The sequence below is a fragment of the Polynucleobacter sp. AP-Nickl1-40-C4 genome, assembly GCF_035012665.1.
Classification (GTDB): Bacteria; Pseudomonadota; Gammaproteobacteria; order Burkholderiales; family Burkholderiaceae; genus Polynucleobacter.
Window position 1 is genome coordinate 57672 of record NZ_JAYGQR010000001.1, and the last position, 230686, is coordinate 288357.

Annotated in this window: 228 protein-coding genes, 1 tRNA gene, 1 other RNA gene and 2 pseudogenes (2 of these 232 only partly in view); 90 read left to right on the forward strand and 142 right to left on the reverse strand. The window is 45.9% G+C overall.

Annotated elements, in window-relative coordinates; translation table 11 throughout:
* The 9 genes and pseudogenes from VC182_RS00190 to dnaX form a co-directional block, all read right to left on the reverse strand.
* A pseudogene (locus VC182_RS00190) lies at nucleotides 1-567 on the reverse strand (protein-L-isoaspartate(D-aspartate) O-methyltransferase) (its annotated part extends 57 nt beyond the left edge of the window); the annotation flags it as partial.
* A 29-nt stretch (nucleotides 568-596) separates the two neighbouring features.
* Nucleotides 597-1388 (reverse strand): 5'/3'-nucleotidase SurE, encoded by a 792-nt coding sequence (gene surE, locus VC182_RS00195; protein WP_323484145.1) that lies wholly within the window; start codon nucleotides 1386-1388, stop codon nucleotides 597-599.
* Nucleotides 1389-1390: 2 nt separating this feature from the next.
* Complete coding sequence (locus tag VC182_RS00200; protein ID WP_323484146.1) at nucleotides 1391-4468, reverse strand: CusA/CzcA family heavy metal efflux RND transporter; 3078 nt, start codon at nucleotides 4466-4468, stop codon at nucleotides 1391-1393.
* On the reverse strand, nucleotides 4469-5728 hold the full coding sequence (locus tag VC182_RS00205) for an efflux RND transporter periplasmic adaptor subunit (protein WP_216157030.1): 1260 nt from the start codon (nucleotides 5726-5728) through the stop codon (nucleotides 4469-4471). It lies immediately after the preceding gene.
* A 9-nt stretch (nucleotides 5729-5737) separates the two neighbouring features.
* Nucleotides 5738-7255: a TolC family protein gene (locus VC182_RS00210; protein WP_072582159.1), complete on the reverse strand. Its 1518-nt coding sequence runs from the start codon at nucleotides 7253-7255 to the stop codon at nucleotides 5738-5740.
* Between the two features lie 185 nt (nucleotides 7256-7440).
* Complete coding sequence (locus VC182_RS00215) at nucleotides 7441-8856, reverse strand: carbohydrate porin (protein ID WP_323484147.1); 1416 nt, start codon at nucleotides 8854-8856, stop codon at nucleotides 7441-7443.
* A 243-nt stretch (nucleotides 8857-9099) separates the two neighbouring features.
* Entirely contained in the window at nucleotides 9100-9714 is a 615-nt protein-coding gene (gene recR / locus VC182_RS00220; RefSeq protein ID WP_072582157.1) for a recombination mediator RecR, read from the reverse strand.
* A 33-nt stretch (nucleotides 9715-9747) separates the two neighbouring features.
* Nucleotides 9748-10071: a YbaB/EbfC family nucleoid-associated protein gene (locus VC182_RS00225; protein ID WP_323484148.1), complete on the reverse strand. Its 324-nt coding sequence runs from the start codon at nucleotides 10069-10071 to the stop codon at nucleotides 9748-9750.
* Nucleotides 10072-10123: 52 nt separating this feature from the next.
* Nucleotides 10124-11794: a DNA polymerase III subunit gamma/tau gene (dnaX, locus tag VC182_RS00230; protein ID WP_323484149.1), complete on the reverse strand. Its 1671-nt coding sequence runs from the start codon at nucleotides 11792-11794 to the stop codon at nucleotides 10124-10126.
* Between the two features lie 32 nt (nucleotides 11795-11826).
* Between dnaX and ffs the strand changes: the two genes are divergently transcribed.
* Nucleotides 11827-11925, forward strand: an RNA gene (gene ffs / locus VC182_RS00235) — signal recognition particle sRNA small type.
* A 287-nt stretch (nucleotides 11926-12212) separates the two neighbouring features.
* Here ffs and VC182_RS00240 read toward each other — a convergent pair.
* Nucleotides 12213-13202, reverse strand: a complete 990-nt coding sequence (locus tag VC182_RS00240) for a sulfurtransferase (RefSeq protein WP_323484150.1) — start codon at nucleotides 13200-13202, stop codon at nucleotides 12213-12215.
* Nucleotides 13203-13387: 185 nt separating this feature from the next.
* On the opposite strand from VC182_RS00240, the gene VC182_RS00245 reads away from it, so the two are divergent.
* From VC182_RS00245 to VC182_RS00255, 3 genes are all read left to right on the forward strand, one after another.
* A complete protein-coding gene (locus VC182_RS00245) occupies nucleotides 13388-14047 on the forward strand; it encodes a putative quorum-sensing-regulated virulence factor (protein ID WP_323484151.1) in 660 nt (219 codons plus the stop codon).
* A 370-nt stretch (nucleotides 14048-14417) separates the two neighbouring features.
* Nucleotides 14418-14519 carry a type II toxin-antitoxin system RelE/ParE family toxin gene (locus VC182_RS00250; RefSeq protein ID WP_323484367.1) on the forward strand — a complete coding sequence of 34 codons (102 nt, stop codon included), beginning with the start codon at nucleotides 14418-14420 and terminating at the stop codon, nucleotides 14517-14519.
* Nucleotides 14516-14803, forward strand: coding sequence for an XRE family transcriptional regulator (locus tag VC182_RS00255; RefSeq protein WP_072582152.1), 288 nt, complete (start codon nucleotides 14516-14518; stop codon nucleotides 14801-14803). Before VC182_RS00250 ends, VC182_RS00255 begins: the two co-directional genes overlap by 4 nt.
* A gap of 64 nt (nucleotides 14804-14867) precedes the next feature.
* Here the strand turns inward: VC182_RS00255 and VC182_RS00260 are convergent, their stop codons facing one another.
* From VC182_RS00260 to VC182_RS00270, 3 genes are all read right to left on the reverse strand, one after another.
* The gene (locus VC182_RS00260) at nucleotides 14868-14999 is read right to left on the reverse strand and encodes a hypothetical protein (RefSeq protein ID WP_255407106.1); all 132 of its coding nucleotides are present in this window, start codon (nucleotides 14997-14999) and stop codon (nucleotides 14868-14870) included.
* Nucleotides 15000-15063: 64 nt separating this feature from the next.
* Nucleotides 15064-16374: a Y-family DNA polymerase gene (locus tag VC182_RS00265; protein WP_323484152.1), complete on the reverse strand. Its 1311-nt coding sequence runs from the start codon at nucleotides 16372-16374 to the stop codon at nucleotides 15064-15066.
* A gap of 1 nt (nucleotide 16375) precedes the next feature.
* The gene (locus VC182_RS00270; RefSeq protein ID WP_323484153.1) at nucleotides 16376-16876 is read right to left on the reverse strand and encodes a translesion error-prone DNA polymerase V autoproteolytic subunit; all 501 of its coding nucleotides are present in this window, start codon (nucleotides 16874-16876) and stop codon (nucleotides 16376-16378) included.
* Nucleotides 16877-17103: 227 nt separating this feature from the next.
* Here VC182_RS00270 and VC182_RS00275 point away from each other — a divergent pair, with 227 nt between their 5' ends.
* Together VC182_RS00275 and VC182_RS00280 are read left to right on the forward strand one after the other, a co-directional pair.
* Nucleotides 17104-18171, forward strand: coding sequence for a tartrate dehydrogenase (locus VC182_RS00275; protein ID WP_072582149.1), 1068 nt, complete (start codon nucleotides 17104-17106; stop codon nucleotides 18169-18171).
* Complete coding sequence (locus tag VC182_RS00280; protein ID WP_323484154.1) at nucleotides 18168-19130, forward strand: tripartite tricarboxylate transporter substrate binding protein; 963 nt, start codon at nucleotides 18168-18170, stop codon at nucleotides 19128-19130. The genes VC182_RS00275 and VC182_RS00280 overlap by 4 nt, the downstream gene beginning before the upstream one ends.
* A gap of 205 nt (nucleotides 19131-19335) precedes the next feature.
* Here VC182_RS00280 and VC182_RS00285 read toward each other — a convergent pair whose 3' ends face one another.
* Both VC182_RS00285 and VC182_RS00290 read right to left on the reverse strand, forming a co-directional pair.
* A complete protein-coding gene (locus VC182_RS00285; RefSeq protein ID WP_072582147.1) occupies nucleotides 19336-19839 on the reverse strand; it encodes a DUF1993 domain-containing protein in 504 nt (167 codons plus the stop codon).
* Nucleotides 19840-19867: 28 nt separating this feature from the next.
* On the reverse strand, nucleotides 19868-20689 hold the full coding sequence (locus VC182_RS00290) for a tetratricopeptide repeat protein (protein WP_323484155.1): 822 nt from the start codon (nucleotides 20687-20689) through the stop codon (nucleotides 19868-19870).
* 468 nt (nucleotides 20690-21157) lie between these two features.
* Here VC182_RS00290 and VC182_RS00295 point away from each other — a divergent pair, with 468 nt between their 5' ends.
* A complete protein-coding gene (locus tag VC182_RS00295; protein ID WP_215321817.1) occupies nucleotides 21158-21505 on the forward strand; it encodes a BrnA antitoxin family protein in 348 nt (115 codons plus the stop codon).
* Between the two features lie 4 nt (nucleotides 21506-21509).
* On the opposite strand, the gene VC182_RS00300 is transcribed toward VC182_RS00295, so the two are convergent.
* Together VC182_RS00300 and VC182_RS00305 are read right to left on the reverse strand one after the other, a co-directional pair.
* Complete coding sequence (locus tag VC182_RS00300) at nucleotides 21510-25043, reverse strand: UvrD-helicase domain-containing protein (protein ID WP_323484156.1); 3534 nt, start codon at nucleotides 25041-25043, stop codon at nucleotides 21510-21512.
* Complete coding sequence (locus VC182_RS00305; protein WP_323484157.1) at nucleotides 25040-28006, reverse strand: PD-(D/E)XK nuclease family protein; 2967 nt, start codon at nucleotides 28004-28006, stop codon at nucleotides 25040-25042. Before VC182_RS00305 ends, VC182_RS00300 begins: the two co-directional genes overlap by 4 nt.
* A gap of 110 nt (nucleotides 28007-28116) precedes the next feature.
* Here VC182_RS00305 and trxA point away from each other — a divergent pair, with 110 nt between their 5' ends.
* The 5 genes from trxA to VC182_RS00330 all read left to right on the forward strand — a co-directional run bounded on the left by trxA (nucleotide 28117) and on the right by VC182_RS00330 (nucleotide 33661).
* Nucleotides 28117-28443, forward strand: coding sequence for a thioredoxin TrxA (gene trxA, locus VC182_RS00310; RefSeq protein ID WP_062309025.1), 327 nt, complete (start codon nucleotides 28117-28119; stop codon nucleotides 28441-28443).
* Between the two features lie 248 nt (nucleotides 28444-28691).
* Complete coding sequence (rho, locus tag VC182_RS00315; RefSeq protein ID WP_011903147.1) at nucleotides 28692-29954, forward strand: transcription termination factor Rho; 1263 nt, start codon at nucleotides 28692-28694, stop codon at nucleotides 29952-29954.
* A gap of 156 nt (nucleotides 29955-30110) precedes the next feature.
* Nucleotides 30111-30458: a type B 50S ribosomal protein L31 gene (locus VC182_RS00320; protein WP_072582141.1), complete on the forward strand. Its 348-nt coding sequence runs from the start codon at nucleotides 30111-30113 to the stop codon at nucleotides 30456-30458.
* A gap of 89 nt (nucleotides 30459-30547) precedes the next feature.
* Complete coding sequence (locus VC182_RS00325; protein ID WP_072582140.1) at nucleotides 30548-32266, forward strand: ArnT family glycosyltransferase; 1719 nt, start codon at nucleotides 30548-30550, stop codon at nucleotides 32264-32266.
* A 3-nt stretch (nucleotides 32267-32269) separates the two neighbouring features.
* Nucleotides 32270-33661, forward strand: coding sequence for an MATE family efflux transporter (locus tag VC182_RS00330; RefSeq protein WP_323484158.1), 1392 nt, complete (start codon nucleotides 32270-32272; stop codon nucleotides 33659-33661).
* A 20-nt stretch (nucleotides 33662-33681) separates the two neighbouring features.
* Here the strand turns inward: VC182_RS00330 and VC182_RS00335 are convergent, their stop codons facing one another.
* The 7 genes from VC182_RS00335 to VC182_RS00365 form a co-directional block, all read right to left on the reverse strand.
* Nucleotides 33682-34719, reverse strand: coding sequence for a hypothetical protein (locus tag VC182_RS00335; RefSeq protein WP_216242149.1), 1038 nt, complete (start codon nucleotides 34717-34719; stop codon nucleotides 33682-33684).
* A 35-nt stretch (nucleotides 34720-34754) separates the two neighbouring features.
* On the reverse strand, nucleotides 34755-35345 hold the full coding sequence (lpoB, locus tag VC182_RS00340; protein WP_072582137.1) for a penicillin-binding protein activator LpoB: 591 nt from the start codon (nucleotides 35343-35345) through the stop codon (nucleotides 34755-34757).
* 46 nt (nucleotides 35346-35391) lie between these two features.
* On the reverse strand, nucleotides 35392-35748 hold the full coding sequence (locus tag VC182_RS00345) for a YcfL family protein (protein WP_215359777.1): 357 nt from the start codon (nucleotides 35746-35748) through the stop codon (nucleotides 35392-35394).
* 11 nt (nucleotides 35749-35759) lie between these two features.
* Nucleotides 35760-37580: a hypothetical protein gene (locus tag VC182_RS00350; RefSeq protein WP_323484159.1), complete on the reverse strand. Its 1821-nt coding sequence runs from the start codon at nucleotides 37578-37580 to the stop codon at nucleotides 35760-35762.
* A gap of 92 nt (nucleotides 37581-37672) precedes the next feature.
* On the reverse strand, nucleotides 37673-38671 hold the full coding sequence (locus VC182_RS00355; RefSeq protein ID WP_216121907.1) for a Bug family tripartite tricarboxylate transporter substrate binding protein: 999 nt from the start codon (nucleotides 38669-38671) through the stop codon (nucleotides 37673-37675).
* Between the two features lie 34 nt (nucleotides 38672-38705).
* Nucleotides 38706-39269 (reverse strand): disulfide bond formation protein B, encoded by a 564-nt coding sequence (locus VC182_RS00360; protein ID WP_323484160.1) that lies wholly within the window; start codon nucleotides 39267-39269, stop codon nucleotides 38706-38708.
* 6 nt (nucleotides 39270-39275) lie between these two features.
* Nucleotides 39276-39434 (reverse strand): DUF5993 family protein, encoded by a 159-nt coding sequence (locus VC182_RS00365; RefSeq protein ID WP_323484161.1) that lies wholly within the window; start codon nucleotides 39432-39434, stop codon nucleotides 39276-39278.
* Between the two features lie 87 nt (nucleotides 39435-39521).
* On the opposite strand from VC182_RS00365, the gene VC182_RS00370 reads away from it, so the two are divergent.
* The gene (locus VC182_RS00370; RefSeq protein WP_323484162.1) at nucleotides 39522-40301 is read left to right on the forward strand and encodes an enoyl-CoA hydratase/isomerase family protein; all 780 of its coding nucleotides are present in this window, start codon (nucleotides 39522-39524) and stop codon (nucleotides 40299-40301) included.
* Between the two features lie 14 nt (nucleotides 40302-40315).
* On the opposite strand, the gene VC182_RS00375 is transcribed toward VC182_RS00370, so the two are convergent.
* Genes VC182_RS00375 through VC182_RS00385 form a run of 3 tightly spaced genes read right to left on the reverse strand, consistent with a single transcriptional unit; the run spans nucleotide 40316 to nucleotide 42396 of the window.
* Nucleotides 40316-41365: an alpha/beta hydrolase gene (locus VC182_RS00375; RefSeq protein ID WP_323484163.1), complete on the reverse strand. Its 1050-nt coding sequence runs from the start codon at nucleotides 41363-41365 to the stop codon at nucleotides 40316-40318.
* Between the two features lie 21 nt (nucleotides 41366-41386).
* Entirely contained in the window at nucleotides 41387-42079 is a 693-nt protein-coding gene (locus VC182_RS00380) for a fumarylacetoacetate hydrolase family protein (protein ID WP_323484164.1), read from the reverse strand.
* A 35-nt stretch (nucleotides 42080-42114) separates the two neighbouring features.
* Complete coding sequence (locus VC182_RS00385; RefSeq protein WP_216121897.1) at nucleotides 42115-42396, reverse strand: SemiSWEET transporter; 282 nt, start codon at nucleotides 42394-42396, stop codon at nucleotides 42115-42117.
* Between the two features lie 106 nt (nucleotides 42397-42502).
* Between VC182_RS00385 and VC182_RS00390 the strand changes: the two genes are divergently transcribed.
* Nucleotides 42503-43504: a Bug family tripartite tricarboxylate transporter substrate binding protein gene (locus tag VC182_RS00390; protein WP_216242160.1), complete on the forward strand. Its 1002-nt coding sequence runs from the start codon at nucleotides 42503-42505 to the stop codon at nucleotides 43502-43504.
* Nucleotides 43505-43515: 11 nt separating this feature from the next.
* Here VC182_RS00390 and VC182_RS00395 read toward each other — a convergent pair whose 3' ends face one another.
* The 3 genes from VC182_RS00395 to VC182_RS00405 are packed head-to-tail and all read right to left on the reverse strand — an operon-like array spanning nucleotide 43516 to nucleotide 46118.
* On the reverse strand, nucleotides 43516-44313 hold the full coding sequence (locus VC182_RS00395; RefSeq protein ID WP_072582538.1) for a transporter: 798 nt from the start codon (nucleotides 44311-44313) through the stop codon (nucleotides 43516-43518).
* 21 nt (nucleotides 44314-44334) lie between these two features.
* Nucleotides 44335-45132 carry a class II aldolase/adducin family protein gene (locus VC182_RS00400; RefSeq protein WP_323483943.1) on the reverse strand — a complete coding sequence of 266 codons (798 nt, stop codon included), beginning with the start codon at nucleotides 45130-45132 and terminating at the stop codon, nucleotides 44335-44337.
* Complete coding sequence (locus VC182_RS00405; protein ID WP_323484165.1) at nucleotides 45132-46118, reverse strand: tripartite tricarboxylate transporter substrate binding protein; 987 nt, start codon at nucleotides 46116-46118, stop codon at nucleotides 45132-45134. Before VC182_RS00405 ends, VC182_RS00400 begins: the two co-directional genes overlap by 1 nt.
* Nucleotides 46119-46231: 113 nt before the next feature.
* Between VC182_RS00405 and VC182_RS00410 the strand changes: the two genes are divergently transcribed.
* The gene (locus VC182_RS00410) at nucleotides 46232-47119 is read left to right on the forward strand and encodes a fumarylacetoacetate hydrolase family protein (RefSeq protein ID WP_323484166.1); all 888 of its coding nucleotides are present in this window, start codon (nucleotides 46232-46234) and stop codon (nucleotides 47117-47119) included.
* A gap of 91 nt (nucleotides 47120-47210) precedes the next feature.
* On the opposite strand, the gene VC182_RS00415 is transcribed toward VC182_RS00410, so the two are convergent.
* The 3 genes from VC182_RS00415 to VC182_RS00425 all read right to left on the reverse strand — a co-directional run bounded on the left by VC182_RS00415 (nucleotide 47211) and on the right by VC182_RS00425 (nucleotide 50503).
* Nucleotides 47211-48254, reverse strand: a complete 1044-nt coding sequence (locus VC182_RS00415; RefSeq protein ID WP_323483409.1) for a fumarylacetoacetate hydrolase family protein — start codon at nucleotides 48252-48254, stop codon at nucleotides 47211-47213.
* Between the two features lie 97 nt (nucleotides 48255-48351).
* Nucleotides 48352-50265 (reverse strand): ferrous iron transporter B, encoded by a 1914-nt coding sequence (feoB, locus tag VC182_RS00420; RefSeq protein ID WP_323484167.1) that lies wholly within the window; start codon nucleotides 50263-50265, stop codon nucleotides 48352-48354.
* On the reverse strand, nucleotides 50258-50503 hold the full coding sequence (locus VC182_RS00425) for a FeoA family protein (protein WP_072582926.1): 246 nt from the start codon (nucleotides 50501-50503) through the stop codon (nucleotides 50258-50260). Before VC182_RS00425 ends, feoB begins: the two co-directional genes overlap by 8 nt.
* 75 nt (nucleotides 50504-50578) lie before the next feature.
* Here VC182_RS00425 and VC182_RS00430 point away from each other — a divergent pair, with 75 nt between their 5' ends.
* The 3 genes from VC182_RS00430 to VC182_RS00440 all read left to right on the forward strand — a co-directional run bounded on the left by VC182_RS00430 (nucleotide 50579) and on the right by VC182_RS00440 (nucleotide 52376).
* Nucleotides 50579-50920: a cupredoxin domain-containing protein gene (locus VC182_RS00430; RefSeq protein WP_072582927.1), complete on the forward strand. Its 342-nt coding sequence runs from the start codon at nucleotides 50579-50581 to the stop codon at nucleotides 50918-50920.
* Nucleotides 50921-51036: 116 nt separating this feature from the next.
* Nucleotides 51037-51681 carry a hypothetical protein gene (locus VC182_RS00435; RefSeq protein ID WP_323484168.1) on the forward strand — a complete coding sequence of 215 codons (645 nt, stop codon included), beginning with the start codon at nucleotides 51037-51039 and terminating at the stop codon, nucleotides 51679-51681.
* Between the two features lie 68 nt (nucleotides 51682-51749).
* Nucleotides 51750-52376: an FMN-binding negative transcriptional regulator gene (locus VC182_RS00440; RefSeq protein ID WP_216191199.1), complete on the forward strand. Its 627-nt coding sequence runs from the start codon at nucleotides 51750-51752 to the stop codon at nucleotides 52374-52376.
* Between the two features lie 7 nt (nucleotides 52377-52383).
* On the opposite strand, the gene modA is transcribed toward VC182_RS00440, so the two are convergent.
* The 3 genes from modA to VC182_RS00455 all read right to left on the reverse strand — a co-directional run bounded on the left by modA (nucleotide 52384) and on the right by VC182_RS00455 (nucleotide 55755).
* Complete coding sequence (gene modA / locus VC182_RS00445) at nucleotides 52384-53139, reverse strand: molybdate ABC transporter substrate-binding protein (protein ID WP_215321795.1); 756 nt, start codon at nucleotides 53137-53139, stop codon at nucleotides 52384-52386.
* Between the two features lie 72 nt (nucleotides 53140-53211).
* Nucleotides 53212-54849 (reverse strand): OFA family MFS transporter, encoded by a 1638-nt coding sequence (locus VC182_RS00450; protein ID WP_323484169.1) that lies wholly within the window; start codon nucleotides 54847-54849, stop codon nucleotides 53212-53214.
* A gap of 51 nt (nucleotides 54850-54900) precedes the next feature.
* Nucleotides 54901-55755, reverse strand: a complete 855-nt coding sequence (locus tag VC182_RS00455) for a substrate-binding domain-containing protein (protein WP_323484170.1) — start codon at nucleotides 55753-55755, stop codon at nucleotides 54901-54903.
* 243 nt (nucleotides 55756-55998) lie between these two features.
* Here VC182_RS00455 and VC182_RS00460 point away from each other — a divergent pair, with 243 nt between their 5' ends.
* A complete protein-coding gene (locus VC182_RS00460) occupies nucleotides 55999-56823 on the forward strand; it encodes a substrate-binding domain-containing protein (protein ID WP_323484171.1) in 825 nt (274 codons plus the stop codon).
* Nucleotides 56824-56907: 84 nt separating this feature from the next.
* On the opposite strand, the gene VC182_RS00465 is transcribed toward VC182_RS00460, so the two are convergent.
* Nucleotides 56908-57489, reverse strand: a complete 582-nt coding sequence (locus VC182_RS00465) for a hypothetical protein (protein ID WP_323484172.1) — start codon at nucleotides 57487-57489, stop codon at nucleotides 56908-56910.
* A 162-nt stretch (nucleotides 57490-57651) separates the two neighbouring features.
* Between VC182_RS00465 and VC182_RS00470 the strand changes: the two genes are divergently transcribed.
* The 4 genes from VC182_RS00470 (at nucleotide 57652) to VC182_RS00485 (ending at nucleotide 60545) form a co-directional block, all read left to right on the forward strand.
* A complete protein-coding gene (locus VC182_RS00470; RefSeq protein WP_323484173.1) occupies nucleotides 57652-58083 on the forward strand; it encodes a GNAT family N-acetyltransferase in 432 nt (143 codons plus the stop codon).
* A gap of 12 nt (nucleotides 58084-58095) precedes the next feature.
* Nucleotides 58096-58530: a YbgC/FadM family acyl-CoA thioesterase gene (locus tag VC182_RS00475; protein ID WP_215321791.1), complete on the forward strand. Its 435-nt coding sequence runs from the start codon at nucleotides 58096-58098 to the stop codon at nucleotides 58528-58530.
* A gap of 20 nt (nucleotides 58531-58550) precedes the next feature.
* Nucleotides 58551-59129 (forward strand): hypothetical protein, encoded by a 579-nt coding sequence (locus VC182_RS00480; protein ID WP_215321790.1) that lies wholly within the window; start codon nucleotides 58551-58553, stop codon nucleotides 59127-59129.
* A 135-nt stretch (nucleotides 59130-59264) separates the two neighbouring features.
* The gene (locus tag VC182_RS00485; RefSeq protein ID WP_216157105.1) at nucleotides 59265-60545 is read left to right on the forward strand and encodes a DEAD/DEAH box helicase; all 1281 of its coding nucleotides are present in this window, start codon (nucleotides 59265-59267) and stop codon (nucleotides 60543-60545) included.
* Nucleotides 60546-60613: 68 nt separating this feature from the next.
* Here the strand turns inward: VC182_RS00485 and mmsB are convergent, their stop codons facing one another.
* Together mmsB and VC182_RS00495 are read right to left on the reverse strand one after the other, a co-directional pair.
* On the reverse strand, nucleotides 60614-61492 hold the full coding sequence (gene mmsB / locus VC182_RS00490) for a 3-hydroxyisobutyrate dehydrogenase (RefSeq protein ID WP_323484174.1): 879 nt from the start codon (nucleotides 61490-61492) through the stop codon (nucleotides 60614-60616).
* Nucleotides 61493-61517: 25 nt separating this feature from the next.
* Entirely contained in the window at nucleotides 61518-61787 is a 270-nt protein-coding gene (locus tag VC182_RS00495) for a cupin (protein WP_323484175.1), read from the reverse strand.
* A gap of 60 nt (nucleotides 61788-61847) precedes the next feature.
* On the opposite strand from VC182_RS00495, the gene VC182_RS00500 reads away from it, so the two are divergent.
* A complete protein-coding gene (locus tag VC182_RS00500; RefSeq protein ID WP_323484176.1) occupies nucleotides 61848-62138 on the forward strand; it encodes a DUF1330 domain-containing protein in 291 nt (96 codons plus the stop codon).
* 81 nt (nucleotides 62139-62219) lie between these two features.
* Here the strand turns inward: VC182_RS00500 and VC182_RS00505 are convergent, their stop codons facing one another.
* Entirely contained in the window at nucleotides 62220-62408 is a 189-nt protein-coding gene (locus VC182_RS00505) for a hypothetical protein (RefSeq protein ID WP_028819023.1), read from the reverse strand.
* 160 nt (nucleotides 62409-62568) lie between these two features.
* On the opposite strand from VC182_RS00505, the gene VC182_RS00510 reads away from it, so the two are divergent.
* Together VC182_RS00510 and VC182_RS00515 are read left to right on the forward strand one after the other, a co-directional pair.
* Nucleotides 62569-63543 (forward strand): Bug family tripartite tricarboxylate transporter substrate binding protein, encoded by a 975-nt coding sequence (locus VC182_RS00510; RefSeq protein ID WP_215321786.1) that lies wholly within the window; start codon nucleotides 62569-62571, stop codon nucleotides 63541-63543.
* Between the two features lie 35 nt (nucleotides 63544-63578).
* On the forward strand, nucleotides 63579-65168 hold the full coding sequence (locus VC182_RS00515) for a rhodanese homology domain-containing protein (RefSeq protein WP_323484177.1): 1590 nt from the start codon (nucleotides 63579-63581) through the stop codon (nucleotides 65166-65168).
* A gap of 39 nt (nucleotides 65169-65207) precedes the next feature.
* Here the strand turns inward: VC182_RS00515 and VC182_RS00520 are convergent, their stop codons facing one another.
* On the reverse strand, nucleotides 65208-66257 hold the full coding sequence (locus VC182_RS00520) for a fumarylacetoacetate hydrolase family protein (RefSeq protein ID WP_216157118.1): 1050 nt from the start codon (nucleotides 66255-66257) through the stop codon (nucleotides 65208-65210).
* A gap of 474 nt (nucleotides 66258-66731) precedes the next feature.
* Here VC182_RS00520 and VC182_RS00525 point away from each other — a divergent pair, with 474 nt between their 5' ends.
* Nucleotides 66732-66953 carry a TIGR02450 family Trp-rich protein gene (locus VC182_RS00525; protein ID WP_072582941.1) on the forward strand — a complete coding sequence of 74 codons (222 nt, stop codon included), beginning with the start codon at nucleotides 66732-66734 and terminating at the stop codon, nucleotides 66951-66953.
* A 48-nt stretch (nucleotides 66954-67001) separates the two neighbouring features.
* Here VC182_RS00525 and VC182_RS00530 read toward each other — a convergent pair whose 3' ends face one another.
* Complete coding sequence (locus VC182_RS00530) at nucleotides 67002-67529, reverse strand: hypothetical protein (RefSeq protein WP_323484178.1); 528 nt, start codon at nucleotides 67527-67529, stop codon at nucleotides 67002-67004.
* A gap of 104 nt (nucleotides 67530-67633) precedes the next feature.
* On the opposite strand from VC182_RS00530, the gene VC182_RS00535 reads away from it, so the two are divergent.
* Both VC182_RS00535 and VC182_RS00540 read left to right on the forward strand, forming a co-directional pair.
* Nucleotides 67634-68023, forward strand: coding sequence for a group II truncated hemoglobin (locus tag VC182_RS00535; protein WP_072582943.1), 390 nt, complete (start codon nucleotides 67634-67636; stop codon nucleotides 68021-68023).
* Between the two features lie 80 nt (nucleotides 68024-68103).
* A complete protein-coding gene (locus VC182_RS00540) occupies nucleotides 68104-68865 on the forward strand; it encodes a TerC family protein (RefSeq protein WP_323484179.1) in 762 nt (253 codons plus the stop codon).
* 20 nt (nucleotides 68866-68885) lie between these two features.
* Here VC182_RS00540 and VC182_RS00545 read toward each other — a convergent pair whose 3' ends face one another.
* From VC182_RS00545 to VC182_RS00555, 3 genes are read right to left on the reverse strand one after another with little or no spacing between them, the layout of a single operon-like run.
* Entirely contained in the window at nucleotides 68886-70103 is a 1218-nt protein-coding gene (locus VC182_RS00545) for an aminoacetone oxidase family FAD-binding enzyme (RefSeq protein ID WP_323484180.1), read from the reverse strand.
* 3 nt (nucleotides 70104-70106) lie between these two features.
* Nucleotides 70107-70619: a hypothetical protein gene (locus VC182_RS00550; protein WP_072582945.1), complete on the reverse strand. Its 513-nt coding sequence runs from the start codon at nucleotides 70617-70619 to the stop codon at nucleotides 70107-70109.
* Nucleotides 70620-70646: 27 nt separating this feature from the next.
* The gene (locus tag VC182_RS00555; protein WP_323484181.1) at nucleotides 70647-71504 is read right to left on the reverse strand and encodes an LOG family protein; all 858 of its coding nucleotides are present in this window, start codon (nucleotides 71502-71504) and stop codon (nucleotides 70647-70649) included.
* 166 nt (nucleotides 71505-71670) lie between these two features.
* Between VC182_RS00555 and VC182_RS00560 the strand changes: the two genes are divergently transcribed.
* Both VC182_RS00560 and VC182_RS00565 read left to right on the forward strand, forming a co-directional pair.
* On the forward strand, nucleotides 71671-71874 hold the full coding sequence (locus tag VC182_RS00560) for a hypothetical protein (protein WP_072582947.1): 204 nt from the start codon (nucleotides 71671-71673) through the stop codon (nucleotides 71872-71874).
* A gap of 139 nt (nucleotides 71875-72013) precedes the next feature.
* The gene (locus VC182_RS00565) at nucleotides 72014-72751 is read left to right on the forward strand and encodes an ABC transporter substrate-binding protein (RefSeq protein WP_323484182.1); all 738 of its coding nucleotides are present in this window, start codon (nucleotides 72014-72016) and stop codon (nucleotides 72749-72751) included.
* A gap of 14 nt (nucleotides 72752-72765) precedes the next feature.
* On the opposite strand, the gene VC182_RS00570 is transcribed toward VC182_RS00565, so the two are convergent.
* On the reverse strand, nucleotides 72766-74181 hold the full coding sequence (locus tag VC182_RS00570; protein ID WP_323484183.1) for an MBL fold metallo-hydrolase: 1416 nt from the start codon (nucleotides 74179-74181) through the stop codon (nucleotides 72766-72768).
* A 64-nt stretch (nucleotides 74182-74245) separates the two neighbouring features.
* On the opposite strand from VC182_RS00570, the gene VC182_RS00575 reads away from it, so the two are divergent.
* Both VC182_RS00575 and VC182_RS00580 read left to right on the forward strand, forming a co-directional pair.
* On the forward strand, nucleotides 74246-75130 hold the full coding sequence (locus tag VC182_RS00575; protein ID WP_323484184.1) for an NAD(P)H-hydrate dehydratase: 885 nt from the start codon (nucleotides 74246-74248) through the stop codon (nucleotides 75128-75130).
* 6 nt (nucleotides 75131-75136) lie between these two features.
* Nucleotides 75137-76114 (forward strand): DMT family transporter, encoded by a 978-nt coding sequence (locus VC182_RS00580; protein ID WP_215321772.1) that lies wholly within the window; start codon nucleotides 75137-75139, stop codon nucleotides 76112-76114.
* Nucleotides 76115-76134: 20 nt separating this feature from the next.
* On the opposite strand, the gene VC182_RS00585 is transcribed toward VC182_RS00580, so the two are convergent.
* Nucleotides 76135-76413 (reverse strand): protein tyrosine phosphatase, encoded by a 279-nt coding sequence (locus VC182_RS00585; RefSeq protein WP_323484185.1) that lies wholly within the window; start codon nucleotides 76411-76413, stop codon nucleotides 76135-76137.
* A gap of 81 nt (nucleotides 76414-76494) precedes the next feature.
* Between VC182_RS00585 and VC182_RS00590 the strand changes: the two genes are divergently transcribed.
* Nucleotides 76495-77124 carry an FABP family protein gene (locus tag VC182_RS00590; protein WP_323484186.1) on the forward strand — a complete coding sequence of 210 codons (630 nt, stop codon included), beginning with the start codon at nucleotides 76495-76497 and terminating at the stop codon, nucleotides 77122-77124.
* Nucleotides 77125-77209: 85 nt separating this feature from the next.
* On the opposite strand, the gene VC182_RS00595 is transcribed toward VC182_RS00590, so the two are convergent.
* Together VC182_RS00595 and VC182_RS00600 are read right to left on the reverse strand one after the other, a co-directional pair.
* Nucleotides 77210-78358, reverse strand: a complete 1149-nt coding sequence (locus VC182_RS00595; protein ID WP_323484187.1) for an aminotransferase class V-fold PLP-dependent enzyme — start codon at nucleotides 78356-78358, stop codon at nucleotides 77210-77212.
* A gap of 115 nt (nucleotides 78359-78473) precedes the next feature.
* Nucleotides 78474-79376 (reverse strand): DMT family transporter, encoded by a 903-nt coding sequence (locus VC182_RS00600; RefSeq protein WP_323484188.1) that lies wholly within the window; start codon nucleotides 79374-79376, stop codon nucleotides 78474-78476.
* A gap of 146 nt (nucleotides 79377-79522) precedes the next feature.
* On the opposite strand from VC182_RS00600, the gene VC182_RS00605 reads away from it, so the two are divergent.
* The 5 genes from VC182_RS00605 (at nucleotide 79523) to VC182_RS00625 (ending at nucleotide 82496) form a co-directional block, all read left to right on the forward strand.
* Nucleotides 79523-80668: an alpha-hydroxy acid oxidase gene (locus VC182_RS00605; RefSeq protein ID WP_072582955.1), complete on the forward strand. Its 1146-nt coding sequence runs from the start codon at nucleotides 79523-79525 to the stop codon at nucleotides 80666-80668.
* Between the two features lie 192 nt (nucleotides 80669-80860).
* Nucleotides 80861-81469: a hypothetical protein gene (locus VC182_RS00610; protein ID WP_323484189.1), complete on the forward strand. Its 609-nt coding sequence runs from the start codon at nucleotides 80861-80863 to the stop codon at nucleotides 81467-81469.
* Between the two features lie 23 nt (nucleotides 81470-81492).
* Nucleotides 81493-81684: a hypothetical protein gene (locus VC182_RS00615; protein WP_072582957.1), complete on the forward strand. Its 192-nt coding sequence runs from the start codon at nucleotides 81493-81495 to the stop codon at nucleotides 81682-81684.
* Nucleotides 81685-81781: 97 nt separating this feature from the next.
* Nucleotides 81782-82318, forward strand: coding sequence for a cytochrome b (locus tag VC182_RS00620; protein ID WP_072582958.1), 537 nt, complete (start codon nucleotides 81782-81784; stop codon nucleotides 82316-82318).
* Nucleotides 82311-82496, forward strand: coding sequence for a hypothetical protein (locus VC182_RS00625; protein ID WP_072582959.1), 186 nt, complete (start codon nucleotides 82311-82313; stop codon nucleotides 82494-82496). The genes VC182_RS00620 and VC182_RS00625 overlap by 8 nt, the downstream gene beginning before the upstream one ends.
* A 55-nt stretch (nucleotides 82497-82551) precedes the next feature.
* On the opposite strand, the gene VC182_RS00630 is transcribed toward VC182_RS00625, so the two are convergent.
* Together VC182_RS00630 and VC182_RS00635 are read right to left on the reverse strand one after the other, a co-directional pair.
* Nucleotides 82552-83652: an alkene reductase gene (locus VC182_RS00630; protein ID WP_072582960.1), complete on the reverse strand. Its 1101-nt coding sequence runs from the start codon at nucleotides 83650-83652 to the stop codon at nucleotides 82552-82554.
* Nucleotides 83653-83723: 71 nt separating this feature from the next.
* The gene (locus tag VC182_RS00635; protein WP_323484190.1) at nucleotides 83724-84629 is read right to left on the reverse strand and encodes a hydrogen peroxide-inducible genes activator; all 906 of its coding nucleotides are present in this window, start codon (nucleotides 84627-84629) and stop codon (nucleotides 83724-83726) included.
* A gap of 85 nt (nucleotides 84630-84714) precedes the next feature.
* Between VC182_RS00635 and VC182_RS00640 the strand changes: the two genes are divergently transcribed.
* From VC182_RS00640 to VC182_RS00650, 3 genes are all read left to right on the forward strand, one after another.
* Nucleotides 84715-85260, forward strand: coding sequence for a rubrerythrin family protein (locus VC182_RS00640; protein WP_416350560.1), 546 nt, complete (start codon nucleotides 84715-84717; stop codon nucleotides 85258-85260).
* A 61-nt stretch (nucleotides 85261-85321) separates the two neighbouring features.
* Nucleotides 85322-85489 carry a rubredoxin gene (locus VC182_RS00645; protein ID WP_068321654.1) on the forward strand — a complete coding sequence of 56 codons (168 nt, stop codon included), beginning with the start codon at nucleotides 85322-85324 and terminating at the stop codon, nucleotides 85487-85489.
* Between the two features lie 57 nt (nucleotides 85490-85546).
* Entirely contained in the window at nucleotides 85547-86716 is a 1170-nt protein-coding gene (locus VC182_RS00650) for an NAD(P)/FAD-dependent oxidoreductase (RefSeq protein ID WP_323484191.1), read from the forward strand.
* A 76-nt stretch (nucleotides 86717-86792) separates the two neighbouring features.
* Here the strand turns inward: VC182_RS00650 and VC182_RS00655 are convergent, their stop codons facing one another.
* The 7 genes from VC182_RS00655 to VC182_RS00685 all read right to left on the reverse strand — a co-directional run bounded on the left by VC182_RS00655 (nucleotide 86793) and on the right by VC182_RS00685 (nucleotide 93406).
* On the reverse strand, nucleotides 86793-87386 hold the full coding sequence (locus tag VC182_RS00655; protein WP_215321756.1) for a urate hydroxylase PuuD: 594 nt from the start codon (nucleotides 87384-87386) through the stop codon (nucleotides 86793-86795).
* Between the two features lie 28 nt (nucleotides 87387-87414).
* Nucleotides 87415-87993 (reverse strand): superoxide dismutase, encoded by a 579-nt coding sequence (locus tag VC182_RS00660; RefSeq protein ID WP_072582965.1) that lies wholly within the window; start codon nucleotides 87991-87993, stop codon nucleotides 87415-87417.
* A 140-nt stretch (nucleotides 87994-88133) separates the two neighbouring features.
* Complete coding sequence (locus tag VC182_RS00665; protein WP_072582966.1) at nucleotides 88134-88910, reverse strand: 3-hydroxybutyrate dehydrogenase; 777 nt, start codon at nucleotides 88908-88910, stop codon at nucleotides 88134-88136.
* A gap of 127 nt (nucleotides 88911-89037) precedes the next feature.
* Nucleotides 89038-91434 carry a xanthine dehydrogenase family protein molybdopterin-binding subunit gene (locus VC182_RS00670; RefSeq protein WP_323484192.1) on the reverse strand — a complete coding sequence of 799 codons (2397 nt, stop codon included), beginning with the start codon at nucleotides 91432-91434 and terminating at the stop codon, nucleotides 89038-89040.
* A gap of 12 nt (nucleotides 91435-91446) precedes the next feature.
* Nucleotides 91447-91956: a (2Fe-2S)-binding protein gene (locus VC182_RS00675; protein WP_216242205.1), complete on the reverse strand. Its 510-nt coding sequence runs from the start codon at nucleotides 91954-91956 to the stop codon at nucleotides 91447-91449.
* A gap of 42 nt (nucleotides 91957-91998) precedes the next feature.
* Nucleotides 91999-92853 (reverse strand): FAD binding domain-containing protein, encoded by an 855-nt coding sequence (locus VC182_RS00680; protein WP_215292724.1) that lies wholly within the window; start codon nucleotides 92851-92853, stop codon nucleotides 91999-92001.
* 76 nt (nucleotides 92854-92929) lie between these two features.
* Nucleotides 92930-93406, reverse strand: a complete 477-nt coding sequence (locus tag VC182_RS00685) for a CoxG family protein (RefSeq protein ID WP_072582970.1) — start codon at nucleotides 93404-93406, stop codon at nucleotides 92930-92932.
* A gap of 112 nt (nucleotides 93407-93518) precedes the next feature.
* Between VC182_RS00685 and VC182_RS00690 the strand changes: the two genes are divergently transcribed.
* The 8 genes from VC182_RS00690 (at nucleotide 93519) to VC182_RS00725 (ending at nucleotide 100664) form a co-directional block, all read left to right on the forward strand.
* Entirely contained in the window at nucleotides 93519-94211 is a 693-nt protein-coding gene (locus VC182_RS00690; protein WP_323484193.1) for a TetR/AcrR family transcriptional regulator, read from the forward strand.
* Between the two features lie 14 nt (nucleotides 94212-94225).
* The gene (locus VC182_RS00695) at nucleotides 94226-94684 is read left to right on the forward strand and encodes a glyoxalase (protein WP_072582972.1); all 459 of its coding nucleotides are present in this window, start codon (nucleotides 94226-94228) and stop codon (nucleotides 94682-94684) included.
* 9 nt (nucleotides 94685-94693) lie between these two features.
* On the forward strand, nucleotides 94694-95935 hold the full coding sequence (locus VC182_RS00700; protein WP_323484194.1) for an FAD binding domain-containing protein: 1242 nt from the start codon (nucleotides 94694-94696) through the stop codon (nucleotides 95933-95935).
* A gap of 74 nt (nucleotides 95936-96009) precedes the next feature.
* Complete coding sequence (locus VC182_RS00705) at nucleotides 96010-97245, forward strand: ABC transporter substrate-binding protein (RefSeq protein WP_323484195.1); 1236 nt, start codon at nucleotides 96010-96012, stop codon at nucleotides 97243-97245.
* 116 nt (nucleotides 97246-97361) lie between these two features.
* Complete coding sequence (locus VC182_RS00710) at nucleotides 97362-98216, forward strand: branched-chain amino acid ABC transporter permease (RefSeq protein WP_251368526.1); 855 nt, start codon at nucleotides 97362-97364, stop codon at nucleotides 98214-98216.
* A gap of 14 nt (nucleotides 98217-98230) precedes the next feature.
* Nucleotides 98231-99190, forward strand: a complete 960-nt coding sequence (locus tag VC182_RS00715; RefSeq protein WP_215321747.1) for a branched-chain amino acid ABC transporter permease — start codon at nucleotides 98231-98233, stop codon at nucleotides 99188-99190.
* Entirely contained in the window at nucleotides 99190-99945 is a 756-nt protein-coding gene (locus VC182_RS00720; RefSeq protein ID WP_215292728.1) for an ABC transporter ATP-binding protein, read from the forward strand. The genes VC182_RS00715 and VC182_RS00720 overlap by 1 nt, the downstream gene beginning before the upstream one ends.
* Before the next feature lie 14 nt (nucleotides 99946-99959).
* Nucleotides 99960-100664 (forward strand): ABC transporter ATP-binding protein, encoded by a 705-nt coding sequence (locus tag VC182_RS00725; RefSeq protein WP_215321745.1) that lies wholly within the window; start codon nucleotides 99960-99962, stop codon nucleotides 100662-100664.
* On the opposite strand, the gene VC182_RS00730 is transcribed toward VC182_RS00725, so the two are convergent.
* Nucleotides 100661-101164 (reverse strand): YqaA family protein, encoded by a 504-nt coding sequence (locus tag VC182_RS00730; protein WP_072583181.1) that lies wholly within the window; start codon nucleotides 101162-101164, stop codon nucleotides 100661-100663. The two genes, VC182_RS00725 and VC182_RS00730, sit on opposite strands and share 4 nt — an antisense overlap.
* 156 nt (nucleotides 101165-101320) lie before the next feature.
* Here VC182_RS00730 and VC182_RS00735 point away from each other — a divergent pair, with 156 nt between their 5' ends.
* Together VC182_RS00735 and VC182_RS00740 are read left to right on the forward strand one after the other, a co-directional pair.
* A complete protein-coding gene (locus VC182_RS00735; protein WP_323484196.1) occupies nucleotides 101321-102490 on the forward strand; it encodes an acyl-CoA dehydrogenase family protein in 1170 nt (389 codons plus the stop codon).
* A 12-nt stretch (nucleotides 102491-102502) separates the two neighbouring features.
* Nucleotides 102503-103687, forward strand: coding sequence for a CaiB/BaiF CoA-transferase family protein (locus tag VC182_RS00740; RefSeq protein ID WP_323484197.1), 1185 nt, complete (start codon nucleotides 102503-102505; stop codon nucleotides 103685-103687).
* Here the strand turns inward: VC182_RS00740 and cls are convergent.
* From cls to VC182_RS00755, 3 genes are read right to left on the reverse strand one after another with little or no spacing between them, the layout of a single operon-like run.
* Entirely contained in the window at nucleotides 103684-105162 is a 1479-nt protein-coding gene (gene cls, locus VC182_RS00745; RefSeq protein ID WP_072582981.1) for a cardiolipin synthase, read from the reverse strand. The genes VC182_RS00740 and cls overlap by 4 nt on opposite strands.
* On the reverse strand, nucleotides 105159-105911 hold the full coding sequence (locus VC182_RS00750; protein ID WP_072583182.1) for an endonuclease/exonuclease/phosphatase family protein: 753 nt from the start codon (nucleotides 105909-105911) through the stop codon (nucleotides 105159-105161). Before VC182_RS00750 ends, cls begins: the two co-directional genes overlap by 4 nt.
* The gene (locus VC182_RS00755) at nucleotides 105911-106111 is read right to left on the reverse strand and encodes a (2Fe-2S)-binding protein (RefSeq protein ID WP_072582982.1); all 201 of its coding nucleotides are present in this window, start codon (nucleotides 106109-106111) and stop codon (nucleotides 105911-105913) included. The genes VC182_RS00750 and VC182_RS00755 overlap by 1 nt, the downstream gene beginning before the upstream one ends.
* 66 nt (nucleotides 106112-106177) lie before the next feature.
* Between VC182_RS00755 and VC182_RS00760 the strand changes: the two genes are divergently transcribed.
* Both VC182_RS00760 and VC182_RS00765 read left to right on the forward strand, forming a co-directional pair.
* Nucleotides 106178-106873, forward strand: a complete 696-nt coding sequence (locus VC182_RS00760) for an ABC transporter permease (protein ID WP_072582983.1) — start codon at nucleotides 106178-106180, stop codon at nucleotides 106871-106873.
* The gene (locus VC182_RS00765; RefSeq protein ID WP_216121833.1) at nucleotides 106866-107573 is read left to right on the forward strand and encodes an ATP-binding cassette domain-containing protein; all 708 of its coding nucleotides are present in this window, start codon (nucleotides 106866-106868) and stop codon (nucleotides 107571-107573) included. Before VC182_RS00760 ends, VC182_RS00765 begins: the two co-directional genes overlap by 8 nt.
* Here VC182_RS00765 and VC182_RS00770 read toward each other — a convergent pair whose 3' ends face one another.
* The 14 genes from VC182_RS00770 to VC182_RS00835 form a co-directional block, all read right to left on the reverse strand.
* Entirely contained in the window at nucleotides 107574-107843 is a 270-nt protein-coding gene (locus VC182_RS00770; protein ID WP_072582985.1) for a hypothetical protein, read from the reverse strand.
* A 10-nt stretch (nucleotides 107844-107853) separates the two neighbouring features.
* Complete coding sequence (locus tag VC182_RS00775; RefSeq protein WP_072582986.1) at nucleotides 107854-108909, reverse strand: formate dehydrogenase subunit gamma; 1056 nt, start codon at nucleotides 108907-108909, stop codon at nucleotides 107854-107856.
* A gap of 47 nt (nucleotides 108910-108956) precedes the next feature.
* Nucleotides 108957-109193 (reverse strand): hypothetical protein, encoded by a 237-nt coding sequence (locus VC182_RS00780; protein WP_323484198.1) that lies wholly within the window; start codon nucleotides 109191-109193, stop codon nucleotides 108957-108959.
* Nucleotides 109193-109849, reverse strand: a complete 657-nt coding sequence (fdh3B, locus tag VC182_RS00785) for a formate dehydrogenase FDH3 subunit beta (RefSeq protein WP_072582988.1) — start codon at nucleotides 109847-109849, stop codon at nucleotides 109193-109195. The genes VC182_RS00780 and fdh3B overlap by 1 nt, the downstream gene beginning before the upstream one ends.
* Nucleotides 109850-109876: 27 nt before the next feature.
* On the reverse strand, nucleotides 109877-112855 hold the full coding sequence (locus VC182_RS00790) for a formate dehydrogenase subunit alpha (RefSeq protein WP_072582989.1): 2979 nt from the start codon (nucleotides 112853-112855) through the stop codon (nucleotides 109877-109879).
* A 55-nt stretch (nucleotides 112856-112910) separates the two neighbouring features.
* Nucleotides 112911-113132, reverse strand: coding sequence for a hypothetical protein (locus VC182_RS00795; protein ID WP_072582990.1), 222 nt, complete (start codon nucleotides 113130-113132; stop codon nucleotides 112911-112913).
* 115 nt (nucleotides 113133-113247) lie between these two features.
* Entirely contained in the window at nucleotides 113248-113898 is a 651-nt protein-coding gene (locus VC182_RS00800; protein ID WP_216157200.1) for a TorD/DmsD family molecular chaperone, read from the reverse strand.
* The gene (locus tag VC182_RS00805; RefSeq protein ID WP_323484199.1) at nucleotides 113895-115985 is read right to left on the reverse strand and encodes a 4Fe-4S binding protein; all 2091 of its coding nucleotides are present in this window, start codon (nucleotides 115983-115985) and stop codon (nucleotides 113895-113897) included. The genes VC182_RS00800 and VC182_RS00805 overlap by 4 nt, the downstream gene beginning before the upstream one ends.
* 11 nt (nucleotides 115986-115996) lie before the next feature.
* Nucleotides 115997-116563 (reverse strand): DUF3306 domain-containing protein, encoded by a 567-nt coding sequence (locus tag VC182_RS00810; protein ID WP_323484200.1) that lies wholly within the window; start codon nucleotides 116561-116563, stop codon nucleotides 115997-115999.
* A complete protein-coding gene (locus VC182_RS00815; RefSeq protein ID WP_237767748.1) occupies nucleotides 116563-117078 on the reverse strand; it encodes a DUF3305 domain-containing protein in 516 nt (171 codons plus the stop codon). The genes VC182_RS00810 and VC182_RS00815 overlap by 1 nt, the downstream gene beginning before the upstream one ends.
* 32 nt (nucleotides 117079-117110) lie before the next feature.
* A complete protein-coding gene (apbC, locus tag VC182_RS00820) occupies nucleotides 117111-118199 on the reverse strand; it encodes an iron-sulfur cluster carrier protein ApbC (RefSeq protein WP_072582995.1) in 1089 nt (362 codons plus the stop codon).
* A 130-nt stretch (nucleotides 118200-118329) separates the two neighbouring features.
* Entirely contained in the window at nucleotides 118330-119271 is a 942-nt protein-coding gene (locus VC182_RS00825) for an inorganic phosphate transporter (protein WP_370623997.1), read from the reverse strand.
* An 80-nt stretch (nucleotides 119272-119351) separates the two neighbouring features.
* On the reverse strand, nucleotides 119352-119999 hold the full coding sequence (locus VC182_RS00830) for a DUF47 domain-containing protein (protein ID WP_072582997.1): 648 nt from the start codon (nucleotides 119997-119999) through the stop codon (nucleotides 119352-119354).
* A 66-nt stretch (nucleotides 120000-120065) separates the two neighbouring features.
* Nucleotides 120066-120260 (reverse strand): heavy-metal-associated domain-containing protein, encoded by a 195-nt coding sequence (locus tag VC182_RS00835; RefSeq protein WP_323484201.1) that lies wholly within the window; start codon nucleotides 120258-120260, stop codon nucleotides 120066-120068.
* Between the two features lie 51 nt (nucleotides 120261-120311).
* Here VC182_RS00835 and VC182_RS00840 point away from each other — a divergent pair, with 51 nt between their 5' ends.
* Nucleotides 120312-122579: a heavy metal translocating P-type ATPase gene (locus tag VC182_RS00840; protein ID WP_323484202.1), complete on the forward strand. Its 2268-nt coding sequence runs from the start codon at nucleotides 120312-120314 to the stop codon at nucleotides 122577-122579.
* 50 nt (nucleotides 122580-122629) lie between these two features.
* Here VC182_RS00840 and VC182_RS00845 read toward each other — a convergent pair whose 3' ends face one another.
* Nucleotides 122630-123427: a DUF3047 domain-containing protein gene (locus VC182_RS00845; protein ID WP_323484203.1), complete on the reverse strand. Its 798-nt coding sequence runs from the start codon at nucleotides 123425-123427 to the stop codon at nucleotides 122630-122632.
* Between the two features lie 47 nt (nucleotides 123428-123474).
* On the opposite strand from VC182_RS00845, the gene VC182_RS00850 reads away from it, so the two are divergent.
* From VC182_RS00850 to VC182_RS00870, 5 genes are read left to right on the forward strand one after another with little or no spacing between them, the layout of a single operon-like run.
* Nucleotides 123475-124971 (forward strand): ArnT family glycosyltransferase, encoded by a 1497-nt coding sequence (locus VC182_RS00850; protein ID WP_216121821.1) that lies wholly within the window; start codon nucleotides 123475-123477, stop codon nucleotides 124969-124971.
* A gap of 49 nt (nucleotides 124972-125020) precedes the next feature.
* Nucleotides 125021-126064, forward strand: coding sequence for a lysylphosphatidylglycerol synthase transmembrane domain-containing protein (locus tag VC182_RS00855; RefSeq protein ID WP_216121819.1), 1044 nt, complete (start codon nucleotides 125021-125023; stop codon nucleotides 126062-126064).
* A gap of 17 nt (nucleotides 126065-126081) precedes the next feature.
* On the forward strand, nucleotides 126082-127341 hold the full coding sequence (locus VC182_RS00860) for a glycosyltransferase family 9 protein (protein ID WP_083564240.1): 1260 nt from the start codon (nucleotides 126082-126084) through the stop codon (nucleotides 127339-127341).
* Nucleotides 127342-127346: 5 nt separating this feature from the next.
* Nucleotides 127347-128138 (forward strand): phosphatase PAP2 family protein, encoded by a 792-nt coding sequence (locus tag VC182_RS00865; RefSeq protein ID WP_072583003.1) that lies wholly within the window; start codon nucleotides 127347-127349, stop codon nucleotides 128136-128138.
* Between the two features lie 6 nt (nucleotides 128139-128144).
* Nucleotides 128145-129032, forward strand: coding sequence for a 23S rRNA (adenine(2030)-N(6))-methyltransferase RlmJ (locus VC182_RS00870; protein ID WP_072583004.1), 888 nt, complete (start codon nucleotides 128145-128147; stop codon nucleotides 129030-129032).
* Here VC182_RS00870 and VC182_RS00875 read toward each other — a convergent pair.
* The 13 genes from VC182_RS00875 to VC182_RS00935 all read right to left on the reverse strand — a co-directional run bounded on the left by VC182_RS00875 (nucleotide 129029) and on the right by VC182_RS00935 (nucleotide 140372).
* A complete protein-coding gene (locus tag VC182_RS00875) occupies nucleotides 129029-129676 on the reverse strand; it encodes an SOUL family heme-binding protein (protein WP_237767749.1) in 648 nt (215 codons plus the stop codon). The genes VC182_RS00870 and VC182_RS00875 overlap by 4 nt on opposite strands.
* Nucleotides 129676-130620, reverse strand: coding sequence for an LD-carboxypeptidase (locus VC182_RS00880; RefSeq protein WP_072583005.1), 945 nt, complete (start codon nucleotides 130618-130620; stop codon nucleotides 129676-129678). The genes VC182_RS00875 and VC182_RS00880 overlap by 1 nt, the downstream gene beginning before the upstream one ends.
* Nucleotides 130617-131075 carry a tRNA adenosine(34) deaminase TadA gene (gene tadA / locus VC182_RS00885; protein WP_072583006.1) on the reverse strand — a complete coding sequence of 153 codons (459 nt, stop codon included), beginning with the start codon at nucleotides 131073-131075 and terminating at the stop codon, nucleotides 130617-130619. Before tadA ends, VC182_RS00880 begins: the two co-directional genes overlap by 4 nt.
* Nucleotides 131076-131540, reverse strand: a complete 465-nt coding sequence (gene queD, locus VC182_RS00890) for a 6-carboxytetrahydropterin synthase QueD (protein WP_072583007.1) — start codon at nucleotides 131538-131540, stop codon at nucleotides 131076-131078.
* Nucleotides 131541-131575: 35 nt separating this feature from the next.
* A complete protein-coding gene (gene queE / locus VC182_RS00895; protein WP_072583008.1) occupies nucleotides 131576-132229 on the reverse strand; it encodes a 7-carboxy-7-deazaguanine synthase in 654 nt (217 codons plus the stop codon).
* Nucleotides 132230-132257: 28 nt separating this feature from the next.
* Nucleotides 132258-132986: a hypothetical protein gene (locus VC182_RS00900; protein WP_072583009.1), complete on the reverse strand. Its 729-nt coding sequence runs from the start codon at nucleotides 132984-132986 to the stop codon at nucleotides 132258-132260.
* A complete protein-coding gene (locus VC182_RS00905) occupies nucleotides 132962-133663 on the reverse strand; it encodes a hypothetical protein (protein WP_072583010.1) in 702 nt (233 codons plus the stop codon). The genes VC182_RS00900 and VC182_RS00905 overlap by 25 nt, the downstream gene beginning before the upstream one ends.
* Before the next feature lie 64 nt (nucleotides 133664-133727).
* Nucleotides 133728-135626 carry a B12-binding domain-containing radical SAM protein gene (locus VC182_RS00910; RefSeq protein ID WP_143143893.1) on the reverse strand — a complete coding sequence of 633 codons (1899 nt, stop codon included), beginning with the start codon at nucleotides 135624-135626 and terminating at the stop codon, nucleotides 133728-133730.
* A 9-nt stretch (nucleotides 135627-135635) separates the two neighbouring features.
* A complete protein-coding gene (locus VC182_RS00915; protein WP_323484204.1) occupies nucleotides 135636-136433 on the reverse strand; it encodes a ferritin-like domain-containing protein in 798 nt (265 codons plus the stop codon).
* A gap of 30 nt (nucleotides 136434-136463) precedes the next feature.
* Nucleotides 136464-138071: a glutamine-hydrolyzing GMP synthase gene (guaA, locus tag VC182_RS00920; protein ID WP_072583013.1), complete on the reverse strand. Its 1608-nt coding sequence runs from the start codon at nucleotides 138069-138071 to the stop codon at nucleotides 136464-136466.
* A gap of 36 nt (nucleotides 138072-138107) precedes the next feature.
* Nucleotides 138108-139571 (reverse strand): IMP dehydrogenase, encoded by a 1464-nt coding sequence (gene guaB, locus VC182_RS00925; protein ID WP_072583014.1) that lies wholly within the window; start codon nucleotides 139569-139571, stop codon nucleotides 138108-138110.
* 26 nt (nucleotides 139572-139597) lie between these two features.
* Entirely contained in the window at nucleotides 139598-139948 is a 351-nt protein-coding gene (locus VC182_RS00930) for an RnfH family protein (RefSeq protein ID WP_323484205.1), read from the reverse strand.
* Nucleotides 139941-140372, reverse strand: coding sequence for a type II toxin-antitoxin system RatA family toxin (locus VC182_RS00935; RefSeq protein ID WP_072583016.1), 432 nt, complete (start codon nucleotides 140370-140372; stop codon nucleotides 139941-139943). Before VC182_RS00935 ends, VC182_RS00930 begins: the two co-directional genes overlap by 8 nt.
* Before the next feature lie 25 nt (nucleotides 140373-140397).
* Here VC182_RS00935 and smpB point away from each other — a divergent pair, with 25 nt between their 5' ends.
* From smpB to VC182_RS00960, 5 genes are all read left to right on the forward strand, one after another.
* Entirely contained in the window at nucleotides 140398-140850 is a 453-nt protein-coding gene (smpB, locus tag VC182_RS00940) for an SsrA-binding protein SmpB (protein ID WP_072583017.1), read from the forward strand.
* Between the two features lie 144 nt (nucleotides 140851-140994).
* The gene (locus tag VC182_RS00945; protein WP_215322276.1) at nucleotides 140995-142407 is read left to right on the forward strand and encodes a circularly permuted type 2 ATP-grasp protein; all 1413 of its coding nucleotides are present in this window, start codon (nucleotides 140995-140997) and stop codon (nucleotides 142405-142407) included.
* A gap of 26 nt (nucleotides 142408-142433) precedes the next feature.
* Nucleotides 142434-143411 carry an alpha-E domain-containing protein gene (locus VC182_RS00950; protein ID WP_216121779.1) on the forward strand — a complete coding sequence of 326 codons (978 nt, stop codon included), beginning with the start codon at nucleotides 142434-142436 and terminating at the stop codon, nucleotides 143409-143411.
* A gap of 17 nt (nucleotides 143412-143428) precedes the next feature.
* The gene (locus tag VC182_RS00955; RefSeq protein WP_072583019.1) at nucleotides 143429-144226 is read left to right on the forward strand and encodes a transglutaminase family protein; all 798 of its coding nucleotides are present in this window, start codon (nucleotides 143429-143431) and stop codon (nucleotides 144224-144226) included.
* A gap of 56 nt (nucleotides 144227-144282) precedes the next feature.
* A complete protein-coding gene (locus VC182_RS00960) occupies nucleotides 144283-145179 on the forward strand; it encodes a peptidase (protein ID WP_216121777.1) in 897 nt (298 codons plus the stop codon).
* A 95-nt stretch (nucleotides 145180-145274) separates the two neighbouring features.
* On the opposite strand, the gene ppsA is transcribed toward VC182_RS00960, so the two are convergent.
* A complete protein-coding gene (gene ppsA / locus VC182_RS00965) occupies nucleotides 145275-147674 on the reverse strand; it encodes a phosphoenolpyruvate synthase (RefSeq protein WP_323484206.1) in 2400 nt (799 codons plus the stop codon).
* A 106-nt stretch (nucleotides 147675-147780) separates the two neighbouring features.
* Here ppsA and VC182_RS00970 point away from each other — a divergent pair, with 106 nt between their 5' ends.
* A complete protein-coding gene (locus VC182_RS00970) occupies nucleotides 147781-148608 on the forward strand; it encodes a pyruvate, water dikinase regulatory protein (protein ID WP_072583021.1) in 828 nt (275 codons plus the stop codon).
* Nucleotides 148609-148931: 323 nt separating this feature from the next.
* Here the strand turns inward: VC182_RS00970 and VC182_RS00975 are convergent, their stop codons facing one another.
* Nucleotides 148932-149450: a hypothetical protein gene (locus VC182_RS00975; protein ID WP_323484207.1), complete on the reverse strand. Its 519-nt coding sequence runs from the start codon at nucleotides 149448-149450 to the stop codon at nucleotides 148932-148934.
* Between the two features lie 119 nt (nucleotides 149451-149569).
* On the opposite strand from VC182_RS00975, the gene VC182_RS00980 reads away from it, so the two are divergent.
* Together VC182_RS00980 and VC182_RS00985 are read left to right on the forward strand one after the other, a co-directional pair.
* Nucleotides 149570-150412: a hypothetical protein gene (locus VC182_RS00980; protein WP_323484208.1), complete on the forward strand. Its 843-nt coding sequence runs from the start codon at nucleotides 149570-149572 to the stop codon at nucleotides 150410-150412.
* A gap of 19 nt (nucleotides 150413-150431) precedes the next feature.
* Nucleotides 150432-152069 carry an amidohydrolase gene (locus tag VC182_RS00985; protein WP_323484209.1) on the forward strand — a complete coding sequence of 546 codons (1638 nt, stop codon included), beginning with the start codon at nucleotides 150432-150434 and terminating at the stop codon, nucleotides 152067-152069.
* Between the two features lie 91 nt (nucleotides 152070-152160).
* Here VC182_RS00985 and VC182_RS00990 read toward each other — a convergent pair whose 3' ends face one another.
* The 16 genes from VC182_RS00990 to rpsB all read right to left on the reverse strand — a co-directional run bounded on the left by VC182_RS00990 (nucleotide 152161) and on the right by rpsB (nucleotide 167138).
* The gene (locus VC182_RS00990) at nucleotides 152161-152985 is read right to left on the reverse strand and encodes an RNA methyltransferase (RefSeq protein WP_323484210.1); all 825 of its coding nucleotides are present in this window, start codon (nucleotides 152983-152985) and stop codon (nucleotides 152161-152163) included.
* Between the two features lie 12 nt (nucleotides 152986-152997).
* Nucleotides 152998-153582 carry a ribonuclease HII gene (rnhB, locus tag VC182_RS00995; RefSeq protein WP_323484211.1) on the reverse strand — a complete coding sequence of 195 codons (585 nt, stop codon included), beginning with the start codon at nucleotides 153580-153582 and terminating at the stop codon, nucleotides 152998-153000.
* Nucleotides 153579-154835: a lipid-A-disaccharide synthase gene (gene lpxB / locus VC182_RS01000; RefSeq protein WP_072583026.1), complete on the reverse strand. Its 1257-nt coding sequence runs from the start codon at nucleotides 154833-154835 to the stop codon at nucleotides 153579-153581. The genes rnhB and lpxB overlap by 4 nt, the downstream gene beginning before the upstream one ends.
* On the reverse strand, nucleotides 154795-155592 hold the full coding sequence (gene lpxA, locus VC182_RS01005) for an acyl-ACP--UDP-N-acetylglucosamine O-acyltransferase (protein WP_323484212.1): 798 nt from the start codon (nucleotides 155590-155592) through the stop codon (nucleotides 154795-154797). Before lpxA ends, lpxB begins: the two co-directional genes overlap by 41 nt.
* Nucleotides 155592-156041 (reverse strand): 3-hydroxyacyl-ACP dehydratase FabZ, encoded by a 450-nt coding sequence (fabZ, locus tag VC182_RS01010; RefSeq protein ID WP_072583028.1) that lies wholly within the window; start codon nucleotides 156039-156041, stop codon nucleotides 155592-155594. Before fabZ ends, lpxA begins: the two co-directional genes overlap by 1 nt.
* 46 nt (nucleotides 156042-156087) lie before the next feature.
* The gene (gene lpxD, locus VC182_RS01015) at nucleotides 156088-157155 is read right to left on the reverse strand and encodes a UDP-3-O-(3-hydroxymyristoyl)glucosamine N-acyltransferase (RefSeq protein WP_323484213.1); all 1068 of its coding nucleotides are present in this window, start codon (nucleotides 157153-157155) and stop codon (nucleotides 156088-156090) included.
* Nucleotides 157156-157160: 5 nt separating this feature from the next.
* On the reverse strand, nucleotides 157161-157688 hold the full coding sequence (locus tag VC182_RS01020; protein WP_072583030.1) for an OmpH family outer membrane protein: 528 nt from the start codon (nucleotides 157686-157688) through the stop codon (nucleotides 157161-157163).
* Nucleotides 157689-157706: 18 nt separating this feature from the next.
* Nucleotides 157707-160013, reverse strand: coding sequence for an outer membrane protein assembly factor BamA (bamA, locus tag VC182_RS01025; protein WP_416350563.1), 2307 nt, complete (start codon nucleotides 160011-160013; stop codon nucleotides 157707-157709).
* Between the two features lie 38 nt (nucleotides 160014-160051).
* On the reverse strand, nucleotides 160052-161185 hold the full coding sequence (locus VC182_RS01030) for a M50 family metallopeptidase (protein ID WP_323484214.1): 1134 nt from the start codon (nucleotides 161183-161185) through the stop codon (nucleotides 160052-160054).
* Nucleotides 161173-162369, reverse strand: coding sequence for a 1-deoxy-D-xylulose-5-phosphate reductoisomerase (gene ispC, locus VC182_RS01035; RefSeq protein WP_323484215.1), 1197 nt, complete (start codon nucleotides 162367-162369; stop codon nucleotides 161173-161175). Before ispC ends, VC182_RS01030 begins: the two co-directional genes overlap by 13 nt.
* Nucleotides 162369-163196 carry a phosphatidate cytidylyltransferase gene (locus VC182_RS01040; protein ID WP_072583033.1) on the reverse strand — a complete coding sequence of 276 codons (828 nt, stop codon included), beginning with the start codon at nucleotides 163194-163196 and terminating at the stop codon, nucleotides 162369-162371. Before VC182_RS01040 ends, ispC begins: the two co-directional genes overlap by 1 nt.
* 28 nt (nucleotides 163197-163224) lie before the next feature.
* Nucleotides 163225-163998, reverse strand: a complete 774-nt coding sequence (locus VC182_RS01045; RefSeq protein ID WP_072583034.1) for an isoprenyl transferase — start codon at nucleotides 163996-163998, stop codon at nucleotides 163225-163227.
* Between the two features lie 25 nt (nucleotides 163999-164023).
* Entirely contained in the window at nucleotides 164024-164584 is a 561-nt protein-coding gene (frr, locus tag VC182_RS01050; protein ID WP_072583035.1) for a ribosome recycling factor, read from the reverse strand.
* A gap of 24 nt (nucleotides 164585-164608) precedes the next feature.
* A complete protein-coding gene (pyrH, locus tag VC182_RS01055; protein ID WP_072583036.1) occupies nucleotides 164609-165319 on the reverse strand; it encodes a UMP kinase in 711 nt (236 codons plus the stop codon).
* Between the two features lie 185 nt (nucleotides 165320-165504).
* Nucleotides 165505-166389 (reverse strand): translation elongation factor Ts, encoded by an 885-nt coding sequence (gene tsf / locus VC182_RS01060; RefSeq protein ID WP_323484216.1) that lies wholly within the window; start codon nucleotides 166387-166389, stop codon nucleotides 165505-165507.
* Nucleotides 166389-167138 carry a 30S ribosomal protein S2 gene (rpsB, locus tag VC182_RS01065; protein WP_071465348.1) on the reverse strand — a complete coding sequence of 250 codons (750 nt, stop codon included), beginning with the start codon at nucleotides 167136-167138 and terminating at the stop codon, nucleotides 166389-166391. The genes tsf and rpsB overlap by 1 nt, the downstream gene beginning before the upstream one ends.
* A 268-nt stretch (nucleotides 167139-167406) precedes the next feature.
* On the opposite strand from rpsB, the gene map reads away from it, so the two are divergent.
* Both map and VC182_RS01075 read left to right on the forward strand, forming a co-directional pair.
* The gene (map, locus tag VC182_RS01070) at nucleotides 167407-168243 is read left to right on the forward strand and encodes a type I methionyl aminopeptidase (protein WP_323484217.1); all 837 of its coding nucleotides are present in this window, start codon (nucleotides 167407-167409) and stop codon (nucleotides 168241-168243) included.
* Nucleotides 168244-168247: 4 nt separating this feature from the next.
* Nucleotides 168248-170845: a [protein-PII] uridylyltransferase gene (locus VC182_RS01075; RefSeq protein ID WP_323484218.1), complete on the forward strand. Its 2598-nt coding sequence runs from the start codon at nucleotides 168248-168250 to the stop codon at nucleotides 170843-170845.
* A 129-nt stretch (nucleotides 170846-170974) separates the two neighbouring features.
* Here VC182_RS01075 and VC182_RS01080 read toward each other — a convergent pair.
* A pseudogene (locus VC182_RS01080) lies at nucleotides 170975-171393 on the reverse strand (hypothetical protein).
* Nucleotides 171394-171607: 214 nt separating this feature from the next.
* Here VC182_RS01080 and VC182_RS01085 point away from each other — a divergent pair.
* The 8 genes from VC182_RS01085 to VC182_RS01120 all read left to right on the forward strand — a co-directional run bounded on the left by VC182_RS01085 (nucleotide 171608) and on the right by VC182_RS01120 (nucleotide 187146).
* Nucleotides 171608-173176: an efflux RND transporter periplasmic adaptor subunit gene (locus tag VC182_RS01085; RefSeq protein WP_323484219.1), complete on the forward strand. Its 1569-nt coding sequence runs from the start codon at nucleotides 171608-171610 to the stop codon at nucleotides 173174-173176.
* A 21-nt stretch (nucleotides 173177-173197) separates the two neighbouring features.
* Entirely contained in the window at nucleotides 173198-176284 is a 3087-nt protein-coding gene (locus VC182_RS01090; RefSeq protein WP_071467230.1) for an MdtB/MuxB family multidrug efflux RND transporter permease subunit, read from the forward strand.
* A gap of 23 nt (nucleotides 176285-176307) precedes the next feature.
* Nucleotides 176308-179466: an efflux RND transporter permease subunit gene (locus VC182_RS01095; RefSeq protein ID WP_323484220.1), complete on the forward strand. Its 3159-nt coding sequence runs from the start codon at nucleotides 176308-176310 to the stop codon at nucleotides 179464-179466.
* Entirely contained in the window at nucleotides 179463-180974 is a 1512-nt protein-coding gene (locus tag VC182_RS01100; RefSeq protein ID WP_323484221.1) for an efflux transporter outer membrane subunit, read from the forward strand. The genes VC182_RS01095 and VC182_RS01100 overlap by 4 nt, the downstream gene beginning before the upstream one ends.
* A 787-nt stretch (nucleotides 180975-181761) precedes the next feature.
* The gene (locus VC182_RS01105) at nucleotides 181762-183228 is read left to right on the forward strand and encodes a carbohydrate porin (protein ID WP_323484222.1); all 1467 of its coding nucleotides are present in this window, start codon (nucleotides 181762-181764) and stop codon (nucleotides 183226-183228) included.
* A gap of 35 nt (nucleotides 183229-183263) precedes the next feature.
* A complete protein-coding gene (locus tag VC182_RS01110) occupies nucleotides 183264-184451 on the forward strand; it encodes a hypothetical protein (RefSeq protein WP_323484223.1) in 1188 nt (395 codons plus the stop codon).
* Complete coding sequence (locus VC182_RS01115) at nucleotides 184448-185701, forward strand: Dyp-type peroxidase (protein ID WP_323484224.1); 1254 nt, start codon at nucleotides 184448-184450, stop codon at nucleotides 185699-185701. The genes VC182_RS01110 and VC182_RS01115 overlap by 4 nt, the downstream gene beginning before the upstream one ends.
* Before the next feature lie 32 nt (nucleotides 185702-185733).
* Complete coding sequence (locus VC182_RS01120) at nucleotides 185734-187146, forward strand: MFS transporter (protein ID WP_216243980.1); 1413 nt, start codon at nucleotides 185734-185736, stop codon at nucleotides 187144-187146.
* Here the strand turns inward: VC182_RS01120 and VC182_RS01125 are convergent.
* Complete coding sequence (locus tag VC182_RS01125) at nucleotides 187143-187271, reverse strand: hypothetical protein (protein WP_323484225.1); 129 nt, start codon at nucleotides 187269-187271, stop codon at nucleotides 187143-187145. The genes VC182_RS01120 and VC182_RS01125 overlap by 4 nt on opposite strands.
* A gap of 14 nt (nucleotides 187272-187285) precedes the next feature.
* On the opposite strand from VC182_RS01125, the gene VC182_RS01130 reads away from it, so the two are divergent.
* The gene (locus tag VC182_RS01130; RefSeq protein ID WP_323484226.1) at nucleotides 187286-187459 is read left to right on the forward strand and encodes a hypothetical protein; all 174 of its coding nucleotides are present in this window, start codon (nucleotides 187286-187288) and stop codon (nucleotides 187457-187459) included.
* Between the two features lie 66 nt (nucleotides 187460-187525).
* Here VC182_RS01130 and ligA read toward each other — a convergent pair whose 3' ends face one another.
* The 3 genes from ligA to smc are packed head-to-tail and all read right to left on the reverse strand — an operon-like array spanning nucleotide 187526 to nucleotide 194143.
* A complete protein-coding gene (gene ligA, locus VC182_RS01135) occupies nucleotides 187526-189541 on the reverse strand; it encodes an NAD-dependent DNA ligase LigA (protein ID WP_323484227.1) in 2016 nt (671 codons plus the stop codon).
* A gap of 9 nt (nucleotides 189542-189550) precedes the next feature.
* On the reverse strand, nucleotides 189551-190621 hold the full coding sequence (locus VC182_RS01140; RefSeq protein ID WP_323484228.1) for a cell division protein ZipA C-terminal FtsZ-binding domain-containing protein: 1071 nt from the start codon (nucleotides 190619-190621) through the stop codon (nucleotides 189551-189553).
* Nucleotides 190622-194143, reverse strand: a complete 3522-nt coding sequence (gene smc / locus VC182_RS01145; RefSeq protein WP_323484229.1) for a chromosome segregation protein SMC — start codon at nucleotides 194141-194143, stop codon at nucleotides 190622-190624.
* 174 nt (nucleotides 194144-194317) lie between these two features.
* Between smc and dapD the strand changes: the two genes are divergently transcribed.
* Genes dapD through prmB form a run of 3 tightly spaced genes read left to right on the forward strand, consistent with a single transcriptional unit; the run spans nucleotide 194318 to nucleotide 197248 of the window.
* Nucleotides 194318-195145: a 2,3,4,5-tetrahydropyridine-2,6-dicarboxylate N-succinyltransferase gene (gene dapD, locus VC182_RS01150; RefSeq protein ID WP_072583047.1), complete on the forward strand. Its 828-nt coding sequence runs from the start codon at nucleotides 194318-194320 to the stop codon at nucleotides 195143-195145.
* A 9-nt stretch (nucleotides 195146-195154) separates the two neighbouring features.
* A complete protein-coding gene (dapE, locus tag VC182_RS01155) occupies nucleotides 195155-196306 on the forward strand; it encodes a succinyl-diaminopimelate desuccinylase (protein WP_323484230.1) in 1152 nt (383 codons plus the stop codon).
* Between the two features lie 45 nt (nucleotides 196307-196351).
* The gene (prmB, locus tag VC182_RS01160; protein ID WP_216122706.1) at nucleotides 196352-197248 is read left to right on the forward strand and encodes a 50S ribosomal protein L3 N(5)-glutamine methyltransferase; all 897 of its coding nucleotides are present in this window, start codon (nucleotides 196352-196354) and stop codon (nucleotides 197246-197248) included.
* A 4-nt stretch (nucleotides 197249-197252) separates the two neighbouring features.
* Here prmB and radA read toward each other — a convergent pair whose 3' ends face one another.
* The 3 genes from radA to VC182_RS01175 are packed head-to-tail and all read right to left on the reverse strand — an operon-like array spanning nucleotide 197253 to nucleotide 201103.
* Nucleotides 197253-198617 carry a DNA repair protein RadA gene (gene radA, locus VC182_RS01165; RefSeq protein ID WP_072583050.1) on the reverse strand — a complete coding sequence of 455 codons (1365 nt, stop codon included), beginning with the start codon at nucleotides 198615-198617 and terminating at the stop codon, nucleotides 197253-197255.
* A 39-nt stretch (nucleotides 198618-198656) separates the two neighbouring features.
* Nucleotides 198657-199115 carry a hypothetical protein gene (locus VC182_RS01170; protein ID WP_323484231.1) on the reverse strand — a complete coding sequence of 153 codons (459 nt, stop codon included), beginning with the start codon at nucleotides 199113-199115 and terminating at the stop codon, nucleotides 198657-198659.
* Between the two features lie 47 nt (nucleotides 199116-199162).
* On the reverse strand, nucleotides 199163-201103 hold the full coding sequence (locus tag VC182_RS01175) for a potassium transporter Kup (protein WP_216122709.1): 1941 nt from the start codon (nucleotides 201101-201103) through the stop codon (nucleotides 199163-199165).
* A 169-nt stretch (nucleotides 201104-201272) separates the two neighbouring features.
* Between VC182_RS01175 and VC182_RS01180 the strand changes: the two genes are divergently transcribed.
* A tRNA-Met gene (locus tag VC182_RS01180) sits at nucleotides 201273-201349 on the forward strand.
* Between the two features lie 90 nt (nucleotides 201350-201439).
* Here VC182_RS01180 and VC182_RS01185 read toward each other — a convergent pair.
* The 8 genes from VC182_RS01185 to VC182_RS01220 are packed head-to-tail and all read right to left on the reverse strand — an operon-like array spanning nucleotide 201440 to nucleotide 205723.
* Entirely contained in the window at nucleotides 201440-202114 is a 675-nt protein-coding gene (locus tag VC182_RS01185) for an NUMOD3 domain-containing DNA-binding protein (RefSeq protein WP_323484232.1), read from the reverse strand.
* Nucleotides 202111-202287: a hypothetical protein gene (locus VC182_RS01190; protein WP_216226972.1), complete on the reverse strand. Its 177-nt coding sequence runs from the start codon at nucleotides 202285-202287 to the stop codon at nucleotides 202111-202113. Before VC182_RS01190 ends, VC182_RS01185 begins: the two co-directional genes overlap by 4 nt.
* Nucleotides 202262-202696, reverse strand: a complete 435-nt coding sequence (locus tag VC182_RS01195) for a hypothetical protein (RefSeq protein ID WP_216226973.1) — start codon at nucleotides 202694-202696, stop codon at nucleotides 202262-202264. Before VC182_RS01195 ends, VC182_RS01190 begins: the two co-directional genes overlap by 26 nt.
* On the reverse strand, nucleotides 202696-202902 hold the full coding sequence (locus VC182_RS01200; RefSeq protein WP_216226974.1) for a hypothetical protein: 207 nt from the start codon (nucleotides 202900-202902) through the stop codon (nucleotides 202696-202698). Before VC182_RS01200 ends, VC182_RS01195 begins: the two co-directional genes overlap by 1 nt.
* Before the next feature lie 2 nt (nucleotides 202903-202904).
* The gene (locus VC182_RS01205) at nucleotides 202905-203183 is read right to left on the reverse strand and encodes a hypothetical protein (protein WP_216226975.1); all 279 of its coding nucleotides are present in this window, start codon (nucleotides 203181-203183) and stop codon (nucleotides 202905-202907) included.
* A 60-nt stretch (nucleotides 203184-203243) separates the two neighbouring features.
* Nucleotides 203244-203978, reverse strand: a complete 735-nt coding sequence (locus tag VC182_RS01210; protein WP_323484233.1) for a 3'-5' exonuclease — start codon at nucleotides 203976-203978, stop codon at nucleotides 203244-203246.
* A 19-nt stretch (nucleotides 203979-203997) separates the two neighbouring features.
* Nucleotides 203998-204546 (reverse strand): hypothetical protein, encoded by a 549-nt coding sequence (locus tag VC182_RS01215; RefSeq protein WP_323484234.1) that lies wholly within the window; start codon nucleotides 204544-204546, stop codon nucleotides 203998-204000.
* Nucleotides 204547-204595: 49 nt separating this feature from the next.
* Nucleotides 204596-205723, reverse strand: coding sequence for a hypothetical protein (locus tag VC182_RS01220; protein WP_323484235.1), 1128 nt, complete (start codon nucleotides 205721-205723; stop codon nucleotides 204596-204598).
* A gap of 101 nt (nucleotides 205724-205824) precedes the next feature.
* On the opposite strand from VC182_RS01220, the gene VC182_RS01225 reads away from it, so the two are divergent.
* Nucleotides 205825-206052 (forward strand): helix-turn-helix transcriptional regulator, encoded by a 228-nt coding sequence (locus tag VC182_RS01225; RefSeq protein ID WP_323484236.1) that lies wholly within the window; start codon nucleotides 205825-205827, stop codon nucleotides 206050-206052.
* A gap of 12 nt (nucleotides 206053-206064) precedes the next feature.
* Here the strand turns inward: VC182_RS01225 and VC182_RS01230 are convergent, their stop codons facing one another.
* The 12 genes from VC182_RS01230 to VC182_RS01285 form a co-directional block, all read right to left on the reverse strand.
* A complete protein-coding gene (locus tag VC182_RS01230) occupies nucleotides 206065-207357 on the reverse strand; it encodes a terminase large subunit domain-containing protein (RefSeq protein WP_323484237.1) in 1293 nt (430 codons plus the stop codon).
* Entirely contained in the window at nucleotides 207350-207862 is a 513-nt protein-coding gene (locus VC182_RS01235; protein WP_323484238.1) for a DUF5681 domain-containing protein, read from the reverse strand. The genes VC182_RS01230 and VC182_RS01235 overlap by 8 nt, the downstream gene beginning before the upstream one ends.
* Before the next feature lie 81 nt (nucleotides 207863-207943).
* Nucleotides 207944-208267, reverse strand: a complete 324-nt coding sequence (locus VC182_RS01240; protein ID WP_323484239.1) for a hypothetical protein — start codon at nucleotides 208265-208267, stop codon at nucleotides 207944-207946.
* A 235-nt stretch (nucleotides 208268-208502) separates the two neighbouring features.
* The gene (locus tag VC182_RS01245; protein WP_323484240.1) at nucleotides 208503-210656 is read right to left on the reverse strand and encodes an ATP-binding protein; all 2154 of its coding nucleotides are present in this window, start codon (nucleotides 210654-210656) and stop codon (nucleotides 208503-208505) included.
* A 92-nt stretch (nucleotides 210657-210748) separates the two neighbouring features.
* Nucleotides 210749-210991 carry a hypothetical protein gene (locus tag VC182_RS01250; protein ID WP_216226983.1) on the reverse strand — a complete coding sequence of 81 codons (243 nt, stop codon included), beginning with the start codon at nucleotides 210989-210991 and terminating at the stop codon, nucleotides 210749-210751.
* A gap of 154 nt (nucleotides 210992-211145) precedes the next feature.
* Complete coding sequence (locus tag VC182_RS01255) at nucleotides 211146-211556, reverse strand: hypothetical protein (RefSeq protein WP_323484241.1); 411 nt, start codon at nucleotides 211554-211556, stop codon at nucleotides 211146-211148.
* Nucleotides 211557-211646: 90 nt separating this feature from the next.
* Nucleotides 211647-212990, reverse strand: a complete 1344-nt coding sequence (locus tag VC182_RS01260) for a tyrosine-type recombinase/integrase (protein ID WP_216226985.1) — start codon at nucleotides 212988-212990, stop codon at nucleotides 211647-211649.
* 317 nt (nucleotides 212991-213307) lie between these two features.
* Complete coding sequence (locus VC182_RS01265) at nucleotides 213308-213679, reverse strand: glycine zipper family protein (protein ID WP_072583189.1); 372 nt, start codon at nucleotides 213677-213679, stop codon at nucleotides 213308-213310.
* A gap of 23 nt (nucleotides 213680-213702) precedes the next feature.
* On the reverse strand, nucleotides 213703-216183 hold the full coding sequence (locus tag VC182_RS01270; protein ID WP_323484242.1) for a DNA internalization-related competence protein ComEC/Rec2: 2481 nt from the start codon (nucleotides 216181-216183) through the stop codon (nucleotides 213703-213705).
* Nucleotides 216184-216187: 4 nt separating this feature from the next.
* Nucleotides 216188-217033: a TatD family hydrolase gene (locus tag VC182_RS01275; RefSeq protein ID WP_323484243.1), complete on the reverse strand. Its 846-nt coding sequence runs from the start codon at nucleotides 217031-217033 to the stop codon at nucleotides 216188-216190.
* Nucleotides 217034-217044: 11 nt separating this feature from the next.
* Nucleotides 217045-217755 (reverse strand): ABC transporter ATP-binding protein, encoded by a 711-nt coding sequence (locus VC182_RS01280; protein ID WP_323484244.1) that lies wholly within the window; start codon nucleotides 217753-217755, stop codon nucleotides 217045-217047.
* Nucleotides 217748-219010: a lipoprotein-releasing ABC transporter permease subunit gene (locus VC182_RS01285; protein ID WP_323484245.1), complete on the reverse strand. Its 1263-nt coding sequence runs from the start codon at nucleotides 219008-219010 to the stop codon at nucleotides 217748-217750. The genes VC182_RS01280 and VC182_RS01285 overlap by 8 nt, the downstream gene beginning before the upstream one ends.
* 67 nt (nucleotides 219011-219077) lie before the next feature.
* On the opposite strand from VC182_RS01285, the gene VC182_RS01290 reads away from it, so the two are divergent.
* From VC182_RS01290 to lysS, 4 genes are all read left to right on the forward strand, one after another.
* The gene (locus tag VC182_RS01290) at nucleotides 219078-220037 is read left to right on the forward strand and encodes a hypothetical protein (protein ID WP_323484246.1); all 960 of its coding nucleotides are present in this window, start codon (nucleotides 219078-219080) and stop codon (nucleotides 220035-220037) included.
* Nucleotides 220038-220055: 18 nt separating this feature from the next.
* Nucleotides 220056-221816, forward strand: a complete 1761-nt coding sequence (gene recJ, locus VC182_RS01295) for a single-stranded-DNA-specific exonuclease RecJ (RefSeq protein WP_323484247.1) — start codon at nucleotides 220056-220058, stop codon at nucleotides 221814-221816.
* A 34-nt stretch (nucleotides 221817-221850) separates the two neighbouring features.
* A protein-coding gene (prfB, locus tag VC182_RS01300; protein ID WP_215321673.1) for a peptide chain release factor 2 occupies nucleotides 221851-222955 on the forward strand; the annotation gives its coding sequence in 2 pieces (ribosomal slippage) (nucleotides 221851-221922 and nucleotides 221924-222955; 1104 coding nt in all).
* 32 nt (nucleotides 222956-222987) lie between these two features.
* Nucleotides 222988-224538: a lysine--tRNA ligase gene (lysS, locus tag VC182_RS01305; protein ID WP_323484248.1), complete on the forward strand. Its 1551-nt coding sequence runs from the start codon at nucleotides 222988-222990 to the stop codon at nucleotides 224536-224538.
* Between the two features lie 76 nt (nucleotides 224539-224614).
* Here the strand turns inward: lysS and VC182_RS01310 are convergent, their stop codons facing one another.
* From VC182_RS01310 to VC182_RS01320, 3 genes are all read right to left on the reverse strand, one after another.
* The gene (locus VC182_RS01310; protein ID WP_323484249.1) at nucleotides 224615-226306 is read right to left on the reverse strand and encodes an amidohydrolase; all 1692 of its coding nucleotides are present in this window, start codon (nucleotides 226304-226306) and stop codon (nucleotides 224615-224617) included.
* A 59-nt stretch (nucleotides 226307-226365) separates the two neighbouring features.
* Nucleotides 226366-227337 (reverse strand): cysteine synthase A, encoded by a 972-nt coding sequence (gene cysK / locus VC182_RS01315; RefSeq protein WP_323484250.1) that lies wholly within the window; start codon nucleotides 227335-227337, stop codon nucleotides 226366-226368.
* Nucleotides 227338-227443: 106 nt separating this feature from the next.
* On the reverse strand, nucleotides 227444-227920 hold the full coding sequence (locus VC182_RS01320; RefSeq protein WP_112313830.1) for a disulfide bond formation protein B: 477 nt from the start codon (nucleotides 227918-227920) through the stop codon (nucleotides 227444-227446).
* A 159-nt stretch (nucleotides 227921-228079) separates the two neighbouring features.
* On the opposite strand from VC182_RS01320, the gene VC182_RS01325 reads away from it, so the two are divergent.
* Nucleotides 228080-228856 (forward strand): ferredoxin--NADP reductase, encoded by a 777-nt coding sequence (locus VC182_RS01325; protein WP_216157371.1) that lies wholly within the window; start codon nucleotides 228080-228082, stop codon nucleotides 228854-228856.
* A 110-nt stretch (nucleotides 228857-228966) separates the two neighbouring features.
* On the forward strand, nucleotides 228967-229131 hold the full coding sequence (locus VC182_RS01330; RefSeq protein WP_192874953.1) for a hypothetical protein: 165 nt from the start codon (nucleotides 228967-228969) through the stop codon (nucleotides 229129-229131).
* 99 nt (nucleotides 229132-229230) lie between these two features.
* Here the strand turns inward: VC182_RS01330 and VC182_RS01335 are convergent, their stop codons facing one another.
* From VC182_RS01335 to VC182_RS01345, 3 genes are all read right to left on the reverse strand, one after another.
* Nucleotides 229231-229389, reverse strand: a complete 159-nt coding sequence (locus VC182_RS01335; RefSeq protein ID WP_216265132.1) for a hypothetical protein — start codon at nucleotides 229387-229389, stop codon at nucleotides 229231-229233.
* A 105-nt stretch (nucleotides 229390-229494) separates the two neighbouring features.
* Nucleotides 229495-230247: a sulfite exporter TauE/SafE family protein gene (locus tag VC182_RS01340; RefSeq protein WP_216157389.1), complete on the reverse strand. Its 753-nt coding sequence runs from the start codon at nucleotides 230245-230247 to the stop codon at nucleotides 229495-229497.
* Nucleotides 230244-230686, reverse strand: the 3' portion of a protein-coding gene (locus VC182_RS01345) for an ABC transporter ATP-binding protein (RefSeq protein WP_215291633.1). 334 nt of this gene lie beyond the right edge of the window; 443 of the gene's 777 nt are visible here — the last part of the coding sequence; its start codon lies off the right edge, out of view; it ends in the stop codon at nucleotides 230244-230246. Before VC182_RS01345 ends, VC182_RS01340 begins: the two co-directional genes overlap by 4 nt.

Genomic DNA, 230686 nt, shown 5'->3' on the forward strand with positions numbered 1-230686 from the left:
ATAGCGCTGGGAACTCATTCTTTCAACCATTACCAGCTGCTGCTCTTTGTCATTCTTGACGACTGGGGCTACCAAGCGTCCACCTATCGATAACTGATCTAGCAAGGCATCCGGAATACCCAAGCCAGCTGCAGCCAAAATAATCCCATCAAATGGAGCGGCCTGAGGCAAACCTAAAATACCGTCGCCGTATATCAAGCGAAGATTGTTAATGCGAAATGGGCGCAACTTAGCTCTTGCCATGTCATGCAGCGGACGAATACGCTCTATGGAGTAAACCTCGTCTGCCAATAAACTCAGTACCGCCGCTTGGTAACCGCAACCAGTGCCAATCTCCAGCACTTTGCCAAGTTTATGTTTAGGCTTGTGAAGCAACTCAATCATGCGTGCCACTACTGATGGCTTAGAGATAGTCTGCTCGTGACCAATTGGTAGCGCAGTATCTTCGTAGGCTTGCGCGTGCAACCCAGGATCCATAAAAGCGTGGCGAGGAACGGTAGCAATCGCCTCTAAGGTTTTACCGTGTTTTACTCCGCCAGCATGAACTTTCGCGGCTAGGGCCTGCCGATAAGCAGCAAAGCGTTCGGTCGGAGCCTTCAACCGCGGTCCCAGCCATTCGCACGCATTGCCGCCAAACGAGCATGGTGCGTTAAATCCAATTGCATAGGCGTGATCGAAACACATCCCTCAGCAATCGCATGAAAGTCCGTGCCTTCTGAACCCTCTTTGACATCGCCTGCAGCGCCGATCCAGTAGATCTTCTCACCACGCGGACTATCCTGCACTACCACCGGCTGTGAATGATGACGATTGCCGAGGCGCGTTACACGCCAGCGATATAAATCAGCATAGGGACGGTTGGGAATATTAACGTTGAGTAACGCTGCTGCGCCATCAGCATGGTTTTGACTTAAAGAAGAAACCAGCATTTGCGCAACTACATCATGCGCAGCTTTAGCCGCATCTTCAATACGATTCCAGCCGCGATCAATTTGCGAGAAAGCAATGCCTGGCACACCAAACATCACACCTTCAACTGCGGCAGCAACAGTGCCTGAGTAAAGCGTATCTTCACCCATGTTTTCACCTTGATTGATGCCAGAGATCACTAGGTCAGGTTTCTCATCCAAAAATCCTGTCATGGCAACGTGCACACAATCCGTTGGTGTGCCATTGACAAAGAAAAAGCCATCCCGCTCGCCACCAGCAACGCGATGAATCGACAATGGTCTAGATAATGTGAGTGAATTCGAGGCACCGCTATGGTTCTGCTCAGGAGCAATCACGGTAATACGACCCAAGGGACGTACCGCCTCTACTAAAGCTAGCAAGCCAGGAGCTAAATAGCCATCGTCATTAGAGACCAGGATGTGGGGTTGCTTAGACATGATTAAACGAGTCCTGGTTTGTGTTTGCCACGCGCTCTCATTGCTGCGTAGATCACTGGCAATACTAGTAAAGTCAAAATAGTTGTGGTGATCATTCCGCCTACAATCACAAGGGCCAATGGACGCTGCGCTTCCGAACCAATTGCATGTGACAGCGCTGCCGGCAAGAGACCAAGGCCAGCTAGCATCGCGGTCATCAGAACAGGGCGCACTCTCAAGGCAGCCCCATCAACCATCGCATCTTTCATAGCGCCATGCTCTTGCGCAACAGTTTTATTGATATAAGAAATCAAAATCACGCCATCCTGAATCGCAATACCAAATAACGATAAGAATCCAAACAAGGCAGAAATGCTTAAAGTCTCACCGCCAAGATGCAATGCGATAATGCCGCCGATAGCCGCAAAAGGTACGTTAATCAGAACAATGATGGCATCACGGAAGTTGCCTAGAGCAGTCACTAGCAGCAAGAAAATTGCCACCAGTGTTAATGGAATAATGACCATCAGCTTTTGCTGCGCAGCCTTCATTTGATTGAATTGGCCATCCCATGCAATAGAGTAATTGGCGGGTAATGCCACATTCTTCTCCACTAAATATTTAGCATCCTCTACGGCACTCCCAAGATCACGATCACGCACACTAAAAATCACAGCAATATAGCGTTTCCCAGCTTCGCGGTAAATAAAGAATGGGCCATCAGTTAATTCAACATTGGCGACCATACCCAAAGGTACCCTGGCACCTGAAGGGGTATCAATCAGTAAATTAGCAATATCGGGTAAATCGTTTCGGCTTGACTCATTTAAACGCACCGCAATACCAAAAGTTTTTTCATCTTCCAAGAAATTACTAACTGGTGCCCCACCAATGGCATTCGCCACTACAGTCTGAACATCTCCGACATTTACACCATATCGCGCCGCTCGCTCACGATCGATTTGAATATTCAAGGTTGGCTGACCAAGCTCCCTCAAAATACTTTCGTCCTCAATACCGCGTACTTTTTTAAGCTGATCAATAACTTCATGAGCTTTAGTATTCAGAATATTCAGATCGGTACCAAAAATCTTTACCGAGTTCTCACCCTTGACACCCGACAAAGCCTCATTCACGTTGTCTTGAATATATTGAGAGAAGCTAAAGGAAACTCCAGGAATACGATTGAGCTCACCCTGTAAACGTTTCAAGAGGTCGGCTTTTGTGGTGCCCTTAGGCATCGCTTCTGGGGATTTCAGATACAAACCATACTCTTGATTAAATACCCCGGTAGAGTCAGTACCATCATCAGGGCGCCCAATTTGGGCGGCAACATGGTCTATCTCAGGCTGCCTTGTAAAGGTTTCTCGCAGCTGATTGGCTATGCTAATGGAATAGTCCAAATCTACTGTATTGGGCAAGACAACCCGCAACCAAATATTGTTTTCCTCAAGAGTAGGCAAGAATGCCGTACCCAAACGGGTAGCGCTTATTAAAGTAATCCCCAACACCAAAATAGATATCGTAATTACATGCCGAGGATGATCCATGAGACGTCTAAGTAATGGCTTATAGCGACTGAGTATCCAAGTAATAAATTTTGGTGGCTCATGGTGGAAGTTTTCACCAAACGAATATGAAATCGCCGCCGGCAAGAATGTCAGACTCAAAATAATCGAGGCAATTAACGCAAAGCCCATGGTGAAGGCCATGGGCTTAAAAATAATTCCCTCAACTCCACCCATTAAAAATAAGGGGGAATAAGCAACAATAATGATGCTGGTGGAATACACCATGGCCCTTTGTACTTCGGCAGTGGCCAAAATAATGCTTTGGTTTAAGCGTTTTCCGCCATCTTCTAGATGGCGCATAACGTTTTCAGTGATGATCACTGCAGCATCTACAATCACGCCAAAGTCAATGGCTCCTAAAGAAATTAGATTAGCTGGTACGTTAAACACGTACATCATGATGAAAGAGAAACACAGTGCCAGCGGAATGACAACTGCAACTACTGCGGCGGCCCTAAAATTTCCTAAGAAGATATACAGCAATATCAAGACCATAGAGATGCCAAAGAACATCGTATGCTTTACTGTGCCGACAGTAATATCTAATAGCACCTGACGATCATAGAATGTCTTGACTTCAATGCCAGGAGGCAATACATGGGCATTGATTGTGGTAATTTTTTCACGCACTCGCGCCAAGACTTCGGAGGCATTCTCGCCGCGACGCAAATAGACGATTCCTTCTACTGAGTCAGGATTTTCGTCAAACTGGAACAAGCCCAAACGTGGTGCATTGCCAATTTCTACCGTTGCTACATCACCAATACGAACGGGCACGCCATTATTAACAGCAATCACTACGCGCCTAATATCATCTAAATTCTTTAGCAAGCCGACACCGCGTACAACAAACTGCTGTTCACCACTTGGCAAAACACCGCCGCCAGTATTGTCATTAGCCTTTGTTAAGGCATCAATTAGCTGCGCCACAGTAATATTTTTAGATTGCAGGCTCTCTGGGCGAACAATCACGTTGTACTGCCGTACCTTCCCCCCAAAGGAAGAAACGTCTGCGATTCCCGGTGTTTGTTTGAGCTCTTTATAGATCTCATAGTTCTGCAAAGTCTTTAGTCGGGTTGGAGACGCATAGTCAGACTTAACTTGGTAACGCAAGATCTCGCCAGTAGCATCCGAATCAGGACTCACACTTGAACTCACGCCCGGGGGGAAAGTCACATTTCCCAAGTTGGAAATAAAGATTTGGCGTACTTTAAAAGGATCTGCGTTGTCATTAAATTTGAGCGTGACAACAGAAAGACCAAAGAGAGATACCGAGCGGAATGCCTTAACTCCGGGAATGCCAGCGAGTGCATTTTCTACTGGAATAGTCACCTGCTGCTCTACTTCGGTTGTACTTCTTCCAGGCCATTGGGAGATCGCTTGGATGGTGAGCGGCGCTACACCAGGGTAAGGCTGAATAGGCAATTGCTTGAGACTATATCCGCCCATGCACAATAAAACAAAAGAAGCGAAGAGGATGAGAACACGTTTATCTAAAACGCTCCTTAGAAAGTTCGTTGCGAAACTCAATTACTCCTCCTGCTTCGCAAAACGATCATTTAACAAGACCGCGCCATCCGTTAATACTTGCATACCAGGCTCAACACCTTCGGTCACCGCAAATTGTTTGCCATCAAGATCGAAACCTTTGACCACAAAACGTCTAAAAGTATCCGGAGCCGTTCTGATAATGACATAACGCATCTCGCGAACCCGCACAATAGCAGTCTGTGGCAAAACGACAGCCTGCGATGAGCCAACCTGTAGCTTGCCTGAAGCAAACATATCCGGACGCAATAAACCATCGGAATTATCAACATCACAACGAATCACTAAAGCCCTGGTATCCGGATCAATAGTAGGCGCAATAAAATTAGTTTTAGCAGTGAATACTTTGTCCGGATAGGCTTCAGTACGCAAAATAATGGTTTGACCTTTTTGAATCTTGGCAATATCTTGCTCGTATACGTTACCCAAGAACCATAAGGCCTTCGGATCCGCCAAGGTGGCCAAAACATCGCCAATGTTGGCAAAAGCACCAGGCTCTACTGCACGCTTCACTACCACGCCATCAATTGGTGATCGCACCACTAAGTTGGTTTGCGTTTTACCAGTCTTTTCTAGGAAATGAATGTCGCCATCACCGGCACCTAAATTACGAATGCGGTTGGCAGCAGCCTCTTGTGTAATACGAGAATCCGACAATAAATCACCGATCGCTTTATTATTCTCTAGAATCTTCGTAGTCTTAGAGGACAGTAGATATTCTTGCTGAGCAGAAATAAAATCTGGGCTATACATCTCCAAAACAGGAGAGCCCACTTTTACTTGCGCACCATCAAAGGCGTCAATCCGCTCAACCCGTCCAGCAGCTCGAGCCGAGAGCACTTTCGATTTTTCAGCATTAAACGTCAAACGACCAGGCATAGCTAACTCAACTGGAACATCCGATTTAATGGCCTCGGTAAATACATAAACATCTGGATTTAAATTGAGACCTGGGAGCTTTAACTCCATCGCACCAGACGACTCCACCTTTAATGACTTATCATTTTTTTCAAGCTTGACTGGACGGTTCACATTGACAAATAGCCCTATCACAATGCCCAGCATCAAAATTGAAATACAAATGATCACTAAACGCAGTCGAGCGCGCGTCTCTGGTGGTAGCGCCCAATAGGAGCGATGGATATTATTTGTATTCGCATCAATGCGCGCTACAAATTGATCTTTTAGCTTATGCGCTTCTGCAAGAGCTCGCTGGTAAATGGCAATCAGTTTATGCTTCAAAACAACTCCTTAAAAAGGTTCTTTACCGGCCGTAGCCAATAAAACAGCTTGCGCTTGCAATAAATTACTCTCCGCAAGAGCCAGCTGAATTTCCAAGCCGCGTAATTGCGTTTGTGCTGTTAACAAATCATTGAACCCTTGGCCATTATTGGAATACTGAGTTAATCCGACCTTGTATGCTGCATCAGCCTGAGGTACTTGCCTATCCCTGAGAAAGTTTGCCGCAGTTCTGGCTTGCTCATAAGAAGCGTAAGCTGAGTTCACAGCCAGCACGATCTGTTGACGATTAGAAATATCGCTTGCCTCAGCAGAAGCTTGATTGCGGATCGCTTGTTCCACCCCGTATTTCTCCTTGGTAAAAAAGTACAAAGGAATAATGAGGTCTAACTCTAACTGGTAAAACAAGGCACCATTATTGGCTGAAAATGGTCCGCGTGGGGTATAGGAAGAACCAATCACCTGGAAATCTGGCAAGTAGGCCTTCTTCGCCAAGGTCACCCCTTTGCGAGCGGCCTCCAATTGGAGGGCAGATCCTTTTAGACTTGGGTGACTAGATTCGGCGTAATCCTCTAACTCTATCAAGGTTGGCATTGCATTCATCGAACGGCGGACATCGCCTTTGAGAACAAGCTTTTCACGTGAGTGGCGCCCCACTAAAGTATTAATGTTGTTTAACGCTACTTGTAGCTGGCGCTCTAAATTAAATTGATCTGCTTCTGCAGAACTTTGAGCAACTTGAGCATTTAAATACTCAACATAAGCAGCAGCATTATTCGCATAGCGAGCCTTCGCAACATTCTTAATCATCTCCAAACGAATCACCGACTCTTTTAGCACTTGCAACTGCTTTTGTGCAGCAAGCGCGCTGTAATACAGCGTAGATAACTGTGCACCTAACTGCAAATAGGCTGCCTCAGATTGAGCCAGCAATGCCTCTGCATTGGTATCGGCAATATCAGCAGCTAAACTCTTTTTACCTGGAAACTGAAATGGCTGAGCAATCGAAATTGAGTTATTACTACTAATTCCACCGGGGTATTGCTGAGATGGTGCATTAGCACCACCTAATGCAAATGGGGAGTTAGCCGGCATACCGGACCACACTAGACCAACCTGTGGATTAGCTGGTGCTGCAATTTGAGGCACAGTTGCTTTCGCCGATAAATACGATTCACGCAATGCGCCAAGCTGGGGATTATTGAGTTTGAGCTCACTCCAAAGTTGGCGTAAATCCATTTCTGATGAGCCAGTTGATGCGTTGTTGACATAAATCTTTGGGGTATTTTGTTTGGTAACTGGTGCAAATAGTTCCGTAGCCTTTGAGGACTTATCCTTAGCACTCAGCTGAGCACTAATTGAGGGAGGCGCAGTTAAAGATGTATCACCTGTTTGCACGCTGACACTTGCCGGCGTGATGTCATTGGTAGCGGACTGCGCAAACACAGAGCAAGCAAAAGTCGCAACTACCAAGGAAGTGATGCAGTGAGCAGCATTGAATGCGCTAATTTTGCGTGTAAGGATTAACAAATGCGGCAGCCTCTAAATCAATAAAAATGCTGTTTTTATAGCTCCAGATGCAGATTTCGACCAAATTTAAACGCGATTCTGGAGGTTTTAAGGATTATAGGGGATAAAGGATAAAAGTCGAATTATTAAAATTCTCTATGTTATTGATTCTAAATATAATAATTATGGATCGAGTCTAAAAATTCTTAGAACTCGGCATGAATCCTAAAAGACACAACATTTACAGGACCGCGAGCAGCATTGTAGGCTGGGTTCATGATGTGCTGATAGTTGAGACCCAAGAGGACATTTTGAATCACCAAAGCGTTGTAGTACACCTCACTAATTTGTTCAGGCTTATAACTAATAGACTGACTTAGACCTGCGTAAGGATAAGGGGTGTCACCAATGAAATTGGAAATTCCTCCTGCTTGTAAATAGGCTCTTCGATTAGATGAAATGCCATTGAGCATCGCAGATAGGCCTATCGTATCTTTGGCCCTACCCCAGCGCTCACCATTAATCCCCATACCAACAGATAAAGAGCTGTCGGCCTCTGCAAAAGCCATAGTTTCTGTATGGCCATCGGATGTGAATGCCCGCATGTATATACCCATGTCCTTGGTCAAGGCTTGTTCAGCATTTAAACCAATACCGGTTTTGACTTGAGCGCTATTGCGAACATTGACAATAGCTTGAGTGCCCTGAGCATTATTCACCAACAAATAATTAGTAGCGTCAGTAAATCGTGCCATAACCATGCGATTACGGTAACCTAGGACACTGACCTTACCCGGTAAGCTGCCAATACTATGCTGACGCTCTACCTCAATCTGATCACCGTAAGAATTAAAAATTTGCCAGTTCAGATCGCGCCCGTTTGGGTCTTTTGGAGCTAGCATGCGTGAGGCTCTAAAGACCCAATTATCACGATACCACTCACCCGCCAAGCCCCAGCTATAGCCGCGCGCATCGGCTGCGTAGTCATAAGATAGGTAAGTCATATTGCCCCAGTTCATAAATTGCACGCGGGGATCTTTAGCGTACCTACTGTCATCAAAAATATCTAATGTAGAAAACTGTCCTGCAGTAATCACAAATCGATTGCTGCTGACTGTTTGACCAATCTGGTTGGCATCATTTTCTAACTCGACCTTACCGCCCTCTTGGTTAATCGTTTGACGCAAGAATGCGCGAGCAGAATAAAAGTGGGCTTGTGCACCTTGTGCGCGAGTTGCCTCGCCATTGGTAGGACCACCTAAACCTGTCAATCCAGAAAAAGGCACCCCAGAAACTACTTCAGGATTGAAATAAATATCAGTATCAGAGGCGACACGTGCACCAAAAAATAGCGTCCCCGACCAGGTATAACTCATCGACTTATCGGGTAGCAAACTGTTTTGCCCCTGATAAGGGGAATTGAATGCGTTGTAGCGCTGATTAATATAGGTAGTTTGACCGTGTACGTTTACAGGCAACCCTAGGATCTCACCTTCTGTTGGCAATCCCTGAATTGCTTCTGCAAAACTCGCAATTTGGTCGGCGCCTGACCCTGCCCGCTGTGCGTACACAGAAGCAGTGACAAAACTTAACAAGAGAATGAGCAAAAGCTTGCGGGTCATTCACGATTTCTGATGAGGTTGCGGAACCTAGTGGTTATGGCAACAGATTGAAGGAAAAATCAGTGCACTCACGGCCTGGGATTGAAGCCCAAGGGCGGCGCAGCCCAAATTATCCCCAATAAGAGGCAATTTACCTAGTCTTTATGTCCTAGAGATGACAGATCAGGGAAGAATCACTGATAGATTGGGCTCGCATTAGTCTTGGGTGTGCCCTGAAAACAACTCAAGGAGCAATCAGAAGAATTAACGGCGATCCATTAAGGCGCGAGCTAAGGTGCCAGCATCCACATACTCAAGCTCTCCTCCTACTGGGATGCCTCGTGCAATACGCGTAACTTTGATGCCTTTAGCTTTAAGTACCTCGCCAATGTAATGAGCAGTAGCCTCACCTTCACTCGTGAAATTCGTAGCCAGCACCACTTCCCGAATCGACACACCAGTATCAGGGGTCTCAATGCGATTGAGTAATCGATCAAAGCCGATTTCATTTGGACCCATGCCATCGAGTGGTGAGAGACGACCCATCAATACAAAGTAGTTACCTTTAAAACTGAGCGTCTGCTCCACCATCACTTGGTCAGCAGGCGTTTCTACTATGCAAAGCAAAGAAGGATCACGGCGACCATCGGAACAAGTACCGCAAACCTGAGTTTCTGAAAAAGTATTACAACGCGCGCAGTGCCCTACTGTTTCAACTGCCTCACCCAATGATTGAGCGAGTACTGCCGCACCATTACGGTCATGCTGCAATAAATAGAACGCCATGCGCTGCGCTGACTTGGGGCCTACCCCAGGCAGAACGCGTAATGCCTCGATCAATCGACCGAGTGCATCTTGAGGTGCTTCTATGCGCGCCATTAAATATTCAGGTTCGTATTTAACAAAATTGAATTAGAACGGTAACTTAAAGCCAGGGGGCATTGGCATGCCAGCAGTGGCGCCAGACATCATCTGGGCACTTGCCGCTTCCACCTGTTTGAATGCTTCTGTGTAAGCAGTCACGACGAGGTCTTCCAACATCTCACGATCATCCATGGCGCCTGGATCAATCTGCACACGTTTGAGTTCGTATTTGCCAGAGACAGTTACTTTTACCAAGCCACCGGCAGCTTGACCAGTTACTTCCAACGCAGCCAACTCGGCTTGCGCAGTCTTCATCTTCTCTTGCATCTGCTGAGCCTGTTTCATGAGGCCAGCAAGTCCACCTTTCATCATCGCTTTATTTCCTTAGTGGTATTAATTGTGATTTATGAATATTGATATTGAATTAAAGAGGTTTCACAGAACCGCCAACTACCTTGGCACCAAACTCTTTTTCTAATTGCTGAATAAATGGATCGGCAGCAATCATTTGCTCCGCATTCATTCTTTTCTCTTGATGAATCTGGGCATCCACCTTGGCCACTGTCTTACCTTCTACTTCGCCCTTTTCAATCACGATCTTGACGGGCTTGCCAAAGTGAGCGGTGAGCGCATCAGCCAAACGACCAACAGAAGCGTCAGAAGCGAGCTGCGGCATCGGTGTGAGGATAGTTGCACGCACCCCAGCAGGTGAATCATTCCAATCTTGCAACTCTGTCTGAAATGCTAACTGCTGCACCATCCCTTTAACGGGTAACTGACGCATCAAGGCATGCCAATCAGGACGCTCGGCAGGACTGGCCAGGGAAATTTGTGCAGCTGGTGCTGACGGTGTTGACGCTGGAGTGGCAGGCGCAGATGATCTAGCAGCAGGTGCTGGTGCAGACGCTTTAGGAGCGGCCGCTATAGGACGAGCAGTATTGACTGGTGGAGCCGAGGGTGATGATGGTGCTGGAGAAGAATTACCTCCTCCACCGCTGCCTGGACGAAACGCCAACATACGCAACAGCGTCATGGCAAAGCCAGTTTGCTCATCCGGTGCCAGCGATAAATCTGGACGACTTGTAATCGTGATTTGATAGAAGAGTTGCGCTTCTTCTTTTGTGAGCTGGCCTGCCAAGCGACGAATCTCGCCTGCTTCTGGCCAATCTTCTAAAACGGATTCTGGAACAACTTGCGCTGCTGCAACTTTTTGCAACAGGCTTGAAAGATCTTGCAATGCCAATGAGAAAGACATGCTGCGCTCACCCATTTCGTTTGCGACTGCAAGAAGGCTTGCACCATCTTTAGCAATCAAGCAATCTAAAATACGGATGAGATAAGCATCATCTAATGTGCCAAGCATGCCGCGTACGGATTCTTCGCTAACTCTGCCAGCCGCATAGGCAATGGCCTGATCGGTTAGCGACAAAGCATCACGCATTGAACCTTGAGCCGCCTTGGCGAGAACACGTAAGGCATTGACTTCGCACTCCACCTTCTCAGCAGCGAGCACTTTTTCTAAATGTTCAACAATGAGCGGTACTGGCATTTGCTTGAGGTTGAACTGCAAGCAACGAGACAGAATGGTAACTGGGATCTTTTGTGGATCGGTAGTAGCTAGAATAAATTTAACGTGCTCTGGCGGCTCTTCCAAAGTTTTGAGCATGGCATTAAAGGCATGATTGGTGAGCATGTGCACCTCGTCAATCATGTAGACCTTGTAGCGCGCATTGCTGGGTGCGTAAGCTGCCTTTTCTAGGAGGGCAGCAATATCGTCAACGCCACGATTACTTGCAGCATCCATCTCTATATAGTCAACAAAGCGACCAGCATCGATTTCCATGCAAGCTGGGCATTTTCCGCAAGGCTCTGAAGTCATCTTGCCGGAACCATCAGACCCCGTGCAATTGAGGGCTTTAGCCATAATTCGGGCAATCGTGGTCTTACCTACTCCACGGGTACCCGTAAAGAGCCATGCGTGGTGCAGGCGACCCTGATCCAAAGCATGGGTTAAGGCCTTAACCACATGGTCTTGGCCGACTAATTCAGAGAAGGTTTTGGGGCGCCACGAACGGGCTAATGCCAATGCTGTCATGTCTTACATTCTAACAAGCTAAAATGGAATTGGATGGGCCTCCCCGCATGGTGGGTTGGATAACCTGGTCAGGTCGGGAACGAAGCAGCCAAACCCAATTTCTGCCAGTGCCGGGGGTTTGGCTCATCCACCCCCCAGGAATTCAGAAGATCTTCAGAATCCTGAAAAGTCCCCAAATTATCCAAATAATCAGCAAAACCAGAACAGTTCGCGCATCCAGAGAGATTCTGAATAACTGCAGCTGTTTATGGGAGCACTCAATAGATACGCGCAAAGCTGATCCCCTCCATGTAGAAAGATTCAGCGTAGAGGTTTTGGATGAAGATGAATAGGGAGTGCGGATGATTTAAGCGTCAGAAGAGAGCAGTCTTGGCGCAGCATTGCCTTCACCAAGAATTGGGCCTCTATTTACATTGCATCAGTTATTTTTATTTTTTAAAGCCTCTTCTAGCTGATTGATTTTGTTTTGCATTGCGGTCATCTTTGCATTAAGCGCACCAACGTTTAGGAAAGTCTCATCAGCAACTGGCGCTTTGAGGTTATTGCCCCAACCCAACCATGAGGAGTCATACACTTTGACCTTCTTAAAGCCCAAAGACTTAAGCACTGTGGCAGTCTCAGAGGCCCGCACACCACTTTGGCAATAGACCACGGTTTCTTTATCAGGATCGAGATTGGCATACAGTTTTTTTAAATCTGTTTGATTTTTTAGCGCCATGCCAGAGTTATCAGTAACTTGTTTCTTGCCTAGCTTGATCGCAGTTGCTGGGTCCTGCCAATTGTCCTCGAACGGGATATTGGTAGCATTGGGAATGTGGCCACCCCGAATCGTACGCACATCATTACCTGAGAACTCATCGGGCGTTCTGGCATCGATGAGTTGCACGGATTTCGACTGGGCGAGCTTGAGCATCTCCTCATTACTAACAACCAATTGAGGCTGCGGTACTAGCACTACCGATACTGGTGGCAAGGTTTGGCGCTCTTTTTGAATTGGCAGGCCAGCTTGTTTCCAGCCATCAATACCATCATGGTAAATCTGCGCATCTTTTCCACCAAAATAATTAATGGTGTACAGACCAAAATAAGTATATGGATTGCCGCGTGCACCATAAACCACAACATCTTTATTCACATCTAAACCAGCAGCGTTAAAAATCTTCTGAATTTGTTCTGTAGGGATGTAGTCTTCTTTATTTGGGTCACGCAATACGTTACCGATCTCACCAATATTGATTGCACCTGGGATGTGGCCATCTAAGTAACTTTTTTCATCGCGTACATCCCAAATAATCGCACCGCGAGCAATTGCCTGCTGCATCTGATCTGTTTGAATAATGGCTGTTTTTTGCTGAGCAAATGCCATGGAAAAAATGGATGTCAATACGATTGCCAGTAGTGATTTCACAATACTTCCTTGGGTTAAATATGAGTGAATAAGTGATAAATTGATGATAAACCAACACCTACCCACAGGAGATCTCCATAGAAATCGAGCAATTGATATGGTTTTGGGTATGTGTCTTTTATTCAATATCAATTGAGCAACTTAATTCGAGGCACAATAGGACGATTCAATCCCAATAGACTCCTATGCTCCAAGCCATTATTTTTGATGTAGAAGCGACCGATAAAAACGATGCAGTGATTATTGAAGCGGCCTCACTCGATGTCACCTCCCTCAATCCATTTGAAGTGGGTAATCCTTGGGTGCAACGTTATAACCCAGGCAAGCCTATCAGCCTAGGCGCACTTGCCACTCATCACATCATGGATGAGGAATTGGTCAATTGCCCCGCAAGCAGCTCCTTTCGATTGCCGGCTGGAACTAAATATCTGATTGGCCACAATATTGATTTTGATTGGGTTGCGATTGGCAGCCCTGAGGTCAAGCGCATTTGCACTTTGGCACTTGCACGCAGTCTGTGGCCTGATTTAGATAGTTACACGCAAAGCGCTCTACTCTATTACTTTGAACGCCATACTGCTAGAGACCAACTACGCAATGCGCATAGCGCCTTAGCCGATGTGTGGATCTGCTCAAAAATTGTTGCTCAGATTATCGATAAGTTACACCCCGTTTCTTTGGATGCTTTATGGGAGATGTCTGAGAAAGCCAGAATTCCAAAGACCATGCCTTATGGCAAACATAAGGGTGAGCTCATTAGCCAAGTGCCATCTGACTACAAGCAATGGTTACTACGCCAAGACAATGTTTCTGGTTACCTGCGCAAAGCTTTAGAAGCCAATTAATCAAGCCTAGTAACCCCCCATCTACCCGCCCATTTGACAGGCTAAATCTTCCTACATCAAATTCAGTAATTCCTGATGTAATATGTGTATCATTATTGGTACGCTATATGGATGAAGACCCCCATACTAGAAGTGCGTTTTTTTAAAACAGAAACAAATAACGAGCCCGTTAGAAATTGGCTTCAATTTCAGACTGTCAAGGATAAAAAGCGAATAGGTGAAGATATTAAAACAGTTCAATTTGGCTGGCCTCTTGGAATGCCTCTTGGAGTGCCTCTTGTCAGACACATTGATGGCGAAATTTGGGAGATTCGGTGCAGACTTAGTGGTGGTATTTGCGAGAGTGCTTTTTGTACTAGAAAACAACATCATGATATTGATTCATGGATTTATCAAGAAACAGCAAAAGACACCCAAGCAAGATTTAGATTTAGCAAAAACTAGAGTAAAGCAGTTAAGGAGATCGGTATGAAGAAAAAGCATATTGGCAGCAATTTTGATGAATTCTTAAAAGAAGAATCCCTGCTCGAACACTCAACTGCCGTAGCAGTAAAACGTATCATAGCCTGGCAAATTGAGCGTGAAATGGAGAAACAACAAATCACCAAGACCTCTATGGCTAAGAAAATGCATACCAGTCGCGCAGCTTTAAATCGCCTGCTTGATGAAAGCGACACCAGCCTCACATTAATTACACTGGCCAGTGCAGCGACTGCCCTGGGAAAGAGAATTAAGCTTGAACTAAAGGCTGCCTAAAAAGAATAAGGGAATAAGGAATCCGTGATTTCCTTATTCCCCTTCCAGGCCTACTGCTTGTTCTTTACTGATATTTACGATTAAAGACTTGTTTTGTTGCGCTTTCATGACGCTTAGTATTTTTCAATACGGCGCAGTAAGACAAAACCATGATGGCTACGAGAGAAATTCCGTTGAAGTTGTTTAGTAAGTCCATTTGCTTCTCCTCTTTATGCGTTGTTACGTGTTATTGATTAAGTGCTTTTTTGTTGCTGAATTCTTTATCTAACTACCGGTAACTCATCCCACTTAGTCGTATAGTTCGGCGACCGATTGTTTGATCTCATCTGCCACTCTTCTTTAGTGCCGTTGGTTCCTGCGGCTGCAGATCTGATGAATGCATTGCCAAAGCGCGTATTGATCTCATCCACCGCTTTCATGAGGTGTGCTGATTTGCCTTTAGTTTCGATATCCTCAAACAAGGATTGCTGAGCTGTTGGCTTATCACTAATGAGATTCAGAATGACCCCGGCCTTCTTGTAGCGGAAGTTCGCTTGATAGATTTGCTTAAGACCTACCAAGGCTGCATTGGTTAAGGTCAGCGTGTTATCCGTTGGATCCGCCAATGGAATCGTGACGCTTTGGTGATACTGTGGCTCATTTTGCTTAAACGGATTGGTCTGGATAAATACGGTGAGCGCGCCCGTAGTGCTATTTTGGGTTCTGAGCTTTTCAGCTGCTCGGGCTACATGGGTAGCAACGGATTCCGCAAGCTCTACCTGACTAGTAACCAACTTTCCAAAACTGCGTGAAGCAATGATTTGTTGCTTGGCTGGCGCCACTTCCTCTAACTGCAGGCAGGATGTACCACGTAACTCATAACAGAGACGCTCCATCACTACGCCAAACTGTTGACGCATTGCTTGTGGTGAGGCTTGCAAAAGATCAAATACACTCTGAATGTTTTGAGCTTTGAGTTTCTTGGCGATTTGTTTACCTACACCCCACACCTCACCTACTTCGGTCTCGCTCATCCACTGGTAGAGCTCTTCTTTAACCATCGCATTGACATCGCACACACCAACAAACTGCTTATGTTTTTTAGCTAAATGATTGGCGAGCTTTGCCAAGGTCTTACTAGCGCCAATGCCTACACAGACTGGTAAGCCGGTAGTGTCTTTAACTTGCTGTTTGATCTTTTGACCTAATTCAATCGTGTCTTGATACTGTTTTAAGATGGTCTCGATTTGCAAGAAGCTCTCGTCAATGCTGTAAACCTCTAGGTTTGGCGTGAATGCTCTCAGCACCTCAACTACACGACTACTCATGTCGCCATACAAGGTGTAATTAGACGAGTAAGCCTGAATACCATGCTGCTTGGCCAAGTCCTTCATCTGAAACCAGGGTGTTCCCATCTTGACGCCAAGCGCTTTGACTTCAGCACTACGTGCTACAGCGCAGCCATCATTATTGGATAGCACGACCATCGGCACCTCTTCTAACTTAGGCTGGAATACGCGCTCGCAAGAAACATAGAAATTATTTACATCTACGAGTGCGAAGAGTGGATTTGAAGTGTTTTGTGTATTCATCTCACTTGCCCTCTTTGTTGTATCTGGTGCTGGCATTGCTGTACTTACGTACCACCCCAACCACTATACCCCAGATTTGTAGCTCACTGCCTTCATTAAAGGTGATGGCTTGATAGTTTGGATTCTCTGGTTGGAGCTCAATACGACCACGCAACTGATAAAGGCGCTTGATGGTGTACTCGCTATCAACCACCGCGACTACGATGTCTTTATGTTTTGGCTTAAGGGCTTTATCAACAACGACCTTGTCGCCATCGCAAATCCCCGCGCCCAACATGGAGTCTCCCTTCACGGTGAACATGAAGGTGGCTGGCTTGTTCTGGACGAGGTAATGATTCAGATCGAGGCCGTCTTCGGCGTAATCTGCCGCTGGACTAGGGAATCCAGCTGACATCCGATGGCTTAGGAGCTTGAGCTCATAGGCAGCAAAATGGCCTGCCAAGGCTTGTGGCGCCTGACTCAGGGTTACTTTTGCGGGGTTCATTACTTGCGTCATAGTCATTAATATACTGTATGTTTATACAGTATATGTAAAAACCGCAAAAATGGCCTTATTTTTGTTGTTTTGGGGCTATGGACTCACTCCCGCCCCCTCTTTTCCCCCTCTTTCTCTAGCCATAAACCCCGAGTGTCTCATGGTTGTATTGGGGCCAAGGAATTGCATAATGATCCCAGAAGTTACTGTGCAAGTGATCCAGTAGCTCATATAAAAAGAACAGTAGGAGACATATGAAGACGTATCAGATTGCGTCCGTCCCAGGCGACGGCATTGGCAAAGAAGTCATCCCAGAATGCGAGAAGGTATTGAATGCCTTAAGCAAAAAACATCCTGAAGTCGCTTTCCAATTTGAGCACTTTGATTGGGGTGGCGATTACTACCGCAAGCACGGCATCATGATGCCCGAGGACGGTCTCGAACCTTTGCGCTCTAAAGATGCGATTTTGTTCGGCTCAGCTGGCGACCCTAAGATTCCAGATCACATTACTTTGTGGGGCTTGCGTCTCAAAATTTGTCAGGGCTTTGATCAATACGCAAACGTACGCCCTACGCGCATTCTTCCTGGCATTGAAACGCCACTACGTAATTGCAAACCAGATCAGCTGGATTGGGTGATCGTGCGCGAGAACTCTGAAGGCGAATACTCTGGTGTAGGTGGCCGAGCACACCAGGGTCACCCCATCGAAGTAGCTTCAGATATGAGCATCATGACTCGCGTTGGAGTAGAACGCGTACAGCGCTTCGCCTTTAAGTTAGCGCAGTCACGCCCTCGCAAACACCTCACCGTCATCACTAAATCTAATGCGCAGCGCCATGGCATGGTGATGTGGGACGAGATCGCCACCATCGTTGCTAAAGATTTTCCGGATGTCACTTGGGACAAAGAGTTGGTTGATGCCGCTACTGCGCGCATGGTCAATCGCCCCGAATCTTTAGACACCATCGTTGCTACTAACTTACATGCAGACGTACTCAGTGATTTGGCAGCTGCATTAGCCGGTAGCCTAGGTATTGCACCAACTGCCAATCTGGATCCAGAGCGTCGCTATCCATCCATGTTTGAGCCGATTCATGGTTCTGCTTTTGACATTATGGGCAAAGGTCTTGCCAATCCAATTGGCACCTTCTGGTCAGCAGTGATGATGCTCGACTTCCTGGGTGAAAAAGCGCTCGGTGCAAAGTTAATGGCAGCCATTGAAAAAGTGACAGCCAATCCAAAGTTACATACTCGTGATTTAGGCGGCACGGCCATGATGAGTGATGTTACTAATGCAGTCATTGAGGAGATTTCTAAATGAGGCTATTTAAATTACTAAGTAGATTGCTGAGTATTGGCCTAATCTCACTTGGCTTGCTATCTGGCGCGCATGCTCAACCTTTCCCCGATAGAACCATTCAGTACATCATCCCCTTCCCTGCTGCTGGCGAGTCTGATTTAGTAGCGCGCTATCAAGCCGACATCTCAGCTAAGAAATTCAAGCAGCCGATGGTGGTTATGAACCGCGCTGGTGCTGGTGGCGCATTGGTATGGAGCACTATGAATACCTATCCCGCTGACGGTACAACGGTAGTGGGCGTGAATATCCCCCACACTATCTTGCAGCCGCTACAGGAGGGGATTCAGTACAAGACCGAAGATATTAATGCGATCTACTACTACCACTTCACCCCTGATGCTTTGATGGTGTCTGCGGATAGTCCCTACAAGACCTATCAAGAATTTATTGCGGCCGCCAAAAAAGATCCTGGCAAGATGACGCTTGCTGGATCTGCACAGTTCTCAGCCAACCACATGGCAGTCGAGCGCCTCAATAAACTGGCTGGCGTCAAAATTACTTACGTTCCCTTTAAAGGTACGGGTGATTTGATTACCGCCTTGATTGGGATGCACGTTGATGGCGCGATGGGTTATCTACCTTTGGCTATTCAGCAAAAAGGTAAGGTGCGCACACTGGCAATCGCTACCGAGAAACGTAATCCCGCTCTACCAGACGTGCCAACCTTTAAAGAACTGGGATTGAACTGGGTAGACGGCGCCTATCGTGGCGTTGCCGTGCCCAAAGCAACCCCGCTGGTATTGCAGCAAAAGATGTCTGACTACTTCGCACAGCTCAATGCCGATCCCGAGACTAAAAAGAAATTGGAAGATGCTGGCTTTGTGATTGTGGATATTCCATTGGCAAAGATGCCGGCATTCATGAAAGAGAAAACGGCTCAAGCCATGGATGATGCCAAGAATGCCGGGATGATTAAGTAAGGCTTTAACATCCTTAAATAAAAAAACCACCATATCGGTGGTTTTTTTATAGGTCATTACTTTCCGCTCTAGCAAAAAGCAAAAGCGAGAATTGCCGGATCGTCTAGAAAAGCATTGGATAGGTAAACACTGGCTCGGAAGAGCCAAGGGTTTACTGTCTCAACGATTTGTGAAAAATATTCCATGATTATATTGTAAGGACTATTTAGCCACCTAGGTAATCGGACTTACCAACCTCTACCCCGTTATGGCGCAGGATGTCATAAGCCGTAGTGATATGGAAATAAAAATTAGGGATGATCCAGGTCAGCAGATATTGCTCGCCAACAAACTCAAAGTTCCACTCTTTAATTGAGAACTTAATTTCTTTTGCTTCAGTGCCATCAACCTGCTCTGGCTTGAGACTATTGGCAAAAGCAATGGTTTTAGCGATACGGTCTTGTAGCTGGTCAAAAGTAGTTTCGTTATCTTCAAATTTCAGTGGCTCAACACCGGCCAGACGCGCCATGCCATTTTTCACTTGATCACAAGCAATTTGAACTTGCTTGGATAGTGGAAACATATCTGGGGCAAGACGGCCTTCCACCAATGCTTTGCTATCGAGACCCTTAGCACTCGCAAATGCTTCACCCTTTTTGAGGATATTCGAAAGATTGGTGAGCATCTTTGTGAGTTGCGGAATTGATGCTTGATACATTGAAATTGCCATAGTGCTCTCTCCACCTTCTTAGTTATTCTTACACGTCGCTCATAAAATCACCACCGCCATCATCCCAAGAGCTCGAACCACCATCATCCCAAGAGCTTGCATCATTGACGCCAAAGTTGGCAGCATCTGGTGCTTGACCGCCTACTTGGTTAAAGTCGTTATTGAGGTTTGGATTTGGGCGTTGATTACCGCCCATTAAATGACTTGCCAAAGCTTCACCAGCAACCATACCAGCACCGAGTGCTGCACCAGTCGCTAAGCTGCCCATTAAACCACCGCCCATGCCAGATGCTGGTGCGCCTGGGTAACTAGGCGGATAGGTGCCAGGCGCTCCTGGTACCCCTGGATATGGTCCATTTGCAGTCAGCGCGTTATAAACCTCCACTGGCTGCTGGCGCTTCCTCATAAAGAAGATTACGCCCGCAACCAAGATGGCAATCAAGATCCAAAAAACTGGGCTAGTAAAGATGGAGCTTGCACCCGCATTAGTATTAACGTTGCCTGGTGCTGTACCTGCACGTAATTGCGCTTGGAGCCTTTGTACAGAATCAGGTTGAGCAAATGGTAAACCTGGTGCCAGATTTTCTGCTTGTACAAAAGCGCTTCTTGCAGCATCTAACTTACCTTCTTTGAGGTAAAGCTCAGAAGCCATGTAATGTGCCTTGCCGCTATTAGGATGATTTTTCAAGACCTCTTGCATCATGGCATCCGCTTTTGCCAATTGCCCAGATTCAATTGCTTGATAGACCTCGGGCAAAGTAGCTTCTGCAAAAGCAAGATGACCCGTTAGTAATAGCGCGCTTGCGAATAGACCAACAAACAACTTGAGTAAATTACCCATTTTCATCATGACTCCTCGTGAAATGTTTTGCTGGGAATTTCATTATCGCCAGTTTAGACATTTTTGCTATTCATGATCTATATGGGGGCTTTTACGGGAAATTCAAGGGCATGACCACCCCCTTCACACCCCTTGCTACCCTCTTCTTTAGATTGAAATTCCCATAATTTTTGTAGTTATATTAATTCATTGATGTTATGATTTAACGTAACTACAATATTTCCGATGAAATTCACCTATGATTCGGTAAAAAATGACTCAAACCTTGTAAAACATGGCCTTCCGCTCTCAGATGCAAAGATACTTGATTGGGATACAGCCTTTACCTGGATCGATGAAAGAAAGAATTGCGGTGAAGAAAGACGGATTGCTTGGTGTTAATGAATGAACGCCTGTATTGCGTGATTTATGTAGAGTCAAAAATAGCGATGAGAATTATTAGTTTAAGAAAAGCAAATAACCGTGAGATGAAAATCTATGAAGAAGAAGCTAATTAGACTGAGTGCCGAAGAGGATGCCGCAATTACTAAGGCCGCCTTATCTGACCCCGATAACCCGCCTATCACGGAAGAAGAGTGGAATGCGATTAAACACAGAGTCGTTCGCGGCAGGGGAAGACCTGTGGGTAGCGGGATTAAAGAACAAGTTACCCTAAGGATTGATAAGGATGTTTTAGATTTTTATAAATCCAAAGGTGAAGGTTGGCAAACATTTATCAACCAAGTGCTTGGCGAAGTAAAAAGAGAATCTAAATCCATCTTGATGGTTGAAAAGAAGTTAAACAAGGGGACCTTGATCGCCAATAAATTCAAGGTAGCTGCTTAACACCCTACTTCACTTCTACCATCTCGCCTTTTGATGAAATCAAATAAGCCTTGTTTGGCTTGTCTTTTCTGATGCGCGTAAGTTCAGCTTGGTAGCCCTGTAATTGCTTGCGATACTTTTCATATTTCTCGCTACCCACTTCTGGGATAGTCAGCTTGTAATCGATGATGGCCAGATGGTCGGCAAGCTCCACCAAGCGATCCATGCGATAGCTCTTACCATCTTCACTAGCGATATCGAGCTCATTCCAAGCTTGTAGCCATTCGCCTGAGGCAAGATAGCGCTTAAGTTCGGGAGCCTCTAGTACTGTTTTTGTCCGAGCGATCAGCGTTTTTGCATGCTCCTCATCTACCCCCAGCCAATTCATCAGCTCTTGCTCGCTTGGCATGGGTGGCCTTGTTTCATTGCTGGAATCTGGGGTGAGGAACTCGAGCAATTTATGGAAGTTCGTACCTTCTTCCAAAATTTCTGGGTCGGGATCTTCTACCCGTTCGCCCTCGCCTGCAAATACTTCAACTGTGACGCCGCTTTCAATATCAGACAGCATTTGTATATGACTTTCTTGCGCGGGATTCCAGTCCAAGACAAAATCCTCGACCGCGTTTTCTTTACTAGATTTTATAGCCTCAGTCTCTTCTGTGACTGCAGCCTGATGATTGACCTGATATACAGTCAACCCTGCATTGCTCGCCTTCCCATACCAAGAGGCTTTATCTAAGCCACTAGGATTGTTGGCAGTTGGTTTTTGAGCATCACCACTAATCCATAAACCTTGTCGCGCACGGGTCATTGCAACATAGAGCAAGTTCCAGTTTTCTTTTTCACCAATTTGCTTCTCTGCTTCATTGATTTCGCTACGTGGGCTTGTCAATGTTTTGGATGTAAACATCGATAGATGCGATGGCCCCTCTTCTTGCGGAGACCAGTCTATCAATACTCCACTGTAATCCACATTGGTATCGGTATTATTTGCATCGAGAATAATGACAAAGGGTGATTCCAAGCCCTTGGCACCATGAATAGTCATCAAGCGCACACGCTTATGGCGATCCTCTTCTGACATCTCACTCTCTTCATCTACATCAGCCAAGTTCTCATCACTTGCCGCATCTACATCACCTTCATCGGGAGTTTCATCGTCATCCCCGCGGCGCTTAATATTGATTTCCTGAATAAAGCGACTCAAGCTTGGGTATTGACCACCGTCTTGATTAAGTGCCACTTCTAAAAAGGCATCTAAATTTGCCAAGACCTGAGGTCGATCGAGGTCCTGACAGACCGCAGCGTACTTCAAGCGCACATCACCCTCTTGGTAAATACGATCAAGCAGGTCATGCACTGGCAAGCGCTCACCTAAAAGATGCCAATGCTTTAAATAACGCGCAGCTACTTGTAGTTTGACATCCCTACTGTCTTGTAATGCATCCCACCAGGAGCGGTAATGGCCAGAAGTCATCGCCACTGCCAATTGCTGCATTTGTTTTTCTGTAAAACCAAAAATCGGGGTTCTGAGCACCTGCGCTAATGGCAAGTCATGGCGAGGGGTTACTAATACAGTCAGCAAAGCAATCAGGTCGTCTATCTCAAGAGTATTGAGTAGACCGCCTAGGCGAGGACTCTCATAGGCAAGCTTCACATCACGCAAAGCCCTTTCGTATTGGGGTAGATATTTACGGCGCTTGACGAGTAATAAAAAATCACTCGCCCTGGCGTCTCGCCATATTTCCTTGCCACCTTCTTTATCGGCAACTTTTCGGGTTGCAATCACTTCTTGAATGAGACGTGCTACTAACTCACCCTCATACTGGCGCTGAATTACTCCAACAGTTTCACTTGAATCCGCAATGGCACCATCAAAAGCGCTACCTTCTCGCAACTCTTGAGTCTGTTCCACATAAGGAATCAGCGGTAGTAAATAAATTTCGCCTTGTTGGGCATAAACGTCGGAGGGCTTGCCCTCAACAGGAGCAGTCCAAAGCGTTTGCTGTTCTGAGTATGGGTAATCGGGGGGAACTTGCTCACCCTGAAAGATTACATTTACTGCTTTATTGATTTCACCTGCATTACGGCGCGTTTTATCCTGTTCAATGTAAACGGCGGCATGGTATTGATGCAAAAACTGGGCTGCACTTACAAATAATCTCGGATCAGCGCGACGGAAGCGATAAATCGACTGCTTGGGATCACCCACAATAAAGACTTTTGGTCTCTCATCACCTTCGCTATAACCCGCCAACCAAGCTAGCAGAATTTGCCATTGCAGCGGATTGGTATCCTGAAACTCATCAACCAATATTTGCTTATATTTAGCATCCAAGCGAGATTGAAGGTAGGCAGCATTAGCGGCATCGCTCATCAGCAAACTGACACCAAGCTCTAAGTCATCGAAATCACGCACGCGCATATTTTCTTTTTGAGCGTTGGCGTGCGCCATCATGGATTGATTTAGAGCAAACCAGGCCTCATTGATTGCAAAGATATCCTGCTCTGCTTGCCATAGCAGATATTCCTCAAAAGCATGGCCCCAATTTTGCTTAATGGCGATGTGCTCATCAATACGATGAGCCTCACCCACCCGCTCAAGATATTTCTTCGCTTCACCTAAAGCCTTGTCGTTACTGCTACGGTATTTGGGCTCCTTGGTTAAGAAAGTGGTTTGAAAATTAACCGCAACCTCAAGCACATCGCCAGCATTCTCTTTGCAGGCGATTGCAGGAAGCAAGTATTTCAGAAGATCACTATCTTTTACGCTGCTATTTTCAAAACAGCGTGCTAAAAACTGTAAGTCTGCCAGCGCATTAGGCGCATTCCACTGAGCTAGCAATGGATTGGGTAGATTCAGCTTATTTAGAGATTGCTTCAAGCGCTCTATTGGGGTGATACCCGCTTGATCGCATTGCTTCGCAAAGAAAGTCCATGCACCCCTTTGTTTAAAGAGGCTACCTTTACCCATTAAAAGTTTTTGGGTTTCATGTGAGCCCAAATGATTCAGCAAAACGTCGTAATGCGCTTTCAATTCTGGAGTGAGATCTCCCCACCAATCATCAAGACATTCCTCTTGCAGTCGCTTAGCATCTTCACGCAACTTAAACCCTGGCTGAATGCCCATTGATACTGGAGCTGCGCCCAGTAACCTGCCAAACCAACCATGAAAGGTATCAATCACAATTGGTTGTGGGTTTGCCAGCACCTGCTCATAAAGTGCTTTAGCCTTGGGCAGATATTTTTCGGCCTGCTCTTTTTCTATACCCCGAGCGGTTAACTCTTTCATCAAAGAGACATCGTCACTTTTTGAAAATTGTTCAAGCAATCCATATAGGCGGTCACGCATTTCTTGTGCCGCTTTGCGTGTAAACGTGAGTGCGAGTATCTCTTGTGGCTTTACATCATCGAGCAACAGCCGCACCATCCGGGCCACCAATAACCAAGTCTTGCCACTGCCTGCGCAAGCCGACACAATGACCGAACGCTGTGGATCACAAGCAAGCCTCTCTGAATAGGGTTGCTTTTCTGGAAGCGTATTCATTCGATTGCTCACCAAATCCCCTTCCTGCAAATGCCTCTTGCTTCGCAGTATTGACATACCCCTTCTGGAGCGAATGCTTGCATGGGCTTTTTAGCCCAAAGCTGCTCTACGTCTTCTGTAATTTGCTCGGAAAACTGTTGCATTATTTCCGGCATATAAACCACCTCTTGGCTGCGCAGTGCTTTTTGCTCACCCTTAGAAACATCCGCCTTCAAGGCCACCCATTCGGCTTGCTGCACCCGATGTCCAGTCAGCTTATGGCTTTCTTGACCTTCATTGGCGGCCCGTGCGTAGATCAATAGCTGTGGATCATCCAGAATATGCTCAGCCCTTACTTTGACTCTCTCAAAACGTTGATTTTTATAGTCAATCACTGAGGCAAGCTTGTTGTTATCTACATTGATGTCATAACGATCGGCATACCCCTCAATACGAATGATCTTAGGATTGCCATCCACATCCTTAAATGGCAAATCAAAGCCAACTTTGACTTCGCCATCGAAATATTGCCAACCTGCTAACTCACGTTGCAACTGCCAATCTACAAAACTAGGAATTTGTTTTTGCCAATCTCTTAACGCGCCCATCACTCTTGCATCACCCTCAATCAAAGAAGCAAACTCTTGCTCTGAATAAACACTTAAGACTTGTTCCATCCAAGCACGTCTTTGATCTAAATTGGATTTCAGCGCAGGATTAGTATGTTCTTGAGTTTTGAGTGCTTGATAGAAGCGCTTGAGCAATTTATGCAATGTCTGTCCGGCCAACGAGGCGTCAAAGCCTTCATCAAACTCTTTGTTCTTACGTAAGCCTAATAGACTGCGCACATAGTAACGATATGGGCAATCTCGCAGAGCCTTATAGGCGCTGGGACTCATTGACAGCGGCATTGGTAGATCTTCTTCAAAATGCGCAACCGCCATCTCCATGGGCCTCGGTTCAAAAGCACGTTTTTTCAATTGAGCTGGAATGGCTTCCCACTTAACTAGATTTTGCAAACGCTGTATCCATGCCGATGGTCTGAGCGGTTCTCCATTATTACTTTTGCTTTGCCAGAGCAAATCAACACTGGGACATGACACTAGCAATTGCGAAAGATCTCTAGCTTGCTGCACAAACTGCATCGCTATCGTTGAGGTCTTTAACAGCTGATTAAGCGCGTCTGAGAAAAATAATAGTGGCTCTGAATAAGCTGGCAACTGCTGCTCATCGCAACCCACAACAACCACTGCTTCAAAGTCACGCATACGTGTAGAGCTCAAAGGCAAAATGCTCAGTGTGGCTTTGGCTTCTTTACCAGCTTCTTGATAGCTTGCGCCTTCAATAACTGTTTTAAGCAAACTAAGCCACTCACTCAAACGAATAGAGGTTTTTTGGTATTGCGTCTTACTCAAATCAAATGTCTTGAGCACTTCCAGCAATTGCTTACCGGCCGAGTCTTTTTCAAGACTCTGATCCATGCCAGTCGCTTGGAGATTAGCCTGCAACAACTGATAGGTCGTACTGCAATCAACCTTAAGCGTCAGCCACTCATGATGATGCTCTCGAGCAAACTGCAATAACTCAAATAGTGCTGCACTTGGCATCGTGCCAGAGGTTTTTGCAGCATTCGCTCGCGCGCCTTCGATAGCTAGATGAAAGGTTTTCCAACCAGACTCTGCCTTGCTACCTACTAGGATATCTTCAAGCTCTGCAATGAGTCCGATGCAGACCTCTGCATCTCGATTCAAAATCTTTCCAAGATCTAAAAAAGGATTCTGCAAAAACTCAAGCAAGGCTTTTGCACTGGGCCCATCTTTTGGCGCTTTAATAAGTTCTAACCAACTATTAAGTGCAGCTGCAGCACGCGTAGTGGATAACTTCCAACCGGTTTCATCCCGAATGTTAAGTGCTGGGCCTAATCTTGAAAGCAGTGCACGCACCCTTCTAGCCACCAAGCGATCTTGTGCAACAAGTGCCAGCTGAGTTTTGCCATCAATCAGATGTTGCTCTATTGTTTTGGCAGCAGCCCACGCAAGCTCTTCAAAGCGTTTAGCTGCAATCAGGCGCCAACTCTTGCTATGGGCTTGCCTAACATTCCTGAGCGCCTCTGCCTGCGCATCACTAGTACCAATTGTCTCTGCCCATAAACCCACATCACCCCAGCTCATCCTGGCCTCTACCACAGGAGCATATTGGGCATACTCGGCCAGCAGAGCTCCGATGATCTCTTGATCGATGGGAGTCGGATCAGCAGTCTCTACCCATATCAGAGGTCTTGCGGGATTTGCATTCTTAGCAGCTTCGAGATGAGCTGCCATTGCAAACTGATTACGAAATGCTGGATCGCTCACACTCGCGGTGTAGCGCCAAAATGTGAGCAAGACCTTGGTCTCTTGATCAACGACCTTACGCGCCATTCCTGAGTAGACTTTAGCAACGGTACTATCGAGCAAATTCTGCGCCTGACTCAGACAGATCTCGCCGAGATTACTTTGCTCACTCCGATTATTTTGAATGAATTCATGAATCTGTTTTTGCAGTTGTGGACTCACTGCAGTTGATAAGGTGTCACATGCTTCAACGATTGCTTGCGCTAGACCCCATGCACCAGATTCTGTTTCGGCTTTAAACCATGACTGCAGATCTTTGTGTTTGCGCAAAGTGGCATAGACCCCCAACCACCTCTCTAAATCACTTTGCTTCTTTGGAAATTTCCATGCGCCTGGCGCAGCTTCCAGCCAATCTGTAAAGCTGATGACTTGAGGCAAGAATGCGATGTTGCTTGGAAGATCTTTGGGTCGGTTTAATTCAAGGGCTGCTCTTACCCCGATTAATGGTCCCGCAGTACTCAGAACCACTAGGGGGCGCTGATTGGTTTGCACTGCACAATCCCAGATGCCTTTTGCCAATTGGGTAAGCGCTTGGCTATTGGGTGCAATTGCCCAAGCTTGTGGCTGCTTTTGCTCAGAAAGGGCTTGGAAAGGCTGGGGCATGAATGGAGTAATTTATCTATTTTGAGCAGAATGTTTCGCTTATTGCTAATATAAGCGTTGTAACGACCTAATTAAATAACTCGCTAAATAAGTCTAAATAAGGAATTTTCATGAGTGCCGGCATTAAATATGTAACTGACGCCTCTTTCGAACAAGACGTCCTCAAGTCCGATAAACCTGTTCTGCTCGACTTCTGGGCGGAGTGGTGCGGTCCTTGCAAAATGATTGGTCCGATCCTGGAAGAGCTCGCTGGCGAGTATGGCGATAAGATACAGATCGCAAAAATGAACGTAGATGAGAACCAAGGCGTACCTGCCCAGTTCAATATTCGCGGCATTCCTACCCTAATCCTCTTCAAAAATGGCACCGTGGCTGCTCAAAAAGTAGGCGCTTTGGCCAAATCCCAGTTGACTGCATTTATTGATAGTCATCTGTAAATAGTCTCAGACCACAAGTTCACCAGCTGAGCCTGTGGCTTTTACCGCTTTAAACGCTTGTCACATGCATTTTTTGGTGTAGTATTACTCAAACGCACTAATCAGTGCTCCGATTTTCAGCAATTTACCTCCCCCTTCTTTTAGCAAATTCCCAAATTCTGTTTTTCCACTTCTGCGTGATCTAAATCAGCGCAGCGATACTCCAAAACAAATTCCCAAATTCAAATTCATCAACACCCGAGAACCACATGCAATTAACTGAACTCAAAGTCCTCCACGTATCCGCTCTGCTTGAAATGGCAGCTAGCTTGGAGATTGAAAACACACAACGGATGCGCAAACAAGAATTAATGTTTGCCATTCTGAAAAAACGTGCGAAGGCTGGCGAAACCGTTTTCGGTGACGGCACATTGGAAGTACTGCCCGACGGCTTTGGCTTCTTGCGCTCCCCTGAAGCCTCTTACATGGCTTCTCCTGATGATATTTATATCTCCCCTGCGCAGATTCGTCGCTTTAACTTGCACACTGGTGATAGCGTTGAAGGTGAAGTACGTACACCTAAAGATGGTGAGCGTTACTTTGCTTTGGTAAAGGTAGACAAGATCAACGGTTTGGCTCCAGAAGCCCTCAAGAACCGCATCATGTTCGAGAACTTAACCCCATTGCACCCAAATCGCGTGATCAGCTTAGAGCGTGATATCAAAGCCGAAGAGAACCTCACTGGCCGCATCATCGACATGATCTCCCCGATTGGTTACGGCCAACGTGGCTTGATTGTGGCCTCACCAAAATCCGGTAAGACTGTGATGATGCAGCACATTGCTCACGCGATTGCTGCCAATAATCCTGAAGCGATTTTGATTGTGTTGCTCGTTGACGAGCGTCCTGAAGAGGTAACTGAGATGCAACGCTCTGTTCGCGGTGAAGTCGTTGCCTCTACCTTTGATGAGCCAGCAGTACGTCACGTTCAAGTTGCCGAGATGGTGATTGAAAAAGCCAAGCGCTTAGTTGAAATGGGTAAGGATGTGATCATCTTGCTTGATTCAATTACTCGTCTTGCACGCGCATACAACACTGTTGTTCCTTCATCAGGCAAAGTACTCTCTGGTGGTGTGGATGCCAATGCATTACAACGTCCAAAACGTTTCTTTGGTGCCGCCCGTAATATTGAAGAAGGTGGTTCATTAACCATCATCGCAACTGCTCTGATTGAAACTGGTAGCCGCATGGATGACCTCATCTATGAAGAGTTCAAAGGTACTGGCAATATGGAAGTTCACCTTGAGCGTCGTTTGGCTGAGCGTCGTGTTTACCCATCGATTAACCTCAATAAGTCTGGCACCCGCCGTGAGGAACTCTTGGTTAAAGCTGAGAACCTCCAGAAGATCTGGGTATTGCGTAAATTGCTGGCCGATATGGACGATATCGAGGCGATGAACTTCATCGTAGATAAGCTCAAATCAACCAAAAATAATGGTGAATTCTTCGACTTAATGCGTCGCGGAGGCTAATTTAGGGGTCTAGAGGGCTGTTTCAGCCCTTTTTGGACACCTAAACAGCGCTTTGTTGTTGATTTCATGGCATAATTTCGCCTTTACCGCTTTTAAAACCTGGGAAAGTATTTCAGCCAATTTGGCTCAAACGGCTCCCCGCTCATAGGACTCAACATGAAACCTGGCATTCACCCCGAATATCGCGAAATCGTCTTTGTAGACGTTTCCAATAACTTCAGCTTCAAGACTCGCTCCACTATGTCTACTAGAGAGACAATCAAGTGGGAAGATGGCAATGAATATCCATTGGCCAAGATCGAGACTTCATCTGAATCACACCCTTTCTACACTGGTACCCAGAAAATTATGGATACCGCTGGTCGTGTTGAGAAATTCCGTCAGAAATTCGGTACTAAGGCTGTTGCTAAAGCTACCGGTGATGGCGCTGCTAAAACAGCTGAGAAAAAAGCTGCTGCTGCAGAAGCTAAAGCTGCTGAAAAGCCAGCTAAGAAGAAGGCTTAAACCACTTCTATTCGCGGGGTATGTTAAATACCTGCTCTGCGAGATAATTAAGGCAGCGTTTGCTGCCTTTTTTATTTTGAACTTCACCCATGGTCAAACTTACTGCCGCTGCCACTAAATCTATTCCGCGCATTATTATTTTTGCGCTGACCTTAGTTTATGGTTTCGCTGGCCTCTTCTTTCGGGACCCCTGGAAGAATGAAGATGCCATTGGGTTTGGTGGCATGTGGACACTATTTCGCGGTAACTCCTTAGACTGGATGGTTCCCCACTTAGCTGGACGCGATATCTCTCTTGGTGCACCCTTGCCTTATTGGATGGGCGCCACCCTCATTGAGTGGTTTGGTCCATTTATTGGCGCCGCTAATGCTGCACGCTTATACGCCGCCATCTGCTTCTTCTCTGCTGCACTAGCAATTTGGTATGCCACCTATTTATTAGGTCGTCGTCGTGAAGTGCAGCCGATGGCATTAGCGGTTGGTGGTCAGCCTGATTTAAAGAGCTACGGCATGACCTTAGCTGATGGTGCGCTGCTCATTTTCTTGGCATGCGTAGGTCTAGCGCAACGCGCCCATGAAACAACACCAATGATGGCGCAGCTCATGGGTATTAGCATCGTGCTATATGGCACAGTGCGCGGCTTAGATAAACCTTGGCAAGGTGGTTTTTGGACTGGCCTTGGTATTGCCATCGTCGCCCTATCAAGCAATCTCACACTCAGCTTAATCATTGTTACCTCCACCATCATTGCAGTCATTGCTAGCAATGCGAAGTTACGCTTTCGTTGGACGCTGACTAGCACCGTTTTAGGTTTAATCGGTTTTGCGATTTGGCCGCTGATTTGGTATCTAGCCGATCTGCCAGCGCAATGGCGTCATATCGCTGAAGAAGGCTGGCGCAATGTACCGGAAATGCGCGCTACTCCATCAATTGAATCACTCGGTTTCTTGAGTGTGAACTTCTGGGCTTACGCGTGGCCCGTCTGGCCGCTCGCAATCATCTCCCTTGCGCACTGGGGTCGCATTAAAGAATCGGGCGCATGGCGCGCACCCCATCTTTGCATTCCTTTGAGTTTATTCATCGGCAGCTTAATTTATGTTTTGTTCCGCCTAGAAGCAAATGAACATGACTTAATGATTTTGATTCCAAGCCTTTCGATTATTGCCGCATTTAGCCTGCCTGTTCTTAAGCGAAGCGTCATTAGCTTTATTGATTGGTTTGCAATGTTTAGCTTTACGCTGATCGCGCTAGCTATTTGGATTATTTGGCTCGCAAAAGTAACTGGCTACCCAGAATCTACGGCCGCCAATATTGCACGCCTACTACCTGGATTTACTGGTCAATTTAATGTCTTAGCCTTTATCGTAGCTCTTGCTACTACGGGTGTATGGCTGGCAGTAGTTCGCTGGAGAACTTCTCGGGCCCCGAAAGAAATCTGGCGCTGCCTCATCATCTCAGCATCAGGGACTACTTTGATGTGGGTACTGCTGATGTCTTTATGGCTGCCAACTATTAACTACGCTAAAACCTATCGTCAGGTTTCTGCGCGATTGGCGCAAGTAATCCCCGCTGGCGGTAGCTGCATAGACACGACCAATCTAGGTCCTGCACAGCTCGCCTCTTTTGAATACTTCTCCAAGCTCAATTTGCGAGATGACTCCAATTGCCCATGGATGCTAACCCACAGCCAATCCGAAGCAAAGGCATATGCAGAGCTAAATAATAAAAAGCTCACACTGCTCTGGGAAGATCGTCGCGCTGCTGACCGCGATGAACGCCTGCGTCTCTACGAAGTTATCCCGGAATAATTCGTGCTGCACTTTAAACTATCGCGCCTTCGCGAGGACATCCCCTCTTTACTAAAACTAGCCGGACCTTTATTAGTGGGACAGCTTGCTGTGATTGCATTTGGCGTGCTCGATACTGCGATGACGGCACGTTATTCAGCCGATGATTTAGCGGCGCTGGCAATGGCATCAGCCATCTTTATCAGCATTTACGTAGGCCTCACCGGAGTGATCTCGGCGTTAGCACCAATTGCAGGACAACTCTTTGGCGCTAAACGTTTTGGAGAAATCGGCGAAGAAGTGCGGCAAGCGGCTTGGCTTGCTTTAGGTCTCACTATTTTGGGCTGCTTCATTTTGCTCAATGCAGATCACTTGCTAGCTATTTCCCGAGTCAATGATGTTATTGAAGGTAAAGCAAAGTTATATCTCAATATCCTAGCAATTGGCTTACCAGCCAGCATGGCTATGCGCATATTGATGGCCCTACACAATGCAGTTTCACGCCCCACCGTCATCACTGTTGTACAAATTATTGGCCTAGGACTCAAGCTACCCTTAAACCTACTCTTTATTTATGGAGGCTTAGGCATAGAGGGCATGGGCGGACCAGGCTGCGCTGTAGCTACCGTCATCATTAACTGGTCTTGGCTACTCATGACTCTAGGCTTCGTTTTATTTGATCGCTTTTATAAACCATTTAAGATCTTTGCCCGCTTTAGCATGCCGGATTGGCATCGTATCTGGACATTATTAAAGCTCGGTGCACCTATTGGATTTAGTTACTTGATTGAAGTAACCTCTTTCACGTTTATGTCGCTTTTTATTGCCCGCCTTGGAACTACGGCATTAGCGGGACATCAAATCGTAGCCAACATGGGAACCGTCATCTACATGGTGCCGTTATCCCTCTCCATTGCAACCATGACCTTAGTGTCACAATCTATTGGTGCCAACAAGCCCGAGCGTGCCGAAGAGATCGGTTGGTCATCTGTCTTTTTTACCACCACGCTGTGCATCACTATTGGTATCGCAGTTTGGATTTTCAGAATACAGCTATTGGATTTATACGATCCACCAGCAGAGGTAAAGGCGTTCTCTATCCCCCTCTTCTTATTTATAGCCTTCTATCAAGTATTTGATGCCCTTCAAGTTACCGCGGCATTTATTCTGCGGGCCTATCGCATTGCTTTTTTACCGATGGTGATTTATGCAGGCTCACTCTGGGGCGTAGGCCTTGGTGGCGGCTACCTCATGGGCTTTAATATATTTGGCAATACACCGGCATTCCTACAGGGCGCCAATGGCTTTTGGGCTGGCAACAGCTTAAGTCTAGGCTTAGCTGCGTGCTTTTTGCTCTATCTCTTTAGAAGAACGGCGGAGCGCTATGAGAAGACGCATCCGCCGGTACAGGTTTAAGGCAAACTACTTTGAGTCCCTTACTTATAGACCTTCAAAGTGGAGGCATCGTCATTTAAACGGGTTTTGAGGTTACGCAACTGCCCTGCCGAACCAGGATTGTTAGTAATAAAGTTTTGATCAGCCAAATGCTTGCGTACATCCTCAGCCAAATCCAATGAAGCCAACTTCATTAACTTTGCATTACTTGGTTTATATCCAGTGTCTCTGCCATCGATTTGGACGTCCTTACCTTCACCAGAAGCTACAAATGACGCAACGATTTGCGTTGTCTTGGTGTCGACGATATTAAAGTCCACCGTTACCTCAAGCGTCATCTGTTGCGAGGTAGATTTGGTTCCAGGAATATCAGATACGTTATCCGTGCTAGAGACTTCCGCCAACACACCGTATAAAACATAGTCTGCATCACCGAAATCGCCAGCTTTGATCCGTTTAACAATATCAAAGTACTCATCGCCTTGATTAGGGGCGGCTACGGCAGCCTTGGCTTGAACCACTTTATAGCCAGACTTAATCAACAGGCCACGAATGGGGTTGGCCAAGTAACGCAATTCTCCATACTCATTATTGGCCTGATATCCCGACTTCTTCATACTTTGAGTATTGGCGCTTGAAGAGCTGTTACTTGGAGCTGCCGTATCCGTTACAGGCGCTGCGGCTACACCTGGACTAGTAGCTGTAGGATCGGCCAAATTAGTGAACTTCACTGGGAACGCAGATGAATTTGCCCCGCCAGCAATAGCAGATGCATTGGCTTTATCCGCATCCACCTCAATAGTCTTGGGCGCAATCGCAGAAGAAATATTGCTATCTGTAGTCGTCCTAGTTTCTTCGACAAACGTTAAATTTTTTCCTTCTTTCTTAAAGTAGATATCAGTGACTGCAATTGACTTGGAATCGGCCTTTAGTGCCTCAGCACTGATTACGGGATTTTTGGGTGGGTCTGCTGGAACTTGGCCAATATACGCAGATTCGACGAGAGCAGGCGGCTTGCTAGCACAGCCAGCCAAAAAAACTACGCTCATACCCGCACAAGCTAATAATATTTTATTCATGTGTTGCTCAATTCTTTATGGTGTTGAGTTGCGTATTAGCGTGTAGCAGTCTTACGAATCTCTTTTTCATCAGCCCACTCGAGCAAACCGGATTCGTTGTTAATGAGGTTGAGATTAAATACGTAATAAACGTCTTTCACATCCTTGGTGTTTTTGACAATAGAAGCAATCGATCCTTCGATACGATACTGAGCGCCCTGCATATTGCCGGTCTTGGCAATCGTGCTGTTCTTATATAAACCTGACTGATTTTGACGCTTGAGCTCTTCAGTCTGATTTTGCATTTCAGAAACACTCACTGCGAATCGCACTTGACCGCTCTTCATTAACTGCGTGCGGATCTTATCGGTAATTACACGCGTATCGATATATTCAGAAGTCTTATTCTTCACATCTGCAAGCGTCACAATAGGCGCATCTTTACTTCCAGAGATAGCCTTAGACTGGAGCAGTGATCTTGTCATTGCCTCGGCAATCATCTGTAGATCAGTTGATCCATAGTTTGCATTAACGGTCTCTACCGCCTTCGCATCGCCGTAACGAACCTGCGGTCCTGAGCATGCAGCAAGCGCTGCTACTGATAATGCAATAGCAGATAAGCGAATAGTTTTAGTGTTCATGATCATCCTTAATAAGCCTAAATCTTTTTAATATTAAATAGTTAATTGATTTTTATTTGTATTGATTTAATTCAAAACGAAAGTCAGTAGCATCTGGCGTTGGGGCGATTCCCATGATAACGGTCGACTGCCCCTTACCTACTGTTACAGGCTTCCACGGCTCCTCATCTGTTACCGCCATGCCGTTTTTACCAATCCACTTAAATCGATAAGACACGAGATTGGATTTGCTGTCATTCTGTATGGTTACCTGCGCTGTCAATACGCCATTGCGCATCAAACTACGCATATCAGTAATTTGAATGCTATCCGTATCACCCATGCGTACCGTCATGTCCTTCATGGATGGCGTTGAGCTACATGCGACAAGAGCAAGTGCCGTCATCAGGATTGCGAGGTATTTTTTCATCTGGGTCTTTCCTAATTAAAAAGCTGCTGAAAGCTATTCAACAGATTGGGTGGCTCGTAAGGCTTCACCCCTTCCATATTACCGCTAGCGGGGATAGTGTTGGGGGTGGAATTGGGGGTCGGGTTTGAGATAGGCGCCGCAGGTACGGGGGTTGCCTGTGTCGCTACTGGGGTAGTTATTACCGCTGCTGAAGCAGACTCTTCGGGCCGCGGATCCTGAAAGCCTCCCCATAGTTTCTTAAAGCCTGCAAATGCACCCTCAGATGGTTTAGATTCAACGAGAGCGGGTTGTGGGCTTACTGGCGAGATGGCGGCTGGAGATGCGACTATTGGAGTGCTAACAACCGGATCTTTGGGAGGAAGTGCAGTAGGATCATTCGAGGTCAGTACAGTTGCCCTATTTCTAAACATGCGGATATAAACCACGTTGTACCCGCCTACTAAATTAACCGTTTGAGATGCGGTTACGCCCGATGGCAAAGTGTATTTCAGAACAGTTGGTCCAATCGGCAAACCCATTCTGGCCATGTATGTTTGCGCGGGCAAAGTTGACCAATGACGCACATCAGTCACATTGATTGCTTGTAAGCTATATCCCGTAATCATTCCTGCAATCGCGCCAATTAGAGCAGCGCTACCATTATTCTGATTGTTTTGGTTATTCTGGCTCCGCTTGTTCGCCGCTTGCTGGGCGGCTCGATCCGCTGCATATTGCGCGGCTAGAGAGACTAAGGCTCTAGAGGATGCTCTTAAAACATAGGCTGGCATCTCATCATGCAAGTTCTTGCGAGCCATAGCATCAATATTGGCAACCAACTCTGGATTAGCCACCTTATCGCCTAACTGAACCATGGTTGGCCTGAAACGCTCAGTAGATTTTTCGATGACCGGAAAGGTTAAGGTCACCAACTTTGGGTTACCGCCCAGATTAAAAGACTGGCTGATTTGATAAGGAATAATTTTGGGCATGTAACCTGTATCAACAATAATCAAGGTATCAGCAAACGCTTTTTTGCCTTGATTGGCAATATTGGAGTCCAACTTAGCAATACTGGTTTTAAAGAAGTTGACTTGTGGTCGCAACTCAATTGCCAAGCGATAACCTGGCGCAGCTAGACTTGCCTCTCCTTGTGACTCGTGAATAAAACCAGACAGGTAATACGCTGCAGGATTCTGATACGAGTTCTTAAGGCTACGGGTTTCCTCGTCATCCAATAGATTGATTGGGTAACCGCTAATACTTTCAATACGACTAGATGCACCTTGAGTATTGGGATTATTTTGCTGCTCCTGCTCTACCTTGGAGACTGCGGCCACCCTACTCTGTATCAACTCCTCAATAACCTTTTCACGCTGCGCCATCTTTTTGGCTTCCACCATGGCATCATTCCAGCGTCCTTGAGAGATGTGGTTTAAAGCGATGGTTTGGCTTAATAGACTCACTTCATAAGGTTTAGGGTCATACTCACTACTGAAACCTTCAGACAAAACGTAACCACTTGCTCCTGAAAAAGAGCGTCTGAGTTTGTCGCTGGTAGTCACCTCCCAACGACTGACTAATTGATCTGCAGCTAATAGGTTTTGGGTGCTATTGGGAATCTGAGCGGGACCTTGCAGTCTTTGTACCTCGCCCAGCTCCATGTAATACAGGGTATTTTTATCCTTGAAGGCGCCCTGAATGGCCGCCGTCGTATTTTGCAGATCACCATTTTTAAACTGCTCTTTGGACTCATTCATCTTGATTTGCTGAGTCTGCGTAGCGCAACCGACCAACAAACAGACAGTCAAAGTCACGCCGAACTTAGAAATGTCTAATGCTGAAAATTTAGGCAAATTGAGGGGTTTATGAAAAAGAGGAAAAAATGAAGACCACATACCTTTAACGCTTAAAAATAGGCTTGGGTTGACAAGAAAATAGGGGTTTATTACTCTAATTTTGCACCTGATTGCTGTACTACCTTGCCCCATTTGCTTGCCTCGGAGGCAATCAACTTAGAAAGGTCTTTTGGGCTACCTGGAGCGGGGTCCAGGCCACCAGCCAAGAGCTTGGATTTGACATTGGGATTGCTCAAAGTTTGGCGCACCATTTGATTTAAGCGTTTTTGGATATCAGGCGGAAGGTTTGCTGGTGCCATCAATGAAAACCAAGATACAGCCTCAAAACCGGCCAAACCTTGCTCAGCTAGAGTGGGAATCTCAGGGGCGGCATGTGAGCGCTTCAGTGTAGTCACTCCCAAGGCCTGAACCTCTCCAGCCTTAATCAAGGCTAAGGAAGAGGAAAGATTGTCAAAAAGCATAGAAATGCGACCACTGAGTAAGTCAGGTAAAGATTGCGCTCGTCCCTTATAAGGAATGTGACGGATTTGAACACCTGCTATTTGTTTAAACAATTCACCTGACATGTGCAAAGAAGTGCCAACGCCTGATGAACCAAAAGTCAATTGGTCTGGCTTGGCTTTTGCTAGCTCAATTAACTCATGAAGATTGTTAACGCCTAATTTCTTATTCACAATTAATACATTTGGTGTGCTTGCTAAAAAGCTAATGGGTGTGAAATCCTTCGCGGGATCGTATGAAATCTTTTCATACAGCGCACCATTAATCGCATGAATGCCTACCGTACCAATTAATAAGGTATAGCCATCTGGATCACTCTTAGCAACGAGATCAGCGCCAATATTACCGCCATAGCCTGGGCGATTCTCGACCAGCACTGGTACACCCAAGTTTTGCTGCCAATCTTCCGCTAAAACGCGCGCCAATATATCTGGAGCACCACCGGGGGTAAAGGTTACAACGATGCGAATTGCTTGTTTTGGCCAGGTAGTGTTTTTCTGGGATGTACTTTGCGCATGAACACTAAAGCCAATAACCCACAACACAGAAATAAAGAGAAAGCTCTTCAGAACTTTAGAGAATGGCATGCTCAAAATGTAGAGCTAGACCGGAAGGTCTAGGTTAAAAACCAAAGCGAGAGCGTAGCCACAACCAGCCCTCATACCTCACTGGGTCATCAGCGCAGGGGCCGATACCGCATTCCAAGAGTGTAGATACGAGATTGCCAAAAACCAAGAGAACGAATGCAATGACAAGGGCATTGGCAAACCATGAGCGTGAGCGAACTTCACGGTTAGGTAGCATTAATAGCACTGCAAGACCCATTAACAAACCGGTATACCCAACATATGCCCAGGTATAGAAATGCAACTCTAAAAATGTTTTTCCAAATCCTTTGTCGCCCGGCAGAATATGCAAGAACACCTGACGAAGAGAAACCATCATACCAACCAAGCCGCCAATGATGCCCCATCCGTAATGGGATGAATAAGCACCACAACGAATATTGAGCACCAAAGCAAAACCAATAATCACAAATCCAACGCGCTGCATTAAGCACAAAGGACAAGGCAACTCACCAAAGTAGAGCTGATCTACAAAGGCATATGACAGCATGCCTACAACGGCTAGCAATGCAAACTGATTACCAAGCGCGGCTAGAGAGGGTAGAGAATGTTTACTCACAATCAATTACAGACTGATGTTGAGATGGTCAGTTGCATGAAAACGGAACCAAACCAGAAGAATGGCAACGGTAATCGCCAAAACTGTCAAACCTGCAAGACGCTTCTCAAACCAGACTAAAACAAGGCCGATAAAAGCCATCAGAAAAGGTAGAAACATATACATAAGGGAATTCTAGCGCAGGACTCTTAGAGTAGGGGTAATTCCATAAATTCAGGGCTTTGGGAAAGGGCTTTTGTTTAGAATGGGCTCATGATTACCAGCCCCTCCCCTCCCTGCTTAGATCTACAGATTGATGGGAATATGGCACGGGTTGTTTTTAATCACCCCGCCGCTCGTAATGCCCTCACTTGGCCAATGTATGAAGAGCTCAAAAGGATTTGCGACTCCTTAGCTAACAATCCTGAAATTCGAGTGGTCATCTTGCGAGGGTCAGGAGATAAAGCGTTTGTTTCTGGAAGTGATATTCAGCAATTTGTTGATCTCAAAGAGAATGAAGCATATGAAGTTGCTGTTGATCATATTTTCTCCTCACTGCAACAACTGCCGATGCCGACTATTGCCATGATTGAAGGTTTAGCAGTCGGTAGTGGTCTGTTGATGGCCACTTTCTGTGACTTTCGGATCTCGACGCCGAATGCCCGTTTCGGTATACCGGTAGCCAAGACCTTGGGGAATTGCTTATCGCCAAGTAATTTATCTTGGCTTGCGGCTCACCTAGGAACTCCAACAGTGAAGAAAATGCTTCTGACTGCGGAACTTATTAAGGCACCAGAATTATTAGCTTCAGGCTACCTCTATCAAACGGCAGAGTCCGCAGAAATCGAATCTGTTACCAATGCGCTCGCTCAAAAATTAGCGACCCTTGCTCCCATCACACAAAAAGCCAGCAAGCTGACATTGGCACGCTTACTCCAAAGCAATCTTCCAGACTGCACAGATCTGATGCGAGAAACCTATAACAGCAAGGACTTTAGAGGGGGTGTGAACGCTTTCTTAGAAGGTCGTCCGCCTCAGTGGAATGGGGAATAAGTAAGGCTGCTGGACTAGCTTTTAGAGTTTAAAAACTCCACCACGACTTTCAGGAACTGATCGGGCACCTCAACGTGAGGTACGTGTCCCACATTTTCAACTGGTACTAGCTTTGCATTCGGAATAGCTGCTTGCGCTTTCTTACCTAACTCTGGAAAGTTGCCCAAGGACTTCACTGCCTCTGGTGGGGCAAAGCGTCGACCAAATACTGTACGGTCTTTTTGGCCAATCACCAATAACACCGGCATCTTTAATTGTGGCAAATCATTGACCACTGGTTTTTCAGCAATCATTTGGTAAGTCAGCACTGAAGTCTTTGCATAGGCCGGATAGTCTGGACCTTTTTGCACGCGCACATAGACCTCTACAAACTTTTCATAAGCAGGCTGCCAGTTTGGAAAATAACTTTGCAGAAAGCGGCGATAACTCGCTTCAGTCTGAGCCATCTCTAGCTTAAGCAAATCGTCATTCTGTTGCGGAGGGATGTCTTTGCTGTAATCCTCAAGTCCTAAAGGGTTCTCCAATACTAGCTTTTGGACAGTTTGTGGGTATAAGCGCGCAAAACGAATACCTACCATGCCGCCCATGGAGTTCGCTATGACTGAAACCTGCTTAATATTGAGGGACTTCAGTAAGTCTTGCGTATTGGCAGCTAAATCATCAAAGTGGTATGCCACATCTGGCTTAGAAGACTTTCCGAAGCCAATCTGATCAGGAGCAATCACATGATAGCCGGCCTTTGAAAGGCCTGCAATAGTGAAGGACCAATAATCACTGGAGAAATTCTTGCCATGAAATAACACCACCACACCCTTTTGCTTGCCTAAGGCCGCAACATCCATATACATCATGCTTGCTGCTTGCCCCTGTAAAGAAGTTTTAAATTCTTTGAGTGGGTACGGGTAAGGCCATTTGCTGATTCGCAAATCTAAAGGAGCTGCATCAGCATAAAGACTGGCAGGTGGAGTTGATGAGGTCTTCTCAGTATTAGCACATGAAACCAAAAAAACCGATGCAACTAACGTTGCACTAATCAGCAATACTTTCTTGAGAAAACTTGTCATCAATCCGACTTTCTTTTTGATTTAAAGAATTTTTGTATTTAAGTTTGGTAAACCGGCAACACTACCTTCAAGTACATCCCCTTTTTTAACTGGGCCAACACCTGCTGGCGTACCGGAGAAAATTAAGTCACCTGGTTCCAAGGTAAATAAGGTAGATAAATAAGCAATCGTGTCAGGCACATTCCAAATCAACTGATTGAGATCGCCCTCTTGACGAACTTCACCATTCACTAAGAGCTTAACGGCGCCTTTGGCAGGATGACCGCACTGACTGGCTGGTGTGATCTCACCGCAAGGGGCAGATTGATCAAATGCTTTGCCGGTATCCCAAGGGCGGCCCATCTTCTTTGCCTCACCTTGAAGATCGCGCCGAGTCATATCCAGACCAACTCCGTAACCATAGACATGCTCCAAGGCTTTTTCTGCAGGGATATTTGCGCCGCCTTTACCAATAGCGACCACCATTTCAATTTCGTGGTGAACATCCTTTGATAAATTTGGGTAAGCAATATCTTTGTCATCAGTCACAATTGAATTAGCAGGCTTCATAAAGAAGAATGGTGGCTCTCGATCAGGATCATGGCCCATCTCTCGTGCATGATCGGCGTAGTTTCTACCAACGCAGTAAATACGATTCACGGCGAAGCGACGAGTATCGCCAGTCACAGGCAATGAAATTACTGCTGGGGGATCAATCACGAATGCTGAAGACATAAAAACCTTTCGAAGAATTTTAATGAATGAGTGCTTTATTTCTGATATTTAGAAGTATGACGCAATTTCAACAATAAGATGCTGAGCGCCAAGGCAAAGGTGAGAGCATTGGCCAAAATGAGGGGCCACTTTTCAATAATGAGGCCATAAACCAGCCACAAACCCACCCCCGCAGTAAATAAGGAGTACATCCCGAGGGAGATACCCGATAGGTCTTTGGTGCGCCAAGACTGTATCGCCTGCGGCAAAAAGGCAATAGTAGTCAAGAATGCGGCGCAATATCCAATAATCTCGATTTGATGGGACTCAAGGTTCATTTCTTCATTGTAATAAGGGAAATTTGCAGTTCATTGACGCAGCGCATGAATTTTTAATCTGTAGATAATAGAAAATCGTGACTCAACCCGCCATTAAAAATACAAAATGAGACAACATCTAATTAGAGGCTTTGGCCTACTCCTTTGCAGTAGCCTGATCACCACTCCACTATTGGCGCAAACCAATAGCTCTGCTATTAAAAACTATCCCGACAAACCTATTAGGCTAGTCATTCCATACCCACCAGGTGGTGCTACTGATGTGATTGGTCGCATCATAGCGCAAGAGCTCTCCAAGTCACTAAACCAGCAGGTAGTTCCCGATAATCGCGCAGGCGATAGCGGCAATATTGGTGCGGATATGGTTGCCAAGTCCCCTGCTGATGGCTATACGCTCTTAATGGGGGCTCTCACTTCACACTCTATCAACGCAAATCTTGATAAAGATAGGATTCGATACAACCTCGAAAAAGATTTCACACCAGTTGACGTGGTGGGAGTGGTACCTCTGGTGTTTGTAGTGAACCCTTCAGTCCCCGTAAAGAATATGAAAGAGTTCATTGCCTACGCAAAAGCCAACCCAGGCAAGCTCACGTTCGCATCATCTGGAGCTGGTGCGCCACAACGTCTTGCGATGGAAATGTTTCGCTATCAACTGGGCTTAGATTTATTGCATGTACCCTATAAAGGTAGTGGCCCCGCTATGACTGATCTAGTGGGCGGTCAAGTGCTTACGATGTCTGAAACAGTTCCAGCAGCTCTGCAATTTATTCAAGCCGGTCAGTTAAGGCCTTTAGCTGTGACAACCGCAAAACGCATTAGCCAATTGCCAGATGTACCAACGGTGACCGAAGCCACAGGCTTACCCAACTTTGATGTGGTGAGCATGTTTGGTATTTTGGCTCCAGCAGGAACTCCTAAGCCCATCATCGATAAACTCAGTGCGGATATCAAGGTTATTTTGCAGCGCCCTGAAGTGCAAGAACGTATGTTGGCGGCAGGTGTGTATGTGAACTATCTCTCGCCCGCAGATTCTAGCAAGCGAATTTCACATGAAATGACTATGTGGAGCAAAGTTATTAAGGACGCCAACATTAAGCCTGATTAAGGCTAATCGCGTTAATTTAATGGAATGGAAAAAATCGCTTTAAGCGTTAACGAATCCGTGCTGTTAGAGAAGCCCTTACCTACCCCAGCCTGAAAAGAAAGTGGTTTGCCTTCGTAGTACATCATCAAGAATCCCAATTGTTGGGTATTTTGGTAGTTGATGGGCTGACCAAGTTGATTCAGGTTGGAGTAATACTCTACCCCAAGCGCTAACTCAGGTGTCACCTCTCTAGATAAACGAGTTGCCGTGGAAAAATAAGGCGACTGATTTACGTAGGGTTGCGAGAGCGGCATATCTACAACCGGATTAAATGAGAAAAGCCACTCATCAAAATGCTTGCCGACAATGAAACGCATTTCACTGTTGTATCGAGATTCCTCAAACTGCGGTTGTACGTTAGCTAACTCTAGGTTTGCACCTGCAAAGAAAGAATCTCCTTTGTCTTCGCGTATTGGTAGCCATTTCATGCGGACCTTAGTCGCCGCATATTGAAACTTGTTGTCATAGTTCACATAAGAGATGTATAGGCCAGCCTCTAGATCGTGGCCTAAGCCATAAGCAAACTCTGGAGTAACCCGCACACCATTGTTATTCATCACCTCTCCTGGATAGGAGGGATTTTGAATGCCTCGGGGAGTACTGTTTAAATGCACCTCTAGACTAGCTTCACCCTTGGCATTAATTTCGTCATCGTAGACCTGAATTTCATCCTGCAGGACCGCCATACTGACAGATGGCGAGAGGGTTAATACAGTTAACAGCAGCCCCTGGATAAGTGCTGTCTTGAAGGGGCGGGCTAGCATCTGCATGATGCGTGAGTTTAACAAGAATTAGGGTTTTTTGACGCGCTCACTCCATAGCTGCCATGGGCGTTCAATGGTTTTCTCAATCGTTTCCTGCGAAGCGATGGCCTCACCAGGACTAAGGTACTGCACCTGCCCCATCTTCATTGCTTCAGACTGAATGCTTGCGTTCTGAATGGCGTATATCGTCCTAAAGACTGCTTTCTTAATGGAGTCCGCTCCCGCAGCATATCCGTGGCCGCGCATCAAAACAAAATATTGCAAACCCATAGTTTTGGATAAAGCATCACCCAAGTCTCCATTGCTAACAAACATGTCCGTATCGGGATTCGGCTTAGCAAAATTTCGGATTTCGAAAACCGGTGCACCCTCACCCAAAAAGGCACTCATGTGATAGACGGGCTTGAGTGTTGTGCCTGTTAAGCCGTATGGCAGGATAGGTGCAGCATGACCGTGAATAACCGAATTAATATCGGGGCGATTTTTCAGAATGCCGCTATGAATAAAGCGTTCACCATAAGCCACTCGTGTATCGCCGTTTAAAGCTTTGCCATTCATATCAAATTCCATGATATCTTCAACTTTGACAACGGATGGCGCAACACTTCTTGCGAGAAAGAAGGTATTAGGATTGGCAGGGTTACGAACACTAATGTGACCATAGCCATCTACAGCATTTTGGTCATACAAAATATGATTCGCAAGAACAAGCTCTTCAATCGCTGTTTTCACTGCTGGATTTTGATCCATCTGCTCCTGGACAGTTGCGGCATGCGCTTGGGAAAAAAGCAGAATCAGAAAAGAAGAAAGGAATTGTTTTTTCATTATTCAACTTTGCCAATTTTTCTCACAACCTCGCCCATCTGAGTAGATTCCTTATCCCAGTAGGTCTTAAATTCAGGCGCATCCATATATTGAATTGGACTTCCAGCTCCATTGATCACTGTGCGTACCCGCTCATCATTCGCAGCTTGTTTAGCAGCCTCACGGAGCTTATTGGTGATGTATTCAGGAGTTGCGCTGGGCACAAATAAACCAGCCCACTGAGAGAACTCAACCTTAACGCCCATCTCTTTAAAGCTAGGTACCTCGGGCATGCTAGCTAATCTGCCATCACCCCAATGGGCCAATGCACGTACTTTGCCCGCCTTAATTTGCTGAACAATGGAAGAAGGTCCAGTAGCGATCGCATCTACTTGGCCGCCCAATAAACCCACAATCGCTGGTCCTGCACCTGTATACGGAATATGAACCATGTAGAACTTTTCTGAAGACTTGAGCATCTCCATTGGTACATGCATCGTGCCGTAATTACCCGACGATCCAAAATTATATTTACCGGGATTGGCTCGCATTGCTGCCACAAAAGATTTGTAATCTTTCCATGGGCTGTCCGCCCTCACTACCAAAACCGTTGGGTCCGCTGTAAAGCGTGCGATCGGCTTAAGTTGATTGAGTTGAAAAGACTGCTCTCTTCCCACCACTTTATCTGCCTCTGGAATAATTGAAATGGACGATAAGGCCATCAAAATCGTGTAGCCATCAGGCTTTGCTCTGGCTACTGCTGCCATGCCAATGCCACCACCAGCCCCAGCTTTATTTTCTACAATCACCGGTTGACCCAAGCTACGAGAAAGTGCCTCTGCAACCGGTCTACCGACAGTATCAGCAACGCCACCCGGCGGAAATGGCACAACCATACTCATGGGCTTTGTAGGCCAGGCTTCTGGTGCTTGAGCAATGACCCACTGAGAGGCCAAGCAAGCACATAAAAAGGCTAAGGCAGTAGCAAATGAATATTTTTGTCTCATTTTTTGTCTCAAATACGTAAATTAGTTATTATTTATGCTCTTTATCCTACTACAAGATTCATCACAATAAACAGGGGTTAACGTAGACAAAACCCCAGCCGGAGACAGTAATCATGAGATATGCCGCATTTGTTTTAGCCAAAGAGCCTACCAAAACTCGCGTTGGAATTGTGTCTGCTGATGGCACGACAGTTCAAGAGCTCGATTTAGGCGTTGACGTTAGTGAAGATGGCATTGTTGCCATTCTCAAATCTGACCTCGCAGGCAAGCTCCCAGAACCTACTTCCACGCATGCGTTTAGCGACATCCGCCTACTCGCTCCAGTACCTAGACCGCGTCGCAATATTTTCTGCGTAGGTAAAAATTATCATGAGCACGCTAAAGAATTTTCCAACAGCGGATTTGATAGCAGCGCTAAACCAGGTGAGGATATTCCAAGCCACGCAATCTTTTTCACGAAGCCGCCCGAGTGTGTAACCGGACCCAATACTAACGTCATCATCCCCACTGCCGTATCCACCTGCATTGATTACGAAGCGGAGCTCACTATTGTTATAGGCAAAGGCGGCAAAGGCATTAGCGAAGCAGATGCTATGAAGCACGTCTGGGGTTATACCGCTATCAATGATGTGACTGCGCGTGATTGGCAGCAAAGACATAAGCAATGGTTTTTAGGAAAAAGCTTTGATACCTTCTGCCCTATGGGTCCTTGGGTCGTTACAGCAGATGAAGTCGATGCCGAAAACATCCCAGTCAAGTGCTGGGTCAATGGTGAATTACGCCAAAACTCCAATACTAAAGATCTGATTTTTGACATCCCCAATATGATCGCTACGGTCTCTGCAGGCATCACCCTTTACCCAGGAGACTTGATCGCTACCGGAACTCCAGTCGGCGTTGGCATCGGCTTTAAACCTCCTAAGTACTTAGTGAACGGCGATGTTGTAGTCGTTGAGATGGGTGGTATTGGAAAGCTTGAGAATACTTTTATTGCCGAGTAAAGCAGATTAAGTGTTTAAGAAACTTTCTAACCACTGATAAGAAAAGCTACCCTAGGGTAGCTTTTCTTTTGATAAACAAACTCTAGAGTGATCAAGCCAACGTGAACTTTAAATCTCCAAGTTTTTCTACTGAACTTACGATCTTATCGCCCTTCTTCAGCCATACCTGCTTGTCCTTTGGCATACCAGCAATAACGCCTTGCGGTGTACCAGTGAAAACAATATCTCCCGGCTCTAATGTCCAGTAAGTGCTGATGTAAGACAACATTTTTTGGGTATTGTGAATAAAGTCGGAAGTATTTGAGTTCTGACGCAACTCACCATTCACCCAAGTCTTTACGTCAAGCTTATTAGGGTCACCCACTAAGTCAGAAGTAACAAAGTAAGGTCCAATTGGTGCGTATTGGTCCAAGGTCTTACCAATCATCCATTGCCCACTTGGCAATTCCAGTTGCAAATCACGTGATGAGAAATCATTTGAGGTGCAATAACCTGCCACATAATCCAAAGCAGCCGATTCAGGAACATTGCGCATCTGCTTGCCGACAACAATCAACAACTCAGTTTCATAATCTAGTTTATAAGAAACCGATGGCGGTGGAATTTGCAATAAACAGTTGTGAGCCGTAAGACTATTGTTGTACTTATTGAATAGCGGCGGTACTCGTGGGCGAGCCATACCAACCTCATCCGCATGCGCACGGTAATTTAAGCCAACGCAAACAATCTTTCCAGGGTTTTTAAACAGGCGCCCGAAAGTAATGTCCGATTCTTTTAAATAAGGCACGCCAGATTTATCAGCGCTTGCTACTACCTTATTAAATCCCGCAGCATTACCCTCTTGCAATAATTGATCCAAGGTAGTCGGTGCTGCAATCTTCATTTTTTTAGCTACGGCACGAATATCGATAACACCTTTTGGGGTAACTACACCCAAGGTTTCTGTTCCATCCGCATTTTGGATCGAGAGAATTTTGCTGTTTTTGACCATTTCACGTGGACCGGTGTAAACCTCCCCTCCCCATACTGAGGTGGGATGTGCTGAAGCCTCTTTCATTACACCCATAGTAGAGGCAGCTACTAAACCGGCCCCAGCAGCTGAAGCAGTCTTCATAAATTGGCGACGTGAACTCATCTATATCTCCTTGTTTTGTTATCTATTTTTTAACTACAACAAGAATACTACCGCACCCTTTTATGCGGTGCCGCAGCAAATATAGATGTCAGCAGGCTTAACCTAGACCTAGATAAATAGCTAAGTGATAGGTAATAAAGGAGGCGATATAGGCCAAGGTAAATAAGTAGCTCAGCATGATGATCGGAATCTTCCAGCCACCCGTCTCGCGCTTTACTGCAGCAATGGTGGACAAACATTGAGGGGCAAATACAAACCAGGCCAATAGAGATAAAGCTGTGGCTAAGGACCAGCCATTGGAGATTAAGGGAATCAGCGCATCAGCTGCGTCGACACTCGAGCTAGATAGCGCATAAACCGTTGCCAGTGAGCTAACCACAACTTCACGGGCTGCCATACCTGGCACTAGAGCAATACTGATCTGCCAGTTAAATCCAATTGGTGAAAACACATGCGCTAAGGCCTGCCCCATCATTCCAGCAAAGCTGTATTGAATCGGTGATCCTGTTGCGCCCTCGGGCGGGAATGGAAAGCTAGATAACACCCACAAACCAATAGTCATCAGCAAAATAATTCCGCCAACACGGCGCAAAAAGATTTCTGCTCTTTGCCACAAGCTAATAGCTAGATTGCCTAAGCGAGGCAAGTGATAGCTTGGCAACTCCATCATGAGCGCGTTCATCCTAAATTGCTCACTCGTAAAGCGCTTCAGAATCCAGGCTACTGCCATCGCCCCCAAAATTCCAGCGAGATAAAGCAAGAATAAAACTAGGCCTTGTAAATCAATGCCCGCCCATAGCTTTTGCTCTGGAATGAATGCTGATATCAATAAGGCATATACCGGTAGACGTGCAGAACAAGTCATCATGGGTGCAATCAGAATCGTCACCATGCGATCACGCGCATTAGAGATGCTTCTGGTGGCCATAATTCCGGGGATGGCACAGGCAAAACTGGAGAGAAGTGGAATGAATGATCTGCCTGATAAGCCGACAGAACCCATCACTCTATCTAGCAAATAAGCAGCCCTTGGAAGATAGCCCGACTCTTCTAGCAAAAGAATAAAGAAGAACAAAATCAGAATTTGCGGCAAGAAAATCACCACGCCACCTAAACCTGCCAAGATTCCATTGATCAATAGACTACGTATCCATCCATTGGGCAATACTTCGACGATCTGATCACCCAGAAAGTCTACTGCGGATTTAATCAGGTCCATGGGTACCGTAGCCCAACTGAACACAGCCTGAAAAATACAAAAGAGTAAGGCCACCAAAATGATGGGGCCAAAAACTGGATGGAGTAATACCGCATCTAAACGATCGCTCAATTGATCGGGAATGATTTGATCTAGCTTGAGGTTTTGCAGAATTCGTTGAACTTGAATATTGTCAGATTCAGTATGGGCAATATGAGAGGCAACATTCTCTAGGGTCGCATCACTAGTACCTGTGCGCAATCCATTGAGATTACGCCAGTCCAGATTCGATAAGAACTGCTTGATTTCATCAGCGCCATCAGACTGAATGCCAATACTAGTGAGCACCGGCAAACCCAATTCACTTGAAAGTGCGGCAGTGTCTATATGCAGGCCTTGACGCTTAGCAATATCAAGCATATTGAGTACTACGATACAAGGCAGCCCCAAGCGCTTTGCAGCAAGTACTAAACGCAAGTTACGACGCAAATTCATGGCGCTCAATACGCAAATCACCAGGTCAGGACGTTTTTCACCTTCAGCTCGACCAAGCAATACGTTGCAGGTCACACGCTCATCTAAGGATCTTGGATACAAGCTATAAGCGCCAGGCAAATCCAGTATGCGAATATTTTTTCCGGACTCGAGCGATAGGCGCCCTTCTTTGCGCTCAACAGTAACGCCTGAATAGTTCGCCACCTTTTGACGACTGCCAGTCAGCAAATTGAATAATGCCGTTTTTCCACAATTGGGATTACCCAATAAAGCTACGAGTGGCTCACTCGAGAAAAAGTGAACTTTAGATTCAGGCATGTGAAATAGCATCGACCGTGATCATGCGAGCTTCGGCTTGACGCAATGCGAATGTGGAAGCTCCGACGCGAACCATATATGGACCTTTACCAAGCAAACCTTTGCGCAGAAGAGTCACCTGTTCACCAGGTAAAAATCCAATATCTTCTAGCTGCCCTTTAATTTGAGGGGCACCCTTAGGCGCGTTAACCGCGCTCACTCGGTAAAGAACTTCCAAATCAACCTGGTCCAAATGCATGGAGGATTGTCACTTTTATCAATAAATAGGAACGATTCTCATTATATACCTTATACTTGAGAATGGTTCTCATTTATGAAAAATACTTATACAAAACAGTTACTTATCAGCATTTTCTTGTTGTTAAATTTGACAAATATTGCCTATGGAGCAAGCAACGATATCCAGATTTCAATTAAAAATGGGCGATTTTTACCATCAGAGATTGATATCCCCGCCGATACCAAAGTAAAACTCACGATTGAAAACCTGGATGACACTCCAGAGGAATTTGAAAGCTACGACCTCAACAGAGAGGTATTAATCAAAGCCAAAAGCAAAGCCTCTTTCTACATCGGACCCTTAAGTCCTGGTGTCTATAAATTTGAAGGCGAATTTAGTCCGGAAACTGCTCAAGGTGTGGTGAGGGTTAAATGATGATGAGAAACAATTTAATGCAAGGCTTGTGTTGCCTGGCCCTTCTCTCTGCAAGCCCCTTGGTTCATGCTGGTGAATACTTAAGCGGGCCAGCAGATTACATCTACACCCCAAGAGTGGAAGAAGGTGAAAGAGAGATAGACACGAAGTTTGGAACCCAGACTCCCAGAAGCGGTGAAGACAATAGACAATCAGGCGCTTCTATTGGTTTCGGGTATGGCGTGAACTCCTGGTGGTTCACTGAGATTTATGGAAAAGCTATTTGGGATGGCACCAACTCTCAATTTGATGCAGTGGAATGGGAGAATAAATTTCAACTGACTGAAACTGGAAAATACCCAGTTGATGTCGGCTTTCTAATTGAGCTAGAGCGCCCTCAAAATCGCAATGAAGGATATGAAGCGAAATACGGTTTCTTATTTCAAAGTGAATGGAAAAAGTGGGTCGCCAATCTCAACGTCTTGATGCAAGGACATTACACTGGCACCGAAAATCAGGGGACCTATTTCGGCTACCAGGGCCAGGTGAAGTACCGCCTTCAACCAGAGCTGGAGCTTGGAGCTCAGATTTACTCTTGGCTAGGACAGGTCAATAGCTGGAACACCAATGAACAACAACAATCTAGTGCGGGGCCAGCCATTTTTGGAAAAACTAAACTGGGCCGCAAGGAAGCCTTGAAATACAACGTAGCCTACCTTTGGGGAACTACCACGGCATCACCAAAAAACACCATCAGAATGCAGGTGGAGTACGAATTTTAAGAACAAGGGCTCAATCTCTGCTATGTTCTTATTAAATACAACCTTTTACCCATTCTGCCTAGCCTCTTATGTACATACCAAAACATTTTTTAGTTGAAGATCAAGCGGTATTAGCCCAGCTGATTTCTGAATATCCATTGGCGACTATTGTTGCGAATCTGGATAGCCATTTTGAAATCAATCACCTACCCCTCATGTTGAGCCCAGATAAAACCAAGCTTTATGGACATGTCGCCAAAATGAATCCGCTTGTTAGGGTGGCGAGCAGCAGCAACACATCAGTTACAGCGATCTTTAATGGACCGAATGCGTATGTAACCCCATCTTGGTATCCATCAAAACAAGAGAGTGGGAAAGTGGTGCCTACATGGAACTATGCTGCGGTTCATGCAGAAGGTAGCATTAAGTTGATTGAGGATGCACAGTGGCTAAGAAGTCATGTATCGCAAATGACCAACATTCACGAACCAACCTATCAATCTAACTGGAAGTTAGACGACGCCCCAGAAGAATACGTGCAAATGATGCTCAAGGCCATCATTGGCATCGAGATTGAGGTCGGTAGTTTGGTGGGTAAATTTAAGCTAAGCCAGAACCGGCCGGCCGAAGACTATGACGCAGTAGTAGAGCAACTAGAGAAGTCGCCGCAAGAAGCTTTACAAGAGATGCTGAAGTACATGAGAGCACCCAAGTAATTAGCTACTAAGGTGTGATGTATCCATACCTTTGCAAAATGGATTTGGCTTGGGGTCCCTGCATAAAGCGATACATATCCACTGATTCTTGGGGCGCACCTTTTATTAGCACCATGCGCTGCTTAATGGGCTCGTATAACTTAGCGTCGACCAAAAGGAGGCTAGTTTCTTTTGCGACCTCTGGAGATTTGGCCAAAGATAAGGCAGTAAAACCAATATCTGCCGCACCGCTCACCACATATGTTGTAGCTACGCCAATGTTGTCTCCATAGACAAGCTTGTCTTTAGCCAGATCCCATAGGCCTTCTGCCTTGAGATAATCAACCGCAGCTTTACCATAAGGAGCGAGCTCTGGCTTAGCAATTGCCACTTTGTTTGTTTGTGCAATTGCCCGAGCAATTTCTGTCTTGCTGTCAGCCAAACGAATCCCAGATGAGGTTTTGGCAATTAAGGCAAGCTTACCAATCGCATATGTAGCGCCCTCATCTACCGTCTTACCATTCTTAAATAGCTCCAACGGAAAATGCTCATCTGCCGCAATAAAAAGATTGAATGGAGCGCCGTTCATGATTTGCGCCGCGAAGTTACCGGATGAGCCATAGACCACTCTCATCTCTGCTTTACCGCTAGCCTTAAAGGCAACCATAATCTCGTTAAAAGCATCTTTCATATTGGCAGCAACGGCAACAGTTGAGGTCTGCGCAAAGGCAAGATTGGTAAATAAAAGCAGCGATGCGAATAGGGAAATCGGGCGAATAAACATGATTGAGTTAATTCTAGCGGATAGAAATAAAAAACCACCCCGAAGGGTGGTTATCGATGCTTAGAAACCTGATCAACCAAGCAACTTTAAAGCGCTTAAGAAGGTTTTATAGACACCCCAAGCAAGTGGTATGCCTACAAATGCCCACGCCAAAATGACTGTCAAAGTAGAGGTATGCTCATGGCCAGCTTCCCCTTTAACAATCGATCCCATTGCCTTTTCATGGGCAAGACGCTTTTCTTCTGCTAATTCAGCATCAGTCATAAACCACTTATCTGCAACTGGGCGAATCATCAAATTAGCAATCAAGCCGATAACTAACATACCTACAAGGATGTACATCGTCTGGTTGTACACCTGACTCTTCGCAATTCCAAGACTTAGTTGATAGTCACGCATGTAGTTCACAATCACTGGACCCAGGATACCTGCTGTAGACCAAGCAGTTAACAATCGACCATGAATTGCGCCTACGTTTTGAGTACCAAACAAGTCAGCAAGATAAGCAGGGACAGTAGCAAAGGCTCCACCATACATACTTAAGATAATGCAGAAGGCACCAACGAAGAGAACCAAACTACCTGCAGCAGCACTAGAGGGAATGCTGAAATACAACACCCCACCTAATATGAAAAATATGCTGTAAGTTAATTTACGACCCAACTTATCTGACAAGCTGGCCCAGAAGAAACGGCCGACAATATTAAACAAGCTCAGCAGCGCAGTAAAGCCAGCGGCAATACCAGCAATCGCTACTAACTGACCCTTATCGAGCTCGCCAAATTTCAATGCATTACCAATTAAGCTACCAGCAAAAATTTCTTGGAGCATTGGAGATGCCATGCCAATCACACCAATGCCAGCAGAAACGTTCATAGTTAGCACAATCCAAACCAACCAAAATTGAGGAATACCCCAGATTTTCTTAACACTAACGCTGCGTGTAGTGATCATCGCCTTAGATGTATCAGCAACAGGAGGTGTCCAACCAGCAGGCTTCCAATCGCTCGCCGGCACGCGATAGCTCATTGCGCCAATCATCATGTAGATGAAATAGATCACACCCATCACCACGAATGTTTGTGCCACACCGACACTAGTAGGCGTTGCAAAGTTCTTCATGAGCATTGCGGCCAATGGTGAGCCAATCATTGCGCCACCGCCAAAGCCCATAATGGCCATGCCAGTTGCCATTCCGCGACGGTCTGGGAACCACTTAATCAAGGTTGAAACTGGTGAGATGTAGCCCAGCCCCAAGCCGATACCTCCAATCACACCTGAGCCGAGAATCATCATCCAGAATTGATGGAGATAAATACCCCAGGCAGAAAAGAGCATGCCACCAGCCCAACAACAAGCCGCTACAATACCCGCTTTGCGTGGACCCGCGCGCTCTAACCAGCCGCCCCAAATAGCAGCAGAGATACCAAGGAACACGAAAAATAATGTATACATCCAACCTAAGGTCGAAATTTGCCAGTCACAAGTAGTTGTGAAAAGTTGCGCAAAGAAGCCAACATCGGCAGCACATTTAATTGCCTCAGTACCGCCTAGTGAAACACCCAATGCCTTAGATAGCGGTAACCAGAACACTGAGAAGCCATACGCCATACCAATACACAGGTGAATAGCTAACGCCGCCGGTGGCACAAGCCAGCGATTAAAGCCTGGCCCTGCAATCGTTCTTTCTTTATCTAATAGATGAAACATGTTGCCTCCTATTTATAGTTATATTTACTACACAGTAGCTACTTCTTTACGTTACAACCAACCCTCAATTTGTCGATTAAGGCCTACAGCCTTATATCCAGGCGTATCTCCCGAATAGCTTCTTATCTTCCTGATTAATTTGGAGGTCTCTGATTGAGCAACCATCTCCCTATGCATGGCGATGAAAAATAACTCATCTTTAAGCGGTATAAACCCCAAACCATTTTCAATAGCAATATTTTTCACGCCCAAACCTACATCAGCCTTGTCGGCCAAAATAGCATTCGCAACCGCTGAATGAGTGAACTCTTCATGCAGATAGCCATTCACTTCAGAAGGATCAATACCCTCCTCTATCAGCAGACCATCAAGTAGTAGTCTTGTGCCAGAGCCGATCTGACGATTAATAAAGCGAATTTTTGGATTCACCAAATCATAGAGAGCAGAGATGCGGAGGGGGTTTCCTTTTTTCACCAGCAAGCCTTGTGTGCGCTTCATGACAGGATATATTTGAATATCATTTTTTGACAAGCGATGATGAATAGCCTTTGAGCTTCGCTCATCTGATACATGGTATCCGGCAATATGAGCTTCGTTACTCAGAAGCTTTTCAAGGGACTCTCCCGAACCAGCAATCTTCAAATCGAAGCCTTTAATCTCTGCGGCGGCCCTTTGAATGATGGAATCACTGCTAGAGAGAAACTTCCATTTTCTACTATCAGTCTTTTGAATCTTTTTAATTTCTTTAAGTAAGGTATCTTGATATGCGCTTCCATGCTCAACATACCCCGCTTGCATCTCATCAATAAACTCAATTAAAAACTCGCCGAGTTTTGTTAACTTTGAGCCATGTCCTTTAGTCCTCGTAATGAGTGGCATGCCAAGCGCAGCTTCCACATCATTCATCTTGCCCCAGGCGCTTCGATAAGAGGTGCTGGATTTTTTACTTGCTGAAATTAACGAGTTACCGCGACCGATATCCCTTAACAGCTGAGACAGCCAAACCAAATCAATAGGGACCCCGCCTTTGGCTTGATTATTTAATACTAAGGTTGGTCTAACTTCAATTTGCATATGTAATTGATTGCATATTCAAGTGGTAATAATTATGCGATGATATTACCTTAATAAATTACTCAGTGCACGCCTATGAAAAAATCAATCCGCAACCTACTTCTAGCGACCCTAACGGCCATTGCCCTCAACGGCTCACAGGCTTTCGCCCAAGAAAAAAGCATTGTGGTCTCCTCCACTACCTCCACTGAGCAATCTGGCCTGTTCAATTACATGCTCCCCATCTTTAAGATGAAGACTGGTATTGAGGTTAAGGTTGTGGCTGTTGGAACCGGTCAAGCATTAGATATTGGCCGCCGCGGTGATGCAGATCTGGTGTTTGTTCATGACAAACCTGCTGAAGAGAAGTTTGTGGAAGAAGGTTTTTCTACTAAGCGTTACGAAGTGATGTACAACGATTTCGTACTCATTGGACCTAAATCAGATCCAGCAAAAATTGCTGGTGGTAAGGATATTCAAGTTGCACTCCAAAAAATTGCTACTGCACAAGCTCCTTTTGTATCACGTGCAGATAAAAGCGGTACACATGCTGCAGAGCTTCGCTACTGGAAAGGTGCAGGCATCACCCCTTATTCCAGTCAGTCTTGGTACAAAGAAACAGGCTCAGGTATGGGCCCTGCCCTCAATACCGCCTCCGCTATGAATGGCTATATATTGGCTGACCGTGGCACCTGGCTCAGCTTTAAGAATCGTGGCGATCTAGTCATCCTTGTGCAAGGCGATCCAAAGCTATTTAACCAATACGGTGTGATGTTGGTTAATCCAGCCAAGTTCCCTCATGTGAAAAAAGTACAGGGTCAAGAATTTATTGATTGGCTCATCTCTAAAAATGGGCAGGACGTCATTGCTAGCTACAAGATTGATGGCGAGCAGCTCTTCTTTCCAAACGCTAAAAAATAATCTAGTCCCATCAAGCAAAAAGCCCGCATCTGCGGGCTTTTTTACAACTAGCATACAGCCCAGTTATTTACTGCTTATTCATACTTACTTCTTAGGTGTTACGAAACCAATAGCTGTGTCGTCAACAAACTCAACCATCACGTCATCACCAGCTTTGAACTTCTCAAGACCAAGAACAGATGGATCTACTTTTACTTTTTGCTTCTCGCCACTTGGCAATGTGAAGCTCACAATACGTGTCTTTTGATCAATGGTTGAGATCTTTACAGTTGCATAAACAGTTTCAGCTGTCTCTTCAAATGGCTTAGTAGCGCCTTTGCCAGCGATCACTACAGAGCGAACGCCTGAAACACCTGGTTTTTGATCTTTACCAACAGCAGTTAAGCCAACAGCAACTGCCTGCGCATGCTCAACCAAGAACACGTCGCCCTTTTTAACTTTATCTAAATCATTTACTGACTTAGCGACGTTCATCTGCGCCAAATTGCCGTTAGCATCTTTCAATACAACGATACGCTTCTTTGCATCTACTGAATCAACGGTTGCGCTCAAAACGACAACATCAGCAGCTAAAGGCAACATCTTTGCAGGAAGCTGTGCAAAAACAGAGCTTGCAAAGGTAATGCCAACTGCAGCAAATAAACCAGCTAATAAAGATTTCTTCAAGATAACTCCTAATTGAGTAAAAGGTTACGAATGGGCTCAATCCAGAGCCACAATTCATTGTAACCATGTAATGAGGCGCTTTTTGTACAGCTTCGAACTGTGCTCATATTTACCTTTATTTGGTAAATTGGATGGAAACAGCACTTGGAGGCACTGGGCATCTTGGAAATACTAATAAAACCGTGGAAAGAGGCTGAAGTAGACGCCTTTTGGGTGCGCCAAGAGGTCTTTATCCTAGAGCAAAGAGTCCCAGCCGAGCTTGAATTGGATGAATTCGACCCTTCTGCCGCTCATGCCCTAGCCTATCTGGAGTCACATTGTATTGGCACTGGAAGACTGGTGGATCTGGGTGGCGGGCGATCCCAAATTGGACGTATGGCTGTCTTGACGCAATTTAGAAATCAGAGAATTGGAAGGAAGATCCTGGAAAAGCTGATTGACCTCGCTAAATCTCAAAGGGCAGAGTCTATCGTTTTGCACTCCCAAGTAGCCGCCATCCCTTTCTATCAAAAACTAGGCTTTCAGGTACAGGGGCCCACCTATGATGAGGCTGGTATTGCTCATCGTAATATGATTCTTGTATTGTCAAAATAAATTTAATAACCGATGACCTCTAACACCAATCTAAATACCAGCGCCTTTATCTATACCCATCGAGTCTGTTACTCAGATACAGATGCAGCAGGTTTTGTCTATCACGGACGTTATCTAGAGATTTTTGAACGCAGCCGTGCAGAGTGGCTTGCTCAAAAAGGCTTAAGCCCTACCAAACTCGAGAATGAATTTAATATGGTGATGCCGTTGCGCGAACTCACAATGAACTTCTATAAACCAGGGCGTCTAGATGACTTGCTTTACATAGACCAAGTGATTGAACATCGCGGCCGCACCCAGGTGAGCGTTAAACAGACTGCGCAAAGAAAGCTTCATGACAGCGAAGAATTCCAAATTATTGCGAGCGCCTTGCTGCATATCGTTTGCGTTGATACCAACACACTCAAACCTAAGGCATGGCCTGATTGTGTATTCCAAGATGAGTGATGTATGTAATGGAGCAAAAAATGTCTGACGGAAAATTACTGACCTTTATTCAAGAACTCAGTTTGCTACTCGAGAAAAAGCCAAGTGAAGAGATCGTTTTTACTGAAGGCAAGAAAATATTAGAGAAGCTGATTGCAGTGGATGATTGGTTGCCAGAAGAGTTCACTAAACCGCACCCGCAGTACTACCAGCAATATCTTCTCTATGCAGACCCATTGGATCGATTCTCTGTAGTGAGTTTTGTGTGGGGCCCCGGACAAAAAACGCCTTTGCATAATCACACCGTTTGGGGAATGATTGGTCAGTTGCGCGGTCAAGAAACGGGCACACCCTACTATCGCCAAGCAGATTCCAGCTTCAAAGCAGGCAATGCATGTGTCAGCCTGCCCGGGCACGTTGATACCGTATCACCAGATACTCACGACATTCATGTGGTCGAGAATAGTTTGCACGACAAAACTTCAATCAGCATTCACGTGTATGGTGGCAATATCGGCCGCATTCATCGCTCGGTATTTAACCCTGAAACCGGTGCAGAAAAGTCATTCGTCTCCGGTTATGCCAATACTGTCGTGCCAAATCTCTGGAATCCAGCGTAATTCTCTAATTACCGAGCTTTTGAGGTTGATGACTTAAAATAGAGATTCTTACTGCAAACGCTCCAGCGTGGCAGCTCACCCCATTGACCGGGATAGTCGTTTAATTGAATACGGGTCAATACTTTATTGGCCCCTATGTTATTTACAGATCTTGGTTTATCAGAACCCATTCTTCGCGCTATTGCTGAAGAAGGCTACACCAGCCCTACCCCAATTCAAGCAAAATCGATTCCTGCCGTCCTAAAAGGTGGCGATCTTTTGGCTGCCGCTCAAACCGGCACAGGAAAAACAGCTGGCTTTACGCTTCCAATTCTGCAACGTTTAAGCAGCACCCCTAAATCTAGCGGCAAAAGATTATTACGAGTTCTCATTTTGACTCCCACTCGCGAGTTAGCCGCCCAAGTCCAAGAGTCTGTTGTGACTTATGGAAAATATACCGGCTTGAAATCCACTGTGATTTTTGGCGGAGTTGGCGCTAATCCGCAAATCAAAGCCATTGCTGGCGGTCTCGATATATTGGTAGCTACGCCAGGTCGACTGCTTGATCTCATGTCACAAAATTGCGTATCACTCAACGATATTGAGATTCTCGTATTAGATGAAGCCGATCGTATGTTAGACATGGGCTTCTTACGAGACATTAAAAAGATCTTGGCTGCCTTACCTAAAAAGCGCCAGAATCTTTTGTTCTCAGCAACATTCTCTACCGAAATTAAGCAATTAGCAGATGGCTTACTCAATTCGCCCGAGTTGATTGAGGTAGCTCGTAGCAATAGCGCCAATGAAGCAATTGCCCAATTGATTCATCCAGTAGATAGAACCAACAAGCATCCCCTGCTAGCCCATCTCATTAAGACTAACGACTGGAAGCAAGTACTAGTTTTTACCCGCACTAAGCATGGCGCGAATAAGTTAGTTACCCAATTAGAAAAGGATGGCATTACGAGTATGGCCATTCATGGCAATAAAAGCCAATCCGCTCGTACTAAAGCCTTAGCTGATTTCAAGGCAGGTAAGTTAACCGCATTGGTTGCCACCGATATTGCTGCACGCGGTATTGATATTGACCAACTCCCTCACGTAGTGAACTATGACCTTCCAAACGTTTCTGAAGATTATGTCCATCGTATTGGGCGTACTGGTCGCGCAGGTTCAAATGGCGTAGCAGTTTCCCTGGTGTGCGTTGATGAGCATCAAATGCTCAGAGATATTGAAAAACTGATTAAGCAAAAGTTGCCTCAAGAAGTGATTGCTGGATTCGAACCAGATCCAAATGCCGTGGCGCAACCGATTCAGCTGCGTAGTCAGCAACACCAGCAATCTCGCAAGCCAAGACCTGCCGGAACAGTTGGAGCTCCAGCGAAGAAGACTCCTGCCAAGCGTAGTAGCCCACCTAAAAGAAGCTTTAACCGCTAAACCAAGCTGCAATTAGGATTTTGAGACCCTCCAGAGTTGATCTGTCTGGGCTACGGAGCGTCTTTAATTTATTTTTTTAAATTAAAGACGCTTGAGAAATCCAGTTGGCCATTACCGGCTTTGCTGTGACTCTCATAGAGTTGTTGCGCTAATTTCCCAAGGGGAACACTAGCATCCTGATCTTCCGCATTCTCAACTGCCAGCCCCATGTCTTTGAGCATGAGATCTACACCAAAACCACCAGCATAACCTTTTGAGGATGGGACATTTTCCATGACGCCTGGACATGGGTTATAAAGCTCCAAAGCCCAGTTTCGCCCTGAACTCTTAGACATGATGTCAGATAGAACTTTGGGGTCTAGGCCATTTGCGATGCCTAATCGCAGCGCCTCACTTGTTCCCAGCATCTGAATGCCCAACATCATGTTGTTACAAACTTTAACGGTCTGCCCCGCCCCATTGCCGCCAGCATGAAAGATATTCTTGCCCATCTTTTCTAATATAGGACGTGCGCACTCCACTGCACTCGTTTCGCCACCGACCATAAACGTTAAAGTACCCGCTTGCGCACCTGCAGTTCCGCCCGAGACTGGCGCATCAATCATGGCAAAGCCTTTTGCTTTGGCGGCAGCGGCAACTATTTGAGCTACCTTTGGCGAAATCGTTGAGCAATCAATGAGCAATGTTTTAGGATTCACGCTTGCCAACAAACCGACATCACCAAGATATAAGCCCTCCACATGACGAGAGGCGGGCAGCATGCTGATCAAAACATCGACATCTTTTGCAGTGTCGTTTGCATTTGCTGCAACGCTACCTCCTGCAGCTGCAAAAACATCAAGCTGATTCTTTACCAAATCGAAACCTGTAACTTGGTGTCCTGCTTTTAATAAGTTCAGGGCCATTGGTAAGCCCATATTGCCAAGTCCAATAAAACCGATTTTCATATCACTCTCAATTTCTTAATATTGTTTATTGTTTTCTAGAGGCTAGGTATTTCACCCCCTCAGGCCCATATGACTCGGAATGCACCTCTTTAAATCCCAACTCAAACACATCACCAGCCTGGTAGGTCCTATTCTTTCCATGAATAGTGATATCGATACTGCCTTGAATCACTAGCGCCCTTACTTCAAATAGATGCTCGTGATTACTAAGCTGACTATTGGGGGCTTGCTCAACCTCTACCGGCTCAGGAAATCCTTCCTGCTCAAGTAACCGTTGAAATTGCTCTGTATTCATGACCTAACTATAGCGTGGATATACTCTCTTAGCATTAGGTAATCTATATGAGGAGTCATAATGGTGAAGGTCATTGGGCTGATGGAGTTAATGGATCAAAGCGCTTTTGAGCAATACCGTTCTCAAGTTGGGCAAACGGTTGAGCTCTACAAGGGCTCTATCAAGAACCGTGGCTCAGTTGTAGAATTATTCTGGAATGAATTAGGAATTGCGTCCTTCAGATCTTTTGTGGAGCTCGAGTTTCCCAACGCGCAAGACGTTCATGCTTGGGCCAATAGCCCCGAATATCAAATGCTCGTTCCTATTCGTAGCAAAGCAATGAAACTAACTTTGTTTGGCATTGCTATTTAAGCAAAGTACTGTAAGTGCAAGTCACTAATAAAAAAGCCTAGCTCGCAAAAGCTAGGCTTATCAATCAGTCCGGAGTGAGAATTACTTCTTAGCTTCCATTGCCTCTTTAGCGGCAGTGATTTCTTTGCGGCGCTCTTTGCAGGCACCGGCGATTTCTTGCAAGGCCTTACGTGCGCGAGCAGCAGATGCCTTAATACCTTTTTCAATGAATTTTTCGTTTTCAGCTTTGTATGTTTCAAAAGCAGCCAACAATGTATCGTGTTGTGACATCTCGTCTCCTATTAACAAATGAATATTTATACCGACAGCTGGATCAGTATATCCCTATAAAAACCATAGAAAATCGCCCCCTAAATCAGGGATAACTCTTATATTGGCGGCTTCAGCCAAAATAGCCCTACAAATACTATAAATAAACTAGAGACAAAAAATGATTAGAAATTTCCTTCTATTGCTTATTGGCAGCCTAATTGGACTCTCAGCAAACGCCCAAACCAGCTCTTGGCCAAGCCCCAACAAGCCAATTACTTTTATTAACCCCTTCCCACCAGGTGGGGCTGTGGACGCTTTTGGGCGCCCCTTAGCAAAGCAGCTTTCAACCCAACTGAATGACGCCATCGTGGTTGATAACCGAGGTGGTGCAGGTGGAACCCTGGGTGCTGCAGTTGCAGCAAAAATGGCGCCGGACGGCTATACCTGGCTTCTTGGTGCAGTGCATCACTCTATTGCCCCAAGCATGTATACAAACCTCTCATATGACATCACCAAAGATTTTGAGCCAGTCGCGATCATTGGTAGCGTTCCTCATGTCATTGTTGTAAACCCAAACAAGTTTCCAAAAAATGATTTGAAATCTATCATGGAAGAGATTCGTAAGCATCCAGGAAAATATAACTACGCCTCTACAGGCAATGGGACTTCGCAGCATTTAACAGGTGAGCTATTTAAGTTACAGAACAAATTATTTATCACCCACATTCCTTATCGTGGAACTGGGCCAGCCCTTCAAGACCTTGTCGCCGGTCAAGTGGACATGATGTTTGATACCTTGGCAGGTGCAGCACCATTCATTAAGAATGGGCAGCTTATTGCGGTTGCGGTTGCAACCTCCAAAAGAGTGGATGCGTTTCCAAATGTGCCAACCGCTCAAGAACTAGGGATCTCTAATTTCATTGTATCAAGTTGGTATGCTCTGTGGGCAATCAAGGGAACACCCAAAGACATCGTTGACAAGATGAGCGCAGAAACACAAATAGCACTTGCCTCTCCTGATATTAAGGAACGCTGGGCATCTATGGGCGCAAGCGTACCAAAAATGACGCGTCCTGAACTGGCTGCCTATATCAATCAAGAAGTTGTGCGCTGGGGTGAGGTAGTCAAAAAATCTGGCGCCAAGTTAGACTAAAAGATAATCATTCAATTAAAAATACAAAAGACAGTATGGCAATTCAAACTAAAAATCACTCATTCGTTCGCAATAAACTCCTCAACAAAGAAGAAATTGCATTCTTAGATGTGCGCGAAGAAGATCCTCATGCGCAAGAGCATCCCCTCTTTGCCGCAAACCTGCCTCTTTCCAGAGTAGAGATTGATGCTTACGCAAAGCTACCAAAGAAAAATGTACCTATCGTCACCCTTGATGATGGCGAAGGTTTTTCTCAATTAGCTGCGCAACGCTTAATCAATCTTGGGTACACCGATGTATCGGTTTTTGAGGGAGGTGTTCAAGGCTGGAAAGCAGCTGGCGGTGAAGTATTTAAAGATGTGAATGTTCCCAGTAAATCATTTGGTGAGTTTGTAGAATCCAAGGTCCATACCCCCTCTTTATCAGCGCAAGAAGTAAAACAATTAATCGATGACAAAGAAGATGTCGTTGTTGTTGATGTACGCCGCTTTGATGAATACAACACGATGAGCATTCCCACCGGTATTAGCGTTCCAGGTGCAGAGCTGGTTCTGCGCCTTCCAGAGTTAGCACCCAACCCAAAGACGAAGGTCATTGTGAACTGCGCCGGCAGAACTCGCAGCATTATTGGCACTCAGTCGCTGATTAATGCCGGCATTCCAAACAAAGTTAATGCGCTACGTAATGGCACGATTGGCTGGACGCTTGCCGGCCAAGAATTGGATAAGGGACAAAGCAGAAAGTTTCAGGAAGTGAGTGACGACACAAGAAATGAAGCAGCAGTACGCGCTCGCAGTGTTGCTGATCGAGCCGGCGTTAAGCGCGCTAGCCTTGGCGATATACAGACATGGAAAGCACAAGCCGATCGAACGACTTATTTCTTTGATACGCGCACTCCAGAAGAGTATGAAGCAGGTCATCTTCCTGGCTTTAGATCGGTACCAGGCGGACAGCTTGTACAAGAAACGGAGATGGTTGCTCCAGTTCGTGGCGCACGTGTAGTGTTGGTAGACCCAAGTGGTGGTGGCGTGCGCGCTAATATGCCCGCATCTTGGTTGGCGCAAATGGCTTGGGATGTTTATGTTCTTGATGGAGTCAATACCTCCGATCTCAAGGAAAAAGGAATCTGGAAAGCGCCCCTACCCGACCTTCCAAAAATAGAGAGTGTTAATGCTGCTACTGTCTCCAATTGGCTTAAGAGCGATAGCAATACCATTGCAATCGATTTCAGCACACATGCCAACTACGTGAAAGGACACATCCCTGGAAGTTGGTATGCACTCCGTTCTCAACTTACTGAAGCAATGAAAAAAATTCCTCAGGTAGATCGCTATGTTATTACCAGCGCACCAGCTGAATTAAGTCTTTTTGCTGCCCAGGAAGTGCAAGTCTTGACTAAAGCTGAGGTACTCGTTTTGGCAGGTGGTAATGCCGCCTGGGTAAGGGCAGGATTAGATCTAGAAAAAGGTCCGAGTCATTTAGCCTCACCTCCCCTGGATCGCTATAAGCGCCCTTATGAAGGCACTAGTGTAGATCCTGCAGCAATGCAGGCCTATCTTGATTGGGAGTTTGGTTTAGTGGAACAACTGGGCAAGGACGGAACTCATCACTTCTGGGTTCTCTAGGTCCTTGCTGTTGTTCTGAAAGCTTACTGAGTTAATTAGTTAAGCAATCTTGTTGCGGATGATGCCAATGCCAGTGATGTTTGTTTCCATAACATCACCTGGCTTCATAAACTCCTGAGGAGTTCTGCCTGCGCCTACCCCAGAAGGAGTGCCAGTTGCAATAATGTCGCCTGGCAATAATGTTAAGCCACGCGATAGCTCAGCAATAATTGCCGGGATCTTGAAATACATTTGCTTGTAACTAGCGTTTTGCTTTTCAACGCCATTCACACGGCAAATAATGCGAGTGTCATCTAAATTGACACCACCTGCAGTAACAACCCATGGACCCATTGGACCATGACCATCCAAGCTCTTGCCTTTAAACCATTGGCCGGACTGACGCTTTTGCTGAATATCACGCGCCGTAGTATCGTTGAAGGCAGAATAGCCAAAGACGTAGTCCATTGCATTCTCTTCAGAAATATTCTTGCCTTTTTTACCAATCACCACTGCTAGCTCAGCCTCCCAATCAATCATGGTGGAGATGCCGGCATCATAAGGAATGTTATCGAATGGGCCATTCATAGTTTGCGTGCCTTTAGTAAAGAGCACAGGAACCTTTGGGTACTCCTTCACAGCAGTATCGGCGCGATGCTTGAGGCCTTCTTCAAAATGGTCTAGATAATTCCAGCCCACGCAATAAATATTGCTTTGTGGCTTAGGAATAGGTGATAGCAAAACCACATTATTCACATTGGCTAAATTACTTCCACGACCTTTAAATAATGTTGCCAACTCACTCAAGCCTTTGTTGCCAGAGGCAGCCAATGAAATCATTGAGGTAGGATCGAATGAGAGCTGTACTTTTTGACGAGCCGCTTCCGCAGGGATATCAACCACCATACCGTCATTAGTAACCAATCCCAATCTTGAGGTGGCACCCATTTTTGGCAAATAGTTAGCAATTCTAAGGCCTGCTTTACCGGTTAGTGGCTCCACCACAATCGGCGGCTGACCATCAGTAGCAGCAATGGCATTAGAAATAAACATACCGCTAATAGCAGCAGATGCACCTAATTTAAGCGCATCTCTCCGATTTGTATCCACAGCGTCTCCTTCAATATTTTTGTTTTTAAATGTCTTATTAAGACTAAGCGTTGTTTATTAAACAATCTGCAGTAAATATTAATACCAAACCTGATTCTTAGGCGAAATATTGGAAATATCGCTATCCTCTAGGGGTGCAATCCTTGAGAATCCCTCCCCAAATTCGCCTAGCCTTCTACCTTGCGATCCTTCTCGGGCTCAGTGCCTGCGGTCGAGAGACATACACCACTTGGAGTTGTAGCTCCCCTTCCGAGTCTAAAATTACCATGGTGCTCCGAAAGGCCCAAATGGAATTTAAGGGGGCGGCACTGGATTATTGCGGTAGTTTGGGTACCCAAAGCTACTTTGATAAGAAATGCTCAGGTCAAACCAATCAATCGAAGACCATATTTTCTCCCTCCTCAGGATTGCTTTTGATCAATGGTCAAGAATTCCAGTGCACCGCCTTATAAAAAGAATAGGAATGCATTACCGATGAATCGACTCAGCCCTAAGAAATTACTCCTCACCAAATGGACCGCAGTTAAACCGATTGCCAAGCAAAAGCATTTCTTGGTGAGTAAAGTAATTCTGCCAGAACCACCAAACGAGAAAATTGAGTTCGTCGAAATTGAGGCGGTCTACTCGAAGCAAACTACGCAAATTGCATGGCGTGATCTCACCAATAGCGAGCTATGGCTACAAGGCTGGAAATAAAAAACCGCCCCAGTCATGAGGCGGTTTTTTTGTTTGGTTTAATCAGGGCTATTCATCAGCCTTCTTCTTACCACCAGATTTTTTAACCAAGTCATCGATATTCTTTTCGGCAGTCTCGGCCACTTGGTTCACAATGCGACGCCCTTCTTTAAACATATTCTGACCAGTCGTTGACATTTCATGAACTACCTTAGATAGCTTTTCAGTATGCGCTGGGATTTTATTTTCAGCGTCCTCAAGCCAAGTTACCAAAGAGCTACGAACCTTTTCAAGATGCTTCTCAGTTTCATCAGCAGCACCTTCGCCGAGATCTTTTAAAACTGCTTTTACCTTCTTTTGATATGCAGCTGCACGTTTCGCAGTTTCTTTTGCAGCTTCTTCCTGCAAGTCTTTTAATTTAGCTAAATCGTTCTTAGCGGCTGACTTGGCGCTATCGAGGGCATTTTTCATACCCCACTCAATCTCCGCCATATGATGCTCACTTAATTTTTTTGCTGCCTCAAGCAAAGTATGTGAGTAATCGAATAATTCTTTTGCTTTTTCACGCTGCCATTTTTGAAGTTCTTTTGCATCCATTTTTACGCTCCTATAAACAAGGGTTAATAAAGCTTTGGCATTTAACTCTATACCGAAATAGACGAACTGCCAATTCCCCGAATTTACCGCATTAAAATGACAAGATGAGTGAAAAAATATCCATTTATGAGTCTATAGGCGGCATAGATCAAATTGACGCATTAGTAGACCGTTTTTACGATTTAATGGCCCTAGAACCCCATTTTGAGGATCTACGGTCCATGCACCCTCAGGACCTTTCCGGCTCTAGGGAAAAACTCAAGTTCTTCCTCACCGGCTGGATGGGAGGTCCTGATATCTACTCCCCGAAGTACGGCCACCCCATGCTTAGGGCTCGACATCTGCCATTCAAAATTGGTTTAAAAGAACGAGATCAATGGTTAGCTTGTATGTATAAGGCTATGAAAGATTGCGGAATAACTGGTGATGCCGCGAAACAACTTGAAGAGTCTTTTCTGAACACTGCGGATTGGATGAGAAATCAACCCAACTAATGATGTGGTCATTAAGCGGGAATAGTGGTTTGGTGTTATTCGCTAAACTCTAATTAATAGCTCCATTCGCAAAGTAAAAAATGATTGAAAGCACGATGCAGCTCCTGAGCGATCCCAATGCTTGGATTGCCTTTCTGACACTCTCTGCCCTTGAAATTATTCTCGGCATTGATAACATCATTTTTATTAGCGTTATCGCCAACAGACTCCCCTCTGAAATTCGGGAGAAGGTGCGCCGCTTTGGTCTTTTGTTTGCGCTTGTCACCCGCATTCTTTTATTGCTAAGTCTATCGTGGGTAATGGGCCTTACCAATCCCCTCTTAAGCATCTCCGACCACCTGATTAGCGGCAGAGATTTAATCTTATTGCTTGGTGGCTTCTTCCTGATCTGGAAGGCTTCTAAAGAAATTTATATTGAAGTAGAGGTGGGTGAACATGGTGATGAACAAATTGACTCTCAGGGGAAAGACCGCGCCAAGTCAATGCTCTCTTTATTTATTGGCTCTGTTTTACAAATTGGCTTGCTAGATATTATTTTTTCCCTAGATAGCGTGATAACAGCAGTAGGTATGGTGGATCAAATTAGCGTCATGATCGCAGCAGTCCTTGCTTCGGTGCTCATCATGCTGATTGCCGCTAAACCCATCGGGGATTTTGTTCAGCGCCACCCCTCTATTAAAGTGCTGGCCCTGTCATTTTTGACTGTTGTTGGTGTGGTATTGATCGCAGAAGGGATGGGCGTTCACATTCCTAAAGGCTATGTCTACGTTGCTATGGCATTTTCATTATCTGTTGAGCTTTTAAATATCCGCTCGCGTGAAAAGAAGAAAAAACTGAAGTAAGCCCTGGTGCGATGAGAAATTTATAGGGATTGTGCACAAGCATAGCCGCTGGCCCATGCCCATTGGAAATTGTGCCCACCCAAATGACCAGTGACATCAACGCACTCACCTATAAAGAATAGCCCTTGGTGTTTGCGCGACATCATCGTTTGACCGTCCAACTCTTTTGTATCCACCCCACCCAACATGACCTCAGCTTTTTTCCAACCCAAGGTACCCGCTGGCTTTACAGACCAATTCGTGAGCAGCTCCTTGAGAGCTTGACGATCCTTTTTAGAGACTTCGGCCCATTTTCGACTCATTAGATTGCGCTGCTCTGCAAATACTTTAGCTAAGCGCTGAGGAAGCACAGAAGCCAAAATCGTTTCGGTAAGCTTTAAGCGATTCTCTTCATTATTAAAAAGCTCATCGCAGTTAAATCCTCCAGGACGCTCAATTGCGCCAAGCCAATCGATGTGAATCGGTTCGCCCTCTTCCCAATAACTGCTAGCCTGAAGAACTGCGGGACCAGATAAGCCCTTATGGGTCAGAAGTAAGTCCTCATTGAATCTACAGGCGCCATATCGATATCCCTTAGAGCCGGAGGCGATTCTGACTGGGACAGCTAGACCAGCTAATTCACTGAGATCGCCGAAGTTATCTGCAGTAAATGAGAGTGGCACTAAAGCAGGCCTAGGATCAACCACATTTAATCCAAACTGCTTTGCAACATCCAAGGAATAAGCAGTGGCTCCAATGGCGGGCACTGGTAAACCACCCGTTGCCATGACTACTGACTTGGTTTTTTCGGTGCCAGCATTCGTTTGGATGAGCCATCGATCATCCTCTTGCTCAATTGATTGCACGGAGACTGGATGACGTATGGTCACATTTCCTTTGGCGCACTCTGCAAACAATAGCTCAATGATTTGTTTGGCAGAATCATCGCAAAATAATTGGCCTTGGTGTTTCTCATGATAATTAATGCCATGAGATGTCACCAGCTTGATAAATTCTGTTGAGGGGTATCTAGCGAGTGCGCTTTTTACAAAATGCTGATTGAGAGATAAGAAGTTAGCTGGGCTACTATGGAGATTGGTGAAGTTGCAACGTCCACCACCGCTAATACGAATCTTTTCGCCCAAAACCTCTGCGTGATCCAGCACAAGTACTTTTTTTCCTAACTGACCAGCAATTCCTGCGCAAAATAGGCCAGCTGCCCCGCCACCGATAATGATGGCATCCCAAGTTTTACTCATCGATTACTCAAAACGATCAATGATGTCAGATGAGATGTTAAGTTTTCTCATATGGAGCTTGGTATAGGCTTGGCGGAAGTTCTTGGTCATGGAAATCATGACTGATGCAGTCCATGCAAAGGAAAACATTCCAGAAAAAGCAATGATCACTGCCAGCATCTTCCAGCCATCGGGAAGAATGTCCTCCATAAATCCCATTGCCGTATAGGTACTGCCGCTAAATAAAATACTTTGCCCCAGAGCGGGTAGTAACTTGAATGCGTACAAAGCAATACCCCAAATCAGTATTTCAGCGATATGGGTTAAGAACAAACAGAAGACGCTCACGTAAAAACAGAGAGCCACAGCAGAGTATTTTTTCTCAGCCAAATACAGAAAAGTTTTCACTTCATAGCGCTTGGCAATCTGCAGTAACGCTACCCCATGAAAAACCATGATCAACAGGAGCATGGAGGCACCCAAAAGATAGCCAGGAAGATCTAGTGATGTAGCGATGCTAGTTTGAGATAGATTCATGGTGGTGATTTTACAGGCGAGCGCTTGTTAACCCAATTGATACCAATCCTGAATCACCTGCCAAGCCTCCTGGGCAGTCTCTGAGAAGTGAATGGTTTGCATATCCTCTTGATCAATCACACCAAATTCCACCATGTGATCAAAGTTAATCATCTCATTCCAATATTCTTTGCCCACCAATATCACCGGAATAGGAACAACTTTTTTAGTCTGGATCAGTGTCAACACCTCGAATAACTCATCAATGGAACCGAACCCCCCGGGGAAAGCTACGATTGCTCTAGCGCGCAACATAAAGTGCATCTTGCGTAGCGCGAAGTAATGAAAGCGAAAACTTAAGCCCGGGCTGACATATAGATTGGGCTGCTGCTCTCTAGGTAGACTGATATTAAAGCCGATAGTTTTATCGCCCGCTTCAAATGCACCTCGATTAGCAGCCTCCATAATTCCAGGACCGCCGCCTGTACAAATATGAAGTTTATTGAAGTTACTCTCTTGAGTCGCGTTGTAATGAGCAACCAAAGAACCGAACTCTCGGGCTGATTCGTAGTACTTGCTGTGCAGAAGCGATTTGTTAGCGGCTGCAATTTCCTCTGGAGTCTTTGCTTTTTTCTTCAGAGCTAATGCTTCAGTATGACTGATAAATCGAGTTGAACCAAAGACAGTAATCGTATGCTCGATACCGTGCTCTTTAAGCAGCACATCGGGCTTGAGTAACTCCAACTCAAAACGAATACCCATAGTCTCTCTTCGAGCTAAAAAGGCTTCATCACCAAAAGCAAACTTATAAGAATCCTCGGAATCTTCTTCTGCTATTTGACTCTTGTGAAGATTTAAAAACTCAGTGATCGTCTGTGAGTTATTAATGGGGAGTTTTGGACTCATGTTGCAACCTTTTGACATCTATTTAGGCCCATCTTACTCTGCGAACTAAATCAGTATTAACACCTAGATTAGCCAAGGATTTGAGGGCTTAGGGCTTATCAGGATTTACCTAGCAATTAAGCCGAGTTAAGATTGCCAGAATATCAACTAAATCGAAGGAAAAGCAATGAGCAACCGTTCAATCATCATCATGGTGCTAGTTTTAATTGGTGCCACCGCCTACTTACTCCTCAAAGGCGACGGCAACGTTGATATGGGCGGCGAAAAGCATGGTGCAGAAGCTGCTCATATGGAAGAAGCTAAGAAAGATGCTCCTGCCGCTGCTCCAACAGCACCTGCTGCTGCTCCAGCGGCTGATGCTAAGAAGTAATTTCTTCTTTTGCTGATAAAACCGCGGTCTGCCGCGGTTTTTTTATCTCTATATTTTGATGAAGCCGATTTTCTCCTCACTCCTATCTCTGACGCTTTTGTGCATATCGCAACTTGCTATTAGTCATTCATCCAAGCCCATGAAAACCATTGATCAGCCCACCTTATCTTCTTTTTCCCCAACTGGTGTTTTGCGTGTTGGCATTAATTTAGGAAATCCGGTTCTTGCTAATGAAGATCCAAATTCAAAAAACTTGTACGGAGTGACGATTGATATTGCCAATGAGATTGGAAAACGCATTTCATTGCCCGTGCAGTTAATCCCCTTTAAATCGGCAGGTGCAACAGTCGATGCAGTGAAGACTGGAGAAATTGATTTGGTGTTTGTGGCGATAGATCCTATTCGTGGCGCTGATATTAGCTATACCCCAGCCTATATACAAATTGAAGGCGCCTATATGGTGAAGGCCTCCTCTGCTTTAAAGACGAATGATGAAGCAGATGCTGCTGGCAATGAAATTGTCGTAGGCAAAGGCAGCGCTTATGATCTTTACCTTACGCGTGAGATTAAGAATGCCACCCTCCTGAGAGCCGCAAGCTCACAGGCAGTGATTGATGACTTTATATCTGGAACTGGAAATGTTGCGGCAGGCGTAAAACAGCAGCTAGAGAGTGATGCCAAGCGCTACGGGGGATTACGGATGCTACCCGGTCGTTTCATGGTGATCAATCAAGCGATTGGCATTCCTAAGGCTAGAGCCAATTATGAAAGTGCAAACGCCTATTTAAGCAGTGTCATCACTGAACTCAAGCAGACTGGGTTTGTGGCAGACGCTATGAAACGTCATAACATCCAAGGCGCAAAAGTGGCCGACTAAATAAGATTATTGAGTTAGCACCAATAAGAATGCAAGCGCTCAGGAATAATGACCTTAGTCCAATGCAATTCGTCCCTGATGCATTGAGCTAAAACTGATGATGATTCTGGTTCACCATGCACAACAAAGACAGCGCTTGGTTCCCGCTTGAATCCTCTAAGCCAGTCTAGTAAACCCGCCTGATCAGCGTGAGCAGATAAACCACCAATTGTGTGAATCGAGGCCTTAACCGGAATCTCTTCACCAAATAGTCGAACCTTCTCCACCTTCTCCACCAATCGTCTACCCAGACTTCCATAAGCCTGAAATCCAGTTATGACAATGGCATTTTGAGCACGTGGCAAATTACTGGCTAAGTGATGAATAATACGACCAGCATCACACATCCCACTTGCTGAAATAATGATTGCTCCACCTTTAATTTTATTCAAGGCTTTTGACTCTTCCACATCCGCAATAAACCGAAGATCTACAGACTCCGGGTTATTTTTGTACCATGCAAAAGTAGCTTGAGACTGGCCATCCAATTGTGAGAAAAAGTGCTGGGTGAGATGTGTCGCTGCAGTAGCCATAGGTGAGTCAACCCAAATGCTTAAATGGGGTAGACGCCCTCTTCGTACTAAGTCGATTAAGAGAAATAAAATCTCTTGAGTGCGGCCTACTGCAAAAGCTGGCATTACTACATTGCCATGGGCGGTCATGGTTGAGGTGATAACCTCAACTAACTCATCCTCGGTATCTTGCAAGCTGCGGTGTAATCGATCTCCGTAAGTAGATTCAACCACAACAACATCAGCCTCTTGAATTAAATCAGGGTCAGGCATTAAGACTTTACCCTTCATGCCGATGTCACCTGAAAATACACAACGCTTTTTCTGAAGCTCATCTTCTACAACATCGATAACAGCGATAGCAGAACCCAAAATGTGTCCGGCATTATGAAATTCCAACTGAATTCCAGGCATCAACTCTAATGACTGCCCATATGCCAAAGGCTCAAACTGAGCCAGAGTCATTTCAACTTCCTCTTTGGAATAGAGCGCAACAGGCACCTCTCCACGCCACTTTCCTGCCTTGATCTTTCTCTCGGCTCTTTCTACGTCTGCGCGCTGCAAATGGGCGCTATCGAGCAATAGAATTTTTATTAATTCAAAGGTGGCATTTGTACAGTAAATGGGCCCAGCAAAACCTTGTGCACATAGACGAGGCAATAAACCACTGTGGTCAATATGCGCGTGCGTTAGCACTACAAAATCGAGATCTTTTGGTGGAAATGGTAAAGGCTCGAGATTCTTATTTGTTGCCTCGCGGCCACCCTGAAACATGCCATAGTCAACCAGGAAACGCCTTGGCATGCCAGATAACATGACCTCAACTGAATGGCGAGAGCCTGTTACCTCACCTGCCGCACCAAGAAATTGGATCTTCATATGTTCAGCATACTCTTTCCTGTAATTTGCTCAAGACCTCTTAAATCAGAGCGATACTATTAATATGACCATCAAACCAGACACCCTTGACGCTCTTAAATTGGTTAAATTTCTTGAGCGCGAGGCTTCAGAACATAAAGGCAATGCAGGCAAAGTTGTTTTAATAGGTGGCGCACCAGGAATGGCGGGCGCTCTGATTTTGGCGGGTAATGCTTGCTTACATCTAGGCGCAGGCTGGACTATCTTAGAAATCTTAGATCCTGCTTCAGCACACGCAGATTTCGATCACCCCGAGCTCATGATTCATCTTGCGACAGACGATATTCGTCAAACACTGAATACCGCTCAGCCCGATGTTATTGCTGTTGGCCCAGGCCTTGGCAAATCTCCTTTAGCAATTCAATGCCTAGGTGCAACACTTTCATACTCCAACATTCCACTAGTAATTGATGCTGATGCTCTCAACTTAATCAGTGAATCTACTGAGCTACTCGAGAAGCTACAAGTTCGTAATCAAGCACTTCCAGGGTTGACTGTTCTCACCCCTCACCCCGGCGAAGCGGCAAAGCTTTTAATGACCACCACAGAAAAAGTGCAATCAGATCGTGTGGACGCCATTCAAAAGTTAGTTGAATTAACCCAATCGATCGTGGTTCTTAAAGGGCAGCACACTCTGATTGCCTCATCCCAACATTCTCCAGTTCAATGCCTTGCCGGTAATGCCGGTATGGGCACTGGAGGCATGGGAGATATTCTGACGGGAAGCATTGCCGCTATCGCCGCTCAAGGTATACGCCATCAACTGGATCTATGGCAAGCCACTGGGATTGCAGTTGAGTTGCACGCCAGCGCGGCAGATAGTCTAGTGAGTAAAGGGATTGGTCCTATAGGTCTAACGCCCTCTGAGACTATTTTAGAAATGCGAGCACTACTCAATAAGCTGTTATAAATCGTTATGCATTCAGTAAGCGCAGCACATCACCACCGACGCTACCTCTATGGCATTTTGATAGCCGGAGTAGGCTCTATGCTATTTTCCGGCAAAGCTATTTTGGTTAAGCTCGCCTTTGGTTATGGTGCAAATGCGGAGACCCTCCTAGCCTTACGCATGCTCATGGCGCTCCCCTTGTTCTGGGGGATCTTTTGGTGGGAGTCGCGCCGCAAGGCGATGAGCCCCATCACCTGGCTTGATCGCTCCAAATTATTTTTCCTCGGATTTTTAGGTTACTTTTTATCTAGCTACATTGATTTCTTGGGACTTCAATACATCTCGGTTGGCCTGGAGAGAATTGTTCTCTACCTCACGCCAACCATTGTTTTATTAATCTCTTATTTTGTTTTAAAGAAACCGGTCTCTAAACTACAGTGGCTCTCTCTCATCGTTGGCTACATTGGCGTTTTCATTGTCTTTATTCAAGATACTAGCTCCACTGGCATTGGCGCTTGGTTAGGCATGGCTCTCGTATTCGGTAGTGCCTGCTCCTATGCAGCCTACATGATTGGCGCCGGAGAAATGGTGAAGCGTATTGGTAGCGTGCGCTTGGTTGTCTATGCCAGTTCAGCCTCGGCATTTTTGAGCATAGTGCAATCAACCATCCACAACCCAATGGCAATATTTGAACAGCTTCTACCTATTTATTGGTTTAGTCTACTGAATGCCAGCTTATGCACCGTTATTCCAATGTTGCTAATTATGATCGCCATAAACCGCATCGGATCTCCACTCGTAGCTCAAGCTGGAATACTTGGCCCAGTCTCCACTATCTTTATGGGATACCTCATTCTGGCGGAGCCAATCACTTGGACACAAATTGGTGGCATGACTTTGGTGATGGCTGCAATGTGGTTGTTAGTGCGCAATGATGCGCCAACAAAAAAGTCACCAAATCCCAAAGGATCTGATGACTTCGATAGTGCGGAGCCCCTCAACTAAGGGGGACTCATTTATGTGTATTACTGAGCTGCGGCGTCAGCTGCTGCTTTAGCCTTCTTTTTGGACTTCTTTTTCGCTTTTTTCTCAGCTTTCTTTTCTTTCTTTGCTTTTTTCTTTGCTTTTTTCTCAGCTGACTTCTCAACCGGAGTGGCGGCAGGTGCGGCCACTGGAGCGGCAGCAGGTGCGGCCACTGGTGCAGGTGCAGGAGCTGGATCAGCAGCCATCACAGAGATGGGGGCAATGCCGATAGCAGCAGAAATAAGGGTTGCCAGGCTCAAGCGCGCGATACGAGAAATCATGTAATTCTCCAAGATAGTTTGTGGATAATTTAATAATACTCAAAAATTTGAGAAAAATGCTTCATTTTTTAAAGGTTGCTTATGAGTGGTTTTCCGAACGACATTTTTACTGAGCCCCAAGGCTACTCCGTCAATACCCTAGAACAGCTTGGGCCCTTGACTGGCATGGCTGGCATCTGGGAAGGAGTTCGTGGCTTAGACGTAAAGCCCAAAGCAGAAGGACCTAAGAAGCAAGCTTATGTTGAGAGAATTGAGCTTCAGCCCATTGACCCCCAAACCAATGGCCCCCAGCTTTTTTATGGCTTGAGATACCACACCCACATTACCAAGCCCGCCCAAGTAAAGACCTATCATGATCAAGTAGGGTATTGGTTATGGGAGCCTGCAACTGGCAACATCATTCATACACTGACTATTCCTCGAGGCATGATTACGATGGCTTCTGGTTACGCTGCAGCAAATGCTAGGCAATTTGAACTGAATGCAAAAGAAGGTGATCGCTGTGCGGGCATCTCCTCTAATCCATTCTTAGACTACGCTTTCAGAACAGTAGAGTTTCGCATTCAGGTTTCAATTCACGATGATGGCACTTGGTCTTATGAACAAGACACCGTGATGAAGATTAAAGATCAAGCAGAGTTATTTCATCATGTCGATAACAATGTACTTCATAAGATTGGCGATGCCACTCCTAATCCACTAGCTAGATAGGCGACTGATCAATGCAATTTTCCAGATGTAATAAAGGCCATCATCTGATGACCTTTATTGCTTAATGCTGAACTACTTGAGTTGATTACGCAGGTAGTTCCTCAGTCTCAGTAATTTTTTCTAATGCGGTAGCAAGATGTCCAACTGTGCGATCAACATTTGCCAACTTCTCTAAACCAAACAATCCAAGACGGAAGGTGCGGAAATCTGCACGCTCGTCACACTGCAAGGGAACGCCTGCAGCAGTTTGCATACCCAGGGCAATAAACTTCTTACCAGATTGAATATCAGGATCCTTGGTGTAGCTAACAACTACGCCAGGAGCTTGAAAGCCCTTGGCAGCTACAGAGCTATAGCCTTGAGAGACTAATAGGTTGCGCACTTTTGTGCCCAACTCTACTTGCTTATCCTTTAATACAGCGAAGCCAAGCGACTGGGTCTCCTTCATTACGTTGCGCAAAATCTTTAAGGCATCAGTCGGCATGGTGGTGTGATACACATGGCCACCCTTTTCATATGCTTCCATGATCTGTAGCCACTTTTTGAGATCCATAGAAAAGCTACTGCTTTGGGTTGCATCAATGCGCTCACGTGCACGCTCACCTAGAGCGATCAATGCGCAACATGGGGAGCTGCTCCAACCTTTTTGAGGTGCAGTAATCAATACGTCAACATTACACGCCTTCATGTCAACCCACATTGCACCAGAGGCAATGCAATCCAATACAAACAAACCATTTACAGAGCGCACTGCTTCACCGACTGCTTTGAGGTAATCATCTGGCAGAATGATGCCGGCAGATGTTTCTACGTGCGGCGCAAATACTACCCTTGGTTTTTCTTTCTTGATATAGGCAACCACTTCCTCAATTGGAGCTGGTGCAAATACACCTTGTGTTGAATCTTCTAACTGATGGCCTTTGATAACCGTCACGTCTTTAGTAATGTTCGCCAAATCAAAAATTTGCGTCCAGCGATAGCTAAACCAACCATTACGCAAGACTAAGCATTTTTCATTGTTAGCAAATTGGCGTGCTACTGCTTCCATACCAAAAGTTCCGCTACCGGGCACGATGACTGCAGAGCTGGCGTTATAAGCATCCTTAAGGATGCTAGAAATATCGACCATCACGCGCTTGAACTCTTCAGACATGTGATTTAAAGAGCGGTCGGTATAAACAACCGAGAACTCTAATAAACCATCTGGATCAACATTGGGGAGTAAGCCTGGCATAGTAGTTTCCTAGGGATTTCTGTGATTAGCCCTAAATGATACTGATTTAAGGCTTTCTTGGGGACCGGACTCCAAAACCCTGCTTAAAAGGTCATTTTTGCCAGTTTTGGCAGATTTACCTTCCTCTTTTTGAGGAGATAACAATACCCGCCACAATCAGAGCAAAGGCGACCCCATGGAATAGCTGGGGAGGCTCGCCCAGCAAGGCAGCCGATAAAAGCGCAGTAAATAAGGGTATGAAATTAGCAAAAAAGGCAGCGAGCGTAGGACCCGCTCCATTCACACCTAGACCCCAGCAACGATAAGCAATCAAGGACGGGCCAATTGCCACGAAGAGAATTAAAGAGGTGGTCCACCAATTAAGATCCAGAAAGGCATGCCCAGCTGCAATTTCAAAACCATCAAAAAATCCCGTCCACAAAAGACCCACCGTTACTTGCGCCATTAAAAATTCAGCCCATGGCCATTGGCGCTCCGAACTAGAGCCTGGTCGACTCAACATCCAGCTATAAAAGGCCCACAAGATTGTGGCCAGCATGATTAAAAGATCGCCCACCACCATTTGCATAGACAGTAAGGCTGCTAGATCTCCACGGGTAAGCACAATACCAACACCTAACAAGCTCACCACTGCGCCAATCATCTGCAAGATGCTAGGCTTTACTTGATAAAACACCGCACCAATAAATAACATCCAGATGGGCATGCTGGCACCGATCAGGGTGACGTTAATGGCGGTAGATGTTTGAAGAGCGAGATATAACAGCACGTTGTAGCTACCTACCCCGAATAAACCTAAGAGTAGAAAACGTTTCTTGTTTTGCCATAAAGCACTTCCCGGCATCAGCACACGCCAACCCAAAGGAAGCAAAAGTAAGGCAGCCAATCCCCAGCGGACTGCACTTAAGGTAATGGGGGAGATACTTCCAACCAATACTCGCCCGGCGATTGCATTACCCGCCCATAAAGCAGTAGCTATGAGCAAGTAGGCAATTGTGGCGAAATTCAGTTGTTGCATTCTGGGGCTTATTGGGGAGGTGGTTATTTAAGGTTCCCAAGCAAGGGATACCCTAGCATTGTAGAAACAAATCCCCGGTATTGCTAAGATAGAGCTTAAATTAAGCTTTTGCTTCTACAAAATAGCATCAAAAAGAAGGATACATTGTGGCAATCATTACCAATATAGAAGACTTGCGGGTCCTCCATCAAAAGCGCACCCCTAAGATGTTCTACGACTATGCAGACTCGGGATCGTGGACTGAGTCAACATACCGTGCCAATGAATCCGATTTTCAAAAGATTAAATTGCGTCAGCGTGTAGCGGTCAATATGACTAACCGCACCACCAAGACAACCATGATTGGCCAAGAGGTTGCAATGCCAGTGGCGCTGGCACCTACAGGTCTTACTGGCATGCAACATGCCGATGGTGAAATTTTGGCAGCCAAGGCTGCTGAAAAGTTTGGTGTGCCATTTTGCTTATCTACTATGAGTATTTGCTCAATTGAAGATGTGGCGGAGCACACTACAAAACCATTTTGGTTCCAACTTTACGTCATGAAAGATCGCGGCTTTATTGAGCGCTTAATTGAGCGCGCTAAAGCAGCCAAATGTTCCGCACTAGTTCTGACTCTGGATTTGCAAATCCTAGGTCAGCGTCATAAAGATCTTAAGAATGGCCTCTCCGCCCCTCCTAAGCTGACGATTGCCAATATGATCAATATGGCGACTAAGCCACGCTGGTGCTTGGGTATGGCTATGACGCCACGCAGAACCTTTCGCAATATTGTTGGTCACGCTACTGGTGTCGGCAATATGTCTTCACTGTCTTCTTGGACTGCAGAGCAATTTGATCCGGGCCTCAATTGGGGTGATGTGGAATGGATTAAAAAACTCTGGGGTGGAAAGCTCATTATCAAAGGTATCTTAGATGAAGGTGATGCGCGCTTGGCAGCAAACTCGGGCGCCGATGCTTTAATTGTCTCCAACCATGGCGGCCGTCAATTAGATGGCGCGATTTCTAGCATTCAGGCTTTACCTGGAATTGTGGATGCTGTTGGCAAAGATATTGAAGTATGGATGGATGGCGGCATTCGCTCAGGTCAAGATGTTTTAAAAGCATGGGCTTTGGGTGCGCGCGGCACGATGATTGGTCGCCCTTTCCTATATGGCTTAGGCGCCATGGGTGAGGCTGGTGTCACCAAGTGTTTAGAGTTAATTCACAATGAGTTGGATATCACTATGGCATTCACAGGTCATCGCGATATTCAGAATGTGACTAAAGATATTTTGTATCCAGGAACCTTTTAAATTTTTCCCATCCTCAACCACCCTCTTGCTGTCTTTGGCGTCTCACTTACAGTATTTGCCTTCTCTGTTTGGTTTGGATATGCCGCACTGAGTCGCTACCGTACAAAAGATACTGAGACATCTGCAGATCTTGGCATTATTCAGACCGCCACCTTAACCTTGCTAGCCTTAATTATTGGCTTTACCTTCTCAATGGCTATCAATCGCCATGATCAGCGAGAGCTCTTTGAGGAAGGCGAGGCAAATGCCATTGGTACCGAATTCTTAAGAGCTGATCTGCTGTTCCCAAAGGCTGCAGCGGCTACCAAGGACCTCTTACTTCAATATACAGATCAACGCATTCTGTTTTACTCAAAACAGAGCCCCGAAAAGATTGAAGAGATTCGTAGTAAAACAGATCAATTGCAAACTGCCCTCTGGAATGAGATTCTTCCAACCGTTCGCACGCAAAACACTGCTTCTATTGCATTGGTTGCTGCTGGTATGAATGATGTTTTGAATTCTCAAGGCTATGTACAAGCAGCTTGGTGGAATCGCATCCCCCTTACGGCCTGGGCGCTGATGTCAGCAATCGCTATTTGCGCCAATCTATTGGTTGGGTTTGGCGCGCGGAATTTTGAGAAGAATATCGGCCTATTCATGATCTTCCCTTTTGTTATCGCGGTATCTTTCTTTTTGATTGCCGATATTGATAGTCCAAGGGGTGGAGTCATTCGGATTGAAGCTAGAAACTTAGTGGCACTAAAAAATAACCTAAGCCAACAGATGAAAATTGCCAGTCCATCTATCGGCAATCAATAAGCTTCACCTTAAAGGCGGCCCAGATGAAACGAGTAGTCGATGTTTTTAAAAACCGGGGGCGCGAACTGGTGTGGACCTATGTCATCCATCTTCAGAATGACGAGGAATTTCATCCTGGACAGCTAGATTTTGAAGTTGAGGCTCTTAGGCTCTCCCAAATAGACAAGCGTGGCTTAGTAAATGAGCTCAGCGCCAAGGTTAGGCTTAATAACTAAACCTGAATTTCCGCCTTAAAGGGTAAAGTCCCTGGCATTAATAATGTGAATGAGATTCATTATCATTTGTGATGAATTCACTTAACATCTATATGCAATGCCGAAAATCAAATACCACCCCGCCTCTATCTTCTTTCATTGGCTTGTTTTCTTCCTAGTTGTCGCTGCTTTTGCAGTGATTGAGCTCAAAGGACAGTTTCCCAAAGGCAGCGAGCCTCGTGAACTATGCAAATCAATTCATGGCGTTATCGGACAGCTCATTTTTATAGCTATGGCTCTTCGCCTCATCATCCGTTTGACTTATAGCGTTCCCGAACCCACAAACCCAAAGACTTGGTTCATCTCATTGGCCAAGGCAATGCATTGGCTGCTATATGCCCTACTCTTAATATCGCCCATCTTTGGGGTCCTGTATTTTCAGTATGGCGGCAAAGAAATCCACTTCTTTGGCTTGGTATGGCCTCAGCTAGTCACCCCCAATCCAGAAATGAAAAAAGTAGTTGAAGGGATCCATGAATTCCTAGGAAACTCACTCTATTTTTTGATTGGCATTCATGCTTTAGCAGGCTTGTGGCAACATTACGTCGTAAAGGACGATACACTTCGTCGTATGCTGAATAAAGTTGATGCCTAAAATGAAACCTCTCTCTAAAAAAGCCAAGATGGCAATAGGCTGGACAGTCTTAATGACTGTAGCGGGCACCGCGATGCTGCATCAATGGCAATTTTTTGCCATGGGTTTCGCATCTCTTGCCATGTTGCTCGTAGCCAATCATTACGACCTTCTTAAAGACCCAGAAGACAAAAAATAATCCCGCCGGTTTGGACGGGATTAATTGTTAGGTGCCCCAAGATTCTGGGGCTCCATTAGAGGGCCGGATAGTCCGTATAACCCGCCTCTTCGCCACCATAAAAAGTAGCGCGGTTATAAGCATTCAGAGCGGCACCCTGCTGAAATCTCTCCGCTAAATCTGGATTAGAAATATAGAGTCGTCCATAAGCTACTGCATCAGCCAGACCTTCTTCTAATACTTTTTCACCCATAGCTTGGTCATACCCACCAGCGGTGATAAATTTGCCTTGATAAGCAGCACGGAACATCTCTGAGGTAATAGGAGCATCTTCAAAGACTTGATCGCCGCCGCCGGCACTGGTTGAGCGAGGCTCAATCATATGCACGTAAGCTAAGTTATAGCCATTAAGCTTCTTAATTGCGGCAGTAAATAATGCTACCGGATCACTATCACCCATATCGTTGAAAGTGCCGTATGGTGAAAGGCGAACGCCCACTTTATCGCTCGGGAATACTTTGCTTACAGCCTCGATCACTTGACCCAATAGGCGCAGGCGATTATCAATCGAGCCGCCATATTCATCCATACGTTGATTAGTTTTATCTTGCAAGAACTGATCTAACAAGTAGCCATTGGCCGAGTGAATTTCAATACCATCAAAGCCTGCAGCTTTTGCATTCTGTGCTGCCGCCTCAAACTCTTTGAGCAAGCGAGCAATATCTTCCAAACTCATTGCCGTTGGAGTCTCATAATCATGCAACTTCCAATCTGCGCCATACGTTTGACCAGCCGCAGCAATTGCAGAGGGCGCCTCAGGTACACCCTGCTCTGGATGCAAGGAAGAATGCGAGATGCGGCCTACGTGCCACAGCTGCGCAACAATCGCACCACCCTTGGCATGAACTGCCTCAACAATCTCTTTCCATGCAGCGGTTTGTTCCGCCGAATAGATTCCAGGCGTCGCTGGGTAACCCTTACCCAGTGGAGAAATCTGTGTTGCCTCAGTAATAATGAGTCCGGCACTCGCACGTTGTGCGTAATAGGTTTTCGCTAACGGATTAGGAACATCACCATCAATCGCACGCATTCGTGTGAGTGGTGCCATTACTAAACGATTTTTTAAATGAAGTGCCCCCAGATTTACCGGAGTGAACATGATTTCTTTGCCTGACATTTGCTGCCTTTTAAATAAGTAAAAAGAGGGTTGACTGTAACAAGGATTGGTAAATTTTGCTGAACATGTGATTAAGCGACGCCAAATTGTTCGCGTATGCAATCTGCTAGCGCGTTAAATTCTTGAGTATGTGCGGTAGAGGGTCGCGCAACTAAAGCAATCACTCTTTTGGGTGCTGGTGAGGCCAACTCTTTTGCGACTAACTCAGAGTTATTTAATAGACTACTTTTGACCGCCATTCCAGGAAGCAAGGCAATACCAAGTCCAGACTCCACCATTTGCAACAAGGTCAACAAGCTAGTAGCTTCCATCCCCTCAGCCTTACGAATGTCAGTGTGCTTACACGCTTGCAAACTATGCTCTCGTAGACAATGCCCTTCTTCGAGTAGCAAGAGGCGCTCGGCCATCTTGGCAGGCAAGGTCACTTCCTTTCCCTTCAAGGCGGGATCCCCCTCCTTGGCAACCAACCAAAAATGGTCGTCAAATAATTCCTGAACGAGAAGACCCTCAACATCATATGGAAGCGCTATCAAAGCAAAATCCAATTTATGCTCAGCTAATCTAGAGAGCAGATTAGCAGTGAGATCTTCTCTGAGTGTAATTTTAAGCTCTGGAAAACGACTGCGAATTTCCGGAAGCACCGTTGGCAATAGAAATGGTGCAATAGTTGGTATGACGCCCAAACGAATTGTGGCAGTCATGGGTTTACCAGTGGCGCCTGCATACTCCACTAAATCTTCAGATGCCGCCAAGATGAGCTTGGCACGTTCAAGAACCTCCAAACCTATTGGAGTGATAGATACATTCTGTCGATCACGTTCCACCAAATGGATCCCCAATGCATCCTCCAACTCCTTCAGGCCAGCACTTAAAGTCGACTGACCAACAAAACAGGCTTGAGCCGCGCGTGTGAAATTGAGCTCTTTCGCCAATGCAACGAAATACCCCAGTTGCCTTAAAGACGGCAAATAAGCCATTTTTCCCTCCATTATCGAATAATTAGATAAATACTATCATAATGATTCATTAGACTGATCAATAAATAAGGCGCACACTGCATTCATGGTTGAAAAAGCAGCAAAGAATACTCAACAAACCGTATGTCTTAATAAAGGAATCAAAATGACACGTCCAGAAATCAAAACTATCCAAAACTTAGAGTCCGCCTTCGCCGGCGAATCTATGGCTCATATCAAGTATCGTTATTTTGCAAAATTAGCTCGCGCTGCTGGCGACGAAGAAACCGCAAAGATCTTTGAAGCAACCGCCGACCAAGAAGTGATGCATGCCTTTGGCCACTTAGACTTACTCTACCCTGCCGGCACAATTACTCCAGCAAGAGCCTTAGAGATTGCCATTGAAGGCGAAACCTATGAATACACAGAAATGTATCCATCCTTTCGGAAAACGGCAGTTGAAGAAGGCAATGCTGCGGCCATACAAGAAATCGATGAGCAAATTGCGGAATCTAAAGAGCATGCTGAGCAATTTCAGGCGGTATTGGTCAAAGCAGCAAAACGCTTCGCAGCGTTAGCAAACGTTGAAGAGCGTCATGCGAACCATTACAAGCAAGCTTTGGAAAAGGCTAAGGTTTTTGCAGCCCAATAAGATGAGCCCAGAAAGAATTAGAAATTAAATTTAAAATCAACAGACTATTTAAGGAATCAAAATGAAAACTTACCAATGTATCGTGTGCGGCTATATTTATGATGAAGCCAAAGGAATCCCAGAAGATGGCATTCCAGCCGGCACACTCTGGGCTGATGTACCAGAAGATTGGGAATGCCCTGATTGCGGTGTAGCAAAAGCAGACTTCGAAATGGTTCAGGTAAGCTAAGACCGCTTCAACATCCCTTTACCCTGTTTACCTATTCGTCACTTGGAGAGCCCAGCTTTGGATCAAACTACCCCTCAATCCCAATCCGCAATTGTCATCATTGGCAGTGGATTGGCTGGCTACACTGTCATTCGGGAAATTCGTAAACTGGATAAAGCAGTTCCGATAACGCTAGTAACGCGTGAGCCTGGATATTTTTATTCAAAGCCTATGCTTTCCACCGCTCTTGCGAGCAAGAAAGAAGCAGCGCAATTAATCTCCACGCCAGCAGATGGCATGGCAACGCAACTAGAGATGACTGTCTTGGGTGAGTGTGACGTAAGCTCAATCAATCCTAGCTCACAAACTATCCATACCAGCAAAGGTGAAGTGCCTTATGGAAAACTGGTAATGGCTTTGGGTGCCGATCAAATTCGCCTCCCACTTCAAGGGAGCGCCGCGAACGAAGTCATCACAGTAAATGATCTGGAGGACTATGCACGCTTTCGCAATGCAATCAATGGAAAAAAGAAAGTTGCCATTCTGGGTGCAGGCCTGATTGGTTGTGAATTTGCCAACGATCTTGTGCTGGGCGGCTATGAAGTAGATGTGATTGACTTGGCTCCACAGGCCCTGGGTCGCCTCTTGCCTGAAGCTGCAGCTCTAGAGCTACAGGAGAAACTCAGTGCAGCTGGCGTGCGTTGGCACCTATCTACAACCGTGCAAGTAATTGATCGTCACGGAGGCTCTTTGCAGGTCACGCTAGCTAATGGCAACATAATCTCTTGTGACGTATTTTTATCGGCTGTTGGTCTGAAGCCCAGAATTGAATTAGCTAAAGCATGCGGCATTAGTACGGAGACCGGCATTCAGGTAAACCGCGAACTCGAAACCAATATTAAAAACATCTTTGCTATTGGAGATTGTGCAGAGGTGGACGGCTTAGTTCTGCCTTACGTGATGCCCATCATGCAAGCAGCAAGAGCATTAGCACCCACCTTAATCGGACAAACTACCGCACTTACCTATCCAGCGATGCCGGTAATGGTCAAAACCCCCGCTTTGGCTACCATAGTTTCTCCGCCAGCTAATGGTGCCGAAGGTAAATGGACCACATCACCTATTGAGGGTGGTATGGAGTCTCGCTTTGAATCCACTAATGGCAAGTTGTTGGGCTTTGTATTGATGGGTACCGCTACCGCACAACGTGGCGCACTCACCAAGGAGCTGCCAGCTATTTTGACTTAAATCCTCTGAAATTTATTTGATTGATCAAACAAAAAGGCCCGCGATGCGGGCCTTTTATTTATGCAGCTGGTAATAATTAAGAAACGATCACAAACCATGTAGTGTTGTGTGATTGAGCAACCATCAAGAACAACATTGGTACGGATAGCAATGTATTCAAACGGGATGTCAACATCGCAACGCGAGCAGATTTTGCCTTAACGTCAGCTTCAACAGCAACGATACCAAGAGCGCGCTTTTGATTTGGCCAAATAATGAACCAAACGTTAATAGCCATTACCAAGGCAATCCACATACCTAAACCGATTGCGCGGAACGGGGCTTGCAATGTGAAGGCTTGATGAAGGTAACCATTTAAAGCGGCCACAATCAAACCCGTTAGCACAGTAAACAAAGCCGCGTAACGAAACCAGAACAATGCTGCTGGAGCAATGACTTTGCCAATCGCTGGCTTTTGCTCATCGGGAATCTTTGGCATTGATGGAATCTGCACAAAGTTAAAGTACCAGAGCAAACCAATCCACATCACACCGCACATCACGTGCAACCAGCGGAAGACAAACGGAAGTTCAGCAGAACTAAAGTTGCCGCCTAAAGCCAAAATAATAAGGGCGAGCAGGACAAAACCGGCAAAAATAGTGCGTCCCAAAGAGGTCAAGATTGATGTCATTAGATTTTCCTAAATGAGATAAATTAAATTAAGCAAAATTTTGGCTAGCAAAATCCCAATTCACTACATTCCAAAAATTTTCTACATATTTTGGTCGCGCATTGCGTGTATCAATATAGTAAGCATGCTCCCAAACATCACATGTCATCAGCGGCTTAGCATCTGTGGTGATAGGAGTTGCAGCATTACTGGTAGAAGCAAGATCAAGGCTGCCATCTGCTTTTTTAACCAGCCATGCCCAACCTGAACCAAAAGTTCCTACAGCACACTTTGTAAACTCTTCTTTGAATTTATCAAACGAGCCCCACTTGGTATTGATAGCATCAGCCAATGGGCCGCTAGGAGCGCCACCACCATTTGGCTTCATGCTTGACCAATAAAAGGTATGGTTCCAAACTTGTGCGGCGTTATTAAATACACCACCTGTAGATTTCTTAATGATATCTTCAAGAGATGAATTTTCAAACTCAGTCCCTTTAATCAAATTATTTAAATTAGTGACATAAGCCTGGTGATGTTTACCATAGTGGTACTCCAAAGTTTCCTTGGAGATATATGGAGCCAAAGCATCGAGTGCATATGGCAACTGAGGTAAGGTATGTTCCATTTATATTCCTTTTAATTACATTGCGCCAAAGTTAGATTAATTTTGGATAACTATAGACTATTCTGGGGTTTTTGTTTGATCCAAGAAAAATGCCGGCAAAGCAGCCTGCCGGCATTAACTTCAACTCTGTTTATAAAGGTTTATTGAGCGGTCCAGCCGCCATCCATGTTCCAAGCCACTCCACGAACTTCAGAGGCGTCTGGCCCACAAAGGAAAACCGCCAAGGCTGCCAATTGCTCTGGACTCACAAACTCTCCAGAGGGCTGCTTTTCGGATACCAGGGCATTCTTGGCGGCCTCATTAGAAATGCCTTCGCGTTCTGCGCGAGCGTCTACCTGCTTCTGAACTAAAGGGGTTAATACCCAACCCGGGCAAATTGCATTGCAAGTAATGCCAGTGCGCGCATTTTCCAAAGCCGTCACTTTAGTTAATCCAACAATGCCATGCTTAGCAGCAACATAGGCAGCCTTCTGAGTAGAAGCTACTAAGCCATGTACTGAGGCGATATTAATAATGCGGCCCCAGTTGCGTTTTTTCATACCGGGTAAGGCATGGTGTGTTGTGTGAAATGCCGAACTTAAATTAATAGCAATGATGGCATCCCACTTATCTGTTGGAAACTCTTCAATGTTCGCGGTGTACTGAATACCCGCATTATTAATTAAGATATCAAGCGAACCAAAACGCTTCTCTGTTTGCTTGATCAGGTCTTCAATCTCAGCGGGCTTGCTCATATCAGCACCATGGTAATCAACCTCTACACCACAGGCTTTAATTTGAGCAATGGCTTCATCTTTCTCGCCAAAACCATTGACCATGATGTTGACGCCTTGTTTAGCCAGTGCAATAGCCATTCCTAAGCCAATACCGCTAGTGGAGCCAGTAACTAAAGCTGTTTTACCTTTTAATGTGGACATATCATTTACCGTATCAAGTTAATTAAAAGGGCTGCAAAACGCTTTATGGGCCCCAAAACTGGATGTTACAGGATGTGCTGAACCACCCTCGGAGGTGATGCACCAGGGTGGTCAGAACCTATAAATATTAGATTTTCTTAAGAGCCCGCAGGATCTTTTCACAGGTGATGGGCTGATCAAAGACGGATGCATTTAATGGTGCCAAGGCATCATTAATAGCGTTTTGAACTGCACCTGGCGCTCCGGCTGTACCAGCCTCACCTGCTCCTTTAGCACCCAATTTGGAAGATTGGGTAGGCGTCTCAACGTGAGCAACCTCAATATCCGGCATCTCATTAGCCATCGGCACTAAGTAATCCGCCATGCTGCCATTGCGCAACAAACCACTTTCATCATAGAGACACTCTTCGAACAGAACGCCACCAATACCCTGTACGATTGCGCCGCGCACTTGTTCATTGACCAACATTGGATTGATAACGCGACCACAGTCTTCTACCGCCCAATGTTTCAATAGCTTCACAAAGCCTGTGTCTGGGTCAACCTCAACGTAAGACGCTTGCACTCCATTAGTAAAGATGAATGGATATTCTTTTTGTGTGTAGTGACGCGTCACCATGAGATCAGCAGAAAATCCAGCCGGTAAAGTATCGGTGCGGAAATAACCCACTCTACCCACTTCACTAAAGGGCAATAATTGCTCACCAGTCGCTTTATCAAGGATATGTCCACGACGCGCAGTTAATTCAGCAACAGGTCGATTCAAAATAGCACCCGCAAGTTTAATGATGTTTTCTTGCAGTGCTTGAGAAGCCAAGAGAACTGCTTCACCGCCAACACCGGCTCCACGTGATGCCCAGGTACCACCCCCGTAAGGAGTGACATCGGTATCACCAGTAATAACACGTACTTGATCGATTGGAACGCCAACAGCATCAGCGGCAATCTGGGTATAGATACCTTCAGTGCCTTGACCTTGTTCCCCAACACCAATCAATACCGAAACCACACCGCTAGGATCCATACGAACAGTAGCGCCATCCTGCGACGCAATACGTGCGCCACCCACACCATAAAAAGCGGGACTTGGATTGGTTAACTCAATCAAAGTTGCAAATCCAATGCCGCGATAGATTCCTTTTTTGCGCAACTCAGCCTGCTCTTTACGCAGGGTGGAATAGTCCATCATTTTTTCAATGGTTCGCAAACATTGTTCATGCGAGAGAACTTCTAACTTAATTCCAGAAATTCCGGAGCAAGGATAAGCGTCATCCGGAATCACGTTACGCTTACGGAACTCAAGTGGATCCATTTGCAATTTTTCCGCAGCCAAATCTACTAAGCCTTCGGTCACAGCGCAAGCAATCGGATGGCCTACGCCACGATACTGACAAGTTGGTGTTTTATTCTGAAAAACAACATTGAGCTTAGCGCGATAGTTTTGATGCTTATAAGGACCGCCCACCAAGTTCACGACTTGATTGCCTTCAATAGCGCTAGTTCTAGGGAACATGGAGTATGGGCCAATTGCAGTCAGATCATCAATCTCAAAGGCCAATATATCGCCTGCCTTATTGGCAGCAATACGTCCTTTAATACGATGCTCACGCGCATGAATATCACTAGTGAATGATTCAAGACGGTCTGCTACAAACTTCACGGGGCGCTCAAGCATCATGGCAAGCCCTACGGTAGCGAAGTCATCTGGATAGGCATGAACCTTAATTCCAAAAGACCCACCCACATCCTTGCAAATGACATGCACATCTGATTCTGAAAGACCAAACTGACGGCAATACAGATCTTGCATCATGTGTGGCGCTTGTTGCGAATGGTACACAGTGAGACGACGATCGCCTGGGTTGTAATCTGCAATCTGACAGCGCGGCTCAAGCGTTACACCGGTATGGCGCCCAAATCCAAAAGTAGCTTCTGCTACCACGTCAGCAGTTGCAAATACCTCATCCACATTACCAACATCGAGGCTTCGGGTAAAACATAAATTATCACCAAGGTCGGGATGAATAACCGGAGTGTCCGCATCAAGCGCGGTTTCCATGGAAACGACTGCCGGCAACTCTTCCCACTCAACATCGATATGCTGCAGAGCGTCTTCCGCCTGCGCTCTAGTTTCTGCAACCACCGCCACCACCGGCTCACCCTGCCAACAAGCACGATCAATTGCTAAGGCGTGTTGAGGGGCGGACTTCATACCAGCTAGGTGACCTAAAGTGGCTACCCAAGGCTTACAAATTTTCGCCATTTGCACGCCATCTACAACCGCAAGAACACCGGGCATCTTACTGGCATGCTCTGTATGAATTTTGCCGATTTTCATGTGTGCTACTGGGGAGCGCCAGAACACCACATGCGCCATACGAGGCAATTGAATATCGTCAATGTAAGTGCCCTGACCTTCAAGCAGACGACGAGCTCCATGTCGTGGTTCGCTATGACCTATATATCGCTGATCATTTGTTACGGGATCCAGTACCATTCCCTTTAAATCACTTGGCTTATTCATAATGCGTTTTCCTTAAGCGTCAGCAAGGACAGGTTTAATTTTTTGGCCCTTGGCACGAGCATTCAATACGTCGATGATTGCATCGACGATAGAGTGGTAGCCAGTGCAACGACAGTAATTGCCTGAGATCCATTCGCGCACTTGTTCGCGCGTTGCTTTTGGTTGTTTCTCAATCAACTCTGCTGCAGCTAACAACATGCCAGAGGAGCAGAAGCCGCACTGCATAGCGTTGTGGCGCATAAAAGATTCTTGTAGATCTGTCAAAACACCATTTTTGGTGAGACCTTCGACCGTTTCAACCACACTACCATCCGCCTGTACTGCCAGAAATAGGCATCCGCGAATGATTTGCCCATCCACCTTGACGGTACAAGCCCCGCACGCGCCCTGCTCACAACCCAAGTGAGGGCCTTTTAAATGCAAATCTTCGCGTAAAAAATCCACTAGGTGTCTGCGCGGTTCAATCTCTGCGTTGACGAGTCGACCATTCACGGTCATTGAAATTTTTTTCTTCAAACTCATTTTGATCTCCGAATTCTTTTGCCAATACTTACTATTTGAGTATTAAGCAATCATGTGCTTGAGTCCACGCTCGAGCAATACACCAATTAAATGTTGTTTCGCTTCTGCGCTATTAGTTATGTCTGCAATTGCTTCGATTTCATCACGCGCTTCTGCTACAGCCCTAGCAATCAACTCATCGTTGAGTTTTTGGCCATTGATTAAATCCTGCGCTTTAGTTGCCATTACTGGCGTAGCGCCAACAGAGAAGAATGTAAAGGCACAGCGAGTCAAAACATCACCTTGCTTCTGTGCAACTGCAGCTAAACCAGCAACCGCATAGTCGCCATGACGTCTAGCCAGCTCATGAAAATAGAAAACTTCTTGCTTGCTTGCCAATGGAATCTCAGTCGCCACGAGAATTTCATCGGGCTCTAATGAGGTCGTATACAGGTCAATGAAAAAATCGTTTGCAGAAATTCGGCGCTCGCCTGCTGGTCCATGAATAATCATCGTCGCCCGTAAAGTTAAGCTGCAAGCGGGCCATTCAGCCGCTGGGTCACCATATGCCAGTGAGCCTCCCCAGGTTCCTAGATTACGAATGGCGCGATGGGCAATATGTGGGGCTGCTGCTTTTAAAAGTGGGGCATGTTTTGCGACTAATTCTGAATCTTCAATTTCAGTATGGGTCACTAACGCGCCAATACGCAAACTATCACCAACAACTGAAATACCTTTGAGCTCAGCGATATCAGTGATATCGATTAACACTGCGGGCTCAGACAAACGCATATTCAAGGTGGCTAATAAAGTTTGCCCACCTGCAATTAATTGAGCATCATCACCGCCCTGCTCAAGCAAAGACAAGGCCTCTTGTAAGGCCTTGGGCTTTACATAATCGAATGCTGCAGATTTCATTAAGTCTCCTCCACCACCAATGTATTAAGCTTTTCTAGCTTTTTATTTTTTGCGCTACTTTTTTATTACCGCTTTTTTATTTACCACCAGCGTCTGACTCCAACGCCACCGTCTCCCCGCCTAATTCTTTTGCAAATTTCTGAAAAAAATCATCTGCAATCTTTTTTGCCGATGCGCTAATTAAGCGACCGCCAATTTGACCTAACTTGCCACCAATCGAGGCTTCCGTCGTATAAGAGACCAAAGTACCTCCTTCGGCTTGCTTTAGCTCCACTCGTGACTTACCTTTGGCAAACCCTGCTGCCCCACCAGACCCTTCAAAGGCCATAGAGCAAGATTGGTCCGGGATGATGTCACTTAGGAGCAATTTCCCTGCAAAACGGGCTCTAACGGGCCCAATTTTGAACATCACCTTGGCATGAATCTCTTCTGGGGAGATGCGACTGATCTCCTCGCAGCCAGGAATGGACTTGGCCAACACGTCAATATCGTTCAAACCCTTCCATACTTCAGGGATTGGAGCGGATATGAGTTGCTCGCCATTTAATTCCATTTGATCTCCTTGGGGTTTGTACGAATAGAGTCTTATCTACCAATTGTTCAACAATGTACCATTATTTAACTTTTGGTCAATAAGTCCAAATTCGGATAAACCCTGAGCATCCATGCGTTTTACTGAAGATAGCGTTTCCAGCCCAAATACTGCTGAAAGTTCAGAAGGCCCTTTGGCGCCCATCCGAAAAAGAATGGGTACAGCCGAGCGTAAACGCCAAATATTGGATAGCGCTATTCAGTTCTTTGCTAGAAATGGTATCGATGGTCAATTAAGAAATTTATCTAAAGAACTAGGCATCACCCATGCCCTGCTTTATCACTACTTCCCCACTAAGGATGCGCTGATTCAAGAAGTTTATAAAGAGGTCTTTGAATCTCGCTGGAAGCCAGAGTGGGAAGAGCTGCTGGATGATGACTCCCTCACTCCCGAAGAAAAATTCAATGCATTCTATTTGGACTACTCCAACACAGTCTTAACTTATGACTTTGTGCGCATTTTGATTTTTTCTGGCTTAAGTGATCACTCTATTAGCGATCGCTTCTTCGAGCTTTTGCGCACGCGCTTATTACCAAGACTCATTCGCGAAACTCGCAAGTATTGCGGCAGGTCTGATACATCAAAGCCTACCCAGCGTGAGCTTGAATTCCTCATGGGATTGCATGGTGGCGTCTTCTACATTGGCATGAGGCGCTGGATCTATGGACAAGCCATATATGCCGCCGAAAGCCCCAACACAGAACAAGAAATTATTCGCGACCGAGTGCAGTCTTATCTCCATTCCGCTAAATCACTGTTTGCTTAATTCAAAAGGTATCCATGTCTAACTTAAGCCTGAATCACTTCTCCATCCGCAGTCTAGAGATTGAAAAAACGACTGAATTTTTTAGCAAGCTCCTTGGCTTAACTGTTGGTCCAAGACCTGAGTTCCCTTTCCCAGGTGTTTGGCTATACAACGGTGATGAGAGTAGTTGGGCTAATGCGGTCCTGCATCTCATTGCTATCGACAAAAATGATCCGAACGGACTGAAAAAATATTTAGGTGAACGCGACCCCAGCACACTCCATGGGTCTGGTGCAGTAGATCACATTGCTTTTTTTGCAACCGGACTAGAAGAAAAAATTGCTCTCCTAAAGAAACTCAATGTTTCTTATCGCGAGCGCACTGTACCCGTCCTGAAGCTCCACCAAATATTTTTGGACGATCCTAATGGTGTGGTTATTGAACTCAACTACCCGGCTGAAGAAAAGGCTGCTCTGGATACGAAAGCAGCATAGGGGCTATTGATGGCAAAAATTCTAGTTGTAGGCGGCTCTCTTGGCGGTTTGTTTGTGGCAAATATTTTGCTGCGCCAAGGGCATGACGTTACTTTGCTAGAAAAGACTATTGGATCCTTGGACGGTCGTGGCGCCGGCATTGTCACCCATGATGCTTTGGCTGAAGCACTACGCGCTGCTGGAGTGACTGTTGATGAAACACTCGGCGTACCCGTGACTAAGCGTGTCACTTTGGGTGCTGACGGTCAAAGCCTTGGTGAAATGGAGTTACCTCAAGTATTAACCTCTTGGAGCCGCCTTTATCACATGCTCAAAGAAAGTTTTCCAAGCGAGCGCTACCTTCAAGGCAAGACAGTGAAGTCGGTTACGCAAGATGCGAACGCCGTAAAGGTACTTTGTGAAGATGGCAGTCAGTATGACGCAGAGCTACTCATTGCATCCGATGGCATACGCTCTGCAGTGCGAGCGCAAGTCGCACCACAGATTCAACCTGAATATGCAGGCTATATAGCTTGGCGTGGCGTGTGTGACGAAGCCTGCCTATCAAGGAACACTCTAGAGACTCTATTCAATCGCTTTGGCTTTTGTTTGCCCAATGGCGAGCAAATGCTGGGTTATCCAGTTGCTGGTTCTGGCAATGACACGCGTCCAGGCAAGCGTCGCTATAACTTTGTTTGGTATCGCCCAGCCTCAGAGCATGAGGAGTTGGTAAGCCTTCTTACAGACGATGATGGTCATCACTACCCTACCGGCATCCCACCACTCAAAGTGTCTTGGAAGCATATCGCTCGCATGCGAAAAGTGGCGCAGGAGATCTTGGCACCCCAATACGCAGAAATATTAGAAAAAACAGCCGCACCATTTTTACAAGCCATTTATGACGTGCGCTCCGAACAAATTGTCTTTGGCAGAATCGCACTCATGGGCGACGCCGCTTTTGTTGGTAGGCCGCACGTAGGTATGGGCGTTACCAAGGCCGCTGATGAGGCAATAGTGATTGCAAAGCATATTGCCGCCCATGGCGCTACCCCAGCAGCGCTCAACGCATACAGCGAAGAGCGCTTAGAGCTAGGCCAACAAGTAGTGGCTAGAGCCCAATATTTGGGTCGCTATATGCAAGCCCAAGGAAGTAAGGGCAATAGGGATAACGAGAAGTTAAAAAGAAATGCCGATACTGTGATGGCGGAAACCGCGATTGATATCAGCGATCTATTAGCTCAAGGGAAAGCAGTGCCTGAATCTGCGCACTAAATGGCGCATTCAGTTAAGATTTAAAAAATAAAAAATATTCTTATTTAACAAAGTTTTATATGGAGGAGACAACCATGAAACAAAAAGTAACGAATCAAACGAGACGCAAGATGTTGATTGGTGGAGCCGCAGCAGCAAGCACCCCACTTTGGTTAAACGTAGCAAATGCTCAGGCTGACACTATCAAGATCGGCTTTCCAACGCCGTTGACAGGACCCTTCTCAGCAGAAGCTCAGGATCAGGTGAAGGCGGCTGAATTAGCCATCAAAGAATTTAACGATGCAGGCGGCCTTAACGGACGTAAGGCAGAGCTTCTAGTGAGAGACACCAAGCTCAACGCTGGAGAAGCCGCAACTCGTACTTTGGAGTTGATTGAAAAAGACAAAGTTAACTTTGTCGTTGGCTCACTTTCAGCGGCAACACAACTTTCTATCAACGCCGTTTGCAAAGAGCGTAAAGTTCTCTTTAACTCCATTAGTCAATCTGATGCAATTAACGAAGCGAAAGACTGGAGTGTTTATACATTCCACGAAGCACTAAACCCAACAATGACTGCTGGCGCTGTAGCACGTTACTCTATTCCACGTTTTGGAAAGAAGATTGTGTTCTTAACAGCTGACTATGCTTACGGCCATGAAATGGTGCGCGCGTTTGAGCGTGCTGGTAAAGAAATGGGTGCTACAACCCTGGCTGATATTCGCCATCCATTGGGCACATCAGATTATTCAGCATTCTTACCGCGTATCAAAGCCTTGAATCCAGATATTTTAGTTTTATGCAACTTTGGACGTGACCTGGTGAATTCAGCAAAGCAGTGTACTGATTTTGGTTTGAAATCCAGCATGAAAATTGTGGCGCCTGTTTTGCTCTACACCTCACGCATTGCCGGTGGAGCAGAAGCATTTGAAGGCATTGCTGGTGGAACCTCCTACTATTGGGGTCTGGAGGATCGTATCCCGCAAGCAAAAGCATTTAACGATGCCTACAGAAAAGCATACAACGGCTCCGTTCCTTCTGATTACGGTGCATTAGGTTATGCAGGCGTTAAAAGCGTACTTGCATCAGTCAAAATTGCAAAATCTAGCGACACTATGAAGGTGGTCGCTGCAATGGAAAATCTCAAGTATGACTGGTACAAGGGTCCCGAATACTATCGTAAATGCGATCATCAAGCAGTTCAATCTGTCATCATCATCGAGTCAAAATCAAAAGATATGAAAGATAAGTATGACGTCTTCAAGATTTTGACGATTGAACCTACTACAGAGAAAAACATGCGCTCTTGTGCAGAGCTAGGTCACAAGGCCTAATCCAAAACTTCAGGGTGAATTTCTAATTCACCCTGATTCACTCCTCAAAACCACTTGGTGGAGGGGAGTTTTTTCTGAGTACATTTATGACCGGTCTTACATTCGAACTTCTCTGCATGCAATTGCTTACAGGTATCGCCTTAGGCAGTATTTATGCACTTCTAGCCCTTGGCCTATGTCTCATTTTTGGCATGCTGAACGTGGTGAACTTTGCACATGGCGCCTTCTTTATGGTGGGCGCATTTTTAGGCGTCTACTTCCTGGGTATCACCGGAAGCTTTTGGTTCAGTCTGGCACTAACACCCCTAATAACAGGCTGTATTGGTCTTGTAACCGAGCGTTTCTTAGTTAGGCCGCTCTATGGTCGCGGTCTCGATTACCCCCTTCTTCTTACCTTTGGTCTTTCTTATGTTTTGATCGAAGTTATACGTATAACCTTTGGCATCGAAGGCCTTCCGTCAGTTACCCCAGAGGGTCTTGGCGGAACAGTGAATGTAGGCATTGGTTATTTCCCTAAATATCGCCTCTTCCTCATTGCGGCTACTGCAGTCGTCATTTTGGGTGTTTGGTTCTTCATTCAAAAGACGCGTTATGGCCTCATCATTAAAGCCGGCGCTGCCGACCAAGAAATTGTGAAGGTCTTAGGCATCGATATTGCTAAGGTTTGGCTTTTGGTTTTTGGGTTGGGTTGCGCAATTGCCGGTCTTTCAGGAATTCTTGCCTCACCAACACGCTCAGTCAATCCAGAGATGGGTATTCCCATTCTGGCGGAATCTTTTGTGGTGACCGTTGTAGGCGGCATGGGCTCTCCAGTCGGCGCAGTGCTGGCTGGCTTGTTAGTGGGTGTGGTCTACAGCATGACCTCCCTCTTCTTCCCCGACTTAGCAGAACTTTCCATTTTTGTACTGATGGCTGTAGTGCTGTTAATTCGCCCACAAGGTTTATTTGGCAAAGCAGGAGCAATGGGCTAAGGCTCCGAATATTTATGAATTCATTTTTCCAACTCATTGCACGTCATCGCGTACTAGCTTGCATGCTGTTCTTAGCAATCTTTCCATTCATCATGCCGTATGAAGCCTTGGCAATCAATATTTTGATCTTTGGTTTATTCGCCATGGGCTTTAACTTGCTGTTTGGTTACATGGGCCTACTATCTTTTGGTCATGCAGCCTTCCTAGGCATTGGTAGCTATATCACCGGCATAGCCATTGTTCACTATGGTTTACCTTGGGGCGCCGCCATTCTGGTTGGCGTCATTGGCGCCGCTCTTGGCGGCCTCATCATGGGCTACCTGGCCATTCGCACTCGTGGCATCTACTTCTCCATGGTGACCTTAGCGCTTGGTCAAATTGTGTACTACATCTTCTATAAGGCAGAGAGCCTTACTGGTGGTGAGAATGGTTTACGAGGTGTCCGCGTAGATGAATTCAACATTTTAGGCATCCCAGTTGACTTCTTAAATCCATTGATCAAGTACTACATTATTCTTTTCTTTGTAGTGATTGCCATTTGGCTTATTTCCCGTATCCTAAGCTCACCTTTAGGTGCCGTCATGGAAGCGATTCGGGAGAATGAGAAGCGCGCAGCAGCTTGTGGATTTGATGTAGCCCGTACCAAACTATTGGTTTTCGTATTGTCAGCGGCGATTTGTGGCTTAGCAGGCTCATTGCGCGCCCTCCACCTCTCTATCGTGCCAATTGATTCTCTGCACTATCTGCAGTCTGGTCAGGCAGTCATGATGAGCATTCTCGGTGGAATGGGCACCTTCTTTGGTCCATTTATCGGCGCAGCAGTCATGCTCTACTTGGAAGACGTGGTCACCACCTTCACCAAGCATTGGATGGCTGTTGTTGGTTTAGTGTTCATGTTCTTTGTGCTGTTCTTCCCTAAAGGTATCTGGGGAACCATTCTGAGCAAGCTACAAATTAATCAGGATTCGAAATAATGAATAGCGCAACTACAACCCCTATTCTTGAAGCGCGTCATGTCAGCAAGAGCTTTGGTAAGTTCAAGGCATTACAGGACGTATCCACTAGCTTTATGCCTGGAACACTTACGGCAATTATTGGCCCGAATGGTGCAGGTAAAAGCACCTTCTTTAATGTCTTGAGTGGCGCGTTTCCACCATCGAGCGGTCAAATTCTATTTAATGGCAAAGATATCACCGGCATGCAGCAGCATGAATTTGCTCGCATCGGAATTTCTAAAAGCTTTCAGATCACCAATGTGTTTAAGCAACTCAGCGTTCATGAGAATGTTCGCGTAGCAGCACAGATGGAAACGGCGCGCTACAACTTCCTCCGTAACGCCCAAAGCTATCCCAAGCCAATTGAGATCGCCGATGAATTACTGCATCGAGTTAATCTAGAGCACTTACGCAATAAGAAGACGGGTGACTTAGCGCATGGCCAACAGCGCGCCCTGGAAATTGCGATGGCATTGGCCTGCAACCCCAGCCTTCTATTGCTAGATGAACCCACTGCCGGCATGTCTCCAGAAGAAACTTTGGTCATGATGGAATTGATTCGCACACTTGCTAGTGAGCGCACGGTTATTTTGGTTGAACACAAGATGAAACTCATCATGGGCCTTTGTAAGCGCATCATCGTACTGCACCATGGCGAGTTCTTGGCAGAAGGCACTCCAGAAGAAATCCAAAATAATGCAGAGGTACGTCGTGTGTACCTAGGTCAAGGTTAATCAGAAAGCAAACTATGTTGCGTGTAGAAAACTTAAACGCTTGGTATGACCGTAGTCACGTATTGCAAGGCATCTCACTTGAGGTGAACAAAGGTGAGATCGTTACTTTGATGGGCCGCAATGGTGCCGGCAAAACCACTACCCTACGGTCTCTGATGGGCCTGTTATCTAAACGCCAAGGTAAAGCATCCATTGATGGCACTTCATTTTTAGATTTACCTGCTCACGAGCGCTTTCATTTAGGTCTGGCATATGTTCCAGAGGATCGCCGCATCGTTCCCGGGCTGACTGTTAAAGAAAACTTAGAGCTTGGGGTGATCGCCAAGAAGAACTCAGGTGACATGAGTGCATTAGTTGATGAGATTGCTGAAACCTTCCCCAGACTAAAAGAGCGCTTACATCAAGACGGCACATCAATGTCTGGTGGCGAGCAACAAATGTTGGCTATTGCCAGAGCCATGATTGGTAAGCCTAAAGTCATTCTGCTCGACGAACCCTCAGAAGGCATCATGCCGGTCTTGGTTGAAGAGATGTTTGAGCTCTTTGCAAAACTAAAGCAAGAAGGTCTAACCATTCTACTGGTGGAGCAAAACGTACAACAAGCTTTGAAAATTTCTGATCGCGCCTATATTCTTGATCAAGGCGAGATTGTTTTTCATGACACTGCACAGAACCTCTTGAACAATGATGAGGTTCAGCAGAAGTATTGCGCCGTTTAGATGAGATGTAGCCAGTGACCCAACTGGTGCCAAAAACTATCTGGCACCAAAGTCAGCAACCAGGTTAAGGTCAGATAGCGCAGCAACTTGCCAATGAACATATAAATTATGCAAGGTTGCCAAGCAAGTTTCAACCATCCAGCGGCAAGGCATAGGGGATCACCAAGCCCAGGCAGCCATGAAAGTAACAGAATTTTTGGACCCCAAGCTTCTAGCCAATCTTTGAGGCGTTCATTTTTTGGCTCACCAACAGACTTCATACTTCTACGGGCAATGAGACCAAGCCACCAGTCGAACATGCCCCCCAAGGTATTTCCAACAGTGGCCACAAAAATTGCAACCCAATATAAATCTGGATTCAAGGCGGTGTAACCAAACAGAATTGGCTCCGAACCAACCGGTAATAAAGTTGCTGAAACAAAAGCGCTGATAAACACCGCAGGTAAGCCAACTGAAGGCATTCCAAACCAGCTAAAAAAATGTGAAAGTGCGTGCTCCATAAAACGCATACCCCTTATGTAATGCCTTCTAGGGATTCATTAACCCCAATCAGTCTATTTTGCCTTGTTTTGGCCAATCTCCAGGAATTTCAAATCTTGCTTAAACTAATGCTTGAAACGGTAAATACACCATAAAGCCTATAAATTGAGACTTTCATGAATCACCCTATTCCCAAGCCAGACCAATATCAAGAAATCCGTGAAGCATTGCGTGATCTCTGCGGCTCTTTTGATTCCGCCTATTGGCAAAAGATTGATCACGAACGAGGTTATCCACAGGCTTTTGTGGATGCGATGACTAAGGCTGGCTGGCTGGCTGCCTTAATTCCAGAAGAATATGCTGGCTCTGGTTTAGGCTTAGCGGAAGCCTCCGTAATCATGGAAGAGATTAATTTTTCTGGGGGTAACTCAGGTTCATGTCACGGACAGATGTACAACATGGGCACCCTACTTCGCCATGGCTCAGATGCTCAGAAAAAAATGTATCTTCCCAAAATTGCTTCGGGTGAATTACGTCTTCAAAGCATGGCAGTCACAGAGCCCACCACAGGAACAGATACCACCAAACTAAAAACAACTGCCGTTAAAAAAGGTGACAAGTACGTAGTGAATGGTCAAAAGGTATGGATCTCCAGAATTCAGCACTCTGACTTAATGATTTTGCTGGCGCGCACTACTCCACTTAGTGAAGTACAACGCAAGTCAGAAGGCATGTCGATCTTTATCGTTAATCTCGCTGACGCCATTGGCAAAGGCATGGAAGTGCGACCCATCGCTAATATGGTGAACCACGAAACTAACGAAGTGTTCTTCGATAACCTAGAAATCCCTGCAGAGAATCTCATTGGCACCGAAGGTCAAGGATTTAAATATATTTTGGATGGCTTGAATGCCGAGCGAGTCTTGATCGCTGCTGAATGTATTGGTGACGCCTACTGGTTTATTGATCGCGCCCGCCGCTATGCTAATGACCGAGTCGTTTTTGATCGCCCAATTGGTAAAAACCAAGGGATTCAATTTCCGATTGCGGATAGCTATATTGAAACCGAAGCCGCAAATCTCATGCGCTTTAAAGCATGCGAGTTATTTGACAATCACCAACCCTGTGGTCCAGAGGCTAATATGGCCAAATACCTAGCGGCCAAAGCATCTTGGGAAGCAGCAAACGTCTGCTTACAAACCCATGGTGGCTTCGGCTTTGCCAATGAATACGATGTTGAGCGTAAATTTAGAGAAACTCGCCTCTATCAAGTGGCACCTATTTCAACGAATTTAATTTATTCCTATATTGCCGAACATGTTCTTGGTCTTCCAAGATCTTTCTAAGAAGACATTAATATGAGCATTCGTCCATTGGATGGCATTACCGTTGTTTCTCTAGAGCATGCTATAGCAGCACCTTTCTGCACACGCCAATTAGCAGACTTAGGGGCAAGAGTCATTAAGATTGAGAGGCCTGGTGGAGGTGACTTTGCTAGAGGGTATGACACGCAGGTAGATGGGCTATGCTCTCACTTCGTTTGGGTCAATCGCTCTAAGGAAAGTTTGACGCTAGATCTTAAGCAGCCATCAGCAATTGCAGCGCTTAAGACATTACTAAAGACGGCAGATGTCTTAGTACAAAACCTTGCCCCAGGTGCTGCTGCACGTATGGGACTCACAGCCGAGATTTTGCAGAAAGACAATCCAAAACTCATTCTGTGTGATATCTCGGGCTACGGCAATAACGGCCCCTATCGAGATAAAAAAGCTTACGACTTACTTATTCAGAGTGAGGCCGGATTCTTATCGGTCACGGGTACACCTGAAACCCCTAGCAAAGCGGGAAACTCGATTGCTGATATTGCAGCCGGCATGTATGCCTATACCAATATCTTGGCGGCCCTCTTGCAAAGAGGAAAAACAGGTAAAGGATCTGTCATCGATATCTCTATGCTCGAGTCGCTCACTGAATGGATGAGTTTTCCTCTGTACTACGCCTACAAAGGCGCAGAGCCGCCACCACGCAATGGCGCCTCCCATGCCACCATCTATCCATATGGCCCCTTTAAGGCTGGTGATGGTAAGACGGTCATGCTGGGCTTACAGAATGAACGTGAGTGGGTGCAATTTTGCGAAACCGTCTTAGAAAACCCTGCGCTTGCCCAAGATGAACGCTTTGATCGTAACTTTAAGCGCAATGAAAAGCGCACTGAGCTTTTAGAAATTATTGACGCTTGCTTTAGCAAGCTTACTTCCGAGCAATTAATTACAAGACTAGAAAAGGCACAGATTGCAAATGCCCACCTCAATGATATGGAGGGTCTTTGGAAGCATGAGCAGCTTAAAGCGCGTAATCGCTGGACTGAGGTAGATACCCCCAACGGTGCGATTGCAGCCCTACTGCCCCCCGGCTTAAATAGTAGCTATGACTATCGTATGGATCCCATCCCAGCGGTTGGAGATCATACCGACTCCATCCTTAAAGAATTAGGGCTGGACGAGACTGATATTGCCAGCATGAGGGCAAGTGGCGCGATTTAAAGCAGCGGCGAAGTAAGATGCGCTGCATTTTCAAGATAGCGATGCCAGCGCGGGCGCTTCGCCCAGGCCTTAGGATCAACGTAATCTGATTGCGCTAAGTAGGACTGAATCAGCCTTTCTAGATTGGCGCAGAAGTCATCGTCATACACAATCAAGCTAATTTCAAAGTTGAGTCGCAAACTACGTTGATCAAAATTCACTGAACCAAAGATTGCAATCCGTTTATCGATCAGCAAACTCTTGGTATGTAAGAGCCCCCCATGGAACTCTGCGATTTTGACGCCTGCATTCATTAAATCGCCATAGAAACTTCTACTGCTCCAGGCAACCAATTTGGAATCATTCAATTTGGGAACGATCAGCGTAACGTTTACTCCACGGGCCGCAGCCGCCATCAATGCCTGAAGTAAACCATCATCTGGGCCAAAGTATGGCGTAGTAATGGTTAACTCCTGTCTAGCATCCATAATGGCCGACAAGAGTACTTGATAAAGAATATCGTCTCGGTATACCGGGCCAGATGAAAACTCCTGAGCTAAAACACCACCTTCATGTGGCGATACTGGTGGCTCACGATCATTGAAGTGGGTAATTTTAGGGTTATCAATACTCCAGTCTAAGGAAAACGTAAGTTCAAACTGAGATGCAACTGGGCCCTCGATGCGCACCATGGCATCAACCCACTCTCCCACTCCAGAGTCCTGCTTAAAAGTACGAGGGTCAACCATATTCATGCTGCCAGTCCACACCACAGAACCGTCCACCACAAATATTTTTCGATGCAAGCGTAAATCTGCACGGCGGAACTGGAAACGGCCAATCTGAATCGGCAATGCCTCAGTGACCTGAATGCCAGCCGTTTTAAAACGTTTGGGCCAAGCAGACTTAAACCAATCTTTACTTCCGAGCGAGTCTAACAAAACGCGGCATGCAACCCCACGCTTGGCTGCGGTTATCAAGGCTTCACAAACCCGATCGGCATCACCGCCCAATGCCCAGATATAAAACTCCAGATGGAGACTTTTCTTTGCTGAGTTAATTTCATCAATAAAATTTTGTAGAATTTTTAAAGATTCCGTGTGCAATTTAATCTTATTGCCAGCAACCACGGGTGAACCGTTCTTAGATTCAGCAAGCAGACTCAAGGCCTTTCCTTCCAGGGGTAATTCCTCTCTATCGCCAATAAATTGCTTCCTCATTAGCTCAGTGGTTTCCTGGTATTCACGATTCATGCGAATAATTTTTCGAGTCAAGGCTCTTCCAACCGGGCGCTCACCAATCAAAATATACAAACCTATTCCCAGCAGCGGGAACGTCATCACAATAAATATCCATGCAAAAGCTACGCCAACAGGCCTTCTTACAGAAATAATAAGGAGAATAAAATACGTTACCAATAAGAAATGGATTAATAAAATCAATCTCAAATTAAAAGGAGATTGTGTATTAATAAAAATGCCTAATAAATCATTCATTCAAGTTCCAATTCAGCAGTAATACCTAGGTGATCTGATAACGTTAACCATTCATGCAAAATTTCTGCTGAATGTACTTTTATTCCTCGAACATAAATTCTATCCATTGCAAGCAACGGCTTCACACTAGGAAATGTTTTTGCCGGGGAGCCGGTCAGTAATTCAAACACCTCATCGAAGCCAGCAGCCTTCATGGGGGCGCTTACCCGATTGCGCCAATCATTGAAGTCTCCCGCCACGATCGTAGGTCCATTTTGGGTGAGATCCTGAATATGTCCAATGATGGCCTCCAGCTGTCGCTCTCTACCTCCTTCGAAAAGCGCCAAATGTACACAGAAACAATGAATGGGTTGATCCATACCATCCAAAGTAGTAACGCTATGTAGAAGACCGCGACTCTCAAAGCGGTATGCTGAAATATCGTAGTTATTTCCTTTTTGCTGAGGGTGCTTGGAGAGGATGGCATTGCCATGATGTCCATCGAGATACTCAACATTTTTTCCATAATGCCAATCGCGCCAAAATCCCTCCGAAAGGAAGTGAGTCAACTCTGCTAAAGGCCATTGAGTAAAACGACGCACCCTACCACGATGCTCCTGTTGCAACTCCTGCAAGAAAAGCAGGTCTGGATGGTGACTGCGCATTTTTTCACGCAGCTGGTAAATCGTGGAATGTCTATGCAAAGGAGATAACCCTTTATGGACATTCATACTTAATACTGTGAAACGAGCAGTTTTAATGGCACTCATCAAAACTGACCTGCAGCACGTTGGCGTCGAGCGCGCGCTAAGTAAATTTCACCTTCGACCAACTCTTGACACTGCATGCATTTATTGCAAATAGATGCCTGCTCCCGTAACTCGTCAATCGAGTCTATCGGGTGAGCATCTAAATATTCGCGTAAATCCACGTCGAGAACCTCATTACAGAGGCAAACCACTTCAGCCATAGGTCAAAAATAGGGAAATCAATCTCATTACAGTCATTTTGCCATTGCCTTGATAGAATCAAGCGCATGTTAAAAGCTTTTCAAGACGCCCTCTCCTTGCTCGCCCACTTAGATGGCGGCGTAATGGGGATAGTCTGGGTTTCTCTACAAGTCAGCCTTACAGCCCTTCTGGTTGGAACGCTTTTGGGCCTTCCGATTGGCGCCCTTCTGGCTACCGAACGTTTTGCAGGCAAAAGGACCATCATTGTTACCCTGAACACCCTCATGGGTGTGCCTACAGTCATAGTTGGGGTGCTGGTATACCTCCTGCTGTCACGTACAGGGCCCCTTGGCATGTGGGGCTGGCTATTTACAGTGAAGGGGATGATTGTGGCTCAAACATTGCTCACAACCCCGTTAATTGCCGCCCTTAGTCGCCAGATACTGGAGGACTCTTGGAAAATACATCGCGATTCCTTTCTGAGCCTCAAATTGCCACCCCTCCCCCGCTTTAAATGGCTGATATGGGATTCCCGCTTCTCGCTGACTATTGCCGTGCTTGCCGGTCTAGCTAGAGCCATATCCGAGGTTGGAGCAGTCATGATTGTTGGTGGCAATATTGATCATTCCACCAGAACGATGACAACTGCGATAGCGCTAGAGACCAGCAAAGGCGATCTACCTTTAGCCCTCGCCCTTGGCATAGTCTTGCTCACCATTGTTCTTATGGCCAATTTATTTACCTTTGCAGTTCGCCAAATTGCGGAGCACCGCTATGGTTAATGCAATGGAAACTTTTGAAAAGTTCATTGAGCTCAAAGACATCATTGTCAAAAGTAATGGCAGAACTATTCTAAGCATCCCGCACGCCCTTATTCCAGCAGACAGAATTACTGCCTGTATTGGCCCCAATGGCGCTGGCAAAACTACTCTTCTTAAGCTTCTAGATGGACTCGTTAAGCCAGATAGCGGAACAGTGAGTTACTCGTTTAAAACAAAAACGGCTTTGGTTTTACATCACACGCCGATGATCAAAGCCTCAGCTAAAACCAATATTGCAATGGTTTGTGACGCGGATGGATCCATTGAAAATGCTGATGTAGACCGCGTAATTGAGCAAGTAGGTTTAAACGAGCTAGCTAACAGCCCAGCGCATAAATTATCTGCAGGCGAAAGACAAAAGGTTTGTCTTGGAAGAGCCATTCTTCAAAAACCCAATTTGGTTTTACTAGATGAGCCTACCGCCAATCTCGACCCCAAGACTACCGAACAGGTTGAAGAACTGATTCGTCAATTTGACCGTCAGGGAGTAGATGTGATTTTTTCATCTCACCAGCTTGCCCAGGTACAAAGACTAGCTGAGCATATTATTTTTATTGATCAAGGTGAGATAAAAGAAAGGGGACCCGTAGGCCCCTTCTTTAATAATCCCCAAACACCAGCAGCTAAGCGCTACTTACAACAAGAGTTGATCGCCGATTAATTACTTGGCAGCGGGTGCCGATGCAACAGGAGGTACAAACGGCGGAGGGGCAACACAGGCAGTCGGCGCAGGAGTTCCAGAGACTCTAAAACGATCAGCAACTCTATTCATGGATTGACACAATTGGTACGCACCCACCTTATCGCCATAAGCGGCTTTAGCTTTAGCCAAATTAGCAGCCTCTTGTGCCTCTGGGCTCAATGGTGGCAACGTCGCCATTACCGAGGAGGCAGCAAATACGCAAAACGTAAGAGCAATGATTCTTTTCATGGCCTTATCCTTATTTATTCAGTTTGTCATACCAGAGCTCATGGTGCTCTTTAGCCCAAGTAGCATCTACATAGCCGGTCTTCATGCCATCGATTGAGCCTTGCATACCAATAGTACCGATATAAATGTGGCCCATCGCCATAGTAGTCATCAAGATTGCAGCACTACTATGAATGATGTTGGCGATTTGCATCGTGCCACGCAGGTACTCTATCTGCATAAACGGCACAATCATGTCGAGCACAAATCCTGAGGCAGAAATTACTAAGCCTAAGAAAGTCATACCAAACCAGAACCAAAATTTCTCACCCATATTGAAGAAGCCAGCAGGCACATGCTTGCCGCTAAACATTCCACCGAAAGTTAACAACCAATTGAGATCGCCTTTTTCTGGAATATTCTTGCCGGCAAAGAGCAAAAAGAAAATCACAATGCTAAGAGTAAATAATGGGCCGGAAAAATTATGAATATTCTTGCAAACAAACAAGAAGGATCCATATGCGACACCGCCCATCAATGGCATTGCAAAATATTTGCCATACAAAATCATCAAACCAGTAAACGCTAAGGCCAGGAAGCTAAAAGCCATCACCCAGTGAGTGATACGGTCAAATGCGCTAAAACGCTTCACTTTAATGCCCGACAATGGCTCATGCAGTTTGATTGAGCCTTTGAGGGTGTAGACAGCAATAATTCCAAAGAAAGCAATCGCCAATAACCAGCCTCCATAAACGGTAATGATGCCGTTACGAATCACGCGCCATTCTTGACCGGCACGCTGAATCAAAACACCTGCTTGCTTATCAGGAATGCTGACGTAATTTTGTGGATCGCTGTTTGGCGCCATGAAAATGGATGGATTTGCTGGCTGAGCCTGCGCTTGAGTGCCATTGGCCAAAGCGTTTGGATTTGCCGGCACAGATGCAGGAGGCACGTCTACTCCACTAGGGGAAGGCAAAGGCGCCATCGGTGCACGCTCAGCCAAGCTCATACCACTCGCAAGAGTCAGTGACAAACCTGCAGCCACTACCAAAGTGCGTAGAACTTTAGAAAATGATCGTTTCATACACATATCCTTAAACGTTTTCGTTTTATTTATTGTTATTGAGTTGATCACTTAACGCGACTGTATTCGTTTTGACCTTGATTGCGCTTGTCAATTGACTCGGTCCAACTAGCCAGATTGCCTGGCGTCCAATTCTTAGTCATAAATCCATCATTAGCGCCCATATAAGGAGCTACATCTGGACGCTTAGCAGCTTTAGCAGCAATTTCTGGAGGCTCAGAGCAAGCCCCCAACAAAGCTGCTGCTGCAAAACACAGACCGAGAGTTTTGAAATTTACTTTCATTATTGAGCTCCTGGAATTTTTGCAGCAGGCGTTGGTGTAGGTGCTGGCGCATCCGGTCCACCGTAAGCAGTATTCCAACCAAAGGCTTTGGATCCTGGGTACTTGCCATTCTTCTCACGGGTAGCAACGCGATTATTAAAGATGCCACTAATGACATCACTATCGCCGCCAATCAATGCCTTGGTAGAGCACATTTCAGCGCAAAGCGGTAACTTGCCTTCTGCCAAACGATTGCGGCCATACTTTTCAAACTCTGCAACGCTGCCGTTTTCTTCTGGGCCGCCACTACAGAATGTGCACTTATCCATTTTGCTGCGGGAGCCGAAGGCACCCTTGCTGAGGAACTGTGGTGCGCCAAATGGACAGGCAAAAGAGCAGTAACCGCAACCGATACAGATATCTTTATCGTGCAGCACAACACCCTCATCCGTGCGGTAGAAACAATCTACTGGGCATACGGCCATACAAGGAGCATCGCTACAGTGCATGCAAGCAACTGAAACTGATTTTTCTTGACCAATGATGCCGTCATTCACCGTTACAACGCGACGACGATTAACACCCCAAGGTACTTCGTTTTCATTCTTACAGGCTGTGACACAACCGTTGCACTCAATGCATCGCTCCGTGTCGCAAATAAATTTCATTCTTGCCATTGTGTTCTCCTGACCTTATTTTTTGACTTAGGCAAATTTCTCGATTTGACACATTGTGGTTTTCGTTTCTTGCATCATCGTCACCATGTCATAACCATAAGTAGTTGCAGTATTAACCGCTTCACCCTGAACTATCGGCGCAGCACCCTCTGGGTAGTACTTGCGAATATTTTCGCCCTGCCACCAGCCAGCAAAGTGGAATGGTACAAACGCGGTTCCTTGGTCAACACGCTCAGTCACTAATGCGCGTACTTTGATCTTGGCACCTGTTGGTGATTTCACCCAAACATAATCCCAGTTCTCAATGCCACGATCTGCTGCAGCCTTAGGATTAATCTCCACAAAGTTTTCTTGTTGGAGTTCTGCTAACCATGGGTTGGAACGAGTCTCATCACCACCACCCTCGTACTCAACCAAACGACCTGAAGTCAGAATGATTGGGAACTTCTCATATAACTTCTGATTCAAGTTTTGATCTTGAACAGTTTTATAGAGGGTTGGCAAGCGCCAGAAGTTTTTCTTATCGGCAGCTGTTGGGTACTTACGCATCATTGGAGCGTTTGTACTGTAGAGCGCTTCACGGTGAATTGGAACTGGGTCTGGGAAGTTCCAAACCACCGCACGCGCCTTGGCGTTACCAAACGGATGACAGCCATTCTTCATTACCACGCGCTGAATACCACCAGATAAGTCAGTCTTCCAGTTTTTACCTTCAGCGAGTTTTTTCTCGTCTTCAGTTAACTGATCCCACCAACCTAATTTCTTCATAAACACGTGATCAAACTCTGGGTAGCCGGTAGTAATTGCAGCACCCTTAGAGTGGGATCCATCGGCAGCAAGCAAGCTGACGCCATCACGCTCAACACCGAAGTTAGCGCGGAAGTTCCCACCGCCCTCCATCACGCTCTTACTTGTGTCATACAGATTTGGTGAGCCAGGATGCTTAATAGCTGCTGTACCGTAGCAAGGCCAAGGCAAGCCATAGTAGTCGCCAGTAGTGTCATAGCCAGTCACTGGATCAACAGCACCACGAGACTTCAAGGTCTTCGGATCAAAGGTTGCCACCATTCTCATGTGAGCCTTGAGGCGCTCAGGAGTTTGACCTGTGTATCCAATGGTCCAGCAAGAGCGATTAATCTCGCGCAGGATGTCTTCAATTTGCGGCTCTTTCCATTGCTTACCGGCAAATTTGGAACTAAGCATTTTGTAATTCTTAGACAACTCTTCTCCGAAGCCTAAGCGATCAGCAAAAGCCTGCATGATCACGTGGTCAGGAACAGATTCAAACAATGGATCAATTACTTTCTCACGCCACTGTAATGAACGATTGGAAGCTGTCGCTGAACCGCAAGTTTCAAACTGCGTTGCTGCAGGCAATAAGTACACATTGCGATTCTTATTAACCGCTTGTCCTTCTGCAGCAGGCATTGCTGCCATTGCAGCAGTAGCACTTGGATATGGATCAACCACTACCAAGAGATCCAACTTATCCATCGCACGCTTCATGTCGAGGCCACGCGTTTGTGAGTTAGGTGCATGACCCCAGAAGAACAAGCCTTTTACGTTAGTCTGCTGGTCGATCATGTCATTCTTCTCGAGAACAGCATCAACCCAACGAGACACAGTAGTGCCGGATTTCTCCATCATGTCAGGCGCATAACGACCTTTAATCCACTCATAGTCAACACCCCAAACTGTTGAGAAGTGCTTCCATGAGCCAGCAGCCAAACCATAGTAACCCGGCAATGAATCTGGGTTAGGGCCAACGTCAGTTGCACCCTGAACGTTATCGTGACCGCGGAAAATATTAGTACCACCACCAGACTTACCTATGTTACCTAAAGCCAATTGCAAAATACAAGAGGCGCGCACAATCGCATTACCGATAGTGTGCTGGGTTTGACCCATACACCAAACAACGGTACTAGGACGATTCATTGCCATAGTTTTAGCAGCTTGGTAAACCTGAGCCTCAGGCACACCACAAGCCTCCTCAACTGCAGCAGGCGCCCACTTCTCCATCACTTCTTTACGAATCTCTTCCATGCCATAAACACGGTCGTTGATGTACTTCTTATCTTCCCAGCCATTTTTAAAGATGTGATACAGCATACCGAATAAGAAAGGAATATCAGTACCAGAACGAATGCGGATGTACTGGTCTGACTTAGCAGCAGTACGGGTGTAACGTGGATCTACAACGATCACTTTGCAACCGTTTTCTTTTGCGTGCAATAACATCAACATCGAAACTGGGTGCGCTTCAGCCGCATTTGAACCAATGTACAAAGCAGCCTTGGCATTCATCATGTCGTTGTAGCTATTGGTCATCGCACCATAGCCCCAGGTGTTTGCAACACCCGCTACTGTTGTGGAGTGACAAATACGAGCTTGATGATCTGTATTGTTTGTGCCAAAGAAAGAGACCCACTTACGGAGTAAGTAGGACTGTTCATTATTGTGTTTGGAGGAGCCGATGAAGAACATTGCATCCGGAGAATATTTCTGGCGAATATCCTTCATCTGAGCGGTAATTTCAGTTAAGGCTTGATCCCAAGAAATGCGTTGGTACTTTCCATCAACCAACTTCATTGGGTAACGCAAACGGTAATCACCATGTCCGTGCTCACGCAAGGCAGCGCCTTTAGCACAGTGAGCACCCATATTAATTGGGGAATCAAATACTGGGTTTTGACGGACCCATACGCCATTCTCAACGGTGGCATCTACTGCGCAGCCCACAGAACAGTGGGTACAAATAGATCTCTTAACCTCAATCTTTCCCTTGCCATCTAGCATTGCCTTGCTTTGCTCAGCAGATGCTTTTTGAACAAAACTTAATTGACTAGCAGCGATACCAGCGCCAACCCCTACGCCCGACCGCTTGAGGAATGTGCGGCGATCCATCGTTGGAACAGCAGCTTTTAAGCCGCGTGACAGACTACCGATCAGGCGCGATGTGGAACGACTGCTTTGTGGGGTATTGGATTTACGAGTCAGACTCATATGATGTCCCTGAGAAAGTTTTTATATTTATTTAGAAACAGTGAAACGAAGATTGTTAAATCAGAGTGGATTCGTAGTACTTGCGCATGTGAGCAGTCATCGTTTGACCAACATCTTGCACCGCTTTAGCGCCAGTAATTTCTTGGATAACTGCTTTGCCAACTGGAGTTTGGCTCACTACAGCGACAGCTCCAACTGCAGCGCTTGCACCAATAAAGAACTTACGGCGCGACGGCTTGTTTTCTTCGCTTAAAGCAACCTTGGATTTAGTGGTCATTGCATGCTCCTATCGGATTATTCTTGATTTGCATCAAGTGTAATAGGAAATCGCATTTTTGACATATTGGTGTAACTATTAGTTATTAAGGCAATATTTATATTGCGATGCAACATCAAATCATGTCAAAGCCTTGCCCTTCGATTGCTAGAAACTCCCTAGTTAGGGCTGCGATTGGGTGATACAGATGCATCTCCGGTATGCCTTCTATAGCATCGCAAAATTCGTCATACCAGGGACGAATATGCTCATTGAAAAAACCCCTTTGATTTGTAAGGTTTGAGATCTCCACGTCATCCCCAGCGATGAGATAACGCATGACCTCACTGAGGGCTGAGATGTGGTCTTCAGTTTCAGTCACCTCTTCTGCGGCCTCAAGCCCAAAACCCTCTAAAGCCTTGCGAATATTCACTAAGGGCTTTTCATTTAGATGGCCTGCCATGTAAAAGGAGCCATTCAAAATGACATTCGGCTTACCAACACTGATGAAATTCAAATCAAACTCATCATGCCAAGCTTTAGCGGGATTATTTTTAGCGACCTCCACTACGTCCATCCAAACCTTAGCCAAGGGCGCCTCATCGGCAGCATCTTGTTGATCGGCGGTAGCGGCAATTTGATCTAAAAGCTCTTGATCGGGCGGCATCTGAAAAAAGCGGGCGATCAAGCCATATAAATCGGCCCTAGCCAAATCCTCAGGCAAGCCTACATCGCCTACTTCGGCGGATAGATTCTCTTTTGCTGCTTCTTTCGCAATTTCGCTCATGTTTCTTTTTTCACCATATCTACCACTCGACAATCACTACACATCTTCAATCGATCCATTGCAGCTCCAGCAAAAGCACCATGCGCTCCAAGCTTGCTGAGCATCAAATCAACCATCTTAAGTGTTCCAAAAGGCTTGCCGCAGCTGATGCAATGGAATGCCTGGGTTTCATTCAAGGTAGTCCGTTGCTTGCGTTGCTCAACGGTTTGCAAACGAGGCATAAGGGTTAAGGCCTTCTCGGGACAGGTTTGCACGCAGATGCCGCACTGAACACACTGCTTCTCAATAAAAGAAAGAATGGGTTCATCGGGATTATCTAAAAGCGCGCCTTCAGGGCAGCCACTCACACAAGACATGCACAAGGTGCAAGCATCTTTATTCATTGTCAGGCCCCCTAACAAGGAAGACTTTGGAAGTGCAGCGCCCATCTCTGGCAACGGAGTCTTCGCATGTTTTTGCAAATGCTCTAAGACTGCCTCAAGCGTTTCGCGTTTCTGATTCGATAAACCAATACTTGCAGGAGTGCAGATCGGACTGAGTGCTCCTCGCTGACGTAATACGCCCATTGCTTTAGACACCGTCGCCATATCTTCAGCAGAACTAGCCAAGATCAGATGAATGCGATCGTCAAAGCCATACGCATTCAGAATGCTATTTGCTAAAACTACCTGCTCTTCAAGTACTGCACAATAGGCAGGATCCTCGTCTCCACTTAACAACAAAGTCACTTCCGCAAAACCATACGTCAGTGCGCCCAGCCATAAGTCCAAACCAGTAGAGGCAATATGCTCAATGCCATAAGGAATCACAAATGCAGGGAGGCCTTCGTATTGCTTTGGCATAACATGCGCTGATCTGCCCAAGCCATCAATCATTTGCGTACCCGCTTTTAGGGTATGTAAAAGCAAGCTGGGGGCCATCGCTTGATTAATCTTTTTAGCTTCGGCGGTAAAGACGCTCGCTACCGTTTTGAGTTCTTTGCCCTGATGAGCAACGCTTGGGTAGTTGTAACGCATTGCCCCGGAAGGGCATGCAGTTGCACAAGCTCCGCAACCCATACAAAGATTTGGATTGACCTCTACAGAACCTTGGCCATTTTTAAAGATTGAACCAATAGCGCCTGTTGAACAAACATCAATACAAGCGCTGCAACCTACTTTGCCATTACGGCCATGAGCACAAATTTTTTCGTTATAGGCAAAATATTTAGGCTTTTCAAACTCCCCCACCATCTCGGAGAGTTGATTAACTGCCAGCGCCTGCTCAAGGGGATCAACACCGGGAGCGAAGTAACCCTGGGGCGTTTGACTCATACGCATTTTGGGGTCTACACGTAGGTCCAAAATTAAATCGAATTCTGAATTACGTTCACGCTCTTTGCGATCAAAAGAAATGGCGCCAATGCTGGCACATGCAGTAACGCAGTCACGATGGGATTTACATTTACCTAAATCAATCTGGAAGGAAAGATCAATGGCACTTTCAGGACACGCTTCAACACAGGCCCCACAGCGAGTACACATCTCTGGGTCAATCGGATTTTGCAAATCCCAATTTACTGAAAAGTTGCCTAGATAACCATCCAACTTGGTTACTGCGCCAGTAAAGATTGGGTAGCTACGGGTCAGCGGCAAGTCACCGGGCTGCGTACATAAGACAGAAACATCTAATGATGGGCTTAATTTTTCAGCCCAAGGAATGGCTTGTGACCCAGCGCCGATAATTAATAATCGTCCCTGGCTTTCATAATTCACAACAGGAACAGGTTCAGCCTCAGGCATGTCAGCTAAAGCTAACAACGCAGCAATTTTAGGTCCGGATGTTTTAGCCTCTTGAGTCCAACCAGCTACTTCACGTATATTGACAAAACGCAGTGGCGCAACTAATGGCTTTTCAGCTTGGTCAGCGAGCTCACTAAAAAGTGCACCCTCTTGTGTACACGCTATCACCAGAGAATCAGAACCATCTAGCGCTTTTAAAAAAGAGCCGACCTCCTGCCTGCACAAGGATTGATGAATCGGAACCCCGATAGCTTTTGCATCCAAAGGCATGGTGCCATTACAGTTGCAGACTAATTTTTGACTCATGCGCTATCTTCTTAGGTTTTTTTCTGTTCAGACTCTATTGATGCCTTATTGGGTACTTCTTCCAACTGATCTGTAGGTTTTTGTTGTGTGGATGTTAAATCAGTTTGCTGTTCGGCTGCCAATGTGCGGCCCTCAAGACGCGGGTCAGGTGCTAGGTTTACGCTTTGCTGGGATTCTGGACCAAGCTCTTCGCTCGATTTGCGGAAAAGGTTGAGCATATCGCTCTGCACCATTCTCTCCAGCATTCCAGGTGGCAGTGGATCCGGCTTACTGTAGTCATCAATATAAATATCTAATCCATCCATGATGTTGAAATGGGGATCGGTAAACATTTTCTTTAGAGCAGCCTGCTGAACAGCGGGATCTACATCCGGCTTCATAAAAGCAGAAAAGTCTGGATCGAAACGATCGATCTTGACTACATCCTCTAGGGTAGCTGGCGGAGGTGCAGCCTCTTGAGCGCCCTCAACGAGTTGAGCCTGATCAGCCTCTTTAGGAACCTCTACTTTTTTTTCTGGCGAGACATCTTCTTTACCCGCTTTACGCTTAGACCAACGTCCCAGAAATCCATCAGCCATTATTCCTCCATAGGGCGTTGCGCGCCCTTGAATGAAGCTGGCTTATGGCGTTTTTTGGGTTCCGGCCGATAGTTGTCATTGACATACTCTTGCAACCACGATGCATGCTGCTCACTCAGCGGTATCGTATCAACCGACTCACCACCATCGAGTAAGCGAGCGGCTTCGTTATAACTGACACAAATGCGATGGGGTACTGCAAAGGAATCTTCAGATTTTGCCAAGGAAAGCGATTGCTCGTCGATATAACGCTCAATATCTTCTTCCAAGCGCCACATGACAAACCATGCGGGCGTAGTAGCAGAAACATTGAGATAGTAGCCCTCAGCCTCATCCGGAAAGAGATCAAGTTCATAGCCTGTGAATAGCCAGGATTCACCATCAGCATCGCGCCCAAGAAACTGACCCACAATGGATTTACTTTGTTGACTATTAAATTGCCCAAAATCAGGCAATACTTCCTGAGGCACCCAGCGGAACGAGACCCATGGGTTATCAATATTCTGTTTACGCATTAGCACTGCAAAGCGCATAAATGTTCAGAGCCTCAGGTGTTTTGAACCACAATGTTCGGAAATTTACTGCTCATGTCTTTAGATAGAGTAGCAACACGAATGGCTACCTGTCTAGCAATACCTTTATAGATAGCACTAATAGCGCCATCTGGATCAGCCACTACTGTTGGGCGCCCAGCATCAGCCTGCTCACGAATCGAAAGATTCAAGGGCAAGGAGCCCAAGAAATCTACAGCGTACTCTTTACACATTTTTTCACCGCCGCCAGTACCGAATACGTGCTCTTCGTGTCCACATTGAGTGCAAACGTAAGTGCTCATATTTTCAATAATGCCAATGATGGGTACACCCACCTTCTCAAACATCTTGAGGCCTTTACGAGCATCTAGCAAAGCAATATCTTGAGGCGTGGTAACAATGACTGATCCTGTAACGGGAACCTTTTGCGCCAAAGTCAATTGAATATCTCCCGTACCAGGCGGCATATCTACGATCAGGTAGTCAAGATCACGCCAACGGGTTTGGCGAAGCAACTGCTCAAGGGCTGAAGTCACCATCGGTCCACGCCACACCATGGGTGCATCGTCATCAATCAAGAAACCGATCGAACTTGCCTGCAAACCATAGGCTTCCATTGGCTCAATCGTATTTTCTTCAATAGAGTCTGGCCTACCGGTAATACCCAACATCATTGGCTGACTTGGGCCATAAATATCCGCATCCAAAATACCGACCTGCGCACCCTCCGCAGCAAGAGCTAGGGCGAGATTCACGGCTGTTGTGGACTTCCCTACTCCACCCTTACCGCTAGCCACTGCAATAATATTTTTTACGCCGGGCAATAACTTCACTCCACGCTGCACTGCATGCGCAACGATTTGACTAGAGATATTGACGCTCACATTTTTGACGCCTGATAATTCACGCAAGGCATTGATTACCGATTTACGAATCGAGTCGAACTGGCTTTTAGCGGGATATCCCAGCACAATATCTAAAGAAATATCGCCGCCCTCTACGCGGAGATTTTTAATATTCCTTGCCGTAACAAAATCAATTTTCGTATTGGGATCAACTAAGTTTTTTAGCGCTGCTTGTATCAACTCTGGTGTAACCGACACTACATTCTCCTAATATGGATAAATCTAGAATGGACTTCTAGGTTTTTTAGTATTTTCTTAATTAGCGCTAGCTTACTCGTAGCCGCCAATATTTGCTGAAAGCGCCCTTGAGCACCTTCCGTCTATCGCATTAGAAAATCAGCAAACTCAGGTAATAGACTGCCATCGACATCAAAGCCGTGGCTGGGATGGTGAAGATCCAGGCCCAAACGATGTTTCCAGCGACACCCCAGCGGACCGCGCTGGCTCTCTGAGTTGAACCAACGCCGACAATAGCCCCAGTAATTGTGTGGGTAGTCGAAACAGGAACACCCAAGGCTGTTGCCGCAAACAAAGTAATGGCGCCACCAGTTTCAGCACAGAAGCCTCCTACTGGTTTGAGTTTTGTCAGCTTTTGACCCATGGTTTTAACAATCCGCCAACCACCAAACATTGTGCCCATCGCAATAGCGATATAGCAGCAAACAATTGTCCATATTGGCGGCATACTTGCGCTGGCATCTGTATAGCCAGTAATGATGAGTAACAGCCAAATAATGCCAATCGTTTTTTGTGAGTCATTACCGCCGTGTCCAAGGCTATATGCGCCAGCAGAAACCAATTGCAGACGGCGGAACCAGCGATCGGTTTTAGAGAGTGTGACATTTCGGCAAACCCATGACACCAGCAACATCATCAAGGAGCCTAAAAGAAATCCAACCAATGGGGAGATGAAGATAAAAGCAACGGTTTTGATAATACCTGCCCAAACTAAGCCGGCAAGTCCCGCCTTAGGCAGCGCCGCTCCTAGCAACCCACCAATCAAAGCATGAGAAGAGCTTGATGGAATGCCATAGAACCAAGTCACCAAGTTCCAGATGATGGCGCCAACCAATGCGCCAAAGATCACGTGGAGATCCACCGCGGCAGGAAGCACAATTCCCTTGCCCACAGTAGCAGCAACACTTAAATGGAAAATGAATATTGCAAGAAAGTTAAAGAAGGCAGCGAACACCACTGCCTGTTGCGGCTTTAAAACGCCAGTAGAAACCACCGTCGCAATAGAGTTAGCAGCATCATGAAAGCCGTTCATGAAATCAAATGCAAGAGCTAGCACTACTAATAGCGCTACAACCCAAAAGGCTACTTCTGTCGCTGGCAACTTAATTCGCCTTAAGAGTTTTCAAGAACAATGCCTTCAACCAAGTTGGCAACGTCTTCACATTTATCGGTAACTTCCTCGAGCAACTCATAAATACGCTGGCACTTAATCAGCTCACGCACCTCGATGTCTTCACGGAACAACCTAGTAATAGCAGTAGATAGTAGGCGATCAGCCCCAGACTCCAGGTGATCAATTTCATCACAAGTCTTTAACGCTGCTTTAGCTACTTCTGGATCAGAAATGTCTTTTAATGTAGCAACAGCATTCTTCATGCTGATGCAGCACTGATTGCAAAGCTCCGCCATTTGCAACATCTCTGGCGTCATTTGCTTCACGTCATACAAGTGCATTGCTTCAGTGCCGTTTTGCAATAAATCAGCTACGTCATCCATCGTATTGATGAGTGAAAAAATTTGGTCGCGGTCTATAGGTGTGATGAAGGTCTTATGCAAACGACGATGCACCTCTTTCACAACATCATCACAAGCATGCTCAGCTTTATCTACCTCTTGGGTGTACTTAGCGCGCAAGGTTTCATCACTGTAATACTCAACGAACTTCAAAAAAGATTCGGAGGCGGAAACGATATTGCTAGCGTGCTCATTAAATAGCTCGAAGAAATTACCATCGTGAGGCATTAACTTACTGAAGAACATAAATCACGATCCTTTAGGAACAAAAACTACGGGTTTTGTTATGTTTGCCGACATTCTAAACAATTACTATTGAATGACTGGAAAGCCGGCATCTGTGATGAGCTGACTCGCCTGCGCAGCAGATAGAGTAGTTTCAAGAGTGACGGTCTGACCTGCCAAATCCGCCTGAACTTTAGCCTGAGGGTCCTGAGCCTGCACTGCCCGAGTGACGGCATTAATGCAGCCCCCACAGATCATTCCGGAAACTTTTAAACTCAACATATAGGGCCTTTTGCTGTGAAAATAGCTTGTATAGAGTAGATTATCTTCTACATGGATCCCCAAAAAGACACTAATTCAGAGCTATTTACTCTAGATATCGGCGGGATGACCTGCGCCTCTTGTGTTGGCAGGGTTGAAAAGGCTCTAGACAAGATTCCCGGCCTGGAAGCGGCCAGCGTGAATTTGGCAACTGAACAAGCCAAAATTCGCGTAAACGCTGATTCCGGGGTCAAAATCGATGACATCATCGCTTTAGTACAAAAAACAGGTTATTCAGCCAAAATCAGTGCGCCCCACGGCATTCCTGAGTTAGCCCCCTCTAAATTGTTCTGGGGGACTGATGGTCTGGGTCGCGTCATTCTAGGCTTTAGCCTTTCAGCTCCACTCTTTCTACCCATGTTCCTCATGCCTTTTGGCATTCATTGGTCACTGTCACCGACATGGCAACTATTACTTGCAACTCCAGTGCAATTCTTTTTAGGATGGCGCTTTTATAAAGCAGGCTTCAAATCTCTGATGTCGGGTGTTGGCAATATGGATTTATTAGTCGCGCTCGGCACAAGTGCAGCCTACGGATTAAGTGTGTATCAAATGATTGCATCACCCCATGCAAGTCATGGACTCTATTTTGAAGGATCGGCTGTCATTATATGCATGGTCATGCTTGGTAAATGGCTGGAAGCAAGAGCCAAGCAACAAACTAGTGAAGCAATACGCGCATTACAAAAGCTATGGCCGGAGCATGCCAAAGTCATCGATCGTAATATTGTTATCAGCGAGAACTCTGCATTAGACCAATTTCGCGATCTTCCTTTAGATCAAGTCTTTCCAAAAGACCGAGTTTTAGTGTTGCCCGGTGAACGTATTCCGGTAGATGGAATCATCTTGCTTGGCAATAGCCATATTGATGAATCCCTCCTCACGGGAGAAAGCGACCCCGTCAAAAAGCATCTTGGTGAAAAGGTCATTGGCGGCTCACTCAATGGGGAAGGCCTGTTAGTGATCGAGGCCCAGGCGGTAGGCGTTGAGAGCGTTCTCTCAAAAATTATTTCTTTAGTAGAGGATGCGCAAACCCAAAAAGCACCTATACAAAAATTAGTCGATCAAGTAAGTGCAATTTTTGTTCCTAGCGTGATTGGGATTGCAATCATTACTGGATTAGCGAACTGGTTTTATTTGGACTCTGCATCTGTCGCCATATTGCGCGCAGTCTCAGTTCTCGTTATTGCATGTCCATGTGCCCTGGGTCTTGCAACACCTGCAGCCATCATGGCAGGGACTGGCGTGGCAGCACGTTTTGGAATCCTCATCAAAGATCCACAGGTATTAGAGTTAGCGCATCGCTTAAACATAGTGGCCTTCGATAAAACAGGCACCCTCACTATTGGCAAACCAAGACTGCTAGAGATTATTCCTTTTGGTGATTCATATGCGGTTGATGACATTCTCGCGAGTGCAGCAGGTTTACAGCTTGGTAGTGAGCACCCTCTTGCAAAAGCACTGTTAGATGCCGCTAAACAAAGGGGCTTAAATCCCATCACGCCAACAGACAGCAAAGCCCTGCCCGGCATTGGTATCAGCGGCAGGCCAAGCGCTGGCGTTTTTCTGGGCCTTAGTCTGAACCTACAAAGCATTGCATCGTTAGAAGGCAATCCACACTACTCCGCAATACTTGCAAAGGCACAAGCCTGTTTTGATGCCGGTCAAACCATCTCCGTATTAATGAATCAAGAAAATCCTTCCTCACCCATTGCGATCATTGCCTTTGGAGATGAACTCAAAGATAACGCTCAAGAGGCGGTTACTTCACTACATAAGTTGCATATTCGCGCAGTAATGCTTTCTGGTGACAATCTAGCTGCAGCCAATCGTGTTGCCAAAACGATTGGCATTCAAGAAGTGTTTGCAAAAATTATGCCAAGCAATAAAGTAGAAATTATTCGCCAACTCCAATCGAAAGATGGTGAACGTCAATTTGTTGCAATGGTAGGAGATGGCGTGAATGATGCCCCTGCTTTGGCAACTGCAGATGTGGGTATGGCAATGTCTACGGGCACTGATGTGGCCATGCAAGCTGCCGGGATTACCTTAATGCGAGGTGATCCCACTCTGGTTGCGAATGCTATCGATATCTCCAGGCGGACCTGGAAAAAGATTCAGCAAAATTTATTCTGGGCTTTTATCTTTAATGCTACCGGGATTCCATTGGCAGCGCTCGGTTATCTGTCACCCATGCTAGCTGGTAGTGCCATGGCCTTATCGAGCTTCTGTGTTCTTAGCAACGCCTTACTACTCAAGCGCTGGCGTCCTGCGCATTAACAAATAAGAAGCATTGCTTACTTGCATATTGTCACTTATTTGGAAGTAATTTATTTTTGATTCTTGCGAATAAGTTCAATATCACCATAATACGCACGCGCTTCTGATTTGGTATTGTCTGTATCGGTGAGTAAGGCGATACCAATGACCTGACCAGGGCTCTCACCGTAGGCACGCTTATAGTCGGCCGCTAAATCACGCTGATGCTTATGCCACTGATCCAAACCATCCCAACCAGAATCCACCACAATCATTTTGATGCGAGAGGTATGCGCATTTGGAATGATGGCATCCACAGGGGACTTTCCGGACCAGATGTACATCAGTGTGGCATACGGCATTTCTTGGCCACTAATCAGATTGGCCATTTCAAAAGTCATTTTTTCTTTTAAGGGTAACTTTGACTTATTGCCATCGAATGCAACCAAGATACGTAGCGGAGCATCATCTGCGTAAGCATCCGCATTATCAGCATTCGCAATTGGGTTGATGGCTTTCCATTCCCACTGCAGCCATAAATTATTTGCCTTACGGGGGCGTAACTTCACAGCCAATCCGGAGGCAGATGTTTTGGAATTTGCGCTCAAGACTGTTCTGCCTTGATAGTTTTCCAGGCGATATACCGTATTCTTTTTAAAGGGTGCTATGCGGTAAAAGTTCCAACCATTGGGCATGCCAGCACGCGCAGTTTCAGCAGAGAATTTGGGTAGCTCTTCTTGCGCCGGCAATTGATCCACATTAAATGCCTGTCCTGCCTCGTTTTGCACAGATTCTCCGCCCAGCCCAGCACAGCCAGTCAAAAATACGACTGCACCAAGGATTAAAAGTGAAAGGACTTGCTTGAGCATGTCTTAATTGTCCCAAAGAATGGTCTTTGTGAGACTAAAATTATCGAATGCGCCAACAATCACCTTCCAGCTGGGCTGCAATCTGCGTCCTTATTGCCGCGGTAGTGCACCTGGCTCTGGGCTTTTCAATAGAGTTTTCAGTTGATGAGGCCCACTATGCGCTATATGCCCAACATTTAGCCTGGAGTTATTTTGATCACCCACCGTTGGTGGGTTGGATTCAGTGGCCCTTAGTGACGCTCACCTCTTCAGAAGGCATTATTCGTCTCATTCCAGAGTTGTTGTGGATTCTCTCTTGTTACTTAGTTTATGAAGTTACGGTTGAGGTGCATCACTTTATTCGTGGGCGCAACGCTGGCTATCTCACCAGTGCACTGCCATCAACAAACTTATGTGGACTAATGGCAGTCTTGACAGTTATCGCTGCACCCATGTTGCACATTCTGGCGATCGGTTTACTACCGGATACTTTACTTGCGCCATTAAGTCTTGGTCTGATGTGGATGGCTTTACGGTGGTTAAGTAAAGACCAATTTAGCATTGGCGATTGGATTATTACTGGCGTTTTGTTAGGCCTAGCTGGCTTAAGTAAATACACGGCCGCTTTTACTGCGCTTGCGTTGCTGTTGGTATTTTTGAGTACGCCAAGAAAACCATGGATCACCAAAGTAGGTTTTTGGATTGCCACACTAAGCGCTCTACTCCTGATCACCCCCGTCGTGTATTGGAATTGGGCTAACGATTGGATTTCATTCAAATATCAACTTGCCCATGGTGGCGGTGGAGAATGGCTCTGGCGCAGGCTAGGCGCTTATATCGGCATTCAAATACTAGTCTTTGGTCCTCTTTTCATCTTAGGATCTGTTGTGTTTTTAAAAGACTGCATGCACGCTACAAAACTGTCATTGCTTGCGCTCTTCGGATTCTTTTTGATTCCATTTGCAATTTTTGTCAGCCTCTCTGGCGGAGGTGGACTTCCTCACTGGACTTCGCCTGCTTGGTTCTGTCTCGCACCATTTGCCGGAATTGGCTTAGCAAAAGCTTGGGCTACACAACATCGTTACTGGATTCGTATTTTATTTTTTGTTCAAATTGCTTTATGTTGCATCGGCTTTGGATACGTATTGTCAGGCGGTATTAGTTCGGCCTCAGTCAAGTCCAATCCAATTGCGGATTTGTATGGCTGGAAAGTGGCGGGTCAAAAGGCAGCAGGCCTTGCTAAGGCCACTAAAGCCGATGGCATTGCTGTTCAAAACTGGACCTTAGGAAGTCGAGCTGCTTGGTATGCTTCACCTATACCAGTTTATGTTTTAGACCAGAGACAGGATCAGTTTGATCTCTGGTTTGGGGATGTGCCAAAGGGGGCAAATGTACTTCTGATTAGCTGGTCTGGCATGCCATACCCTATACCGGTGGGTAAGAAAGCAGCCTTTCAAGCCTGCGAGCCCTTGGATAGCCTAGAAATCGTCCGATTTGGTCAAGTTCTATCTAAATTTGACTTTAGCCTCTGCAGTCATTGGCAAGGCCCTGGCCAAGCGGAGTAATTCCCCCAAATTCAAGACCTTAGGCGCCCGAGGCATTATCCTTACGCTTATGAGTTCACCAGCCCAACCCACCCCAAAGACCCAATCGGGGTGGAAATCCATTCTCAAGAAGGCTTGGCCTACTATTCGCGTTCTACTCTCCGTTGCTCTGCTTTGGAAAGCAACGAGTGGAATTGATTGGCGCTCACTATTTGATACCCATATTCAGATGCAGCCTCTATGGTTCTTGGCGGCTCTAGTAAGCATGATGTTGGCATTTATTTGTGGCGGATATCGCTGGGGCTTGTTTATGCAAAGAGTGGGATTTCCCCGCCGTATTCGCTCTTACATTGGCCTCTACTTTGCCGGCGGTCTCATAAACCAAGGCCTGCCTAGCACCTTGGGTGGCGATAGTTATCGCGCCATTACTGCAACGCATTTGACCAGCACCGGCAATCTCTCGGAAACCAAAGAGTTGGATGATGAACTTCATCACTCAGTAGACCTTGAGCACGCCACACCTAAATTGCGTTTAAGTTTTTCGATGGTGTTGGTAGATCGCCTTCTTGGTTTAGCGGGTAACAATTTACTAGGCGGGATTGGCTTGATATTGGGTGGCGCCACCCTCGCAGCCTGGGGTCAAGATTTGGGCTACGCAGTCATGGCGGTAATGCTGCTTGCTGGCGTAGCAATCGCCCTTATCCTTGCCTGGGGGCCGAGCAAGCAACTCCTGCAAAAACTCTTAGAACGTTTCAATATGAACAAAGCCATGCCTGGTATCCAGCTAGCGTTTGCGTGGCCTAACAATATTGCTCAAGCATGCCTGGCGATTGGCATTCATTTCCTCACTATTTTGACGCTACTCTTTTGTCTTAAGGCTTACGGTGTAGATGCACCTATTGAAGGCTTAATGATTGGCTTACCTGCGCTCAGCCTGTTGCTCATGTTGCCAATTAGCATTTCGGGATGGGGCTTGCGTGAAGCTACCCTTTCATCGGTCCTGGCCTTATGGGGTGTTAACCCCTCGCTAACAGTATTAGCCTCCATTAGCTACGGAGCAATTACTGTTTTATCGGTGTTGCCAGGCGCCTATTTTTTATTAAAACGAAAATAATTTTTTAGAGCCAAAATATGACTATTAGTGTCAACACTATGCGCGCGATTGATCATTGGGTCGGTGTGCCTCTTTGTGCAATCGTTAGCCCATTTATCGCTTTGATTGATCGCATAAAAAATATATTCAATCACGGCCCAGAGACTCCAAAAAAATTACTCTTTATTGAACTCTCGGAAATGGGAAGCGCCATTCTGGTAGATCCTGCAATGCGCAATGCAAAAGCTCGTGGAGCAGAATTGTTTTTCTTGATCTTCAAAAGCAATCGCGCCAGCCTGACTTTACTCAATACCGTTAAACCAGAAAATATCTTCACAATTGACTCATCTAGCTTAGGTGGCTTAATTAAAGATACGCTGCGCTTTCTGATACTTGCTCGCAAGCACCGTATTGATACCGTTATTGACCTAGAGTTGTTCTCTCGATTTACTGCCCTACTGACTGGCATGTGTGGCGCTCGTCGTCGCGTGGGGTATCACATTTTTCATGGTGAAGGATTGTGGCGCGGCTTCATGCTCACTCGCAAGGTGCATTACAACCCGCATATTCACATTACTAAGAATTTTCTATCTTTAATTCATGCGGCGTTTGCCCAAAAAATTGAAGTTCCATTTAGCAAGATTGAGATTCCGGACTCTGAAGTACGCCTCGAGCAAGCCGTCATCAATCCAAGCGCCCTCGAAAAGGTGCGCGAGCGTATTGAAAAAATGGCTAAAGAGGCCCGCATCAATTACATCTCGGGGAAGGATCGTCTCATTCTGATCAATCCGAATGCAAGCGATCTTCTTCCACAACGCCGCTGGGCACAACAGCGTTTTTCTGAATTGATTCAAGCAATCCATCAGCAATATCCCAACGATCTCATCTTAATTACCGGCTCACCTACTGAGTTTGTCTACGTAGAAAAAGTTCGTGCTGTTGCCAATGTTAAAAATGCATTAAATTTTGCTGGACAGGTCGGCTTTGCTGAGCTGCCACCGTTGTACACGCTATCAGATGTCATGGTTACCAACGACTCTGGTCCTGGTCACTTTTCAGCCGTGACGCCATTGAGAACAGTCGTTCTCTTTGGACCGGAGACTCCAGCCCTTTATGGTTCTGTTGGCAATTCCATTGCGATCACTGCCAATCTAGCTTGCTCGCCCTGCGTAAGTGCTGCCAATCACCGTAAAACCCCTTGTCAAGACAACGTGTGCATGCAGGCCATCACCGTTCCACAAGTCCTGGATAAAGTAATCAAGCAATTGCAAGATGCTGACAAGGCAAAGGCTCGCTAAGCTGGATGAGCAAAAAGGCAATTCCCACATTTTCTTGGTTCATTCCATTAGCTCCAATTGCGCTCGCTTGCGTAATTTACTTTGGTGAGTTTCAAAGCAGTACTTTTTTATTCATTAACCGCTTTACGCAATTACTGCCAGACACCCTTTGGGCTTGGCTTACTTTTTTTGGTAATGGTTGGGGAGTGTTTGCACTTGCCTTTCCATTACTGTTACTTGCGCCAAGGATGCTGACTGCTGGAATTTTTGCTGGCGGGATAGCCGCATTAGCAAGCACAGTCTTAAAAGGCCTCTTCGACCTGCCAAGACCTGCAGGCGTCCTAACCGATGGCAGCTTTTATCGCATTGGTGAAGCGTTACTCCATAAAGCCTTCCCATCTGGTCATACGCTCACTGCATTTGCTATTGCAAGCGCCTTGTATTTTTCCGTAGGTAAAGTTAAACGTGATTCATTGATGCTGCTGTTTTTGCTTGCCACTTTAGTGGGCTTATCACGTAGCGCTGTAGGCGCCCATTGGCTCACCGACGTTTTAGGTGGCGCAGGTGTTGGTATTTGGTGTGGAATGCTCGGGGCCCTAGCGGCTAATCAATTTCCGGAAAATCAACTTGGGCCAAGAAAAATCTGGTCGCATCTGATTGCGCTTGGCGGCGTTATCGCAATGTACGCCCACCTTACGCAAATCATGGATCTGGACTTAAATCTGCCATTGCAGTATCTCTCCATTGCCATAGTGGCCTTCACCCTAGTCTTTTATGTCAAGGCGCAATTTACTCAAGCGCCTCGCAAGGCAGAATAATTCAAGATGTTTAGCTATCGACATGCATTTCATGCGGGAAGTCACGCAGACATCCTGAAGCACCTTACCTTAATTCACTTGGTTCAATACCTTCAAGAGAAGCCTGTTGCCATTACCTTTGTTGATACCCATGCAGGTGCTGGCATCTATAGTTTGCAAGATGGCTTTTCTACAGTGAGTAAAGAAGCTGATGGCGGAATCTTTCGCCTCAAGCAATATGTAGAAACTTGCCATCACGCAAACACCCCAATCCCCGAGAGCATCCAAGAGTACTTGAAGTGCATTGATGCTGAGAACATTGAGGGCCATCTAAATACCTATCCTGGCTCCCCCTTTATTCTGGCACGCCTGCTGCGTCCACAAGATCGACTCAAGCTCTTTGAGCTGCACCCCAAAGAGATCGATATTCTGCGCCACAATATTGGCGAACTAAAACAGTCTAAACAGATTGATATTTATGCTGAGGATAGCTTTGCCAGACTCAAGGGACTACTGCCCCCTCCTAGTCGACGCGGTCTCGTATTAATTGACCCTTCTTACGAAGACAAGCAAGACTATCGTTATCTTGAGCTCGCCATGGAAGAGGCGCTGCAACGCTTCGCCACGGGCTGCTATGCAATTTGGTACCCGGTACTTTCTAGAAGAGAATCGGCAGCTCTACCTGACCGTCTGAAAAAAATTGCTACCGCACATAAACGCTCGTGGTTACATACAGAGTTACGAGTTGAAAATGCGCCAGGTGAGCGCCGTTTGCAAGCTAGCGGGATGTTTATTATCAATCCACCCTGGACTCTAGAAAAACATCTGGCCCAGGCACTACCGACCTTAACGAAGGCTTTAGGCATCAATGGCGGCGGCCAATTTTTATTGAAGAGCTTCGAAGCTAAGAACTAGTCACGTAAGGTGATCATGACTTCATTGCGACGCATGAAGGGCAAAGTCCAAGGCGGGTTATAACGTGCGAAATTAGGAGTGCCGGCACTTTGCAAATTACGAGACTTCATCCACTGCTCCAGCTCTAGCGTTTTCTCGGCCACTTTCTGGCTATTATAAAAACCACTAAAACTAATGACTGCCCTTTTTACTGCGGGAATTTGGCGCAATTGCACTTGCGGACTCATGGGCTTGGGTATCGATTCCATCGTATATTCAGCAGGCATCACGAACGACACTGTCCATTTGCCGGCTTTAGACTCAATTCCTACCGGTGCAGTCATTGCAATCTTTGCGCTCTTCACCGCTTGATCTTCGACTGTCACTGGCGCAGTCATTGCAATTTTTTCGCTCACTTGATTCTGGCCAAAAATATAAGCAGCAATCAAGCGAAATCCTTGGCTCGAGGCCTCATCTAAATCACCCTCAACTTGTACCTCAGCAACAATCATGGGTGCATAAGAGCGGATTTCAAAGGGTGGTTCTTTTTCGAGAACAGCATATTTTGGCTCTTCGGTTGCCATGACTGCTCCAGTAAAGGTGAGTGCAATGAAAACTAAAAGACTTTTAAAAAAAGAGTTTCCCACACTGGTCTCAGTAAACATTACCACTGTGCTTTAAGTTCAAATCCATTTGAATTGAAATGTAAATCGGCTTGCGCACCAACAGGCAAAGTTAATTTATTGGCCTGATGTCCGAATGGCAGCCCGGTCAAAATTGGAATCGCTTCCGGCAAACGTTTGCGTATCGCCTCAATAGCGCGCTCGAGCGAATACCCCTTATCGTTGTCGTAAAGACGATAGGCAGAAAATCCACCCAACAATATGGCTAATTGATTTGCAAGAATGCCTGCATCTAAAAGTTGCATCAACATTCTTTCAATTCGATAAGGATGCTCATTCACATCTTCCAAAAATAAGATCCCGCCTTGCGTTTGCTGAGCGCTTGGAAGATATGGTGTGCCAACTAAACCAGCCAGAACCGTTAAATTACCGCCCCACAATAAACCTGTGATTGAGTGCGCGTCTTTATTACCCAAGAAAGATTGTGGGGTCGACACTTGGCAATCTAGTCTTCGGTCTTGAGCTGCGGCCTGGAAATGCTTCCACATAAACTCATCCGGCACTACCGGTGAACCATCATCACCTAACCTTCCAAAGTCATAGTTCAGCATCGGACCAGCCAAAGAAATGGCACCAGTTTTTGCTAGCAATCCCAACTGAAAGACAGTGAAATCACTATGACCACATACTTGCAAGCCGTTTTGAATAGCCTTTGCAATTGCTTGCCACTCAATACCGGGTAGCAAGCGATGGAGACCGTAGCCGCCGCGCATAGACATCACTACAGTCTGAGGTTCTAATTTGGATATGGCATTTAACTCAGTAAGACGCTCATCATCATTGCCAGCGAAGCGTTCATGGCCACGATGTACGCAATCTACGTTATAGATAGTAATACCTTGATGTCCAAACCAGTCAATACCAGCCAATGGGCTTTTACTATCTAAGCTTGCTCCAGAAGGAGCAATGAGGTGAATGGATTTCAACGTCGCCCCTTAAAAAAATCACGCAGCAATTGACCGCACTCTTCACTCATGATGCCACCTTCAACACTGGTCTGGTGATTAATCTGTTTTGAAGAAAATATATCTAGCACGCTACCAGCAGAGCCTGTTTTGGGGTCTTGCGCCCCATAAACCACTCGATCAATCCTAGCATGGAGCATAGCACCGGAGCACATCGCACACGGCTCAAGAGTGACATATAAGGTGCTGCCAGGGATACGGTAATTCTCTTCGGCTAGCGCTGCTTCTCGCAAGGCCAGCATTTCAGCATGAGCACTAGGATCATGGTTTGCAATCGGCTTGTTAAATGCCCTCGATATGACTTGGCCATCCCGAACTAGCACTGCGCCTACAGGAACCTCACCTGATTGCGCTGCCAACTGAGCTTGCTCAATTGCCATACGCATATATTGCTGGTCAAGCTCTGTTTGCGTCATTTACACAACATGCACGTCAGCCCAGCAATTGGGCGTCTCATAAAGACGAATAGAAGAGAGCTCTAAGCGGCCACTAAAAGCTTTACTGAAAACGGGTTTCAATATTACAAAGGCCGCGTTAGCTAAGTTCTCAACAGTTGGGACATGCTCCATGATGACCGTCTTGTGATCAGGTAAGGTTGACAAGAATGCAACCAGCCCTTCATCCTCTTTAGCCACCAAAAATGCATGATCCCAAAGATCTACTACGTATTGGTTTGTTAAGCGTTTGATATCGCCAAAGTCGAGCACCATGCCATCATCTGCTTTGCCAGGATGATCAGCCACTTCACCAGTCAGCGTGACTTCTATTGCATAGCGATGTCCATGCAGATGTCGACATTGACCATCATGATTGGGAATACGATGCCCGGAGTCAAACTCAAGGCGGCGCGTAATGGAGATGGCAGGTTGTTTATTTGTCATTCGGTGCTTAATTAATCCTATTTGAGCTTAGTCAACTATCGAATCCCAATCAGTTTATGAGATTGCAGGCTCAATCTCCATAAGGGACGCTTTTGACATAAGCTTACTGCTAACTCAGTATTACTTTTAAGGTTTTTCCCATCCATGGGTTGCAAGAAACGATTGCGATAATCCATTCCCTCAAAGCGGGCCATGAGTTTTTCTAATGCTTGATGGTCATTTTGTGGGATGACTAGCTTTAACTCATCCGCTTGAAGAACAATCAGATCAGAGCCAGCTTTAGGACTTACACAAACCCAATCAACTCCTTTGGGAACTTTAATGGTGCCGTTCGTTTCAATCGCCACTTCAAAACCTTTTTGATGAAGTGCAGCGATCAACTCTTCATCCAATTGCAAGAGCGGCTCCCCACCAGTGAAAACTACATAACGCTGCTGCGGACCAGCTGAAGTACTACGCCATGAAGTCTCGATTGCATCAGCAAGTGAGGCAGCAGTTTCAAACTTGCCACCGCCAGCACCATCGCTACCTACAAAATCGGTGTCGCAAAACTGGCAAATCGCTGAGGCGCGATCTTCTTCACGCCCACTCCAAAGATTGCATCCAGCAAAACGACAAAATACGGCAGCCCTACCAGTGTGGGTGCCTTCGCCTTGAAGTGTGGGGAATAGTTCTTTAACGGTATACATAGCAATGCGTCTATTTTAAGCGCTTTGCTTATTTCCAGGAGATTAACTCCCACTCCAGATAGTCTTCCCAGTAGGCATTAGCCCAATAGATGCCAGTAGTGATATAGCGTCCTGAACTACGCCGAATAACCCATCGTCCGATTTCTGGTGCAAACCACAAGTCCTCTTGCCGCTCATTGCCAACTCTAAATAGGTCATTACTGACAAAATTCGGGATTTCATTATGAATCTGTAATACCAAAAATTGCCCCGCAGGGGTCTGAATGCGCTCCCATTGCGATGCAGTCATACCGAGACCCCAGTAATAACTGCCATCGGGGTATCCGGGCACTTGATATTGGGTGGTAAAGAACCCACTCCAGCCTGCCTGTAATTGTAGCGGCCACATCGGAATGGGCTTTGTGAACTTCTGAGTTGGACTCCAATGGGCATCTTGCACAACAAAACCCCAGGGCGATTGAACTTCATCAGGAAGTGGCCCCGCCTTAAGACTCGTGCGAGCAATGCGTACTTCATTGCCAACAGAAACTACTTTTTCGGTGACCGTATCTACGATCTCTTGATTAAATACATTGCGAACTTGATAAACCCACTCTTGACCTACCTTGGGCGCCCTTACCACTGGAGCTGGTATGGGCTGAGGCTCAAGAATACCCCCAGGGTAGGGTTGAGATGAGATGCATGCCGCCAGTAAGACTGGCAGCATCAATAAGACAAGGCGACGCAAAGCGCTTACTTGTAAGAAGTCAGTTGCCATTGAAAACTATCTTCTAAATTAGGCATGCCTAGTTGGCCTTGAATCATGTAAGAGCCAGAAGATTCCCTCGCAACCCAGCGCCCAATACTTGGCGCAAACCAAATCGTTTCTTTGCGAATGCAATTGACCTTATTGTCATCATTGCTTTCATAGTTAATGAGGTTTTGATAACGCAAAGTTAAGAATGTTCCGGCAGGCACAGTAATTTGTTCCCAGCCATGTGCACCCATAAACTCCTGCCAGCTATAGGCGGAATCTGGATAGCCTGCTAATTTGTATTTGGTATTGAGCTGCTTATTCCAACTGGAAGATAGCTCTGATGGCCATAACGGGATAGCCGGATTAAAGCTAATCGTACGCGACCACTGTGGATCGGTCTGCACAACACCCCATGGGCCTTGCACTTCATTCGGCAGCTTGCCGCCGCTCTCATCCGTGCGTTCAATCACAATGGTCGAGCCAACACTAGCAACACGCTCAGTAATGATTCCTAGGTTTTTCCCATCAAATACATTGCGCTTGATATAAGACCACTCCTGACCTACTTGAGGGGCGCGCACTGCTGGCAAAGGTTTTGGCTGGGCAACTGGTGTCCCACGCTCATATGAGAGAGGAACGCCACAAGCGACGGGAGCTAATGCGGCTGATGCAATAAAAGTACGGCGTGATAAATTCATTGATATCTCCTACGTTAATTGAGAACTTTACAAAATAATTGTAAGTCTGATTTATAGAGGTGAGCTAGCGATACAAGGCGTTTTGAATGAAATTTTTAGGGACAGTTGTCTTGGGTATGGAGATGCCCAAACCATCAAACCAAGACTGAGTTTTGATCTCAAATCCTACGCCGTGCATATAGTTATAAATGGCCTTTTTTAGCCCCTGACCAAGGACTCCATGATCAACCCCAGTGGAATCAATAAAGGCAACATCATTCTTGGCAAAGGTGGTTTCTGGCAAAGGAATGAGTTCAATTCCATACTCTTGCGGATTTTGACCCACCGGAGAATGTACGGTGCAAGTAAAACGGTGAAAGAAGCCGCTTTGAATGCAGCCATGCTCAAAAAGCTGTCTCACATATTCCAATGCATCCACCGTCTCTTGGACGGTTTGCGTTGGAAAGCCATACATTAAATAAGCGTGAACCAAGATTCCGGCATCAGAGAAACCCTTTGTAACCTGAGCAACCTGTTCAACCGATACGCCTTTTTTCATGAGATTGAGTAGGCGATCAGAGGCCACTTCGAGACCTCCAGACATCGCAATACATCCACTTTTAGCTAACAGCTCCGCCAATTCAGGCGTGAAGGTTTTCTCAAAGCGAATATTGCCCCACCAAGAAATGAGCACCTTGCGGCGAATGAGCTCCTCAGCCAGCGCTTTTAATATCTTAGGTGGCGCAGCTTCATCCACAAAATGAAATCCTGTCTGCCCAGTTTCCTGAACAATTTGCTCAATACGATCTACCAATAAACTGGCTGACGCAGTTTCATAACGAGAGATGTAATCAAGAGATACATCGCAGAAGCTGCACTTTTTCCAATAACAGCCATGCGCAACAGTCAGCTTGTTCCAGCGGCCGTCACTCCATAGGCGATGCATCGGATTAAGCATATCCAAAAGAGATAAATAGGAATCCAGCGGTAACCCATCCCAAGTGGCAGTACCAACCTCTTCAAAAGGCACATCAAGCTCTTGCCAATTGAGGTATTGCACTTGATTACTAGAATTCCGCATAAAGGTTCGCACCAATCTTTCGGTGGAGCGTTTGCCGCCGATGTGCTCGAGTAAAGCAAGCAGCGGTCTCTCGCCAGAATCTAGCGTAATGAAATCCACATAATCAAAGATCCGAGCGTCGGATAACTCTCGAAGCTCAGTATTGACATAACCACCACCCAAAGCAATCTTGATTTCTGGATGTGATTTTTTAATCACCTGAGCTATACGCAAGGCTGCATACATGGCCCCCGGGAAGGGTACGGATAGGAGTACTACATTCGGCTGGTGACGCTCAATCGCTTTACTGGCTAACTCTTGTAAATGCAGGTCCATGAGCGTTGGTTTAGCCTGGAGCGCATCAGCCAAAGGCGTAAAGGTAGGCTGACTACTTGCCAAGGATTCTGCATAACGCACGAATTCAAAGCGGTCATCAACAGCATCACGCAATACATCGGATAAATCATTGAGATAAAGGGTGGCTAAATGACGCGCCCTGTCTTGAGACCCTAAAGCGCCAAAGGCCCAAGATAAAGGATCACCCGCCTCCTCTTCATCAAATGCATCAAGAGAAGTAAATCGTGGTCCCTCAGGTAGAAAATCACGGGTATTGATGCGATGACTTAAAGTGCTATCGCGCCCCTGTAAGAAGCTAATCGTTGGGGCAATGGTTGATTGATAGGCATCAAAGTAATCCAGAAAGAAATTAACGCTGGCACTGCGACTCTCTTCAGGCACCGTGAGCGCTTGAGCACGAATCTCAGACATACCCTCTGGAGTAAAGAAACTGAGCACTAAAGCTAAGGCGAGATCCTCTTGAACGGCGTCAACTCCACGAGACCTCAAGAATCCCGTGAGATACGCCGTAGAGGGATACGGCGTGTTCAGCTGGGTCATGGGTGGAATGAGGCTTAATACCTTCATCATTATTTACTATGCACCAAGAAGAGATAGCTCTTCGCTTGTAAAGCCAGCCTGCTTGCGGGCCTCCATATTGAATGGGGGCTTTAAAACAGGCGCACGATATTTGGCGGCTAACTCTCGATAAGCAGTGATTGGAGAAAGATTATCTTTCACGCACAAGAAATTAAACCAGCGATTGCCAATCAATACATGGCCGATTTCATCATTGAGAATAATTTCCAATATCTCCACTGCACGCACTTCTTTAATTTGCTTGAAGCGATCTCGAATCGCTGGCACCGCATCTAAGCCTCTTGCTTCCATTGTTCTGGGCACCAAAGCCATTCTTGCAATTACAGAATCCGTTGTTCTTTCAACCATCTCCCACAAACTATTGTGGGCAGGGAAATCTCCATAAGAAAACCCCAGCGCATGCAAATACTCATTTACTAAACTGAAATGATAGGCCTCTTCTTTGGCAACCTTCAACCAGTCCTCATAGTATTCCTTGGGCATATCTGGGAAACGCCAGATGGCATCTAGCGCAAGGTTCATTGCATTAAATTCAATATGGGCGAGTGAGTGCAATAAGCCCGCCCTACCCTCGGAGGTATCCATTCTTCTTTTGGGAACCAGCTTAGGAAGTACCAATTCCGGCTTTAGCGGACGCCCAGGTAGAGAAAGGCCTTGAGCATCAATCTTACGAGCAACATCCAGGGTGATTTGTTGTTTGTGATAACCATCAAACAAACCGAGTAACTGACTTACTTTGTTTTGTGCATCAGCCCTTGCCAGGATTGCGAGTGAAGCTTCGCGTAACTCAAGCATGAATATTGGCAGGCTTAAATCGCCTACCCCTTATTCCCACTCGATCGTTGCGGGTGGTTTTCCACTGATATCGTATACAACACGGTTAATACCGCGCACTTCATTGATGATGCGGTTTGAAACCTTACCTAACAACTCATGTGGCAAGTGGGCCCAATGCGCTGTCATAAAGTCTTGGGTTTGGACTGCTCTAAGGGCAACAACATATTCATAAGTTCTGCCATCACCCATTACGCCAACAGACTTCACTGGCAAGAAAACGGCAAATGCCTGACTCGTAAGGTCATACCAAGATTTTTGACTTGCGTCATCAATCGTATTGCGCAACTCTTCAATGAAAATGGCATCAGCACGTTGCAGTAAGCTCGCAAACTCTGCTTTGACCTCACCCAAAATACGCACGCCAAGACCTGGCCCTGGAAATGGATGGCGATACACCATCTCACGAGGAAGACCTAAGGCCACCCCAAGTTCGCGTACCTCATCCTTAAAGAGTTCACGTAAGGGCTCAAGCAATTTGAGATGCATGTCTTCAGGTAAGCCACCTACGTTATGGTGACTCTTGATCGTGTGCGCACCCTTCTTACCCTTACCTGCAGACTCGATAACGTCAGGGTAGATCGTTCCCTGGGCAAGCCACTTAGCATTCTGAATCTTCCCAGACTCAGTCTGGAAAATTTCAACAAATTCTTTACCGATGATCTTGCGCTTGGCTTCTGGATCAGCAACACCAGCCAACTCACCCATGAATTTCTCTTTAGCATCAACGCGGATAACCTTCACACCCAAATTGCGTGCAAACATTTCCATCACCATATCACCTTCATTCAAGCGAAGCAGGCCATGATCCACAAATACACAAGTCAATTGATCGCCAATCGCACGATGAATTAAGGCCGCTGCAACACTGGAGTCGACACCGCCAGACAAGCCCAGAATGACTTCTTCATTTCCAACTTGCTTGCGAATATTCTCAACTGCTTCTGCAATGTAGTCGCCCATTACCCAGTCAGGTTTGCATTGGCAAATTTCATGGACAAAGCGCTCAATGATTGCAGTGCCTTGAATGGTATGGGTTACTTCTGGATGAAACTGAAATGCATAGAAGCGACGCTCTTCATCCGCCATGCCAGCAATTGGGCAAGACTCAGTAGAGGCCATCAACTTAAACGCAGGCGGCATTGAGGTGACTGAGTCGCCATGACTCATCCACACCTTCAAAATCCCATGACCTTCGCTGGTGGAGAAGTCCTGAATGCCTTTAAGCAAATTTGTGTGCCCATGAGCGCGCACTTCGGAGTAACCAAACTCACGTGCTTTACCCAAAGACTCTGCAGAGGCAACTGCACCACCCAACTGAGTAGCCATGGTTTGCATACCGTAGCAAATTCCTAAAACAGGAACGCCAAGCTCAAAAACGATTTGAGGCGCACGGGGACTACCATCTTCAGTTACCGAACTAGGGCCGCCAGAGAGAATGATGCCTTTGCCACCTTGCTCCTGAACAAACTTACGAATGAATTCAGGGTCGCAATCGTAGGGATGGATCTCTGAATATACGCGTCCATCACGTACACGCCGAGCAATGAGTTGAGTTACTTGTGAACCAAAGTCGAGAATCAGTATTTTGTCGTGCACGAAAAGATCAGCCTTTATTTCAGCTTTTTATAGTTGTTAATCAATATGGTAATTTGGCGCTTCTTTAGTGATTTTCACGTCATGAACGTGCGACTCACGCACGCCAGCTGATGTGATTTCTACGAAGTTAGCTTTTTCATGGAGCTCATCAATGGTCTTGCAACCGAGATAGCCCATAGAAGAACGAATACCACCAGTCAGCTGATGCAAGATTGCCAACACGCTACCTTTGTATGGCACTTGACCTTCAATGCCTTCTGGCACTAACTTTTCTGCATTCGCAACAATATCGCTTTGGAAGTAACGATCAGCAGAACCATCCGCCATCGCGCCCAAAGAACCCATACCGCGATAGCTCTTATATGAGCGTCCTTGATACAGGAACACTTCACCAGGAGCTTCTTCAGTGCCAGCAAACATGCCACCCATCATGACCGAACTAGCGCCAGCAGCTAATGCTTTTGCAACGTCACCGGAGTAACGTATGCCACCATCAGCAATTAATGGAATACCGGTACCCTTAAGTGCAGTTGCCACATTCACTATGGCAGTGATTTGTGGAACACCAACGCCAGCAACAATACGTGTTGTACAGATTGAGCCAGGACCAATACCCACCTTGACACCATCAGCACCATGATCAGCTAATGCCTTAGCAGCATCACCAGTAGCAATATTGCCGCCAATCACTTGCACATGAGGATAATTTTTCTTAACCCACTTCACGCGATCCAATACGCCTTGGCTATGGCCATGAGCTGTGTCAACCACAATCACATCAACACCAGCACGCACCAATAACTCAATACGCTCATCGTTATCAGGGCCAACGCCTACTGCGGCGCCAACGCGTAATTTACCTTCGCTGTCTTTACAAGCATTCGGATGTTCAGTTGCCTTGAGAATGTCTTTAACGGTAATGAGGCCACGCAGTTCAAACTTGTCATTGACAACCAATACGCGCTCTAAACGATGATGACTCATTAAGCGCTTTGCTTCATCCAGTGAGCAACCTTCTTTCACGGTAATCAAACGCTCACGTGGAGTCATCTTTGTTTTTACTGGAGCATCTAAGTCTTCTTCGAAACGCAAATCTCGGTTCGTAATAATGCCAACAACCTCTTTGCCAACGAGCACTGGGAATCCTGAGAAACCATGCTCACGAGAAAGTTGGATCACCTGACGCAGAGTGACCTCTGGGCTTATCGTGATTGGATCACGCAGAACACCAGATTCATATCGCTTTACTTTAGCTACTTCACGCGCTTGCTCAGCAGGCTTTAAGTTTTTATGAACGATGCCAATGCCACCCTCACTAGCCATGGCAATTGCCAAACGACCTTCAGTGACGGTATCCATAGCTGCGGACACCAATGGTGTATTAAGTGAAATATCTCGAGTTAACTTACTTGCCAAGCTGGCATCTCGAGGGAGTACCGATGAATAAGCCGGTACGAGGAGCACATCGTCAAAAGTGAGTGCTTTTTGAATGAGTCGCATGCAAAACCCCTAGTCGCAAAAACAGATTATAGCCTCCTAGCCTTTCTTTTAGCTGCGGCAGCCTGGAATTTGGCATCTTGGTTCTGATTAGCCTTCTTACGCCGAACCGTTTTAGGGTCAATTAATAGCGGGGAATAGAGCTCTAGGCGATCTCCAGCATAAATGGGGCTATCCCAGTCCTTGCGCTTACCAAAGACCCCGAAGCAGCCTTTTCTAGCTAAAACAGGGTCTTCTGGACCAACTGCAATCCCGGCCCCAATAAGAGCCAGACCAACAGTAGGCAACTCGCCCGCTGACAGGATGAGCTTGAACGCCTTAAGCTCTGGCTCACCCTGCCTGGCATCACAGAGAATGAGGTCAAGCGAGCGCTCAGCCATAGAGGTCCTCGGCACGCTTTACAAAGCAGTCAACAAAGGTGCCGGCTATATGACCAAATACTGGGCCAATAATCTTGTCCAAAATGACGCTTTTGAACTCCCAGTGCAACTTGAACTCCACCTTACAAGCATCTTCCCGCAAAGGGATAAAGTTCCATTGCCCAGAAAAGTGCTTAAACGGGCCGTCTACAAAGACCATGTCAATTGTTTCAGGGCGGTGATTCACATTCCGAGTATGAAAATATTGGGTAATTCCCTTGAAATGAATATTAATTTTGGCGTCGAGCACGGTCTCAGTCTGCTCAAAAATTTCCACTCCGCCACACCAAGGCAAGAACTCAGGATAGCGGGCGACATCGGTCACCAAGCCGTACATACGGTCGGCTGATTGGCTAATTAAAACGGTCTTGTAGACGTCTGCCATAATCGTTCTTGAGAGCTAAATAAATATGAGTATCGTCGATAACAAAAAAGCCTTCTTTGATTATTTTATCGAGGAGCGCTTTGAAGCAGGGCTTGTACTGGAAGGCTGGGAAGTAAAAGCCATCCGCGCAGGTCGCGTGCACGTCAAAGAAGCGTATGTCGTCATTCGCAAGGCGGAGCTGTTTTTAATCGGCTGCCATATCACCCCCCTGCTCTCAGCTTCCACCCATATCGTGCCCGATAGCACCCGCACTAGAAAGCTCCTGCTCAATGCCATCGAAATTAAAAAACTCATCGGCAAAGTAGAGCAAAAGGGCTATACCCTGGTACCCCTAAACCTGCACTTCTCTAAAGGCAATGTGAAGTGTGAGATTGGCCTGGCCAGAGGCAAAAAGCAACATGACAAACGCGCAGCCACCAAAGAACGTGAATGGGAAGTCCAAAAAGGCCGTATCGCTAGAGGCGATCTAAACGCTTAATTTCTTGCCTAAGCCCATAAAAACTGGGGTAGACTGCCCTTAGGGCGAATATTTGAGCATATATGCACTTTTATGGTGCAATTCAGCACCAAGCCGCTTCAAATCATTCATTCCAGCTTTTATAAAGGCATTAGTTTGGTAACTATGAAATTGCCTTTTGACGAAATGCTCGACGCCGCAGGCAAAGCGCGTCCCCACTACCAAATCTTTCACAATTGGCTGAAACAGCAAAGTGACACCCTCATGGGTCTCAAACGCGCTGAAGCAGACCTGATCTTTAGAAGAGTGGGCATTACCTTTGCCGTCTACGGAGATGACCTGGGGTCGGAAAGAACCATTCCTTTCGATCAAGTGCCACGCATCTTTACTGCCAAGGAATGGGAGCAACTTGAGGCGGGATTACGTCAACGAGTCAAAGCACTTAATCGCTTTATCTACGACGTGTATCACGATGAGGACATTATTAAGGCGGGCATTGTTCCAGCCGAACAGATTTATAACAATGCGCAATATCGCCCTGAGATGCGCAACGTCAGCATACCGCGCGACATCTACGCACAAATTGCTGGGATTGATATCGTTCGCGCCGGTGAAGGTGAGTTCTACGTTTTAGAAGATAACCTGCGTGTTCCTTCTGGCGTGTCTTACATGGTTGAAGACCGCAAGATGATGATGCGACTCTTCCCTGACCTCTTTCAAAAATATCGCATTGCCCCTGTAGAGCATTACCCCGATCTTTTATTGGAATGTCTCAAGTCAGTTAAACCAGATGACGTTAAAAAACCAAACGTCGTTGTACTAACTCCAGGTATGTATAACTCTGCTTACTTTGAGCACAGCTACCTCGCGCAGCAGATGGGTGTTGAGTTAGTGGAAGGTAAAGACTTATTTGTGAAAAATGAGCAAGTCTTTATGCGAACCACTCAAGGGCCTGAGCGAGTTGATGTTATCTATCGTCGTGTTGATGATGACTTCTTGGATCCATTGGCATTCCGCTCTGATTCCACTTTAGGCGTTGCGGGGCTCTTATCAGCACACCGCGCTGGTAACGTAACACTGGCAAATGCGATTGGCACCGGTATTGCTGATGACAAATCTATTTATCCATACGTTCCAGAGATGATTGAGTTTTATCTTGGTGAGAAACCGATTCTTAATAACGTACCTACATTCCAATGTCGTAAGGCAGATGACTTAGCCTATACCTTAGCTAATCTGGATAAGCTGGTTGTGAAACTGACTCATGGTGCTGGTGGTTATGGCATGTTAGTTGGTCCAGCATCAACCAAAGCGGAGATTGAAGAATTTAGAACTCACCTTATCGCCAATCCAGATAAATATATTGCGCAACCTACATTGGCGCTATCCACCTGCCCTACCTTTGTTGAGTCAGGCGTTGCACCAAGGCATATCGACTTAAGACCCTTTGTTCTCTCAGGCAAGACTATCAAGATGGTTCCAGGCGGATTGACTAGAGTTGCACTCAAAGAGGGTTCTTTAGTGGTGAACTCCTCCCAAGGTGGCGGCACTAAAGATACCTGGGTATTGGAAGAGTGAGTGAAGAGTATGGGGAATAAGAAAATATGTTGAGTCGTACAGCTGATTGTCTTTATTGGATGGCCCGTTACACCGAGCGCGCAGAGAATACTGCCCGCATGCTCGATGTAAACCATCAAACCTCTCTACTTCCTCAGCCTGCAGAGTTTTTAGAGCAGAGTTGGAAAAAGTTACTCACGATTTCTAAGTTGGAAGAAGCCTTCCTCAGCAAATATGATGTCGTTAATCGTGAGAATGTTTTGGACTTCATGATTTATGAAACCAGCAATCCTTCCAGCATCGTTTCCTGCCTGTTTGCTGCGCGTGAGAATGCCCGCGTTATCCGCGGCAAGATTACTTCCGAAGTTTGGGAAACCCAAAACACTACTTGGCTTGAGCTACAACGCATTCTAGAAGCAAGACATCAATCGGATCCCAGCCGCCTTTTGGAGTGGGTCAAGCACCGCTGCCACCTCTTTAGGGGTGTTCTATACGGTACGATGCTGAAAAATGAGGCTTTTTACTTTATTAACGTGGGAACACTGCTAGAACGCGCTGATAACACCGCACGTATTCTGGAAACTAAGTATGAGGACCCAGCAGCCCTGCGGGTTCTTGGCGCTAAGAAATCCTCGGAAGATGGCACTGATGGTGAATTCTTTGACTTCTATCACTGGGCAGCTTTACTGCGCTCAGTCTCCGCATTTGAGATCTATCGTCAAATTTATTCTGATCAAGTCACTCCAAAACAAGTCGCACAACTACTTATCTTCAATAAACAGATGCCACGATCCTTGGTGTCCTGCGTCAATGAATTAATCCCCCTCATTTCTGAAGTGAAGAATCAGCAATCCAAAGAAATTGAACGCCTGCTCGGAAAGCTCAAGGCTAGCTTGGATTATTCCGATATTGATGAGGTATTTGAGCAAGGCCTGGAAGAATTTATTGAGGCTTTCTTAGAGCGCATTAACTACATAGCCGATGAGTTTAGCAATGCTTATCTCATTCCACTGGCTGTTGCCTAAGAAATCACAAAGACTATATGCATCTTAAAATTCGCCATCGCACGGAATATCGGTATGAAACACCGGTGCATTATTCCATACAAGAATTGCGCTTGACACCTCCCACTCTAGCTGGCCAACAAGTCGATAAATGGAGAATTAGCACCCCAATAAAAGCATCTAGCTCTATAGATACTTTTGGTAATCTTTGCAGTGTATTTGTGCAGGAAAGCCCTTACACCTCAATGATGATTGAGGCTGAAGGTGAAGTACATACACAAGATGCATTTGAGTTTGTCGATGATGCTAAAGCAGTTTCGCCCTACTACTTACTGCAGCAAACCAATCTGACTGAGCCTACAGATGAAATGTTGGAGTATTTCTCTTATGGCATTCCAAAGAAAAATTCAGTTGATCAAGTACTAAAACTCGCTGAGGCAGTTCAAGGCTTGATTGTGTACTCTCCTGGCCAAACGAACTTTGCCACGACTGCAGCTCAATCCTTCGCCATGAAATCTGGCGTTTGCCAAGATCATGCCCATATTATGTTGAGTCTCTGTCGCGCCTCTGGAATTCCAGCGCGATATGTCAGTGGTTATTTCTTTGCAGAAGAATCCCCAAATCTTGCTAGCCATGCTTGGATCGACTTTTGTAGCGATATCGATAAAGGCATCTGGACCAGTGTAGATATCACCCATGCATGCTTAGTTGACTCACGTCATATTCGCCTTGCCATTGGCAGAGATTATTATTCCGCCGCTCCTGTTAAGGGGGTTCGCTCTGGCGGCGGCGGAGAAGAACTCAGCGCCAACATTTCGATTCAACAGTTGCCATAGCAACCCTCTGGGATATTTAAGAGATAATTCCAGGAAATAATGAAGAGGGTCCGTGTATGACGTATTGCGTTGGTCTTTGCCTTAAAGATGGTCTTGTTTTCTTATCTGATACCCGAACAAATGCTGGCGTAGACCAAATCGGCACCTTTAGAAAGATGACCTTGTTTCAAAACAAGGATCGCTTCTTTACCTTGATGAGTGCCGGCAATCTTGCCATTACCCAATCCGTTAAAGAAATCCTGCTGCAAGGACAGCTTTTTAAGGGCAAGAACCTCTGGACAGCCAAAAACTCATATGAAGCTGCCGTCGTTGTGGGCGATGCCATTAAACAAGTGTATGAACGTGATCATGCCGCACTTGAAAAAGCGGGTCTTGAATTTAACTGCAATATGATTTTTGGTGGTCAAGTAAAAGGCGAGAAACCGCGCCTATTTAATATTTATTCGGCAGGAAACTTTATTGAGGCTACGCCCGAGACTTGCTATTTCCAGATTGGCGAATCCAAGTACGGTAAGCCCATCTTGGACCGAGTGCTCAATTTCAATACACCACTTAATCTGGCAACCAAGTGCGCCCTCATCTCAATGGACTCCACCTTGAAAAGTAATATTTCGGTTGGACTACCTCTGGATATGTTGGTTTACGAAAAAAATTCTCTTAAAGCCACGAAGCTCGTTACTCTAGATGATGCAAACCCCTATTTTGCAATGATTCATCAAGCGTGGGGCGAGAAACTACGCGAGGCGTTTAATTCCATAGCTGAACCTAGTTGGAGCGGCGCTCATAAATCGAGCGATATTTCCACTCCTGCTAAAAAAATGGGGATTGTTCCTATCAATCATCCGCCATCTAAAGCAGGGGCTCAAAAGGCCACAAGAAATACTAAGGTCACCCCCGTAAAGAAGGCGACAAAGAAAGTGGTTCTAAAGAAGGTGACTGCAAAGAAAAAGTAAGTCTCTAATAGTGAAGCGTTAGATGCATTGATAAACAAAAAGGCCTAGAAAAAATCTAGGCCTTTTGCTTTAATGCTATCCGCTTTGATTTAGGCTTATAAGTTCTTACCTAACATCTCCCAGGTAGCCACTACGCTATCTGGATTTAATGAGATTGAAGTGATTCCCTTCTCAACCAACCAACGAGCAAAGTCTGGGTGATCTGAGGGGCCTTGACCGCAAATACCAACATATTTATTTTGCTTACGGCAAGCATCAATTGAACGAGCAATCATGAACTCTACCGCTGGATCACGCTCATCAAAGTCGATAGCCAACAATTCCATTCCGGAGTCACGATCTAGGCCCAAAGTTAATTGAGTCATGTCGTTTGAGCCGATTGAGAAACCATCAAAGTACTCAAGGAACTGATCAGCCAAAATCGCATTAGATGGGATCTCGCACATCATGATGAGACGCAAACCATTTACGCCACGCTTGAGACCAAACTTCTCCATCATGTCGATCACGCGCTTAGCCTGATTGATAGTACGTACAAACGGGACCATGATTTCTACGTTGTCCAGGCCCATATCTTCACGAACACGCTTCATTGCAGCGCACTCAAGAGCAAAAGCCTCGCCGAAATCTTCAGACACATAACGTGATGCACCGCGGAATCCCAACATTGGATTCTCTTCATCCGGCTCGTAACGTGATCCACCAATGAGTTTCTTATATTCATTGGATTTGAAGTCTGACAAACGAACAATCACTGGCTTTGGATAGAAAGCAGCAGCAATCGTTGCTACACCTTCAACCAACTTATCTTCATAGAACTGACGCGGGCTAGCGTAGCCACGAGCAACGCTTTCAACTGCACGCTTGAGGTCAGGATCAATATTTGGATATTCCAATACAGCACGTGGGTGAACACCAATGTAGTTATTGATGATGAACTCAAGACGAGCTAAGCCAACACCAGCATTCGGAATCTGACAGAAATCAAATGCCAACTGAGGATTACCGATATTCATCGTGATCTTCACAGGAATCTCTGGCAACACACCGCGGGATACTTCAGTGACTTCAGTTTCGATCAAGCCATCATAAATATGACCTTCATCACCTTCAGCGCAAGAAACCGTCACCATCATGCCGTCTTGCAAATGCTCAGTGGCATCACCGCAACCAACTACTGCAGGCACACCTAATTCACGGGCAATGATTGCTGCGTGGCATGTGCGTCCACCACGATTAGTCACAATCGCTGAAGCACGCTTCATGACTGGTTCCCAGTTCGGGTCAGTCATATCGGCAACCAAGACATCACCTGGCTGAACACGATCCATTTCGCTTGGGTCACGAATAATGCGTACAGGACCAGCGCCAATCTTTTGACCGATTGCGCGACCTTTTGCCAATACCTTTGAGCTGCCCTTCAACTTGTAGCGCATCTCTACTTGACCGGCAGCCTGACTCTTTACAGTCTCAGGGCGCGCCTGCAAGATATAGATACGACCATCTTGACCATCTTTACCCCACTCGATGTCCATTGGACGGCCGTAGTGCTTTTCAATGATCACTGCATATTTAGCCAACTCAGTGATATCCGCATCCTCCAAAGAGAAGCGGTTACGCTTTTCTGGGGTGACATCAACAGTTTGTACTTTTTCTGCGGAGCCTTTTGGGGCAAATTGCATTTGAATTAACTTTGAACCCAAGGAGCGGCGAATGATCGCCTTCTTATCTTGAGCCAAAGTGGTTTTAAATACATAAAACTCGTCCGGGTTCACTGCGCCCTGGACAACAGTCTCGCCCAAGCCATAGCTAGAGGTAATGAAAACCACATCCTCAAATCCAGACTCGGTATCCAGAGTAAACATTACGCCAGCAGCACCCAAGTCAGAACGCACCATGCGCTGAATACCAGCAGATAAGGCTACTTCAGCATGGGCGAAGCCCTTGTGAACACGGTAGGAGATCGCGCGATCGTTATACAAAGAAGCAAATACTTCACGAATCTTCTTGAGAACATCATCAATGCCTTCGACGTTCAAGAAAGTTTCTTGCTGACCTGCAAAGGAAGCATCTGGCAAGTCTTCAGCAGTCGCTGATGAACGTACTGCAAATGAGCCTTTACCAGAATCATCCAATACTGCAAATGCTTTACGGATTTCTTCATCCAACTTTGGCTGAAATGGCGCAGTTTCGATCCAGCCACGAATTTCTGCCCCAGCTTGCGCCAATGCACGCACATCATCAATATTCAAACCTTCTAAACGCTGCTGAATACGCTCAGTCAGATTGTTGTGCTTTAGAAAGTCGCGGAATGCTAACGAAGTCGTTGCAAAACCTGTAGGAACACGAACCCCAGTAGACGCTAACTGAGAAATCATCTCTCCTAATGATGCATTCTTACCGCCAACTGATTCAACATCAGTCATGCGGAGTTGTTCAAAAGGCAAAACATAGGCATCAGCCATACTGCTATTTTGTTGCTGTTGATTGGACATAAAATACTCTCAAAAGATAAGGAAACTGGTGTAGCGGCCACCCTAAAGGGGGCATGCTTTAATATGATTCTATTGTAGTGCTGACCCTGACTTTTAAGCCAAATCCATGTCTAACGAAACCCGCATTGTTTTTATTGTCTCTGACGGCACCGGCATTACTGCCGAGAACTTCAGCCAGTCGATTTTGGCCCAATTTGAGGCCACTTTTAAGCATATTCGGGTGCCTTTTGTGGATAGCGTGGATAAGGCCCACGATGCTGTTAGCAGCGTCAACCAGGCAGCTGCTAAATATGGGGTGCAACCCATCGTTTTCACCACTTTGGTGAACTCTGAGCTCAATGCAATCGTGGCTAAGGCAAATGGCCTGATTTTGGACATGTTCCAGACCTTTGTAGCCCCTCTAGAAGAAGCTTTAGGCATGAAATCCACCCATGCCATGAACCGCCTTCACCACAATGCCGATACCGAGGCCTACAAGAACCGGATTGAGGCCATCAACTATTCCCTGGCCCATGATGACGGCCAGTCCAATCAAAACCTTGCCGAAGCCGATGTCATACTAATTGGAATCTCCAGGGTTGGTAAGACGCCAACCAGTCTTTATCTGGCAATGCAATATGGACTCAAGGCAGCCAACTACCCCCTGATACCGGAAGATTTCGAACGAGGACAACTTCCGAAGGATTTAGTCCCATATCGCCAAAAAATCTTTGGCCTGATGATAGATGCGGAGCGACTCTCAGAGATTCGCAATGAACGCAGGCCAGGTAGCAATTACGCCAAGCTAGAAAACTGCCGCTACGAAATTAACGAAGCGACAGCGATGATGAAAAAACAATCCATTCCGTGGGTACTGACTACCAGCAAATCTATTGAAGAGATTGCTACTACGGTCCTGCAAGCAATTAAGTCAGATAAAACAATACTGGGGTAAAAGAGTATTTTTCAATATCTACTTTCGACCCACCTGGCCTTGGCGGAAATACCTCCGCTAGAAGTATTCAAACATGCGACCTACACCTTAGAGCCTGGAAAAATGAGTTAAAGCGAACCCAGACTATGCTTTAAGCCTTACAAGATAAGGTCTTCAGCGCGCACCGAGAGTAATGGGATTGAGTGGAATTCAATAGTTTCGATGTGACATCCGCAGATGTAGAGTCGGTCGAACCGACACTAAATGGTATCGCGTTACACGACACTTGAGTCTACTAAGGCCTCAATAAATATAGTTAAGGAGTTTGAATAATCTTTAAAGTATTAATCTTGAGGTCTTTTTTCCAACAAATACGATGACAAGTCATTGTTGCCTGCAAGATGTAAAAGAAAGCGATATGCGATGTAGGGCAATATGATCAGCCAATATAAACATAGGAGCGCCATAATATGGGCGATGTCCCCATCACCAAAATTGCGCATAGATTCAATAAATCCTTGATGCTTAAAAAAGCCCTCTGTTCCCGCAGCAGAATAACGCAGCATTAGGGCGACGATGGATGCGAAAGTTGTGCGAACGAAGATTGATAAATAAATAGTGAATTTCACTTTAGGATTGAATATCACTCCAACAGGAACAATCATTTCTACGGTGAGCATAATTTTTGACATCACCAAGGCCTGAATCACCGCAAACCCATAGGACTCAATTCCTTTTTCTGGCATATGAACGGCAGCTTGATTATAAAAAGTAATCGCACAAAACCAGAGTGATAGGTAGGTGGCTACTATTGGCAGCTCCTTTAACATCTCCTTCGTGTGTCCTAAAAAACTAAATTTCATATAAGGTCCGTTCAAAACATGGAATTACATAGCTAAATCTACTACAATTTTTTTAAATAATACCTTATTATTAGAATAATTTTGATCCTTCGAGTCTGCGAAGCCCTACCTTAAACATCATGCAGATGCATCAATTCAAAGCACTACTGACCGTCCTGATGTTGTCTAACTTCAAGCTTGCGCTCGCTCAAGATGCAAATACATTTTTCGACACACTCACCCCAGGAAAAGAAAGACTCATTTCTAGTGAACGGCAATTACAAGCTCAAGATAATGTCGCCTCTGTACCAATCTATTTCAACTTTGACCAAAAAGTAGGTCTAGGACATCAAGGCTCAACTCAATACACCCAAATAGAGCCCTGGCTTCCTTATCGCATTAACTCTGACTACAGCTATGTAGTGCATCCCCAGATCACCTATCAATCCTTCAATAATTTCGATGGTTACTCCAGCTCGGGATTTAAACCAGTCATTGTTGAAAGTTTTTTTACCGAATCCAATGAGGCTAGACTAAAAAACTCATTTGGTTTTGGTCCAATGGTACAGATCGGCACCAATATGCCCGCCATGTATGGGAGCTCACAAAATGCTGTGGGATACAGCATGGGTGCCATTCATCGAAGCGAGGATTGGATTGTGGGTGCTTATGCATACCAATCGTTTGGCCTTGGAGCAATGCCACTCAATGGCCCTAGTGCCAATAATGTTGGATTTCAACCTTTTATCACCTATATCACCAAAAGATATGGGAACATTACTCTTGATTGTGAATCGATCACGAATATTGATACCGGTGCTCACGCCTATCCAATCAATTTAATGGGCAGCAAATTGATTGAAGTGGGTGACCTCCCTCTGCTTTTTACAATCGGTGCTCGTTATTACACCGTCAATACCAACCAAGGTGGCGCGCAAGGTTGGGGTGGGCGCATCGGGCTTACATATGCTTTTTCACATTAATACCTTTTAAAGAAACCTCATGACATCAAATCAAACCCTCTACTTCAACGGCAATATTTTGACCATGGCTGGCGATCAACCTGAGTATGTTGAAGCGGTATTGGTGACAGATGGAAAAATTGCTTTCACTGGTAACAAACAAGAAGCAAGCGATTTAGCGAGCCCAGATGTCAAGATGCATGACTTACAAGGACATACCCTAACTCCGGGATTTATTGACACTTGGGGGCACTTTGGTTTGTTTGCTCAACAAACATTAAGTTTGAATGTTGGCTACTTTGCTGACAATCCTCCACGTAGTAGACCCGAGTTGATTGCACAACTGAAAAAAGACGGCAAGCTTCTAAATGGATGGTTGATCGCAGCTGAGTACATGGATGGCTTGATGAAAGACGGGCCATTAACCATTGCTGATTTAGATGCTGCTTTTCCAGATACGCCGGTACTTGTTCAAAATATTTCCACACTAGCGGGCTTATTTAATACAGCGGGCCTAAAAAAACTAGGTATTACTGCAGATACTAAAGTTGAGTCTGGCACGATCGTAGTTGATCCCACCACTCATCAAATGACGGGCATCATTATTGGGCTACCCTATCTGAACGCAGTAGCGGCGGCTTATGGCCAATTTTCTCAGGATCTCACTTTTAAGACTTATCAAAGCGCAGAGAAAATTTATGCCTCCTATGGCACTACGACTGCCCAGCACTATCAAGCCAGTCCTGAAGACATTCAGTTGATGCGTCTCGCAGCCGATAGCGGTGTTATTTCAATTGATTTAATTGCCCTCCCAATGAGCGATACGGTAGATGCCTTACTAAAAGAGAATCCCGACTATTCCTTTGGTGTCTACAGCGACGTTGATCGAGGCTTTAAGGTTGCAGGCATATTGATGTCAACAGATGGGGGGCCGCAGCTCAAGCTGGCTTATCTCTCCAAACCCTACAGCGATACCACAGGCTTCCCGGATGGCTGGCGGGGTATGGCTTACTATACTCAAGATCAGGTTGATCACTACGCTAAGCTGGCCTATGAAAAAAATATCCCATTCTTTTGCTACAGCAATGGTGATGCAGGCATTGATATGGCCCTAGCCGCCATTAAAAAAGCAATTGCGGAAACCGGGATTACGGAAGATCGCCGCTCGACTATCTCCCATTCATTTTTTGCAAGGGAAGATCAGCTTGACGACTACAAAGCCAATCATATTATTGCCATTACTTTATCCAATCATATATGGTTGTATGGAGATATCTATTTAGATATCGTTGGCGAAGAACGCGCCGATCATTTTTGTCCCATGGTGACAGCACATAACAAAGGGATAGTAGTCGGCATCCATAATGATGTCCCCTCTTCTGGGCCAGATTGCTTATTTACCATTTGGAGTGCAGTCAATCGCAAAACAATGTCTGGAAAAACATTGGGTACTCAGGAAAAGATGGATCCTTACCTAGCATTGCAGGCGTTCACATGTAATGCTGCTTATGTGTATCGCGAGGAGAATACGAAGGGTAAGATCCTGCCTGGCATGTTGGCAGATTTAGTTGAGTTGGATCAAAATCCTTTAACGATTGATCCAGATGCAATCAAAGATATCAAGGTGGTCAATACCATCAAAAATGGCAAAGTGATTTACTCCAGGAATACCGAGTAGACTTAAGAATGCATCCAATTCATCCACGAGGGTATTCACTTAAGCCTATAGCAATCATCAAACCCATTAGGCGCAATGAATTGGCCACTGCTTAACTACGTCTAACCCTTACAGTCTCAAATAGACAAACTGCCGCTGCAATTGAAACGTTGAGCGACTCCACTCTTGGATCAATTCGGATTGACACACCTTTGGCTTGAGCAATCAAATCGTCTGATACACCCTTCCCTTCGCTACCCATTACCCAGGCGACTGGATATAGCAGGTCTTTTTTCAGAGAGTAAAGATCTTGCTCTGCGTCTGCCGTGGTTGCTAATAGCTGCGCAGTGACTGCGCTCAAAACTTGTTGATTGGACCAGCCCTCATATAAATCCAGAAGTTTGTGAGCACCCATACCTGCACGTAAGACCTTAGTGGACCATAGATGCGCGCAACCCGATAAGGCAATGACTTGTGTAAAGCCTGCTGCGGCTGCAGTACGCAGAATAGAGCCGACGTTACCAGCATCTTGTACGCGATCCAATATCACCACATCACCCTCTAAGGTTGAAATGGATTGTGGTGTTGCGAGCGTGGATTGTGGAAGATCAAGCAAGCCTGCAATATGCGGCGCATTCACTAAATCAGAGAGCAAATCCCAAAGCGCGCTATCCAAATGAAATACCTTAGTCTGAGGACAAATTTCTAGGTGCTCATAAACAGCTTGGGAGATTTCTGCATTCTTTAAGCCGAGCTCCGAAGTGAGCAAAGTTTTTAAGGCGGGATCACCCACCCAAGTCTGTACTAGATGAATACCTTCTAGCAATGCTTGTCCGCTGGCGAGTCTAGCCTTCTGCCCTTTAGAGCCAGTGGCCTGGAGGTTACGAATCTCTTTAAACAAAGGATTCTCTTTAGAGGTGATGAGATCGAAGTTCATGACTTAATAGTTTTAATTTTCTAGAACTTTGCGCACTGGTGAAAAGCTTCTTCTGTGTTGATCGCATGCGCCGTATTGTTTAAGTGCAGCAAAATGCGCTTCCGTTGGATAACCCATATGTTGTGCAAATCCGTATTCTGGATGGCGCTCATGCAGTATTTGCATCTGGCGGTCACGCGTGACTTTGGCCACAATCGATGCCGCTGATATTGCGGGCTCCTTAGCATCACCCTTCACAATCGCTTCTGCAGCAATTGGTAACTCTGGACAACGATTGCCATCAATCAATGCTTTATCAGGCCAAGTACCTAAGCGAGTAGTCAGATCTTCAATTGCCCTACGCATTGCCAGCATCGTGGCCTGCAAAATATTAATCTCATCGATCTCAGCTGGACTGGCTTCGCCAACGCCCCAGGCTTTTGCCTTTTCCATAATCTGCTCGTAGAGATATTCGCGACGAACAGCAGTTAACTTCTTAGAATCTTTTAAACCTTCAATTGGATTATTAGGATCAAGCACTACGGCACCAGCAACCACTGCACCAACCAACGGTCCACGCCCTGCTTCATCTACTCCGCAAACCCAAATGAGACTCATACGCTTACTTGTTTCTTGCGATTATTGGCGATTGTCTGAGCTATCGCTTGCGCAACTAATAAACCCGTAGGACGACGCAAAGTTTCATGCATCTGCGAAAAGCGTTCTTTGAGTTTGGCAACTTTAGCTGGATGCTCTAACCAGACTTGTACGGCATGAGCTAGTTTTTCTGGAGTGGCATCATCTTGTAGAAGCTCAGGAACAACAAATTCGCCGCACAAGATATTTGGCAGACCTACATAAGGCATGTAGCCTTGGCGTTTCATGATCTGCGCTGTTAACCAAGGCACTTTATAAGAAATCACCATCGGCTTTTTCCATAAAGCTGCCTGCAGAGTGGCTGTACCACTTGCAATTAAGACTACATCGGATGCTTCAAGCACCTCATCAGCCATGCCATCTAACAAATGAATCTGGATATCTGGATTAGTGTTATTTGTCTTAAGTAAAAGCCGCTCAAGAGGCTCACGTAATCGCGGTGTTGCTACCGGAATTAAAAAGTTCAGCTTCTGCCCTTTTAATCTATTAGCTAATAACTGCATTGTTTCAAAAAAGACGGGGGCTATGAGCTCAATCTCTGATCCACGGCTTCCAGGTAAGACGGCAATTACCAATCCTTCAAGTGAAGTAGTGGGAATTTTAAGGTGTTTACTTAATTTTTCTCGCGCTTGCTCAATATTAGGCTCAAGTGGAATTTCACTTGCCAATGGATGACCCACATAAGTCGATGCCACACCAGCTTTGTCATAAATTTCAGTCTCAAAGGGGAAGATGCAAAGCATGCGCTCTACTGCTTGGGAGATCTTCTTAATGCGCCCTGCTCGCCAAGCCCAAATAGAAGGGGAAACCAAATGCAAGGTCGGAATACCTGCTTTACGTAATTGCAACTCAACACCCAAATTAAAGTCAGGCGCATCAATTCCCAGATAAACATCCGGGCGACCTTCGTTGAGGAGGTTTTGAATCAGATCTTTACGAAGTTTCAGAATGGCTGGAAGCTGCTTAATAGCCTCTACATAACCTCGCACACTTAAGGTTTCCATGGGCCAATCAGAGCGCATGCCCTCGGCTTGCATGCGTGGGCCACCAATGCCATAAACTTCAAGGCCGGCCATATCCGGAATTTGATTTAGCGCACTAAGAACTGGCGCTGCTAATAGATCGCCAGAAGGTTCGCCAGCTACACAAGCTAACTTTGGCAAAGTAATTCCGTTACCGAATAATGCCGCGCGTTGATGCGGCAATAAAGTCATGGAACTGCGCGAGCTTCTCAGCAGTAACTGCATCTGCCGCTGAAGCAACAACCAGCTTCTGAATCTCTACTTTCGCATCTTCAAAACTCAGGCCATCCTTATAAAGTACTTTATAGGCTTGACGTAAGGCAGAGATTGTTTCACTTGAGAAACCTCGGCGCTTTAAACCCTCAACGTTAATACCATGAGGAGAAGCCTTATCACCCGCAGCAATCACGAATGGCGGGATATCTTGTACTAGTGCAGAAGCACCACCCAACATCGCATGTTGACCAATACGAACAAATTGATGTACGCCAGACATACCGCCCATGATGGCCCAATCTTCGACCTGAACATGGCCAGCTATTTGCGCATTGCTTGAAAAAATCGTGTGATTGCCAACCTGGCAATCGTGAGCAATGTGTACATAAGCCATGATCCAGTTATCGTTACCGATGCGAGTAATGCCTTCGTCTTGTGACGTTCCCGTATGAATCGTAGTGAACTCACGCACAGTATTGCGATCGCCAATAATCAACTGGGTTGACTCGCCACGGTATTTCATATCCTGCGGAGGGCCGCCAATGGCCGCAAAATGGGCAAAGCTATTTTGCGCACCGATTGTGGTGTAACCCTCAATCACTGTATGAGAGCCCACTTTAGTTCCAGCGCCAATCTTCACGTTAGGACCAATGACGGAATACGGGCCAACCTCAACATCGCCAGCTAGCTCAGCCTTACTGTCTACTACAGCAGTTGCATGAATCCGAGTCATTACGCGCCTTTCGTACGAACCGCACAAGTGATATTAGCCTCTGCAGCAATCTCACCATCCACAGTTGCCTTAACAGCAAACTTATAAATACCAGCGCGACCGCGCTCTAATGTGGCAGTCATAATTAACTGATCACCAGGTAACACAGGCTTTTTAAAGCGCGCGCCATCAATACCGGCAAAGTAATAGATTGCATCTTCCGCGCGTTCTTCAGAGAATGTTAGCAAAGCAGCAGTTTGAGCTAAAGCCTCAATAATTAAGACACCAGGCATGACTGGGAAATCTGGGAAATGGCCCTGAAAGAAAGGCTCATTCATGGTGACGTTTTTTAATGCGGTGATGCTTTCACGCGGGGTAATTTCTAATACGCGGTCTACCAATAGGAATGGGTAGCGATGCGGTAGCAATTGAAGAATCTTATTGATGTCGATTGCGATTGGTGTGCTCATAAATGACCCGCTGAAAAGTAAATATTAATTTTGGTTCTACAGAATCTCAAGACTCTGTAGATTTGTTTTTATCTAACAAGCGCAAGCGCTGACGTATTTTATCTAGCCCACGCAAGATAGCAGCGTTTTTCTCCCAAGCGCCGTGGAGCATTGATGGATAAACGCCTGTGAAATGCTGCCCAGGCTCTGTAATAGAGCGAATAATGGAAGTGTTACCAGAAACCGTTGTTCTATCGGCAATCGTGAGATGGCCCGCAAAGTTTGCTGCGCCGCCAATGATGCAGTAATTACCAATTTTGGTGCTGCCAGAGATGGCAGCACATCCAGCAACAACGCAGCAATTACCGATCACTACGTTATGCGCTATTTGCACCTGATTATCAATTTTGGTTCCTGCACCTACAACCGTATCACTCATCGCGCCACGATCAATCGTGGTTGAGGCCCCAATCTCCACATCATTGCCAATAACCACTCGCCCCGTCTGAGGAATCTTGACCCACTCCCCACCTGTGGCAGAAAAGTCTGGGGCAAAACCAAAGCCATCGGCACCAATGACTGCGCCACTATGAATAATGCAACGCTCACCAATCTGAGTGTTGTAATAAATAGAAACCGATGGATAAATCAGCGTATCGCTTGCAATAATGCTATCCCTGGCAATGTTGGAATTTCCCAGAATTGAAACACGTTCGCCTAACTTTACGCCTGCGCCAATCTGAACAAATGGTCCAATGTGGCAGGAAGATGGAACGCTCGCAGTGGGATCAATAACTGCACTAGGATGTATTCCGGGAGCGTAGATTGGGCTAATCACTTTTGCAAAGTGCTGCGCCATTCTAGCGAATGTAGCGTATGGATTTTTAGAAACAAAGTACACCCGCTTTGCAGAATGCGCGCAAGGATTTGACTGTAAAAACTCTAAATCAGACTTGCCAACAATCAAGGCGCCAGCAGCGCTATCACTCGCCTGCTGTCTGTAAAGGGGATTAGAAAGGAAGGATATCTGATCTGCCTGCGCTCGCTCCAAAGGAGCGAGACCAGTAAATCCGTGGAAAGCCTCCCCCACCAAGCTTGCTTGAAACTGTTCGGCCAGCTCAATGGCGGTCGGCATAAAGCTTACTTCTGGCTATTTAAAGCCTTGATAACGTCATCGGTTACATCAGCCTTAGGGCTGACATAAGCAGCTTCTTGAACAATGACATCAATTTTTCTTTGTTCTGCAATTTGTTTCAATACCGCATTTGCTTTTTCTGCAATCTTGGCGCGCTCTTCGAAAGTACGCTGATTGAGATCTTCAGTAAATTCGCGTTGCTTACGTTGCAGCTCACGATCCTGATCGGCCAACTCACGTTGGCGACGAACGCGCTCAGCTTCATTCATCACGGCACCATCACGATCTAACTTTTCGGCAGCAGATTTAATTTTTTGAGCGCTATCGCGCAAATCGTTCTGGCGCTTAGTAAATTCGTTCTGCAAGCGAGTTTGCATTGCTTTAGCTAGATTGGACTCATTGAAGACTTTCTCAGAGTTCACAACTGCAACGCGCGTTCCTGCATCTTGAGCAAAAACTTGAGAGGTTGCGACCACTGTCATAGCAGCAATCAAGCCAACTTGAATCCATTTAGAAGATTGATAAAGCTTCATAAAACTTTCCTTAAACAATTAAAACGCTGTACCCACCTGGAACTGCAAACGCTGGATATTGTCCGTTGGTTGTGACTTATACGGAATACCGTAGCTGAATTTCAGTGGTCCCAGTGGTGATATCCATGATAAACCCAATCCGTAGGAATATCGCAGAACCAGATTGATGTTTTCCCCAAAGGCATTACCGCCATCTACGAATGTGAATAGGCGCAAGGTCTTATCAACGCCAGATCCTGGAACGGGGAAGGTATATTCCACGTTGGAAACAATCTTAGATTGACCACCTGTTGGCTGATAAGCGCCAATAATGGTGTTGTAGTACTGAGGCCCCAAGGATCCAGGGGCATAGCCGCGAACCGACCCAATACCACCAACGTAGTAGTTTTTAGTAATTGGGAAGGGCTTGCTGCCATATGCCTCACCATAGCCAACCTCGCCGTTAAAGGACAAGATATTACCCTTTGAAAATGAGTGATATTTCTGGTACTGACCATAGATGCGATAAAAGGTGAGATCGCCAACCGGCGTGCCAACTTCACCAGATAACTGCTGCAAGGAGCCTTCCGAAGGAATCAATGTGCTGTCACGACCATCGCGCGCCCAACCCACTGTTACAGGCACGTTATAAGTTGTCACGGTACCAGGATAGCCCGGCGATGGCACGCCGTAACTCATTGCATAGTTCAAGTACGGTGCCGGCGTATTGGACGAAGTATTAATTTGGAAAACTTCCAAACCGGTTCCAAAAAATACTCTGTCTACTTCGGTATACGGCACGCCAAATTTAATGTTCGAGCCAACGGATTTAATCTGATAATCAGGATCACCAGCGTAATACAAAGGCTTGGATGAGCGATAGTAAAGATCGGTATAACGACTGATGCCATCTTCGGTGAAGTATGGGTCGTAATTAGAGAGAGTTAAATTTTGAGTAATCTTACCGAGGGAAGCATTTAAGCCAACAGAAGTGCCGGTACCAAAGGCATTATCTTGATTAATACCTGCAGACAAAATCAACTTCTCGGTTGAGGAGAAACCTGCACCAACGGTAATTGCTCCTGTTGGCTTCTCAGCTACTTTGACATTGACATCAACCTGGTCAGGAGATCCAGGGACATCTTCTGTAGTGATGTCAGTCTCAGTAAAGTAACCCAAGCGACCTAAACGCTTTTTAGATAAATCGATCTTGTCACTATCAAACCAAGAGCTTTCGAACTGACGCATTTCGCGACGAATCACTATATCGCGAGTTTTGGCGTTTCCAGAAATTGCCACTTGGCGCACATAGATACGACGACCAGGATCCACCACCAAGGTCAAATCTACCTCAGCTACGTCGCGACGAATATCTGGTTGCGGATTGATAGTTGCAAATGCATAGCCATAAGAACCCAAGATTTCAGCAATTGCCTTGGTGCTCTCGGTTAATTTAGCTGACGAGAAAGTATCCCCGGGCTTCAAAACAACCAACTGCATCAACTCTGCTTCTTTGCCTAAAGTTTCTCCTGCTAAGCGCACATCCTTAACGGTAAACTTTTTACCCTCACGAATACTAATGGTGAGGTAGATACCCTTTTTATCCGGGGTAATCGACACCTGAGTGGACTCAATCACAAACTCGAGATAACCACGATTAAGGTAATAAGATCGAATGGACTCCAAGTCAGCGGTTAACTTTTGCTTAGAATAAAGATTGTCTTTACTATACCAAGATAACCAACCGCCAGTTTTTAACTGCATCTCACTTTTTAAAGTGCCTTCACTGAACACTTCGTTACCAATGAAATTAATCTCTTGAATTTTGGCAACAGGACCCTCATCAATATTGAAATAGACGGCCACTTGATTGCGCTCAACTGGGGTAACTGTAGCAACAACCTCAGCCGCATACATCCCTTTACCAACGTATTGGCGCTTTAATTCTTGCTCTGCTTTATCAATGAGTGCTTTGTCATAAAAACGCGCCTCAGCAACACCAACTGTTTTTAATGACTTACGAACGATCTCGGTATCAAACTCTTTCATCCCGGTAAATTCAATACGAGAAATGGTTGGGCGCTCTTCCACGATCACGATTAGAACGTTGCCCTGCTCTTGAATTTGCACGTCTCTAAAAAATCCAGTGCTATACAAAGCCTTGATCGATTCAGCACCTTTTTCTTCGTTAAAGGTATCGCCCACCTGAACCGGCAAATAACTAAATACCGTTCCGGGTTCTACGCGCTGCAAACCTTCAACACGAATATCCTTCACCACAAATGACTCGGCCGCAGAGGCATTCAGACTCAACCCAATCGCAGAGAATACCAATATATGGGTGATGAAGCGGGCAAAAATACGAAAAGAATGTGTCAGAGGATTCAAGGCGAAATATAGCGTTGTAAATCGTTAAACAAGGCCAGTAATGACATAGAAATCAGCAAAATAAAGCCCACTTTTTGGAGCTGCTCCTGCATTGATGTCGAAATCCGCTTACCGGCGACCAACTCCCATGCATCATACAGTAGCTGACCCCCATCAAGCATTGGAAAAGGGAGCAAATTCAGCAAACCAATGCTAATACTCATAAGCGCCAAAAAGGCTAAAAATGGCTGCCACCCTACCTGGGCTGATTTCCCCGCCATGTCCGCAATACTGAGGGGTCCGCCCAGCTGTTTTAAGGAGGTATTTCCGGTAAATAATCCTGCCATTAGCCTTGCAGAAACCTTGGTAATTACCCACACCCTCTTTGAAGCAAAAATGAGGGCATCTACTGGCCCTAATTTCAAGTCCTGCCACTGCGCCAACGGTGTCAATGCAGGCAGAATGCCTAGAGCCAACATCGTATCCTGATGAGGACTGATTTTGGGCAAATCCTTGGCATAAAAGGACTTTATTGAGCTTCCGCCAGTAGGTGTTGCTAGCTCTAGAGCAAATCCGTCCTCCCCCGTAAGCGCATCCATCAAGTTCCAGCGCAAGGCATTCCAGCTCGGTACGGGGTCAAAATCCCCCAAAAGGGGCGCACCACTCTCCTCAGAGCCCAAATTCTGCCAACCAACTACCCGATCACCCGCTATTACTCCCAGCTTGGCAGCAATAGAATGTTCAGGGGGATTTTGCAGAACGGCTGGTAATTGTGGGGCGCCGGAAATATAGATCAGGGCAAAAAAGACAATCGCTAAAAAGAAATTGGCCAATGGGCCAGCAGCCACAATCAATGATCTCTGCCATAGCGGCTTTTTATCAAACGCTTCAGATTCATCGGCCGAAGTAATCACTTGCTGACGATCTCGACCATCAAGCAATTTCACATAGCCGCCCAATGGAATTGAAGCTAATACCCACTCTGTATTATTTTTTGCATGGTAAGTGAATAGCGGTTTACCAAAGCCAATTGCGAAGCGAAGGACTCGAACACCACAACAACGAGCAGCAAAGAAATGCCCAAACTCATGAAAGCTAACCAAGACACCCAGGGTTAACAAAAAAGCCGCGAGAGTAATCAATGCCTGCAAAGAATTTCCTTCACCACTACTTGCGCCGCTTGACGAGCGCGAGCATCCACATCCAAAATTAACTCTAGCGAGTCAGCATTCACGGAAGAAATAGTGTTCAACACGCTCTCCACTACATGCGGAATTTGTAAATACGGCAGACCTTCATCTAAGAATGCTGCTACTGCAATTTCATTAGCAGCATTCAGAACAGCCGGTGCAGTACCACCAGCCTTAGCAGCAGCAAACGCCAAAGAAAGACAAGGGAAACGTTCTAGCTCTGGATCAGTAAAACTTAAGTTTGCCAACTGCGTCAAACTGAGCGGGGCTACACCTGCTTCGATACGCTCTGGCCATGCTAGACCATAAGCAATAGGGGTTCGCATATCGGGCTGACCCAGTTGAGCTAGCACAGAACCATCACGATAACGAACCATTGAATGCACAACGCTTTGCGGATGGATTAATACTTTAATTTTCTCTAAAGGCAAACCAAACAACCAAAACGCCTCGATCACTTCAAGGCCTTTGTTCATCATCGTTGCAGAATCAACCGAAATTTTTCTACCCATCACCCAGTTCGGATGTGCGCAAGCTTGCTCGGGAGTAATGCCGGCCAATTGATCAAGTGGCGTATTTCTGAATGGTCCACCGGAGGCAGTCAACCATAGCTCTTCAACCCCCAAACTCGGATTAGGGGTTTTAGAAAATTGATTAGGCAGACATTGAAAGATGGCATTGTGCTCACTATCGATTGGCAGTAATTCTCCGCCCCCTAACTTCATCGCCTGCATAAACAAATCGCCAGACATCACCAAGGCTTCTTTATTTGCGAGCAACACTCTTTTGCCAGCTTTTGCAGCAGCCAAGGCAGACACCAATCCTGCGGCACCTACAATCGCAGCCATAACGGTATCGCAATGCGATTCAGTAACAGCGCTAACTAAAGCTTGCCGTCCATACAAGACTTGAGTATTGATTTTTTTCTCGAGCAAAATCTTGCTTAAGCGAGCAGCGCCGTCAGCATCCGCCACTACCGCAATATTGGGTCTAAATTCAGCGCATTGCTCTGCCAGCAAATCTACCTGCTTAGCTGCGGTAAGTGCGACTACCTTAAAACGATCTGGATGAGCACGAATCACATCGAGCGTATTAACGCCGATGGAGCCAGTAGAACCTAGGATGGTGACCTGCTTGACTGGCATTACACAAATCCTGCCAAGAGCGCTGCGATTGGCATTGCCGGAATCAAAGCATCTACCCGATCCAATACGCCACCATGTCCTGGCAATAAATGACTGGAGTCTTTGACGCCAGCTAAACGCTTTAACTGAGACTCAAATAAGTCCCCAAAAATACTGAAGGCAGTTAATACCGTCACCATCAGGAACATGGGAACCCAACCAAAGCGAATGGCCCAGGCGCCAAACAAAGTCGATTCAAAAGGCAAAAAGTAAACGCACAAGAATGCATAAACATAGCAAAGTATTAAACCGCCGATAGCACCTTCAATCGATTTACCCGGACTAATTTGCACGGCAAGCTTGTGTTTACCAAACGCCTTACCAACAAAGTAAGCACCAATATCGGCAATCCACACTAGAGCCATACTACTAAGCAAAAAGATCAGGCCTAACTCACGCAAGAACACCAATGCAAACCAGGTGGCTGGCAATAAAATTAAACCGAGAACCACATAAAAAGGTCGCAGCTTTTCTAGCGAAAGATTGATGCCTTTGGCCAATATAAATGGTGCAACAAAGAACCAGAAAATGACGGCTAGAAGTAATAAGGCAAATTGCCATGAGGCGTTTTGCATGCCCAGCAAAAACAAAATAATGGCCAAGCAAAATAATGCGTATAGCCAGGCTGCACGCCCTACCTCAGGTGCTAGTAAGCGACTCCATTCCCAAGCGGCGGCCAACAAAGCCACCAAGAAGAATGCATCAACATACATTGCCGGGAGCAAAAACAGAATGGGTAGCAATACCGCCAATAGAACAAGGGCGGTAATGACTCGGGTTTTTAACATGGAGAATTAAGTTTAGTAATTAGCAGCGTCAAACTGCATCACTCATTGCTTGAGATGCAAGCTGAGCACTGGTACGACCAAAACGGCGCTCGCGCTGGCTAAACCAGTCAAATGCCTTGTGCAATTCTTTCTCATCAAAGTCAGGCCACAAAACATCTGTGAAGTACAACTCGGTATATGCCAGTTGCCATAACAAGAAATTACTCACGCGCTGCTCGCCACCAGTGCGGATAAACAAATCTGGCTCTGGTGCGTAAGCCATTGAAAGATGAGGTTGAAGCAATTCTTCAGTAACCTGTTCTGGCCTCAAATTGGGGTTAGCAGAAAGGCATTGGCGCATTGCCTGCAAGATATCCCAGCGACCACCATAGTTAGCGGCGATCGTAAAAGTTAATCCTTTGCACCCAGCAGTCTTTTGTTCAGAGAATTGCACCATCTCCTGGATGGCAGAATCAAAACGGCTCAGGTCGCCAATTAAACGCAAAGCAATATCGTTTTCTGCCAGACGAGACACTTCACCCTTGAGTGATTTCAGAAATAACTTCATCAAGAAGCCTACTTCTTCTGGTGGGCGACGCCAGTTCTCTGAGCTAAAGGCAAATACAGTGAGATATTCAACACCAAGCTTGCGGCACTCTTCAACAATTTTTCGCACAGCACTCAAACCTTCTGAGTGCCCAGCTACACGAGGCATCATGCGCTTGCTAGCCCAACGCCCATTGCCATCCATGATGATCGCCACATGGCGAGGTATAGCACTTACCTCCGGGATGGCTAGAGTTGAACTAGAGTGTTGAGTCATGAGAGGCTAAAAATTCAAGGCGGCTTTAAACCGTCATGATCTCTTTTTCTTTTTCAGAAACGATCTTATCGACATCAATCACTGCTTTATCCGTCATCTTCTGAATTTCATCAGTAGCGCGGCGCTCTTCATCCTCGGAAATTTCCTTGTCTTTGGTAAGACGCTTTAAATGCTCATTTGCATCGCGACGCAAATTACGAACAGCAATCTTAGTTTCTTCACCCTCATTCTTAACAACCTTAGTGAGGTCGCGGCGGCGCTCTTCAGTCAAAGCAGGCATTGGCACGCGGATTACAGTACCCTGAGATGCTGGGTTTAAGCCAAGATCAGAATCACGAATCGCTTTTTCAATCACCGCAACCATCGTTTTTTCAAATGGTTGAACGTTGATGGTGCGCGCATCTGCTAAGCCTAGGCTAGCAACCTGACTTAATGGCGTTGGGTTACCGTAATAATCCACCTGAATGTGCTCCAGAATTCCTGGGTTGGCACGGCCAGAGCGAATCTTGGCTAAATTGGTCTTCAAAGCCTCAAGAGACTTTTGCATCTTTTGATCGGTATTGGTTTTAATTTCTGCTGCAGACATCAGGCCCCCTATTAAATATGTACCTTAAACGTGTACTAAAGTACCTTCAGGTTCACCTTGCACTACACGCATTAATGCGCCTGGCTTGAGAATTGAAAATACTTTGATTGGTAATTTGCGATCACGGCACAATGCAAATGCAGTTGCGTCCATAACCTGTAGATTCTTGATTAATGCTTCATCAAACGTAATGGTTTTATATAAAGTTGCTGTTGGATCTTTTACTGGATCAGCGCTGTAGATTCCGTCTACCTTGGTTGCCTTGAGCATGATCTCAACACCCATCTCAGCCCCACGCAGAGCAGCAGCAGTATCAGTAGTAAAGAATGGATTGCCCGTACCTGCTGCGAAAATAACGACTTTACCCTCACCCATCGCGCGGATTGCACGTGGACGAATGTAGGGCTCAACCACTTGATCCATACGAAGAGCGGATTGCACGCGCGCCTCAACACCTTTTTGACGCAAGGCATCTTGCAATGCTAAAGAATTCATCATGGTTGCCAACATGCCCATGTAATCGGCAGTTGCACGATCCATACCAGCAGCACCACCTGCAACCCCACGGAAAATGTTTCCGCCGCCAATCACAATCGCTAGCTCTACTCCGATATTCACAATAGCGGCGATTTCTTTAACCATGGAATCAATAGTGACTGGATTGATGCCAAAAGCATCATCACCCATAAGGGCTTCACCAGATAGTTTTAGGAGGACTCGTTTGTAGGCTGGCATGTTTTTTATTTTCCGTAATTTGCTAAGTAATTAACTTACTTAGCTTATTGATCTTTAAGCACTTTTTAATATCTCCGCCAAATTATAAAGGGCTTGGGAGGGATCAATGAAAAGGGCACAGAAACTAAGGTTTCTATGCCCTTTTGGGTATTACCAAGCAGTGGGGCAAGCCCCAAACTAGCCTATTAAGCTGTTGCTTTAGAAGCGGCAGCCACTTGTGCAGCTACTTCAGCCGCAAAGTCGTCTTGACGCTTCTCAATGCCCTCGCCTACAACAAACATGGTGAAACCCTTGATTGTTGTATTTGCGGCCTTGAGCATTTGCTCTACAGATTGCTTGTCGTTTTTAACGAAAGTCTGGTTCAACAAAGAAACCTCTTTGAGGTACTTCTGAATAGAACCTTCAACCATCTTTTCAACGATTTCTGGTGGTTTGCCAGATTCAGCAGCTTTTTGAACGGCAACGCTACGCTCTACAGCAATTGCTTCAGCAGGAACGTCAGCCATAGACAATGCTACTGGCTTCATTGCAGCAATATGCATTGCTACATCTTTAGCAGCAGTCTCGTCACCTTCGAACTCAACCATCACACCAATACGAGTGCCATGGAGGTAAGAAACCAACTTGTTGCTACTAGCAAAACGCTTGAAGCGACGCGGCATGATGTTCTCGCCGATCTTACCGATCAATGCGCTACGAACTTCATCAACAGTTTGACCATTCAATGGCAATGCTAACAATGCAGCAACGTCAGCTGGGTTCTTTTCAGCAACCAACTTCACGCAGTCATTTACAAATGCCAAGAAATCGTCGTTCTTAGATACGAAATCGGTTTCGCAGTTCACTTCTAACAAAGCACCAATAGTGCCATTGATAGAAGTAGCAACGATACCTTCAGCCGTTACACGAGAAGCTGCTTTACCAGCCTTGCTACCCAGCTTAACGCGCAGAATTTCTTCTGCACGAGCCATATCACCATCAGCCTCAGTCAAAGCCTTTTTGCACTCCATCATCGGAGCATCAGTTTTGGCGCGTAACTCGCCAACCATTGCAGCGGTAATAGCGGCCATTATTCAGCTTTCCCTTCTTCAACAAACTCTTCTTCGCCTTCTTTAACAGCTGTCAAAATTTCTTGAACAGAGTTAGCCTTGCCTTCGAGGATTGCGTCAGCAATGCCACGTGCATAAAGGAGAACCGCTTTGCTGGAGTCATCGTTACCAGGGATGATGTAATCAACACCTTCTGGTGAGTGGTTGGTATCCACAACAGCGATTACTGGAATACCAAGCTTGTTTGCTTCAGTAATAGCAATCTTGTGGTAGCCAACGTCCACTACAAAAATCGCATCAGGAACACCGTTCAAATCTTGAATACCGCCAAGTGCTTTTTGCAATTTGTCGAGATCACGGTCGTTAGTCAAAGCTTCTTTCTTTGAAAGCTTTTCCCAGTCGCCAGCTTCTTTAGCAACTGCCATGTCTTTCAAACGCTTGAGGGAACCTTTAACAGTTTTGAAGTTGGTGAGCGTGCCGCCCAACCAACGGCTGTCGATGTAAGGCATACCAGCACGAGCAGCTTCTTCAGCAATGATCTCGCGTGATTGACGCTTAGTACCAACAAATAAAATCGTGCCACGATTAGCAGCAACTTGTTTTGCAAATTTCAGGGCGTCCTGAAACATTGGCAATGTTTTTTCCAAATTGATGATGTGGATTTTGTTGCGATGACCAAAAATAAATGGGGCCATCTTTGGGGACCAGAAGCGAGTTTGGTGACCAAAATGGCAACCGGCTTCCAGCATTTGACGCATAGTTACTGACATAACTTCTCCTAAGGGTTGTTTCTAAAGTTGAGTCCTAGCTGCGCTAAAAAACGCCACCCTGGAAGGCTCAACTCGCGATTTCAAGTCCAAAATAGACCTGAGAACGAAATTATAGCTTAAATATCAATGCTCTAGCCACCCTCACCTCCAAGCAATAAAAGGGGCTTACCCTCAAAATGACCCCCAGAAGCCCCAAAAATGGGATGCTTGCCTAAATTTTAGGCAATAATGGCAAGCTAAAACTCTCCAAGTCGTTGATAATCAAGGCATGAATAGTGTATTTACCGCAGAAAAAGACATCCTCGGGATGCGCGAAGCTGGCCGCTTAGCCAGCGAAGTTCTGGATCATGTGGCTCCTCACGTCAAGGCCGGGGTTACTACCGGAGAGCTAGACCGGATTTGTCATGAATACATGCGCGATGTCCAAAAGACCGTTCCGGCTCCATTAAATTATCAGCCGCCTGGATACCCTCCCTTTCCAGCATCCATCTGTACTTCTGTAAATGATGTGATCTGCCACGGCATTCCAGGAGACAAAGTTCTCAAGACTGGTGATGTTGTGAACCTCGATATCACTGTCATTACTCCTGATGGCTACTACGGTGATACCAGCCGTATGTTCATGGTGGGTGAAGTTTCCGTCATGGCTAAACGCCTTACGCAAATTACTTTTGAATGTATGTGGCTTGGCATAGCTCAAGTAAAACCTGGAGCATCTCTCGGTGACATTGGTCACGTCATTCAGACTCATGCAGAAAAAGCGGGTTACTCAGTAGTGCGTGAGTATTGCGGTCATGGCATTGGCAAAGTGTTTCACCAAGACCCACAAATTCTTCACTACGGCAAACCGGGTACTGGTGAAAAACTAGAAGTCGGCATGACCTTTACGATCGAACCCATGATCAACGCGGGCAAACGCGATATTCGCACTATGCCCGATCAATGGACCGTGAAGACAAAAGACCGCAGCTTGTCAGCCCAATGGGAACATACGTTGTTGGTTACCCCAACGGGCGTTGAGGTACTTACTTGGTCAGAAGGTAGCAATCCACCTCCTGATTGCGTTAAAGGCCTTTCATTTAGACCGACAGTAGTAAGCGCTTAATAGAATGAGTCAGTCGCAAGCGGTTAGCAATGTTATTGATGCATCCAGCCTGCGTGCCGCTCGCGAAATTGCTTACGACGAGTTTAGAAAAACACAGTCTGTTGGTAAATTAACTAAGCAACTTTCTAAGTTAAGCGATCAACTCCTCTCCCATCTCTGGAATAGCTGCGGCTTAAATAATGAAGCTACCTTAGTCGCAGTTGGCGGATTCGGTAGAGGCGCACTATTTCCTTACTCCGATATTGATATTCTGATTCTGCTGCCTGCTGATGAAGAACAGGCTAGAGCTCTTTCAAAGCAAGTTGAGCAATTTGTTGCAAGCTGCTGGGATACTGGATTAGAGATTGGCTCCTCAGTCAGAAATGTTGCTGAATGCATCTCTGAGTCAGAGCAAGACATTACTGTGCGGACCTCCCTCTTGGAGGCGCGACTCATTTGTGGCAAGAAGCAACTCTTTAAAGACTTCGCAAAAGCTTTTGAAGCGGCGATGGACCCCAAAGCCTTCTTTCAGGCCAAACAAGCCGAACAAATTCAGCGTCATTACAAATATCAGAACACCCCTTACTCCCTAGAGCCTAATTGCAAAGAGAGCCCTGGGGGCTTACGTGACTTACAGGTCATCACCTGGGTTAGTAAGGCTGCATTATTGGGCGATACCTTCAAGGACCTCAATGAAGCTGGTCTGGTGACGCAGCGCGAACTCACTGAGCTCAAACGCAATCAACGCTTCTTGGAAACCCTGCGCGCCAACCTCCATTTGTTAGCCGGACGCAGGCAAGACGTTCTTGCATTTGATTTGCAAGCAGCATTAGCAGCATCGATGGGAATCAAACAAGAATCCTCACGTCAAGCCAGCGAAGCCATTATGCGTCGCTATTACTGGGCAGCTAAAGCAGTTACACAGCTTAATGACGTTCTCTTGCAAAACATTGAAGCCCTACTCTTTCCGCAAGAGTCTAAGACAATCCTCTCTATTCCGGGCGAAGGTAATGAGCACTTTATTGAGCGTCAGGGGGTATTGGATATTACCGACCCGCAGCTCTTTCAGAAGCATCCTGAACAAATTCTAAGAACCTTCTTGGTATTTGCTCAAACCTCAAATGTAAAGAGCCTGTCTGCAACTATTTTTAGAGCTCTATATAACGCTCGCACCAAGATGGATGGCAAGTGGCGAGCCGACCCTGTCAATAGAGCGCTCTTCATGGAGTTGCTAAAGCAACCTGAAGGCGTCAGTCGCGCCTTTCACCTCATGAATCGCAGTAGCGTTCTAGGTCGCTACCTCCCAGCCTTCCGCAAGATTGTTGGGCAGATGCAGCATGACTTATTTCACGTGTATACCGTAGACCAACACATCTTGATGGTGTTGCGTAACGTGCGTCGCTTCATGGTGGTAGAACATACCCATGAGTTCCCATACTGCAGTAGCCTCATTGCTCACTTTGAGAAGCCTTGGTTACTGGTCATTGCCGCACTCTTCCATGACATTGCCAAAGGACGTGGCGGTGATCACTCGCAATTAGGCAGAGCTGACATGCGCAAGTTCGCCAAGGATCACGGCTTAGATAAAAAAGATACTGAGCTATTGGTATGGTTGGTTGCTGAGCACCTTAATATGAGTCAAACAGCTCAGAAACAAGACATCACCGACCCAGATGTAGTAAGAGCATTTGCTAAAAAGGTAGGTGATGAGCGCCACCTGACTGCACTCTATTTACTGACTGTGGCTGACGTGCGTGGAACCAGCCCTAAAGTGTGGAATGCCTGGAAAGGCAAGCTCCTGGAAGATCTCTATCGCGCGACCTTAAGAGTGCTCGGCGGAGCCAAGACAGATGCCTCGTCAGAATTAGCACAACACCAAGAAGAGTCCAAAGCCAAATTACGTCTGTACGGCATTAATGACGAATCTTATGAAGATTTATGGAAGCAACTAGATGTAGCCTTCTTCCTAAGACAGGACTCATCTGACATTGCGTGGCTCACACGTCATCTATACAACAAGGTGAATAGCGACCAACCGATTGTGAGAGCAAGACTCTCTCCGATTGGCGAAGGCTTGCAAGTTGCAGTCTATATTAAAGACCAAGAAGATTTGTTTGCTCGTATCTGCGCCTACTTTGAAAGACATGGATTCTCCATTTGGGATGCCCGCATTCATACAACACGGCACGGCTATGCTTTGGACACCTTCCAAATCTCAGGCAGTAACCTGGTAGATGAAGGTGGTAGCTATCGCGACATTATTCAATTGGTGGAGTTTGAGTTAACTGAGGCTTTAACCAATGCGGAGCCACTACCCAGCCCAAGTATGGGGCGCCTCTCTAGACAATCACGCACATTTCCAATTCAGCCCCGCGTGCACATGGTTCCAGATGATCGTGGCCGCTATTACACGCTGGCACTATCAGCAAGTGACCGCACCGGACTGCTCTACACCATCTCTAGAGTATTAGCGAAACATCAGGTATCGATACATACCGCAAGAATTAATACGCTTGGCGAAAGAGTAGAAGACGTACTACTTTTAGATGCAGCTAACCTGGGCAAAAACCCCAAGCTACAGATACAGCTAGAGACAGAACTGCTTGAGGCTTTAGGGGCTTAATAAAGTCTTGCCGAGGTCCATCTACAAAAAAGATTAAGGGCCGCTAACGACCCGAAGTAGATCTTTGCGGACAAGGCTAAACCGCCCAAACGAGTCTTAGCAGCAGAGGCATTGTTAGGGTAACTCTAATTATGGGTTAGATGGCCAATGCCCCATCTTTTTCTCTTTGGTAGCAATGTAAGCCTTATTCTCATTGGAAGGGTCAATATGCAATGGAATACGATTGACCACGTTTATACCTAAATCTACTAAGGCCAATATTTTGGCAGGATTATTAGTCATGAGCTGCACAGAGGAAATATTTAGCGCACTCAATATCGTTTTAGCGCCTTCATAACTTCGCAGATCAGCATCAAATCCAAAAAGATGGTTGACCTCTACCGAATCAGCCCCATATTCTTGCAGCTCATAAGCTTTGATTTTGTTAATGAGACCAATACCCGCCCTTCTTGATGAAGATAAACGATGGCGCCTCGACCGACTTTAGCGATTTCATACATAGCAGTCTTTAGTTGAGCACCACAATCGCAGCGCAAACTATGAAACACATCCCCCGTCAAACATTCAGAATGCTGTCAAATTCACCACAAACCTGCTACAACTTAAGCTATATAGTGCTTATTTCGCCAACTGCGTAAGTATTTGCCAATTCGGCAGTCTAATAAAGGTTAAATGCAATCAAATTAGGCTTCTTCAGCCTGATTTTGATGGAGCCAGCTGAATATGGCTACAGCACACTAGGTAGGTCAAAATGTAGGCTCCATGAAAAAATTACTCAAAAAAATTTACTTAGCAATTAGGAATCTAGGAAAACGCGTTGGGCAACTCCCTTTGTGGCCCAAGATCTACCGCTTTTCTAAAGAAAAGCTGTGCTGGGCGTATCAAAAGCTTTGCTCTTGGAACCTCAAACTCACCGCTTATGTTCAGCCCCGATTTGAAAAACTCATCCGCAAGATCAGCAAGAACCCTGATTTTTCATTGGGCGCAAGAGCTACTCAAATATTTGTATATGTAACTCTTTATATCCTATTAAGCGTCCTATGGCATTTCATTGGAGGATTCTTTGAGGACTCCAAAAGCCGTGCCGCTCGGATGCGCCCCGTCTCGGTGGTCACTTCTCCTGTGAAACTAGGACAGATTACCGTCATTCAAACCGCATTGGGTACAGTTACCCCCCGCAACACCGTTACCGTCCATTCACAAGTCAGCGGCACTCTAAGTAAGGTTTTCTTCAAAGAGGGAGATCTAGTAAAGGCCGGTCAATTGTTAGCTCTGATTGATCCACGCGCTTTCGAGGCTAGCCTCAAGCAAGCTGAGGGAACTTTGAATAAGGACAAAGCGCTATTGAATAATGCCGAATTAGACTTGAAACGCTATGACACTCTTTTAAAACAAGATTCGATTTCCCATCAAGTCTATGCGACCCAAAAAGCCTTAGTTCAGCAATACAAGGGCAATGTTCTGACTGACGAGGGCTTGGTCAGTAGTGCTAAATTGCAATTGGAATTCGCCCACATCACCTCACCGATTAATGGTCGCATTGGTTTGCGATTGGTAGATCCAGGCAACTTGGTGCAACCGAGCGACGCAAGCGGTCTGTTCGTTATCACACAGCTCCAGCCTACGACAGTCCTATTCTCAGTTCCTCAGGATGTCATCCCTTCGTTCAAAAAATTCCTGCAAGAGCCACCTCCTCCTGAAACTACGCCCAATGGAGATGCTCAGAAAGTAGAGACTGCTAGCGCCAAGACTGAACCATCTCAAGATCACAAGGGGCGCCATCGCAAGATTAGCCAAGATGCTAGTGTCGAACCTGCAGCAACCTCTGATGCCAGCGCAATACCTGAAAGAGTGATTATTCCCGTGGAAGCCTGGAATGCAGACAATAAGAAAAAATTGGCGACGGGTTATTTAGAAAGTATCGACAACCAAATTGATATCACAACCGGAACTGTTAAATTACGCGCCATCTTCCCCAACGAGGAGATGACCCTCTTTCCAAATCAGTTTGTGAATGTGCGAGTGGTCTTGGATGTGTTGTCTGATGTCGTAGTCATCCCCGTTCCCGCCGTTCAGCGTGGTACGCCTGGCACCTTTGTCTATCGACTGAATGTCAATCATTCCGTCTCCGTTGTTCCCGTTAAGCTGGGTCCAGCTGATGGAGACAGCGTTCAGGTGGTGAATGGTCTTGCGGCCGGCAATATTGTCGTGGTGGATGGCACCGACAAATTGCGTAATGGCGCCAAAGTGATGACTGGTGAAGCTTCAACCCCAACAACCGGCAAATCGCGCTGGCGTGAAGGGCAGAAGCAGAAAAATGCTGCGCCATAACGGACTGATGATCAGACTCATATGAATCCTTCGCGGATATTCATTCTTCGCCCGATTGCCACCTCATTACTCATGGTGGCAATTTTATTAGCGGGAATTCTTGCCTATCGTAACCTGCCGATTTCCTCGTTGCCACAAGTGGACTACCCTACCATCCAGGTAGTCACTCTTTATCCAGGCGGCAGCCCTGATGTGATGGCTTCTTTGGTAACTGCTCCACTCGAGCGTCAATTTGGTCAAATGCCAGGACTCAATCAGATGTCCTCCGTTAGTTCAGGTGGTGCATCGGTCATCGTCTTGCAATTTACGCTTGATCTGAATATGGATGTTGCTGAGCAAGAAGTGCAGGCAGCCATCAATGCGGCGAATTCTTTGCTACCAGGAGATTTACCTGCTCCGCCGATTTACAACAAGGTAAATCCTGCTGATACCCCGATTCTGACGCTAGCCATTACATCCCCCACTTTGCAACTGACCAGGGTTGAGGATTTGGTAGACACCCGCTTGGCACAAAAGATTTCCCAGATTCCAGGCGTAGGTCTGGTAAGTATTTCTGGCGGCCAAAGGCCAGCGGTTCGCATCATCGCCAACCCTCGCGCACTTGCTGCCAAAAGCTTAAGCCTGGATGATGTCCGCGTTGCCATTGGCAATGCCAACATTAACTCGGCCAAAGGGAGCTTTGATGGCCCTTATCAATCCTCAACAATTGACGCTAACGATCAGATTAAATCTGCCGAGGGTTATCAGGATCTTATCATCACCTATAACAATGGTGCCCCCGTAAGAGTCTCGGATGTGGCAAAAGTCATCAGTGCACCCGAGAATGTTCGCTTAGGCGCTTGGGCCAATAAACAACCCGCCATTATCCTAAATATTCAACGTCAACCTGGAGCCAACGTCATCCAAGTTGTGGATCAAATTAAAAAACTATTGCCGCAACTATCTGCGAGCTTGCCGCAAGCTCTGGAGGTCAAAATTCTCACAGACCGCACAAGCACTATTCGCGCTTCAGTGAATGATGTCCAGATAGAGTTACTCTTTTCTATATTGCTGGTAGTCTTAGTAATTTACGTCTTCTTAAGAAGCGTACCCGCCACCGTAATCCCAAGCGTTGCCGTACCTCTGTCTCTAATGGGGACCTTTGGCATTATGAGCTTGGCAGGCTTCTCACTTAATAATCTATCTCTCATGGCTTTAACGATTGCCACCGGCTTCGTGGTGGATGACGCCATTGTGATGATTGAGAATATTTCACGCTATATCGAAGAAGGTGACAGGCCGCTGGATGCAGCACTTAAGGGCTCCAAGCAAATTGGCTTCACCATTATCTCGCTGACCATCTCCTTGATTGCGGTGTTGATTCCATTGCTATTTATGGGTGATGTCGTTGGTAGACTCTTTAGAGAATTTGCAGTGACCTTGGCTGTAGCCATCATCATTTCAGCGATAGTCTCTCTCACATTGACGCCCATGATGTGTGCGCTACTACTCCATCACATTCCCGAGGATCAGCAATCTAGGTTCTACCATTGGAGTGGCGCCCTTTTTGACAAGTTGATTCACAAATACAGCATTGCACTGAATTGGGTATTAGATCGCCAAAAAACCACGCTTGGTGTTGCAGGATTGACTCTGGGCTTAACAATTGTGTTGTATATCTTCATCCCAAAAGGATTCTTTCCAAGCCAAGATACCGGGATGATTCAGGGGATTTCTGAGGCGCCTCAATCGATCTCTTATCAAGCAATGGCCAGTCGCCAACAAGCATTGACCGACATTGTCCTGAAAGATCCGGATGTTGAAAGTCTGTCCTCTTTTATTGGTGTGGATGGCACAAATGCAACCCTGAACAATGGGCGGATGCTGATTAATCTCAAAGCCCACGATCAGCGGGATGACATCAAAACAGTGCTTAGTCGCTTACAAGAAAAAGTGGATCAACTCTCTGATATCAAACTCTATCTTCAGCCCGTCCAAGATCTCACCATTGAGGATCGTGTCAGCAGAACACAGTATCAATTCACACTCGAGGATGCAAATGCAGATGAGTTAAGCGAATGGACACCGAAGATTATTCAAAAGCTCAATTCCCTACCCGAACTTAGTGAGGTAGCGAGTGATCTACAGAATAAGGGTTTGCAGTCTTATATTGATATTGACCGCGATATCGCTGCCCGCCTAGGGGTAACGATTGCCTCCATTGATAACGCTCTGTATAACGCTTATGGTCAACGCCTCATATCCACCATCTTTACCCAAACCAATCAATACCGCGTGGTCTTGCAAGCCAGCCCCAGCGTTGAGGTCGGCCTAAATGCCTTAGACGACATCTATGTTCCTGGTGCCGGTGGCAAGCAAATTCCATTAAGCGTTATTGCCACCATTGAAGAGCGAAATGGCCCGCTTAATATCAATCACCAGGGACAGTTTCCGTCAGCAACAGTGTCATTTAATCTCAGTCGCACAGCCTCTCTGGGGGATGCCGTTCAGGCGATTAACGACGCCGAAAATGAGCTACAAGTCCCTGCCAGCTTAGTCACGCGCTTCCAAGGTGCATCTAAGGCATTCAACGCATCACTGAGCAATACCGTCACCCTAATCTTTGCCGCCATTATTTGTATGTACATCGTTTTGGGCATCCTGTACGAAAGCTATATCCACCCCATTACGATCTTGTCTACCTTGCCATCGGCAGGCGTTGGTGCCCTGCTGGCTCTCATCGTCTCCGGTAATGACCTAGGGATTATTGGCGTCATTGGCATCATCTTGCTGATTGGTATTGTCAAAAAGAACGCCATCATGATGATCGACTTTGCGCTTGAAGCCGAGCGTACCGAGGGCAAATCATCACGTGACGCCATTTATGAGGCCTGCCTACTCCGTTTGCGCCCGATTCTGATGACCACGATGGCAGCCCTACTTGGTGCTTTGCCCCTCATGCTGGGCACTGGGACCGGCTCAGAATTGCGACATCCCCTCGGGATTACTATGGTCGGAGGCTTACTGGTAAGTCAAGTGCTCACCCTCTTCACTACGCCCGTCATTTACTTAGCGTTTAATCAACTCTCGGGTCGCCTTAAGTCGTATCGAGCCAGTCGTCGCGCTTAATCCATGAATACACGAATTTGCAGATGAATATCTCCGCTCCATTTATTCATCGGCCTATTGCCACAACCCTATTGATGATTGCCACAGTGTTGGCAGGCATTACGGCATTTACACTGCTACCGGTTTCGCCCTTACCGCAAGTTGACTTTCCAACGATCTCAGTATCAGCCAGCCTCCCTGGCGCTAGCCCTGAGACTATGGCGGCGACCGTTGCCACTCCGCTTGAGCGCTCTTTAGGCAGAATTGCTGGCGTTACTGAAATGACCTCTACCAGCTCTTTGGGGTCCACACGCATTACCTTGCAATTTGATCTGAACCGAAACATCGACGGTGCAGCAAACGATGTCCAAGCTGCCATCAACGCTGCGCATAGCCTCTTGCCCACCGGCTTACCAAGCAACCCCACCTACCGCAAGGTAAACCCAGCGGATGCCCCCATCATGATTTTGAGTTTGACCTCAGAAACGATGCCGCGCGCACATCTGTATGATGCCGCCTCCACCATCCTGGCACAAAAACTAGCGCAGTCTAAGGGCATTGGCCAGGTGACAGTGGGAGGTAGTTCTCTACCAGCCGTTCGGGTAGAAATTAACCCCACTCTCATGTCTGCATTAGGCATTGGCTTTGAAGATGTGCGCACTGCCATTGCCGCTTCAAATACCGTACGACCTAAAGGTGTAATTGAAAGTGGCGATCGCGCTTGGCAAGTCGTTGCCAACGATACTTCAAAGACTGCTCAAGACTACATGCCAGTCATTGTGGGTTATCACAATAACGCGCCCATTCGCATTCAAGACATTGCGCAAGTTGTCGACTCTGTTGAAGATCTGCGTAATGGCGGCCTAGCCAACGGCAAGCCCGCCGTACTACTGGTGCTTTGGCGACAACCGGGCGCCAATATCATTGATACAGTTGAAGGTGTAAAAGCACTTCTCCCCCAGCTCAAGGCATCTATTCCGGCGGCAATCAATATGGAGATTGCGCTTGATAGAACACCTACCATCCGCGCCTCACTCAGGGAAGTCGAGCGTACACTGATTTTGTCGGTCATTTTGGTAGTCATGGTGGTATTTCTGTTTCTCGGTAATGTCAGGGCCACCATTATTCCTAGTATTGCGGTGCCTGTTTCACTGATTGGCACATTTGCTGCAATGTATTTATGCGGCTTTTCTCTTAATAACCTCTCACTCATGGCTCTCACAATTGCTACAGGTTTTGTGGTGGATGACGCAATCGTGGTGCTGGAAGTCATTTCACGAAAAATAGAAGATGGAGAGACGCCCTTTCTAGCTGCGATCTCGGGGGCCCGAGAAGTTGGGTTTACGGTAATCTCCATCAGCGTATCTCTAGTAGCGGTATTCATCCCAATCTTATTAATGGGTGGCATTGTTGGGCGGCTCTTTCGGGAATTTGCTATCACCCTTTCGGTCGCCATTGGCGTCTCTTTAGTAATTTCCCTCACTGCGACACCGATGCTTTGCGCCAGGCTACTCAAGCCTCATGGCACAAAGACAAGCGGCCGCTTCATGCAAGCCGTCGAACGATTTTTTAGCAACGTGAATCAGCGCTACGCCAGTTCACTCGAATACGCGTTAAAGCATAAACGCATGACGATGATGGTTTTATTTTCAGTTATCACCTTAAATGTATATCTCTATATCAGCATCCCCAAGGGATTCTTTCCGCAGCAAGATACCGGCAGAATTGTTGGCAGTATTCAGGCGGACCAAGACATCTCCTTCCAGGCAATGCAGTTAAAGATGGGTCAGTTCATGAGCATCGTGATGCAAGATCCTGATGTTGATAAAGTTGTGAGCTTTAATGGTGGCGGTCAAACCAATACGGGTAGCCTGTTTGTGGCGCTCAAAGCCCTCAGTGACCGACAAGGCAGCATGGACGAAGTGCTTGCTAGATTGAGGCGCAAGCTCAATGCAGTTGCAGGGGCTACCCTCTACCTACAGCCCGTACAAGATATCCGCATTGGTGGAAGACCTAGTAATGCACTGTATCAATTCACCCTCCTTGGTGACAGCCTAGAAGATTTAAGAGCGTGGGGGCCTAAGATTCGCTTTGCCATGACAGATTTGCCAGAGCTAGTGGATGTCAATACCGATGCGCAAGATAAGGGCATGCAGACCACTCTCAATATCAATCATGACACTGCAGCCAAATTAGGGCTCACCACTAATCTCATTGATACAACACTGAACGATGCTTTTGGTCAACGCCAGGTATCCACTATCTTTAACCCCTTAAATCAATATCACGTTGTCATGGAGGTTGCTCCGCAATACTGGCAAAACCCTGATATGCTCAAACAAATTTATGTCAGTACTGCTGCCCCCGCCCCTAACTCGTTTGCTGTAGGTGCAGCGCAATCTATTACGGCAGCAACGATTCCGATCAGCGCCATCCACAGCCCCGGATCTAAAACGACTGGTGGCCAAGTGCCTCTAGCCGCTTTTTCTAGTTATGGTCCTACCAATACACCTTTGGTAGTGAATCACCAAGGTCAATTTACTGCGACCACCATCTCATTTAATCTGCCTGAAGGCGTATCGCTTGGCCAAGCCTCAGAAGCCATTTATGCCATGATGGATCGGCTAAATGTTCCGAATTCTATAAGAGCCAGCTTCCAGGGAGCAGCGAAGGCTTTTCAAGATTCCCTATCGAGTCAACCCTGGTTAATACTGGCCGCCTTCATCACCGTCTACATAGTTTTAGGCATTTTGTATGAGAGCCTGATTCATCCCATCACCATCCTCTCGACCCTACCTTCAGCAGGTGTTGGCGCACTACTGGCGCTGATGATCTTTAATACTGAGTTCAGCATCATTGCGCTAATTGGGGTCATTCTCTTGATTGGCATTGTCAAAAAGAATGCCATCATGATGATTGACTTTGCGATTCACGCCCAAAGAACTGACGGACTCTCGCCGCACGATGCAATCTATAAAGCCTGCTTGCTGCGCTTCCGCCCCATTCTAATGACCACTATGGCAGCCATTCTCGGAGCTGTTCCTTTGGCCATTGGATCCGGGGATGGCGCAGAATTTCATCGGCCGCTTGGTATTTCCATTGTGGGCGGCCTCATCATGAGTCAATTGCTCACGCTATACACAACACCAGTGGTCTATCTTTACATGGAGCGTTTGCGCACCTGGAAATGGAATAAGAAATGAATTCAATACAAAACAATCTTCACCTCAAGACTGCAAAAAAAATTCTGAGTGCCATAGGTCTTTTGGCGATCATGACAAGCTGCATGATGGGCCCCGACTACAGCAAACCTGACAGCGCAACAGCACCCAGCTACAAAGAAACCGACGATAGCAAGAGTGGTAATGGCTGGAAAATTGCACAGCCAAATGAAGCGGGTATGCAAGAAAAATGGTGGGAGATTTACCATGACCCAGACCTCAATCAGCTAATAGATAAGGTCAATGTTGATAATCAAAACATCATTGCCTCCGAAGCCCAGTATCGCCAAGCCACCGCCTTATTAACCCAAGCCCGTGCCGCCCTATTCCCAACTTTGACGATGAACGGCAGCGGTAATCGTGGAACCGTGAACGGCGGAAGCAATGGTAATCTATCTAGCGTTAACCAAACGTTCAACGCCAATGTTGGAGCAAGCTGGGTACCGGATATCTGGGGCCAAGTCAGACGCAATGTTGAAGCCAGCAAAGATACTACGCAGGCTTCGGCTGCGCAGGTCGATGCACTTAGACTATCAACCCAGGCTACCCTTGCCCAAACGTATTTCCAACTGCGCATTGCTGACATGCAAATCAAGATGTATGACAGCACCATCAAAACTTATGAAAAATCACTCCAGATTACCCAGAATCAATACAACGCTGGCATCGTTACTCAGCTGGACGTTGCTCAGGCGAGCACCCTCCTAGAGTCGACTGTCGCGCTGGCAATTGATGTCAGCCTATCGAGAGCCCAACTTGAGCATGCGATTGCCGTATTGATTGGGCAGACACCATCCACTTTCTCACTCACGCCACAAATGCTTTCGATTGATCCGGTAACACATTTAGTAGTCAGCCCAGTATCCAAATTGGTGGCTGATTTACCCGATGTTCCAGTGGGGGTGCCATCAACGCTCTTAGAGCGTCGTCCAGATATTGCAGCAGCTGAACGCCAAATGGCTGCAGCCAACGCCAAAATTGGTGTGGCGACAGCCGCCTTCTTCCCTACGCTGACCATCTCTGCCGCAGGTGGGTATCAGGGCGCAGATTTGCCGGGCCTGATCAGTATGCCTTTGCGCTATTGGGCAATTGGACCCGCGATCGCACAGCCTTTATTTGATGGTGGCCTCAGAATCGGCGCATACCAACAAGCTGGCGCAGTCTATGATCAAAACGTCGCGCTCTATCGTCAAACTATTTTGGCAGCGTTTCAGAATGTTGAAGACAACTTGGTTGCCCTCAGATTACTGCAAAGTGAGAGTAAGTCACAAGCAAGCGCTGTCAAGCACGCCCAAGATGCAGTGCGCATCAGTGAAAATCAATACAAATCAGGAATTATTACTTACTTGGATGTAGCCACTTCGCAGGCGGCGGAATTATCCAATGAACGAATCCTGATGTCTCTACTTAATCGTCAAATTGCAGCCCATGTTGGTCTAATTACCGCGCTTGGCGGCGGCTGGGACGTCAATCAAATTGCAGATAAATAAATCTGTGCAGATCAATTGCATTTAGAGGGTTGATAGACTTAATTCGGACATGAAATCGACGCGATTGAGATCTTCTTCTTGATGCAGAAATAGCTTTTATGCAAGCAGTACAGAGGCTAACAGCGCAATAGACGTAAGCAATAGAGTTAATTTGCGATGGGCTCTAACCATCACCAAGACATCAGTCCGAGCATGGGATGGCTACTCGCCTTATGCGGTGAAGGGCTGCCAGTCTTGTGTCAACCTATCTTCAAAATTTGTCAATGGGGTCGGGGCTTGAATTTGATCAAGCTTACGCCTGAGATTTTCTTTGGTCTTTACATTTTTTACCTTATACCCCCCAGTTCTGACTTCCGTCTTAGCTTTGCCCGATACAACAGTTGGCCTAGGCTATTTTTATTCATCCTTAAAGAAATGCCGATTTGCTCGGGTTTGAAAGGTTAACTTTTAGCCATATTTAATACCCCTTTAGGATGAAAATTATCAAAAATCCTCTCTGATGGAGTGGTACTAAAAATCAGGTCAATTCAGTTACAGGCCACTAGTTAAAAAGTCAAAATCCGATCTCCAACTGTCGCTTTGCGACCCATAGCAGGCTATCGAGACAACAAAAAACCCGCCTAAGCGGGTTGGTTAGTCCGCCATGGTTTGAATAAGTCACCAAAACTAAGGGTTCCTCGATCTATACCCATTTATTACTTATCGGCAAGTTCTTCAAACAAATGAAAATCATTCTTATTTAGATGTTAAGATGATAACCATTCTCATTTGATATATTTGATATTTCATGCCTTTAACTAACCGCCTGATGGTGCTGGGCACTATTTTTATTGCCCTGGCGAGTGCAGGCCTCTCTCTGGAGGCTATTGCAGCACCACCACCAATCAATATTTCGGCTATGAATGATGATAACTACGCTTCTAGTAAAGGATTTTGGGGATTTACCGATGGAATCAATCGAAGTAGCGCTCTACTGGGTGATATGTGGGGCCTTCGTACCGACCTAAGTAAACATGGCATCTCCTTGGCGATTTTAGAAACAAGCGAATACATGGGCAATGTCAACGGCGGCGTAAAGCAAAGCGCTGCTTATGATGGCCTTACTCAGATCGTGGCACAAATGGACACAAATCGCGCCTTTGGTCACTACGGGGGGTTGGCTAATGTCAGCGTTCTAAATCTCCATGGCAATAACCTGAGCGCTCAAAACCTATACACATTACAAACGGCGAGTGGCATTGTGGGCGATCAAGCCACCCGGCTTTGGGAGATTTGGTATGACCAAAAGTTCCTAGATGAAGATCGCCTGAGTGTGCGCGTTGGACAGCAAAGCTTAGATCAGGAGTTTATGGTTAGTACAAACGCTCTTTATTTTATTAATACGATGTTTGGCTGGCCCATGCTTCCTTCTGCCAATATGCCCTCCGGTGGGCCCGCCTATCCATTGTCAGCATTGGGGGTTCGTTTTAATGTCAGACCTGTTGATGGCTTTAACTTATTGGTCGGCGCATTTAATGGTGATCCAGTTAAAAACAATAACGAGAGCGATCCACAACTCCAAAACCGCTATGGAACTAGCTTTCCCACTAACGGCGGACAGCTTTATATCGCCGAAGCCCAATTCTCCTACCCCACATTGGGCAGCATGGTTGAGCCTGGACAAACCAAATCGCTAGGCTATACCTATAAAATTGGCGCCTGGTATAACACCAATAATTTTTCGAATATGGCGGTCGATACCAATGGGCTATCTTTAGCGGACCCCAATAGCAATGGTAATCCCCTTCAGCATCAAGGTAACTATGCTTGGTATGCAGTGGCTGATCAGCTGATTTGGCGTGATGACAAAGACCCCAATCGAACCGTAGGAATATTTGGCCGTGTCATGGGAACTCCACTGAAAGCCTATAACCTGATTGACTTTAGTACAAACATTGGTGCTGTGATGCATAGCCCATTTAAAAATCGCCCGGCTGATACCCTGGGTTTAGGCGTTGGTTATGCCCATGTCAGCAATCAAGTAGCGCAGCTTGATCAAAATACCGCCAACTTCACCAATACTTTTACGCCCATTCGCAATAGCGAAACGTTTGTGGAGCTAACCTATCAGTATCAATGGAAGCCGTGGATTCAGATTCAGCCAGACATTCAATATGCAATGAATCCTGGCGGTGGATTAGCTAACCCCAATATTCCCAATTCAAAAATTAAGAACGAGCTGATTTTAGGCATCCGAACCAACATTTCATTCTAATGAAGATTAATACTTCCCTTACCAATAAATTGACTATGAACATCTTTTTATCAATGCCATCCAAGCAGTCGACCATGTTGCCACCACAAACGTTGTCGATGACTGTACTTTCATGTATTGGCATTTTTTTAATGTGCCTATCTTCCGCCCATGCCGAACCAAAGGGAATGTTAGAAACCATTAAGCGTCATCAGTTTTTAACTTCAACGATTCCAGATAATGGGGACGTAAACCCATACGCAGTAGTGGTGGCACCCGTTTCTTTCGGTGCAATTGAAAAGGATGATGTGCTGGTTGATAACTTTAACAATATCTCCAATCTTCAAGGTACTGGCACAACGATTATTCGCTATCGACCCAGCACCAAAGAAACAAAACTGTTTGCACAGGTGCCCCAAAAATTAAAAGAATGTCCAGGGGGCGTAGGACTTACGACCGCGATGACCATGCTTAAAAGTGGCTGGGTGATTGTGGGAAGCACCCCAAGCACCGATGGCACAACCAGAACGAAGGGAGATGGTTGTATTTTGGTATTTGACCCCAATGGTAAGCATGTTTCCACCTGGAAAGGCCCCACTATTAATGGACCCTGGGGGAATATAGCCACTATTGATCGCGGTGATAGCGTTATGCTCTTTATTAGCATGGCTGGCTTTGATTTACCAAGCCCCGATGTGATTGACCCAAAAACTGACTACCCTGTTATTGTGAACAAGGCTACGGTATTGCGCTTAGAGCTCACCATTCCAAATGGCAAGCCGCCGGTCCTCAAAAGCCAAACAGTCATCGGGGATGGTTTTTCGCATCGTTCAGATCTTGCAAATTTTTTACTGGGACCCACAGGCCTAGCTTTAGGTTCAGATGACACGCTTTACGTCACCGATGGCCTAGACAATGAAATTACCGCCATTGCCCATGCCAGCACTAGAACCGATAGTGCCGGTAAAGGGGAATTAGTGACCAAAGAAGGTTTATTGGCATGGCCATTAGCAATGATTATGACGCCTGAGGGTCATTTAATTGTCGCCAATGGAAAAAATGGGCAGGCTGTGGAAATAGATCCGATAGAGAAAAAGCAGATTTACGCCCATTGGCTCAATGCCAATCAAGCACAGTCTCCGCCTGGAAATGGCAATCTTTTTGGACTTGCGCTTGCCCCCGATGGAAAAAGTTTTTATTACGTTGAAGATGACATCAACTCATTACGGATTGCTAAACCATGAGTACTTTTAAGCCACAAGGGCGCCGATCATTTCTAAAAAGCGCAGCAATATCGGCAATTGCATTGCCCTTCACCTCAAACACGCAGGCTGCTGACTGCAAAGCGAAAAGACCAACCGAATTATTTTGGGGCAAGCATCAATCAGGTATCACTACCCCACAACAAACGAATACGTATTTCATCGCTTTTGATATGGTCTCAAAAAATCGAGAGGATCTGATTGAGCTGCTTAAGCGCTGGACACAGGCGAGCGCTCAAATGATGGGCAGCTCAGAGCAATTTGATTTAAAGACAAACCCTGATCTACCTCCAACTAGCCCAGGCGAGGCCGTTGGACTATCCAGCGCTGGACTTACCTTAACTTTTGGCTTTGGCCCCGCGCTATTTGAAAAAGACGGCATTGATCGTTTTGGAATATCTGCGCAACGACCAGAAGCCCTCAAAGATTTACCAAGATTTGCAGGCGATCAACTTCTTCCTGAAAAATGCGGGGGAGATCTTTCTGTACAAGCCTGTGCTTATGATCCCCAGGTTGTTGAATATGCCGTTAGACGCCTTGCAAAACTCGCCAATGGCATTGCCGTTATGCGCTGGGCTCAAATGGGTTTTAGCGGAGACTTCGCCCCAAATCAAACCCCAAGAAATCAAATGGGATTTAAAGATGGAACGATCAATGTCTCAGGCAAAGATCCCAAAGCATTGGATCAATTTATTTGGGTGGGCAATGAAGGCCCCAAGTGGCTTCAAAATGGCAGTTATATGGTCATCCGCCCCATACGCATTTCTGTTGAGCATTGGGATGAGATGAAACTTTCCTTCCAAGAAGAAACTGTAGGTAGGCATAAAGCATCTGGCGCGCCAATTGGAAAGAAAAAAGAGTCTGATCCTCTTGGCTTAGATCGAGAAGATAAAGATGGCAATCCGATCATCAATGAAAATTCCCATGTTGCTTTATCAGCACCAGAAAATAATGGCGGAGCGCAAATCTTAAGACGAGCTTTTTCTTATGACAATGGGATTGTCAAGGTGGCTGAGCGTTGGCCTCCATGGCGCCAAGTAACCACCTTTGATGCAGGTCTTTTATTTCAGTGCTACCAAAAAGATCCAACCCTTGGGTTTACTCGAATCTTTGCTAAGATGGCGCAGATAGATATGCTTAATCAATTTACAACCCATGTAGGCAGTGGTTTATTTGCATGCCCTCCCGGCGCCAAGGAAGGTGAGTTTATTGGACAAGGGCTCTTTATTTAAATTCATAAAAATAGCAAATCTTGAGAAGTTAGATGAATAAATCCTTTGCGCCCTCACATATAGTTCCACTAATTGTGGCGACGGCCTTCTTTATGGAAAACTTAGATGGCACAGTGATCACCACTGCACTGCCCCAGATGGCTCAAACATTAGGAGTAAATGCCATAGATATGAGTGTCGGCATAACTGCATATTTGATTACGCTGGCAGTCTTCATTCCAGTTAGCGGATGGCTCTCTGATCGCCTAGGATCTCAAACCGTATTTGGCTCAGCTGTTGGCATATTTACCGTTGCCTCTGTTCTGTGCGCCATTAGTCAGACGGTAAATCAGTTTATGATCGCTCGAATTCTTCAGGGGATTGGGGGAGCAATGATGGTTCCCGTTGGACGATTAATTGTCCTGAGAACCACGCCTAAATCGGAGTTGGTTAAAACTATTGCCTTAATCACATGGCCAGGATTGGTAGCTCCTGTAATTGGACCTCCATTAGGCGGCTTCTTGACTACCTATCTCTCATGGCATTGGATCTTTATTCTTAATGTGCCGCTAGGCCTATTAGGCATCTTTCTCATTAGAAAATATGTGTCTAATGCTCATCAGCTCGAAAAGCGCCCTCTTGATTACATTGGATTTTTGATCATAGGGAGCGCCCTGGGGTTCACAATCATTGGTGTTGAGCTAGTCGGCAGCGAGGGATTTAGCAAGCAAGCTATTGGCTATACAGCCTTTGGAATTATCTGCGGAATTGCTGCCTGGTTTCATGCTAAAAAGCACACCCATCCTTTGCTCGATTTTTCTGTACTCAAAGTTCCCACATTTGGCATTACATTTTTCTCGGGCTCATTTACGCGAGTCCTATTAGGAGCAACCCCGTTCTTGGCACCCTTGATGTTCCAAATTGCCTTTGGCTATAGTGCTTTTATGTCAGGCCTTTTATTTTTTGCGGCCATGCTTGGCAATATTGGCCTCAAACCTCTAACCCCCATGCTTTTAGAGCGCTTTGGCTTTCGCAATATCATGCTTGGCAATGGGTTTATTGCAGCCATTGCTGCCATGATTTGCGGCATGCTCTCTCGCGATTCGAGCATTATCGGCATTATCTTGGCCATGTTTATCTATGGCGTTAGTCGATCAATGCAATTTACTTGCATCCAAACCCTAGCCTTTGTAGATATACCGCCAGAAAAAATGAGCGGGGCAAATACCCTTTTTAGCACTATTGGTCAACTTGCCCAAGGTATCGGGGTTGCCTTGGGGGCAGCCATTATTCACATTACCGTTATAGCTAGAGATGGGAATATCAATAACCCATCAGCATTGGATTTTCGTATTACCTTTTTTGTCGTAGGGGCGCTTATATTTATTTCGCTCAAGGGGTATTTAAAACTTAAACCTGATGCTGGCTCAGCAGCAAGCAAGCATCGGGTTTCGACTTCCGCCTAATTTAATTTATACGGCATCCCATGCTTACCCACATTGGGATAGACATAAGTCCTCTTGACTGGACGCATACCAATAATTTGCACTTCAACTGGTTCTTTTAAGGAACCAGTTGAAGTGAACTGCATTAGCCGGATGAAACATGATGCTAGCACTAGATGCGCTCATCTTTCTAGCAAGCTCCATCTTTTCATACCTATCCATTCGAAGCAATTCAAAGAAGGTTTATTTTGAAGATATTGCGGATAAGTTCTTTATGCTCGCATTGATCTGCATGGGTGCCGCAGTCTTACTTCTGACATATGAAATTGTGTAGGCGGTGTGATGGTTGCATCTGGCCGATAGCGGACGCCCCAAGGCAAAAAAATGGATGTCATCACCATTAATTAAGCAAACCAAGCATTGACGCCTCATCAATCACCGGCACACCCAATTCCTCTGCCTTGGTGAGCTTACTTCCTGCGTCTGCACCAGCAACCACATAGTCTGTTTTCTTGGAGACTGATCCAGCAACCTTTGCGCCTGCCTTTTCTAGAAGATCTTTTGCTTCATCTCTTGTCATGGTTGGGAATGTACCAGTCAGGACAAAGGTCTTACCTGCAACGGCTGCGCTAATGACTTTTTCTTCTACGGCGAGCTGCATTCCAGAAGCTAAGAGTTGCTCAATTACCTCACGATTGTGAGCTTCTTGCATAAAGCTGGTGATGGAGTCTGCAACAACGGGGCCTACGTCTTTAACGGTTAGCAGATCCTCAAGATTTGCATCCATTAAGGCATGCATCGTTTGATAGTGATTCGCTAGATCCTTAGCTGTGGTCTCTCCCACATGACGGATACCCAATGCAAAGATAAATCTCGCTAAGGTGGTGTTTCTAGATTGATTGATTGCCTGAATGAGATTGTCTGCAGACTTCTCACCCATACGCTCTAGGTTAGCTAGCGCAGTAAAACCAAGTTTGTAGAGATCAGCCGGAGTTCTAACAAGATTGTGATCAACTAACTGATCAACAATTTTCTCACCTAAGCCTTCAATATCGAGCGCTCTTCTGTGGGCAAAGTGAATCAAGGCCTGCTTGCGCTGCGCGCCACAGAATAATCCGCCACTACAACGCGCAACTGCTTCATCTGCTAAGCGCTCGATATGGGAATCACATACCGGACAGTTTGTAGGCATCACAAATTCTCTTGCATCGGCTGGACGTCGATCCTTAATCACAGAAACCACTTCCGGAATGACATCACCTGCTCTACGCACTGATACGGTATCGCCAATACGCACATCTTTGCGCTTAACCTCATCTTCATTGTGCAAGGTTGCATTGGTAACAGTTACACCACCAACCTCTACTGGAGCAAGTCGTGCCACCGGAGTAATTGCTCCTGTTCGACCTACTTGCACATCGATACCTAAAACAGTAGTCAGAGCTTCTTGTGCTGGGTACTTATGGGCGAGCGCAAATCTAGGAGCTCTTGAAACAAATCCCAACTTAGCTTGCTCAGCAAATGAGTTCACCTTATAGACCACACCATCAATGTCATACGGCAATGAATCCCTCTTGGCCCCCACTTCGTTATAGAACGCCAAGATCTCCTCTACCGAATGCAAAACCTTGCGCTCAGCGCACACTGGCAAGCCCAGTTCAGCGTAAGTATTAAGCAATTCTTCATGGGTTTGAGGCAACCAAGAGGCTGGCTCTAGGGCGCCCAAGCCATAAGCAAAGAAAGAAAGTGGCCGTTTAGCAGTGATCTTCGAATCCAATTGACGAAGACTACCTGCTGCAGCATTGCGAGGGTTGGCGAATTCTTTCTCACCCAACTCTGCCGCTTGTCGATTCATCTTCTCGAAGTCTTTGAGGTACATAAAGACTTCTCCACGCACTTCTAGAACTTTCGGAATATTCTTGCCCGTGAGCTTGAGAGGAATAGCACGAATCGTTTTGATATTAGCGGTAACATCCTCGCCGCTGGCACCGTCACCTCGGGTTGCTGCTGTTACCAGGGAGCCATTTTCATAGCGAAGAGAAATCGCCAAGCCATCAAACTTCAATTCCCCTGCATAGGTCACATGATTAGCATGAAGAGCCTCACGACAACGACGATCAAAGGCAATCAGCTCACTATCTTCAAATGCATTATTTAAAGAAAGCATTGGTACCGCATGGGTAACCGAATCAAACTCTTTTAGTGCTGTTCCACCTACCCGCTGAGACAAGGATTCTGGGGTGACCCATTCTGGATGAGCAGCTTCAATATCAATTAGCTCTCTATAGAGGCGGTCGTATTCAATATCAGGAAGAAGCGGATTATCTAAAACGTAATAGGCATGCTCTAGACGGGCAAGCTCTACTTGCAAGAATGCGTAACGCTCCGCTAAATTTGTCGGACTAGTAGACGACAAAGTAATTTCCTAGCTAAATAGTCTGCTAGCTGTAGAAGATCCAGCAGGGACGCCAGATTTCTCAAGATTGGCGTAGAGAACATCAAGGTGCTGACGAATGCTGATGACAGCGGCCTCACTCAAGTTGATGCCATTGTCATCCACTAAGCGGCCATGGGCAGCTTGCGCAATCTCCACGCCTTCAGAGAGCATTCTTTCAAATGCGCGCTCTTCTTGTGGCACCAAGGGAACTTCAAGCAATAAGGTCACCTGAGTTACCGATTTATTTGGATCAAAATCAGTGCTACTAAACAGCACTACGCCTTTGCTGAGATATTCATATTGGCGGCCATTACGAGATAGCTTGAAGCCACGTTGACGCATGAGTGCATCAAAGTTACCCCATGGACATGGTTCATCGAATAACACATTGATACTCAATTGAATATCGCTCTCGGCGGCCATGACATCTAACTCATTCGCACTTTCCAACATCGTGCTCACGCTCGGCATATCGATTTGTGAACCCAAAGTCTCAGCAAGCGCTTGGGCACGAGAACAAAAATCGGATAGCCCTAGAACACCGATAGCGCCTTTGCGGCTTGCCAGCTGAATAGCTAGCTGTAAATCAGAATACGTAGAGTCAGGATGGAGCTCTTCCCAGTCCTCAGCAACATCTAGATTGGCATTTAAGCCTTCACACATCCAGCGTGCGGTTGATTGCGCCCGAAGATCCGTCCAGGCATTTATTTCTTCTAGAATTTCTGAGCCGCTAATAGCCTCATCAAAGCGCAGTGTGATCACACAATCAATCCGTGGATCTATCGCAAACTTTTCTGGGGCTGAAATAGTTGTTAACGCTTCGCCGAAGCTGGGCTCAGTGCGCCCTGCATCGCCATCAGCAAAGCCTTGACCAAAGCTAGGCTCTTTTCCAAAGCGATCATCTAAAGAATACTCACTGAGCTCTTTTGCCTTGCGACGAGCGCGGGCATACTTAATATTCAAAACCGCCACTGCTATCAGAATTAATAGGCCAATAACAGCCAGCGCTAATTGCAAATCAGACAAACCCAACATCGCCATGATTTGTTCTACGTACACTTAGGCGGCCTCCACCATTGAAACAGCAGAAGAAATATCCACCGCAACAATGCGGGATACACCCTGCTCTTGCATCGTGACACCAATCAATTGATGTGCGATTTCCATAGTGATCTTGTTATGAGAGATAAACAAAAACTGTGTCTTATCTGACATTTTGGCAACTAGCTTTGCATAACGCAAGGTATTTGCGTCATCCAATGGAGCATCTACCTCATCAAGCAAGCAGAATGGGGCCGGGTTCAAAAGGAACAGTGAGAACACCAAGGCAATTGCAGTCAAAGCCTTTTCACCACCAGAGAGGAGGTAAATAGAGCTATTTTTCTTGCCAGGAGGCTGAGCCATGACCTGTACGCCAGAATCCAAAATCTCATCACCAGTCATTACCAATTCAGCATGACCACCACCAAACAACTCAGGGAAGAGCTTGCCGAAGTGGGTATTGACCTGATCAAAAGTGCCCTGCAATAAATCACGTGTCTCGGCATCGATTTTCGCGATTGCATCTGTCAGAGTCTGCATTGCTTCATTCAAGTCAGCAGACTGCGCATCCAAGAACTGCTTACGTTCACGGGAGCTTGATAGCTCATCCAAAGCAGCCATATTCACTGGGCCTAAAGACTGAATTTCAGTATTCAAGCGATTCACCTCGCTCTGCAAGGCGCCAACTTTCAAGTCAGCGCTGAAATTTGCCTCAAGTGCAGTAAGGTCAGCCTCTGCATCAGATAACAATGTGGCAAATTGCTCAAAGTTCAAACGGGCAGCCTGTTCACGCAATTGCAAATCCACCACCTTGTCACGCATTGGCTGCAGGCTGCGCTCAACTTGCATACGAGACTCATCGGCTTCACGCAATTGATGCAATAAAGCATCCTGCTCAGTACGAGCATTCGCTAAGGCAGCTTCACGTGCACTGCGCGCTAGCAATAGACCTTGTAATTTATCTTGCGCCTCTTCGTCGCTCAGAGTTTCTAGTTCTTGAGCGGCGGCATCATGCTTATCCTGAATTTCCATGATCTGAGTACGGGCAGTACTTTGATCACGTTGCAAATCAGTGATGCGCTGTTGCAATGAGCGCGTTGCAAAAGCCGCTTCTTGAGCAGCCATTTCAGCGGAACGGAGTGACTCACGCAAACGATCGCGCTCTTCAGTAGAGCGCTCTAATTTTTCTTGCGCTACTTGCAAAGCTTCTTGCAAGCCTTCTTTAGATTCTTCAGATTCAAGCAATTCAGCAGCAGACTGCTCTTGGGTCTGACTCACTTGCTCCATTTGTTGGCGTAACTCGCTTAATTCACCCTGAATCTGTGCTGCACGTTGACTGTATTGCTCTTCAGCTTGAGTCAACTGCATTCTTTCTACTTCAAAGCCGTGTGATTCTTGAACAGCATGCTCTGCATTCTCACGAGCATGTTCTGCCGCTTGGTGTGCTGCTTGATAGTTAGCAATACACTGATCTAGCTCGCCTTTGAGCTCGCTTTGCATGAGTTGTTGTGCGCGTAATTGCTTCTCGAGACTTTCCATCTCTTGAGCACGCGCCAACATACCGGCTTGCTCAGAATCAGCTGCATAGAGTTGTACGCCAACACGACTCACCAAATGACCTTGCTGGGTAACGAATGCGCCACCAGCTGGTAATTTTTCACGGCGATGCAAAGCATCTTCAAGACTGCTAGCAATGTAGATCTTGTCTAGCCACTCTTGAAGAACAGAGGTCAATCTTGCAGCGCCTGCACTTTGCACGCGACTCAATAATGGCGTGAAGTCCGCTGGAGCGGAGGTATGTGCTGGCGTAATTTCTTCGGTGAGTAAGATGGCTAAACGACATGGAGGGGCATCATTAGCCAAGGCCAATGTTTCTTGCACACTCTTTGCAGTGACAGCAGCTAAACGCTCTCGCAGCACTGATTCCAGCGCAGTTTCCCAGCCGCTCTCTACTTTGAGCTCTTGCCAGAGGCGCTTGCTCTCTTTAAGACCCTTACTTTCAAGCCAAGGTCCAATCTTCCCTTGAGCCTGAACACTTGCCTGCAGGGCAGTCAATGCCGTCAACTTGGCTTCAGTTTGAGCGAGGTCTTGGTTAGCAACTTGAATCTGTTGTTGCGCAGTATTGCGGGCTTCATCAGCAGCCGGAACGCGTTGTTGGGTTTCTACAGCGCGCTGTTTAGCTTCCTCAACTTTACGGGCAGCCATGACCTGACGATCTATTGCTGTTTGCAATGCCTCAGCATCAGGACGACGTAAGCCATCGAATTCACCAACAAGGCGAGTTTCGCGCCCCTTCAATTCATCTGACTGAGCTGACATTGAACGCAGGCGTTCACCCAAACTTGCTAAACGTTGCTCAATAGAGGCAACTGAATCACGTGCGCTATTGAGTTCACGTGAAGCGTTTTGATAAGCCTCTTCACGACTTGGCATTTGCTCTTGCAAACCATTTAAATCCGCTAAGAGTGTTTGTTCTTTTTCAGCAGCTAAAGACAACTCATGCTCAGTAGTACGTTGCGCTTGTGCCGCATCTGTTTCTTGGACAGTCCAGCGCTGTAACTGCGCTTGTAAATCCTGAGTTTGTTGCTGCAAACGTTGACGCGCTTCTTGCACATAAAGAATCTGCGCCTCAACTTGACTGACGTCAGAATTGGTTTGATATAAATCACCTTGCGCTTGAGAAACTTTATCTTGTAATGCGTACTGTTCTGTACGCATCGTTTCTAGCTCGGCCTCGACGTGGCGTAGCTTAGCGGTCTGCTCTTCCAAGCCAACTTGCGTATCGCGGATACCGTTCGCATGGCGCTCTTGTTCTTTACCAGCCTCGGTCTGACGCACAAACCAAAGCAGTTGTTGCTGAGACTTCATCTGTGTAGAAAGCTCAGCATGACGCTCAGCAACAGTCGCTTGTTTTTCTAAGCGAGTGAGTTGTTGATCAAGCTCTCGCAAGATATCTTCAACACGCGTTAAATTTTCTACAGTGTCTTCTAAACGTGAGGCCGTTTCCTTGCGACGCTCTTTATATTTAGAAACACCAGCAGCCTCTTCTAAGAACACACGCAACTCTTCTGGCTTTGCTTCCAAAATACGGTTGATCGTGCCTTGACCAATAATGGCGTAACCTCTTGGACCCATACCAGTGCCCAAGAAAATATCTTGAATATCTTTGCGACGTACTACTTGGTTATTCACGTAGTAACTAGAATTTCCATCGCGAGTTAAAACGCGTTTGATACCTAATTCTGTAAAAGCACTCCACTGACCTTGAGCGCGCCCTTCAGTGTTATCAAAAATGAGTTCAACACTAGCGCGGCCAGATGGCTTACGTAAACCAGAGCCATTAAAAATAACGTCCTGCATTGATTCGCCACGCAATTCGCTGGCACGGGATTCTCCCAAAACCCAGCGGACGGCGTCAATAATGTTCGACTTTCCGCAACCGTTAGGACCCACAACGCCAATGAGTTGGCCAGGCATTTCAAAATGGGTTGGGTCTACGAAAGACTTAAAGCCGGAAAGTTTGATGGATTTCAGTTGCACGGCGTACTTTGCAGGGAAAAAAGAGGTTCAAATAAAGGGGTAAAAATTAAAGCTAAAGTGGGAAGATGATAGCAAGCTCTTGCCTGCTTGGACGCGTTTTTGCCCCATCTATATAATGATAAATCTACCTCCCGGGACAAAATCCCTTAACAATCTGATAGTTAACTAAAAAGCATGAGCCAATCACCACAAAACATCATTGAACAAGCCTGGGAAAACCGCGCAAACCTCTCTCCAGATAGCGCCCCTGGGGATGTCCGTAATGCTGTAAATGCCGTATTAGAGGGCCTTAATGCCGGTACTATTCGCGTGGCTGAGCGCCGTGACGTCGGTAAGTGGGAAGTAAATCAATGGGTTAAGAAGGCCGTTTTGCTTTCTTTCCGCCTCGAAGACAATCAACCTATGAGTGCTGGTGGGTTTACCCAGTTCTACGACAAGGTTCCTAGCAAGTTTGAAAACTACACTGCCGCCGACTTTGCTGCTGGTGGATTCCGCGTGGTTCCCCCTGCCATGGCCCGCCGCGGCTCATTCATAGGCAAAAACGCCGTTTTAATGCCTTCCTACGTCAATATTGGCGCCTATGTCGGTGAAGGCACGATGGTCGATACCTGGGCAACCGTAGGTTCTTGCGCTCAAATTGGCAAAAACGTTCACCTTTCTGGCGGCGTTGGTATTGGCGGTGTTTTGGAGCCAATCCAAGCTGGCCCAGTGATTATTGAAGATAACTGCTTTATTGGCGCCCGCTCTGAGGTGGTTGAAGGCGTTGTGATTGAAGAAAACGCTGTTTTATCTATGGGTGTCTATATTGGCCAAAGCACCAAGATTTATGACCGCGAAACTGGCGAAGTGCACTACGGTCGCGTTCCAGCTGGCTCAGTAGTTGTTCCGGGCTCCCTTCCTTCCGCTTGCGGCAAGTACAGCTTGTATGCCGCAATCATCGTTAAGAAGGTTGATGCTCAAACCAGAGCAAAGACAGCTATTAACGAATTACTCCGCGACTAAGTTAAATCCATGAGCGCCACACTTGAGCTCACTGAAGCTCTCATCGCCTGCCATTCCGTAACCCCGGCCGATGGTGGCTGCCAAGATTTAATTGCTAAACGTCTCCAAGCGATTGGTTTTCATACCGAGAGCGTGGTGAGCGGCCCTGAAAATTTCCAGGTAACCAACTTGTGGGCGATTAAAAAAGGTATAGCTGGCGATCAAGGCAAAGTCTTGGTATTTGCAGGCCATACCGATGTAGTGCCTACTGGCCCATTAGAGAAGTGGACAAACAATCCCTTTACCCCAACCATTCGTGACGGCATGCTCTATGGTCGTGGCGCAGCGGATATGAAAACATCTCTCGCTGGTTTTGTGGTTGCTACAGAAGAGTTTGTCACTACACACCCAGATCATCAAGGCACCATTGCTTTCTTAATCACCAGCGATGAAGAAGGTCCCGCTAACGATGGCACAGTCATCATGTGCGATCGCCTACAAAAACAAGGTCAGCGTTTGGACTACTGCGTCATTGGTGAACCGACTTCAGTTGATCGGCTTGGCGACATGATTAAGAATGGTCGTCGCGGCTCTTTGTCAGGCAAGCTCAAGGTGAAAGGTATTCAGGCGCACATTGCCTACCCTCACCTCGGCAAGAATCCAATTCATCTGTCGGCACCAGCAATTTCTGCATTAGTAGAAACTGAATGGGACAAAGGTAATGAATTCTTCCAACCCACCAGTTTTCAGATCTCTAACGTGCATGCTGGCACCGGTGCTAATAACGTGATTCCTGGTGAGTTGGTGATCGACTTTAACTTCCGCTTCTCCACCGAGAGTAAGCCAGAGCAACTCCGTGAACGTCTAGAAAAGATTCTGAAGGATGCAGGTCTTGAATTCGAGATTGACTGGGTATTGGGCGGTAGCCCGTTCATTACTGGTGATGGTGATCTGGCTGGAGCATTACGCAAGGCCATCAAAGCAGAAGTCAACATTGATACAGAACTTTCCACTACTGGTGGTACCAGTGATGGCCGCTTTATCGCCAAGATTTGCAAAGAGGTTGTGGAGTTTGGCCCCCTCAATGCGACTAGTCATAAGATTGATGAGTGTGTCATCGTTGACGATGTCGTGCCACTCAAAAATATCTATCGCAAGACCCTCGAACAGTTAATCGCTTGATCGATCAATTGCGCACCCGACTTTTCTTCTAAAGAACTCCACATCATGGACCCTGAGTCTCAGCAACACCTCACAGTAAACCAGTGCATCAATCACGTTACACAAACACTCGAAGCGGCAAACTTACATTACGGCCACGGGGCAATTGATGCCCAAAGTGAAGCTTTGTGGATTGTGAGCAAACAGCTTAATCTCAGCCCCGCAGAAGCTTTGGATCACCTAGATGATGCAATCTCCGATGAGCAACAGCAAAAAGCATCCGCTATTGCCGATACCAGAATCTCGACACGCAAACCACTAGCCTACATCTTGGGTGAAGCCTGGCTCATGGGCGTGCCTTTTTTCTGCAGCGAGCAAAGTATTGTTCCGCGTTCCTGGATTGCAGAACTCATAGTTGATGGCTCGCTAGAGACCTGGTTGCCAGCTGATGGCAAAGCGCTTGATCTTTGCACTGGTAATGGCTCGCTGGCAATTCTCTTGGCTATGTCATGCCCAGATATTCATGTAAGCGCGTGTGATATCAGCATGCCTGCACTTTCTGTAGCTGCCCGTAACATAGATCGTCACAGTCTCAGCTCTCAAGTAGAGCTATTAGATGGCGATCTTTGGGATGCTTTGCCAGAACCAAATGAAGATAACCTCTTTGATCTGATCATCTGTAATCCACCATACGTGAATGCCGCCTCCATGAATGCGCTTCCTACTGAATATCACGCAGAGCCAGAGTTGGCTTTAGCTGGTGGAGAAGATGGCATGGATATCATCAGGCGCATTATTGCTTCAGCACCCGATTACCTATCTGAGCGCGGCGCTATTTTGCTCGAGATTGGTAATGAGTATGAGCATTTCAAAAAGGCTTTCCCGCAAATTCCAGCAATCTGGATGGAAGTATCCGCAGGAGAAGAGCAAGTCTTATTAATTCAAGCGGAAGACTTGCGCTAGGGAATTAACTGAGCTCGGCTGCAGCAGCAATAGCCTGGTCAATTCGCTCCACTGGAATTACTTTCAACCCCGGAATCTTGGTCTTCGGCATATTGGCTTTTGGAATGATGGCCACAGTGAAACCTAACTTAGCAGCTTCTTTCAAGCGCTCTTGACCACGAGGACAAGGACGAATCTCACCAGCCAAACCTACTTCACCAAAAACAATCAACTCTTTTGGCAATGCGCGATTTCGAATAGATGACTGAATCGCCAGAAGAACGGCTAAGTCAGCCGCCGGCTCAGAAATCTTGACGCCGCCTACTGCATTTAAGAATACATCTTGATCAAAACAAGCGACGCCAGCATGACGATGCAGTACCGCCAAAAGCATTGCCAAACGCGCTTGCTCTAAGCCAACGGCTAAACGACGGGGATTAGGCACATGCGCTGTATCTACTAAAGCCTGAATCTCTACCAATAAAGGTCTACTGCCCTCTTGTGTAACCAATACACAAGCGCCCGGAACCATTTGCTCATGTTGTGACAGAAAAATGGCTGATGGATTCGTTACGCCGCGCAGACCTTTTTCGGTCATCGCAAATACGCCCAACTCATTGACAGCACCAAAACGGTTCTTGATCGAACGCACTAAGCGGAAAGAGGAATGGGTATCACCCTCAAAATACAAAACGGTATCGACAATGTGCTCTAAGACCCTAGGACCAGCAAGATGACCATCCTTGGTAACGTGCCCGACCATCAGCACACAGATACCACTTGATTTAGCGGCCCTAGTGAGCTGCGCTGCACACTCACGAACCTGTGCAACAGAGCCAGGAGCCGAACTTAACACCTCTGAATACAAAGTCTGAATCGAATCCACTACCAATACTTGCGGCTTCACGGTATCCATAATCGATATCAGTTTTTCCAGCTGAATCTCCGCTAACACTTCAAGCTGAGGTGCATCTAAAGCAATACGCTTTGCACGCAGAGCAATCTGCGCAGCGGATTCTTCTCCACTGCTATAAAGCACATTCATGCCCGCAGAACTCATCTCTGCTAATGCCTGGAGTAGCAAGGTAGATTTACCAATACCAGGATCGCCACCCAAAAGTACCACGCCACCAGGAACCAAGCCACCACCTAGTACACGATCAAACTCTTCAACGCCTGTGCTAAATCTTGGCAAGTCTTCAGCGCTAATAGCGGATAACTTTTGTCTTGGCAGTGATTGCGCCAAGCCCTGAAAGCGTGCATTGGATGTCGTCTCAGGCAAACCCTCTTCCAAGGTATTCCAAGCCTGACAAGATGGGCACTGGCCCTGCCACTTAGCAGAGGTACCGCCACAAGATTGGCAAATGTAAATCGTTTTGACTTTAGCCAAGGATTGCCTGATTCAATAAAAAGTAAATTGAGGGAAAAATTAATCGAGCTGGGTGCCCGCTTTATTTTCTTGTGCACGCTTAGGGGCATCTTTACGACGTTGCTCTAAGTCAGCAGCTCTTGCTGCAGCATCTTTTTGCTTTTGCTCAAACTCGCGTTGATTAGCTGTTCGTTCAGCCGCTTTTTCGGGCGAGGCCCTCTCAGCAGCACGCTTAGCGTCTTCTTGAGTCTTTAAACTTTCACGAAGCTTACGCTGCACTTCATGCAAAGCCACCTCTTGCTCGCGTATCGGATCGATTTCCTTGCGATAGTCTGCGCGAGCGCTTCTCAAGCAAGAATTGATCCAGTAATTCTGATAGCAATCAGAGGATGCTTTGCCCCAGCGATATTTAGCCCAGTCACGCTGCAACTCAAGGTCTTGCTCAATCTTATTCAATTGATCAAGGTCAGCCTCTTCTGCAGGAGTTGCCAATACAACCCCACCTAACGTAGACGCCAACAAAAATATTGAAGTCAATAATTTTGATTGGAGCAAAAGACTCTTTCTCAAATCTCGACCTTTGCACCCAACTCAACCAAGCGATTTGCAGGAATCTTAAAGAAGTCTGACTGACGTCCAGCATTTTGATACATCCAAGCAAATAGACGTTCACGCCAGATTGCCATACCTGGCAATGTAGTGGGAACAATAGTATCCCTTGAGAGAAAGAATGAGGTGTTCATTAAATCAAATTTCAGATCAAACTGACTCTCAAGCAAAGCCAAAATTTGATTGGTATCAGGAGTCTCTTTGAATCCATAAACTGCACGCACTACATAAATATTGGGGCCAAGCTCTTTTAAAGTAAGTCTTTGGTCATCACTTACATAGGGCACATCCCAGATACTGCACTTTAAGAAAAAGACACGATCATGAAGTATATGGTTATGTTTAAGGTTATGCAAAAAAGAAACAGGCAAGTAATCTACATGGGCAGTGAGAAAGATAGCAGTACCTTCTACTCTGTGCGGTGGGTTTAGCAATAAAGAAGTGATAAAAGTATCTAGCCGAATTCCGTCATTCAAAACACGTTCGCGAACAATTTGACGACCTTGGTACCAAGTCATCATTAGCAAGAAGCAAATCGAAGCAATCACTACTGGGAACCAACCACCTTCAAATAACTTGACCAGGTTTGCGGTGAAGAAGCCGACATCAATAACTAAGAAGCAGCTAATGATGATGGCTACAAGAATAGAATTCCACTTCCATAAAGCCTTCATCACCACTGCAGCCAACAAAGTTGTTAAGAGCATTGTGGTTGAAACAGCAACGCCGTATGCATTAGCTAAGTTTTCAGACTTCTTGAAAGCTAAAACAATTCCAATCACAACAAAGCAAAGCACCCAATTGATAAAAGGAACATAGATCTGCCCTTTCTCCTTGGCCGAAGTAAATGCGATTTTCATGCGGGGCAAAAAGCCGAGCAAAATAGCTTCGCTAGTCATTGAGTAAGCACCGGAGATACAAGCCTGAGAAGCGATTACCGTTGCCAGGGTAGCCAATACCACTAAAGCAAATGTATATGATTCAGGCACCATCAAAAAGAAGGGGTTTGAGACCGTTTCTGGATGAGCCAGGAGCATTGCTCCTTGCCCAAAATAATTAATCAATAAACAAGGCATTACCAATAAAAACCAGGCGTATTTAATCGGACGTATTCCAAAATGCCCCATATCTGCATACAAAGCTTCGGCACCAGTAAGAACCAAAAAGATGGAGCCTGTCACTGCAAATGCGATGCCCGCATCCTGAGTCATAAATTGAAGAGCGTGAATAGGATTCAAGGCGCCAATAATTTGCGGTGCATCTTGAATTTGGTTGAAGCCCATTAAAGCTAAAGATCCAAACCACACCAACATAACAGGTCCAAAGAGTGCACCAACTACTGAAGTACCTTTTTTCTCAAACAAAAATAAGCACAACAAAATTCCAATCGTAATTGGAATAACGTACGGGATAAAGCTATCAGACACAACTGTAGTGCCCTCGATGGCAGAGAGCACTGAAATAGCAGGAGTAATAACAGCATCGCCATAAAACAAACAGGCACCCAAAACCCCCACAACCATAATAACGATGGAACGCTTAGATTTCGTTTTAGCAGTGCGCAAAGCAAGAGCCATCAAAGACAGAATGCCGCCTTCACCATGGTTATTTGCTCGCATGACAAACAATAGATACTTGAGCGATACCACCAAAATGAATGACCAAAAAATCATAGAAATGACGCCAAATATAGATTCAGTGGTCATCGGAATGCCATTTTGCGGATCAAAGCAAACCTTTAAAGCATAAAGTGGACTAGTGCCAATATCGCCAAAGACAATACCAATTGCGCCCAGCGCTAATGTCGCTAGGCCACCCTTTTGATGATGATCTTGACCCTGGATTTCAACCGGACGCAATATCTCTGAGTGCGAAAATTCGGGATTGCTAACTGACATGAATCATCCTTTTATAGGCCAAATGTTCAACTTAATGCGTGGCGATATGTTACTCCTTAACGATACCCATCAAATCCAGACTTTCCTTAATAAAACTGCTCATTTATGCGTTATTTACAGGAATACCTCGACAGAGGCCCCCAAAAAATGGTAGAATTTCAGCTTCAGACGCGGGGTGGAGCAGTCTGGCAGCTCGTCGGGCTCATAACCCGAAGGTCGTAGGTTCAAATCCTGCCCCCGCAACCAGTATTTATAAGGCTTTCAGGTCAATCGGCTTGAAAGTCTTTTTACTTTTCTAAGCCCTCGTAGGCGTATCGTAGGCATTTTGTGGGAATATCACCCGCCTAATTCCTTCTTTTTAGCTTCCCTAGCCTTTGCAGACAATCTCATTTTTTCCAATGTTTCAGGAGAATGCTTTCTTCCAGTCATTCCTAGCGTTTTTATGCCCGCTCTAGCCTTTTTTGTTGATTCCCTAATCTTGGCTTTTTGCTCTTCGGGCATCACATAACCTTTGTGAGAAGAACTCAAATTAGCTATATGGTCATCCGAGAAAGATCTGCCCCTACCGCCTTCACCATTTATGTTCCCCCTCATGGCTTGGCTCATCTTTTGCTTTGTTTCTTCAGGGCGCTTACGACCAGTATGTAGTCTGCTAGTAAATGCCTTTCTTTCGGGAGAATTTTGAAGTTTCTTTTGAATTTCGCTTAATTTTTTGCGAGTTTCCTCTGAGGGGAAAAATCCAACTGTTCCCTCGCCACCCTCAGTCATATTTACTAAATTTACACCCAGCCCTTTGAAATATGAAATAAGTTCAACTTCATGCTTCTTTGCTTCTTCGGAAGTATTCCAGTAAGCAAGTATTTCAACCTCATAGCCATATTTATTGACTACATTGTGCCAATACTTATTTCGACCTTTGGTGCTGTGGGCACGATCATATTTTGCAGAACCTTGTCCAATATAAAAAATTGAGCCGTCAGGTTTTTTATGTGCGTAAGTGTAGAAGTTCATTTCAACTTACCCGACATCTTATTTCTCATCTCAAACTCCATCGCCTGAGCAAACTCCTCTAGCTGTTTGGCTTTAGCCTTTTGCATCTCGATCACCTGCTTACCAGTCACCACTTGGCTAGTGGCTAATAGGCTCTCTAACGATGGCTTAGTCTTCTTTTGTAGATCCGTCATTGGCAATTCGATACTTTTCAAGCCACTCCCTTTGAGGTTTAGAGGGTCTTCCCCTTGAGTGACCATTTTGGCTAAATGATTTATCAGAGAAGTTCTCACGATAAAAAGCGGTTAATTCGTCATGGGGGTATAGATACCACTCGCCCGCTTCTTTATCCTCAAACATAATGTAAAGATCTTTGCCTTCGTACTCGGGGCTAGTGGTCAGCCTACCTTTTAACTGCACCTTCAGCCAATCGCCATCCTTGTGCTGTGCTAAAAAGTCAGCACCAAGCCAGTCATATTTCAATAGGTTGGTAATGAAGCCATAATCAGCAAGAATGGCTGAAGCCTTTTGAAAGTTGTAAGTTTCTTGAAGTTTGGCGGGCAAGTCTTTGTAAGCGACCTTTCCGTATTTATTTAAAAGCATCAAAAGTCATCCTCAGGGAATCGTTCACGGCTTAATTGCTCCATGAGTTCGGTCTTGCTAGGTGATCCCCTTCTTGGGCGATTAGTGCCGTATTTAGCCCAATGCGCTTGATCTTCTAGGATTTGCTTTTGCTCTGCCTTATGGTCTTCGTCTAGGCTGGTTAGCCGTTGTGTGCTTACCTTAGAGAAGAATTGGACATCCGACATTTTTATTGAATCGACTTAGGGCGATATTCATAAATTACTGTAAGCGTGCCAGCAGGCTTAACGAGAAGCATAAAGAGAAGTGCTATCCCACCAATAACAATAAGACATAGCATAAGAGCCACAAAAAAATTCAGTGGACTATAAGAGCCGTCTGCCCACGATGTCGAGATGGGGTAATAACCCTCTTTCGCCATTACAACAGCATGAGCTTCAAATTCTTCAGGTGCTTTTTCAGAATCTCCGTAGTAATTCTTGACAATTGTGCTTGGCTTGGTTTCCATGTCTGCCTTAATTATTAAAGTCAATTCTAAACTTGAATAACCTAATCATAACTCACCGCCTTAAAGATGGATGCGAGAAATAACATTAACTAGCACAATCAAAATAATGATTGAAGCTATCCTATTCTTTCCAATCCAATCAGCAATAAATGAATAAAGTTTATATATCGGCTCTAACTCGAAGGGCATTTCGTTTTTTTGTGATGATGTCTTTGAATACTTCTTGCCGTGAGTAATGGTTTTCTCAACATGCAAACAATTAACATAAACATGCATGGTCATAAGACAGTCGTTTAGTGACCTATGTGCCCCATCTGTATCGATTCCAAAGGCTTTAGCGATAGTAACTAGTTTGTAGTTTTGAACACCTCTAAGCTTTTTCCTTGCCAGCTCTAGGGCGCACTCTGTTCTGAACCAACTAGGCAATTCAACCTTAGCTCGCCTAGAGCAACTACGAATAAACTTTTCGTCAAACTCTGCGTTATAGGCAATAAGGTTTCTACCATAAACGAATTTAAAAAAATCTTTAAGTGCAACATCCAAGGGGTCGCCATTTGTAACCATGCTGTCAGTTATTGATGTAATTTTTGTAATTTCAGCAGGAATTGGCTCATCCTGCTTTACAAAGACCTGAAATGTATCTACTTGCCCAGTTTTAAGGTAATCAATCTTGGTAAACCGTATTGCACCAATTTCCAGAATTGTAGATTTGCTCGGTAACAACCCCGTTGTTTCTAAATCAAAAACAACAAACTCATCAGGCACTCTATCCCAATTAATGGCTTGCTTAGGCATTGAAAACCCACCCCCTAGATTACTCACCACACTTAAATGGAATAGTTTGCGAAATTGAGCTTGGAGAAAATCCTTTGCCAACTAACTTTGCCGTAATTGTGATTTCCTTACAACCTGTATTTGGCACTATGAATGGCATATAAAATTTTCTGTCGCTATCAAAAATCCAAAATTTTCTTGTTTCATTAATTATTGTCTTTTGATCTTCATCAGTAATCACCACATTAACCTTCGCACTGCTACCTTCACCTGAAACCTCAACGACAACTAATGTTGAATTAGAACCTTCACCAGCATCGCCTTCTCCTATAACCGTATTCCAAAGAACTAAATGTTTCTTGGTCAAAAGATTGCCCGATATCCCGCCAGTATGGTCATAAAATAAATATGCCTGCACCGCTTCAATCTTTGCGACACCTTGATAGCCAATTGGCTCTGGCTTTAGATCAAAGGAAATACTCTCTAATTTTTCTTTTAATACGCTAGCAAGAAATTTTTCATAAACAATACCAACCGAAGCACCAATTACGAGAGCTCCAGCTAGAGCCAGAAGATTCTTTTTATTCAATTACCGCTCCTATGTCAAATTTGTTAATGAAATAGCTTATTAAAGACCTTTAATTTCTAATCCTTATGAAATCAAATTGACCAGCCGATTTCTCAAACATAACTTTTTTAGTTGTCTTATCTTTAATTTTTATATTGAGCAGGAATGTATTGTTTGAATTCTGAGCATTGATGATGAATGAACTACCTAAGGGCACATTCATCAAAGCACCTGAATTCATTAAGTCTTGATACTGATACAACTTATAAAAGTTCCCGCTTCTAATTTCCAATGTTGTATTGAATGACCCATATACCCCGCCCTGCTTCATAAAACAAATAAAGATGGGCTGATAGCCACAACTAATTTCCGCTTCATAGGCGCTTGAATTTGAATTACTTGGCTGAGATGATCTTGATATTGAATTATTGTTAGCAGAAATATAATCGAATTGACCGGCTGATTTTTTATAGGCAACGGCATTTGATTGTCGATCCAAGATCTCCAAATTCATTGTCATTTCTTTACTAGCGTTTTGCATCTTAATTTGAAATGTAGGTCGCAATAAGACAGTCAGCCCACCATTTGAGCCCATAGAATTTGCAATATTCAAATTAGTGAATTGAGCCATAGAGTAGTCTTGACCACTTCTTACCTCTATGTTCGTTGTTAAATTTCCATTTTGCATGCAAGCCATAAGTGGCAATTGATTACTGCCATAAGAGCAAGAGATTTTTGCTTGATATGGAAATTCTTTGATTGGTCTTCCAGCAAAGAATTGTCTATCCTTATCATCGTTAATCCTTTGGTCTTGCACTTTTTGTTCATTCTTTTTCTGATAAAACAAATCTGCAGTTTCTGCTGTTAAGTCTTTATCTCCGATTTCTACTGGTTTAGGTAGATAGACACTTTTTTCAAAAAAGCCGATCTTTTTTACTTCAAGATTTGACCCTGAATTTCTCCAACACAAGTTATCAGTTTTTTGAAGTCCAGTCCAAATAAGTCTTCCGACAAACCATTCTCCATTGCAGTCATCTGATTTTTGGTCAGTTATTTCATACGTATAACTTCCCCCACCCATCAAATTTGAAAAAGTTTCACCATTTGAAGTTAAAAGCACCCTAGCTACAACATTCATATTGATAAAAATCATCAAAAGACATAGAGCATATTTTGTGCGGGAGATTTTTAGGTTCATTGTGATCTTTATTTGCGGAAATTTATTACTAATAATTCGTACTATAGTACGAAGACTTATATTAGTCCAAACCAAACAATTCCCTCTTATTCGGGGAAAAGATGGAAGCTTCTAAAGCATTTGGGCTAGTAATAAGAAAATTAAGGGTGGCGAAGGGTTTAACTCAAGAAGACTTAGGGTTTGATTCGGAGCTAACTAGGGCGTATATCAGCTCAATTGAGCTAGATCAAAAGCTACCTTCAATTACCACCATAGCTAAGCTCGCTAAAGCTCTTGGCTTAAGCCTTGCCGAGCTAATGCATCATGTCGACAAAGAAATGAAGAAGTAAAGAGCTAAAAAATTAGAAATGATCTCCTGTCCCACACGCCAAAATTGCTGAGTAGGTTAAACAATCAAATAGATCATCTGCCCTCTTATAGCTTTCCTTATCTGCGATTCGGTAATTCATAATTTGGGATAACAGATGATTTTTATAACTCCCTTTACTATCGATCATCTTGTCATAGGCGTATTGGCTTATTTTGATTTGTCGCCCAGCTACATAGGGCGATGAAGCAATAGCTCGCTCATCTTTGCCAATAGAGGTGAGGTTGCTTGGAATAGCTTTTGTATAAACCCCAGTTCTAATAGATTGCCCTAGCAATACAGTGCCAGATCCTTTGTCTTCGATAAAGATTCCTAAGCTCCCCCACTTTGCCTTATGTTCACGGACAAGATCTTCGATTCTTTGCTGAATCTCAGGCAAATAATCGATTAATAATGAGCCATGAATCTGACGCAAATCCCAATCAACAATGAATACCTTTTGGGGTTGTAGGTGTGTAGGTGGTTGGTAGGCGCAATAGAGTACTGCTGTCGAATCATGGGTTGCCCCCGCCTTGAGTGCAGTATCAACCACTGCAAAAATCCCACCGAACATTTCAGGCAATGGCTCTGGTATGCGATCCTCTCCAAGAAAATATTCCAAAGGGAAAAAAGTTGCTGAGTTCATGTTCAAAAAAGTAGCTTCATACTCCTGAAGCCATATGAGTGGCAAGGTACGCCTTTTAATTAAATCAAGCTCATCTTTAGGCAAATAAGGATTGCTACTACTAGGAGCTTTGAAAACTGTCCAATAAGTATCGGCATCGTTGCAAATGCGATTAAAGAAGTTCTCATCACTAATGCCGTTGGGCGTGGAGCAAGCCATTGCTGACCCAGCATAGTCGGTTAGCGTTGGTCTTATGGCTGTGCTCCATTGAAATTCGAAGTTGTCCTTAGCAAAGGCAATCTCGTCTAAATAGATTTCGTGAAACTTCTCGCCCCGCCCTGCCGTTTCGTTCTCAAGGCTAAAGAACTTAATCCTTCCCCCTGTATCTGGCAGTCGAATAATGCCCTCGGTCTTATTGGCTTCGATCTTGATCTCATTCAAAAGCAAGACGATGGTTTGCCATATCTCGCCAATCATTCGGTATTGGGGCACGAATACCCCAATGCTTTTGCCATTAACTGCACCTTTGCATACAAGGTTAGTAATGAGGGCAGATTTTCCAGCCCTTCTACCTAAGCAAACTGCTTTAAAGCGTGCTGGGTGATCGGCAATTCTTCTTTGCGCTGGATGAAGGCTAGGAAGATTTACTCTTGGATTAGCCATTGTCTTGCTCTTCTTTTGGTTCTTTAACTTCTAAGCTCATATCGGGATCGACTAACGAGCCAACATTAAGCTCGATAACCTTAGTGCCACCAATCGAGATGTCTTTTAAGGTATTGGAAAGAACGGCTGTCTTTGCTAATTCATTCGCTAGTTCAGCAGGAAGCTCGCCACGGGTTACGGCATTAAGAGCGTAATCAACCTTATCGGCAATGCTCAGCTCTTCAGGTATATGGATTTCGATATAGCTTTCAGGTTTACGATTGCCTAAGCCTTTATCCATCAAAATTCTTAACGCCCCTAGATCACCGCTCCTAGCCATGGTGATTAGCTTCTCTACCATTTCGGGCATATGGCTGTTGAGCATCCTTCTAAGCTCACCCTGAATACCACTTCCTACGGGTCTGCCCTTGGGATTGGGAACTTGCCCCTTTTTGAATTGGGTATCTTTTGAAGTCCTTTTTTTGCCCATCTCTATTTGGGCTTCGGGCTTTTGGTCTTTAGTCATATCGATGCACTCACTTTGGTTAAGTCTGTGCATCACTCCAGACTTAATCATTTTGGGGGTTTATTTATTTGCTGTCAAAGATTAGTCCCTAGACTTATCTTCCATATATAGAGCTAGCGCACTAAAGTCAGCCATAAACCCGTCAAGATTTTCAAATTGCCGACCATTCCAAGTGACCGTGCCATCGTAATTAAAGATAGCTATCCGAACAGTGCCTAAGTTAGTACGCTGATATCCAGCAATGAGGGGCGTGATCGTAGTTTCATCACCTTCAACCTCTGCTCGCCACGCTATTATGAGCTCTTCGACTTGTTCAAATTGAGGTTTGCCATTCTTATCAACGCCTTGGTAGATTGCTACTAGAGCCAGTCTTTCGACATTGATCGGGATATAGGTTATTGCCATGATGTATTACTCCTTTTTGTAAATAATTCTTTAGCCATCGAGTGTGTTTAATTCTTGGGAAGTTAGATAAGACAAAAAAAGATTTGGTGCACCCTACAAACGGATAGTTAGGGAAGTATGGAAACTATGGAAAGTTTGGGAAGTTTGGGAAGTTCCCTTTCTATATGGCTTAACGGGTCGATGGTTAGGTAGAAAATGCCATGCACCAAAATGAAACTTTCCAACTTTCCACTTTTCACCCCCCACGGAATTTTTTAATCACTTCAGCCAAATAGCCGTCAGCTATCAGCCCATATCTACATCCGTGAGTAGGCACTTTCAAGGTTAGCCATTTCGGGTTTTTGCTCTTACCTTCTACATATCGGTTAAGAACTGTTTGCAGTCTTCTTCTAGTAATGCCGTCATCCTTTTCTAGCTGATAAAGCTCGGAAACCGTCTTAGAAGTAGTTTTGATTTGTTCTTGAACGAACTCGATAATGCTTTCGTCTTCCTTGAGTTGCTGTTGCTCATGGGCGATGGATAAGGTATCGACATAACCATCGAGAACGGTCACTTCACCATCTGCCGAGATAGAAAAGCTCATGTTTTCCACCTTAGCCCGCACCTTATCGGCTTCGGTTGAAACGGTCATCGTGCCGTCTTCGTTCTTAACGGGAATGAAGTAGATCAACTCATCGACATCATTTCGAAGATCACCCGTGCCCTCAAAGATGGGTTTGCCGTCTGCATCGTTGTATTTGTTCGTATGAGCTAAACAAATAATGGTCATGCCCTTAGCCGTCAATGCCCGCAAGATATTGTTAAAGTCCTTTGCCTTGCTCTTTTGCATTAAGTCAGCGAACTTCTTTAAGGTATCGAGCACTAGAACGGTCTTAGAGTAGTCAGCATCTAGCTGTTGGCTCATACCTTTTAGGCTTGCAATCACCTTCTCGGCTGATCCGTTGGTTAAGTCAGGATTGAGCAAGGTATAGCCGTTATCGTGGGCGTGCTCTGCATAGGTCTTCAAGTCCGATGCCGAAGCATCCGCATTGATATAAAGCACTCGATAGCCTGACTTAGCCAGCTCTGCACTTACATAAACCATGATCGTGGTCTTGCCACCGTTAGCCTTGGCACAAAATACAATAAAGTGCCCCGCTACTATCAGCTTGCTATAAATGAATTTGGCATCGTCTAACTTCTCAACGGTTTCTTTAGTCACTTCCATGGTCATTAAGTCCAAAAAGGGGTCGTTCGTGCTTTCAAGTGGGATGAGCTCGCCCGTTACTGGGTCAATCGATGGGCTAAGCTGGGTAAGAGAGTTTGAGAGCGTGCCTAAGCCGTTGTTTTCTCGTTCTTGTATATAAGATCTTTGGCAAGCCTTGTTAAAAGATTCACCGCCCACCTTGAGCCAGTTATCGCCAGCATCCTTTAGGGCATCCGATGTGTTACCACCGTGATAAATCAAAGTGAAGGCAGAGAAGGCATCGTGAGCACCATTGGATTCATTAGCCGTATAGAGTGGGTCATTAGGACTGAGTGAATACACTCGCCCACCCTTTACCGATGCAGAGAAAGAACCCGATTCAGAATGAGGATGTCGAAAGTTATTGCCATGCTGTGAGTAACCAGCCCCCAGTAATATGTCCTCAACTTCAAAGCATCGATTGAACTGCACTATCAAGCTCTTAGAACTGGTATCGCTAGAAGCCTGTAACGCTTCTCTACGCTTCTTTGCTTCCTCTTGCTTGGCTTTGGCTGTTTGCTCTGCCTTAATGCGCTCTGTTCGCTTTAAATCGATTTCTAAAGCCCAATGCTCTAGCGGATCGAAGTCGTTTAAATCTCTAACAGAGATACTTTTATAAAACTCACCACGGTTAGGCAAATAGAAAAGCTGTCCCGCTTCTAAAACTCTTGGGTCTGATTCAATCCCATGCTTATTAAATAAGTCCACCATGAGCCCTTGGCAAATCAGATATTGCTCACCCGTCAATGGCTTAGCCAAGAAAATAATTAGTCGGGCTTTCTGCCTATCTTGCGTTGCGCTCTTGGTTGTATAGAGTTCGACATTGCAATGAAGTTCGCTTGCAACAATGCTCGCTAAGTTCTCTAAGGTTGTCGGGTTATTGTCAAAGTCATTAACCATCGCCTGAAACGAACCATTCTTTTCTTGCTCGGCAAATACTCGGCTTTTCAAGCTTGAAGCAATCATCCATTGGGCGAGTGACTTAGGCTCATTGGCTGGGTTATCAACCATCGCTTCGATGTCTTGTCTGCTGAGTAACTCGTAAGGGGTGAGCCGTTTCGATGGCTTAGCTGGGTCTGCTTCGTTGGTATGGAATTGCCCATAACCCGATACAAATACAGGCTTAATTTGTTGCCTATTATTTAGGCAGTCGGTAGAATTCATATATGCAAATCTTTGTTTGGTGGCAACTGGATGAAGGTCTAAAGGGGGTCGATTAGTTCTAGCTAATCGGCTCTCAGCTTTTGTGGGGGCTATCAACTTCTAGCCATCAGCTTCGCGATGTCCGTCACAAAGAAATTCCACCTCCCACCAATCTTGAGTGGCTTCGCTCCATGAAAATGCCCGTATAGGCAGATATGCTTTCTTAGCGTCTGAGGTGCGTTATTGGTTACCTGAGCCGTTTCGTCTAACGGCAAAATATCTCTGCCATTAGCCGTGTGCTTTAAGCCTTCAGGTATTGCTACTTCGTTTTTATTTTGTTCGACTTCGATAATCATGGAAACACCTCATCGTTAAGATGATTCCATTAGGACAAGGGGAATTTTTCCCGACAAGAATATGTCGAGTGTTGATAAACCTATATATCAATTGACTAAGATGGCAGGATTAGATCGGGAGAAATAATCTTTTTTTAGTTTCCCGATTCCCCGATTAGTTTTTGGGTGGTTTCCAGTCATTATTCTCAGCCCACCAGCCATCCGAACCAAACGCTTCACGAATAAAATTACTTTCCGTAACGTCTTTATTCGTCTTGGTCTTGATGCTCTTAGCCTTTAGATATTTAACTACCTCTCTCGCAATGCCATTCTGGGTATAGCAATATGGTTTTTTATTGCCCTCATCCATTAGCTTTCTTGCATAAATGCGCCCTTCAATAACAAAGTCGGGCTTACCCTCTTTAGGATTGGCATTGTTATAGGAAGCAACCTTAGCAATGGCTTTGTCTAAATCATTTCTAGCCTGACCCCGCTCAAGCTCCTGACGAGCCTTTTCCAACTTCCTACTTATGATGGTTGCTCCAGCTATGAAGCGAAGAGCCTTATTTTCTGCATCTTTACTCATTTGCATTTCTTTCTAATGCGCTTTCATTTCAAAGACCTTGCCAGCCGAGTGAAAGGTTCTCGGTTTTCGCCCCGTCAGGCTAGGCAAGTTCTATTGGTTCACCACCTTTAATCCATTGTTTTCTTTAACTGGCAATGGGATGCCAGCTTCGGTTAATAGCCAATTCACATAGCCATCGTGCCACTTAGCTAATAGCTCAATGGGAATATCTAAGTAATGCTTATCTCGAATTGATTGCGGGGCGTGTCCTTGGATGCGTGCCCCTGCTCCATCGGGTTGTTCTGCCCATATAAACAAGGAAGCAAAAGACCTTCTTAATCCATGAATGGATAAGTGAGGAATACCAGCCAAGGCGATGGCTTGGTTATGCGCTATCCGTGGTTCGGTAATGTAGCCGTCTTTAGCTTCTAGGCTTGAGAAGACAAAAGCATTTCTCCTGGGCAATGAATCGATCAACTGCTCCATATAAAGGTTCAAGGGAATATATCGCCCCTCGGTCTTGATCTTATCCTTTAGCCATACGGTCTTAGCCTTGAAGTCCACATCCGACCACTTTAAAGCGATCAACTCGCCCCGCCTTGCGCCTGTTAGAAGAAGGCATTGCAGATAAGTGGAGATGATCTTGTTAGAACCCTTACCAACGGCATTGAACCAATCGGCAATATTGTTTCTTCGTAAGACATCGCCATCCTTCTTACTGTTCTTGCTCGGGATGATTGCAAGCAAGCCATCGTCTGCCACTACTTGAGCATTAACCACGGCTTTATAGCGAAAGTCTTTAGAGCACCAATTCCAAAAGGTTCTAAATTTCTCAAATGCTTGTCTTGCGTTATTAGGTCTTGTCTTGCGCTCATCATTCAGCCAATCTTTCAAGACTTGGGGAGTGATCTGCGCTAGCTTTAACTGCAACAATGGATAAAGCACTCCTTGAACCGTAACCTTTTTGCCCTTCTTATGAGGTATGCCACCTTGCTGGGCTAGTACGAGATGATCTTGTAGATGACGCTCGCCCCACTTCTTACCCTTAGCTAATCCCTTGAGTGGCATTAAAGACTTTTGGTGCTCGATGTAGTCATCCCATGCCTGTGCAACAGTTAGGCGTTCTCTATCCTCTTTAGCCTTCGTTTGTTCTTTTAATTTCGCCTGAGCAATTCCCTTTTCTTCTCTCTCTTGGCGAGGATCGATGCCTAGGGCAAATTTGTGCTGAAGGTCGTAGGCAAGCTCTTGAACCTTATCGAAGGGAATATCACCGATGGGGAAGCGAATCGTATTGCCGTGCAATCGCCTTTCAAAGAAGAAAGACCGCCTACCAGTTTGGGAGATTCGTAAGCCTAGCCCTCGTATATTGGTATCCCAGTAAAGGGTCTGTTGCCTACCCTCTAGGCATTTCAGGTCTTTAGTGGTCGCTAGGGTGAATTTAAAGGTGGTTTCCATGAATTTGGTCTATTTCTTACTCGTAGGCAGGTCGTAGGCAAATTCTAGCAATATTTGGGAAAATTGGGGAATATTTATAAATAACCTATAAAGCAGGTAATTATTGGGTTTAGCCTTATACTTACTGCGAAGTTGAGGTTTTATAAGGGGCTGAAATTGGTCGTTTTGTCGGGCTCATAACCCGAAGGTCGTAGGTTCAAATCCTGCCCCCGCAACCAAGAATTACGTACTAAGCCCTTAATTTTTAAGGGCTTTTTGCTTTTCTGGGCATTAAAAAAGCCCAATTTCTCGGGCTTTTTAGCTATTTCAGGGTGGCTTTAGTTCAAAACCTTGTACCCGCGACCACTCAAACATCTCTTCACAACAGCCTCTTGAGCCTGATTACCAGTAAATGCACCGCCTGCACCACCAATCACCGCGCCAGCTCCAGCAGCCTGTACGATGCCCGTTTTATTGCCGCCTGTCACAAGTCCTAATAAGCCACCAACTACAGCGCCAGCGCCAGCGCCTTTGGCCGCAGTCTCACCCATACCTGATTGCTGTTGAGCATAGTTTTGACAGTCTTTTAAATCGCTCTCATATGCAGCCTCATTGACGCCCTTCATATCCACTAGGGGGCGAACATTCGCACCGGCACACCCAACCGTCACAGCAACCACCAGAGAACATAGGCCAAGTAACTTATTCATCTGCAGAATCCTTTTATTCAATTTCACATCGATCGATGCCATATCCGTTTTATATCATGTCGCAAAAACTGTGTCGAAGATTTTGAATTATTTTTAAATAGCCAAGCCTGGGCACCTGTTTTCGGCGTTTGATGAAAAGGAATCCCTAAATTCTGATAGCGTGCCGTGACATCTGGATGTGGATGCCCATAGCGATTGCGATAGCCATTCTGTGCAAAAGCCTGATGAGGTTCCAATCTTTTTAGAAGCGCCAAGGAAGAGGAAGTTTTGCTGCCATGATGTGGTGCCATAAAAATCAATTCCCTGTCGCCGATTTCATACAACATTTTCTCATCTAAGCGCTCAGTAACTTCTGCTTCACCTTGCTTTTCAACATCACCCGTTAACCAAAGCGAACTTTGTTGATTGCGTACCTCAAGCACGCAACTCATTTCATTGGGCTTCCCAGGATATTGATCAGCAAATACTATCTCTTCATGAGGATGCCAAATTACAAATTCGACACCATCCCATTTCCAACGCTGACCAAAGCGACAGGGAATGGCCGGAATCTTTCTTTTATGTAAATTTTGAAGTAATGGATTAGCGCTAGGCAAAGATCCCATCATCAAGTCAAATTGAATACTCTTCAGAAGTGTTGCAGCCCCACCAATATGATCACTATCGCTATGACTAATGACCATACGATCAATGTGATAGATCCCCTGGCCACGCAAATAGGGAAGAATTATTCTCTGACCTGCATCATCTTTCTTGCCTTGAATAGGCCCTGTGTCGTATAGCAATTTTCTATTAGCGGTTTCGATGAGAACTGCAGTGCCCTGACCAATATCAAAAACACTCGCCCTAAACTCTCCTTGAGCGAGATGTACATCTCCAAATAATTGGCTTGGCCAAAAAAATAAGGGGATAGATAAAAGGATGCCAAACAATCGACCTCTCCATGTTTCACCAATCGGACCAGGTCGAATTGCATACACAATTCCACATCCAGCTATCACCAGCATCCACCACTCAGGCTGTTTTGACCAAGCCACAGACCAACTCCAACTCGCCATCCATTCCAGGATGACTGCAAGATATTCCATGGATGCATGCGCCGGCAATAAGAGCCAGCGGCCGATAAATTCTGGGAGTAAGGCACCGGCAATTGCCAGCGGAGTCACGATATAACTGACCAGCGGAATAGCAAATGCATTAGCCAGTGGTGAAACAATTGAAACTTGGTAAAACCAATACAAAGTCAATGGCAGCAGCGCCAGTGTGACAACAGCCTGGACACGGCACGCCTCACGAAGGGCTTGCCCCATACGATGCATCCAATGCGTTTCGAATTCTTTTCCCGTGGGAATGCCCAATAGACCAGAAGAATCCCCCATGGCATACAGAATGGCAGCTACAGCACTGAAAGATAACCAAAAGCCTGGCGTGTAGGGAGCCATAGGATCGATGAGCAACACGAATGCCAGAGCCCACCACCAGATATCAAAGGAACGTGGATTTCGGCCGGTCCATAAAGCGAATGCCACTACCCCAACCATATACATCGTTCTTTGCGCTGGAATCTGAAAGCCCGCCAACCAGGCATAGATAAACGCAGTTACAAATCCCGCTACAGCCGCTACCTTACTGACCGGAGAAATCAGTGGCCATGTGCGTCGACGCCATATAAATGCAGCAAATGAAGCGCCAACTCCTGCCAACATAGTTACATGGAGTCCAGATATAGAGATGAGATGCCCAATACCCGTTGCATTAAATACTTGCCAGTCATCTTGATCGATGGCGTTCTGATCCCCCATTACCAAAGCAATCAAAACACCTACATACCTCGCATCATCCGGCAGCATAGACTGAATCTTTTTTCGCAGATGCCATCTAGCAAGCTCCATGCGTAACTCAAACTCTGTCCAAGCGATATCTTTATCCAGCAATAACTCGCCAGACCTTACAGATCCGCTAGCTCCAAAGTCTTGATGAAAAGACCAACGCTCAAAATCAAAGGTATCTGGATTTAATGAACCATAAGGTCGCTTTAGCTTTGCCCTGATCTTCCAGCGCTGTCCAGGAATTACCTCTGGAATCGCTTGAGGATTTCTCCAAGCAGGCTGCCAACTCAAATAGATTTTCTCTGGAAAGTAATTCAGGGCTTCTTTTCCAGAGAAGGCCTCGTCAACCTCAAAGGCAAACTTGGCGCCCGATGAATTACTTTGCGGCAATGCTGCAACTCTTCCCTTGAGCGTTAACTCCTTACCCTCCAACTCTGTTGCAAGAATATTCTTTAAGCGATTTTCAGCATACAAAGCATTCCATGCAAAACCTACTACAACTAGCAAACTAATCAGTGCAAATTTCTTTAGAAGAGATTCTGGATTAGAAAGCAGGATTGTCAGCAAACAAACTGCGCCAAAAGTAATGCAGGAAATGAGCCAATATTCTGGCAATTGCGGCAAAAATAAAAGGAGTAATCCCCCGGCAATGAATGCCGTAATAGCTAATCGCAAGAAATTAAGAGGCTAAGTTGAGACTTAAGAGCTGAGGAATACCTGCGCAGAGGGCAGACCAGCGTGGCAACACTTGCATTGCATTACCCCATATCGCCGAAGCAAATTCAGCATCACTGACACCCCTAACTAAGGCAAGTTCTTTTGCAATCCGCGGTAGAAAAGCAGGCTCATTAAAAGCAATACCCTCCCCTCTGAGCCATGCTGGTGGGATGTCGGGAGAATCTGTTTCAGTCACAATACTGTCAAGCGGCAATTCTTTTAAAAGTCTACGGATTTGCAAAGCGCGCTCATAAGTCGCTGCACCGCCAAATCCCAATTTAAATCCGAGCTCAATAAATTGCTCGGCCTGCTGAAAGCTGCCATTAAAAGCATGCGCAATTCCACTGGGGATACTTCGACGACGCAAGGCTTTTAAGATTGCATCCTGAGAACGACGTACATGCAAGATTACAGGCAATTGATATTTCTGAGCCAAATCTAATTGCGCATTGAAAAAGAACTCCTGCTTATGGGGATCTAAATCCTCAATGAAATAATCTAAGCCAATCTCACCAACACCCACAAAGCGAGGATCAGATATAGATTCAACAATTCTTTTCTCAAGTGTTTCGATATCGCCCTCTTGGGCTTGATTGGTATATAGCGGATGTATTCCCAAGGTATAAACCAAACCCGGGATTTCTTGACTATATTGATGGGCTAACTCTCTAATATGAGCACAGTCAGCTATCTTCACAGCAGGCAATAGTATTGCTTTAACGTTTTTTTCAGCAGCCGCCTGAATAATTGTCGGCAATGAAGTTGCAAACTCAGGGGCATCTAGATGGCAATGGGTATCAATCCACATGGGATGCCCACTCACACAGAAAATGGTTTTAATACTCCACGCTCTAAATGCAAGGTCCGATCACAACGCTTAGCTCGCACCGGGTCATGCGTCACGATCACAAAGGCTGTACCCTGATCTCGAGCGATGTCCAACATCAAATCAAATACGCCGTCTGCAGTCTCAGTATCGAGATTGCCTGTTGGCTCATCCGCCAGAACGCAAGCGGGATTACCAACCAAGGCACGAGCTACTGCCACACGTTGACGTTCTCCTCCAGATAATTCAGCTGGAGTATGGATTTTACGTGCAGCTAAGCCAACCGCCTTAAGCATCTTACTAGCGCGCTCCATTGACTCATCATTACTAAGGCCACGAATGCGCAAAGGCAAAGCCACATTCTCTGCAGCACTGAATTCATCTAAGAGATGATGGAATTGATAAATAAACCCAAGACTATGGTTACGCAGTTGATCTAACTTCTTCACTGATAAGTTATTCAAGTTAGAACCAGCCAAAATGACGGAGCCAGCGCTTGGAGTATCTAAACCACCCAATAAATGAAGTAAGGTGCTCTTGCCAGAACCTGAAGAACCGACGATAGCCACCTTCTCCGATGGAGAAATATCCAAATCAATCGCTTTTAATACCTCTACGGCAGTGGGTCCTTGACCATAGGTCTTGGCTAAGCCTCTGGCTTTCAGCACTAAGCTATTGATATCACTCATAGCTGAATTACTCATAACGCAGGGCCTCCGCAGGTTGTACCTTGGCAGCACGACGACTTGGGTAAAGCGTCGCCAACACAGAAAGACCAAATGCCATTAATCCCACTGTCAGCACATCGCTAGTCCTAACATCAGAAGGCAATTCGCTAATGAAATACACCTCACGCGGCAAGAACTGAACATGGAAAATAGCTTCAATGACCGGCACAATGACATCAATGTTCAGTGCAATCAACAGACCTAATGCAACACCAACCAAAGAACCTAGAAGACCAATCGCCAATCCCTGAATTAAAAATATTCTTTGAATGAGTCCAGGGCTTGCGCCCATGGTTCTCAGAATGGCAATGTCAGCTTGCTTCTCATTCACTGTCATGACTAAGGTGGATACCAAATTAAATGCGGCTACGGCAATAATTAAAGTCAGAATGATGAACATCATCTTTCTTTCAGTCTGAACTGCTGCAAACCAATTGCGGTTCGATCTTGACCAATCAGTGACCCAAAGCGCCTGAGGAACAATCGCTGCTAACTCATTAGCGACTTCTGGAGCCCGCTGCATATCATCTACCTTCACACGCAGACCGGACGGATCATGTAGGCGTAACAAGGCAGCAGCGTCCTTCCAATGCATGATGGCTAGAGAACTGTCGTATTCATAATGACCACTGTCAACAATGCCGACTACCTGCAAAGTGCGCATCCGTGGCATAGCACCTGCTGGAGTTAAATCACTTTCGGGAACAATTAAATTAATACGATCACCGACGTGTGCGCCAACAATTGCTGCAAGCTGTGCACCTAAAGCAACACCAAAACTACCAGGCTTTAAATCATCAATATTGCCGGCAACAAATTGTTTTGGTAAATCTGAAACCTTACCTTCTTCGCTAGGCAAGATGCCACGAATAGCAACGCCACGCATCACTCCTTCGCGAGTCAATAAGCCTTGCGAACTCACCATGGGTGCCACACCAATAACGTGTGGTTGAGCTGAAACCTTCAGCGCCAGTGGCTCCCAATTTGCCAAACCATCGGGAGCGGTAATCTCCACATGAGATAGCACCGACAACATGCGATCACGCACTTCCTTTTGGAAACCATTCATCACCGAAAGAACCACAATCAGCGCGGCAACCCCTAAAGCGATACCAGCAGTAGAAATCCCTGAGATAAAGGATAGGAAACCATCACGCTTCCCCACGGTCTTACGACGCTTGGATCGGGTGTAGCGTAGGCCAATTTCTAGCTCAATAGGAAGTCTCAACATAGCCACAGTTTAGTGAATCGCGCGGACAAACTGATGGAATACTTAAATGCCACCTAAAATCAGGGGAATGACCGCAAATTCCACCCCCCCTAAGGCCCCGCTACGCCGCTTCACCCTGATGCTTTCAGGGGAAGATGCCTTGGATGAGCTCGAAAGTAGAGATAGCCCCCACAAGGGACTACCTCATGAGCGCTTTTTGCTCGGAGAATTACTTCCTATTGCACCGGTCTTACTGCTCGGTCAATCCAATCAACCAGTCAACCCAAACGAAGTCATTGCCTGCTTACAGCCCGTTCATCTGCATGCCACCCGAGATCACCTCATTTTGATGGGTCAAAACCAGATTGATCTGACCCCCGAAGAGTCAGCTAAGCTTCTACAAGCAGCGCTACCTTTTATTGAAGAAGATTTTCAGGGTTCTGTACTTTTCCATAACCAGCATTATTGGTTTGTTCCTGCTGGCCCATTTTCCAGCTTAGAAAGTTATAGCGTGGATCAGGCTCATGGCCGAAATATTGACTGGTGGATGCCGCGTGATACTCAAGAAGAAGGTATCGCGAAACGTTGGCGCAAACTTCAAAATGAAATCCAAATGCTTTGGCATATTGGCCCCGTTAATGAAGAGCGCGGACAACGTGGCATGCCCAGCATCAACTCAATCTGGATTAGCGGCATCGGTAAGCTCAATGATGTTCAAGCGCCTGCATTATTAAAACAATCGCAGCGTCTCATCGGCTCACACCCCATTCTGGCTGGCCTATCAAAGCTATTAACCCTTCCGCATGAAATCGATTTAGATGATAAAAATTTACTTGGTGCCTTCGCCTGGCTAGATCAACCACAAGCAGCATGGCCTCAGTTAAGTGCAGCACTACATAGCAAACAACTAGATGAGGTTGTCATCATTGATTTTCCGAAAGGTAAAGTTCGTGAACGTATTTTCACCGCTAAAGATCTCAATAAAAAATCTTGGGCCTTCTGGAAAAAAGCAGAGCCACTGACTTGGAAAGAAATTAGTCAGCTATGAGTTACGCATGAGTTTCATATGAGCTTATTTTCACAACGCCCCTTCTCAGAGCGCACTGCCACCTGGTTAGCGCAGAGTGGCTTACACCCACTACTGGCTCGACTCTATGCTGCTCGAGGCCTGCAATCTCCAGAAGAACTCTCGCTCGATTTAAAGCAACTGCTTTCGCCAGTTGAATTGAAGAATTGCATCAGCACCGCCTCTTTACTCGCCGATATCCTTGAGAAAAAAGAGCCTATGCTGATCGTCGCAGACTATGACTGTGATGGCGCAACCGCTTGTGCTGTTGGCCTGCGGGGCCTACGTATGTTGGGTGGCCCCGAAACCCCAATTCAGTTTCTGGTTCCGAACCGCTTCACAATGGGGTATGGTCTAACGCCTGAAGTTGTTGAGTTAGCAGCACAACAAACACCTAAACCCAAATACCTCATTACCGTAGATAACGGTATCGCCAGTGAAGCAGGTGTAGATCGCGCGCGCGAGCTAGGAATGGAAGTGATTGTGACCGACCACCATCTTCCTGGCGATAACTTACCAAAGGCCTTAGCCATTGTTAATCCCAACCAACCAGGTTGTAGCTTTCCAAGCAAAGCTCTTGCTGGTGTTGGTGTGATGTTTTATATGCTGGTGGCATTGCGCGCTGAACTTCGTAAGCGCGGTAAATTTACCAATGAAACTCAACCTAAGGTAGAGAACCTATTAGATCTTGTTGCCTTGGGAACAGTTGCTGACGTAGCGCAACTCGATCGCAATAATCGAGTATTAGTTTCTAATGGCTTAAAACGTATCCGTGCCGGGATATCTCAACCAGGCATTCAGGCTCTATTTCAGGCGGCGGCTCGAGATCCACGCAAAGCGAATACCTTTGATTTAGGCTTTGCCATCGGCCCCAGACTCAATGCCGCAGGGCGTCTAGCGGATATGACTTTAGGCATTCGCTTGCTCCTCACTGACAATGTAGATGAAGCCCTCAATCTTGCACATGAACTCGATCGTATTAATCGTGAACGCCGAGTGATTGAAACGGGGATGCAAGAAACTGCCCTCTCTCATCTTGCCGAAGATCAACTTGACGGCACTATGGCTGAGCGCACCAGTATTTGTTTATGGAACGCAGAATGGCACCAGGGTGTTGTTGGTATTGTGGCTTCACGACTGAAGGAACGCTTTAATCGCCCAGCGATTGTGTTTGCCCCTGCCGATGGCAGCACCGGTGAAGAATTACGTGGCTCTGGTCGTTCACTGACAGGCTTTCACTTGAGAGATGCCTTAGACCTGGTTTCCAAAAGAGAACCTGGACTCATTTTGAAGTTTGGTGGTCATGCGATGGCCGCAGGCCTAACGATTCGAAAAAGTGATTTTGAAAAGTTTGACACCTGCTTTCAGGAGGTAGCAAGTAGCCTATTAACGGATGAGTTACTAGAGCGCCGCCATGCCCACGATGGCGCATTGGAGCTTTCTGAATTTACCCCCGAAATCGGCGACTTGCTCGCTGAAGAGATTTGGGGCCAGGGCTTCCCTCAGCCGGTTTTCTATGGAGAATTTGAGATTACCCAGCAAAGCCTCATGAAAGAAAAGCATTTACGACTGATGGTTCGCCCTATTGGAAGCTCTGAAATCAAGGCAACTGATAAACCAATTACCGCCGTATGGTTCAACCGCACGCAAAGCCTGCCGGCTAAAGCTAAATTAGCCTACCGCCTAGTTACCGACCGCTATCAGGGACAGGCCCGCATCCAGCTCATGATTGAAGCCCATGATGAGGCAGCCACCCCCTGAGGGTAGTGTGCAATAACCCCCTTATAATTGGGGGATGGAAGCTGAACAACTAAATACTATTTCGAATACCTTGTCCGATCTGCTCACCCGTGAGCAAGCTCTTCGGGGGTATCTTTGACTTCGAAGTAAAGTCACGTCGCCTTACCGAAGTTAACTCGATTCTGGAAGATCCCACCATTTGGGATGATCAAAAGAAAGCACAAGCGCTGGGCAAAGAAAAGAAATTGCTCGATGGCGTAGTGGCGACTCTTACCGATCTCAATACCAACATTACTAGCGCTCTTGAGCTGTTTGATATGGCCAAAGAAGAAAGCGATTTTGAAACAATCGGCGCTATTGAGAAAGATGTTGAGAGCTATAGCAAGACTATTGGCGATCTAGAGTTCCGCCGCATGTTCCATAACGAGATGGATTCATGTAATTGCTTTATCGATATTCAAGCTGGGGCTGGCGGTACAGAAGCCTGTGATTGGGCCAGCATGCTCTATCGTCAATACCTCAAGTATTGTGAGCGTAAAGGTTATAAAACAGAAATACTCGAAGAGTCTGATGGCGACGTTGCAGGCATTAAGAGTGCGACGATTAAAGTCGATGGTGAATACGCATACGGACATCTCCGCTCTGAAACTGGCGTGCATCGCTTGGTTCGCAAATCTCCTTTTGACTCCTCTAATGGTCGCCATACTTCGTTTGCCTCTATTTATGTTTATCCAGAAATTGACGACTCGATTGAGATCGACGTTAATCCTGCCGACATTCGTACCGATACCTACCGCGCCTCTGGCGCCGGTGGTCAGCACATTAACAAAACCGACTCGGCTGTCCGTTTAACCCATATCCCAACTGGGATAGTGGTGCAATGTCAGAACGACCGAAGTCAACATCGTAACCGTGCTGAAGCGATGAGCATGCTGAAGTCTCGCCTCTACGAACATGAGATGCAAAAGCGCCGTGCTGAACAAGATAAGTTAGAAGCCAGCAAGACCGATGTGGGTTGGGGCCATCAAATCCGCTCCTACGTCTTAGACCAAAGCCGCATTAAAGACTTACGCACTAACGTCGAAATCTCCAACACTCAAAAAGTATTAGATGGCGATCTCGATGCCTTTATTGAAGCCAGCCTAAAACAAGGCGTGTAAAAACTAACACCCATTACTGCACCACTATAGATATGAACGATAAAGCCCATTTAGATACAGCCCCAGCTACTGAAGTAGTTGATGAGAATCACATCATTGCAGAGCGCCGTGAAAAACTGGCCAAGCTACGTGCTGGCGGTGTTGCATTTCCGAATGACTTTGTTCCTACCCATTTAGCGACTGATTTGCATGCTCATTACGACAGTTTGACTAAAGAAGAATTAGCCGCCAAGAAAGTTCATGTCAAAGTAGCTGGCCGCATGGTACTCAAGCGAGTAATGGGTAAAGCTAGCTTTGCCACCATTCAAGATCGCAGTGGGCAGATTCAGTTCTACATCAATGATGAGCTCAGCGGTGCCGACGTTCATGGTGCCTTCAAGCATTGGGATATGGGAGACTTTATCTCTGCCGAAGGCAATCTCTTTAAGACCAATAAAGGCGAGTTGTCTGTTGAGTGCAGCAACTTACGCTTACTCAGTAAATCATTGCGCCCACTACCGGATAAGTTCCATGGCCTCTCAGACCTAGAGACTAAATACCGCCAGCGGTATGTCGACCTCATTGTGAATCCAGAGAGTCGCAATACATTTAAAGCGCGTAGCAATGCAATCGCTTCATTACGTCGCCATATGTTGGATGCCGACTTCATGGAAGTAGAGACACCGATGCTCCACCCTATCCCTGGTGGTGCAGCAGCGAAACCCTTCATTACTCACCACAATGCTCTGGACATGCAAATGTTCTTGCGTATTGCTCCAGAGCTTTACCTCAAGCGTTTGGTAGTTGGTGGTTTTGAGCGTGTCTTCGAAATCAATCGAAATTTCCGTAACGAAGGCGTAAGCCCACGTCATAACCCTGAATTCACAATGATGGAATTCTATGCGGCGTATACAGACTATCGCTGGTTGATGGACTTCACAGAAGGCTTGATTCGTGCAGCCGCCATGGATGCTCAAGGCACTGCCGTATTAACGCATCAAGGTCGTGAACTCGATCTGAGCAAACCATTCCAACGCCTAACTATTACTGAGGCCATCCTCAAATACTGTGGCCAGTCAGGCAAAGACTATGATGCATCTCAGTTGGATGACATCAACTTCATTCGCGCTGAATTGAAAAAAGGTGGTGAGAACCCAGACGCCCCAACCCTCAAGAATGCCGGTATCGGCGCACTTCAACTCGCCCTATTTGAATTGGTTGCCGAAGAACATCTTTGGGAGCCAACTTACATCATCGATTACCCAATTGAAGTCAGTCCACTCGCTAGAGAATCCGACACGCGCCCGGGCATTACTGAACGCTTCGAACTCTTTATTACCGGCCGTGAAATTGCCAATGGCTTCTCTGAGTTAAATGATGCGGAAGATCAAGCGAACCGCTTCCGTAAGCAAGTAGAACAAAAAGAAGCTGGCGATGAAGAAGCTATGTACTTTGACCATGACTTCATCCGCGCTCTCGAGTACGGCATGCCTCCAACGGGTGGTTGCGGTATTGGTATCGATCGTTTAGTCATGCTACTAACTGATGCACCTAATATTCGCGATGTGATTCTATTCCCGCACTTGCGGCGCGAAGAAGAATAAATTCTTCAGCAAAGAAAAAGAGAGGCAACCGCCTCTCTTTTTTTAACTTCTTTTTTATTGCCATACCAGCAATCACTTAATTGCTATAGACCTCAACGCCACCTTTAATAGTTTTAAGGACCTGTATATTCTTAATATCATCTGGCGCAACCTTTAAGGGGTTTTGATCCAGAACTACTAAATCAGCCAGCTTTCCTGGTGCTAGCGATCCCTTGCTGAGCTCTTCCTTGTATTGATAGGCTGCATTGCGAGTAAATCCCTGTAGAGCCAAATACGGAGTAATTCGCTGCTCAGGCCCCAACACTGCACCAGAGAATGTCTTACGGTTCACGGCACTCCAAACCGAAAAGAGCACATTCGGGCCGGACGAAGGAGTGTCATTATGCAGAGCAAGTGTTATGCCTTTTGCATTAGCGCTATTCGCAGGGCTTAAATTAGCCGCTCTTTCACCGCCTAAGACCTTGTTATAAACATCGCCATACAACCAGGTATCGTTTGGCATCATCACTGCCATAATATTTTTCTTCTTGTAGTCATCTAACTGATCATCGCGTGCAAAAAACGAATGTGCAATCACGGTACGACGATCTTCTGTAATACCAGTCTCAGAAATTGTTTTAGCCAAAGCTGCTAGCGTCATATCAATACCAGCATCACCATTGCTATATCCAAAGTATTGAATATTTTTCTCGTAAGCCAACTTGGTGTACTTATCAAATAAGGCTTGTGGGTAATAGGCAAAGCCACGCCAGTCTTTTGGAAAACCGGTGGTATCAAGATAGGGCTTAGTGAAGTAGGCCAAGCGCAGTTGCGGCGCACCATCAGTAGGCACCTGAATTCCGGCAACCTTAAAGCCTCTATCACCCTGGCTATAAACGCCAAACTGAAAATTAGGATTAGTCGCCAACATTTGATCAACAACATCGAAGGTTGGCAAAGCAATTAAATCGATGGCTACAATTTTTCTATCGATAGCTAATCGCATATTACGCATATCAGCAATGCTGGCTTCGTAACTTTGTGCCGTTGTAAAACCATTGGAGACGTAGATCTTCTCGGCTTTGCGGTAAGTTTCAAATGTCAGATCTTGCGAATACTTCCCGACCGCCTTAGCAACCGCCTCTAAATAAGGCATGCCAATCAATTCACCTGTGAGTTGACCAGTTTTAGGGTTCACCGGAATAAACCCAGATACAGCTTTAGTGGCTTTTGTAATTCCTAACTTCTTTAGGCCAGCAGAATTCACCATGCCAGTCAGCGTAGAGATATTCTCCAGCAACACCGCTTGGTTTGGAAATGCTACATCAAGATCAGCGATTGTTAATCCACCATCAGAAAGCATTGCTTCAGCGTAACCTGTACCAATAATCCAACCATTAAATACTTTCGCCTCTGAACGCAGCCTGTTAATTAACTGGGCTCTAGTCTGCGGAGGATTTCTAGAGAAGTAGGCAAGATTGACGCCGAGCGTATCTTGGGCGATTAATGCAAAGTGGCCCCAAGTGTCAATAAAGCCAGGCAATAAGGTGTGCCCTTTTAAATCCTGTAGAGCGGCATTAGATCCAGCCTGAGAAAAGGCTTCGCGCATATCACCGGCGTAAGTAATCTTGTTGTCTTTGACAACAACCGCTTCAACATACTTAGGGGTATCACCCTCCATCGTGAGAATGTCCCCGTTGAAGTACACGGTGGGCGCAGTAACATTAGCGGCCGAAGCCAATGAAAATGTAGCTAAAAAGAGGGCAAGAAATTTATAAGTATTTTTCATAATCTCTTTATAAACCATTTAGGCTAAAGAGCCTACCGAGCATTCCGCTTGGAGAGCAATTATGCAGCCAAGCCTCTTTCGTCAAACACCCCTTCGAATAAGGCAGAGCTTAAATAACGCTCAGCTGTATCTGGAAGCACCACCACGATGGTTTTACCCGCGTACTCAGGCTTCTTAGCTAAGCGAACCGCTACTGCAGCTGCAGCACCGCAGGAGATGCCCACCAAAATACCCTCTTCTTTAGCAATACGGCGGGCAAATTCAATGGCTTCTTCGTTACTTACTTGCTCAACCTTATCAACCACCGATAAATCCAAATTCTCCGGAATAAAGCCGGCACCAATTCCTTGAATCTTATGTGGGGCAGGCTTGATTTCTTCACCATTGAGTTTTTGTGTGATAACTGGACTTGTAGTTGGCTCAACCGCAACCACCTCAATGTTTTTCTTCTGAGTATTTTTAATGTAACGAGCAACGCCGGAAATGGTTCCGCCAGTTCCAACACCCGCCACAAACACATCAATTTTGCCATCAGTATCTTCCCAGATTTCTGGACCAGTGGTCTTTTCATGAATCGCTGGATTCGATGGATTGCTAAATTGCTGCAGCAAGACATATTTAGGATCTGACTCTGCGATCTCCTTAGCCTTAGCAACCGCACCATTCATCCCTTTAGGACCTTCGGTCAAGACAATCTTTGCACCTAAAGCCGTGAGCAACTTGCGCCGCTCAATACTCATGGTCTCTGGCATGGTCAATGTCAAAGGGATGCCGCGAGCTGCCGCTACGAAAGCCAAAGCAATACCAGTATTACCACTAGTTGGCTCAACCAACTCTTTGCCTGGTCCCAAAATACCTTGTTCCTGCGCATCATTAATCATGGCCACACCGATACGACACTTGACTGAATAAGCTGGATTACGGCCTTCGATCTTGGCGAGCACAGTTGCTTTAGCGCCATCGGTTACGCGATTTAGACGCACTAAAGGTGTCTTACCAATGGTTTGGGAGTTGTCGGTAAAGTAAGTCATGAATATTCCTTGTTACAAAAAATGGGTTTGACAAATATCTTAAGAGGTAAAAGAATGCCTGTAAAAGAAGGGATGGTTATTTGCTAAGAACCAAATCTTCTTTAGGCTAAGGCTTTCTAAAAAAAGCAATCAACAATACTAGTAAGAGTGCTGCAAACCAAAGCAATGACCACTCCGGAACATGCAATCCCAAAATGGCAGGCAACTGAGCCGAACAAAGTCCATCGGCTTTAAATAACCAAGGCAGAGCTTGGGCCAACTGAAATTGATTTATCCACGTCTCAAGAGGATCAATTCCACAAGATGAATCTGGATGAGATAACAACCAGACCTGCTTGCCCGCAATGATCACTCCAAAACAAGCAGATGTGAGCGCCAAGGAGTGGAAGATTTTTTTCAGAGGAGGAATTCCGGCCGCCAAAAAACAGCTGATAGCGATTCCAAGATAGCCAATTCTCTGCAAGATACATAAAGGGCATGGCAAAAAAGGAGTGTTCTGATAGCCAAATTGCTGCAGCAAGGCGGCTAGGACCACCAAACTCAGGCTAAACAATGAAATAAATAGATATTGGGTGCGACGCATCCCTAGATGATAGCGAGATCGCCTTCCAAAAGACCCAAACTAAGGCTTTTATAACTAAAAGTGGGTACCTTATAAGAAGTTAATTGGTAGCTGAGTCATGGATGCCCCCAAGATTGAGGATAATTAAGGATTAGATAACCTCAATAAGATTACGTATTTATGGCAGCCTATAACACCGAAACCGTTCTGACCGTTCACCATTGGAATGACACCCTTTTTAGCTTCACCACCACTCGCAATAAAGGTCTGCGCTTTCGTAGTGGTCACTTTTTGATGATTGGTCTTGAGGTTGAAGGCAAGCCACTTGTGAGGGCCTATAGTGTTGCTAGCCCTAACTACCAAGAGCATCTCGAATTTTTAAGCATTAAAGTCCAGGATGGCCCACTAACATCGCGCTTACAAAAAATTCAGGTGGGGGATCCCATCCTCGTTAGCGAAAAATCGGTTGGCACTTTAGTGATTGATGATTTAAATCCTGGAAAACATCTTTACCTTTTCAGCACGGGCACTGGTCTTGCACCATTCATGAGCATTATTCGTGATCCAGAGACTTACGAAAAGTTTGAAAAGGTAGTTCTGATTCATGGCGTTCGCCTAGTCAGCGAGCTGGCTTATGGGGACTATATTAAGAATGAGCTGACTCAAGATGAGTATCTGGGAGAGTTGATTAGAGAAAAGCTCATCTACTACCCTACCGTAACCAGAGAAGCCTTTAAGCATACCGGACGCTTAACGACTGCTATCGAATCTGGTCAGTTATTCAAAGACATCGGCCTACCGCCATTGGATCCTGCAGTTGATAGAGCTATGATTTGCGGAAGCCCTTCCATGCTCAAGGAAACCGCTGAGATGCTGGATGCCAAAGGCTTTAAGGTATCTCCAAGCCTAGGCCAACTCGGCGACTATGTATTCGAACGCGCCTTTGTAGAAAAGTAAGCCTCGAATCAATATAGCTAAAAGTAGTTTAGTTATCGCTATATATTCCTTGCGAATATATAGCGGCCTTGATACAGTGTTTCTAACGAGATCAGTTTCAAGGAATTAAGATGTCACCTACCAGAGAACATTACAACCCGGCCATTATCAGCCTGTTGCGTGCACACGATCAGTTACCCCATGACAATATTGCTGAAAGAAAAAGTTTTCAGCGCCAAATTCTCTTTTTAATGAATGCCATCAAAACTGCAGAATTTGAAACTTCATTCTCTTAAGTAGTCATTTCTAAGACATAAAAAAACCGCCTAAATGGCGGTTTTTTTATTGACCTGAAAAGCACCTAACATCAGGGCGACTTATTTTGGCTTCACTTATTAATCTTCTATTTGAAAATACACTTCAGCGTTTGCTTGTTTGCTAGCCTGGCTAATCACAACTTGATCAGCAACCTTAGATGAGGCGAAAGTTTTTTCCGTAGTCTGCAAAACGGATTTAACAACTGCATCTTGTGTATTTTCAACTGTGTAACCCATGTCGAACTCCCCTATCCAATCTATGCCGGCGTATTTGCCTAATGAGCTTACAGAATAGGGTGTTTTTTTATATCTGAGAAGAATATATATTTCATTTGCTTATATCTATTTAAATATAAGTAGAAAGAGCAAATTAAAGCCTGCATTGGCAATGAGAAGCCATAAACAGAGCCTCTTTAAGGCATTGTCTGAAACAGCATGAACCCCCAAAACCCACTGAGCCAGCCTTAGACCAAGCCAATATGCTGGAATAGCGAATACAAGATAGGTAATCCAGCCTAATCCACCACCCATGAAGCTTGCAGCAACGATCGCAAATATAGAGATCCCAGAAACGAAATGGGATAACAAAGACCGCGTTCTATCGAATGCTTGATTGGTTGAGTTGAGATACAAAGCTGCTGGAGGCCCACCAATTCCACAGGCTCCCAACAACAAGCCTGACAAGCCGCCTGCCAGTCCGTCCAAAGCATTAGAGCTAGTTACTCGTACATGGGGCTTAAATAATAAGTAAGCAGCAAAAAACAAAACAACCAAACTTGTCGCTGTCTTCAGCGTTACCAATGGAATAAATCTTCCCAACCAAATACCTATGGGTAAAGACGCTGCAGAAAAAACCAACATCAGCCAAAGTCGAGGGCGATCTGTTTGATGGAGCTTCCATTGCCGGGAAAGTAATACGCCTCCAAACACTTCAGAGCACATCACAATTGGAATCAAAAAGGGGATTGGGAACACCCACATTAGAAGAGGCGTCATGATGAGCGCCCCTCCAAAACCACTTAACCTTCTGATGAATCCGCCAAAAACTGCTGCGACTAGCAATAAGCCGATCGAGGGCAAGCTTTCAAGAATCAAACGGCCTCACTGACATCATGTTCGCCAGCAATGAGGTCACGAATCTGACGACGGATTTCTAAATAAGCAGGAGTATCTTCAACCATTCTTCGCGGCTCAGGGACGCGAATAATCTCCTTCACTCTGCCAGGACGACGCGTCATCACAACAATGACATCGGAAAGATTGATGGCTTCCTCAATGCTATGGGTTACCAATACGACTGTTTTGCTTTCTTCATTCAGAATTCGAATCATTTCAGCCTGCATCATCGCGCGATTTTGCGCATCTAAGGCTGCAAAAGGCTCATCCATTAAGAGCACCGTCGGATCCACAACTAGCGCTCTTGCAATCGATACGCGTTGACGCATACCGCCAGAAAGTTGATGTGGGTAATGGTTGATAAATTGACTTAAGCCAACTAGCGCAGCAAAGCGAGTAACGATTTGTTTAATTTCTG

Coding starts and splice junctions, on each gene's coding strand:
- surE (WP_323484145.1), bottom strand. CDS start 1,388: ATGTCTAAGCAACCCCACATCCTGGTCTCTAATGACGATGGCTATTTA.
- VC182_RS00215 (WP_323484147.1), bottom strand. CDS start 8,856: ATGACCCGCAAGCTTTTGCTCATTCTCTTGTTAAGTTTTGTCACTGCT.
- recR (WP_072582157.1), bottom strand. CDS start 9,714: ATGGCGCGCATAGAAGCACCTCAAGATGCACTCGGTCGATTGATCGAG.
- VC182_RS00225 (WP_323484148.1), bottom strand. CDS start 10,071: ATGATGAAAGGTGGACTTGCTGGCCTCATGAAACAGGCTCAGCAGATG.
- dnaX (WP_323484149.1), bottom strand. CDS start 11,794: ATGACAGCATTGGCATTAGCCCGTTCGTGGCGCCCCAAAACCTTCTCT.
- VC182_RS00245 (WP_323484151.1), top strand. CDS start 13,388: ATGCTCCAAGCCATTATTTTTGATGTAGAAGCGACCGATAAAAACGAT.
- VC182_RS00250 (WP_323484367.1), top strand. CDS start 14,418: ATGATATTGATTCATGGATTTATCAAGAAACAGCAAAAGACACCCAAG.
- VC182_RS00255 (WP_072582152.1), top strand. CDS start 14,516: ATGAAGAAAAAGCATATTGGCAGCAATTTTGATGAATTCTTAAAAGAA.
- VC182_RS00260 (WP_255407106.1), bottom strand. CDS start 14,999: ATGGACTTACTAAACAACTTCAACGGAATTTCTCTCGTAGCCATCATG.
- VC182_RS00265 (WP_323484152.1), bottom strand. CDS start 16,374: ATGAATACACAAAACACTTCAAATCCACTCTTCGCACTCGTAGATGTA.
- VC182_RS00270 (WP_323484153.1), bottom strand. CDS start 16,876: ATGACTATGACGCAAGTAATGAACCCCGCAAAAGTAACCCTGAGTCAG.
- VC182_RS00275 (WP_072582149.1), top strand. CDS start 17,104: ATGAAGACGTATCAGATTGCGTCCGTCCCAGGCGACGGCATTGGCAAA.
- VC182_RS00280 (WP_323484154.1), top strand. CDS start 18,168: ATGAGGCTATTTAAATTACTAAGTAGATTGCTGAGTATTGGCCTAATC.
- VC182_RS00285 (WP_072582147.1), bottom strand. CDS start 19,839: ATGGCAATTTCAATGTATCAAGCATCAATTCCGCAACTCACAAAGATG.
- VC182_RS00290 (WP_323484155.1), bottom strand. CDS start 20,689: ATGATGAAAATGGGTAATTTACTCAAGTTGTTTGTTGGTCTATTCGCA.
- VC182_RS00295 (WP_215321817.1), top strand. CDS start 21,158: ATGAAGAAGAAGCTAATTAGACTGAGTGCCGAAGAGGATGCCGCAATT.
- VC182_RS00305 (WP_323484157.1), bottom strand. CDS start 28,006: ATGCCCCAGCCTTTCCAAGCCCTTTCTGAGCAAAAGCAGCCACAAGCT.
- trxA (WP_062309025.1), top strand. CDS start 28,117: ATGAGTGCCGGCATTAAATATGTAACTGACGCCTCTTTCGAACAAGAC.
- rho (WP_011903147.1), top strand. CDS start 28,692: ATGCAATTAACTGAACTCAAAGTCCTCCACGTATCCGCTCTGCTTGAA.
- VC182_RS00320 (WP_072582141.1), top strand. CDS start 30,111: ATGAAACCTGGCATTCACCCCGAATATCGCGAAATCGTCTTTGTAGAC.
- VC182_RS00325 (WP_072582140.1), top strand. CDS start 30,548: ATGGTCAAACTTACTGCCGCTGCCACTAAATCTATTCCGCGCATTATT.
- VC182_RS00335 (WP_216242149.1), bottom strand. CDS start 34,719: ATGAATAAAATATTATTAGCTTGTGCGGGTATGAGCGTAGTTTTTTTG.
- lpoB (WP_072582137.1), bottom strand. CDS start 35,345: ATGATCATGAACACTAAAACTATTCGCTTATCTGCTATTGCATTATCA.
- VC182_RS00345 (WP_215359777.1), bottom strand. CDS start 35,748: ATGAAAAAATACCTCGCAATCCTGATGACGGCACTTGCTCTTGTCGCA.
- VC182_RS00355 (WP_216121907.1), bottom strand. CDS start 38,671: ATGCCATTCTCTAAAGTTCTGAAGAGCTTTCTCTTTATTTCTGTGTTG.
- VC182_RS00365 (WP_323484161.1), bottom strand. CDS start 39,434: ATGTATATGTTTCTACCTTTTCTGATGGCTTTTATCGGCCTTGTTTTA.
- VC182_RS00370 (WP_323484162.1), top strand. CDS start 39,522: ATGATTACCAGCCCCTCCCCTCCCTGCTTAGATCTACAGATTGATGGG.
- VC182_RS00375 (WP_323484163.1), bottom strand. CDS start 41,365: ATGACAAGTTTTCTCAAGAAAGTATTGCTGATTAGTGCAACGTTAGTT.
- VC182_RS00380 (WP_323484164.1), bottom strand. CDS start 42,079: ATGTCTTCAGCATTCGTGATTGATCCCCCAGCAGTAATTTCATTGCCT.
- VC182_RS00385 (WP_216121897.1), bottom strand. CDS start 42,396: ATGAACCTTGAGTCCCATCAAATCGAGATTATTGGATATTGCGCCGCA.
- VC182_RS00390 (WP_216242160.1), top strand. CDS start 42,503: ATGAGACAACATCTAATTAGAGGCTTTGGCCTACTCCTTTGCAGTAGC.
- VC182_RS00395 (WP_072582538.1), bottom strand. CDS start 44,313: ATGCAGATGCTAGCCCGCCCCTTCAAGACAGCACTTATCCAGGGGCTG.
- VC182_RS00400 (WP_323483943.1), bottom strand. CDS start 45,132: ATGAAAAAACAATTCCTTTCTTCTTTTCTGATTCTGCTTTTTTCCCAA.
- VC182_RS00405 (WP_323484165.1), bottom strand. CDS start 46,118: ATGAGACAAAAATATTCATTTGCTACTGCCTTAGCCTTTTTATGTGCT.
- VC182_RS00410 (WP_323484166.1), top strand. CDS start 46,232: ATGAGATATGCCGCATTTGTTTTAGCCAAAGAGCCTACCAAAACTCGC.
- VC182_RS00415 (WP_323483409.1), bottom strand. CDS start 48,254: ATGAGTTCACGTCGCCAATTTATGAAGACTGCTTCAGCTGCTGGGGCC.
- feoB (WP_323484167.1), bottom strand. CDS start 50,265: ATGCCTGAATCTAAAGTTCACTTTTTCTCGAGTGAGCCACTCGTAGCT.
- VC182_RS00425 (WP_072582926.1), bottom strand. CDS start 50,503: ATGCATTTGGACCAGGTTGATTTGGAAGTTCTTTACCGAGTGAGCGCG.
- VC182_RS00430 (WP_072582927.1), top strand. CDS start 50,579: ATGAAAAATACTTATACAAAACAGTTACTTATCAGCATTTTCTTGTTG.
- VC182_RS00440 (WP_216191199.1), top strand. CDS start 51,750: ATGTACATACCAAAACATTTTTTAGTTGAAGATCAAGCGGTATTAGCC.
- modA (WP_215321795.1), bottom strand. CDS start 53,139: ATGTTTATTCGCCCGATTTCCCTATTCGCATCGCTGCTTTTATTTACC.
- VC182_RS00450 (WP_323484169.1), bottom strand. CDS start 54,849: ATGTTTCATCTATTAGATAAAGAAAGAACGATTGCAGGGCCAGGCTTT.
- VC182_RS00455 (WP_323484170.1), bottom strand. CDS start 55,755: ATGAATGATGTGGAAGCTGCGCTTGGCATGCCACTCATTACGAGGACT.
- VC182_RS00460 (WP_323484171.1), top strand. CDS start 55,999: ATGAAAAAATCAATCCGCAACCTACTTCTAGCGACCCTAACGGCCATT.
- VC182_RS00475 (WP_215321791.1), top strand. CDS start 58,096: ATGACCTCTAACACCAATCTAAATACCAGCGCCTTTATCTATACCCAT.
- VC182_RS00480 (WP_215321790.1), top strand. CDS start 58,551: ATGTCTGACGGAAAATTACTGACCTTTATTCAAGAACTCAGTTTGCTA.
- VC182_RS00485 (WP_216157105.1), top strand. CDS start 59,265: ATGTTATTTACAGATCTTGGTTTATCAGAACCCATTCTTCGCGCTATT.
- mmsB (WP_323484174.1), bottom strand. CDS start 61,492: ATGAAAATCGGTTTTATTGGACTTGGCAATATGGGCTTACCAATGGCC.
- VC182_RS00495 (WP_323484175.1), bottom strand. CDS start 61,787: ATGAATACAGAGCAATTTCAACGGTTACTTGAGCAGGAAGGATTTCCT.
- VC182_RS00500 (WP_323484176.1), top strand. CDS start 61,848: ATGGTGAAGGTCATTGGGCTGATGGAGTTAATGGATCAAAGCGCTTTT.
- VC182_RS00505 (WP_028819023.1), bottom strand. CDS start 62,408: ATGTCACAACACGATACATTGTTGGCTGCTTTTGAAACATACAAAGCT.
- VC182_RS00510 (WP_215321786.1), top strand. CDS start 62,569: ATGATTAGAAATTTCCTTCTATTGCTTATTGGCAGCCTAATTGGACTC.
- VC182_RS00515 (WP_323484177.1), top strand. CDS start 63,579: ATGGCAATTCAAACTAAAAATCACTCATTCGTTCGCAATAAACTCCTC.
- VC182_RS00525 (WP_072582941.1), top strand. CDS start 66,732: ATGAATCGACTCAGCCCTAAGAAATTACTCCTCACCAAATGGACCGCA.
- VC182_RS00530 (WP_323484178.1), bottom strand. CDS start 67,529: ATGGATGCAAAAGAACTTCAAAAATGGCAGCGTGAAAAAGCAAAAGAA.
- VC182_RS00535 (WP_072582943.1), top strand. CDS start 67,634: ATGAGTGAAAAAATATCCATTTATGAGTCTATAGGCGGCATAGATCAA.
- VC182_RS00540 (WP_323484179.1), top strand. CDS start 68,104: ATGATTGAAAGCACGATGCAGCTCCTGAGCGATCCCAATGCTTGGATT.
- VC182_RS00545 (WP_323484180.1), bottom strand. CDS start 70,103: ATGAGTAAAACTTGGGATGCCATCATTATCGGTGGCGGGGCAGCTGGC.
- VC182_RS00550 (WP_072582945.1), bottom strand. CDS start 70,619: ATGAATCTATCTCAAACTAGCATCGCTACATCACTAGATCTTCCTGGC.
- VC182_RS00555 (WP_323484181.1), bottom strand. CDS start 71,504: ATGAGTCCAAAACTCCCCATTAATAACTCACAGACGATCACTGAGTTT.
- VC182_RS00560 (WP_072582947.1), top strand. CDS start 71,671: ATGAGCAACCGTTCAATCATCATCATGGTGCTAGTTTTAATTGGTGCC.
- VC182_RS00565 (WP_323484182.1), top strand. CDS start 72,014: ATGAAAACCATTGATCAGCCCACCTTATCTTCTTTTTCCCCAACTGGT.
- VC182_RS00570 (WP_323484183.1), bottom strand. CDS start 74,181: ATGAAGATCCAATTTCTTGGTGCGGCAGGTGAGGTAACAGGCTCTCGC.
- VC182_RS00575 (WP_323484184.1), top strand. CDS start 74,246: ATGACCATCAAACCAGACACCCTTGACGCTCTTAAATTGGTTAAATTT.
- VC182_RS00580 (WP_215321772.1), top strand. CDS start 75,137: ATGCATTCAGTAAGCGCAGCACATCACCACCGACGCTACCTCTATGGC.
- VC182_RS00585 (WP_323484185.1), bottom strand. CDS start 76,413: ATGATTTCTCGTATCGCGCGCTTGAGCCTGGCAACCCTTATTTCTGCT.
- VC182_RS00590 (WP_323484186.1), top strand. CDS start 76,495: ATGAGTGGTTTTCCGAACGACATTTTTACTGAGCCCCAAGGCTACTCC.
- VC182_RS00595 (WP_323484187.1), bottom strand. CDS start 78,358: ATGCCAGGCTTACTCCCCAATGTTGATCCAGATGGTTTATTAGAGTTC.
- VC182_RS00600 (WP_323484188.1), bottom strand. CDS start 79,376: ATGCAACAACTGAATTTCGCCACAATTGCCTACTTGCTCATAGCTACT.
- VC182_RS00610 (WP_323484189.1), top strand. CDS start 80,861: ATGGCTATCAATCGCCATGATCAGCGAGAGCTCTTTGAGGAAGGCGAG.
- VC182_RS00615 (WP_072582957.1), top strand. CDS start 81,493: ATGAAACGAGTAGTCGATGTTTTTAAAAACCGGGGGCGCGAACTGGTG.
- VC182_RS00620 (WP_072582958.1), top strand. CDS start 81,782: ATGCCGAAAATCAAATACCACCCCGCCTCTATCTTCTTTCATTGGCTT.
- VC182_RS00625 (WP_072582959.1), top strand. CDS start 82,311: ATGCCTAAAATGAAACCTCTCTCTAAAAAAGCCAAGATGGCAATAGGC.
- VC182_RS00630 (WP_072582960.1), bottom strand. CDS start 83,652: ATGTCAGGCAAAGAAATCATGTTCACTCCGGTAAATCTGGGGGCACTT.
- VC182_RS00635 (WP_323484190.1), bottom strand. CDS start 84,629: ATGGCTTATTTGCCGTCTTTAAGGCAACTGGGGTATTTCGTTGCATTG.
- VC182_RS00640 (WP_416350560.1), top strand. CDS start 84,715: ATGGTTGAAAAAGCAGCAAAGAATACTCAACAAACCGTATGTCTTAAT.
- VC182_RS00645 (WP_068321654.1), top strand. CDS start 85,322: ATGAAAACTTACCAATGTATCGTGTGCGGCTATATTTATGATGAAGCC.
- VC182_RS00655 (WP_215321756.1), bottom strand. CDS start 87,386: ATGACATCAATCTTGACCTCTTTGGGACGCACTATTTTTGCCGGTTTT.
- VC182_RS00660 (WP_072582965.1), bottom strand. CDS start 87,993: ATGGAACATACCTTACCTCAGTTGCCATATGCACTCGATGCTTTGGCT.
- VC182_RS00665 (WP_072582966.1), bottom strand. CDS start 88,910: ATGTCCACATTAAAAGGTAAAACAGCTTTAGTTACTGGCTCCACTAGC.
- VC182_RS00670 (WP_323484192.1), bottom strand. CDS start 91,434: ATGAATAAGCCAAGTGATTTAAAGGGAATGGTACTGGATCCCGTAACA.
- VC182_RS00675 (WP_216242205.1), bottom strand. CDS start 91,956: ATGAGTTTGAAGAAAAAAATTTCAATGACCGTGAATGGTCGACTCGTC.
- VC182_RS00680 (WP_215292724.1), bottom strand. CDS start 92,853: ATGAAATCTGCAGCATTCGATTATGTAAAGCCCAAGGCCTTACAAGAG.
- VC182_RS00685 (WP_072582970.1), bottom strand. CDS start 93,406: ATGGAATTAAATGGCGAGCAACTCATATCCGCTCCAATCCCTGAAGTA.
- VC182_RS00690 (WP_323484193.1), top strand. CDS start 93,519: ATGCGTTTTACTGAAGATAGCGTTTCCAGCCCAAATACTGCTGAAAGT.
- VC182_RS00695 (WP_072582972.1), top strand. CDS start 94,226: ATGTCTAACTTAAGCCTGAATCACTTCTCCATCCGCAGTCTAGAGATT.
- VC182_RS00700 (WP_323484194.1), top strand. CDS start 94,694: ATGGCAAAAATTCTAGTTGTAGGCGGCTCTCTTGGCGGTTTGTTTGTG.
- VC182_RS00705 (WP_323484195.1), top strand. CDS start 96,010: ATGAAACAAAAAGTAACGAATCAAACGAGACGCAAGATGTTGATTGGT.
- VC182_RS00710 (WP_251368526.1), top strand. CDS start 97,362: ATGCAATTGCTTACAGGTATCGCCTTAGGCAGTATTTATGCACTTCTA.
- VC182_RS00715 (WP_215321747.1), top strand. CDS start 98,231: ATGAATTCATTTTTCCAACTCATTGCACGTCATCGCGTACTAGCTTGC.
- VC182_RS00720 (WP_215292728.1), top strand. CDS start 99,190: ATGAATAGCGCAACTACAACCCCTATTCTTGAAGCGCGTCATGTCAGC.
- VC182_RS00725 (WP_215321745.1), top strand. CDS start 99,960: ATGTTGCGTGTAGAAAACTTAAACGCTTGGTATGACCGTAGTCACGTA.
- VC182_RS00730 (WP_072583181.1), bottom strand. CDS start 101,164: ATGGAGCACGCACTTTCACATTTTTTTAGCTGGTTTGGAATGCCTTCA.
- VC182_RS00735 (WP_323484196.1), top strand. CDS start 101,321: ATGAATCACCCTATTCCCAAGCCAGACCAATATCAAGAAATCCGTGAA.
- VC182_RS00740 (WP_323484197.1), top strand. CDS start 102,503: ATGAGCATTCGTCCATTGGATGGCATTACCGTTGTTTCTCTAGAGCAT.
- cls (WP_072582981.1), bottom strand. CDS start 105,162: ATGAATGATTTATTAGGCATTTTTATTAATACACAATCTCCTTTTAAT.
- VC182_RS00750 (WP_072583182.1), bottom strand. CDS start 105,911: ATGAGTGCCATTAAAACTGCTCGTTTCACAGTATTAAGTATGAATGTC.
- VC182_RS00755 (WP_072582982.1), bottom strand. CDS start 106,111: ATGGCTGAAGTGGTTTGCCTCTGTAATGAGGTTCTCGACGTGGATTTA.
- VC182_RS00760 (WP_072582983.1), top strand. CDS start 106,178: ATGTTAAAAGCTTTTCAAGACGCCCTCTCCTTGCTCGCCCACTTAGAT.
- VC182_RS00765 (WP_216121833.1), top strand. CDS start 106,866: ATGGTTAATGCAATGGAAACTTTTGAAAAGTTCATTGAGCTCAAAGAC.
- VC182_RS00770 (WP_072582985.1), bottom strand. CDS start 107,843: ATGAAAAGAATCATTGCTCTTACGTTTTGCGTATTTGCTGCCTCCTCG.
- VC182_RS00775 (WP_072582986.1), bottom strand. CDS start 108,909: ATGAAACGATCATTTTCTAAAGTTCTACGCACTTTGGTAGTGGCTGCA.
- VC182_RS00780 (WP_323484198.1), bottom strand. CDS start 109,193: ATGAAAGTAAATTTCAAAACTCTCGGTCTGTGTTTTGCAGCAGCAGCT.
- fdh3B (WP_072582988.1), bottom strand. CDS start 109,849: ATGGCAAGAATGAAATTTATTTGCGACACGGAGCGATGCATTGAGTGC.
- VC182_RS00790 (WP_072582989.1), bottom strand. CDS start 112,855: ATGAGTCTGACTCGTAAATCCAATACCCCACAAAGCAGTCGTTCCACA.
- VC182_RS00795 (WP_072582990.1), bottom strand. CDS start 113,132: ATGACCACTAAATCCAAGGTTGCTTTAAGCGAAGAAAACAAGCCGTCG.
- VC182_RS00800 (WP_216157200.1), bottom strand. CDS start 113,898: ATGAGCGAAATTGCGAAAGAAGCAGCAAAAGAGAATCTATCCGCCGAA.
- VC182_RS00805 (WP_323484199.1), bottom strand. CDS start 115,985: ATGAGTCAAAAATTAGTCTGCAACTGTAATGGCACCATGCCTTTGGAT.
- VC182_RS00810 (WP_323484200.1), bottom strand. CDS start 116,563: ATGGCTGATGGATTTCTGGGACGTTGGTCTAAGCGTAAAGCGGGTAAA.
- VC182_RS00815 (WP_237767748.1), bottom strand. CDS start 117,078: ATGCGTAAACAGAATATTGATAACCCATGGGTCTCGTTCCGCTGGGTG.
- VC182_RS00825 (WP_370623997.1), bottom strand. CDS start 119,271: ATGAACGGCTTTCATGATGCTGCTAACTCTATTGCGACGGTGGTTTCT.
- VC182_RS00830 (WP_072582997.1), bottom strand. CDS start 119,999: ATGTTCTTCAGTAAGTTAATGCCTCACGATGGTAATTTCTTCGAGCTA.
- VC182_RS00835 (WP_323484201.1), bottom strand. CDS start 120,260: ATGTTGAGTTTAAAAGTTTCCGGAATGATCTGTGGGGGCTGCATTAAT.
- VC182_RS00840 (WP_323484202.1), top strand. CDS start 120,312: ATGGATCCCCAAAAAGACACTAATTCAGAGCTATTTACTCTAGATATC.
- VC182_RS00845 (WP_323484203.1), bottom strand. CDS start 123,427: ATGCTCAAGCAAGTCCTTTCACTTTTAATCCTTGGTGCAGTCGTATTT.
- VC182_RS00850 (WP_216121821.1), top strand. CDS start 123,475: ATGCGCCAACAATCACCTTCCAGCTGGGCTGCAATCTGCGTCCTTATT.
- VC182_RS00855 (WP_216121819.1), top strand. CDS start 125,021: ATGAGTTCACCAGCCCAACCCACCCCAAAGACCCAATCGGGGTGGAAA.
- VC182_RS00860 (WP_083564240.1), top strand. CDS start 126,082: ATGACTATTAGTGTCAACACTATGCGCGCGATTGATCATTGGGTCGGT.
- VC182_RS00865 (WP_072583003.1), top strand. CDS start 127,347: ATGAGCAAAAAGGCAATTCCCACATTTTCTTGGTTCATTCCATTAGCT.
- VC182_RS00870 (WP_072583004.1), top strand. CDS start 128,145: ATGTTTAGCTATCGACATGCATTTCATGCGGGAAGTCACGCAGACATC.
- VC182_RS00875 (WP_237767749.1), bottom strand. CDS start 129,676: ATGTTTACTGAGACCAGTGTGGGAAACTCTTTTTTTAAAAGTCTTTTA.
- tadA (WP_072583006.1), bottom strand. CDS start 131,075: ATGACGCAAACAGAGCTTGACCAGCAATATATGCGTATGGCAATTGAG.
- queD (WP_072583007.1), bottom strand. CDS start 131,540: ATGACAAATAAACAACCTGCCATCTCCATTACGCGCCGCCTTGAGTTT.
- queE (WP_072583008.1), bottom strand. CDS start 132,229: ATGTATACCGTTAAAGAACTATTCCCCACACTTCAAGGCGAAGGCACC.
- VC182_RS00900 (WP_072583009.1), bottom strand. CDS start 132,986: ATGGCAACTGACTTCTTACAAGTAAGCGCTTTGCGTCGCCTTGTCTTA.
- VC182_RS00905 (WP_072583010.1), bottom strand. CDS start 133,663: ATGAATTTATCACGCCGTACTTTTATTGCATCAGCCGCATTAGCTCCC.
- VC182_RS00910 (WP_143143893.1), bottom strand. CDS start 135,626: ATGAAGGTATTAAGCCTCATTCCACCCATGACCCAGCTGAACACGCCG.
- VC182_RS00915 (WP_323484204.1), bottom strand. CDS start 136,433: ATGCTTGAGTTACGCGAAGCTTCACTCGCAATCCTGGCAAGGGCTGAT.
- guaB (WP_072583014.1), bottom strand. CDS start 139,571: ATGCGACTCATTCAAAAAGCACTCACTTTTGACGATGTGCTCCTCGTA.
- VC182_RS00930 (WP_323484205.1), bottom strand. CDS start 139,948: ATGGCTGAGCGCTCGCTTGACCTCATTCTCTGTGATGCCAGGCAGGGT.
- VC182_RS00935 (WP_072583016.1), bottom strand. CDS start 140,372: ATGGCAGACGTCTACAAGACCGTTTTAATTAGCCAATCAGCCGACCGT.
- smpB (WP_072583017.1), top strand. CDS start 140,398: ATGAGTATCGTCGATAACAAAAAAGCCTTCTTTGATTATTTTATCGAG.
- VC182_RS00945 (WP_215322276.1), top strand. CDS start 140,995: ATGAAATTGCCTTTTGACGAAATGCTCGACGCCGCAGGCAAAGCGCGT.
- VC182_RS00950 (WP_216121779.1), top strand. CDS start 142,434: ATGTTGAGTCGTACAGCTGATTGTCTTTATTGGATGGCCCGTTACACC.
- VC182_RS00955 (WP_072583019.1), top strand. CDS start 143,429: ATGCATCTTAAAATTCGCCATCGCACGGAATATCGGTATGAAACACCG.
- VC182_RS00960 (WP_216121777.1), top strand. CDS start 144,283: ATGACGTATTGCGTTGGTCTTTGCCTTAAAGATGGTCTTGTTTTCTTA.
- ppsA (WP_323484206.1), bottom strand. CDS start 147,674: ATGTCCAATCAACAGCAACAAAATAGCAGTATGGCTGATGCCTATGTT.
- VC182_RS00970 (WP_072583021.1), top strand. CDS start 147,781: ATGTCTAACGAAACCCGCATTGTTTTTATTGTCTCTGACGGCACCGGC.
- VC182_RS00975 (WP_323484207.1), bottom strand. CDS start 149,450: ATGAAATTTAGTTTTTTAGGACACACGAAGGAGATGTTAAAGGAGCTG.
- VC182_RS00980 (WP_323484208.1), top strand. CDS start 149,570: ATGCAGATGCATCAATTCAAAGCACTACTGACCGTCCTGATGTTGTCT.
- VC182_RS00985 (WP_323484209.1), top strand. CDS start 150,432: ATGACATCAAATCAAACCCTCTACTTCAACGGCAATATTTTGACCATG.
- VC182_RS00990 (WP_323484210.1), bottom strand. CDS start 152,985: ATGAACTTCGATCTCATCACCTCTAAAGAGAATCCTTTGTTTAAAGAG.
- rnhB (WP_323484211.1), bottom strand. CDS start 153,582: ATGAGTCTCATTTGGGTTTGCGGAGTAGATGAAGCAGGGCGTGGACCG.
- lpxB (WP_072583026.1), bottom strand. CDS start 154,835: ATGACTTTATTGCCGCATCAACGCGCGGCATTATTCGGTAACGGAATT.
- lpxA (WP_323484212.1), bottom strand. CDS start 155,592: ATGACTCGGATTCATGCAACTGCTGTAGTAGACAGTAAGGCTGAGCTA.
- fabZ (WP_072583028.1), bottom strand. CDS start 156,041: ATGAGCACACCAATCGCAATCGACATCAATAAGATTCTTCAATTGCTA.
- lpxD (WP_323484213.1), bottom strand. CDS start 157,155: ATGCCGACCGCCATTGAGCTGGCCGAACAGTTTCAAGCAAGCTTGGTG.
- VC182_RS01020 (WP_072583030.1), bottom strand. CDS start 157,688: ATGAAGCTTTATCAATCTTCTAAATGGATTCAAGTTGGCTTGATTGCT.
- ispC (WP_323484215.1), bottom strand. CDS start 162,369: ATGCCAGTCAAGCAGGTCACCATCCTAGGTTCTACTGGCTCCATCGGC.
- VC182_RS01040 (WP_072583033.1), bottom strand. CDS start 163,196: ATGTTAAAAACCCGAGTCATTACCGCCCTTGTTCTATTGGCGGTATTG.
- VC182_RS01045 (WP_072583034.1), bottom strand. CDS start 163,998: ATGACTCAACACTCTAGTTCAACTCTAGCCATCCCGGAGGTAAGTGCT.
- frr (WP_072583035.1), bottom strand. CDS start 164,584: ATGTCTGCAGCAGAAATTAAAACCAATACCGATCAAAAGATGCAAAAG.
- pyrH (WP_072583036.1), bottom strand. CDS start 165,319: ATGCCAGCCTACAAACGAGTCCTCCTAAAACTATCTGGTGAAGCCCTT.
- tsf (WP_323484216.1), bottom strand. CDS start 166,389: ATGGCCGCTATTACCGCTGCAATGGTTGGCGAGTTACGCGCCAAAACT.
- rpsB (WP_071465348.1), bottom strand. CDS start 167,138: ATGTCAGTAACTATGCGTCAAATGCTGGAAGCCGGTTGCCATTTTGGT.
- map (WP_323484217.1), top strand. CDS start 167,407: ATGAATAGTGTATTTACCGCAGAAAAAGACATCCTCGGGATGCGCGAA.
- VC182_RS01075 (WP_323484218.1), top strand. CDS start 168,248: ATGAGTCAGTCGCAAGCGGTTAGCAATGTTATTGATGCATCCAGCCTG.
- VC182_RS01085 (WP_323484219.1), top strand. CDS start 171,608: ATGAAAAAATTACTCAAAAAAATTTACTTAGCAATTAGGAATCTAGGA.
- VC182_RS01090 (WP_071467230.1), top strand. CDS start 173,198: ATGAATCCTTCGCGGATATTCATTCTTCGCCCGATTGCCACCTCATTA.
- VC182_RS01095 (WP_323484220.1), top strand. CDS start 176,308: ATGAATATCTCCGCTCCATTTATTCATCGGCCTATTGCCACAACCCTA.
- VC182_RS01100 (WP_323484221.1), top strand. CDS start 179,463: ATGAATTCAATACAAAACAATCTTCACCTCAAGACTGCAAAAAAAATT.
- VC182_RS01105 (WP_323484222.1), top strand. CDS start 181,762: ATGCCTTTAACTAACCGCCTGATGGTGCTGGGCACTATTTTTATTGCC.
- VC182_RS01110 (WP_323484223.1), top strand. CDS start 183,264: ATGAACATCTTTTTATCAATGCCATCCAAGCAGTCGACCATGTTGCCA.
- VC182_RS01115 (WP_323484224.1), top strand. CDS start 184,448: ATGAGTACTTTTAAGCCACAAGGGCGCCGATCATTTCTAAAAAGCGCA.
- VC182_RS01120 (WP_216243980.1), top strand. CDS start 185,734: ATGAATAAATCCTTTGCGCCCTCACATATAGTTCCACTAATTGTGGCG.
- VC182_RS01125 (WP_323484225.1), bottom strand. CDS start 187,271: ATGCAGTTCACTTCAACTGGTTCCTTAAAAGAACCAGTTGAAGTGCAA.
- VC182_RS01130 (WP_323484226.1), top strand. CDS start 187,286: ATGATGCTAGCACTAGATGCGCTCATCTTTCTAGCAAGCTCCATCTTT.
- dapD (WP_072583047.1), top strand. CDS start 194,318: ATGAGCCAATCACCACAAAACATCATTGAACAAGCCTGGGAAAACCGC.
- dapE (WP_323484230.1), top strand. CDS start 195,155: ATGAGCGCCACACTTGAGCTCACTGAAGCTCTCATCGCCTGCCATTCC.
- prmB (WP_216122706.1), top strand. CDS start 196,352: ATGGACCCTGAGTCTCAGCAACACCTCACAGTAAACCAGTGCATCAAT.
- VC182_RS01175 (WP_216122709.1), bottom strand. CDS start 201,103: ATGTCAGTTAGCAATCCCGAATTTTCGCACTCAGAGATATTGCGTCCG.
- VC182_RS01185 (WP_323484232.1), bottom strand. CDS start 202,114: ATGAACTTCTACACTTACGCACATAAAAAACCTGACGGCTCAATTTTT.
- VC182_RS01190 (WP_216226972.1), bottom strand. CDS start 202,287: ATGACGGATCTACAAAAGAAGACTAAGCCATCGTTAGAGAGCCTATTA.
- VC182_RS01195 (WP_216226973.1), bottom strand. CDS start 202,696: ATGCTTTTAAATAAATACGGAAAGGTCGCTTACAAAGACTTGCCCGCC.
- VC182_RS01200 (WP_216226974.1), bottom strand. CDS start 202,902: ATGTCGGATGTCCAATTCTTCTCTAAGGTAAGCACACAACGGCTAACC.
- VC182_RS01205 (WP_216226975.1), bottom strand. CDS start 203,183: ATGGAAACCAAGCCAAGCACAATTGTCAAGAATTACTACGGAGATTCT.
- VC182_RS01210 (WP_323484233.1), bottom strand. CDS start 203,978: ATGCCTAAGCAAGCCATTAATTGGGATAGAGTGCCTGATGAGTTTGTT.
- VC182_RS01220 (WP_323484235.1), bottom strand. CDS start 205,723: ATGAACCTAAAAATCTCCCGCACAAAATATGCTCTATGTCTTTTGATG.
- VC182_RS01225 (WP_323484236.1), top strand. CDS start 205,825: ATGGAAGCTTCTAAAGCATTTGGGCTAGTAATAAGAAAATTAAGGGTG.
- VC182_RS01230 (WP_323484237.1), bottom strand. CDS start 207,357: ATGGCTAATCCAAGAGTAAATCTTCCTAGCCTTCATCCAGCGCAAAGA.
- VC182_RS01235 (WP_323484238.1), bottom strand. CDS start 207,862: ATGACTAAAGACCAAAAGCCCGAAGCCCAAATAGAGATGGGCAAAAAA.
- VC182_RS01240 (WP_323484239.1), bottom strand. CDS start 208,267: ATGGCAATAACCTATATCCCGATCAATGTCGAAAGACTGGCTCTAGTA.
- VC182_RS01245 (WP_323484240.1), bottom strand. CDS start 210,656: ATGAATTCTACCGACTGCCTAAATAATAGGCAACAAATTAAGCCTGTA.
- VC182_RS01250 (WP_216226983.1), bottom strand. CDS start 210,991: ATGATTATCGAAGTCGAACAAAATAAAAACGAAGTAGCAATACCTGAA.
- VC182_RS01255 (WP_323484241.1), bottom strand. CDS start 211,556: ATGAGTAAAGATGCAGAAAATAAGGCTCTTCGCTTCATAGCTGGAGCA.
- VC182_RS01260 (WP_216226985.1), bottom strand. CDS start 212,990: ATGGAAACCACCTTTAAATTCACCCTAGCGACCACTAAAGACCTGAAA.
- VC182_RS01265 (WP_072583189.1), bottom strand. CDS start 213,679: ATGAATAAGTTACTTGGCCTATGTTCTCTGGTGGTTGCTGTGACGGTT.
- VC182_RS01275 (WP_323484243.1), bottom strand. CDS start 217,033: ATGTGGATTGATACCCATTGCCATCTAGATGCCCCTGAGTTTGCAACT.
- VC182_RS01280 (WP_323484244.1), bottom strand. CDS start 217,755: ATGAGTAATTCAGCTATGAGTGATATCAATAGCTTAGTGCTGAAAGCC.
- VC182_RS01285 (WP_323484245.1), bottom strand. CDS start 219,010: ATGTTGAGACTTCCTATTGAGCTAGAAATTGGCCTACGCTACACCCGA.
- VC182_RS01290 (WP_323484246.1), top strand. CDS start 219,078: ATGACCGCAAATTCCACCCCCCCTAAGGCCCCGCTACGCCGCTTCACC.
- recJ (WP_323484247.1), top strand. CDS start 220,056: ATGAGCTTATTTTCACAACGCCCCTTCTCAGAGCGCACTGCCACCTGG.
- lysS (WP_323484248.1), top strand. CDS start 222,988: ATGAACGATAAAGCCCATTTAGATACAGCCCCAGCTACTGAAGTAGTT.
- VC182_RS01310 (WP_323484249.1), bottom strand. CDS start 226,306: ATGAAAAATACTTATAAATTTCTTGCCCTCTTTTTAGCTACATTTTCA.
- cysK (WP_323484250.1), bottom strand. CDS start 227,337: ATGACTTACTTTACCGACAACTCCCAAACCATTGGTAAGACACCTTTA.
- VC182_RS01320 (WP_112313830.1), bottom strand. CDS start 227,920: ATGCGTCGCACCCAATATCTATTTATTTCATTGTTTAGCCTGAGTTTG.
- VC182_RS01325 (WP_216157371.1), top strand. CDS start 228,080: ATGGCAGCCTATAACACCGAAACCGTTCTGACCGTTCACCATTGGAAT.
- VC182_RS01330 (WP_192874953.1), top strand. CDS start 228,967: ATGTCACCTACCAGAGAACATTACAACCCGGCCATTATCAGCCTGTTG.
- VC182_RS01335 (WP_216265132.1), bottom strand. CDS start 229,389: ATGGGTTACACAGTTGAAAATACACAAGATGCAGTTGTTAAATCCGTT.